Consider the following 214,436-nt stretch of genomic DNA (forward strand, 5'->3'; position numbering starts at 1 on the left):
GGGACGTTCCTCGCCTTGCCGCCCTTGCCCGATGACGTCTGCCGACGCGGCTAACCCCGCCGCGTCACCAGCCATTCTCGTCTTCAGCCTGCCGCCGCAATGCGTGCCCGCAGCGCCCCACTCGAAAGTTCCTGCCATGACGACATCCGATATCACTGCTATCCGCGTCGAGCACGACCTGATCGGCGATCGCGACGTGCCGGCCTCGGCCTATTACGGCGTGCATACGCTGCGCGCGGTCGAGAATTTTCCGATTACCGGCCAGACGCTGAAGGAATCGGCGGATCTGATCGCGTCGCTCGCGGCGATCAAGCAGGCGGCGGCTCAGGCCAATGCGAGCCTCGGCCTTCTGGATCAGGAGCGCGCCGACGCGATCATCGCGGCCTGCATCGAAATCCGCGACGGTGCGCTGCACGACCATTTCGTCGTCGATCTGATCCAGGGCGGGGCGGGAACCTCGACCAACATGAACGCCAATGAGGTGATTGCCAACCGGGCGCTCGAAATCCTGGGGCATCGCCGCGGCGAGTATCAGCATCTACATCCGAACGAGCATGTCAATCTCTCGCAATCCACCAACGACGTCTATCCAACCGCGCTGAAGCTTGCCGCATGGATCGGCGTTCACCGCCTGGTCGACGCCATGGGCATTCTGCGCCGGGCATTCGAGGCCAAGGCGGTCGAGTTTGCCGACGTCCTGAAGATGGGCCGCACCCAGTTGCAGGACGCCGTGCCGATGACACTGGGGCAGGAATTCGGAACCTATGCGCTGATGCTGGCGGAGGACGAGGCGCGTCTTTCCGAGGCGGTCTCGTTGATCCGTGAGATCAATCTCGGCGCAACCGCGATCGGCACCGGCATCACCGCTCATCCTCGCTACGCAGCGCTGGTGCGCGAGCGCCTGTCCGAAATCGTCGGTATCGATCTGGTGACGTCACCTGATCTGGTGGAGGCGACACAGGATTGCGGCTCCTTCGTGCAGCTTTCGGGTGTTCTGAAGCGCGTCGCGGTCAAGCTTTCCAAGACCTGCAACGATCTGCGGCTGCTGTCCTCGGGGCCGCGGGCGGGATTGAACGAGATCAATCTGCCGGCGCGCCAAGCCGGTTCCTCGATCATGCCCGGCAAGGTCAATCCGGTGATCCCCGAGGTCGTCAACCAGGTCGCCTTCGAAGTGATCGGCAACGACGTGACGATCACCATGGCCGCCGAGGCTGGCCAGCTGCAGCTGAACGCTTTCGAGCCGGTGATCTTCTACAGCCTCTACCGCAGCCTGAGCCACCTGACCAATGCCTGCCTGACGCTCGAGGCGAATTGTATTTGCGGCATCACCGCCAATCGCGACCGTTTGCGGCAGACGGTCGAGCAGTCGATCGGCATCGTCACGGCGCTCAACCCCTATATCGGCTATCGCAACGCCACCGAGGTTGCGTTGGAAGCGCATCATTCGGGACGGGGGGTCTACGAAATCCTTCTCGAACGCGGCCTGATGCAGAAGGAGCATCTCGATGCGGTGCTGCGCCCGGAAACCCTGACCCGGCCAAGCGAGAAGCTGTCCTTCTCGTAAGGCATGCGGCCCATTTTGCTTCCGGGCGACACTCATATGTGCGCGATCACGCCGCCTTTGCTTGCGGCTTGGCAGCCTTGACATGGGTTATGCTGCGGCGGCCGTCGATGCTAACGGGAACATCGCCGTCAACGGTGGCGCGGCGCACGACGCGGTGCTGGTCGCCGTAGTCGTTGACGGCATAATGCTGGGTGGCGCGATTGTCCCAGATCGCGACATCCCCGGCTTTCCACCGCCAGCGCACGGTATTCTCCGGGGCGGTGACGTAGGACTGGAACACCTCGTAGAGTTTCGCGGAGTCGCTCTTTGAAACGCCGACCAGGCGCTGAACGAAATTCCCAAGGAGCAGCGATCTTTCGCCGGTTTCCGGATGGATACGTACGACCGGATGCTCGGTCTCGTAGATGGTCGAGGTGAAAACCTCCTCGAAATGCTTCTTCTCTTCGGCGGTGGCGCGAGGGCGCACGGCGGCATAATCATAGGCATTGCTGTGAATGGCCCATAAATTGTCAGCCAGCAATCTGAGCGGCGCCGGCAGGCTTTCGTAGGCGGCATGGGTGTTGGACCAGATGGTGTCACCGCCCGCCGCCGGAATGACGACGCCGCGAAGGACGGAGAATTTGGGATAGGCATCCACGAAGGTGACGTCGGTGTGCCACTGATCCGCCCTGCCGCCGCCGCGGCTGGAATCGAGATTGAGGATGGAGGCTGTGCCGGCGACCGGTCCCTGGGTCGGATGCGGCACGAGATCGCCGAGGCGGCGCGCGAAGGATTCCTGTTCGGAATCGTCGAGATGTCCCTGATCGCGGAAGAAGATCACCTTGTGCTTCAGCAGAAGCTGGTTGATGGCTGCCACCGTTGCATCCGAAAGCTCTCCGCCAAGGCGGATGCCTTTGATTTCGGCGCCGACACGGCCGGTCAGCGGGACGACATCGGTGTCGGGAATGATCTGATTGACGAGAACCGGATTGCTCATGGAAATCTCCTGTTGATTTGGAAGAAGTCGGCAGTTCACATGCGCCCAAGGATGTATTCATCGGGCGTTCGAAATCTCAGCGTTGAAGTCGACAGGGCTATGGAGCCATATAATCTATAAAATCAGTAGACAATAATTTCTAATTTTACCTGTTTTCCTAAAATAGCCGTCTTCGATTTCCTCGCCGGCGGGGAGGCTGGCGGCGGTTATCATTTCTTCGTATCTTCCGCCGGCGTTTGGGATCGCCGAGCGCAGATCATGCTTGAGGCCGTAGATCGGCGCCCGGAAAGGAACTTTCGATGGCAACAGTCAAACTTCTGTCAGATCAAGAGGCCGCAGCCATTCCGGCCGTCCAAGCCGTGTTCGATGACATCAGGGCGACCCGCAAGACCGATTTCATCAACAATTTCTGGCGGGCTCTTGCCAACGATCCCGCAAATCTCAAGCGCGTGTGGGAAACGCTGAAATCGGTCATGACAGTCGAAGGTGCGCTCGATCCGTTGACGCGCGAGATGATCTACGTTGCGGTGTCCACGGCCAATGCCTGCCAGTACTGCGTTCAATCCCATACCGCTGCCGCCCGCGCGCGCGGGATGACCGATGCCCAGCATGGCGAACTCCTGACGATCATCGGCCTTGCCGCGCAGACAAATCATCTTGCTCTCGCCATGCAGGTTCCGCCTGATCCGGAGTTTGAGGTGCGATAGGGAACAAGGATGTGGCGCGCATCACATGCGCCGCCGCAATCAATCCGATCTGCAATCTCACCTCCATGAGCGGAGTAGAAATGCAATTTTAAGAGGATTTATTCAACTTTAAATTTCTGAAACGGCATAATCAACGTTATGGAACTTCCGGCGGCAGCAACTCCGGATCGCCAACGACCGCATTGCCCGGTCAAGAAGGAAGATCCATTTCTTCACGATCCCGAGGACCTTTGCGAGTCCTTTCAGCAAACTTTCGGAAGGCTGGCGCGTTAATCTCGCGCACTGGCGACGGAGAGGAAATGCTGATGAGCAAAGGCTTTCGATTTGATGTACTCGCCAAAGGCGGCTACACGGCGCGCGGTGTCGTTTTTCTCCTGATAGCGGGGCTCGCGCTCTTCTCCGGCGTCGCCGGCGGCCGGCCGGAAACGAAGTCGGCGCTCTCGACGCTGCTTGCGCAGCCGTTCGGGCGTGTCTGGGTCGGAATGATTGGTCTTGGTCTTCTCGGATTTGTCGCCTGGAGGCTGGCCCAGTCCCTGGCGGACAGTGACGGCCATGGGCGGGACGGAAAGGCATGGCTGATCCGGGCGGCGCTCCTCGGCAGCGCCGTCACCTATCTCGGGCTTGCCGGATATGCTCTCAGTCGTGCCATCTTCCTCGGCGGCGGGAGTGAAGGTTCGGGTGAGAAGGGGCTGGCGGGATGGATCATGTCGCAGCCTTTCGGCTCCACCCTTGCGATCGCCGTTGGGGCCGGCTTTGTCATCGGCGGCATGGTGACGATCGTCAAGGGCATCACCCGGAAGTTTGAGCGCTACGTCAAAATACCGGACAGCAAGGGCATCGTGATATTGATATGCGTTTACGGTCTCGTCGCCCGCGGCGTGGTGTTCGCAATCACCGGGATACTTTTCGCCTATGCCGGCTTCCGGGTGGATCCGCTACAGGCCGGCAGCATGGGCGACGCCCTGGAATGGGTCCGCCAGCTTCCGTTCGGATCCTTCCTCTACATCGCCGTTGCCGCCGGATTGGCAGCCTTCGGAATATACAACCTTGTCGAGGCGCGGTACCGCGTCATTTCAGGCCTGTCATTGGCAGATGCCAAGCGTTCGATCCCGCTGCCAGGCGCCTGATACCTTTGCCAGAGTCGATTTTCTCCCACCGAAGCCACGGAGCTGCTGCTGCGGTCGCCTTCCTCAGCGGTTTATCGAGCGGCACTTTCTTCTCGTCTTTTCGTTGTGGTTTTTGCATGGATGACTGGCATTTTAACGAAGCCCGTATGGTTTCGTTAGGCCCGCTTTGGCACCCTCCCCGCACCTTCGGGAGATGCCATGTTCACTGTGCTTTCATGTATCGCCGACCAGCATGACTGGACGTTGCTTTTCGTCGCCCTGTCGATCTGCTGCTTCGGCAGCCTGACGGCCGTGTTCATGCTGACGCGTGCGCAGGAATGCGTGCGGCACCATCACCACTATTGGCTTATCGCCGCCGCCGTCGTCCTCGGCGCCAGCACCTGGGCAACCCATTTTATCGCGATGCTGGCCTATGCCGGTCCGGTGCCGATCGGCTACGATGGCTCATTGATCATTCTGTCGATTATCGCCGCCATCGTACTGTTTGCGGTCGCGGTTGAAATCGCTTTCATGAATGGCGGCCAGCTTGTCCAGGCGTCCGGCGGCGTCCTGTTCGGCGTTGCCATTGCGGCAATGCATTTCGTGGGGTTGCTCGCCATCACGCCGTTCAGCATGGTTTCGCTCGTCCTGGACAAATCGATCGTCGCCTGTGCGTTGGCAATCGGCTTCGGCATCGTTGCGGTTGCGGCCCTGCGGCACAGCGCCAGCAGGCGTTTTCATATTTTCGCCGGCGCGGCGTGCATCGTCCTGGCGATCTGCAGCCTTCACACCGTGTCGATGAGCGGTGTCCAGATCACCCCTTCCGCCGAGCCCGTGCATGCCGATCTCTCCTCCGTCGATCGGATCGCCATCGCCATCGCCGTCTCGATCATCTCGACATTGATCCTGCTCGGAGCCGCCGCAGCGCTGTTCCTTGACCGTCATTTGACCGATCTGCGCGGGCTGGCGAATGCCTCGTTCGAGGGGCTGGTCATCGCCCAGGAGAATGTCGTCATCGATCTCAACGAGAAATTCGCTGCGATGGCCGGCAAGGCAACCGCACTTCTGAAAGGGCAACCGGTCGAGGCGGTGCTTGCAATCGACAGCCGCCTCGGCATGGACACCTGCCAGGGAGCCATATTGCGCGACGGCCAGGACATGATTCCGGTCGAGGTCCTGGCTCGGACGATCGAATATCGTGGGCGCGAGTGCCAGGTGATTGCCGTGCGCGATCTGACGGAGCGCCATGAGGCGAGCCGCAGGATCGAGCATATGGCGCGCCATGACCCGTTGACCGGCCTGGCGAACCGTCGTGAGTTCGACCGGCGTTTCGGGATGGCGATATCAGGCGCGGCAGAAACCCCAAGCGGCCTGGCGCTGCTTGCCCTCGATCTCGACCGGTTCAAGCTCGTCAACGACACGTTCGGCCATGCCGAGGGCGACGCGGTGCTTCAGCGGGTCGCGCAGGTTCTGGTCCGCGCTTTGCCGGTCGATGTGACGATCGCCCGCATGGGCGGAGACGAATTCTGCATCATCCTCGAAAACGCGTCCCGCCAGCAGACGGAAGCGTTGGCGACAGACCTGCTGAAGGCTTTCGCCGAGGAGTTCGCAGACCTCGCGACCTCTTCGGGATTCGGCGCCAGCATCGGGATGGCCTTGTACCCCGAGCACGGCGTTACCGATCGGCGCCTCAGAAACAATGCCGACATGGCGCTTTACCGGGCCAAGAGCGGCGGCCGCGGCAGAGCCTGCACATTCGAGCCGGCGATGGACATCGAACTGCATGCCAAGCGGCAGCTCGAGCACGACCTGCGGCACGCACTCGCCAAAGGAGAGCTGTTCCTCGCCTATCAGAGGATCGTCGACACATCCTCGCAGCAGCCGTGCGGCTATGAGGCGCTGTTGCGCTGGCGCCATGCAAGCAGAGGCGTTCTTGCACCGGCGGACTTCATCGCTGCCGCCGAAGAAACCGGCTGCATCATCCCCATCGGCATCTGGGTTCTGGAACAAGCCTGCAGCGAAGCAGCCTCGTGGAAAACCCCGCTGACGATCGCGGTCAACATCTCGCCGGTTCAGTTCCTGATGCCGAACCTGGTGGAGCAGTTCTCGCAAATTCTTGCAAAAACCGGGCTGCGGCCAGACCGCCTGGAGCTTGAGATCACCGAGTCGGCGCTGTTCCACGATCGGGCTGCCGTGCTTTCCACGCTCGGTCAGCTGCGGGCGATGGGGATCCGGGTCGTACTGGACGATTTCGGGACCGGTTATTCCTCGCTCGGCAACCTGCGGGATTTTCCGTTCGACAAGCTGAAGATCGACAGACGTTTCCTTGCCGGCATCGGCGTCGATCCCACCATCAGGGCGCTGTTTGAGAATGTCATCGAGATGGCGTCGACGCTCAACCTGCCGGTGATTGCCGAAGGGGTCGAGACGCAGGAGCAGCTTGCGATCCTTCATGCAAGCCATCCGGCGCAGATGCAGGGTTTCCTGTTCGGCAAGCCTGAGCCGGCGCCGAGCAGCCGGGCGCCGTTGAAAGCCATCGCCTGACCCGCCTGGGCAGATGATAAGCCTTCCATCCGCTCCGGACTACTTTCCGTCGAGCCACTCCTGCAGCTCCGCTTCGGCCCGCTCCAGAGCGCTGTAGTTCAGCAGCTTGCGCAGGAAAGCCACCGTGACGGCGCGGGCGCGGAGATTGAAGCGGCCGTCCTCGTGGTCGTCGCCGGCGCTCTGGTAGACGTCGAGCTTGTCGTAGAGCTGCTGCAGGCGGTTCTGTACGCTGCGCAGCGACAGGCCCCGGCGTTTGGCGATCGCTCGGTCGGTGAGGCCGAGCGCGATATCGACGAGGATTTCGTATTCGGAATCGGTAAAGCCGTTGGTCTGGCCGAGGCTCTTCTGCTGCAGGCCGCGCACCTCGCGGTCGATGACGCATTGGCTCTCGATGAAGATCGAGCGCAGCGCCAGCTTCAGCCGCTCGTCGGAGGCGGATTTCAGCACATAGCCGTAGGCCGCGCCATCCGGGACGATGCGCGAGACGCCACGCACATAGGCCTCATCAGAATAGTTCGACCAGAACAGGATGCGGGTCTCCGGCCGCTCCTTCCAGATGGTGCGCGCCGCCTCGATGCCGTTGCGGTTCGCCATCTGCAGGTCCATGACGATATGCGCCGACTTGTGGTCGCGGGCGAGCTTCTCGCCGGCCGTGCCGTTCTCGGCCTCGATCACCGTATCGCATTCCGGCAGAGCGGCGTTGACCGCCTCGTGCAGATAGGAGCGGTGCAGCGGGTCGTCCTCGACGATCAGAACCTTCATCGTGTCTCTCCTCGGTCCGGCCCGCTCGCCGGGTCGTGCGGGGTTAGCGGCAGGACGACGCGCACCACGGTGCCGCGATTGTTATGGCCGGGCCCGGTGGTGAAGCGCGCCGAAATCAGCCGCGCACGGGTCTTCATATTATCGATGCCGCCGCCGATCCGGCCGCGTGCCTTGGCGAGCCCGCTCCCGTCGTCGGAAATTTCGATCGACAGCCGCTCCTCATCGGCCTCCAGCCGCACCGTCACAGTGAGCGGTGCGGCATGGCGCACCGCATTGTTGATCGCCTCTTGGGCGATGCGGAACAGCGCGACGCTGACGGTCGGCTCCAGCCGCTCCAATGCGCCATGCGTCTCGTCGACCAGACCCCATTCGATCGCCGATCCGGTGTCGCGGGTCGACCGGTCGAGATGATGCTCGATCGCCTGCGCGAGACCGAAGAGCTGAAGCACGGAAGGCTTGGCCTGTTCGATGATCTGCCGCAGATCCTGCATGCAATGCTGCAGGGAACGGGAGACCGGCTCCAGCGCCTCGGGCGTCACCTCGCCGTTGCGCGACAGCCGATCGATCCGGCGGGCAAGCCGCGTCAGGTCGGCGAGCGTCTGGTCGTGCAGATCCATGCCGATCCGCTGTCGTTCCTGCTCCAGCGCCTCGGTCAGCTTCAGCGCGCCTTGCCGCAGCCCCTCCTCGCGGGCGCGGGCCTCCGCCTCGACAATGGCCGAGCGCTGCGCCTGCTCGGCAGCCCGCAGCGCGAAGAAATAGGGCGTCAGCAGGTCGGCGATGATGCGGGCGCGTTCGATATCCTCCATCGTATAGACACCCGCCGTTCGCGACGAGCAGGAGAGCGCCGCGATGATCGTGCCCTGCACCTTCATCGGCACATGCAGGCGGCTCCGCAGCGACTCCTCGACGATCGGCCGCTTGAAGGCGCCCTCGAAGTGGAAACGCTGGTCCGTCATGGCGTCGTCCGCCAGCAGGAAATCCACCTCGCCCCAGAGCAGCGAGCGGATCGGGCTGTTGACCACGGGCGCGCCGGCAAGGTCGCCCCAGGCGGTCTCGATGCCCGTCTCATAGGCCGTGTGATAGTTGCCCCCCTCTAGCAGCACGCAGACATCGAGATGGTCGTGCGGGATGATATGGGCGACCTCGGCCGCAACCGAACGGATGGCCGAGCGGAAGTCGAGCTGGCCCGCGAGCAGCCGGGAAATCCCGAGATAGTGGTCGAACATGGCTGCGGGTGCGCGATGCAGCATGGTGGTTCCTCCCCGAGACGGCAGCAGGCTCCTCAACCCGCAGCGCGCCCTTCGCAGTAAGCGCCCGCGGAAGCGCCGCCGTCTTGCGTAAACCCGCAGCTAATTGCGCAAAACCCGCAAACGACTTGCTGCCTTGCCCCTGTACAGGCCGGTCGATCTCCCGCATCCTGCCCTTACTGAGAGGAGGAAGCTCAGTGCAAGAACAATTTTCACTCGGGCCCATTTTGGGCACGCAGGAGTGAACGATCCGCCGACCGGCGCGATCAAAGGGAGGAAGACATGACAATTCGTAAGATGCTTCTGGCATCGGCCGCTATTGCTTGCGCCGCGATGCCCGTTTCCGCCTTTGCCGACACGTCGGCCAAGAAAATCGCCCTTTCCAACAATTATGCCGGCAACTCCTGGCGCCAGGCCATGCTGACGAGCTGGGGCAAAGTCACAGGCGAGGCCGTCAAGGCCGGCGTCGTTGCCGCAGCCGACCCTTTCACCACCGCCGAGAACCAGGCGACGGAACAGGCGGCGCAGATCCAGAACATGATCCTGCAGGGTTATGACGCCATCGTGCTGAACGCCGCCTCGCCGACGGCGTTGAACGGCGCGGTCAAGGAAGCCTGCGACGCCGGCATCACCGTCGTTTCCTTCGACGGCATCGTCACCGAACCCTGCGCCTGGCGCATCGCCGTCAATTTCAAGGAAATGGGGCGCAGCGAAGTCGAGTATTTGTCGAAGAAAATCCCCGAAGGTGGCAATCTTCTGGAGATCCGCGGGCTTGCCGGGGTCTTCGTCGACGATGAGATTTCGGCGGGTATCCACGACGGCGTCAAGCAGTTCCCGCAGTTCAAGGTTGTCGGCTCCGTCCACGGGGACTGGGCGCAGGACGTGGCGCAGAAGGCTGTTGCCGGTGTCCTGCCGAGCCTCCCCGACATCGTCGGCGTAGTGACGCAGGGTGGCGACGGATATGGCGCCGCACAGGCGATTGCCGCCACCGACCGCAAGATGCCGATCATCATCATGGGCAATCGCGAAGACGAGTTGAAGTGGTGGAAGGAGCAGAAGGACGCCAAGAGCTACGAGACCATGTCCGTCTCCATCGCACCTGGAGTTTCGACGCTCGCTTTCTGGGTCGCCCAGCAGATCCTCGACGGCAAGCAAGTCAAGAAGGATCTCGTGGTGCCCTTCCTGCGCATCGACCAGGACAATCTCGAAACGAACCTCGCCAATACCCAGGCCGGCGGCGTCGCCAATGTGGAATACACGCAGGCTGACGCGATCAAGGTTATCGAGTCTGCAAAGTAATCTCCCGGTGACTGCCGCGCGGCCGCAAATGGCCGCGCGGCATTCTTTGTGAAGCAGATGTGGCGGGCAGAATGAATGAGGTTTTGAAGGCGGTGATCGCCGTCGAGGGCGCCAAGGTGAGCTTCGGCGCGGTCAGGGCGCTCGACGGCGTCACGCTCCGCGTCATGCCGGGCGAATGCGTCGGGCTGGTCGGCCACAATGGCGCCGGCAAATCCACGATCGTCAGCGTCATCAATGGCGGCCTCACTCCGCATGAAGGCAGTGTGGCAAGCGACGGCGAGCGGCTGGAGCGTTATGGCATCAACGCGGCGCGCGCCCGCGGCGTGCGCTGCGTCTTCCAGGAGCTTTCGCTCTGCCCCAATCTTTCCATCGTCGAGAACACGCGCATCATGCACCGCCATCTCGGCGGCTTCGGCTGGCGCGGGCGCGCCGCTGGAATCATCGAAAAGAGCCTCGATGCCGTCTTTCCCGGTCATGGCATCGACAGCAGCCGGGCCGTCGGCGATCTTTCGATCGCCGAGCGGCAGATGGTCGAGATTGCAATGGCCTTTTCCGACGCCGGCGTTGCGCCGCGGCTGGTGATCCTCGACGAGCCGACCTCGTCGCTCGACGCAAGCCTTGCCCGCCAGATGCTCGATCATGTCCGCCGCTTCGTCGCCGCCGGCGGCTCCGTCATCTTCATCTCGCACATCCTGCACGAGATCCTCGAAACCTCCGACCGCATTGTCGTCATGAAGGACGGCCGCGTCGTCGCCGAACGTCCGGCTGATGGATTCGACCATCACGGCCTGGTGGAAGCGATGGGCACCGTCGCCAAGGAGGAGACCGGGCAGCGCTCGGCGCGCGAACAATCCACCGCGCCGCTCATTCTGTCCCATCAGACGAAGGGTCTTCCCTTCACGGCCCGCAAGGGAGAGATCATCGCACTGGCCGGACTGGCCGGCCACGGACAGACCGAACTGCTGCTCGCCCTGCATGCCGCCCAGTCCGGCAACTGGCTGCCTGAGCGCGATCCGCTCGTCACCTTCGTCGCCGGCGACCGCCGCCTCAACGGCGTCTTCGAACTGTGGAGCATCCTGCGCAATTTCTCAATCGCCTCGCTCGGTGACCTCACCCGGCGAGGCCTGATCCTCGCCAGCGAAGAGCAGACCAAGGGCGCCGACTGGAAGCGGCGGATCGAGATCCGCACGCCCGATATGGCCAACCGCATCCTGTCACTTTCCGGCGGCAACCAGCAGAAGGTGCTGTTCGCCCGGGCGCTTTCAACGCGCGCGCCCGTTGTCCTGATGGACGATCCGATGCGCGGCGTCGACGTCGGCACCAAGCAAGAGGTCTACGCCATCATCCGCGAGGAAGCGGCGCGCGGCCGCACCTTCATCTGGTATTCCACCGAAATGGACGAGGTCCGCCTCTGCGACCGCGTCTACGTCTTCCGCGAAGGCCGCATCACCGCCGAACTCGCCGGCGACGCCGTCAACGAGACGAATATCATCGCTGCCTCCTTCGAAGGGGTCGCCGCATGACGTTCCGGCTGTCGTCCGACGCCTTGCGTCTTGCCATCCCCGCCTTGTCGCTGACATTGCTGCTTGCCGCGGTCTTCTGGCTGCAGCCGCGCGCCATGAGCTATGTCGGGCTCAACCTGCTGTTCAATCTGGCGGTGCCGATCGCACTTGCGACGATCGCCCAGATGCTGGTGATGGCGGTCAATGATCTCGATCTGTCGATGGGCACCTTCGTCAGCTTCGTCGCCTGCGTCACCGCGACCTTTCTGCGCGATGCTCCCCTGATCGGCATGCTGATCCTTGCCGGTGCGATCGCCACCTATGCGGGCCTCGGCGTCGTCATCCATCTGCGCAACCTGCCGTCGATCGTCGTCACCCTCGGCATGAGCTTCGTCTGGGGCGGCCTTGCCGTGCTGCTGCTGCCGGCGCCGGGCGGCCAGGCGCCGGATTGGGTGCGCTGGCTGATGACCGTCAAGCCGCCGCTGGCGCCGATGGCGATCGTTGCCAGCATCGCCATCGCCGCGATCGCCCATCTCCTCGTCATGCGCTCCTCGCTGGGGGTGCTGATCCGCGGCATCGGCGGCAACCAGCGCTCGGTCGAGCGCGCCGGCTGGTCGATCGTCGCGGCGCGCGCCTGCGCCTACGGTCTTGCCGGACTGTTCGCGGTGCTTGCCGGCATCGCCCTCGTCGGCCTGACGACCTCGGCCGATGCCAATATCGCGCTGCGCTATACGCTGCTGTCGATCGCCGGCGTCATCCTCGGCGGCGGCGAATTCATCGGCGGCCGCGTCTCCCCTGTCGGCGCCGTCATCGGCGCGCTGACGCTGACGCTCGCCGGTTCGTTCCTGTCCTTTCTGCGCATCTCGCCGGACTGGCAGATCGGCGCACAGGGCGCGATCCTGATCATCGTGCTCGCGCTCCGCTTGATGCTGAACCGCCTGGAGAAGCGGGAGAAACGCCGATGACCCCGCTCCTCAGACTTTTCGGCAAACCCTGGATCTGGTCGTGGCTTGCCGCCTTCATCGTCTGGTTCCTGACGATCATGGTGACGCTCGGGGCGAGCACACTCGGCCTATCACAGGCGGCCCTCACCTTCGCCGCCTTCTCGGTCATCGTCGGCATCGGCCAGATGTTCGTCATCACGCTGGGTCCCGGCAATATCGACCTCTCGGTTCCCGCCACCATGACGCTTGCCGGCACGGTGGCGCTGAAGCTGATGAATGTCGAAAACGGCATGATCCTGCCCGGCCTTCTCATTGCCGTCGTCATCGGCCTGGTCGTCGGCCTCGGCAATTATGCGCTGATCAAGGCGCTGCGCATTCCGCCGATCATCGCCACGCTGTCGATGAGCTTCATCGTGCAGTCCGCGGCGATCTGGACGAACCGGGGATTGCGCATCAAGCCCCCGGCCATGCTTGCGGAGTTCACCACGTCGAACACGCTCGGCGTACCGAATGTGGCGATCGTCGCGCTCCTCATCTCGCTGCTTGCCTGGTTCCTGCTCGAGAAGACGATCTACGGGCGCTGGATCTCGGCGATCGGCCAGAGCATGCCGGCCGCGCGCATGGCCGGCATTCCGGTCGACGGCACGCGCTTCGTCACCTATCTATTTTGCGCCGTGCTCGCCTCGGTCGCAGGCTATCTGCTCGCCTGTTTCTCCGGCGGCGCGGCGCTCAACATGGGCTCGGAATATCTCCTGATGTCGATCGCCGTCGTCGTGATCGGCGGCACAGCCGTCGCCGGCGGCGATTCCAACGTGCCGGGCATCTGGGGCGCGTCGCTCTTCATGTTCCTGGTCGTCTCCATGCTCAACACTTACGGGGTCGGCGCCGGCATCCGCCTTATCATGACCGGCCTCATCATCATCAGCGTCATCATGCTTGCCGGCGGCCGCCGGGCCGGCATGCGATAAACGGAAAGACCGCCATGGCCGAGGCCAGCATCTACGAAATTCACGACCCGCGCTTCCGGCAACTGATCGTGACGAGCGCCGGCCTCGACGAACTCCATTCCGGCTGCCGCTGGGCGGAGGGTCCCGTCTGGTTCAACGATGCGAACCAGCTTCTGTGGAGCGACATTCCCAATCAGCGCATGCTGCGATGGACGCCGGAGAGCGGCGTCTCCGTCTATCGGCAACCCTCGAACTTCGCCAACGGCCACACGCGCGACCGGCAGGGACGGCTGATCTCCTGCGAACATGGCATGCGCCGCGTCACGCGTACCGAGGTCGACGGCTTAATCACCGTGCTCGCCGATCGTTTCGAAGGCGCCAGGCTCAATTCGCCGAACGACGTGGTGGTGAAATCCGACGGCACGATCTGGTTCACCGACCCCACCTACGGCATCATGTCGGATTATGAAGGCTATCGCGCCGTGCCGGAACAGCCGACCCGCAACGTCTACCGGCTCGATCCGGCGACCGGGGGGCTTGCCGCTGTCGCCACCGATTTCATCCAGCCGAACGGCCTTGCCTTCTCCCTCGACGAGACAATTCTTTACGTGGCGGATTCGGCTGCAAGCCATGATGAAAGCCTGCCACGCCATATAAGGGCTTTCGACGTGGCCGACGGCAACAGGCTTGCGAACGGCCGCGTCTTCTGCCTGATCGACAGCGGCATTCCGGACGGCATCCGCACCGACGTGAACGGAAACCTCTGGTCGAGTGCTGGTGATGGCGTGCATTGCTTCGATCCGGCCGGCAAACTGATCGGCAAGATCCGCGTGCCGCAAACCGTCGCCAACCTCACCTTCGGTGGTCCCAAGCGCAACCGGCTGTTCATTGCGGCGACGCGTTCGATCTATTCGGTCTATGTCGCCGTCAGCGGTGCTCAAATGCCGTGAGAGCGTGATTCTGCTCGGCGTTTCGCTATCGTCGCTGGAGCGGCGGGCCGCTGGAACGGAGCCGCAGTTGCGGTTGGTGCTTTAGACCGCCAGCATCGGCTAGGCAGAAACGCCCGCATACGCCGGTCCCTAAGATCGCTTGCTCCGTCGCATCTCCTCAGAAAAAAGTTTTGATCTCCGCCCCTGTGAGTTAGACATCACAAATCCGAAAGCGCGCGTTCGGCTTCGAGCGTCAATTCCCGGAGTTGCATCATGAAAATCGCGCCGCAGCAGCGGATCTATGTCTGCTTCTTTCTCTTCGCCGTGTCGCTGGGGGCGCTGTTGTCGAGAATGCCGGATTTGCAGGTTGCGCTTGGCGTCGACAAGTCGGAGCTTGGGTTGACGTTGATCGGGGCTGCGATCGGTGCCTTGATTTCGTTGACTTTGTCTTCGCCCGTGATCGCCCGGCTTGGCGCGCGGACAACGGCATTCATTACTGTTCTCGGCACGTCTGCGCTGCTGTCGCTGGTGCCGTGGATTGGTGCGGCGCCGGTCGTGTTCTGTGTGCTTTTCGTCGAGGGGATGCTCGCCGGGGCGCTGGAGATCAATCTCAATGTCGAGATTGATCGCATCGAAGCACAGTTAGGACGCGGCGTGATGAACAGGGCGCATGGTTTCTGGAGCCTCGGCTTCTTCGTCACGGCGCTTGTCTCCTCAGTCGTCCGCCAAGCCGGTATTTCGATGCAACTCCATCTCGCCGTGACCTTTGCCGCGGTGCTTGTGCTCGGCGTCTGGGCGATTTCAGGCATGCGCAATGCGCCCGCGCGGTCCCCGTTGAATGAAGGCAAGGCGCCACTGGTGGCGCTTCCCACCCGGAGCCTCATGCCGCTCTGCGTGATCGGCATCGCGGCCTTTCTCGTCGAAGGTGCAGGGATCGACTGGTCGGCGATCTATATGCGCGACGTGTTTTCAGTCGAGCCCTTCATTGGCGGACTAGGATTGACGCTCTTTACTTTCTGCATGGCACTGGCGCGCCTGTTCGTCGATCCGCTGGTCGATCGGTTTGGCCCGCGTGCCGTCGCCACGATGTTGCTTGTCCTTTCGGCGATCGGCATTTGCGCCGTCTGGGGCGCTCCGCATGCCTATGTGGCACTGGCGGGCTTTGCCTTGATGGGCGCCGGCTGCAGCGCGGTCTATCCTCTCGCCGTCTCGGCGGCGGCCCAGCGCACAGATCGCGCGGCGCATCTCAACGTCGCCGCCCTTGGCCAGATGACCTTCGTCGTCTTCTTCCTGGCGCCGCCGCTGCTCGGTTTCATTGCCGAACACGCGGGCATCAGGACATCCTATCTCGTCTGCCTTCCGTTGATCATCTACGCGCTCTTTTCGGTCAAGGCGCTTGCTCAGCGCCGGGCGGCCTGCGACGGCAGCGTTGCGAGCGTTCGGAGCGTCAACGGGTGATCGGTCGAGCTGGTTGTTTCGGCGGCTCGATCGGTTCAGCGAAAAGCATAGGCGAGCACGCCGTAGCGCGTGCTCGGCGCTCCCTTAACTTGTATAGGTTTTAGGCAGCCGGCGTCGCAGATCCGACAGTCCGCCGGCTGCCCATGCTAGATGATCATCGCGTCGAGCGGGAGCGCGAACACGGTTGCCAACAGAGGTCGATCATCATGACTAGCGTGCGTATCCAGGATAACGTCCTCGTAGCCGTCATGATCGCCTGCGTCGGCACGTGTTACGGATTCGGCCTCAGCCTTTTTCCTCAGATCATCCCCGACATGCGGAAAGATCTTGCCTTCGACTATGCCTTCGTCGGCACGGTCACCGGCCTGGTGCAGTTTTCCACAGTCGCATTCGCCGTGCTCGCTACCTGGCTCGTCCATCGCATCGGCGCCGCACGGACGGTGGTGGCGTCCGTGTCGCTCTGCGGGCTCTGCCTGTCGAGCATCCCCATCAGCGACAATCTCTATGTGGTTGCCGGCCTGCTGATGATCGCCGGCGCGACTGGCGCATCGACTTTCGTGCCGATGATTAATCTTGCCTCGCGGGTGGTAAGAGCAGAACAGCGCGGCTTTGCCATGAGCCTGATCTCCAGCGCCCCGGCCTTTGGCGTCCTCATCAACAGCGCACTCGTGGCGGCATACGCCGGAAGTGGTCACTGGCAGATGGTCTGGTTCCTCACAGGCGCGGCCACGATTGCACTGGCCGTTGTCACCCACATTCTCTTCGGGCGGGCCGGCCTCTTCGACAGCGGGACAAGTCACGAAACGCTGGCGCCAACTGCCGGCGGTTCATCAAGCCTGCGCTCCATCATGCCATGGGTGACGCTGATCTTCGCGCTCGGCTTCATCAACGGCCTGATGCCATATCCCTATCTCACCTATCTCTCGCCGTTCCTGCGCGAGGAACTCGGCTACTCCGTCGGCTTTGCCTCATGGCTATGGGCAACGATCGGGGTGGTGGGGATCAGCGCAGGCTTCGCCATTGGCACAATATCGTCCCGTCTCGGATCGCGCTATGCCATGCTTACCTGTTACTCAAGCTTCCTCGCCGCCGGCGCCCTCTTCGTCCTCGATCCCTCGATGGAACTCTCGATCCTGTCCGGGATCTTCTTTTCGCTGGGCTTTTATCCGATCTATGGCTTGCTGCCGGCCTACGTCTCACATCGCGCCACGCCCCGCGTCGCGGTGACTGTCTTAGGCATCTGCACCGTGTTCCAAGGCATCGGCGGCACGACAGGGAACTTCTTTGGCGGCGTGATCAAGACATCGACGGAGAGTTTCAGCGGCATCTATCTCGCCGTTGCAGTTACGGCCGCCGTCGCCGCGGCGATGACGATCTCGCTGCCGAAGGACCAGCGTGTACAGGCCGTGTAGCGTCTGCGGCGCCAGGCTATGGTTCTTGCCGAAATACTCGCCGGACCTAGATCCGATTGAGCAGAGTGGGAAAGGCGACATCGTGTTTGGAGAAGAGCCTGAAAACCAGTCCGGGAAGGACAGACAACGATCATGACGCGCTCGCGCCGCCCCTCATTGCCATTCCTCAACGAGTCCAACGCGACGCTGCAGTCTCGTCCGATCCGCAGGCGCGATCCCGACCAGCCAAGCCTTCCGTTCGATCCAATGCCGGTACGGGTCGAGCCCTGCCTGGCGCTGTTGAAACCCAGCGTGCCGATCGGGCCGGATTGGCTCTACGAGGCGAAGTGGGATGGCTACCGGCTGGCGGTCCACATCGAGCCGAAGGGCGTTCGTGTCATCACCCGCGGCGGCCATGACTGGACGCACCGCTTTCCCACCATCGCCGCGGCCGCCAAGGAACTTGGCGTGACCACCGCCATACTGGACGGGGAAGCGGTGGTTCTCGACGAGCACGGCCGATCGGATTTCGGCGCGCTGCAACGTTCGCTCGGCGGTCGCGGTGGCAAGCGGGCTTCGAGCGAGTCCATTCTCTACGCCTTCGACCTTTTGTATCTTGACGGGCATGACCTCACCGGCACCGAGCTTGCCGTGCGCCGTCACCTTCTTGAAGACCTGATACCGGAAGGCGGCAATCGGACGATCCGCTTTTCCGAAGAAATAGAACTGCCTCCGGAAGAGCTGCTCGAGCACGCCTGCCACCATCATATGGAAGGCATCATCGCCAAGCATCGCGACCGGCCCTACGGCAGTGGCCGCACGGGCGACTGGCTGAAGATCAAATGCGTTGAGAGCGAGAGCTTCATGATCGTCGGTTACGAACAATCGGCAGCCGCCCGCGGCGGCATCGGCAGCCTGCTGCTCGCCGGCAAGAAGGGTTTCGACTGGATTTCCGTGGGCTCGGTCGGAACTGGTTTCAGCGCCAGCGAAGCCGAGCACCTGAAAAAGACGCTCGACCGGTTGAAGACCAACCGGCCGGTCGTTCCCCTGAAGGGCAAGCGCTACGTCTTCGTCCAGCCGACCCTCATCGCCGAGATTGAGTTCCGCGGCTGGACGGATGACGGCAGTCTCCGCCATGCGTCGTATAAGGGGCTGCGCGAGATTCAGGACAATGCGGCCGTGTTCGATATGAACGGCTTCGACCGTTGAGGTCGGCGATCGTCAGGTTTCAGCCGCCGTCGGAGAGCCTTTCCAGAAGAAGCCCCAGGGTGGGCCGCCATTCGAAGATCTCGACGCTCGCGTAAACACCGGAGCGGACAAAGGGGTCTTCCGTGCTGAAGGCCTCGAACTCGGCGAGCGTCTCGACCTCCGCGATCACGAGGGCGGTTGAACCCCTGCCCTCCGCCGGCGGCGCGGAAGGGCCGGAAAGCAGGATGCGGATCGCCGCGCCTTGCAGATGGGCCTTGTGTTCCTCGAGCAATTGCGAGCGTTCTGCGGCCTTGCCGGGGTCGGATACCGCATGGCGGGCAACGATCATCGTCTGTCCTCCACTGGCGTCAGCACGAAATCGAAGTCGGAACGCCAGATGGTCGGACGATCTATGCGCTCGAAAGGCGCGACAAGGCTGCGTTTTACGCCAAACACCGTATCGGATTCCAGATAGGGATCGTCGCCGACGAACGTGTGGGTTACGAGCTTCTGATAACCCGGAGCCGTGATCAGGTAATGGGTGTGGGCGGGACGGTAGGGATGGCGGCCGAGGGATGCCAGCATCTGGCCGACCGGGCCGTCATCCGGGATCGGATAGGAGACCGGCTTGATGCCCACGAAACTATAGGCGCCATCTGCGCCGGTGACGAAAATGCCCCGGTTGTTCCATTTCGGCTGGATATCCGGCTGCTGGACGTCGTAGAACCCATCCGCATTATCCGACCAGACATCGATCCGTGCTCCCTCGATCGGATTGCCGTTAAGATCGAGCACCCGCCCGATGAACAGACAACTCTCGCCCTTGCCGTCGATCGAGATGTTTTCACCCATATGCCGTATGGGCGCCCCTTCGACATGGAACGGCCCGAACACGGTATTCTCCGTGGCGCCCGGCGGGCGCCGGTTGTTGATCGCATCCACCAGCATCGAGAAGCCCAGCGTATCGCTGAGCAGGATGAACTCCTGTCGCTCGTCATGACAGAGATGGCCGGTTCGGGTCAGGAAGCCGATGGCCAACGCCCATTCCTCCTGGCTCAGGCTGATATCCCTGGCAAAAGCATGCAGATGTTTGACCAGCGACGCCATGATTTCGGCCAGGCGCGGATTGATGTCCCGCCCCATGCGCGCGTTGACGGCTTCCACGGATCTCTCTTCGCTGAAATATTCAGGCACGTGGCCATCCTCCTGAGGCGTTAACGCGGCCGCGCGCCCTCCCAGGCGCTCTGCAACAAAGCCCGGATCGCTTTTCCTTCGATCGGACGCGGGTTCCAATAGGGATTCCGGGCGGCGATTTCGGCCGCGCGGTCCAGATCGGCCTCCTTCATACCGAGATCTCGCAGCGCCAGGGGGGCGCCGATCGAAGCGGCAAAATCATAAAGACCGCGGCCGAGCGAGCCGCCGAAAAGCTCGGCGGCGGGCCTTAGCGCATCCGTTGCGGCTGCGGCGTTATAGTCAGCGGAATGGGGAAGAACGACCGCATGGGTTTCGGCATGCGGCAGATCGAAGCTGCCGCCGAGCGTATGGCAAAGTTTGTGATGCAGGGCCATCCCGACCGTTCCGAGCACCGTGCCGCACAGCCAGGACCCGTAAAGCGCTTCGCTTCGCGCTTCGATGTCCCGAGGGGCTTGGACGATCTGAGGCAGAGCGTGCTTCAGCGCCCGCAGGCCCGCGATCGCCATCATTGACGAGATTGGATTGCGGTCCTCTGCGTAGAGACCTTCGACCGCATGCGCCATTGCATTGAGCCCGCTGCTGACGCTGATCTCGACCGGCAGGCTCAATGTCAATTCAGGATCGTAGATCACCACCTCGGGCAGGATGCTCGCTCCACGCACAGTCGTCTTCTGGCCGTTCTCCGTCTGGCCGAGGATCGGTGTGACCTCCGAGCCCGCATAGGTCGTCGCCACCACGATCTGCGGTGCGTCGTTGCGATAGGCGATCGCCTTGCCGAGGCCGATCGTCGATCCGCCGCCGATCGCGACGACGCAATCGGCACCGGCTTGGTTGTATCTAGCCATCGCACGTTCGGTCACATCGACCGGCGTATGCATCGCCGCTTCGTGGAACAGTCCCGCCGCAAGCGGGCCGAGGGAGGCAGCGATGCGTTCTGCCTCTAGCTTCTGGTGTGGGGTCGAAAGGATCAGGGCGCGTTTGCCGCCCTGCTTTGCCACCGCCTCGGCGAGACGGCTCAGTGAGCCGCTCCCGAAGATGATCTCAGCCGCGCTGGCCGTATATCTGAAAGGTGCGACCATGCTATCGATCGAGTTTGAACAGTGAAACCGCATTGGTGCGACCGATCTTCAGCCGGTCGGCTTCGGAAATGGTGGCGCTGTCGAACCAGTTTGCAGCATGGTCGATGTTTTCGAATGGCCAGTCTGTCGAAAACAGAATTCTGTCCGCGCCGATTTCCAGCATAGCATCGATCAGCGATTGCGTGCGGAAATTCCCCGACGTCGTGATGTAGAAATTCTCGTTGAAATAATCGGCAATCGGACGTTTGGCCGGATAGTTCTTTTCCACCTTGACCCAGGCATTCCGGTTGTCGATACGCCACATCATGAATGGCAGCCCCTCGCCCATGTGACCGACGATGATCCGCAAAGCCGGATGTTCGTCGAACAGACCGGATCCCATCAGGCGCAGCGCATGAACTGCGGTCTCCTGCGCGAACGCCCATGTCGGACCCATCAGCCAGGAGTGGCCGGCATAGATCCGGCTGTCCTGCGGCAGCGGGTTGCGCGGATGCAGATAGAAGGGAACGTTGAGTTTTTCGACTTCGGCCCAGAACGGACGGTATTGCGGCAGGTCGTAATAGAGCGGCGTCGTTCCGTCGCCCTCCTGCGAGAAGCCGTTGACCAGTGCGCCGACGAAGCCCAGCGTCGTTACGCAGCGCTGCAGTTCCTGCGTTGCCGCATCCGGATCCTGCAGGGGCAAAGCGGCAAATCCCAGAAAACGGTTGGGGTTCTTGCCGCATTGCTCCGCCAGAAAGTCGTTGGCGCGCCGGGAAACCTCCAGGGCCTTGGCCTTGTCCGGGATCGCCTGCACGGCCGGAGCATTCAGCGACAGGATCATTTTCTCGATGCCGTGGGCATCCATCAGCCGCAAACGCTTGTCCTGGATATCGAGAAGGCGGGCGGACAGTTCAGTCCAGTAGTCGCCCGGCACGAATCCAGCCGAATCCTGCAGCGTCTCGGGAATGGCGAAATGTTCTTCAAGCGCGATCTTGCCTTGCACGATATGCTCTCTTTCCTGTCTTCGATCGAAACGATGAGGGTGGCGGGTCAGAATTGTCCCTTGGGCGGAAGGCCGAGCAGCTGCTGGCCGACCATGGTGCCGACGGCATCCCAGTTCATGGAAATGTGGCGCGCAACGGCATTTGCGTCACGCCAGGCGCGCTGAACCGGGTTGGACATCTGCAGGCCGAGGCCGCCTGTCGATGCATTGAGTGCCTCTGCGGCCCGAAGCGCCAGGCTGACCGCAAAGGATTGGCTGCGGCGGGCGAGAATCCGATCTTCCCCAGTGATTTCGGCGGCGCCATCCTCGCGGGCCTGGGCCAATTGCTGCGCCCGGGCAATATCGCGCAGAAGGATTTCGCGGGCGGCATCGACGGATGCGGAGGCTTCCGCCACGCGAAGTTGGATCGTCGGAAACTCCGCGATCTTGTTGTTGCCACCGGCAACCGCACCCCGTGTCACGCGGGTCCCGATGTGGCCGATATAGCTGTCGAGTGCGCCCTTCGCCGCACCGACGGCGGCGCTGCCGAGGCAGAAGGGAATGCCCATGAGGAGCGGAATGTTGAAAAGGCCGATGCCCTTGTAGCCACGCCCGCCCGGCGTTCTGCCGGAGGTCGCATCCGCAAAGCTCAGCATGCGGTATTCCGGAACGAAGACCTCTTCGAGGATCAGGCTCTTCGAGCCGGTGCCGGCGAGGCCGACGACATCCCAGGTCTCGGCAATGGTATAATCGCCGGCGGGAACCAGAAGAAACGCCGGCACCGGACGCTCCCCCTCGCCTTTCGGCGGAATGATCGCCGCACAGAGCGCCCATCCTGCATTTTCGCATCCGCTGGCAAAGGCCCAGTCGCCGGATAGCCGAAAACCACCCTCGACGCGTTCAGCCATGCGGACCGGCGCATAGGAACCGCAGAGCAGCGCATCCGGATTGCCGCCCCACACGTCCTGCTGAACCCGTTCGTCGAACATGGCGAGCAGCCATTGATGCGCGGAAAGCAGGCCGGCCACCCAGCCGGTGGAGGCACAGGCCGACGACAGTTCGATATTGGCATCGACAAGCTCGGCAAACGATCCTTCGGCGCCGCCGAAACGGGCAGGCTTGACGATATCGAAATAGCCGGCCGAGCGCAGCAGATCGATATTCCGCGCCGGCACGCGGCCGGATTTTTCCGTATCGCGCGCACCGGCACGGATTTCGTCCAGTACCGGGACGATGCGATCGGCAAGACATGCGGTCTCGACCCGCGCCGAGGCGGGAAACAGGGCGGCTGTATTGTTCATGGAACGACCTTCAGTTCTGGGATGCGGGAAGCGCGTGCTGTGGCGCGCAATATTTCGAGTTCTCGTACATCAGCGCGACGGTGTCTTGGGAAAGACGAGTATCCACCACCTGCCCGATGAAGATCGTATGCGTTCCATAAGGAACGACGCCCATGCGGCGGCAGACGACTGAGGCATGGGCGGTGCCCAGCACCATCATGCCGCGCTCATGGCGGACCCAATCGGCAGCGTCGAACCGGCGCTCGGGCGCAATCTTGCCGCTGAAACCTTCCGACACGGCGGCCTGCCTGTCGGTCAGAATGCTGACCGCGAATTCCGGCACTTCAAGCAGCATGTCATGCAGGTAGGTGCGATTGTTCAGGCAGATGAGCAGAGAGGGCGGATCCATCGAAAGCGATGTGACGGCCGTTGCCGTCATTCCATGATCCGCACCGTCGCGGCAGGCGGAAATGACCGTCACCGTCGCAGGGAAACGGCGCATGGTCGATCGAAACGCATCGCTGATTGGTGCGGGGGCCGGCGCTATGCCGAGGGCAGCAGTGGCAGACATGATTTCCTCCCGTGTCTCCTCGGGCATCAAATTATTGCATATGCAACTATTGTCAATGCAAATTTATAACTCGGGCGGGAAAATGTCTGGTCTGCCCTGCCGTTCTCGGCGGCTGAAAGCCTATCATGTTGTCATCCCGGCAATTTAGGTGCATGTCGGAGGAAGCCTTCAGCAAGCCGAATCCCGCCAGCAGACAGAGACATGTACAAACTTACCGATTCCGTTCCTTATCTTCTCAACCGCGCCGGCGTGCGGATAGCCGAGGTGTTCTCGCAGCGAATTGCCGAAGACAATCTCAGCGTGGCGATGTACCGGGTTCTGGCCATGCTCAAGGAGCGTCGGGAGAGCACGCTTGGAGATCTCGCCGACGTCGTCTCCGTCGAGATCTCGACGCTGTCACGCCTCGTCGGCACGCTGGCCAAGCGCAAGCTGGTGTCGAGAACACGCCCGGAAGACAATGGCCGTATCGTCATCGTCAGGCTGACACCGCAGGGCGAGGCGCTGACCGAAAAGCTGATGCCGCTTGCCGTGGAGCTTGAACGCACTGCGGTTCAGGGCATGTCGGACGAGGAGGTCGCAGCCCTGAAGAATGCGCTGCGCCGCATGCACGCCAACCTGCCGGCAATATCCCAAAAGGGAAAAGCTGGCGGCTGATAAGTTTGCAGTTGCAAATATTTTATTCGCAAGTATTTAATAGCGTGTCGTCATTGTCTTGACATCGCCCGCTCGTGGGTGAGTCTGGCGCTGGGAGGAACCACGCCGGCAATGACCGAGGAGGATTTGTACATGGATTGAACGCGGACCTGCCGCTGGCAGGAGCGGACTTCCTGTACTCAAATGTATGGGGAGGGAAAATTGGCCATACAAGATCTCGCTATTTTCAAGGAACGCGTTCGCAGCCCGAATATCATCATCGCGCTTTGCGGTCTGCTGATCCTGTTCGACGGTTATGACCTGATCGTTTACGGCGCAGTCGCTCCGGCATTGCTCGCCGAAGCCAGTTGGGGCCTGACGCCCGGCATGGTCGGACGCGCTGCCGCCATCACCCTGTTCGGCATGCTGCTCGGGGCTCTCGTTGCGGGAACGCTCGCTGACAGGATCGGACGCCGCAAGGTCATCATCGGCAGTCTGCTGAGCTTCTCCATCATGATGATCGGCAGCGGGCTGGCGCCGAACTTTCCCGTTTTCGAGGGCACACGCTTTCTTGCCGGCCTGGGCCTCGGCGCTCTTTTTCCGACGGTAACCGCATTGATCATCGAGTTTTCTCCGCCGAAGCGGAAGGCGATGGCCTATTCGATTGCGCTTCTCGGTTATCTCGCCGGCGGCATCATTTCGGGCATACTCGGAATGTTGCTGATACAGAAATACGGATGGCGTCCGCTGATGATCATCGGCGGCGCACCGATCCTGCTTCTGCCTTTCTTCATCCGCCTCATCCCTGAATCTCCCGAATGGCTGGCAACGAAGAACCGCCAGAGCGAAGCCAACCAGATCGCAGACCAGTACGGGCTGCCCAATCCTATCGCCAAGCCTATTGTACAGGTCGGCATCCGGTCGCTGTTTTCCGAAGGTCGCCTGCTGCCGACCTTGAACGCATGGGGCATCCACTTCTGTTCGCTGCTGCTGACATTCGGTATGGTCAACTGGCTTCCGACCATCATGAACAAGATGGGCTATGACCTCGGTTCCGCTCTCCTCTTCTCGGTAACCCTCAATCTCGGAGCCGCAGTCGGCCTGCTGATTGGCGCGAGGATTGCCGACCGCGGCAATGTCAAGGTTGTTGTCGCAGGCATGTTTCTGCTCGGAGCCTGCTCGATCTGGCTGCTGACGCAAGTGGATCAGGGCCTGCAGGTGTACGGCCTCGTCGCACTTGCGGGTACGGGAACGATCGGCACGCAAATCCTCGCCAACATTCTTGTTGGAAACCTCTATCCGGTCGAGATCCGTGGAACCGGCCTCGGCTTCTCGCTTGGCATCGGCCGTATCGGCGGCATGATAGGACCGGCCATTGGCGGTGCTGTCCTGGGTGCCGGCCTGGCTCCGCAGTGGAATTTCTACATCTTCGCAACTGTCGGAGCTGTCGGATGCGTCCTTGCGCTCATGACATTGCTCTATCGCAAAAAGGTTGACTGATGGCCGGATTGCCGGCAGGCCTGACAGAGCCTGCCGGCAATGCAGATTTCGTGGAGCCAGTTCGGCTCGGGGAGCGGGTCGCTCAAGGCCGCGCTTCAGCAACATCGGGCACATTCATCTCAACGAAGGCGCCGGCTGAAACAAACGTCCTGAACTGAGTAATTCAGTAGAATTGAATGCTCGAAATATCGAAATCGCTGGAAGTACTTGCCTGATTTTACTGTCGAGCGTCTTTAAACGTTAAGGCGCAATCCCTACGTCCTCCATCGTCATGTCTATCAAGGCGACACCGATGTGAGACCATAACGACCGCACCGTTCCTCGGTGGGGACGAGGGATCCGCGGTCATTTTCCCAGACAATGAGCAGCCCAAGTATTCGATACCCTAGGTGCGTCGAACGAACAGGCGCGCCATCTCCCCGTCTTATCAACCAAACACCAACCGGGCGGCCATCGGGTGGAACGAACCCGTGCGCCCATACGAGAGAAAAGATGGATACGTTACAATATCTGAGCCCGATGGGGTGGAAGGCGATCGGAATCGCCGTTGCGCTCATCGTGCTGGCAACCCTGTTCCGGTGGAGCGGCGTGATCCGCTATATCCCCAACGACAGGCTCGGCATTCTCGAAAAGCTGTGGAGCTTTCGCGGCTCCGTCGATAATGGCTTCATTGCGCTCTATGGCGAGGCCGGCTTCCAGCCGGACGTCGTGCGCGGCGGCCTGCATTTCTTCATGCCGTTCCAGTATGCGATGCATCGCGCCAATCTCGTGACCATTCCGCAGGGCCAGATCGGCTATGTCTTCGCCCGCGATGGCGAGCCGTTGCCGCCGACTCAGACGCTTGCCTCGAATGTCGACGCCGATGATTTTCAGGATGTGCGCGGCTTTCTGACAAAGGGCGGTCAGAAGGGGCCGCAGCGCAAGATTCTGCGCGAAGGCACCTATGCCATCAACCTGGCGCAGTTCATCGTGCTGACCGCCCAATCGACCTATTCCGTCAACCTGAACGCGTCGGAACAAAGACTGTTTGCCGACATGTCCACCTTGATCACCGAGCGGAACGGTTTCGAGCCCGTCGTCATTCATGACGCCGAGGACCTGATCGGCATCGTCACCATCCATGACGGTCCGGCGCTGCCGGATGGAGAGATCATCGCGCCGACCGTTGCCAACAACCCTAAGGATTCGAACTTTCACAATAATTTCCAGGACCCGGAGAAGTTTCTCAATGCCGGCGGTTATCGCGGCCGCCAATTGCAGGTGCTTGCCGACGGCAGTTATTTCCTCAACCGCATCTTTGCGACCGTCGAACTTGTGGAGAAGACCATCATCGAGGTCGGCACGGTGGGTGTCGTCGTCTCTTATACCGGCCGGCGAAGCGCCGATATTTCAGGCCAGTCCTATCGCCATGGCGAGCTGGTCGAGACGGGCGCACGCGGTGTCTGGTCGACGCCGCTTCTGCCGGGCAAATATGCGTTCAACACCTATGCCGGCAATATCATCATCGTGCCGACCACCAACTTCGTGCTCAAATGGACGAAGGAACAGTTCGGCGAGCACAGGCTGGACGAGAATCTTTCCGAAGTGTCGCTGATCACCAAGGATGCGTTCGAACCGGTGCTGCCGCTCTCGGTCGTCGTGCATATCGACTATATGAAGGCGCCCCTCGTCGTGCAGCGTTTCGGCGATATCAAACGGCTGGTCGAACAGACGCTCGATCCGATGGTTTCGGCCTATTTCAAGAATATCGCCCAGACCAAGACCTTGATCGAACTGCTGCAGGAACGCAGCGAAATCCAGCGCAAGTCCGGCGACGAAATGCGCGAGAAGTTTAATTCCTACAGCCTCGAACTGCAGGAAGTGCTGATCGGCACGCCGCGCGCCAGCAATGGCCAGAACAGCATAGAGCAGATCCTGATCCAGTTGCGCGAGCGCCAGATCGCCGTTGAAAAGGTCGAGACCTATAAATTGCAGGAGGCGGCGGCGATCCAGGAGCGCACATTGCGCGAAAAGGAAGCGCTTGCCGAACAGCAGGCCAAGATCACGACATCGGCGCTCACCATCGAGATCAGCGAGAACGAAGGCAAGGCGCAACTTGCCCGCACCCGCCAGCAAGCGGAGACCATTCAGGTTACCGCCAAGGCCGAAGCGGAAAAGGTGCGGCTCGCCGGTCTGGGTGAGGCCGACCGGATCAAGTCGATCGCACTTGCCGATGCCGAGCGCATCAAGGCGACCGGTTTGGCCGATGCCCAGAAGGTGCGCGCCGTCGGTCTGGCGGAAGCTGAGGCGACAGAGAAGAAGGTTGCGGCCTTCGGTGGGCCGGATTATCAGCTCCACTCGCAGGTGCTGATGCGCTTCGCCGAGGCGATCGAAAACGGCAGGCTGCCGCTCGTGCCGCAGATCCAGGTTGGCGGCGGCGGCGAAAAGGGCGCCGCCAATGGCCTGGTGGAAATGATGCTGTCGATGCTGGTCGCCGATCGGCTTGGACGACCGGCTTCACCGGCTGCGGTGCCAGCGCCAGTCGAGCAGCAGTGAGTACCGACGGGCCGGCTCTGCCGGCCCGATTTTGCGCATGGCGCTAATGCTTCATTCCGCTTGGTTTTACCCTGCTGGAGAATTGGTGGACGAGCATGATACCCTGCTCGAGAAGCAGCTCGGCCGCCCGCAGGTCGCGCGGCGCAAGCTCCCCCGATAATCCCCGGATCGTGTTGGCGATGCAGATGGAGTTGGCGACGAAGCGGGCGTCGCCCGCGTCTTCGGCCTCCTCGGCGGTTGCCTCAAGGGCGTCGGCGACGGTGTCGAGCAGGCTCGACCGCTCGATAAGCGTCATGTCGTTGAGGGTTTTCGATATGCCGTTCATGATTGTCTCCTCGCGCGTGCCCAAGCCGGGTCGGAGCGCCGATTTTTTCGATTGGAGTCAGATGGCTGTGACTGTCAGATGGAGATGGATGTCTGCAGAAGCAACGCATGGCTGCCGCGCGCCTCACGCATGCATGCGGCGAGACGGGCGGCTCGATCATCATTTCGCGCCGATCACTCCTGATGCTTCAGCAGGTCGGCAAGCATCGGTCGCTGTCCTTTCAACAGCTTCGTTCCCGCCTCGGCCAGGGAAAACCAACCCGCGCGGTCCACCTCCGGAAAGCTCTTTATCGCTCCCGATCTCGGCGGCCATTCCATTTGAAATTCAGAGCTTCGTATCGCGTTCACGTCCAATACCGGATCGGCTTCGACCGACCACGCGACGACGATCTTGCCGCCCGGCTGCCGGTATTCGCCGAGCGGCGTGAACATGCCGTCGATGGCGACACCCAGCTCTTCGGCCGTCTCCCTCATTGCCGCCGCCAGTTCATCCTCTTCCGGCTCGATCAATCCCTTTGGGATCGACCAGGCAGCTTCGTCCTTCCCCGCCCAGAAGGGACCGCCTGGATGGACGAGAAGGACTTCGAAGTCGTTGGACACGCGCCGATAGATGAGAAGTCCGGCGCTGCGGATTGCCATTTCCTTGTGCTCTTTTCGCTGTGATTACGAGGCCAGGCATTCCTCGCAAATGCCGCAGCCGTCGTCGTCCATCCACCGGCACCGGCGTCTGCAGCACAGGCAGACACGGCCGTCGGCCTGGTCTTTTGTGTCTTCCGGAGGAATGATCTCGATCGCCGTATCGAGTTGCGTGTCAGCCACAAGTTCCATCTCGTCGCTCCATCAGTCTGTTCGACATGAGATAGGAGCGGCGAGCGATGTCGGCAAGTTCTCGACGCCGGCCAGCGGCTCGGTGAAAGTCGGGCGCTTCCTGCTGGAGGGCGTTTCTCCGTGTCGGGGGTGGTGATGTCAGCTGCCTGCCGGAATACGGGCGATGACTTTTATCTCGAAATCGAAGCCGGCGAGCCAGTTGACGCCGAGCGCAGTCCAGTTCGGATAGGGCGGCTTGCTGAAAATCTCCTGCTTGACGGCCATGATGGTTGCGAACTGGTTTTCAGGGTCGGTGTGGAAGGAGGTGACATCGACGATATCATCCAGCGTGCAGCCGGCGGCACTCAGCGTGGCCTTCAGATTTTCAAAGGCCAGCCTTACCTGGCGTTCGAAATCGGGTTCGGGTGTGCCATCCGAACGGCTGCCGACTTGTCCGGACACGAACAGCAGATCACCGGATCGGATCGCGGCGGAATAGCCGTGCTCTTCGTAAAGAGCATGTCTGCCGGCAGGAAAGATTGCTTCGCGTTGGGTCATTCTGGTCTCTCTTTTTGTTGGCAACGAGCAATGAGCGCACTGTTATATACGGTGCGTATGTGTAATATGGGACATACGCGACGTATGTCAATCTCATATACGCTGCGTATGTGAAATTTGAGAGGGTCGGATGGCGAAACCACGCAGCGAAACCATGCGGGAAAACCGCGTCAAGTTGATCGCGGCGGCGCGAAAGGCCTTTGCGGAAAAGGGATACGCTGCAGCCTCGATGGACGAGTTGACGGCGGACGCCGGCCTGACACGCGGCGCGCTTTACCACAATTTCGGCGACAAGCGCGGACTGCTGGCGGCAGTCGTCGAGCAGATCGACACGGAAATGGCGGCGCGCGCCAAGGAGATCGGGGCTCGGGCGGGCAATGATTGGCAGGGCCTGCTTGCTGAGGGTGCGGCCTATATCGAGATGGCGCTCAATCCGGAAGTCCAACGCATCGTTCTGCTCGACGGACCGGCGGTGCTAGGCGATCCCTCGCAATGGCCGAGCCAAAACACCTGTCTGCAGGTAACCAAGAGCGCCGTGGAGCGCCTGATCGCACAAGGCATACTCAAGCCGCTTGACGCCGAAGCGGCGGCCCGGTTGTTGAGCGGCGCGGCGCTCAATGCGGCTCTCTGGATCGCCGCCAGCGAAAATCCGCAAGGCGTGCTGCCGAAAGCGGTCGAGGCCTTTCATGCCTTGGCGGCAGGTCTGCTTTTGCAGCATTTGTGATCTGCTGGAGCGCCGAAAGTGTGAGCGGGTTTCGGACGAGATCGTGCTCTCAGTGCCCAAGGCTGCCGGCGGCGGTGATGATCTCCGCCGCGGTCGGGAAGACGGAGAGGCTGTTCGGCCCGTCGAGCGCCTCTATTCGTGCCCAGCCGATGATGCCCTCGGCATTGACCAGAAAGTGCCCGACGAGCTGGGTCCCGTGGTTCGCGAAGATCGCATGATCGGCTTCGGTAAGTTCGAAGCCGTCCTTGGCGTTGAGTATTGTGTTGGCTTCCATCGGGTGGAGCGGTTCCGGCAGTTCGCCGGTGGGGTTGATGCGTGCCGTCTGGAACTGCGCCATCGTTGTGCGATAGGGCCATTCGGGCTGCTCGTCGCTGCCATCGGGCAGGAACTCGGCATGCGGCACACCATAGGCCCGATGCGTGCGGCAGTCGGGGTCGCAGAGAAGCGTTATCGGCGTCGGCCGGTGGCGGAAATACAGCCGGGCACGTTCCGCCGGCGTATTGATAACCGCCACCGTCTCCACGCCGGCGGCGCGCAGCGTCGGCTCGACGCCGGCAAGCTGTTCCAACTGACGCCGGCAGAATGGGCAGTGCAGCCCGCGAAAGAAGCCGATCAGGAACGGGCGGCCGCTCAAGTCGGCGAAAGAGACCGTTCCGTCGAAGTTGGCCGTGGCCAGTGCGAAGCCGGGCGCGGCTTCTCCAGGTTGCAGCGGGCGTTTCTGATCTCCCATGGAATAATTCCTTTATCGTATCGTCCGCGGACAACCGAAATTGAACTATACCACGTGTCGCAAGAAGGCTCGACGTTGAGACCGCCGAATGTGGTTGGGCATACCGTTTGCTGCTGTCACTCCTTCACCGCACCCGTCATCGAGGACACGTAATAATCCACGAAGAACGAGTAGAGGATGACCACCGGCAGCGAGCCGAACAGAGCGCCCGCCATCAGCGCCCCCCATTCGAAGACATCGCCGCGCACCAGTTCGGTCAGCACGCCGACGGGAATGGTTTTATTCTCCGATGACTGAATGAAAGTAAGGGCATAGATGAATTCGTTCCAAGACAGCGTGAAGGCGAAGATCCCGGCCGAAATCAGCCCCGGCACGGCGAGCGGCAGGATGATCTTGGTGAGAATCTGCCACCGGTTGGCGCCGTCCACCAGCGCGCTTTCCTCCAGCTCGAACGGGATCGAGCGGAAATAACCCATCAGCAGCCAGGTGCAGAAGGGGATGAGGAAGGTCGGGTAGGTGAAGATCAGCGCCAGCCGGGAATCATAGATGCCGAGCTTGAAGACGATGAAGGCAAGCGGGATGAAGAGGATCGACGGCGGCACGAGATAGGCGAGGAAGATCACCAGGCCGACCGAACGCGAGCCGGTGAAGCGGACGCGCTCGATGGCATAGGCGCCCAGGACCGACGCCACCAGCGAGAGGAAGGTGGAGCAGACCGCCACCAGCATCGTGTTCCACAGCCAGCCCGGATAGGATGTCTCGAGGAACAGGTATTTGATGTGCGCGATCGTCGGCCCCACCACCCAGAACGGGCTGTAATTGCTATAGTCGGTCAGCTGCTCGTTGGGTTTCACCGCGGTGATCGCCATCCAGTAAAACGGGAAGAGCAGCACGAAGACGAAGACGGCCATCGGCAGATAGAGCATCACGATCCGCCGCGGCAGACGGTTCAGATAGCTCATGCCTTCGGCATTGTCGGTCACGACCTGGTCGGCGGTGTTTGCCTGATGAGCGGTGTTCGAATGTGTCGACATCGTCATTCTCCTAATCTTGGCCGCCCTGCTGCCATTTGCGCCGCTGCAGGCCGAAGAAGCTGAACATGATCGCGCCCAGCAGGAAGGGCACCATGGCAACGGCGATCGCCGCACCCTCGCCCAGCTGGCCGCCGGGAATGCCGCGCTGGAACGAGAGCGTCGCCATCAGATGCGTCGCGTTGACGGGGCCGCCCTTGGTCAGCACGTAGATGAGTTGGAAATCGGTAAAGGTGAAAAGCACCGAGAAGGTCATCACGACGGCGATGATCGGCGTCAGCATCGGCAGCGTCACATAGCGGAAACGCTGCCAGCTGGTGGCACCGTCGAGTGAGGCTGCCTCCTGCAGCGACGCCGGGATCGTCTGCAGCCCCGCAAGCAGCGAGATCGCCACGAAGGGAATGCCGCGCCAGACATTGGCGACGATGACGGATATGCGGGCATTGATCGGATCGCCGAGGAAGTTGATCGGTCCGCTGATCAGCCCCAGCTTCATCAGCGACCAGGAGATGATCGAGAACTGCGAATCGTAGATCCACCAGAAGGCCAGCGCCGAAAGCACCGTCGGCACCACCCAGGGCAGCAGGACGATCGCCCGGAAGAAGGATTTGTAGGGCAGGTGCTGGTTGAGCAGCATCGCCAGCCAGAGGCCGAGCGCGAATTTCAGCACAGAGGCGACGAAGGTATAGAGAATGGTGTTGAACACCGACAGCCAGAAGACCGAGTCATCCATCAGGAACTGATAGTTCTCCAGCCCGATGAAGATGCCGTCGCGGCCGATTCTGGTGTCGGTGAAGCCGAGCCAGACGCCGAGCCCCAGCGGGTAGGTGAGAAAGCAGACGAGGAACACCGCCGCCGGCAGCATGAACAGGAAGCCGAGCACATTGTTGTTCTGCAGGAGCGAAGAGACCGGCCCACGTCCATTCCCCGAATTTGCCATCGACATTGCTTATCTCCAGATCGCGTTTGGACTCCCGGAGGAGCTTGCGGCATGCCGAAAGGCCGGCATGCCGCGTACTTGTCTGTTGTTTCCATGCATGTCGTTATCCCCGGAACCGCTACGCACTTCCGGGCGACATGCATTAAGCGGGGCTCAGACGCGATAGTAGCGGTTGGCCCGGCGCTCAGCTTCCTTCATCGCATCCTCCGGCGACATCTGGCCGGTGACGGCGGCGGCGTACATGTCGACCAGAACATAATCGGCCATGGTTGCCGCCGAGGCGTAGCCGAGCGGGCCGGCATAACCGTTCGGGCGCAGTTTTTCCGAGGCGCGTGCATAGGGCGCGTGGACCGGATCGGCGGTCCAGATCGGGTTCTTGGCGAAGGCCTTGAGCGGCTGGCAGCAATAGGCGCTGGAGCCCTGGATCCAGGCATTCATCTGGTCGGCTTCCATCATGAACTTGATGTAGGCCTTGGCCGCCTCAGGATATTTTGTGTGCTTGAAGAGCAGCAGCGAACTCGTCTGGCAAAGCTCGACGCTCTTGCCGACCGGGCCGATCGGGAAGTTCGTGGTGCGGATATCCTTGGCGATCTCGGCGAGTTTCGGGTCGTTCTTGGCGGTGTAATAGACCGAGACGCCGTTGGCGATCAGCGAGACCTGGCCGGCCAGGAAGGCGCGGTTGTTGTTGACGTCCTGCCAGCTTTCCGTGCCCGGAATGAAGGTCGCATAGAGCTCCTTGGCATAGTTGATCGAGGCCAGCGTCTCCGGGCTGTTGATCGTTACCTTGCCGCCTTCGTCGACCATCTTGCCGTTATGGCTCCAGAGCAGCCAGTGGGCGTAGTTGTTGCCGTCGCCGACCGCCTTGCCGTGCGGGAAGCCGGCGGGCGTGCCCTTTGCCTTCATCGCCTTGCAAAGCTCGAGGAAGCCTGCGGTGTCGTTCGGGAATTCGTTGAAACCGGCGGCCTTTACGTGGCTGTCGCGATAGACGACGGCATTGCCGATCGCCGTCAGCGGCATGGCGATGAAGGTGTCGCCGCGTGTCGCGTACCCCTTCACGCCGTCGTACCAGCCCTCATACTTGTTGCCGAGATAGTTGCCGAGTTCGGTGAGATCGACCAGCTTGTCCGGATATTGGTGGGCGTCGTCGAACCAGCACATGATGAGATCCGGGCCGGAGCCGACATTGGCGGCGACCGCTGCCTTCGGGCGGATGTCTTCCCAGCTTTCCTTGTCGATGCGCACTTCGACGCCGGTCGCTTCGGTGAACTTCTTGGTGTTGGCGATCCAGGCCTCCTCGTCGCCCTTGACGAAGGGCGTCCAGCGCAGCAGCCGCAGGCTGGCGCCGCTTTCCGGCGTGTAGGTCGGCTCGGCCTGCGCAAAAGATGGCTTGATGCCGAAGCCGGCAGCGCCGGCAACGGCTGCCGATGCAGCAAGAAATTCACGTCTCTTGATCGTCATGAGATTCCTCCTCATTGAAACAGCGGGAGCAATTCTCCGGCGTCCACCTCCCGCTTGGGTGGACGGCGGCCTGGCATCCCCGGAGCGGAAGCGCCCACGGAATGCCTGCGCTCCGGCGGCGGGGAAGGCTCCTCCCCTCCCGCGCCGCCGGATGGCATCAGTCGGTCAATCTCTGTCCGCCTTCGGCATCGAAGAGATGGACGTGCGAAGCGTCGATCGCCACGCGGATCGCTTCGCCAGGGCGGGCATTGACGCGCTCCCGGAACACGCAGCTGACATCGCTGCCGCCGAGGCGAACGGTCAGATGGGTCTCATAGCCGGTGGGTTCGATCACCACGATCTCGGCCGGCACACCGTTCGGATCGAGCGAGATATATTCGGGGCGCAGCCCATAGACGAGTTCGCGGCCCACCGCACTTGCCGGCGGATCGGCGACGGGCAGCCGCGTGCCGTTGGCGGCGACGAACTGGCGGACGTCTTCCGGATCGAGCCTGCCCTTGATCATGTTCATCGCCGGCGAGCCGATGAAGCCGCCGACGAAGAGATTGGCCGGCTTGTCGTAGAGCTCCAGCGGCGATCCGATCTGTTCGACGATGCCGTCATGCATGACGACGATCTTGTCGGCCATGGTCATCGCCTCGATCTGGTCGTGGGTGACGTAAACGGTGGTGGTTTTCAGCCGCTGGTGTAGCTCCTTGATTTCGGCGCGCATGGCGACGCGCAGCTTGGCATCGAGGTTGGAGAGCGGCTCGTCGAACAGGAAAACTTCAGGATCGCGCACGATCGCCCGGCCCATGGCGACACGCTGGCGCTGGCCGCCGGAAAGCTGGCGCGGATAGCGGTCGAGCAATTTGTCGAGGCCGAGGATGCCGGCGGCATATTTCACCCGCTTTTCGGCCTCTGCCTTCGGCGCCTTGTTGAGCATCAGCGAGAAGCCCATGTTCTGCTCGACCGTCATATGCGGATAGAGCGCATAATTCTGGAACACCATGGCGATGTCGCGGTCCTTCGGCGGCAGCGTGTTGACCACGCGTCCGCCGATCTTGATCTCGCCGCCGGAAATGTTCTCGAGCCCCGCCAGCATCCTGAGAAGGGTCGACTTGCCGCAGCCCGAGGGGCCGACGAGGATGACGAATTCCCCATCGGCAATGTCGATGTCCACCCCCTTGATGACAGGATGCACACCGAAGGACTTCCGCACATCTGCGAATTGAACGCCTGCCATACTCACTCCTCCCAGAAATCGAGCGTTACATGCTTTAAGTATTCGTATCTCACTATGTCTTGCCGTCGGCTGTCATCTCTCCCAAGTCCTTCAGCCACCGCAATCCCGCATCTGTGGGGATGGGCCTCCTCCGCCCTCCCCTTAATCTTCGCGGGACGCAGCCGGAGCGTCTTCGGCGAGATAGACCTCGATCAGCTCGTCGACGCTGGTTTCGGCGGTAAAACCCAGTTGCGTCGCGCGTTCAGGCGCAAAGGATTTCGGCCATCCGGCGACGATCCCTTCGATGACCTCGTCGCGGCGGCGGTCGATCAGGTCGACCGCCTCGGGGCCGGCAGCTCGGCGCAACGCGGCGATCTGGTCGGCAACGGTGGCGGCAACGCCTGGCATGGTGAGCGTGCGCCGTGCACCCAGCGACGATGTGTCGAGCGTTGCGGCGTGGATCAGAAATTTGACGGCGGAACGTGGGCTTGCCAGCCAGTGCTTGACTGTTTCCTCAACGGGAAGAACCGCCCGCTGGCCGGCGAGCGGCTCCCGCAGGATTCCGGAAAAGAAGCCCGATGCGGCGGCATTCGGGGCACCCGGCCGGATGACGATGGTCGGCAATCGAATTCCCACGCCGTCGATGAAGCCGCGGCGCGAATAGTCGGCCAGCAGGAGTTCGGATATCGCCTTCTGCACGCCGTAGCTGGTGAGCGGCGCCTGGACGTAATCGTCGGGGATCGGATCGGGAAACGGCGAACCGTAGACCGCGATCGACGAGGAGAAGACGAGCCGGGGAACATAGGCTTGCTGGCTTGCCTCATGACGGATCGCTTCCAACAGCAATCGCGTGCCATCGAGATTGACCCGGTAGCCGAGGTCGAAATTGCGCTCGGCCTCGCCGGAAACGATCGCGGCGAGATGGAAGATCACGTCGGCCCGGCGAGCCGCCAGGGCTTGCGCCGCATCACCTTCGGAAATATCGGCCGCCAGCGCTTCGATCGAGGCAACGGCACCTGATGGCACCGGCGGCGGCGCAATATCCACAAGCGTCATGCGGGTGATCGTTCGAGCGCCGAGGGAACCGCTGCGCGCCAAGCTGGCGGCGAGCTTCCGGCCGATCATTCCGCCCGCCCCGATAATGAGAATATGCATCCTATTCCCCCTGTCTTCGATGTCTCGTCTCTGCCGCTCTTTGCCTGCGAACTAGGCCAGGAGCAGCTTGGTCGTGGTATAAATGCGGGTTTCATGGATCGCGAAGGCCGCGCATGCGGCGTCCGGATCCCGCGTCTCCAGGCCGGCGAGGATCAGCCGGTGATCGGCGATGCTCGTGGCGATCGTGCCGGGCTGCGATACGACGCGCCTGCGGTGGCTCAGAAGATAGGAGTAAAGATCGGCGGCCATATCGGCGAGCACCGCGTTGCCGCTGGACCGGTAGATGGCGGTGTGAAATTCCCGGTCGCAGATCAAAAAACGGACGGGATCGTCACAGGCGGCTTCCTGGGCTGCGATCGACTTGCCGAGATAATCAAGCGTCGACGCTTCCATCTTGACCGCGGCGGCCCTGACGACCTGCGCTTCGATCAGCAGCCTCGCCTCATGAACATTGTCGAGACTATAGGCCGCGATGTCGCGATAGCGCGCCGCCTGTACAGCCAATTCGCCGACATCTTCCGATGCCACCACCGTGCGCGTTCCCTGCGCAACCGAGAGAATTCCATGGGTGGAAAGGATAAGGATCGCGCCGCGGACGGTCTCGCGGCTGACCGAAAGCGCGCCAGCCAGCTCCCGTTCGCTGGGCAGCGGATCGCCTGTCTTGAGGATGCCGGTAGCGATGAAGGTCGCGATTTTCTGGACGACGAAGTCCTTCATCGACTTCTTCGGCGCTCCCTCAAGCGTCGCAACCTCTTCGAGCATGGCTCGCACATCCATCGCCATGCCCTCCCCCTGAGGTCTACTGGTCCGGTAAGTGGGCCAGTAGACCTCAGGGGCAATGGATTGTCAAACGCTTGATGCCCGTAATCCACTCCGCAGTAATTTGGAGCGGTTTTATGAAGGGCAAGATCGGCACGCGGAGAAAATTCATCCCGACAAACACTGGCCACGGGCGGACTGTTGTTATTCGCGCTCAAGCCGCGTTCGAGGCTTTGCCAAGGCGTTTGATCGCCTGCTCCAGCGGCCGCTGGCCGTCGCCATAATTCTCCCAGGCTGACGATTTCGACAGGAGCGCCGGCACGGTGCGGATGGTGAAGCGTTTTGGGTCGAGATCGGATTTGACTTGGGCCCAGGTCAGCGGCATCGACACGGTGGCGCCCGGCCGCGCCCGGGGCGACAGAGGCGCGACAGCCGTCGCCATCCGGTCATTGCGGAGATAATCGAGGAAGATGCGGCCGTTCCTCAGGCTCTTGGTCATCTTGATCAGATAGAGATCGGCATTGTCGCGCGCCATCTGCTGGCAGACGTCATGCGCGAAGCTCTTTGCCTCCGCCCAGGAAAGGGGCTTGCGTTTGTTGATCGCCAGCGGCGTGACGACATGCAGGCCTTTGCCGCCCGTGGTCTTGCAGAAGCTGACAAGACCCAGAGCGCCGAGACGGTCGTGCATTTCGCGGGCGGCGGCAACGACGGTGGAGAACGGCACGTCGGGGCCGGGGTCGAGGTCGAACACGAGCCGGCCCGGCACCTCCGGCTTGTGCTGTTGACAATTCCAGGGATGCAGCTCGACGGCGCCGATCTGCGCGACGGCGGCCAGACCCTCGACCCGGTCGATCTGCAGATAGGGCTTTTTGTCGCCGAAGACCTTGACCAGTTCGAGAAGGTTCGAGGTGCCGGGCATCGCATGGCGCTGAAAGAACTGCTCGCCGCTGAGCCCGTCGGGCGCGCGGATGATCGAACAGGGGCGCCCCTCGATATGCGCGATCATCCAGCCGCCGACGGCTTCATAATAGCGGGCCAGCTCTTCCTTGGTCACCGGTCTGCCGTCATTGGCATCCGGCCATAGCGGCTTGTCCGGATTGGAGATCATCACGCCCATGACCTCGGCTTTGGCGCCCTTTCGGCGGGCGGGCCTCGCCTTCTCCGCCGCCGGCTCCGGCACGTCGGTCTCTGCTGGCTTGGCCGGCCGTTCGGCCTTGACCTCCTTGGCCGGCTTGTCCTCGCGCAGTCCCTTGAAGGCCGCCTGGCGGACGATGCCGTCGGCGGTCCAGCCGGCGAACTCGATTTCCGCCACCAGCTTGGGTTTCAGCCAGGTGACGCCGGCCTCTTTCTTCGGCGCGCCGATGCCGGTGAAGGGCGATTTCGCCGCCTCGAGCGCCTGCAGCTTCGGAAGCAGCGTTTCGATTTTCTTGGCGCCATATCCCGTGCCGACGCGGCCGACATAGACGAAGTGGTCGCCGCGGTAGACGCCGACCAGCAGCGATCGGAATTTGCCGTCGGTCCTGGCAAAGGCGCCGATCACCACTTCATGGCCGGCGCGGCATTTCGACTTGGCCCAGCTGTCGGTGCGGCCCGATTGATAGGGTGCGTCGCTCTGTTTGGAGACGATGCCTTCGAGCGACAGCTTGCAGGCAGAACGAAGGACCGCATCGCCGCCGGTCTCGACATGCTCGACGAAACGGATCCGAGGATCGTCACCGGCATCCGACAGCAAGCTCTGAAGCCGTGCTTTGCGCTCGACGACAGGCAGAGATCGCAGGTCCTCGTCCCCCTCGTAGAGAAGATCGAAGGCGAAATAGACGAGATCGCCGGTCCTGCCTTCCGAAATGGCGGCCTGCAGGGCGGCGAAATCCGGCACGCCATGGTCGTCGAGAGCACAGATCTCGCCGTCGATGATGGCGTCGGGCAGCGCCGACGCTGCCTCGGCGATCTCCGGATATTTGCCGGTCCAGTCGAGTCCCTTCCGGGTCTTCAGGGTCACTTCGCCCTCGACTATGCGCATCTGGATACGGTAGCCGTCGAACTTGATCTCGTGAATCCAGCCCTCGCCGGCCGGCGGCCGCTCCAGCGTCTGGCAAAGCTGCGGCGCGATGAAATCAGGAAGGTCGATCCTTGCCGCCGTTTTCGGCGTCCTGCCGGCCTCCTCCTTCCGCTCTTCGGCGGCCAGCCCGTGATTGCTGTCCCATATGGCATCCGCCTTGATATCGCCGCCCTTGATCATGAACGGCTTCGGCTTGCGGCCTTTGCCGGCGGCGATCGCCTCCATCGTCCGGCCGGAGGCGACGGAGGTGTCGTTTTCCTCAAGCACCGCTGCGCCATCTTCCTCGACCGAGAAGGCGTCGTGGTGCTTGATCAGCAGCCAGTTGGTTCGCTTGCCGCCGTCGCGGTCATTGCGCATGCGCACCAGCACGAAGCTGCCGTGCAACCTTTCGCCTTCCAGGGTGAACTTGAAGTCACCCTTGGCAAGCGCCTGCTCCGGGCTCTTCTTTCCCTCGGGCTCCCAATAGCCGCGGTCCCACAGCATCACCGTGCCGCCACCATACTGGCCTTTCGGGATCGTGCCTTCGAAGTCGCCATAATCGAGCGGGTGATCCTCGACCTCGACGGCCAGCCGCTTGTCCTGCGGATCGAGCGATGGGCCTTTGGTCACAGCCCAGGATTTGAAGACGCCGTCGAGCTCGAGGCGCAGATCATAATGCAGCCGGGTGGCGTCATGTTTCTGGATGACGAAGCGGCGGCGGTTGCTGCGCGCGATCTGCTTCTCGCCGCTCGGCTCCGCCGTCTTTCGAAAATCGCGCTTCGATCGATATGTCGAGAGGTTGTCCCTGGCCATGGTCGTTCCCGCAAGCCGCATCCACGCACAAAATGCCGGCTAGGGGCTGGAAGTTCCATGACGGCCTTCTCCGGCGGCGGCTTGCCGGGGCTCCCGATGCGTCGGCGACAGGAGGCGATGCAAAAAAATCCTCGGCGCGTCGTATCGTTCTCGTGCTTCAAGCGTTAATTGCTACCACCGGGATGCAAACATGCGCATTGACCAATGGCTCTCTCTTCTCATCATCGCGCTCATGATGGGCGCCTTCGTCTGGGGGCGTTATCGATACGATATCGTCGCCGTGAGTTCGCTTCTCGTCGCGATCATTGCCGGCATCGTCCCTGCCAAAATCGCCTTTTCCGGTTTTGCCGATGACATCGTCATCATCGTCGGCAGCGCGCTGATCGTCAGTGCGGCGATCTCCCGATCGGGGATCATGGATCTCGCGCTCCGCCGATTTTCTCCGGAAAGACGCGGGCCACGCATGCAGCTGATCATTCTGGTCGCCATCGTTGCGGCGCTCTCGGCTTTCGTCAAAAATATCGGCGCACTGGCGATCATGATCCCGGTTGCCGTGCAGATGGCGCGGAAATCCCGCGTGTCGCCGTCCATGTTCCTGATGCCGATGTCTTTCGCCTCTCTGCTCGGCGGGCTGATGACGCAGATCGGCACATCGCCGAATATCATCGTTTCCCGGGTGCGCGAGGAGATCACCGGGCAGCCGTTCACAATGTTCGACTATACGCCCGTCGGCCTGACGCTCGCGGTCACAGGCGTCGTCTTTCTGGGGCTGTTCTACAAGCTGCTTCCCGAGAGATCGCGGGTGGAAACATCGATGGACGAGGCGGTGGCGATCAAGAATTACACGACCGAAGCCAAGGTCGTCACGCCGTCGGCGGCGATCGGCCGCTCCGTCAGCTGGCTGCAGAAACCGGCCGGCGGCGATGCGATGGTGACCGCGATCATCGGCGGCAGCGGCCAGAGACGAACGCCCCTTCCCGACACCGTGATTAGGGATGGCGACCTTCTGATTATCGAGGGGGAGCAGAGCGCCCTCGACAAGATCGTCAGCGAAGCCAGGCTGCAGCTGTCCGATCGTAAACACGAGCCCGAGATGCGCCGGGACATCAGTTCCGTCGAAGCCATCGTCGGCGAACATTCCCGCCTGATCGGCGTCAGCGCCAAAGACATCGCCCTCTTCCACAATACCGGCCTCAACCTTCTTGCCGTCAGCCGCCGGGACAGGCGCATCACCGAGCGTCTGGGCGAGATCAAGATCCGCAATGGCGATGTCGTGGTTCTGCAGGGCGACTTGCAGAAACTGCCGGATCTTTTGCGCGAATGGGGATGTTTGCCGCTGGTCGAGCGGGATTTGAAGCTCGGCAACGCCCGCAACGGCATGATCCCCGTCATCATCCTGCTGGCGACGATGGGGGCGACGGCCTTCGGCGGCATCCCCGTCGCGACGGCATTTTTCGCCGCCGCCTTTCTGATGGTGATGACCGGATCCATTCCGTTACGTGAGGTCTATCATCATCTCGATGCGCCCATCCTGATCATGCTGGCCGCTCTCATCCCGATCAGCGATTCGCTCAGGACCACCGGAACCACCGACATCATCGCCGACCTCCTGTCGCGCACCGCCGAAATGCTCCCGCCATTCGGCGCCCTGGCTCTCATCCTGGTCGCGGCGATGGCCGTGACGCCGTTTTTGAACAATGCGGCGACCGTTCTGGTCATGGCGCCGATCGCCGCGACCTTTGCCGCCAAGCTGGGCTTTCGCCCGGATGCGTTTCTAATGGCGGTGGCCATCGGCGCCGGCTGTGATTTCCTCACGCCGATCGGCCACCAGTGCAACACGCTGGTCATGGGGCCGGGCGGATATCGATTTGGCGACTATGCGCGATTGGGCCTGCCACTCTCGCTCATCGTCGTGCTGGTCAGCGTGCCTGCCCTGCTGGCCGTCTGGCCGATCTGACCCGGCAGATTCGGTCCACGCCGCGCGGCAATTCAGGCTGCGCCGGCGGCGCAGCCTTGCAGTCTTACTTCCACTGCGTCGCGTCGGCGGCAGCGCAGCCCAAAGGTGGCAGGGAACCGGCAAAGGTGGTTTTCAGCTTGGCGCAGCCCCAGCTGTTGATCGGGCCGGGCATGGCATTGTTGAGGGTGATGCCGATTTCATCATAGGGGCTGTCGGTGTTGCTGACATAGCGATACCAGCGAAAACCGGTAAAGACGACGACGGCCAGAGCGATCACCAGCAGCAGGCGAAGCAATTTTCTCATCATATTTCCTTTAAGTGCAAACGCCGCCACTTAGCATTCCGATGCCGAAGCGGAAAGCTCCGGCCGGATGCAGGACGCGCCAATTCTGCCGCGTCTTTTGCGCCTCCTGAAAAGCGGCGCGTGCTGTGGTAGCAATCTGAAAAATACCGGGCGCAATCGATTCTTTTGACGGGATCTGCAATGACCAGCGAAGCGGCACGCAATCCGCATCCCATCTATTTCATCGGCGCTTTTGCGACCGGTGGGCTCCTCACCTTCATGGTGCATCTCAATGGGGAGTTGGCGCGCTACGCCAATCCGCTGTTCTCATCCTGGACCGCGCACGGCACAGGCATGGTCGCCGCCCTCATTCTTCTTTTGGCGCTCTACCGCCGGCGCACGCCGATGCCGGGAAAAACCGCAAGAGCGCCCTTGTGGGCCTATCTCGGTGGGGTCTCCGGCGCCGCAACCGTCATTCTGACCTCGACGACGGTCAATTCGCCGCTCGGGCTCTCCGGCACCTTGGCTTTGGGTTTGGCAGGCCAGGTCGCTTTCAGCTTGGCGGCCGACAGCTGGGGACTGTTCGGCCTGCCGAGGCGGCGCCCGGATCTCCAAGACATCGCCGCGCTCGGCCTGGTCGTCACCGGCGGCGCACTCATTATCCTGTTCGGGCGAGGTGGAGCGTGACGATATTCGTTCTCCTGGCCTGCCTCGGCGGCGTGCTCGTCGGCCTCAGCCGTCAGCTCAATGGGCGGCTGAGCATATCCACCACACCGCTGATCGCATCCTTCTGGAACCATGCCGTCGGTTTTGCTGTCCTCACCGGCCTCGGCCTCTTTGTCGGAGGCCTGCTTCCCGCCGGTGCCGCCCAGGCGCCCTGGTATATTTATCTCGGTGGTCCGATCGGCGTCGTCTTCGTGGCGGCAGGCAGTTGGGCGATCGCGCGCATCGGCGCGGTCAATGCAGCCCTGCTGATCATTGGCGGCCAGATGGTAACCGGGGTGGCGTTTGATTATCTCAGCGCCGTTCCGACCTCGTTTTGGGCGAACGCGACCGGAATTGTTCTGATCGTCGGCGGAATGATGGTCAGCCGCAGGCGACGCAAAAGCGGCGGCGCGCAATAGCCGCCAGCAATTCTGCCTGAGTAAGACCGCGGATATTCTCGGAATTTATAGGTTGGTTTGTTCGTCCAAGGTGGAAAGAGCATCCTGCAGTCTGAGTGCCGCAAGTGCCTTCGTCGCCTCATCCGAAGACCATCCGGCCTCCAGCGCCGCAGCCAGCACCAGCGATTCCGTTTGAAGCTCGAGCTTCTCGTAAAGCGGCTCAAGGGCTTCGCGCGCCGTTACAAGATGCTGGTCCGGTGGAGTGATGGATGTCGCGGCAACCGTAGGCATGAATGCTCCTCCTTTTGAACGCTAAGGTTCGTAACCCAATGACGGGCATCCTTGTTCCGTGCGCATCGCATTTTGGCCTGATCATCGATGACAGAACGTATTCTGAAATCCCGACGGTCGGTACTTCGCCGTTTGAGGCCGTCTCCAGCGTCGAGCGAAAACCTCCGCCCGATTAAAAGCCAGCAGACAGGCTACCGCATAATTGCTTAAATCGGAAGCGGCTTGAGGATTAAGCCGCGATTCAGGCCGTTACAGCGCTCTTTGCGCGTCAATGCGATTGGCGACCGCGCTCTTCCATCGGCGGGCGGCAAACAGCCGGGCGGGAATGCCCTTCCCGCCCGCCGATCATTCAAGCCACTCCCTCAGGCGAGGTATTTCGTGAACCAATCCACAGTTCGCTGCCAGGCGAGCTTGGCGGCTGCTTCGTCGTAGCGCGGCGTGGAATCATTGTGGAAGCCGTGATTGACGTCGGGATAGACATAGGCCTCATAGGTTTTTCCCGCTGATTTCAGCGCCGCTTCATAGGCCGGCCAGCCTTCATTGATGCCCTTGTCCAGCCCGGCATAATGGAGAAGCAGGGGCGCCTTGATCTTCGGCACGTCCTCGGCGCGCGGCTGCCTGCCGTAGAAAGGCACGGCGGCGGCAAGTTCGGGATAGGCGACCGCCGCGGCATTGGCGACGCCGCCGCCGTAGCAGAAGCCGGTAATCCCCACCTTGCCGGTGGTGAGATCGCTCTTCATCAGAAACTCGACGGCCGCGAAGAAGTCGTTCATCAGCTTTTCCGGGTCGACCTTCTGCTGCAGCTCCCGCCCCTTTTCGTCATTGCCGGGATAACCGCCGACCGAAGTCAGTCCGTCCGGCGCCAGCGCGATGAAACCGGCCTTCGCCACGCGGCGCGCCACATCCTCGATATAGGGGTTGAGGCCTCTGTTTTCGTGCACGACCACGACGGCCGCGACCTTGCCGGTGGCGTTTTTCGGGCGGACGAGATAGGCGCGGACCTCGCCGTTTCCTTTCGGCGAGGGATAGGTGATGTATTCGGCCACGATGTCGGGATCGGTGAACTCGACCTGGGTTGCCAGCGCATAGTCGGGGCTCAGCGACGAAAGAATGGCGGCTGCCGTCAGCCCGCCGACGGCGAATTTGGCGGCCCGGTCGAGAAACTCGCGCTTGGTGATTCTCCCATGCGCGTAGTAATCATAGAGTTCGAGAAGTTCCTGCGGGAAATCCTTGGCTGTCATGCGGGTCATGATGGCTCCTCCTGGCCTCGGGTTCTCAGATCATCCTACACACGTAAACTCGCGGTTCTTTTCAACATTTCGCGAGATGAGCGTGAGGCCCGAATTCGCCTGCCGCCTCAGGCGCGTGCGGGCGTTTCCATGCTGCAATCGACGTCCGGCCGGTCGCGGCGCACAATCGGCAGCCGCCTACCGATCTATGAAAATAAATTTCATACTCATGCTGTGTGGCCCGTTTTCTATTGACGCCTCTCGTTTTTTGTCCCAACTTAAAGAAAATAAATTACCTAAACTGGGAACTTGATCGGCATGAAAGTGGGAATCATCGGGCTCGGATTCCGGCTCGGCTATCTCGGCTACGTCTTCAAAGCGATCGATAGCAGCTTCGACATTGTCGGCTATGTGGATCCGGAACCCGCCGGGCTTCCCGGATTGACGGAAAAGGGAATTTCGGTCGGCAAGGCCTATGGCTCGCCGCAGGAACTGCTCGCTTCCGAAAAGCTCGATCTGCTGATGATCGGCTCCCCCAACCACCTGCATCTCGGCCATATCAGGCTCGGGCTTGAGGCCGGCCTCAAGGTCTTCTGCGAAAAGCCGATCGTTACCACGATTGCCGAAAGCATCGAGCTGGCGCATCTGATGGCGAAGTTCGGCCATGAGCGGCTGATGGTCGGCCTGGTGCTGCGTTATTCGCCCCTCTACAAGGATCTGCGCGCCATCCAGGCCGAGGGCAAGCTCGGCCAGATCGTCTCGATCGAGGCGTCCGAACACATCGAGCCCTATCACGGCGCCTTCTTCATGCGCGACTGGCGCCGCTACGAGCGCTATTCCGGCAGCTTCATGCTGGAGAAATGCTGCCACGACCTCGACCTCTATAATGGCGTTGTCGGCGCACGGCCGGAGCGCGTCGCCAGTTTCGGCGGCCGCAAGAGCTTCACTCCGGCCAACGACCCTGCGCGCGAGGGCATCAACGATCTCGAGCTTTTCCATCGCAAGCCGAGCGGCTGGATGGGATCGGACAAGGTCTTCGACAGCGATGCCGACATCATCGATTACCAGGTGGCGATCGTCGAATATGAAAATGGCGTCGGCATGAACTTCCACACCAATCTGAATGTGCCCGACCAGTTCCGCCGTTTCGCCATCATGGGCTCGCGCGGCATGGCCGAAGGCGATTTCGTGCGCGGCTATCTCGACGTGCACGAGCAGCTGACCGGCAACAAGGTGGTGGAAAACAAATATGCCGCCACCGAGCTCTCCCAGCATTACGGCGCCGATGAGCAGATGGCGAGCGACCTCCTGGAAAGCGTGCGCACCGGGCTCGAACTTCCCGTGTCTACGCTGAACGCGCTCGAAGCCGGCATTCTGGCGCTGGCGATGGACGAAGCGAGGATGAAGAAAACCGTCGTCGACCTGCGTCCCATCTGGGACCGCTTCGACGAGGCCCTTCACGCCAGAGCGGCTTGAGGACGGCGGCAAGATGAGTGTTCAAAGAAGCGCCTTCATCTTCGCCTGGATCCTCCTCCTTCCGGCCGTTCTCTATGTTCTCGCCATCGTTGCCTATCCCCTCGTCGATACGTTCATCCTCTCCTTCACCGATGCGTCGCTGAAGAAGACCACCAACTGGGTCGGCTGGGTCAATTACGAGAAGATCTTCAACGCCACCTTTGCCGAGGTCATCTTCCGCACCTTCATCTGGACCTTCTTCTCGGTCGCGCTGAAAATGGTGATCGGCACCTTCGGCGCGACGATGCTGAATGCCGCCGTGCCCGGCCGCTCGCTGTTCCGGCTCCTGACCATGCCGCCCTGGATCGTGCCGATGGCGATCGGCATCTTCATGTGGGGCTGGATGTATAATGGCCAGTTCGGGATGATCTCGGGCGTCTTGCAGCGCTTCGGCCTTGTCGACGGTCCGGTCGCCTTCCTCGCCTATGGCAGCACCGCCTTCTGGGCGACCATCGTCACCGATGTCTGGATCGGCGTGCCGCTGGTGACGATCTATTTCCTGGCGGCGATCCAGTCGATTCCGAAGGATCTCTACGAGGCCGCCTGGACCGACGGCGCCGGCCGCTGGTACCGCTTCCGCCGCATCACCCTGCCGCTGATGGTGCCCGCCATCATCACCATGTCGATGCTGTCGCTGATCGCCACCTTCAATTCGTTCGACATCATCTGGATCCTGACCCAGGGCGGGCCGAGCGGCGAGACGACGACGATGATCATCGACACCTATCAGACCGCCATCGGCTCGAAGAAATACGGTGAAGGGGCGGCGCGCGCCGTGCTGATCTGCATCTTCCTGTCGCTCTTCTGCTTTGCCTATTTCCGCGTCACCCGCCGCCTCAATCCGGAGAAGCGCGCATGAGCAGCCCCGCCATGATCGACCGTTACCGCTGGTGGGAGATCATCCTGATCTATTGCGGCATCGCGCTGTTTCTGTTCTTCGTGCTGGCGCCCTTCTTCGAAGGCTTCATGGTGTCGCTGAAGCCGCTCAGCCAGCTCTTCTCCTCGCCCTACCGCTTCTGGCCGGAGAATGGTTCCTTCGAGGCCTACCGGACGATGTGGGTCAGCGTGCCGGGTTTCGGGCGCTATATCTTCAACTCCTTCTTCATCTCGATCATCGTCACGCTGATCGTGCTCTGCCTCGTCATTCCGGCGGCCTATGCCTTCGCCAAGTTCGAATTCAAGGGCATGGGCATCCTGCTCGGCGCCTTCCTGACGGTGAACATGTTCTCCGGCGCCGTGCTGCTGATCCCGCTCTTCCGGCTGATGCGCAGCATGGGCGTGCTCAACACCTATCTCGCCATGATCGTGCCGGGTGTCGCCTTCCTGATCCCCTCGGCGATCTGGCTGCTGCGCACCTATATGATCCGCATCCCGCAGGAACTCAACGAAGCCGCCTATATGGATGGCGCCAGCCATTTCTACACGCTACGCCGCGTCATCCTGCCGATTGCGATGCCGGGGATCATCGTCGTCGCCATCACCACCTTCATCGGCGCTTACGCCCAGCAATTCATCTTCGCGCTGACCTTCAACTCGAAGACCGAATACATGCCCCTTCCGGTGGGCCTCTTTGCTTACTTCGGCAAGCAGGAGGTCATCTGGAACGAACTGATGGCGGCTTCCTTCGTCGGCATCGCGCCGGCGATGGTCGTCATCTTCTTCCTTCAGCGCTACCTTGTCGGCGGGCTGACCGCCGGTGCGGTGAAACAATAAGATCAAAAACGAGTGAACAGCTAACACAAGAACGGGAGTCACGACGTGAGCATAACAATCAAGACAGGCCTTATGGCGCTCGCTTTGCTTGGTTCGACGGCATTGACCGCGGTCACTGCCCATGCGGCCGACAAGGAAATCAGCTGGATCTATTGCGGCGACACGATCGACCCGGTCCACGTCAAATACATCAAGCAGTGGGAAGAAAAGAACGCAGGCTGGAAGATCACGCCTGAGGTTGTCGGCTGGGCGCAGTGCCAGGACAAGGCGACGACGCTTGCCGCCGCCGGCACGCCTGTTGCCATGGCCTATGTCGGCTCGCGCACGCTGAAGGAATTCGCGCAGAACGATCTGATCGTTCCGGTGCCGATGACCGATGACGAGAAGAAGACCTACTATCCCCACATCGTCGACACGGTGACCTTCGAGGGCAACCAGTGGGGCGTTCCGATCGCCTTCTCCACCAAGGCGCTCTACTGGAACAAGGATCTCTTCAAGCAGGCCGGCCTTGACCCCGAGAAGCCGCCGAAGACCTGGGCCGAAGAAATCGAGATGGCAAAGACCATCAAGGAAAAGACCGGCATTCCGGGTTACGGTCTCTCCGCCAAGACGTTCGACAACACCATGCACCAGTTCATGCATTGGGTTTACACCAATAACGGCGCGGTGACCGATGCCGAAGGCAAGGTCACGCTCGACAGCCCGCAGATTCTCGCCGCGCTGAAGGCCTATAAGGACATCGTCCCCTACTCCGAAGAAGGCCCGACGGCCTATGAGCAGAACGAAGTCCGCGCCATCTTCCTCGACGGCAAGGTGGCGATGATCCAGGCCGGCTCGGGTGCGGCCGACCGCCTGAAGAAGACGCAGATCAGCTGGGGCATCACCACGCTGCCGCTCGGCCCCGATGCCAAGGGCCCGGGCACGCTCTTGATCACCGACAGCCTGGCGATCTTCAAGGGCTCCGGCGTCGAGGACAAGGCGACCGAGTTCGCCAAGTTCATCACCTCCCCGGATGTCCAGTCGGAATACGAGCTGCAGGGCGGCGCCGGCCTCACGCCGCTGCGCCCCTCGGCAAAGGTCGACGAGTTCGTCGCCAAGGATCCCTACTGGAAGCCGCTCATCGAGGGCATCAGCTATGGTGGTCCCGAGCCGCTCTTCACCGACTATAAGGGCTTCCAGAACTCGATGATCGAGATGATCCAGTCGGTTGTCACAGGCAAGGCCGAACCGGAAGCCGCACTCAAGAAGGCTGCCGGCGAAATCGAAGCCTTCAAGTAAGCCCTTTTGAGGCTCCCTGGGGTCGCGGCACAAGCCGCGGCCCCTCCCCACTATCGAATGTGCGACGAAGGCCGCCGGCGGAGACAGATTTTTGGGACAGCTCCTTCTCAACAAAGTTCAGAAATTCTACGGCGACTACGAAGTTCTGAAGGGCGTGCAGCTCGAGGTGAGGAATGGCGAGTTTGTCGTCTTCGTCGGGCCGTCGGGCTGCGGCAAATCCACCCTCCTGCGGATGATCGCCGGCCTCGATGCGACGACGGCAGGCGACATCGTCATCAACGGCGTCAGGGTCAACGACCTGCCGCCCGTCAAGCGCGGCATTGCCATGGTGTTCCAGTCCTACGCGCTCTATCCGCACATGACCGTCTTCGAGAACATCGCCTTCCCGCTGCGTGTCGAGAAGATGGAAGAGGCAAAGCTCAAGGCCAGGGTGGAAAATGCGGCGCGCATTCTGCATCTCGAGGAGCGGCTGCAGCAGAAGCCCGGCATGCTCTCCGGCGGCCAGCGCCAGCGCGTCGCGATCGGCCGCGCCATCGTGCGCGAACCGAAAATCTTCCTGTTCGACGAGCCGCTCTCCAACCTCGACGCGGCTCTGCGCGCCGACATGCGCATCGAGCTTGCCAAGCTGCACCGGCAGCTGAAGGCGACGATGATCTATGTCACGCATGACCAGGTGGAGGCCATGACCATGGCCGACCGCATCGTCGTGCTCGACGCCGGCAATATCTCCCAGACCGGCGCGCCGCTGGAGCTCTATCACAAGCCCGCCAACCAGTTCGTCGCCGGCTTCATCGGCAACCCGAAAATGAATTTTCTCCCCGTCACCTGCAAGGGCGTCAGCGCCGCCGGCGTCGAGGTGGAATATCGCGGCCAGACCGCCCTTCTGCCGGTAACGCCGCGCGACGGCATATCAGGCAAGACCCTGACCCTCGGCATCCGCCCGGAGCATATCCAACTGAACGGCGGCGACATCGTCTTTACCGTCACCCCGACCGTGATCGAGCGTCTCGGCGCCAACACGGTCGCTTACGCCTCGCTCAACGGCGAGGCCGAAAATTTCTGCGCCATGCTCCCCGGCAGCGTCGGCATCCGCGCGGATGCGCCTGTCGCAACAGGTATCAATGCCGCGGATTGCCATCTCTTCGATGAGGCGGGCATCGCGTTTGAACGGCGCGTAGAACTGACGGAAATCGATATGAATGTGATCAACCCGACTGCGGCTTGAGTGGCTGGCTCCATGTCGGCGGTTCGTCCTGCCAAGGGTCGGTTCTGACCGGGGCGAAATGACATCATAGGCAATTACGGCTGCCCGCCGGCATGAGTTCGGAGTGTTTCACTCTACGAACTCGTTGGACAATCTCCTGCGCATGGGAGTGTCCCCCAGATTTCATGCGAGTTTCCGGCATCAGCGCCGCGCAGTCCATAAAGTTGCTATGGGGAGACGTGTCTGTTTTTGACCGTCGAACTGGAACCCCATCTGCAGTCTATCCGGTTACTAAGGCTCGTCGGCTTGCCGCGGGAATGTGCCCAGATCAGCCATTTTGGGATTGCGCACGCGGGCGGCGGCGGCAGTCATTGTTCACCGCACATTACCCTCCCCCACAGCCAGATCCTAAGTGTGAGATCGTTTTCTTTTGCCAACAAATAGAATCACGGCAAACTACCGCCGGTTAGCGTCTCACGATCGGTCGGTTTCTCGTGCACATTAAAAAAGTCAGAATACAGAACTTTAGGTCATTGAAAGATCTTGAGGTCGACTTGGAGAGTTATTTGTCCATCATCGTCGGCAAGAACAACTCGGGAAAGACTTCGCTGCTTCTGGCCCTGGAACGCTTCTTGAACGGCAGCGCGAATGTCCGTTTCGAACTAGATGACTTCAACATCGAATTGCAGACGCATCTTGTTGACCTTCTAGAGGAAAAGGCGGAACCCAGCGAGCCGCTTCCAACCTGCGGAATATCCCTACGGCTGTTCATTGAATACGGGGACGCCGATGACCTCGCCAATGTCGGCAACAAGGTTATCATGGACCTTGATCCCGACAACCATTGGATCGTGATGGATTTCCTCTACCACCTGCCGTCCGAGAACCTTGCTACGCTAAAGAGGGACTTCAGAGCCTACAATGACAAGAAGGCGAAGGAGGGCAAGATCCCAAAGCAGGCTCTCGAATACCTCCGTGACAAGTTCCGCCACCATTTCAAGCTGGCCCGCCGCAGTGTCCGGTTCGATCACGCGACCTCCAGCGTGATTGAGGACAGCTTCGTTGATCTCATCAAGGAAAACATCCGCATCGACGACATCATCTCGTTCAAGCGGATCAATGCTCGCCGTTCGGTCTCGAACAAGGACTCGGAACGGGGCCTTTCGATCATGTCGGCGAAGATATACGAGGCGATGTCATCCGACGCTGGAGACGATGATATTGTCGAGGCCTTCAAGGACGCGCTGACGAAGACAGATGGCGACCTAAACACGATCTACGATAGCCTCTTCAAAGAGGTCATAGAGGATGTCAGGCAGTTCGGCGGCATTAGAGAGGGCGATACCAAACTGAAGGTTATGTCGTCCCTCAAGCAAAGCGACATGTTGGTGGAGAACACCACTGTCAAGTATGGCCATGGAGCTGGACTTCATGTGCTGCCCGAAAGCTACAACGGGCTGGGATATCTCAACCTAATTAGCATCATCTTTGAGATTACGATTCTCCTGAACGAGTACAGGCGGGGTACCCACCCGAAACCCGCAGATATCAACCTGCTGTTCATCGAGGAACCAGAGGCTCACACGCATCCCCAGATGCAGGCAATCTTCATCAAGAATATTAAGCGCCTCGTCGGCAAGTCCGTGCGGAACGCCCTAGGAGTCGAGAGGCCCCTTCAGACCGTGGTTTCGACGCACTCCTCGCACATCGTGGCGGAATCCGATTTCGACGACATCAAATACTTCCGTAAGATCGATGGGCAGACGAAGTCACGCAATCTCAAGGATCTTGAGAAGCTCTATGCATCGACTGGCTTCCCCGGGCACTATAAATTCCTGAAGCAATATCTTACGCTGAGCCGGTCACAGCTGTTTTTCGCGGACAAGGCCGTCCTTATCGAAGGGGACACCGAGCGTATCCTGTTGCCGGCGATGATGCGTAAGAAGGACCAGGCGGACGATGCCCAGGCTTGGCAGGCCGGCGAGCCGGCTCCTCTCGCGCTCCTCTCGCAGAACATTTCCATCATTGAAGTCGGGGCGCACTCCCACATCTATGAGATATTCCTCGACTTCATCGGCATCAGGACACTGATCATCACCGACATCGACTCGGCAAAGGAGAGTGATGTCTTAGGCAGCGACGGGAAGGTGGCGCTCACGGCGGAAGGGACCCCGAAAAAATCGAAGACCGCCCATGCCATCGCGGGCGCCACGCATACAGACAACCATGCGCTGCAGTTCTATCATCGCAAGGGCCCAGAGATTGCCTATTTCATTGCGCTGACGGCCGCGCAAAAGACCGTGATGAAGGATACTGCGACAGGCAAATGGGGTGCTCACCCCGAGGGTCAAGTGATGTGCGTGTTCCAGGTGAACGAGCCAGACCACACTGGCCAGGATTATCATGCCCGCAGCTTCGAGGACGCCTTTTTCCACGTCAACCGGAAGTTCATAGCGGATGCTGCCGCTGCTGTTACCGGTATCCCCAAGGTCGGGTTCCCGAGCCTCAGACCTAAGCATCTGCGCGAGTATCTCGACGAGAACGGATCGTCGTATGACATGGCGGACGTCGGCATAACCAAGAAACCGTCTTTTGCCATCGAGATACTACTCAACAGCGCCACCGAGAGCGTCTCTTTGGCACACCCCGACGGGACCGCGAAGATTTTCGACCTCGAGTTCCGCAACTGGAACACCCCGCGTTACATCGAGGAGGGCCTGGAATGGATCAAGCGGGGATAGGGATCGAACCAGAGGTCGAGGCAATTCTCGAGCACGTAAGGGCAGGCAGGAGTTTCCTGCTCAGCGGTGGTGCCGGCAGCGGCAAGACTTACTCCCTAGTACAGGTCATTGGCGAACTGTTGCGAACAGACCCGAGCGCGACCGTCGCTTGCATAACCTACACGAATGCCGCCGTGCACGAGATCGAATCCCGCGTCTCGGGCGAGCGCTTGTCCGTCAGCACGATCCACGATTTCTTGTGGGGCGCCATCGGATCATTTCAAGCCGAGCTGAAGACAGTTCTAATCGATCTGCTCGGCGGTGAAACGCCCAAGATCAAGCCTGGCAGTACCATCGTGGCGCCCGAGATGTTCGATGGCAAGCCCATCCAGTACAAGGAATACAAGATACTGGGCGAAGGAATCATCTCGCACGACGAGATCATCGCGGTCGCTCACGGGCTTTTCGCAGAGTATCCCAAGCTGCGGGACATTGTGCGTGACCGTTTTCCGTACATTCTGGTCGACGAGTACCAGGACACGGCGCCCGAAGTAATCGAGATCCTGCTCGGCTTCCTCGCGCAGAGCCCGAGGAAGGGAGTTTGCGGTTTCTTCGGCGACTCCATGCAGGCGATTTATGACGAAGGCGTTGGAGATATCCGAAAGTGCGTCGAAAAGGGAGAAGTCTTCGAGGTTAAGAAAGAACAGAACAGGCGCAATCCGCGCCTGGTGTTCGAGCTAGCCAACAGGCTCCGAAACGACGGCATCGTCCAGCGCGCCTCAGAGGATAAGACAGCCCCCAACATGGCCGACGGCAAGCTGAAGGATGGTGCAATCCGTTTTTATTACACTACCGGGGCGGGTAAGGCACTGCAGGATGTCCGCGACCGCCTAGCGTGGGACTTTACCGACATCCACGAGACAAAGGAACTGAACCTAACGCATAACCTGATTGCTCCCCACGCAGGCTTTGGCGACTTGATGGCGATCTACGACAAGGATGGTGTGCTGAGCTTCAGGGACCGGATCGTCGAGTTCATCAAGAAGAACGACGATCTCTCCAAATTCGACGGGATCACCTTCGGGGAAGTCGTCGATGCGCTGCAGGCTGGCAAGGAAGGGAAGCGGCTCAAGGCCGTATCGCCGACTGACGGAATGCAACTCTTTATTGACGCTAACCCGCAGTTGCTTGCCGATGCGAGAGGACGCAACTTCCTTCAGTTCCGGCGGATGTTTGTCGATAAGGACCTTTTGATCGACGATAAGAAGCAGAGCGAGGAAGACTTGGCCCGCAAGGGATCCAAGCGCTGCGAGCTCGTCAAGCACGTCTTTAGGATCCAGGAGGTGGTGCATCTCTACAAGCAGGGCCGGTACAACGAGTTCCTGCGCAAGACCGAGTTCAAGCTCACCCAGGCGGCTGACAAGGTAAGATTGAGGGAACGGATTGAAAAAATCAGCGGGATGGCAGACCGTCCGGTCCTCGAAGTCATCGAGTACGCCGATGCGCATGGCCTTTGCAGGATAGACGACCGGTATACGGACTTCCGAGCCAAGAAGGCCTACCTGTTTGAGAGACTGAAAGATGTCCCATACTCGTCGTTTCAGTCGCTCTACGAATATCTTGAGGGCCGCACCGGCTATTCGACGCAGCACAAGATCAAGGGCCGCGAGTTTGATCGTGTCCTCGTGGTGATGGATACCGGGGATTGGAATAAGTACAGCTTCAAGTACCTATTCGAGGGCGAAGGAACGGAGTCTGTTCTGGCTCGTACCCGGAAACTTTTCTACGTATGCTGCACACGCGCGAAGGAAGTATTGGCGGTTTATTACGATCAGCCTTCCGCAAAGGCCTTGGAACAAGCCTTAGCATGGTTCGGTGCCGACAACTGCGAAGAGTTGTGAGCGCCAGGATTATGGGCCGCGCGCAGGATCAGTATAGTAAGCATGTAACCTGCCCTTACCAAACAAGCCCGCGGGCCGCGACTTCCTCGACGCGGGTCACCACCCCACCACGATGAAACACCATCGTGTCGAACAGGTTGGAGACCACGCAGGTGTGGTTCGGGATGATGAACAGCTTCTCGCCAATCTGCGGCCTCGGGCCGGTGCAGTTCGAGAGATCGATCACGCCGTGTTCTTCCGAGAGGGTGGTGATCCGCGCCTGGGGATAGCCGACGATCAGGCCGTAATCGCTGAAGCCCTGGAGATCCGAGGTCAGCGCCTTCGAGCCGGCGTCGATGACGGCGCGGTCGGCGGTTGGGCGGGAGACGACGGTTGCCAGCACATGCATGGCGCAGTCGTCCTCAGTGCAATGGCCCATGCGCACCATCTGGCGGTCGTTGTAGATATAGGTGCCGGCGCGGTGCTCGGTGGCGGAGGGGACGAGATGCGCCTCGAACAGGCTCGGCGTTCCGCCATTGCTGACGATCGGGCAGGCGATGCCGTCGGATGTCAGGCGGTCCAGCGTCTCGGCGATGAAGGCTTCGATGCTGGCTGCCGATTGCGGCTTGGGATAGGTGACGATGCCGCCGAAGGTCAGGCCGTCGGCGGCGGCGATGCGCCTGGCGAGCGAGGCCGCTTCTTCAGGCGTCTGCACGCCGCAGCGGCCGCCGCCGGTATCGCATTCCACCAGCACGGTCAGCGGCTTGTGACCGGAGAAATGCGCCGAGAGGCCGTCGATCGTCGTTTCGCTGTCGGCGACAACCTTCAGCGCCGGGATTTTCTCGTTCAGCTTTTCCAGGCGTTCGAGCTTCTGCTGCCCGATTATGTTGAAGGTGATCAGGATGTCGCCGAAGCCGGCTGCGGCAAAGACTTCGGCCTCCGTCACCTTCTGGCAATTGATGCCCTTGGCGCCGGCGGCAAGCTGCGCGACGGCAAGGGCCGGGATCTTGTGCGTCTTGATGTGCGGGCGGAAGTTCAGGCCGTGCTGATCCATATAGGATTGGACACGGGCGATGTTGGCAGCCAGCCTGTCCTCGTCGATCACCGGACGCGGCGTCGAGAGATCGGCGATCCTGTCTCCTGCCCTGGCGACGACGGCAAAGCTGGCATCAGACATCTAGGCGGCTCCGCGTTCTCGTCCGTGTGGATCGGCCACGATCGGCCAGATTGTCTTCGGCGCCCGCCGGTATGGCGTCGTCGCCGGATTATTGGGATAGGGCGTTCCGGCAGAGCAGTAAAGGATCTCGGCGGCGATCCGGGAGAAGGACGCGAAGAAGTGATTGGTGGATTTGATCACCAGGATCTTCTGCTTTTCGGGATCGATGCCCATCACCGAAAACAGGCTGGGATCGAAGCTCTGGGCGCGCGTCGAATTGAGGATGATGTCGATGCCGTCGAGCACGATATGGGCGGCATCGCCGAAAGGCGCCAGGCTCTCGCCGAACTGCATCTCGGCATTTTTTACCAGCCTGACGACCTTCACCGTGCCGTCGATCGGATTGCCGGTGCCGGGCGCCGATTTGGCGCCGAAGCGCAGCGGAATCTCCGCCCCCTCGCCCGCCGCAAAACAGATCTGCACGGCCACCGGATCCCAGATGGTGCCGATCGCCGCACTGGTGACGCCGCGGGCCATCAGCTCGGCGAGAACAACGGTCGCATCGCCTGCCGTGCCGCCGCCCGGATTGTCCCAGACATCGGCGATTACGACGGGCCATGCGGTCGCGGCAATCGCGCGCGAGACCGCTTCCCGCTCGTCGATCTGCGGCACCATGAAGGTGCCGCGCTTCGAAAACAGTTCGAGGCCGAGGTCGCGCGCCAGGGCCGCGCCCTTCTCCTGCCTGTTGTCGGTGACGACGAGCAGCTTCGTTCCCATTTCGGGAACGTCGCCGACCATGAAGCCGTGGATCACCGAGATCGACAGGATATCGGCATCGTCCTTCTCGATCCGCATGATCTTGTCGACGAAGGAGCGCATCGGCTCGCGCGAAGTCGGGAAGACGTCGATCATCCGGCAGTCGAACACCGAGATGAGAGGTTTGACCCGGCCTTCGAGCGTGTCGACGGCGATGCGCCAGAGATCCTCGGCGCGGTCCACGAAATCGGTATGCGGAAATTCCTTGAAATAGACCGCGAAATCGAGCGCGGTGACACGTTTGGCCGTCAGATGGCTGTGCGGATCGAGCTCGGCGCAGATCAGGACGTCAGGCCCGACGATCTCGCGCATGCGCTGGAGGAGGTCGCCTTCCGTATCCTCATAGCCGGCCGCGACCATGGCGCCGTGCAGGCCCAGGACGACGGCGTCAACAGGCATGGCCGCCTTGAGCTGGCCGAGGATTTCGTCGCGCAGCTCTTCATAGGTCGTCCGGTTGACGAGGCCGGCGGGATCGGCCCAGGTGGCGGTTCCCTCGATCAGCTGCCAACCCTTTTCCCGGGTAACGCGCCGTCCGACGGTGATCGGCGCGGTGCAGAGCGTCGGTGTCTCGGGATGCTGGCCGGGGGGCGCATAAAGCGAGGCTTCGAAGGCGCGGCGATCCACGCAGATCGGGGAGAAAGTATTGGTCTCGGTCGCCAATGCCGCCGTGAAAATGCGCAAGAAAGTCGCCTTCGTGTTGTCGGCCCGCTTTACCCCATCGGGTTCGGCAGGTAGCCGGTGAAACCTGAGATCTTCCAGCGCCCCTGGTGAAGCCGGCAATAATAGAGCGTCTGCCATTGCAGGACGTCGCGGGTGCCGTCAGCCCTGGTAATGCCGCCGTCGAATTTCTTGCGAACCAGCGCCGTCTCGCCGTCGATCTCGATACCCTCGAGCGTCGTCGTGGTGAAGATCGCCGTGCGCGCATCTTCCGCGAAGCTCTGTTCGGCGAAATCCTTCGCCTGCCTCAGCCATTCCTGGCGATAGGCCGACAGCGTCGGAAATGCCAGGCGCCACCGGTCGGGGCTCACCTGCTTCTGGGCATCGATGCCGATGAAGCCTTCTTCGACGAAATCATGCTCCACCTTCGACCAGTCGGCGGCGAGAAAAGCATCGATATCGCGCGGAACGAGCATTTCCCAGATCGCCTGCCGGGCGCTGTCGGAGGGGAAAGGATTCTGAAAAGGGTCGCGCATATCAGTCCCGGATTGAAATTCTTTTCATAATTCATGTTTTTCACTGGTCAAATTCTGCTTTCTGTGGTCATTTGTCAACGTATCAAGAAAATAATTTGCAAGGACTTCAGCATGCCCATCAAGCGCTATGGCACTGTTCAAACGGGGGCCGGCGGCAAGGCGCTGCCTTTCGCGCGTGCGGTCGAGGCCGACGGATGGCTCTATGTTTCCGGCCAGGTTGCAATGGAAGATGGCGAGATCATCGACGGCAACATCATCGCCCAGACCCACAAGACGATCGCCAATGTGCTCGATATACTCGAAGAGGCCGGATACGGCGTCGAGGATGTCGTGCGCGTCGGGGTCTGGCTCGACGATCCGCGCGACTTCTGGACCTTCAACAAGATCTATCAGGAGTATTTCGGCGAGCATCCGCCGGCGCGCGCCTGTGTGCAATCGTCGATGATGGTCGATTGCAAGGTTGAGATCGACTGCGTGGCCTATAAGAAGAAGGGTGCATAAGGAATAAGGGCGGGAGCGGCTTTGGATATCTTTTCGACATTGCAGGAAGACAAGGGCCGGCTCTCTCCCTCCGAAAGCCGCATCGCCGAGATCATCGTCAACGATTTCGAGTTCGCCGTGAATGCCTCGATCATCGAGCTTGCCGAACGCGCCGCGGTGTCGCCGCCGACCGTCACCCGCTTTTGCCGGCGGCTGGGCTGCGAGAGTTTTTCCGATTTCAAGGTGCAGCTCGCCCGCACCGCCCATATCGGCGTGCGTTATCTGAAGCCGGAATCGAAAAGCACCGATCCGGCCGATGTCGCCCAGGATATCATCACCAAGGCGCAGAACGCGCTGTTTCTGCTGCACCGGTCGCTCGATCTCGCGGCGATCGAAGCCGCCGTTTCGTTTATCGCCAAGGCCGATATGATCTATGCCTTCGGCTCGGGCGGCAATTCGTCGATGATCGCCGACGAGCTGCAGAACCGGCTCTTCCGTCTCGGGCTTCGCATCACGGCCAGTTCCGATCACAGCATGCAACTGATGATGGCGGCCGCGGCCCGGCCGGGCGACGTGCTGATCGGCTCGTCCTTCTCCGGCCGCAATCTGGAGCTGGTGCGGGCCTTCGAGCTTGCCCGCGGCGCCAAGGTGAAGACGATTGCTCTCACCCAGACGGAAAGCCCGGTCGCCAAGGCGGCCGAAATCGTCGTGCCGATCGACCTTCCCGAAGGCAATAATATCTATCGCCCGACCTCGACGCGCATCGCCTACATCGCGACGGTCGATATTCTGTCGAGCCTGGTCGCCTATGCGGTTCAGCCGAAGGCGACGACAACGCTGCGGCGCATCAAGCAGCAGCTCGTCATTCACCGCGACGGCGACGACCGGCAATTGCTTGGAGATTGAGGCTGATGAACGGGAGTCTGGGAAAATGACGAAGTCGATAGCCATCGTGACCGGTGCGGCGGGCGATATCGGCGCTGCGATCGCAGCAAGGCTCGCCGATGACCATGATGTCGTGTTTCTCGCCGATATCGATGCTGCGGCTGCGACCGCTGTGGCTGCGAAGCTCGGGCCGGCCGATCGCTTCGTCGCCGCCGGGTGCGATGTGACCAGCGAGGCGAGCATATCGGAATTGGCCGGACGCGCCGCCGAAGCCGGCCTGGTGCGAACCCTGGTCAACAATGCCGGCGCGGCGCGGGCCACCAGTCTGCACGAGACGACGCCGGAGATCTGGCGGGCGGACAATGCGCTCAATCTCGAAGCGGCATTCCTGTGTTTCCGCGCCTTCGAGCCGATGCTGAAGGCCTCGAAGGGTTCCGTCGTCAACATCGCCTCGGTCAACGGCATGAATGTCTTCGGGCACCCGGCCTATAGCGCCGCCAAGGCCGGCCTCCTGCATTTCACCCGGCTGGTCGCCGTCGAATACGGCAAGTTCGGCATCCGCTCCAATGCCGTCGCCCCCGGCACGGTGAAGACGCAGGCCTGGGAGAAACGCGCCGCCGCCAATCCGAATGTTTTCGAGGAGGCGCGCCGCTGGTATCCGCTGCAGCGTGTCGTCGATCCGAAAGATGTCGCCAATGCCGTGGCCTTCCTTGCCGGTCCGCTCGCCGCCGCCATTTCAGGCGTCTGCCTGCCCGTCGATTGCGGCCTCACCGCCGGCCAGGCCGAGCTGGCGCGAACCTTCTCGCAGTCGGAACATTACTGAAATTCAGGGCTGCGATCTCCGAGCCGAAACGATAACATGACCTTCCGGACTGCCCGCCGCGGCTGCGCCTGCCGATTTCCCTGACAATTGATGACCCCATGAGCCGCCTTTTCCCCGACGTCTTTCGCAATCCGGCGATCCGCGCCAGCATGATCGCCATTTTCACCTTCGGAATGGCGGGGGCGATGACCGCGCCCTATCGTTCGATCATCGGCATCCGTGAACTGGGCTTGAGCGACGGCCTCTATTCCGCCCTCAGCTTCGCCTCGGCGGCGGTGAACGTCGTCGTCAGCGTCCTGCTCGGCAATCTTGCCGACCGGCTCGGCGAGTATCGATCGGCGATGATCGGCGCCTGCATTTTCGGCATCGTCGGTTACGGCATGGTCTATGCCTTTCCGAGCGCGGCCATCTTCGCCCTCAGCGGGCTGCTGCCGCTGCCGATCTTCGGAGCGCTGAATTCGCTGCTGTTTGCCAATGCGCGCGCGGCGATGCAGGGCATGAACCGGAATGACATGGTGACGGCCAATTCAGGCGTGCGCGCGATGATCTCGCTCTCCTGGGTGCTGATCCCCGGCATCACCGGCCTTGTGCTCTCCGGTGCATCGAGCATGCTGCCGGCCTATCTCTTTGCCGCCGTCTCCTGCCTTCTGTGCCAGGGCATCATCCTCTTCGCCTTGCCGAAGCGGGCGGGAACGGAGATGGCCGCGGCTCACCACCTCAGCTATCTCGGCGCGCTCAGGCAGGTGGTTTCGCCGCGGATTTCGGCGCATATCGCCGGCGTCGCGCTGATATCAAGCACGCTGCATCTGAACGACGCGCTTCTGCCGCTGATCGCCACCGGTGCTGCGCATGGTCGGCTGAGCGACGTCGGTATTCTCGTCGGCATCGTCGCCCTGCTGGAGATCGTCTTCATCATCGTCTGGTCGCGGGTTGCGCGCGACGCCGGCCAGATGACGGCGCTCGCCGCCGGCACGATCATCTATGCCCTGTTCCTCAGCCTTCTCGGCTTTGCCTCTGAGCCATGGCACCTCTATGCGCTGACCTTGCTCGCCGGCATAGGCGCTGCCGCAATCATCAGCATTCCAATCACCTATCTGCAGGATCTGATTGCCGATCGGCCGGGCCTCGGCAGCGCTTTGATTTCCGTCAATATCTTTGCCAGCGCCGGCATCGGCGCGCTGGTCTTTGCTGTCGGCACATCGGTCGCGGGTTATTCCGGAACCGCCATGCTGAGCGCCGTCACCGGCCTGTCGGGGATCACCATTCTCGGTCTCCTGCACAGACGCAGTGCCGTTGCGGCCGATGACGCCGAGACCCAATAAGACCTGGTCGAGAATGTGGCTTTCATCGCTATCCGTCTTGTGACAAGGGTGAGGCACCATTTCTTTTGAAGGTCACATGAAGGCGATCTCCGGCACGAATCTCGAGCAGGCCAAGTCTCACAACCGGCGTGTGGTGATCGAGGCCGTGCGGACGCACGGTCCCTTGTCGCGCGCGGCGATCGCCCGGATGACGGCGCTGACCGCCCAGACGGTGTCGAATATCGTCGAGGAACTGGAGCGGTCGCATCTGCTCGTTCCAGCCGAGGCGCAGAAGCTGGCGCGGGGACAGCCGATCATTCCCTATTCCATCAATCCCGCCGGCGCCTATTCGATCGGCCTCGAACTCGGCCGCCAGCGCGCCAGCGGCGTGCTGACGGATCTTTCCGGCGTCGTCCGCGCGCGCATCGAGCGCCATGTCGAACATCCCGATCCGCAACGGGCGATGCCGGCGCTGCAAGCGATCGTCGAGGACCTGCAGCAGGCCTTCGCCTTCGATAGGAACCGGCTGCTCGGCGTCGGCATGGCCCTGCCCGGCCGCTATGCCGATGGCGGCATCACCTCCCTCAGCCCGCAGAGCCTGCCCGGCTGGCAGGATTTTCCTGTGGGGCATGAGCTGGAACAGCGGGTCAGGGTGCCGGTGCTGGTCGAAAACGACGCGACCGCGGCCGCGATCGGCGAGCGTCTTCACGGCGTCGCCCGCGGTTTGAGCAGTTTCGTCTATCTGTTTCTGGCCGGCGGCGGCGGCATCGGCGCCGGCATGTTCCTCGACGGCCATCTCTACAAGGGCAGCCGCAACAATGCCGGCGAGATCGGCCACATCATCGTCGAGCCGCACGGTAAGCTCTGCAACTGCGGCAAACGCGGCTGCCTGGACCGCTACGTCTCACCGACCGTCGCCTATGAATTCATGGGCATCGCCAATGCCGAGGAGCTTTCGCCGGACGATCTCGACGCGCTGATCGCCAGGGGCGGCGAAGGCCTGGACGCCTGGCTCGACCAGGCCGTCCAGCCACTGCGGCAGACCCTCGACTTTCTCGAACTTGCCTTCGACCCGCAGACCATCGTGCTCGGCGGCAGCATATCGACCTCGCTGATGGCCCGGCTCGCCGAGCGGCTGGAACCGCTGCACGTGCCGATCGATCCCGACCGGAAGCGGGCCGTGCCTCGCGTCATGATCGGCATGACCGGCAAGGACACGGCCATCCTCGGCGCCGCCGCCCTGCCGATCTTCTCCGAAACCAATCCGCGCTTCGACGTGCTGCAGAAGCCGGTCGGCTAGAGCATGATGCCGAAAAGTGTGAGCGGTTTTCGGGCGACATCATGCTCTAACCCTTTAATTTAGAACAGGATTCAGATTTTAGGCCGACCGGGCCTAAAATCATCCTGTTCTAGGCGAAGGACGACCGGCTATTCAAACAGAATGAGGCTTGCCGGCGTTGGCGGCATCGGCTTGACCGTGACGCCGGCAAGGCCGGCCAGTCTTGCCATATCAGCCAGCTCACTTTGCGTATAAGCGTCGCCCGCCGGCGTGCCGGCGAGCATTTCCCAGGAGAAGGCCGCCGGAAAAGGCGGCGACACGCGATCCTCGTTCGGCACGAAATCGACCGCAACGATCCGGCCATCCTCGGCAAGGCTCGCGATGATCTTTCGCAACAGCCCTGCGCATGTCGGCAGATCGAAGTGGTGCAGAAAATTTGGCAGCAGGACGAGATCATAATCCCTGCCCCAGTCGACATCGAAGGCACTGCCGGCGATCGTCCGGTAGCGGTCAGCCACGCCGGCTCTTTCCGCATTCTGCCGCGACAGCTCCAATACGGCGGCCCAATCGACGGCGACGATCTCCGCCGATGGCAGGGCCTTCGCAATTTCGATCCCGAAAAGGCCGGGACCGGCAGCGATGTCCAGAACCTTTTTGGGAGATCTCGGCCAGCCGGAGATTTCGTCGGCCAGTATTTTGGCGCTGAGGCCGGTAAACGAGCCCATGCCGCGCGCAAACTTCAACCAGACGGGGTTGTCCGGCGACATGTTCGCGAGCCCGGCCGAACCGCCGTTTCGCACGACGGCGGCCGGATCGCGCAGAAAATTATCCAGTATTTCCGGTGCGGCGACGAACTCGACAGCGGAGCCCATATAGGCCGGCGAATTGCGATCGAGGAACATCCGGGTCGCCGGCGTCATCCGGTACTGCCCGCTTTCCTTTGTCAGGAAACCATGGACCACCAGGTAGTCGCACAGGATGCGCACCCCACGCTCCGCAGCACTTGTTGCCGACGCCAGCGATGCTGCAGTTTTGCCCTCGCCGATATGCGTAAACAGTTCGAGTTCGATCGCCGCCCTGATCGCTGCCGTTTTTCGACAGGCAAACAGGGCATCGACCACGAGTTCGGGCGACACGACGCCGGCATCGACGGTTGTTTCCATTGGGATCCCCCCGGAGCCTTCGATCGGTCTTGCCTGGCAGCTCCAGCCGCGGGAATTATGCGTGCATTCGCCTATTCTACAATACTTACCACGCTAACCCGATCGGGTGCCCCAGCGGCCTATGTCTCGGCGGCGGCCGGTCAGGACCGTTCTATCACGGTCCCGATCCTCGCCTTACGACTGTTGTAGCCCGTAAAGCAGCGGCATCAGCCCTGCGAGCGCCTTGAATCGCTCCCATGATTTGGAGGAAGGCTTCGTCCAGCCGGTTTCGGCGAGCCCTGAGATGCGCGGGAAAACGAGGCGGTCGAACACGGCGCGGTCCGTCATCGGTTCCGACCAGATGCAGGCCTGGATGCCGAGCAGTTTCTGCTTCTGCGCCGCCGTCCAGCCACTGAGCGGATCGAAATTATAAAGTTTTTCCGCGTCCGACGTTCCCGCCCAGCTGGCGCCCGGCTCGTCCCAGTCTGGCCGCAGCGCCATGTCGAGGTAATAGACCTGTCCGGGGCAGACGACCATGTCGTAGCCGCGTTCGGCGAGCTCGGCCGAGACCTCGACATTGCGCCAGCTGCAGAGATAGCTCTTCGATTTGTCGATGACATCGCCGTGCGCTGCCTCTTCCCAGCCGCCGGTGATGCAGCCCTTGCTCGCCAGGAAACGCTGCACGCGTTCGAGGAACTCCGCCTGCAGGATGGCCGCACCCGAACCGTGGATATCGTCGGCGCCATGCGTGTTCGTCACGACGTTCAGCCGTTTGGCATGGGCATCGGCAACCGCGTCGCCGGCCACAGTGCGAAGGCGGTCGAGCGCTGCCGGCGAGCCGGACCACGCCCCGAGCGGCACCTCGTCGGCGCCGAGATGGATCACCTTGAACGGGAAGAGCTCGATGAGTTCCGTCAGGATGGTCTCGACGATCTCGTAGGTCTTTTCGAGGGCCGGATTGATGCAATTGTCGGGAAAGCCCTGAACCGAATAATAGCTGCCGGTCTCGGCCGGATCGCGCAGTTCGGGTATCGCCTGCTGCATGGCGTAGCAATGGCCGGGCATGTCGATCTCCGGCACGATCTCGACGCCGAAGCTCTTTGCCTCAGCGACGATCTCGCGGATGACTGATTTGGGATAATAACCGCCCGTGCGGGCCGGGCTGGAGCCCAGCAGCGGCGGCACGGCAAGGCCGTGGCCGCGCCAGGCGCCGATTTCGGTCAGCGCCGGATAGGCGTCGATCTCGACGCGCCAGGCCTCGTCGTCGGAAAGGTGCCAGTGGAAGCGGTTGAGCTTGTTCCAGGCCAACACCGCGATCAGCTTCTTGACCTCGGCCGCGCCGTAAAACTGGCGGGCGACATCGAGATGCAGGCCGCGCCAGCCCATCGCCGGCTCGTCGACGATCTCGCCGGTTCCAGGAAACTGGAAGACCCCGGGATGCAGCCTTGCGCCGCGCCAGATCTGGCCGAGCGTCACCAGACCGTAGAGAAAGCCGGTGCGGCTGCTCGCCTCGACCGTCAGCCTCTCCTCGTTGAAGCTCAGCCGATAGGCTTCGGGGCCGAAGCCGGCGGCATCCTTGAGGATGACCGGGACGGCGCCTTCCGCCTCGGTGCGCACGATGCCTTCGACGGCGAAGAGATGCTCCACCAGTGCCGCGAAGCTGTGTGCTGCCGCCTCGCCTTCGGCACTCTGCGCCCGCGGGGCGAAACCGGCCGGCAGCGGACGACGGGAGGCGACCGCCACATGGTTCGGCCAGGGAATGATCGACACCTGAACCGGCGCGTTGACGGGAACCGGATAGATCTCGGCGCCCCGTTTCAGCGGCGCGTTGCTGACCGAAGAGCGGGTCGGCTCGATACCGAGCACGATGGTGCCGCCATCGGACAGTGCGAGATAGGCGCTCGTCGCGCCGTCCGTCCAGTGGCGGAACTGCCAGCTCAGCGCATAGACCGAGATCGTCCAGGTCTCGCCGACGGCGAGAACGAAATCGGCCGGCGGCTGGAATTCGGTGAAATTGGAGAGCCGCTGCGAGACCGTCGCACCCTCTACCCGCCCGGCCGGATCGACCCGGCCCGGACCGCTGATGCAGAGCGAGAAGCCCGAAATCGGCTCGCTGCCGAGATTCTTGAGGCGCAGGACATAGGAGAACTCCTTGCCGTCGGCAGGCGGGTTCCAAAGGGTTTCGAGCCGCAGGGCTTTCGGTCGCGGTGTGGACATGGTCGCTTCTTCCTTCTTGAAAATCAGCTCTTGGGCATGCCGGCGTCGGCCACGCCGGGCGCGCGGATGAAATGGTTAGGCCCGACCTGTTCGATCACGGTCGATTCCGGGCGGCTCAGCGAACGCACCTTTTCCGCCTGTTCGAGGAAACGTGCGCTGCCGCCGGTCACGAACGGCCTGCTGCCGTCGGGAACGGCGGAAAGCAGCAGCCTTGTATAGGGATGGCTGGGATGGGAGAGAACCTCCTCGGTGTCGCCCCATTCGACCATCTGGCCGGCAAACATCACGACGATCTCCTCGGCCACATGCGCCGCGGTTGCGATATCGTGGGTGATATAGAGCATGGCGAGATCGTTTTCCCGCTTCACCCCGGCAAGCAGATCGAGAATATCCTTGCGGATGGAGACGTCGAGCATCGAGGTCGGCTCGTCGGCGACCAGCACGCTTGGCGCGACGGCAAGAGCCCGGGCGATGTTGACGCGCTGCCGCTGCCCGCCGGAGAGTTCATGCGGGAATTTCTGCCTGGTCACGTCAGGGTCCAGCCCGACGCTTGCGAGCAGCCGGGCAATCTCCTCGGCAAGATCCGACCGGGAGGTAGCGGGCCGATGCAATTGCAGCGGCCGCGCCAGATGATGGCTGACGGTGAAGGCCGGGTTGAGCGACGAGAACGGATCCTGGAAGACCATCTGCACTTCCCGGCGGTAACGGCGTTCAGCCCCAGCCTCGCCGCGGGCGGTCAGCTCCTGCCCGCGGAAAAACAACCTGCCGCCGGAGGGCTTGTCCAGGCGCGCGATGATGCGGGCGCAGGTCGTCTTGCCGCAGCCGGATTCGCCGACGAGCGCCAAAGCCCGACCGGGAAAGAGCGAGAAGGACACGCCTTTCAGCGCCCGCACCGGGCCGAAATCGCGCTTGATATCCTCCAGCCGGATCACGGCTTCGGCCATAACGGGATTTGCCTGCGCTTTCATGCCACGACTCCCGAGAGATGCGGATTGCCGGGAAGCTGCGGAATGGCGTTCCAGAGCTTCCGCGTATATTCGTGCTTCGGCGCATGAGCGACCTGGCCGACATCGCCCACTTCGACGAGCTCGCCCTTCAGCATGACGCCGATGCGCCGGCAGAGCTGCGCCATCAGATGCAGGTCATGGGTGATGAAGAGCACGGAGAAGCCGTAGCTGCGCTGCAGGTCGACGACCTGTTCGAGGATTTCCCGCTGCACGACGACGTCGAGCGCCGTCGTCGGCTCGTCCATGATGATGAGTTCGGGTCTGAGCGCCAGGCAGATCGCGATGACGATGCGCTGGCGCATACCGCCGGAGAACTGATGCGGATAATCGCCGATGCGATGGGTGGGAATGCCGACGAGGCGGAACATCTCCTCGGCCCGCGCCCGGGATTCCGCCTGCGAGCAGCCGGCGTGCCGGCGCAGGACGTCGTGGAACTGCGCCTCGACCCGCATCAGCGGATTGAGCGAATTCATCGCGCTCTGGAAGACCATGCCGATGCGCTTCCAGCGGATTGCCTGCAGCTCGCGTTCCGGCAGTTTGAGCAGATCCTGCCCGGTGAGCCGGATGCTGCCGCCGCTGATCCAGGCGGGCGCCTTGGAAAGCCGGGTGATGGCATAGGCGATCGTGCTCTTGCCGCAGCCGGATTCGCCGGCAAGCCCGAAGATCTCGCCGCGGCCGATATTGAAGGACACGTCCTTGACGGCGCGGAACTCTCCCTTGTCGACGAGATAGTCGACGTTGAGTTTTTCGATTTCCAGCAGATTGTCGCTCATCGGCCAGGCTCCAATTCCCGGTTGCGGGCGCGGTTGAGGCGGAACCAGCGGGTCAGCGCCGGGCCGGAGCGGAGCTGCGGATTGGCGATCTCGTCGAAGGTGAAATTCAACAGGGCAAGCCCAAGGCCGGTCAGCGCGATGCCGAGCGCCGGCACTCCGATATCCCACCAGGCGCCGACCATGATCGCCGAGGAGTTCTGGGCGTTGTAGAGCATCGTGCCCCAGGAGACTTTCAGTGGATCGCCGAAGCCGAGATATTCGAGCGTCGTCTGGGCGACGATGGCGTAGATGATGCTGCCGACGAGGTTGATGCCGATCAGCGTCGTCAGGTTCGGCAGGATTTCCACGAAGATGATGCGCCAGGCCGGCTCGCCGATCATCTTCGAAGCCGTGACGAAATCGCGATTGCGCAGCGCCATCGTCTGCGACCGCGTCATGCGGGCGCCCCAGGGCCAGGAGGTCAGCGCGATGATCGTCATGATCGTCAGCGGTCCCACCGTGCCGGCGAAGGAGGCGAGCAGGATCAAGAGCGGCATGTTCGGGATGACGAGCACGGCATTCGTCGCAAGGTCGAGACAGGCATCCGTCCTGCCGCCGGCATAACCGGCGATAAGCCCGATGGCGGTGCCGAGAACGGTGATGGCAATGCCGGTGGCGAAACCGACCGAAAGCGAGCTGCGGGCGCCCCAGACGAACTGGCGATAGACGTCCCGCCCCATTTTCGTGGTGCCGAGAACATGTTCGATCGACGGCGGCTGATGCGAGCGTCCGACCCGCGCTCCGGGCTCACCGGGGGCGACGAGTGGCGCAAACAGTGCCATCAGCCACAGGACGGCGATGATGATCAGGCCGGCCAGCGCCTTTTTCTGCTTGAGGATAGGCCACAGCGTAAAGCTCATCACGCGGCCTCCCGCAATCTCGGATCGACAAAGCCGTAGATGATGTCGACGAGGAAGTTGGCGCCAAGGGTCGCGAGCGTCATCAGCAGCAGCTGCCCCTGGATGACGGGATAGTCGCGGGCGATGCTCGCGGTGTAGAGCGTCAGTCCCAGGCCGGGATAGTTGAAGACGATCTCGGTGACGATCGAGCCGCCGAAGACGGCGCCGAGCATCAGCGCCAGATTGGTCAGCACGGGAAGCATGGCATTGCGGGCGCCATAGCTGAACATCACGGTGAGGTGGCTGAGCCCCTTGGCGCGGCCCATGGTCACATAGTCCTCGCCGAGCACCGAGATCATCGACGAACGCATCGTCGTCTGGAATTCGCCGATCAGAAACGGCGAAAGCGTCAGGACCGGCAGGATCGCATGCATGAAGACGCTGCCGGCGAAGGTGAAGTTGAAGGCGGGGTCGAGATTGGGATCATAGGCATAGCCCACGGGAAACCAGCGCAGCGAAACGGCGAAGACGAAAAGCGTCGTCAGCGCGACGATGACGGGCGGCACCGAAATCATGATCACCGAGAGCGGCGAGACGATCGTGTCGAAACGCCCGCCGCGGCGCCAGGCCGAAACCGCGCCCAGCACGACACCGACGCAGAGGGAAAAGATGATCGCCGTCGTCACCAGGAAGATGGTCCAGAGCGTCGAGCGGCCGAGCACCTGGACGACGGTCTGGGGATAATATTTGACCGAGACGCCGAGATCGAGAGTCGCAAGCCCCTTCAGATAATCGGCGAATTGCCAAAGCATCGGCTGGTCGACCGCGCCGAAGCGCGCCTTGATCGCCTCGACTGCGGCCGGCGTTGCCCGCGGACCGAGCTGGGCAACCATGGCATCGACCGGGCTCCCCGGCATCAGCCGGGGAAGGATGAAGTTCACGACGATGGCGAACGCCAGCGCGACCGCATAGACGCCGAGGCGCCGGCTCGAAATGCGCATTTCCGCTCCCTCGCTGGGGTTAGCTGACCGGCTTGAGACGCAAGAGATGCATCAGGCGCATGCGGTTGTTGTCGTGATCCTCCGGGTTCATCACCGGATCCTTGTCGGTGACCCAGCCGGTGAAGCGCTTGCTGGAGAACTGATACCAGGTCGGGCCGTTGAAGACGGGAACGACGGGGAAGTCGTCGGCGATCAGCAGCTGAATGTCGTTGAAGATCTTCTTGTGATCCTCATCCGAAGTCGCCTGCAGATATTGATCGAAAAGCGCGTCCAGTTTCGGGTTCGAATAACGCGAGGGCGCGCCGGTGATGCGTCCGCCATAGGCTGTGGAAAGGCTCTGGTAATAGCCGCGGAACGGGGTTGCGCCGTCGGCACGGGAGTTCATGACGACCTCGAAACTGCCGTCGATGATCTCTTTGCGCCATTGTTCATATTCCGGAGTGGCGACCGACGCGTTGATGCCGGCAGCACGCAGTCCTTCGACCGCGATCTGGACGGCATCGATCCAGTCCGTCCAGCCGTTCGGAACGATGATCGGGAAGGCGATCGGCTTGCCGCTCGGGGTTGTGCGGAAGCCGTCGGCGCCCTTCTTGAAGCCGGCATCGTCGAGGATTTTGCTGGCCTTCTCGGTATCGAAGCCCATGAAGGCGTCCTTGTCGCCTTCCGCCTGTTTGTTGCGCCAGCTTTCGAAGCGCGGCGGCAGGCCGGTCGCATGTTCGTTGACGACGGGATAGCCGAAGCCGGCAATATCGACCATCGACTTGCGATCCATGGCGAGGCTGAAGGCATGGCGGAAGTTCAGGTCCTTATAGGCCTCGAGGTTGCCGTCATTGCCGCTCTTGAAATTCATCTGGAAGGCGACGGTTTCGGCCGGCGGCTGCCAATAGCCGTTGTGGCCGGCATCCAGGGTCACGAAGGTCTTGTCGATCTGCGGAATGAAAGAGCCGATCCAGTCCATGTTGCCCTCGGGCAGAATGGCCAGCATCTGGTCGTTGCCGGAGATCTGCGGCAGCCTGAGACAATCGACATGCAGCGAGGCGGCATCCCAGTAGTTCGGGTTGCGGCACTGCTCGTAGACCTGCGGCGTGAAGCGGCGCAGCTCGGTCATCGGGCCGGAACCGACCGGCTTCTCGTTTTTGAAGGCGACGGGATCGGAAACGTCCTTCCAGATATGCTCGGGAACGACGGCGAGATCGGCAAGCGTTTCCGGGAAATCAGAGTTGACGGATTTGAGATCGATCTTCACCTCGGTCGCCGACGGCGTCTCGACCGAGGCGACGCTCTGACCGACGCCGACGGTATCGAGGGCGGCGTTCTTCAGCATCAGATCGATCGTATATTTCACGTCGGCCGAGGTCAGCGGCTGCCCGTCCGACCATTTGAGATCGGGGCGCAGCGTATAGGTGACCGATTTCATATCCGGGGAGAATGTGTAGGCGGTCGCCAGCCGGAAGACCGGCTTGCCGCCGTCCTCGGCATTGAAGATGACCAGCGGCTCATAGATGAAATCCATCGTGCTCTGCCGGCGGCCGGCAAGATCGAACGGGTTGAAGTTCTGAACCCAGCTGGTCTGCTCCTCGATATGCATCGTCAACACCGATTCAGCGGCCGCACCGCCCGCCCCGAGAGCGACGAGCGTCGTCAGCGCGGTTGCCGCCGCTGAGCCGGCACGTCTGGAAATGTGGCGGAATAGGCTTTTGCTCGATCTCATTCCAACGTTCCCCTGTTGTTTATTTTTGTAGTCAATCAAATTGATTTAATATTGATAGTCAGTTTCCCGCCGATGCGTCAATTGCCGATTTCAAACTTTTTGCAGGCGGGCATAAGGGCGGATCGCAAGCGATGCAAAACCAGTTGGCGCATAAAACGCCCGGTTCACATTCTCAGATCCAACATCGCGCCTGGCCTTCCCGGTCAGGCTCGATTCTAGTTGGTGACCCTTTCGCCCGGATATGCCGGTTGACATGTCGATCGCTAACATGGTCGGTATTGTCACCGGGCTGGAAAATGCCCGTTCGCGGGATCATCGTATGCTGAAACGACCCGAGCCTGCCCGTCCTGATAAACCGCCCGCCATCGTCTGGCTCGGCTTCCTCGCCATGTGCGTCGGCATGTTCATGGCGATCCTCGACGTGCAGGTGGTGGCGACATCGCTGCCGACCATCCAGTCGGCGCTGGGTATCGACCCGGATCAGATGAGCTGGATACAGACGACCTATCTGATCGCCGAAGTGGTGGCGATCCCGCTGACCGGCCTGCTGACGCGGCTGCTTTCGATGCGATGGCTGTTCGTGACCGCCATCAGCCTGTTCGTCGCAGCCTCGGCCGGCTGTGCTGCCAGCGGCAGCTTCGGCGAACTGGTCGCCTGGCGGGTGCTGCAGGGCTTTTCCGGCGGAACCCTGATCCCCTCGGTGTTTTCGGCCGTGTTCATTCTGTTCCCGAACGAGCGGCAGGCGCTGGCGACGACGATCGCCGGCGTGCTGGCGGTGCTGGCACCCACCGTCGGGCCGATCGTCGGCGGATGGCTGACGGAGACCTATTCATGGCACTGGCTGTTTCTGATCAACATCCTGCCGGGCATTGCCTCGGCCATCCTGGCCGCCCGCTTCCTGCCGAGGCAGGCGGCCGATCCGTCCGAACTTCGGCATCTCGATGGCCTGTCGCTGCTGCTGATGGCTTCAGCGCTGACGAGCCTGGAACTCAGCCTGAAAGAGGCGCCGAGCAGCGGCTGGACTTCAGCCTATGTGCTCGGCTTGCTGGCGGTCTGTCTCGTATCGGGCGGCGCGTTTATTGGGCGAACGCTGCGTTGGCGCCGGCCGATCGTCGATCTCGGCAATTTCGGCGACCGGAACTTTCTCGTCGGTTCGACCTTAAGCTTCGTGCTCGGCATCGGCCTGTTCGGCTCGGTCTATCTGATGCCTGTCTTCCTTGCCTTCGTCAGAGGCCATGACGCTCTCGAAATCGGCATGACGATGCTGGTCACCGGCATCGCCCAGCTGATCACGGCGCCTGTCGCGGTTGCGCTGGAGAAGCGTTTGGACGCGCGGTTGCTGTCGGCCGCCGGTTTCGCCCTGTTTACGGTCGGCGTCGGCATGAGCGCCTTTCAGGATCCCCGTTCGGATTACGATGCGATGTTCTGGCCGCAGATCGTGCGCGGCGTCGCCATCATGTTCTGCCTGCTGCCGCCGACGCGGCTGGCGCTCGGCACGCTTCCGGCCGATCGCATTCCTGATGCCAGCGGGCTCTTCAATCTGATGCGCAATCTCGGCGGCGCTATCGGCATCGCGCTGATCGACACCATCATCTACACCCGCTCGGAACCGCTGGGCCAAAGTCTCTGGGCGCGCCTTCAGGCCGGCGATGTCGACGCCGCGGCATTCGTCGGCGCACCGCTTCCGGCCATATCGGGCCATAGCGGCAGCTTCGATGCGGAGACCACGGCGCTGCTTGATCCCTTGGTTCAGACCGCGGCCAGCGTTCAGGCTATCAACGAAGCCTGGATGGTCGTCGCCATCCTCACCGGCTGCGCCCTCGTCTGCGTGCCCTTCGCCAGACGGCCGGCGCCGGGGTGAAGACCGTCGCTGACAATGGCAGGTCACCCCAAATGGGCAATGGTCATAGTGCCGCCACAGAATTCGATCCATTCATGCTCGAGATACAAGCGGATGGCGAAAAATGAGATTGCTGGCTCTTCTTGCTGTGGCCGTTTTGCTGACGGTGGTTCAAGCTCACGCCCAAGTTTATGAACCGTATGGTGGATACGACGAATACGGAGGCTACGACTATGATGACCCGTACAGCCCGTATCCACCTCCGCCGTATTACGACCCCGCCCCTCGCTATCAGCGACCTCTGTATGATCGCAGGGAACCCTCGACACGAAGCGCAAGGGGAACCATCGTGATCGCCACGCGTGAGCACACCCTTGTTTACATGACGTTATCGGGTGAGCAGTTCGCCTACCCAATCGCCGTCGGCCGCGAAGGCAAGCAATGGTACGGATCAACCCGGGTCGTATCCAAGCGAATGCATCCCGAATGGCGGCCAACGGTGGGCATGCGGCAGAAGAACCCAAGGCTTCCGGCGGTCGTGAAGGCAGGCCCTGCCAATCCGCTTGGAACCCGCGCAATTTACCTTGCCGACGGGCTGCTCCGCATCCACGGCACCAACGACCCCGCCTCCATCGGAACCAATGCTTCGAGCGGTTGCTTTCGGATGTACCGCGAGGACGTCGAGGAACTTTACGATATGGTCCAGCCGGGGACCCGAGTGATCGTCCAGCGGTAATCGGATCGGGTGCGGTCGCAGCCCCTTTACGCGTTCATCGGGCGACATTCTCGGCTTCGCATACTCGCGCGTTGTGCTACTAGCTGCAGAAATGCGGGCCTATGTCGTCGACAAGCAACCAGTTGCATGAAAACAGGTAAACAGAAATGCTGATCAAGCAAACCGACTATCATCGGATTTATCGAATTATCAATAGCTTGATCCTGAATGAGAACGGAAATCCCGCGCACGCCTGCATGTACTTCGCTACATTCGGCTCGTTCATTCTCGAACGGCACTATAAGGTGAAAGCGACGCCCAAAGGCGGTCTTGCGGCATATAATCTGGATGGGACAATGATCCTGTTTGCCGACCACCGTGAGGATGGTTACGTCACAGGAGCTGGTGAGAATTTCCATTGCTGGGTCGAAGCAGAGGGTTGGGCCATTGATTTCATGGCCCCTGCCTTCTCAGAGACAGCGGCAGGTCTCCAGGTCCCGTCAAAGATGTTTCAACGGCCCCTGTCATCCATGGCGTCCAGCATCAATGGTTTGAATCACTCTGGAGATTTCTTCTATTTGTCCGAACCTGCCGCGACCGCCGCTCGTTTTCAGGATTGGCACAAAAATGCGATGATCGGTGATCTTGCGAGTGTTGCAGCAACGTGGTTTCGAAAGACTCCTAAAAATATGGCTGCCGCTATCTCAGTGGGCAATCAGTCAGGCAAGACCAGAAGCGTTCCTCTTGTCGGCAATCCGCTTGTCGGCAGTTGGTGAGAGCGACGCACCACGGCTCTAGCGGAATTGTCTACTGCCTTTCTCGCCGCAACTGGCTCAGGAAGGCGCGCCAGCGTTCAGGCGATCAACAGCCTGGATGGTCGTCGCCGTCCTTGACCGGCTGCGCGCTCGTCTGCGTGCCCTTTGCAAGACGGCCGGCGTCAACGTGACTAGGTGGTTGCCGCCCCCTCCTTGGATGGAATTAACAGTCCGCTCTACTTCTTAACAGCGGTCGCCGGTTCACGGAGACCGCTATTGTCTTGTTTAGTCGTGACGAGAGCCGGCGGCCATCGCGTAGCCAACGTTTTCACCGCCATAGCGTCGGACGCGGATGTTTGCTTGTTCCGCATGACCTGCAAAGCCTTCCATCAGGCAGAGCCGCGAAGCATAACGACCGATCTGGGCAGACGCTTCATCGGTTAGAATGCGCTGGTAGGTGCATGTCTTCAGGAATTTGCCGACCCAAAGCCCACCGGTATAGCGGGCCGCTTTGTCCGTCGGCAAAGTATGGTTGGTCCCGATGACCTTGTCGCCGAAAGCCACGTTGGTCCGGGCACCCAGGAACAGTGCGCCATAGTTCTTCATGTTGTTGAGGAAGTAGTCTGGGTCGGCGGTCATAACCTGAACATGCTCGGAGGCGACCCGATCCGCTTCAACCACCATCTCCTCGACAGACTCGCAAAGGATGATCTCGCCGTAATCTTCCCATGCCTTCGCAGCTATTTCTCTCGTCGGCAAAATCTGCAGGAGGCGTTCGATCTCAGAGAGCGTGTCGGTCGCGAGCTTGCGCGAATTGGTGATGAGCACTGCCGGAGAGTTCGGCCCATGCTCCGCTTGGCCCAGCAGGTCCGTGGCCACGATCTCACCGTCGACGCTGTCGTCCGCGATCACCAGCGTTTCCGTCGGACCTGCAAAAAGATCGATACCGACCTTGCCGAACAGTAGACGTTTGGCTTCGGCGACGTAAGCATTGCCAGGCCCAGCCAACATGTCGACCGGAGCGATGGTCTCCGTGCCGTATGCCATGGCCGCAATGGCCTGGACACCACCCATGCAATAGATTTCGTCAGCGCCTGCCAAGGACTGAGCCGCGACGATCTTGTCAGCAATCTTTCCCTTGAAGGGCGGTGCGCAGGTGATAACGCGCTCGCAGCCAGCGACTTTTGCGGTGAGAACTGTCATATGCGCCGATGCAAGAAGCGGATATTTGCCACCTGGAACATAACATCCGACGTTCTGGATCGGGATGTTTCGGTGTCCAAGGACAACGCCCGGAACGGTCTCGACTTCGATGTCGAGCAGGCTGTTGCGTTGCGCCTGCGCGAAGTTGCGAATCTGATCCTGGGCAAATTCGAGGTCTTCGCGTTCCTGCTTCGTAAGGCTGTCGAGACTGTTCTCAATTTCGGCCTTGCTCAGCCGATAAGTTTGGCGATCAAAACCGTCGAAACGGTTTGAAAGTTCGCGGACCGCCCGGTCGCCGCCGCTTTCCACCTGTCGCAACAGCCCCTGTACCGCTTCGGTGAGAGCGGCATTGTCCATCGTTAGGGATGCCGCTTTCGGTGCTTTGATCTGTTCAGCCATTTTCGGCTTCCTTCATCTATGTTTGAGACTTGATGATTTGCAACGCGTCCCCCGTTAACGGGCGCTGGCGTTCACGAATGTGGCCGTTTCAGGCTGCAATGGTGCTCCGAAGATTTGCTGCGGCGGACCAATTTCGTGGATTTTACCCTGGTGGAAGTACGCGACCCGGTTTGACACCTCCCGTGCGAAGGACATCTCGTGCGTCACGACGATCATGGTCATGCCTTCCGCCGAAAGCATGCGCATCGTATCCAGCACCTCACCGACGAGCTGCGGATCGAGGGCGGATGTCACCTCGTCGAAAAGCATATAGTCGGGTGACATTGCCAGCGCTCGGGCGATTGCCATTCGCTGCTGTTGGCCGCCAGACAAACGTGAAGGGTACACGTCGAGTTTGGTGGAAAGCCCGACGTGCTGAAGTTTTTCCTTTGCGATTGCCTCGGCTTCGGCTCGGCTCTTTTTCAGAACTTTGCGGGGCGCAAGCATCACGTTCTCCAAGACCGTCAGGTGAGGAAACGCGTTCCATTGCTGGAAAACGATTCCGATTTTGCACCGCAGTTTGTTGAGATTGGTCGAACCTGAATGCACGTCGACATTGTCTACGACAATTCTTCCGCTGTTGATCGGCTCCAGACCGTTGATGGTCATGAGCATCGTCGATTTCCCGGACCCGGACCCGCCGATCAGCGAAACGACCTCTCCCTTGTCGATCTTGAGCGATACGCCCTTCAGCACTTCAAGATTGCCGAAGGACTTATGAACATCGGTGATCTCAATCATTTTCTTGCCACTTCTTTTCGAGCCGCGCTCCCAGGCGGCCAATCGGGAAGCTGATCGCAAAATAGATCAGCCCGGTGATGAGGAGAATGAACATCGGCTCCTGGATGCGCGTGATGATGCTTTGAGAAGCCCGAAGCAGCTCCATGATGCCGATCCAACTGACAAGCGCCGTGTCTTTCATGACGCTCAAGGTCAGGCCGATCCAGCCTGGCAGTGATGTTCGAAGAGCAATCGGAAAGACGATGTTGGTGAGATCCTGGGACCAGGTCATTCCGAGAGACCGCGATGCTCGCCGAGTGTTCGGCGGGACGGCTTGGACACCGGCTCGCACGATCTCGGTGCAGTAAGCCGCGGTATAAATTGCCAGCATGACGCAGGCGATGGTGAACGGTGCCCAGTTCAGCCCGATCACTGATTTGAGTGAGTTGGCCATTACGAACTGGATGAGGAGCGGAATCGACCTGAAGACGTCGAGCACCGCTCCGATCGGCGCGTTGACCCAGGTCGGAGCACTTGCGCGGACCAAGCCAAGGACGAGACCGGCGAACGTTCCACCCAGGACTGCCCAGAACGTAATAATGAGGGTGGTCCCCGCCCCTTTCAGCATGAAGACTACGTCATACCGCGTCAGGGCCGTATCGAACAAAGAGGAAAAGTCCATGATTTCCTCCTCAGTACCGGAACAGACGCCAGGCGGCGAGCCGGGCCGACAACGTCACAAACTTGGCGATTGCGTAGTACATGAATGCTGCGACGACGTAGAACTCGAATGTCCGATATGTCTTCACGTTGAATTCCTGGGTCACCCCATTGAGGTCGCTGTTCAATCCGACGACAACCCCGAGTGAAGTCAGTAGGATCGCCCACACCATCTGGTTGGTTATCGGATAGAAAGTGACGCGGATCAGTTGCGGAAAGGTGATCAACCGAAATGCCTTGACCGGCCCCATTCCAAGCGATCTTGCCGCTCTCGTCTGTGTGGGCGGGATGGCACGCAAACCGCCCCGAAATGTCTCGGCCAGATATCCGGCATTGTTGAACGCGATCCCCGCCAACAGAGCCGTCATGCTCCCAAGCTGAATCCCAAACGAACCAAGGCCGAAGTAGAACATGTAAATCTGAAACAGGGCCGGTGTATTGCGTGCAAGCTCGATCCAGGTGGTCGCGGCTCCGCGCACAAACTTCGACTTGGATTCCCCGGCCAATGCCAGGAGAACGGCAAAAACCACCCCAATCACCATCGAAGCGATGGCGATTTCAAGTGTCACAACGGCACCATAGAGCATATCGGGCAATGCTCGCTGTACCGCCGTCCAATGGAACTTGTAATTCATTTGACGAGTAACTCCCTCGGGGCAGCTGGGGTCAGGTGCAAGCATCCTGACCCCGATCGTTCGCCCTTATCGGTAAACGTTCGGCACGCTGAGAGAGGCTGGCTTGCCGCCGATCCACTTGGTGTACAGCTCGTCGTAGCGACCCGTGCGCGACTGCTGGTTGATGAAGAGGTTCAGATAGTTGAGCAAACCGTACTGTTCGCGAGGGGCCATCAGGCCGACGTAGTCGATAACGTAGGGAGCATCGCCGACCACCTGGAACTCAGGGTACTGCTTTGCTGCGGCGGCAGCCAACGTGGACGGCAGGATGGTGGCCTGAATTTGGCCTTGCTTCATCGCGAGGTAAGTATCGGCCTGAGACTGAAAGCCTTTGTATTCGCCACCGGCATTCCACTTTTCGACGTCTGTCTTGAGCGTCAGACCTTCGGCCGAGCCGGCAGGCGTGCCGACCACCTTGCCCTTCAGGTCTTCGTACGTCTTGATATTCGCGTCGCTGCGAGCGAGAATTACCGAGGTGAACGCGAAATAGGGAACAGTGAAGCCAATCGTCTTCGCGCGTTCCAAGGTGTCGGACGCTGAGGCAACGGCGATGTCGGCGCGGCCTGAAAGCAGGGCTGGAATGCGGTCGCCGAGAGGCGTTTCGACGATCTCCGGTTCGACGCCGAGAGCCTTGGCCAGGTCCTTGCACGTGTCGACATCGAAACCGGTCGGCTCCTGCTTCTCATCGCGGAAACCCATCGGCGCAAAGTCGAGCATGACCGCGCACCGCAGTTTTCCCGATTCAATGATATCGTCCAGATTGTCGGCGTATGAAGCACCGGTTGATGCACCAAGGACCAGAGCAGAGGCCAGAAGGTATGAGATTTTCATTTGCGTTCCCCAAAGTTGTCAGCAAAAAGCTGGCTTGACGGCGGGGATGATGCCTTTCAGCAATAGCGCGAACAATTTCGCATGACCTTGATTTGCGAAGCATTATGGCGCAATGTGTGCGTCAAGTTGCATCAGGGTGGAGAGTGCCTTGGACCATAGCCAGCGTGACGCGCGGATATTCGGGGCCAACCTGCGCACGCTCTGTGAACGGCAGGGCTCGATATCTGCCATATGCCGCAAGATCGCTATAAACCGGCAGCAGTTTAACAAGTACCTGTCGGGCACGCATGTTCCGTCTGACGCGAACCTGCGTCTCATCGCAAATCATTTCGGACTCAGCACCGCCATTCTTTTTTCCGATCCGGATGAACTGCGGACTCTGGTTGATGGAAACTTCTTCCATGCCATGATGACCGCAAAACAGATGCAAAAAATGCCAGGATTTGTCTCTGACATGGTGGTTGGAACGACTGCCTATGAGGACGACCTTGTCGGCGTCTACGACCGGTACCAATACTCTTCGATCTACAAAGGTTCGGTTCTGAAGTCGGTGTTCTGCATCTATCGAAACGGTGAGTTTCTCCAGCATTATTACGTCGAGCGCTTCCCGAGCTACGACGCTCCGAACAAGGCTGAGTACATTTTTAAATATTACGGCCTCTGCTTTGCCCTTGAGGACCGGGTCTTCACAATAGATGTCGAGGGTATTCAAAAGAACGAGATGACATCGGGCGTTTTCGCGGCGGTCAAGCGCAACACCAAGAAGTTCATGTACGGAATTGGCAGCGGTATCGCGGCCACCCAATTCCGCCAGCCTTACGCGACGAAGGTCGTGCTCCACTATCGAGGGCCGGGGCTTATCAAGCGAGAACACCTTGCCCAGTGCACCGTCCTTGAAGCAACCTCTCCTCGCATTCCACGAGAAGTCCTCCAATATCTTGGAGAAGACGGAGACATGATTTATTCGCGCTAACGACACAGTGACGCAATGATGAGCATTTGGTGCGTCCCATTGCTTCTATAAAGTTGAACGTAACAAATTGATCGATTTAACGACGACCGACAATTTCCGCTGAATCTCAATGACTCAGCGGAGACAGCAGTCAATGTCGGATGCGATACAAACGAAGCGGACGGAGCAAGACCCTCTGGGCGCGGTGGAAATTCCTGCCGCTGCCTATTACGGACCTCAAACAGCCCGCGGCATAGCGAACTTTCCGATATCCGGCATCCCGATCAGCCATTTCCCGACATTCATCCGGGCGCTCGCCCTCGTGAAGAAGGCAACTGCTCGCGCCAACGCCCGTCTGGGCGATCTCGATGCAGGCAAAGCCGGCGTGATCGCACAGGCGTGTGACGACATAGCCGCCGGAAAACTCGATGGCGAGTTTCCTCTCGACGTCTTTCAGGGCGGTGCCGGGACCTCCGCCAATATGAATGTGAATGAGGTGATCGCGAACCGGGCGCTTGAATTGATGGGCCTGCCGCGCGGCCGTTACGATGTCGTCCACCCGAACAATGACGTCAATCTTTCGCAATCAACCAACGATGTCTATCCGACGGCAATAAGGCTTGCGATCCTGCTCTCCTACGGAAAACTTCGAGAAGGTCTTGAGCTTCTGGCAGCCGAATTCGAGGCGAAGGCGGAGAGCTTCGGCGACATCATCAAACTCGGCAGAACGCAGTTGCAGGACGCCGTGCCGATGACGCTGGGGCAGGAGTTTCAGGCCTTCTCGACGACCCTTAGGGAAGATGTCGCCCGGCTAGCCGAGATTGCGGGCTTCTTCTACGAGATCAATCTTGGTGGCACGGCCATCGGTACCGGCATCAATACCAGCATTGAGTATCAAGCGCTTGCGGTCGAAGAACTGCGAGAGATAACCGGGCTGCCGTTGATCTCCGCAGGAAATCTTATCGAGGCGTGCTGGGACACCGGGGCATTCGTCTTGTTCTCCGGGATGCTGAAACGCACGGCGACGAAACTCTCGAAGATTTGCAATGACCTGCGCCTCTTGTCCAGCGGCCCCCGCGGCGGCTTGAACGAAATTAACTTGCCGCCCTTGCAGCCCGGTTCATCGATCATGCCCGGCAAAGTAAACCCTGTCGTGCCCGAGGTCGTCAATCAGGTCGCCTTTCAGATTATCGGATATGATCTGACCATCACGTTGGCGTCCGAGGCGGGTCAGCTGCAGTTGAACGTCATGGAGCCGGTCATCAGCTACAATATGCTGCATTCATTGGAGCTTCTGACAAACGCGGTCGAAGTGTTGCGAACGAAGTGCATCGCCGGAATCACCGCCAATCCGGAAGTATGCCGGCAGCATCTGGAGGCGAGTACCGCCGTTGCCACCGCCCTCACTCCCTTTATCGGCTATGAGCGGGCGGCGGACCTCGCCAAGCAGGTTTTGGCCACTGGAAAGACCATCCGACAGGCATTGGCCGAAGACCCCGTCCTTTCAACGAGTTTGATCGCCCGCGCGACTGACCCGAGCGTTTTGACAAGGCCATCGCGAGGCGGGGAAAACGTCTAAGTCAGCGGATTTTCCCCCAGCGCCATTTCGCAACGGCTTTGCCCCGCCTCACAACCAGCGATGCGGGGCAAAACCGCATTTCGCTGCACACGAGAAACATCATTCGCTTCTGAAGCAAGCTGACGCAGAAGGTAGTCCAATCTGCGTCGCATAATCGTTAGCTGCGAAATTGCATGCGCACGACCCCGAACCGACACTTCGTCTCCAATGCATAAGACCGGCAACAAGCCGGCAAAGTGGAACATTGCAAACAGGAGATGATAACAATGGCGAGTTCACATGTCGTCGACGCAATAGACCCCAAACGAAACGTCGGGTTTTGGGAGGCTGTCGCGCAGTCCGCTGCCCTGGTCAGCCCAGCCGTCGGCCTGACCGCTGGTAACGTTTATGTTGCGCAATATGCTGGTTTTGCCTCGCCTCTGACGTTTGTCACCGCGTTCGTGATCTGCGTTGCAATCGCAAGGGTCATAAGCGGTTATGCTTCGAGGATTACCGTCGCCGGATCCTTCTATACCTATCTCACGCAGACCTTCGGTCCCGTTGCCGGTTTTGTCAGCGGCGCCATGCAGCTCGGCGCCTACCTTATACTGTTGATTTTCCAACCTCTGTTCTTCGCGACCTTCATGACCAGCACGTTCCCGGCGCTTGGGGGACATTGGGCGATCTGGGCATGTGCGATCTGCGCATTCAGCGTCATCCTGACGATTTCCGGTGTAAGGCTGTCGTTGCGGGCCGGGTTGCTGCTGCTCGCGATTGAAATGAGCGCCTTCACAGTCCTGGCGGTCATCATTCTCCTCAAGGGCGGCGCGGACGGCCATTCCATCACACCGTTTCTGCCGTCCGCCAGTTTGCAGGGTTTTTCCGGCCTTTTGCTGGGAAATGTCTTCACAATCTTCGCCTTCGTCGGCTTCGAGTCCGCCACGACACTCAGCGGTGAGGTCAGAAACCCTTCGAAAACGATCCCGCGTGCGGTTATGGCCACCACGGTCGTTCTCGGGGCTTTCTTCGTTCTTCTCACCTATTGCGAAGTTATCGGCTTCGGCATCAATGAGAGTGGCCTGAAGGAACTGACGACGAACAGCAGCCCCTTTGCTGATCTCGCCAGCCGTTTCGGCGGATCGGGTCTTCAACTCTTCATCATCTGCGCGACCGGCTTCAGTCTTCTCGCGCTGAATCTCGTCACGATGAGCGCGGCCGCAAGGCTGATCTCGGCTCTTGGTCGCGATCGTTTTCTTCCCGCCTGGCTTGCGCAACAGAACAAGGCGGGCGCTCCGGCAAACGCCGCTGTGACACTGGGCGTTTTGGCGGCCCTGACAGCCGTTATCTTAGGAAGTGAATACACGCCGGAAAGCGTTGGCGGCTGGACATCGTTCCTTGCCACCCTGTTTTTCATCATCAGCTATGCAATGCTGATCATTGGTCTTCCCATCTTCATCAAGCGCCGCTTCCCGAATGAGTTCAACGCATTCGAGCACGCAGTCATCCCCGCCCTGGCGTTTGCAGGTGTCGCACTGGTCGCATACGGCAACATATACCCGTTCCCGGCCGCACCGCTTGGATATTTCGTCTATGTCGCTCTGCTCTGCGTGCTGATCGCTGTCGCATTTGCCTGGGCGATTCAGGTCAGAGACCCTGATCGCCTCAGCAGGATTGCCCAGACTTTGGGCGACTGAAATCAGATACCAGCAAGGACTAGAGTCAAATGTTCAAGCGGCTTCACGCCTTCCACTGCGGATACGAACGCTTTCCGAATGCGATTTTCGATCCGTTTTCATCCGACCCCGCCGGTCTGAGGGAGATCCCTTATTTTATCTACCTCATTGAGCACTCCGACGGGCTCGTTCTATTCGACACCGGTGCTCATCCCAACCTGATTGCCGATATCACCGCATATCTGGGGCCGGAGGCAGAGAACTGGGGAATTGAGGTCCACCCTTCCGACGATGCCCGCGAAAAGCTGAAGTCGATTGGAATCTGGCCGACCGATGTCGAACACGTCGTGCTGTCTCACCTGCACTATGACCATGCAGGCGGCATGACGTCCTTTCCGAACGCTCAGTATTGGATACAGCGACCGGAATGGGAGTTCGCGGCAGAGCCAGCGATCTACCAGGAGGGTCTCTATATCCGTTCTGAATACGATGTGCCGTCAAGCCGACTGAACCTTGTCGATGGTCAGCAGGACATGTTCGGCGATGGCAGCTTGATCCTGGTACCGACACCTGGCCATTCGCCCGGACACCAGTCTCTTTTGATCAAAGGAAACTGCACAAGCTATATTCTTGCGGGAGATGCTGCTTACGAGCCCGATCTTGAAGACATAGCCCGCCTGCCCGCAGCATCGCTCGCATGGTCCCCGAGCGCAATGGTCGAAAGCCGGTTAACTCTAAGACGGCTACGCGACGAGCATAAGTCCGAGGTTCTTTGCGCGCATGACATCAACTTCAGAACCAATGTACGGCTGGCACCTGCGGCGTCGTATGAATAGCTCCTCCCGAGCCGTCAACGAACGCGATCGTTGACGAGAGACACCCGCGCCGCTTGCGGCGCGGGTGTCTCTCTTTTCCCGGACCTGTTTCGTTTAGGACCAGTGGTTGCTTCGCTAAATCTCAATTCGTGAGTGACGACAGCTTGCCGATCGACCCGCCGCCGGTAAGATTTCTCTCAATCATTTTGCGTCATCCTCCAATTCCTCTTTGAAGCCAATTCACGAGATAGCAATGGCCCAGGACCTTACCCGCAGTTTTCAGATGCCCCGGCGCGAACAACTTGGCCTGTTGACGATCGCCAACGGCTCCGGCCTGTCGATATCGGCGCTGCCGAACGGCACGCTGTTTGCCATCGAATACGCCGACGACAAGGGAGCGGTGCAGATCAATCAGATCCAGGGCTCGCCTTTGTTCGGCGGCATCGGCCGGCTTTATCTGCGCGTCGGCGGCAAAAGGCCCGATGTCGTGGAAATTGTCGGGCCGGGCGCCGATGGCGGCTTCGGGCACGATGCGACGAGCTTTTCCTGGAGCGGCGAAGCCGGCGATATCGGCTACAACGTCCGTCTGGCGCTTCATCCCTCCGAAACGGCCTGGTTCTGGCGGGTATCCGTCCGGCATCTCAAGGATCAAACGGTACCGGTGGATGGGGTGCTGATGCAGGACGTCGGTCTGGGCGATCGCGGCTTCCTGATGAACAGCGAAGCCTATGCCTCGCAATATGTCGATCACCACATCGCCAATCACCGGATATTCGGCCCTGTGGTGATGAACCGGCAAAATCTCAAACAGGGCGGCGGCCGCAATCCCTGGCTCGTTCAGGGCTGCCTGGATGGGGCGGCGGCCTATGCCACGGATGCGATCCAGCTGGTGCAGGCGAAAGACCGTCTCGGCGATCTGCCGGTCGGCCCCTTCGGCACCAGCCTGCCGAGCGAACGGCGGCAGCAGGAGACGGCCTGCCCGGCCATCCAGTCGAAATCGCTCTCCGGTCCGGCAAGCGGCGCGACTGCGACCTTCTTCGCCATCTTCGCCGCCGATCATCCCGAGGCGTCGAGCGATGCCGACCTGTTACGGCTCGATGGCCTTGCCGGCCTGGAGGGCGCCGCCGCCGATCTCGCTGAGACGGCGCCGGTCCGCAGCCTGCTCCAGGATGCTGCCTTGCTGAAGGTCGAACCGTTGGACAAAAAGGCGATTGGCCAGCTCTATCCGCAGCGGAGTCTGGAGGAGCGCGCCGACGGAAAGCTGCTTTCGTTTTTCGTGCCGGACGGCGCTTTGAATCGCCACGTCGTCCTGCGCGAAAAGGAACTTTTGGTGGCGCGCCGCCACGGCGCGATCGTGCGCAGCGGTCAGAATATGCTGCTCGACGATAGGACACTTGCCGCGACCTGCTGGATGCAGGGCATTTTCGCCGCGCAGCTGACGATCGGCAACACCTCCTTCCACAAGCTCTTTTCCGTCTCCCGCGACCCCTACAACCTGACGCGCGCCAGCGGCTTGCGTATCATGGTCGATGTCGGCGCCGGCTGGCAGTTGCTGGCGGTGCCGTCGGCTTTCGAAATGGGCCTCAGCGACTGCCGCTGGATCTACAAGTGCACGGACCGCACGATCACCGTAACGGCGGTCGCTTCCGGCGTGGATGCGGCGATGCAATGGGCCGTGTCCGTCGAGGGCAAGCCCTGCCGCTTCCTGGTGTTCGGTCATGTCGTGCTCGGCGAGCGCGAATATGATGCCGGCGGGCAGATCGAATTCGATCCCGCGCGCAAACGTATTTCCTTCCGGCCGGATCCTGCCTGGCTCTGGGGCGAGCGTTATCCCGATGCTGGCTATTGGCTGGTGAGTTCGACGCCCGATGCCATCGAAGAGATCGGCGGCGACGAACTGCTTTATACCGACGGCATTGCCCGCGATGGCGCCTTCGTCGCCCTGCGCTCCCGGCCGACGCAGGCGTTCTCCTTTGCCGTCGTCGGCTCGATGACCGATGCTGAAGAAGCCGCGCGGCTGGCAGAGCGTTACGAAGCCGGCGTCAGCGACGAAGCGATGCTGGCGCCGGCCTCGACATTCTGGCGCAACGCCGTGCGCGGCCTGGCGATCGCCAGCCCTTCGCCCGATCTTGCCGCGCAGACGACGCTGCTGCCCTGGCTCGCGCATGACGCCATCGTGCATCTGAGCGTGCCGCACGGCCTCGAGCAATATACCGGTGCCGCCTGGGGCACACGCGATGCCTGCCAGGGCCCGATCGAATTCCTGCTCGCCTACGAGCATGATCGTGAGGCCAAAGAGGTGCTGAAAACCGTCTTCAGCGAACAATATCTGAAAGACGGCGACTGGCCGCAATGGTTCATGCTGGAGCCCTATGCCAATATCCGGGCGGGCGACAGCCATGGCGATATCGTCGTCTGGCCGCTGAAGGCGCTCTGCGACTATATCGAAGCGACCGGCGATCTCGCCGTCCTCGATGAGAAGGTCTCGTGGCGCGACGAAAAGACCATGCAGAAGTCTGAGAAGGCGAGCTCTATTGCCATCCACGTGGAAAAGCTGCTCGATACCGTCCGCGAACGCTTCATCCCGGGAACGCATCTGATCCGCTATGGCGAGGGAGATTGGAACGACTCGTTGCAGCCGGCCGATCCGCATCTGCGCGACTGGATGGTCAGCAGCTGGACCGTTGCCCTGCTCTATGAGCAGATCGTCCGTTACTCCGCAATCCAGCGCCGCCTCGGCCATGGCGAAAAGGCCAAGTCGCTCAGGAAGATCGCAACGGCGATGCGCCGGGATTTCAACCGCCATCTCATCCGTGACGGCGTCGTGGCCGGTTACGGCATCTTCGATCCCGCCCATGACGGCGTCGAATTGCTGCTGCATCCGAGCGACCGGCGCACCGGCCTCTCTTTCTCGCTGATCTCGATGACGCAGGCAATGCTCGGCCGGCTGTTCACGCCGGCGCAGAGACAGGATCATATGAAGCTGATCAGGAAGCATCTGCTCTTTCCCGACGGCGTGCGGCTGATGGAAAAGCCCGCGACCTATGCCGGCGGACCCGAGACGCTGTTTCGCCGCGCCGAATCCTCCTCCTTCTTCGGCCGTGAGATCGGGCTGATGTATGTGCATGCGCATCTGCGCTACTGCGAAACGCTGGCGCTCGATGCCGAGGCGGATGAGCTCTGGAAAGCGATATCAGTCGTCAATCCGATTGCCGTCACCCATGCGCTTCCGCATGCCTCGCTGCGTCAGCGCAACACCTATTTCAGCAGCAGCGATGCGGCTTTCCATGACCGCTATCAAGCGGCTGCCGAATGGCAGCGCGTCAAGGCGGGAAAGGTTGCCGTCGACGGCGGCTGGCGCATCTATTCGAGTGGGCCCGGGCTCTACACCCGGAGCTTCGTCGAAAATATCCTGGGCTTCAAACGGCGCTTCGGCCGGCGCAGACGCAAGCCGCTGCTGCCGGAGGTTCACGCCTCCGTCGATCTGCAGACCGATCACGCCGCCTGGCGGCGGTTGAAGCCGAAGCCGCAGGCCTGACCGTCACGAAGACGTGCTGGCGTCGCGCAGCTCTTCGAAGCGGGCGGCGCTCTTCGACAGGTGGCTGCGGATGGCGCGGCGCGCGGCGGCCTCGTCGCCGTTGCGGATCGCCGTGAATATGGCGTGATGTTCCCGGCGCATGCGCGCCGCATGACGCTTGCGCTCGGTGACCGTCATCTTGTCCAGGCGCGCCCATTGCCGCGGCACCATGATGTCGCCGAACGTATCGAACAGGCGACTGTAATAGGAATTCTGGGTCGCGACCAGAATGGACCGGTGGAAGGCGTAGTCCTCCTGTGCGCCGTATCCGCCCTCTTCGAGCGCCTTGTCGAGGGCATCGAGCCGATCCTGCATGCGGTCGAGGTCTTCCTGCCTGCGCCGCAGCGCGGCAAGACCGGCGGCTTCATATTCGACCCCGATACGCAGCTCCAGCACGCGCAGCACGTCGTCGATCGACTGCAGGTCGTTCGGAATGATCGAGAAGGATCTCGCCATCGGGTCGTTCGAGACGAAAGCCCCAAGTCCTTGCCGCGTGGTGATCAGCCCCTTGGCGCGCAGCGTGGCGAGCGCTTCGCGAACGATCGTCCGGCTGACGCCGGTCGCCCGCATGATCGCCTGTTCGGTCGGCAGGCGTTGACCGGGCTTCAGATCGCCGGACTCGATCTGCGCCATCAGCGTGTCGGCAAGGCCGCTGCGCAGGTTGGGCGGCTGGCGCATCATGTTGAAGACCGCGTTGTCCCTGTCCGTCATCCCTGTCGAATCCTGCCTGTCGATGTGGCGGCGCCGGCCCCATTTCCTGTTGCTAACGCATGCCGGCAGGAAAGGCAAAACGGTGCCGGTCCCGGCAGTTCCATGCCGGCAAGGCCGCGCGTCTTCTCAAACGCGCGGGCGCCGTCGCATTTTCAATGTTGCCGCTCCGTGGAACGGATCAGCGCGCCAGCCAACCGCCATCGACCGGCAGCACCGTTCCATGCACGTAATCGGAGGCCGCCGATGCCAGGAACACGGCAGCGCCGCCGAGTTCGGCAGGCGTTCCCCAGCGCCCGGCCGGAATACGCGAAAGGATGGTGGCGTTGCGGTCGGCATCCTCGCGCAGCGCCGTGGTATTGTTGGTGACGAAGTAACCCGGCGCGATGGCGTTGACGTTGACGCCCTTGCCGGCCCATTCGCAGGCAAGCAGCTTGGTCAATCCGGCCAGGCCGCTTTTCGAGGCGGTATAGGACGGGATGCGAATGCCGCCCTGGAAGGAGAGCAGCGAGGCGATGTTGATGATCTTGCCCCTGCCCTTCTCGACCATGTGGCGGCCGGCCGCCTGCGACAGGAAGAAGGCCGTCTTCAGGTTGACGTCGATCACCGCGTCCCAGTCTTCCTCGGTGAAATCAAGCGCATCGGCGCGGCGGATGATGCCGGCATTGTTGACGAGGATGTCGAGGCCGCCGAAGGTCTTGATCGTCTCCTCGACGATCCCCTTGACCGGCTCGATCGTGCCGAGATCGGCCTTGACGACGTGGAAGCGACTGCCCGCAGCTCTCACCAGCGCCTCGGTTTCGTCCATCGAGGAGCGCCCGACGGCGACGATCGCCGCACCGGCCTCGGCCAGTGCGGCGGCAATCGCCTGGCCGATGCCGGTATTGGCGCCGGTGACGACGGCAGTCCGGCCTGTGAGGTCGAAGGGATTGGCCACGGCGCTCACCTCAGATCCGCAATGGCGATGTGATCCATGTCGGTGAAGCTCTTATTGTCGCCGGCCATCGCCCAGATGAAGCTGTAATTCTTGGTGCCGGCGCCCGAATGGATCGACCAGGGCGGCGAGATGACCGCCTGCTCGTTGGCGACGAGCATATGCCGGGTCTGCTGCGGCTCGCCCATGAAGTGGAAGACACGCTGGTCGGTTTCGAGATCGAAATAGAGATAGGCTTCCATGCGGCGGTCATGCGTATGGGCCGGCATGGTGTTCCAGACGCTGCCCGGCTCGATCATGGTGAAGCCGAGAGTGAGCTGGCAGGACTGGCAGACATCAGGATGGATGAACTGGTAGATCGACCGCTTGTTGGCCGTGGCGGCTTCGCCCGGCGTCAGGTGGCGGGCCTTTTCGCGGGTGAGCAGCACGGTCGGATGCGTCTGATGCGCGGGCGTCGAGACCAGATAGAACTTTGCCGGATTGGCGGCATCGGCGCTCTCGAAGCGGATGTCCTTGGCGCCCTTGCCGGCATAGAGGCAATCATATTTGGCAAGATCGTAGCTGGTGCCGTCGACGATGATGCGGCCGGCGCCGCCGATGTTCAGCGCGCCGAGTTCACGCTCGGCCAGGAAGGTTTCCTGCCCGATCGCCGTCGGCGCCGTCAGCGGCAGTCCATCGGCCAGCGGCGTCGCGCCGCCGATCACCATGCGATCGTAATGGGAATAAGTCAGCCGGATCTCGCCGCCCGCAAAGACGGTTTCCACCAGAAAGTGACGCCGCAGCGTCTCGGTGTCGTAATTGCGCACGGCCTCGGGATGGGAGGCATGCCTCACGTCGATCTGCATGTCAAAATTCCTTCAGTTTCGTTGTCGTCAAGCGTCGTGCTCCAGCGAAGCCGGATCCGTTCGTCGATCCGTTTCGCTCGGAAGTGAACCGAATGGTTACATAGTTGTACGACAAATTCGGAGTCAATATGTTTCTGCAGCACGCGGCCACAACTGGCGGCGATCTCAGAAATCACCAGCAAAATCAGGGATAAGCAGGAAAGAGCCACCATCGCTAGATAACGGATGGCGAGCCGTGGTTTTCGCCGCGATCGGCCAAAAACGAAAAAGCCTGCCGCGGGAGGAGGTGCGGCAGGCTTTCGAAAAAAAACCGAACGACAGCTGGGAGGAGGAGTGCTGCCGTTCCCGCAGACGACCCTGGGAGGAGGATGGGGCGCCTGCATCTCGAAGGGATGCGGGAGGAGGTGCATCGCTTCGATGGAAATAATCATACTTATTTCTTGCTCAGTTGGTAGGCATTTCTTTGCAGGGCAGCTATGCGTTATGCGAAAAGCGGGCGGCTCGATCACGTGGTCCCGGCCTGCCTGAAGCACAAAAGCAAAGCGCCCGCTTCTGAAGAAAGCAGGCGCTGGCCGAACTCTTAATAAATGCTTAGTCTACAGGCCGTTAGCGGGCGATGGCAGCGCGAGCGACGTTGCGGATGTCGCCGCGGCCGATGCCGAGGTCGTCCAGTTCGCGCGCGGACATACGGCCCAGTTCAGCGACCGTCTGACGGTACTTGCGCCAGTTGTTAAAAGAGCGTGCTACGTTCATGATGATCCCCTTTCCGTGGGCTTTCGAAGCCTAGCTGCCAGTCCTTGGCGCTTCGTTCGCTTCGATGAGAGGTATATAATACGAGCCGTTCGATAGTTGCAGCGCCAATGCATCACTGCACCTATGCGAAGTTTGCATGGGTCGTCATATTCGGGGCGTATTTCCGATCAGGATCCGAACCGCTTCGCGGTCAGAGTTTGAAGCGATCGAAGGCCGTCAGCCGCACAATCGGCGGCTCCGCCTCTTTCCAGCGGTAAATTTCCGAGCGCAGATAGGAAAGCTCGTCGTCGAGATCGTCTTCGCCGACTTCAATCCACCAGGACTTCAGCCGGCCATCGCTTCCGTCCGACCAGCGATAACCCCTCGCCTTCAGATGGTCCTTCATCTCGAACGGGCTGTGTTCGGCAAAGATCCGGATGCGTGAGCGCTGGCTGGCGCGGTAAAGCTCGGCAAACGGGCTTTCGCCGTCGCCCTGCTCCCGATCGAGGATTTCCAGCAACGCGTGGCAGTCGTCCACCGCGCGATGGCCGTCATGGAAATAACCGGCCTGGCCGACGAGATAGCCGAGCTTGGTGCCTTCGAAGCCGCGGGCGCTCCAGTCGATCTCCGACACCGAGCATGCCCAGGCCTTGCCGGCGAAAATCCTTGAGAAGGCTTCGCAGAACGGCCGGTCGAAGCCGGCATTGTGGGCGATGATCAGGTCCGCCGGCTCGATCAGGGCGCTCAACGATCTGCTGTCGATGACCTGGCCTTCGACCATCGCGTCGGTAATGCCGGTCAGCCGGGTAATCTCCGGCGGGATCGGCCGCGACGGCTGCTGCAGGCCGCCATAGATGCCGACGATATCGCCGATCCCGCCCCCATCGTCGAATGTAAAGGCGACGGCGCCGATTTCGATGATCTCGTCGCTGCGGTGATTGAGACCGGTCGTCTCCGTATCGAGAATGACGCCGAGCCGCGAAAACTCCGGCCGCCTGGCCGCTGCAATCGGCCGGGCGGTCAGCTTTCTCAAAATGCGATAATTGCCGCTCTCTTCAAGCGTCCGCGCCATGTCCTCATCGGAACTGGCGGCCAGCTGCGACAGCGGCCGGCGCGAGGGAGCGCGCGCCTTCGTCACCTGCTGCGACGGCTTGGCAAACATGTCGAGTTGCGAATCTCTCTGCACGCTCATCGAACCTGTATGTCACGCAGACGCGGTTTAATCCATCGCACGCGGCGCTATCCCCAGCCCTTGCCTTTCATGGAGATGAAAGATTAGCTGAGCGCGAGCAGCCAAAGGAAAAGCCATGCCCGGTGACAGCGGTAAGGGTGTCGAACAGGACGTCGTCATCATCGGCGCCGGCGCCGCCGGCATTGCCGCCGCCCGACGCCTGCAGGCGATTCGCCCGGATCTCTCGATCCTCCTGCTTGAGGCCGGCGATCGTCTCGGCGGCCGCGCCTGGAGCGTCGGACTGCCTGGCGCTATCGCGGTCGACCTCGGCTGCGGCTGGCTGCATGGGGCGCGAACCAATGCCTGGACCGGTCTTGCCGGCGAGGTGGGGTTGACGGTCGACCGTACACCGGCGCCATGGAACGGCGGTCGGCGGCTGCAGCGCGACGATGCGGAAACCCAGGCCGCGCAAGAGGCGATCGGCGCCTATTTCGAACGGCTCGACAGTCATGAAGGCGATGACACCGATCTGGCCGCGATGCTCGAACCCGGCAATTCCTGGAACGGCCAGATCCGTGCGATCGGCACCTATATCACCGGCGCCGAGCTGGAACGCTCGTCGGTCGTCGACTACAACAGATATGACCCAGGCCCTGGCCCCGATTGGCGGGTGCGCGAGGGCTATGGAACATTGATCTCCCGTTACGGCAGGCCGGTTCCAACAAGGCTCGGCGTCGAAGTGACGCGGATAAATCACCGCCCTGCCGACCGTATCGACGTTGAGATGAACCAGGGTGGGGTCAGCGCCCGTGCGGTGCTGGTGACCGTTTCGACGAATGTGCTTGCCGCCGGCAGGATCGCCTTCGACCCTCCCTTGGCCGACAAGATCGAGGCGGCGTCGCGCCTGCCGCTCGGGCTCGCCGACAAGCTGTTCCTCAGGCTTGCAAATCAGGAGGCGCTGCCGGCCGATACCCATATGCTCGGTTCCATCAGCCGTGCTGCCACCGGCACCTATCAGCTCCGGCCGCTCGGCGCTCCTGTCGTCGAAGCCTATTTTGCCGGCGACCTCGCGCATGATCTGGAGCGAGAGGGAAAAGAGGCCGCCTTTGCCTTCGCCGGGGATGAACTGGCGGCACAATTCGGCGCCGATATCCGCAAGCAATTGTCGGTGGCAGCGATCTCGGCCTGGGCCGCGGCACCTCATATCGGCGGCTCCTATTCCTATGCCGAGCCGGGCGCCTCCGAGCTGCGCGGGGTCCTCGCCGCACCGCATGACCAGCGGATCTTCTTTGCCGGCGAAGCCTGTTCGCGCTCGCGTTATTCGACGGCGCATGGCGCCTTTGAGACCGGTGTCGCAGCAGCCGATCTGATCGACGGCTCTCTTTCGAAAAATCAGTAGCTGCCACCGACTGCGCGGCCGGCGGGAATAATTTTTCCCTCTTGTGGCAGAGGCGGGATTGGTTATGCTGCCCTCGCCCCTGCGCTTGAGCCCAGGGCGCCAGACGTCATCCGGCGGCAAGCGGCCGCCTCAAGCTCGATATTGTCATTAGATTGCGGAAGCCCCCGGCTTCTACCCCGGCGATTTTGCGCGTCGGCTGCGGGCATCCGCATGAGGAGGAAGAAATGGATTATCGCAAGCTCGGTCCCAGCGGGACCGTCGTCACCGCCTATTGCCTGGGCACCATGACCTTCGGCGCGGAGGCCGACGAGGCGGCCTCGCACAGGCTGCTCGACGATTACTTCGCCTGGGGCGGCAATTTCATCGATACCGCCGATGTCTACAGCGCCGGCAAGTCGGAAGAGATCATCGGACGCTGGCTGAAGGCCCGCCCGACAGAGGCCCGCCAGGCGATCGTCGCCACCAAGGGCCGTTTTCCGATGGGCAATGGACCGAACGATATCGGCCTGTCGCGCCGGCATCTCGGCCAGGCGCTCGACGATTCTCTGCGTCGCCTCGGCCTCGAGCAGATCGATCTCTACCAGATGCATGCCTGGGACGCGCTGACGCCGATCGAGGAGACGCTGCGCTTCCTCGACGATGCGGTTTCCTCAGGCAAGATCGGCTATTACGGCTTCTCCAACTATGTCGGCTGGCATATCGCCAAGGCCTCGGAGATCGCCAAGGCGCGCGGTTATACGCGGCCGGTGACGCTGCAGCCGCAATATAACCTGCTGGTGCGCGACATCGAGCTCGAAATCGTCGCCGCCTGCCAGGATGCCGGCATGGGCCTGCTGCCGTGGTCGCCGCTCGGCGGCGGCTGGCTGACCGGCAAATACAAGCGCGACGAGATGCCGACCGGCGCCACCCGCCTCGGCGAAAATCCCAATCGCGGCGGCGAATCCTATGCGCCGCGCAATGCGATGGAACGCACCTGGGCGATCATCGCTGTTGTCGAGGAAATCGCCAAGGCGCACGGCGTCAGCATGGCGCAGGTGGCGCTCGCCTGGACGGCGGCGCAGCCGGCGATCACCTCGGTCATCCTCGGCGCCCGCACGCCGGAACAGCTGGCCGACAATCTCGGTGCCATGAAGCTCAAACTCACAAACGAAGACATGGCGAGACTGAATGAGGTCAGCGCCCCTCAGCCCTTCGACTATCCCTACGGCAAGGGCGGCATCAACCAGCGCCACCGCAAGATCGAAGGCGGCCGCTGAGCTTCGCCCACAAATGCAAAAAGCCGCCATGTTTTTTCATGGCGGCTTTTCTGCCTGGGAGGCATTTTAAGCCGGAAGCTGGAAGATCACGTTGGCGATCAGGACGATCGCCAGACCGGCGGCGAGCGCGAGATAGGGCAGAATACCGGCCTTTTTGACGCCGAGATCCTGGCCGACGAGGCCGAGATCTTCCATCGCGCCTGCCGGGAATTTGCCGCCGTCGCGCACATAGTGGCGGTAGGCAAAGACCGGCAGGATGAGGGCGGCGAAGATGAAGCCGACCCAGAGCGCATTGGAATAACCCCAGACCTTGGCGCCGGCGCCGAGGAACAGCGCGTTGACGAAGGCAAGCACGGTGTTGAGACCGATCAGCCAGGTCGGTGCCTTCCAGGGGCGTTCGATATGGCCGGAATCCATCCGATGGATCCAGCCGGAGTTGAGGTTCAGGAAGTTGAAGATGATGTAGCCGACATTCGAGACGGCGAGCACGAAGAAGTAACCGCCGGTATCCGAGGCGATGGCCAGCAGGAAGAGGTTGAAGGCGAAATCGGTCCACATCGCCCGTGTCGGCGCGCCGTTTTCGTTGACGTGGTCGAGATATTTCGGCAGCCAGCCGTCCTTCGAGCCCTGGTAGAGCGTGCGCGAGGAACCGGCCATCGCCGTCATGATGGCGAGGAAGAGCGCCATGATCATCAGCACGACGAGCAATTGGGTGATCACCCGGCCGGCGCCGATCAGGCCGCCGAGCGCTTCGGCAACGCCGGTGCCATCGACAATGCCGGGCGCGAGCATGCCCGCATGACCGAGAACGCCCTGGAAGGCGAAGGGCACGAGGAAGAAGAACAGGCAGCAGGCAAGGCCGGAATAGAAGATCGCCTTGAAGGTGTCGGTCTTCGGATTCTTGAGTTCGCGGGTGTAGCAGACGGCCGTCTCGAAGCCGTAGGTCGACCAGGCGGCGATATAGAGTCCGCCGAGGAAGAGCGTCCAGCCGCCGTTGCTCCAGGTGCCGTCGGCGCCGGAATAGGCGGCCGTCGGCGGCACCAGGCCGGTGACGTTGGCGGCAAGGATATGGCCGCTGACGATCGGGTAGAGGCCGATGATAAGCAGCGGCACGAGCACGATGATCGCCAGCCACTTTTGCACGCTGGCGGTTTCCGAGATGCCCCGATGCTGGATCGCGAAGATGATCAGCATCAGGATGCCGCCGATGAAGAAGGTGGCATTGACGTTGGCGGTGGCGAGAAAGGGAATGCTGAAGCTGACGAGCGACCAGCTGCGGATCCACGGCGTCAGCGCAGCGACGCCGTCGGTGCCGAGCAACGCCTTGACGGCGTCATCGGGCGTCGTGCCTGCATGGGCGGCAATATATTCGGCGACGCGGGGGCTATCGGCCGTGATGGAAGCGGCATGCGCGGAGATCCAGTCGAGGACCATCTGCGAATCCGCCGCCGGGATCGGGAAGAACGCGTTGAGAATATAACCGGCGGCGATGGCGCAGCCGAGCGACAGCACGGGCGACCAGGCAAACCAGTTGCACCAGACGGACAGCGGCGCGATGAACTTCGAATAACGCAGCCAGGCAGTGGCACCATAGACCGAGGCGCCGCCGGATTTGTTGGCGAACATGCCGGCGATTTCGGCATAGGTGAAGGATTGCAGGAAACCCATCACCATCGAAATGATCCAGACGACGAAGGCGAGCTTGCCCGTCGTGCCTGCAATGCCGCCGATGGAGAAGAGAACGAGCGGCGGCACGCCCGCCGCCACCCAGAATGCGCCCTTCCAGTCGAGCGCGCGTACAAGCTTACCTTCGGTGCCGGATGAAATCCCGGCCTCCACAACGTCTGTCATCGGTGAAATTCCCCATTCGATTGTTCCGGACGTATCTCTGTACGTCTCCCTGAACGTGTCTCCCTGACAGTCTCAAGCCAGCCCGGATGATTTTGGCGATCCGTGTCCCGACGGATTCCCCGAGTCTCAACTCTTTATGCATAGTGAAGATATTTTCTTTTTAGTCAACGCGACTTTACTTTCGCCGGCCATTTTGTAACCTGTATGAGTGGATGCCCGAGGGCATGCCGATCCTCCCATGAGGGCAGAATGCGAGAACTTCATCCTGCTATGACGGGCCTGCGGCCTGCGGTCGCAAGCCTTGTGCACTATCCCGGCATTCCCACCTTACCGGCGGGAACGGAGCGCTACAGGGCAAAAGGCGGCGGATCGGTCGTGGTGCGCGTCGAGACGGGCGACTGCGTTAGCGTCATCGATAGCGAGGGCGGGCAGGTTTGCGAGATCTCCTTCCTCGACGAAAAGGGGCGCTTCCTGGCGGCAGGTCTTGGAACGGCATTCAGCAATTCAGCCGAAGGCTTAAAGGCCATTCTTCAAGGAGAAGATGAGGATGCAGCCCGCACGCGCGCAGCGCTCGAGCGGCGCGGCGCCGATCTTGCCGCGGCCGGAGCGCTCAGCATTTTCGGGGCGGGATCGAGCCCGGGCAGCCGGGCGGATTTCACTGCTACCATGAAGGGCCTGCTGATCGTCGCAGCACCCGCCGCCGCCATGTCGCCGGAGGCGCAGGATACGGCGACGCCGATCGAGGTCAGGATCAAGCGCAGCCTGCTGATCCGCGATTATGCCTCCGCCCTGCCGGAACCGGCCGCCGACCCCATCGAGGATATCCGCATCCGGGCGGCGACTGCCGCCGCCTATTTCGTTCGCGCCGGCGAATTCATCCAGATCATCGACGTCTACGGACGCCAGTGCACCGATTTCCAGGCTTTCGCCGCCCGCAAGGTCGACAAGGGCCTCGATCTGGCGCTGGATTCGACGGTCACCCGCACGCTGCTCGGCCGCAGCTATCCGATGCCGGGCCTGCCTTCCAAGGCCTTCGACCGCGACTTCGAGCCGCTGGTCGAGATCGTCCAGGATACGGTCGGGCGCCACGACGCTTTCGCGACCGCCTGCAATTCGCGCTATTACGACGACATGGGTTATCCCGGCCATGTCAACTGCACGGATAATTTCAACGCGGCGCTGGCGCCTTACGGCATTGCCGGCCGCAAGGGCTGGGAAGCGCTGAACTATTTCTACAACACCAATATCGACCACAACAACCAGCTCTATCTCGACGAGCCCTGGTCGCGCCCCGGCGATTACGTGCTGATGCGGGCGCTGACCGATCTCGTCTGCGTCTCCTCGTCCTGCCCCGACGATATCGACGCGGCGAACGGCTGGGATCCGACGGATATCCACGTCCGCACCTTTTCCGGAAAAGAGAAATTCTCACGAGCGGTGGCCTATCGCATGACCCCAGATGCCGACGCCGAACTGACGCGCGAAACCGCATTCCATCCCCGCCTCTCCGCCTTGACGCGGGACTACACCGAATATCGCGGCTACTGGCTGCCGAACCGCTTTTCCGCCGAAGGGCCGGTCGAGGAGTATTGGGCCTGCCGCGAGCGCGCCGCCGTCATCGATCTCTCGCCCTTGCGGAAATTCGAGGTGACGGGCCCGGATGCCGAGCAGCTTCTGCAATATTGCCTGACACGCGACATCCGCAAACTGTCGACCGGCCAGGTCGTCTATTCCGCCATGTGTTACGAAAACGGCGGCATGATCGACGACGGCACGCTCTTCCGGCTCGGCGACCAGAACTTTCGCTGGATCGGCGGCGATGACTTCAGTGGCCTATGGCTGCGTCAGCAGGCCGAGAAGAAGGGCTTCAAGGCCTGGGTTCGCTCGTCGACCGATCAGATGCACAATATCGCCCTGCAGGGCCCGAAGAGCCGCGATATCCTGAAGGAGATCATCTGGACGGCGCCACGCCAGCCTGATATCGGCGAACTCGAATGGTTCCGCTTCACCATCGGCCGCATCGGTGGCTTCGAGGGCGCTCCCGTCGTCGTCTCGCGCACAGGTTATACCGGCGAGCTCGGTTACGAAATCTTCTGTCATCCGAAGGATGCGCTGACGGTGTTCGACGCGGTCTGGGAGGCTGGGCAGCCGCACGGGTTGAAGCCGATGGGGCTGGAAGCGCTCGACATGGTCCGCATCGAGGCGGGCCTGATTTTTGCCCATCACGAATTCACCGACCAGACGGACCCGTTCGAGGCCGGCATCGGCTTCACCGTGCCGCTGAAATCCAAGCAGGACGAATTCATCGGCCGCGAAGCGCTGATCCGGCGCAAGGAGCATCCGCGCCATCTGCTCGTCGGCCTCGACGTCAAGGCCAATGAGGCCGTCGGCCACGGCGATTGCGTCCATATCGGCCGGGCCCAGATCGGCGTTGTCACCAGCGCCACCCGCTCGCCGATCCTCGCCAAGACGATCGCGCTCGCCCGCATCGACGTGATGCATGCAACTCCCGGCACCGAGGTCGAAATCGGCAAGCTCGACGGCCACCAGAAACGCCTGCCGGCCACGATCGTGCCGTTGTCGCACTACGACCCGCAGAAGACGCGGCCGCGCTCTTAACGCATGCGTTCAAGACCTGGTGACGCAGATCGGTTCGGCGTCACCGATGATGGGTAACGCACTGCGGCAATGTGTAAAATTGTCGAGATGCAACCATTCGGAGAGGCTGGGGCTTCGAAGAACTAAAAGTTGACAAATTCGAGATCAATGATTATGTCGGGATTGTCGATATTGCTTGTTTGACTTTTGTTATCGCACGCCGGCAACGTGCCCTGGACGAACTTCCCTCTTCAAAATCGAGATCATCATCCGTCGTGCTTCCCGCACGTGCGGCCTGTCAATTGCTATGAAAGGGTTTGTTATGACCACTGGCACAGTTAAATGGTTCAATTCCACCAAGGGCTTCGGCTTTATTCAGCCTGATGACGGCGGCGCTGACGCCTTCGTTCACATCTCTGCCGTCGAGCGCGCCGGAATGCGTGAAATCGTCGAAGGCCAGAAGATCGGCTACGAGCTTGAACGCGATAACAAGTCGGGCAAAATGTCCGCTTGCAATCTGCGAGCTGCCTAAAATTGATATCTGCTTTCCTGTGCCACGGATGGACTGGCACTGTTGAAAGCATGATACCGGCGAGGTCAGGCAAGTTGCCTGGCCTTTTTCTTGCGCTCGCCGAGCGGCGATTGCATAATTCCTTAGATCGGAATCGATCTAAGGAATTATGCAGCATTTCAGAGTGTTGCAGCGTCCTTTGCGCGTTTCTCATAAAGACGCGCGGCGCTGTCACGAAAATCCAGGACTGATATGACAGACACGCACAGCAAATCGCGCCAGCGGGCGGAGATCGCCTTCGGAAACGTACAATCGCAATTCTTGGCGCGCAGCCGCGCGGTCGAGGAAATCGACCAGACCGTGCGCGCCCGCGAGGAAAAGACCTTGAGATTGCGCGAAGCCCGTGAGGCCAAGGAATTGCAGGATCGCTTGATGGCGGCCGCCAGCCCTGCCGTGAAGCGAAAAAAGAAAAAGTGATTCAAGATCTAGATGATTTCACGCCGGATTGGCATAATGGCATCCGGATCCCAATCGAAGAAATAGAGCATAGGGTCATTCCGAAAGCCGCACAGTTTTCGGCAATCATGCTCTAACGTCGCAGTCAACCAGTCAGGTAACAGAATTGAAAAACGCCAGAAACAATGAGCTTTCCGATCGCCGCGGCGCCGCTGCCGAAGCCAAGGCCGCTCTCCTCAATGCGTATCGTGACGCCAAGGATAAGGCTGAACCGACCCGGCTCGCGAAGCAGGCGGAGCGTCAGGCCGTCGCTGCGGCCAGGGAAGAACGCCGCGCCGAGCGGGAGCGGGTAAAGCGTGAGGAGCGCGCGCAGGCTGAAGCCGCAGAAGCCGAACGCCAGGCCGCCGCCGAGGCCGAAGCACGTGCCGACGCCGAAGCGCGCGAAGCGGCTGACAAAGACCGCATCGCTCGCGTGATTGCAGATGAAGCCGCCCGAAAGGCCGCACGCGACCTGCGTTACGCCAATCGAAAAGCCAGAAAGTCGTGATTGTCGGCGCTGCCTGTTTTCACCAACAGGCAGCGCTCTCTTTCAAGCGGCCTGAACGGCTGCATTCAACGGGATTTCGACATCGATTTCGAGCGTCGAGACGTATTCGTTGCGATCGATCGTCACCTGCACCTTGTCGTGATCAAGCTCGACATGCTTTGCGATCACCGCAAGGATTTCCTCGCGCAGCAGCGTGACCAGGTCTGAGCCTGCCGAAGAGCGCTCATGGGCAAGAAGCACCTGCAGGCGTTCGCGGGCGGCCGGTGCGGTTCTCTGCTTGTTGAAGAGACGGAAAATATTCATGCTGCCCTCCGTCCGAAGATCTTGCCGAAAATATTGCGCTTTTCCTCAGGGATCGCCATCGGCACCAACTCGCCGGCGAGCCGACGGGCGGCATCGAAATAGGCCATCGCAGCCGGGCTGCGGCTTTCGGCCAGCGTGACCGGCGCACCGATGTTGGAGGCGCGCAGGACATCCATGCTTTCGGGCACGATGCCGAGCAGCGGGATGGACAGGATTTCCAGCACGTCGTCAACCTTGAGCATGTCGCCGCGTTCGGCGCGGTTGGCGTCGTAGCGGGTCAGCAGCAGGTGCTTTTCCATCCGCTCGCCGCGTTCGGCCTTGGCGGTCTTGGAGTCAAGCAGGCCGATGATGCGATCGGAATCGCGCACCGACGAGACTTCCGGGTTGGTGACGACAACGGCGACATCGGCATGGCGCATGGCAAGCGTTGCGCCGCGCTCGATGCCGGCGGGGCTGTCGCAGATGATCCAGTCGAAATAGCGCTTCAGGTCGTTGATGACGCGTTCGACGCCCTCGGCCGTCAGATTGTCCTTGTCGCGCGTCTGCGAGGCCGGCAGCAGGAACAGCGTTTCCAGCCGTTTGTCGCGGATCAGCGCCTGAGTGAGCTTCGCGTCGCCCTGGATGACATTGATCAGGTCGTAGACGACCCGGCGCTCGGCGCCCATGACGAGGTCGAGATTGCGCAAGCCGACGTCGAAATCGACGACGACGACTTTTTCATTGCGTTGCGCCAGGGCCGCTCCCAATGCGGCGGTCGAGGTTGTCTTGCCAACCCCGCCCTTGCCTGACGTGACGACGATCACTTTCCCCATGTCTCTCTCCTTTGCCGTGCCGCAGTAATTCGAAGTGTTGCAGCGTCCTTTGCGCGTCTCTCAAAGACGCGCAGCGCTGCCGTCAGGTCAGTTTCTCAGCCATGATCGCATCGTCTTCGAGCCAAAGCTGAACAGCCTGTCCGCGAAGATTGGCGGCCATGTCTTCCGCCATTTTGTAAACGCCGTCGATTGCCACCAGCTCTGCTTCGAGCTTGCGGCAAAAGATCCGCGCCGATGCGTTGCCGATCGATCCCGCCATCGCTCGGCCACGCAGCGCCCCATAAATATGGACCGACCCGCCGGCGATGACCTCGGCGCCCGAGGCGACAGATCCCACGATGGTGACGTCGCCTTCCGGGAAGATCACCGATTGCCCGGAGCGCACCGGCTCCCTGATGACGATCGATTGCGTCGTTGCCGGGCGGATCTCGGCTACTGCAGGTTTCACTGCCGAATCGGCAGGCTCATTCGCCTGAACCTCGATGTCGGAAGCGGAGCGGCCGCCTTTCAGCGCCGGAGGCATGCCCGAGCCGAGAATGGAAGGCCGCGCGCCCTCGATGCCCATGATGCTGACATTGCGCTTGGCCAGTTCGGCAATAAGCTCTTTCAGCTGCGGCCGGTCGATTTGCAGATCCGTCAGATCGAGCACGACAGGCCGTCCGAGGAAGAAACCGGCCGAACGGGCGGCCAGATCGTCGAGCCTCGCCAACCAATCATCGAAAGGAAGGTCCGGAGACAACATGACGGCCAGGAAGGACCGGCCCTTGATGCGGATAGAGCGAGCGTCTGTTAGCACTTTGGTCATCTATGTGAAGAAATCGTTGACCATGTCTAACGCGGCTATGGTTAACAAAAAGTTAACACGGCCTTAACAATCCCCACAACGAGATAAGATTCTTTAGCCGAAAAACTGCGGCAACACATTGATAATGTATCGTAATATCAACAGGCGTGGGACGGTTAACAATGCAGCCTTCGGCCTGAGACCTAACTATTTTGTGGGCCGGGAAAACGCTCAGCCTTCGGCTTTGCGTTGCGCCTCGGAAATGGCGCGTGCGGCCTCTTCGGAGGAGTTGGCAAGCATGCGCATCTCGGCGGCAAGCACGGCAAAGCCCGATCCGGCGGTGCCGGCGCGGGCGGCCTCGATGCCGGCATTGACGGCAAGCAGCTTCAGGTAGCGCAGCGATTGCAGGATCTCATTGGTCTTCGAGGCGGTGACGCGCATGTCGGCGGTGCGTTCATCGATTCGCTGATAGAGCGATTCGATGTTGATGATGCTGCCTTCGAGGTAGAGAAGCTCGCCCTTCTGGTCCCAGATGCCACCGCCGGTCTCCGTCACCCAGATGAGATGACCCATCGCATGGCGTATGCGATATTCCATCGTCCAGTCCACGCGTTTGTCCAGCGCCCGGCCGACGATTTCGTCCATCAAAGGCACGTCTTCCTCGTACATGATCGAGGTGAAGGTCCGCGTCCGGTTGCCGATGATTTCGTCGGCGGGATAACCGAAGATGCGCTCGATGCCGTCGGTCATCTCAAGCATCGTGTAGTTTTCATCGGCACGGCAGCGATAGAGAAAACCGCTCATGCGTCCGAGAATGCTCGTTTGAAAATCCATGGAGACCACATGAGAAGAGAAGGTTGCGGATGGATTTATTGCTGCCCAAAGCGCCGGAAGAGCGCGCACGACACCTCCTCCGGCGATCCCAGTCTCGTCAGTTCCGCAGATATTCCTCCTTGGAATCGTCGAGCGCCTCGACCCAGGGCGTGTGGTGCTTCGGCGACATGTTGCCGGTCATCAGCGATCGATAGGCATGGTCGCGGAAGCCCATGATATTGTCCGCCTTGTGATGTTCCCACTCCATGAAGGTCCGGTTGGTGCCTTCGATGTCGAAGGAGGGATAATCGGTCTCGGCCAGCAGTTCCTTCACATAGTCGCCCTGATACCAGATCATCTGCTCGGCATCCTCGAGCGTCTCTTCGCGGGCGCGCCACATGTCGAAATTGGCTTTCAGTTCCTCTTCCGGCGGCAGGGTGATGCGGCCCATCATCACGTCGCGGGCCCACCAGGCCTGCACGTCGAACATGTTGAAAGTATAGAACTGGTCCTGCATGCCGATATAGAAGAGCTGCGGGTTCTTATCGAAGATCACCCCCTTGTAAAGGCTGTCCGCCCAGAGGCGGTTGGCGGTCTTCAGCCGGAGGTCGTCGGGCAGGAAAGGGAAATGGTGCTGGTAGCCGGTGCAGAGGATTACCGCATCGACGTCCTTGGTCGAGCCGTCGAGGAAATGCGCCGTGCGGTTTTCGAGCTTGGTCAGCAGCGGCCGTTCCTCGAAATTCTCCGGCCATTTGAAGCCCATCGGCTTCGAGCGGTAGCTCGTGGTCACCGATTTCGCGCCGTATTTCCAGCATTGCGAGCCGATGTCCTCGGCCGAATAGCTGCGGCCGACGAGTAGGATGTCCTTGCCCTTGAACTCCAGCGCATCGCGGAAATCGTGGGCATGCAGGACGCGGCCGTTGAAGGTCTTCACGCCCTCGAAATAGGGCACGTTCGGCGTCGAGAAGTGACCTGATGCCACGACGACATAGTCGAACTCCTCGTCATACATCCGGTCCTCGACGCGATTATGCGCCGTCACCGTGAATTTCTTCGTCGCTTCGTCGAAACGGACCATGCGCACCGGCGTGCTGAAACGCACCCAGTGGCGGACATTCGCCTTCTCGACGCGGCCCTTGATGTAATCCCAGAGCACGGCGCGCGGCGGATAGGAGGCGATCGGCTTGCCGAAATGCTCCTCGAAGGAATAGTCGGCGAATTCGAGGCATTCCTTCGGCCCGTTCGACCAGAGATAACGATACATGCTGCCATGCACCGGCTCACCATATTCGTCGAGGCCGGTGCGCCAGGTGTAGTTCCAGAGCCCGCCCCAGTCCGACTGCTTTTCGAAGCAGACGATCTCCGGGATCTCGGCGCCCTTCTGGGCAGCCGATTGAAAGGCGCGCAGCTGCGCCAGCCCGGAAGGACCGGCACCGATGACGGCTACTCTTGTCATGAAGCATTCCCCTCTTGATTATGCGATATCGATTTACGGACGAAATTTCAAAGCGTTACGCTGTCTTTCGCGCCTGAAAAGGTGTGCATCGCGGCGCGTCAGTCGGGAAAAATGCCGGAGCTGGTCGGCGCCCCGTCGTCATATTTGGAAAGCCAGTCGATCGTCGTCTCGCGGAAACGGGTAAGACCCTTGTAGTCGATGAGCTCGGGCGGCAGCGTCTTCAGCACGCGCGGGAAACGGCGCGCCCATTTCGGCACGGTGACGAGCTCGTCCATGTTCATCAGATAGCAGCGGATGACGAAGAGGATGGCGTTGGAGCGCGGCAGGCGCCAGAGGCTCTGCAGCTCGACGCGCAGATGCACCTTCTCGCCGACATTGTCCGGCGTCACCGTGGTGCGGTCGGGACCCCATTTGTGATAATTCTCGGGGCTTGTGTCGAGCCGCGGATTGATCGTCATCGTCCAGTTGAAGCGTCGTGTCGGCTTGCCCTGCTGCAGGTTCAAGAGGAATTTCAGCGCCCTGTCGAAGACGCCGATCTGGTGGGCGAGTGGCACCGGTCCGTGCCATTCCATGAAATTCATGCCGATATCGAAATCGAGAGACCAATCGGCCTGCGTCGTCACCATGCCGGCATCCATCCACAGATTGCCGTCGCGCTGGTCGACGATGCAGAAATCGCCCTGGGCCTGGCGGGTAATATACTCGAAGGGCTCACAGGGCAGTGTCGAGGCGTCGCCGAAGGTGAAGCTGTCGTCGATGCCGAGCGGGCGGTTGATCCAGCGCCACTGGTCGCCGTTGCGGATCAGCGTGAAATGCTCGGGATTACCCGCCGCCTGCTCTTCCATCAGCAGTTCCAGCGTGTCCCATTGCGCGCTCATCATGTGCGGCAGCGCCTGATAGCGCAGCGGATCCTCCTTCAAAACCAGTGCCCTGTCGTGCATCTCGGCGACATAGTGTTCGTCGACGTCGATCAGGTTTTCGAAGACGGTGCCGGCCCGGCCGCGCACATGCGGTTCCATGTTGACGGAATACATATATTCGTCGCGGTCGAAGGGAAATGGGAAGCGGCGGATGTTCCCGGGGCTGTTGCGGTAGCTGAAATCGTCCCGGAATGTTTCCTGCTTGAAAGCGATTGCCATGTCCGGTCTCCTTTTTGCGCTTTTTCCGGTGCCGTCAAAGATCGAGATGCAGGATGTTCCCCTCGAAGCGGGAAACGCAGATCATCACCTTCCGCCCGGATGCCTTTTCTTCACTCGTCAGATAGACGTCATTGTGCAGCAGCTTGCCGTCGCAGGTGACGACACCAGTTTCGCATTGACCGCAGGCGCCGCCGCGACAGAGGAAGGGTGCGTCGACACCCGCCGCTTCGACCGCCTCGAGCATGCTTTCGTGATGGCCGACCTTCACCGTCTTGCCGGAGCGGATCAACTCCATCGTGAAGGGCTTGCCGGGCAGCGACGACAGGAACCGTTCCGAATGCAGGTTCTGCTCCGGCCAGCCGGCCTCCAGCCCCGCCTTGAGCACGCCATCGATCATGCCTGCGGGGCCGCAGACATAAAGATGCGTACCAAGCGGCTGGCCGTCGAGCAGGCGCGTCAACGGGATGGTGCTGCCTTCAGCGTCGCAATGGATCTTGATGCGATGCTGGCCGTAGCGTTCCTGGAGCTCCCGCCAGTAGGCACCGCGGTCGCGCGTGCGGATGGCATAATGCAGCTCGAAATTGGCACCCTCGCGGGAAAATTGCTCCATCATCGCGATGAAGGGGGTAATGCCGATGCCGCCGGCGATCAGAAGATGCTTGCGCCCGCGCCAATCCGGCTGGAAGAGGTTGACGGGATAACTGACCTTCAGCTCGTCGCCTTCCCGCACCTTCTCATGCATGAAGGTGGAGCCGCCGCGCGACTCCTCGACGTGCAGCACGCTGATCTCATAGGCTGCGCAATCCTGCGGCGGCGACATCAGCGAATAGGCGTTGCGTCTGACATGGCCGCCATCGTTCATCGAGACGATGATATGTGCGCCGCCGGAAAAATAAGGCATCGGCTTGCCGTCCAGACGCTCGAAGCGGAAGCGCTTGACGCGTTCGGCGATCGGGGTGATCCGCGCCACGCGGACGGGAATTTCAGTGCCGCCGCTCAAAGGAACAACTCCTCAGGGTCGGGCGCGCTGCCGGGTTCTTCCGCATCGATATTGACACCCTGGAAGGCGGCGAGCCGGCGCGAATAATGATCGCGCACCAGAAGCGTCAGCCCGCAATGGCTGCAGGAAAAGGGGCTGGCGGTGACGTCGTCAGTGGTGCCCTTGCAATGGACGCATTGCACGCGCCTGGCGAGCGATCCCCGGTGCTCGGTGATGAGGGAGGCGTGATCCATGCCGCAATCGAGCGCCACCAGCATTGCCTGACCGATGAAGCCCTCGGTGCCCGATATATAAAGCCGTGTGCCCATATGGGCGGTGGCGAGCGAACCCTTCAATCGGAAGAGCAATGTCGCGATCGTCGGCGCCGTAAAGAACATGTCGGCGCCGAGGCGGCGCAGCGCCTCGTCCAAGCCGGTGCCCTGCGAGCCGCGGGCGACATAGAGGATTTCGCTGCGGGAAAGAGCGGTTTCGTCAAGTGCGGGATGCTGGTCCAGGAGCGCCTTGGCGCCCTCCCCTTCGAGTGCGAAAATATGCCGCTTGGCTTTGGGCTGGATGATCAGCCCCTTGTAGACCGGTCGGCTCTTGATGCCTGCAACGAGCATGGGCGTGCTCCTTAACCTACGGCGGTCCTCTTCTTCTTCTCCGGATCGTCGAAGGGAAGTGTGTGGGCGGTAGCGCTTGCCTTCACGGTCTTGCCGCGGACTTCGAGTTTCGTCCCATGCACCGCCTTGTCAACGTCCAGGCGGGCGATCGCCATGGATTTCTTCGTCAGCGACGAATAGCTAGGGCAGGTAATGACGCCGACTTTTCTGTCGTCGGCAAAGACCTCGTCGCCGAGATCGGCCGGTCCGTCGGCATCGATCAGCATGCCGAAGATCTTGAAGCGTTCCTTGCCTTTCAGGCGGGCATGTTCCTCGGCGCCGCGGAAGCCTGTCTTGCCGGGGCTGACGGTGAAGTCGAGGCCGAGTTCCCAGAGGCTGTCGCCGGGCGGCTGATCGGCGAAGGGATACATCTGCGAATTGTCGTAGGGATAGAACAGCAGATAGCTTTCGACGCGCAGCATGTCGAGCACGGAGAAGCAGCAGGGGATGATGCCCATGTCCCTGCCTTCCTCGACGATCCGGTCCCAGACCATGACGGCATCCTGGCCGCGCACGAAGATCTCGTAGCCGCGTTCGCCGGTATAGCCGGTGCGCGAGATCATCACCGGCGCACCGAACAGCGTCGTCTGCATGTGGTGGAAATATTTGAGATCGCGGATGCCGGGCACATATTTGGCAAGATAGTCGACGGCGAGCGGGCCCTGCAGCGACAGGTCGTGCAGATCGTCGTCGAAGAGCACGGCGCAATTGCGGCCTGCCGCCTGCCTGACGACCTCCTCGTGGCCGGAGCCGGAGCCATGCACCAGTATCCAGGAATTCGGGCCGGTGCGATAGACGATGCAATCGTCGGTGAAATGGCCGCGATCGTTCAGCATGGCCGCATAGACCGAGCGGCCGGGATAGATCTTCGTCATGTCGCGGGTGGTGATGTAATCGAGCACGGCGATGGCGTGCGGTCCGACCAGATGCACCTTCTTCAGGCCGGAGACATCCATGAGGCCGGCCTTGGTGCGAACGGCGACATGTTCTTCCGACATGTCCTTGTCATAGGTCCAGGCGGTCCCCATGCCGCTCCAGTCCTCGAGCTTCGAGCCAAGAGCGCGGTGCCGATCCGCTAAGGTGGAGAAACGCCATGATAGAGCCATTTTCGTTCCCTCTTGTTTCCTGTACGGAATATTTGTTTCTTGACTATATAAGTCTTTTGCGTCGTGGCAAGCCCATCCGATGTGCATTTCCGCAAAACTTTGGCGGCATCTGCGCTGCCGCCGGTGAGCCGGCCGCGTTCACCCCATGCGTTCGGAGGAATAACTGCCGGGCTGGCCGGGAAGGCCACGATTCTATTGCCGTTGATGAAGGTGCTGTGATGGATATGGGCGTGGATGGCGCGGGTCAGCACCGGGCTTTCGAGGTCGCGACCGATCGATTTGGAGATCCGTCAGATCGAGCAAGACGGGCCCGTCGAGGAAGAAGCCGGCCGAACGCGCGGCCCTTGATGCGGATAGGGCGAACGTCTGTTAGCACTTTGGTCTGAAGGCAGAGATTAAAGTAACTGCCTGAAGATATTTATATTTTCCGTGGCTCTGGAGGTGGACGGCAGATCGCCCATGCCGGCATGAGGCTTAACCAAGCGTGCGGCGGAAGTGAGCAGCGACGCGGTCGGCGGCGTCACCTACCGGGCCGCTCTGATCATAGAAGTCGAAGTGAGCGCCCTCGGCCCAATGCAACTCCTTGGGTCCGGCCAGAAGCCCGTAAACTTTTCGGGCCTGGTCTGGGAAAGCCGAACCCTCGGAGTGGATCATGAGCGTCGGCGCCGTGACTCGCGAAGCCCGGGATATGGGATCGAAATCGATCCACGGCTCCCAAGCCATCACCGCGAATTCGTTGCGCCAGGATGGAACGCCGCCACCGCGCGTCTGATCCAGGTAATATTGGCTCGGGCTGACGCTCGCCGCCGTTTGGTCGGTATTGTGGTAGGCGCGGATGGTCTTGATCTCGCCGGTCTCGTCGTAGATCTGCCGTGCGAGACGGCCCTCGGCCCTGAGGCGCTCGACGGCCTCTGGTCCTTTCTTGATCAGCGCTACCAGTTCCGGCTCGGAGAAGAAGCCCGCCACGGTCGCGACCGCGCCGACATTGGCGTCCTCGGCCGCCGTGTAGAGGACGGTGCCGCCAGAGGTGCAAATCCCAAGGAGCCCTGTTCCGGACACATCCGGCCGGCTTGCCAGGTAACGCAGCGCTGCCGACAGGTCTTCGGCCTTGGCGGCGGGATCCTCGTATTGACGTTTGGCACCGCCGCTCTGGCCGTAGTTCCGGTAATCGATGGCCAGTGCCATCACGCCACGACGCGCCATTTCACCGCCATAGATGCCGCCCATCTGCTCTTTCACCGAGGTGAAGGACCCGCCGACGGCCACGGCCGGATAGCGTTTGGCAGGATCATGGCCTTCAGGCAGGTAGAGATGGGCGACCACATAGCTGTCGCCGCTGGCAAAGCTGACGGTCAGTGGTGTGATTTTTCCGCGATGTGCACTCAGGGTCTGAGACATGCCAACTCCTACACGGGAGAACAGGGCGACAGCTCCAACCGACAGGCCGAAGGTGCGGCGGGTGATCGATGAGGCAGTCATCCATGTCTCCTCTGTTAAATGATGGGGAAAGATGCTCTCTGATGTACGGCATCCTGACGTTCACGGGTTACGGCGGCGCCGGAATCGATCGCCGCCGCTACCCAAGCGTGGCACGGAAATGCGCAGCAACGCGGTCGGCGGCGTCGCCTACCGCGTCGCCCTGATCATAGAAATCGAATTGCGCACCTTCGGCCCAATGCAAGTCTTTGGGTCCAGCCAGCAGCCCGTAGACTTTTCGGGCCTGGTCTGGGAAGGCCGAACCCTCGGAGTGGATCATGAGCGTCGGCGCAGTGACGCGCGAGGCCCGTGAGACAGGATCGAAATCGATCCAGTGCTCCCAAGCCATGACAGCGAACTCGTTACGCCAGGATCGAACGCCGCCACCGCGCGTCTGGTCCATGTAATATTCGCTTGGGCTGAGATGCGCCGCTGTTTCATCGGCATTGTGGTAGGTCAGGATAGTCTTGATCTCGCCAGTTTTGTCGTAAATCTCCTGTGCGAGACGACCGTCAGCCCTCAGGCGCTCGATGATATCACGCCCGTTCATCATCGCCGTCATTAACTCTGGTTCAGCATAGTAGCCCGCCACGGCCGCCACCGCACCGACGTTGCCGTCTTCGGCTGCCGTGTAGAGAGCGGTTCCAGCAGAGGTGCAGATTCCGAGAAGGCCTGTTCCGGACACATCCGGCCGGCTTGACAGGTAACGCAGCGCTGCCGACAGGTCTTCGGCCTTGGCGGCGGGATCCTCGTATTGACGTTTGGCACCGCCGCTCTGGCCGTAGTTCCGGTAATCGATGGCCAGTGCCATCACGCCACGACGCGCCATTTCACCGCCATAGATGCCGCCCATCTGCTCTTTGACGGAGGTGAAGGACCCGCCGACGGCCACGGCCGGATAGCGTTTGGCCGGATCGTGGCCTTCGGGCAGATAGAGATGCGCCACCACATAGCTGTCGCCGCTGGCAAAGCTGACGGTCAGCGGTCTAATTTTTTCGCAATGTGCACTCAGGGTCTGAGACATGCTAACTCCAAATATGGGAAAATCCGGGCGGCAGTTCCAACCGACGGGCCGAAGGCGCGGCGGGTGATGAATGAGGCGGCCATCCATGTCTCCTCTCTGACAACGAGAGAAAGATGCGCTCCGATATGCTATTTGTTAATCGGACGATTTCTTGACTGGCTTGTAAGGTAGATTTGATAATGCGGGCAGACTTGCTGGACGGCATCCTGGCGTTCACCAAAGTGGCGGAGAAGCGGAGCTTCACGGCTGCCGCATTGGAACTGGGCGTCACGCCGGCTGCGATAAGCTGGACCATCAAGCAGTTGGAGGGGCGTGTCGGCGCGCCGCTGCTGACCCGCACCACCCGTTCGGTCGGCCTGACCGAGGCGGGGGCGCTGTTGCTCGAACATGCGCAAGCCGGTGTCGCGCAGATCGCCGCGGGTTATGATGCAGCGCAAGCGCAGGGTGCTCGACCCGCCGGGCTGCTGCGGCTTAATCTTCCGACGGTGGCGCAGCCGGTCCTGGAACCGATATTGCCCGGCTTTGCCGCCGCTTGCCCGGATATCGAGCTGGAATTGACGATTGACGACCGCTTCGTCGACATCGTCGCGGAAGGATATGATGCCGGCATCCGCGTCGGCGAGACCATCGCCCAGGACATGGTGGCCGTGCGCCTGACCCAACCCTCGGCGATGACCGTGGTCGGCTCCCCCACCTATTTTTCAAGGCGCGAAAAACCCCGCTACCCCGAGCAACTGGCGGAGCACGCCTGCATCAATTTCCGGCTGGCGAGCGGCGCAATTTACCGCTGGGCCTTCGAGGAACAGCTCGATGTCGGCGGCGAACTGCGGGCCTTCGAGATCGCCGTGAAGGGGCCGTTGATCGTCAATGGCTCAGGCCCAAGCCTGTCCGCCGCCGTTTCAGGCGTCGGCCTGGCCTATAACACCGCCGATAATGTCGAGGCACTGGTCAGGCAGGGGTTGCTGGAGCAGTGTCTGGAAGATTTCATGCCGACGATGCCGGGCTTCTTCCTCTATTTCCCCAGTCAGGCGCGGGCGCTACCGAAGCTGCGAGCATTCCTGGACTTTTATGCTGGATGGAAGAAGTCGGCTCAGCTGGCTTTAGAATGATGGCTGGGCGGGATGTTGACGGAAATCATTGCATGAGCGGGCTTTGGCCAGCCCTTCGCTTTCCGGCTGCAAAACAACTTGTACTATAGCGTACAATTCCGCGAGTGTGTTTATTATCGCTACAGCTTTTTTAGGATACGCTGTTATATCCTCTGGTTGCAATGTCATGCCATGGGGTACAGAAATGAAGTTAACGATCGCCACTACCTTACTCGCACTTGTCGCTACCACTGCATTCGCGGCCGACGCCGTTCAGGACGTCCCGGCTGCGCCTGTTGCAGCTGCACCCGTTTTCACCTGGTCGGGTCCGTATGTCGGCATCGATGGCGGCGCCGCATGGCTCAACGGTGATTTCAGCGCCGGCGGCTTCAGCGATTCTGAGGATTTCAACGGCGGCGTTTTCGGCGGATTTGCCGGCTACAACTTCCAGTTCGACAGCATCGTTGTCGGTATCGAGGGCAACCTGGAATACAACTGGAATGAAAAGGAAGCGCTGGGTGCAGACATCGGAACCGATTGGGCCGGCGCTGTTCGTGGTCGCGTGGGTTACGCTTTCGACAAGGCACTCATCTTCGGCGCAGCTGGCTGGACTGCCACACGCGGTTATGTGGACGTACCGGGCTTCGACAAGGAAACGGAAACCTTCAACGGCTACACCGTCGGCGCTGGCGTCGACTTTGCCTTCACCGACAATATCTTCGTTCGTGGCGAATATCGCTACAACGACTTCGGCAAAAAAGATATTCTGGGTGTTGATGTCGACCTCGACCAGCACGAGCTCAAGGTCGGTGTCGGCGTAAAGTTCTAAGAGCCGTCGGCCAGATCAGCAGTATGAGAGCCTCGCCATTTGGCGGGGCTTTTTACGTTCCCCATTCCGCTGGGTGCAGTCGTTGGCTGCCCGCCCCGGCGTCGGCCTGGCCTAATAATGTGAGGGGCTTGTAGCGCCGGGATTGCTGGAGCCGTGCCTCGAAGAGTTTATGCGGATGATGCCGGGGCGGAGGTCTTGGGCTATCCCTGCAAAGTCAAAAGGCCGCCGTCTGCCGAGGTGAGACGACCTCCGATTTTCGCCTGCGGGTTTCCCGAGGACTTTCCCCGTAAACCGACCCGTACAGTACAGAAAAGCGGCCGGCGTGGACGAATCCCCATTTCAGACAGATATCCCTGATGCTCTGCAGGTTCGACCGATCCAGCAGGTCTTTTCTGGCGGCGCGTAACCTTAGAGTCCTCAGGTAGCTGCCCGGTGTCGCCCCTTTGAAAGTCCGGAAGCCGGTTTCCAAGGCGCGAACCGAGACGTTGGCGGATTGAGCGATCATCGCGATGGTGATCGGCTCAGCAATATTGGCGTGCATGAAATCGATAGCCCGGCGAATGTGCCGGGGAGCGGGTGTAAATGCTGCCTGCTCCAGACGCTGAGAGTAGCGATGCGGCACCGATCTGATCAGCAATTCGGCGAGCGCCTGGGGGAGGTTGGTCATCGCTATCGGCGACTGCAGTAAGATGCCGTCTCCGAGCATGCCGGAGATCATCGTCTCGACGAGGTTCTTGACGAGATGTCCTGAGGGAGTTGATCCATCAATGACGGGTGACAGGTCCAGCGATCCGACAAGCGGGGCTTCGAACAACTGCCCGAAGGTCCGGCGAATCTGCTCCCAATCGAGAAAGAGTTTTTGCGATCGATGCAGCGCTCCCCGCACGAGGAAGTGATCCGCCTCGTGGCTTTGGCCAAGCAGCATCTGGCCCGGCGACGCTGTTGTCGTGATCTGCCGTCGCGTCATGCCGGAGAAACCCTCGCGCGGCACATGAATGGTGAGCCATTCCGGCGTCTCTGCGGTGGCCGAAAGGTTCCACTCTCCATTGCATGCGAGATCGGCAACCGTCACCGCACCGTGAGACCGTGCATCCGCCGACCAACGAAAGCCTTTCGCGCTATGAACCGGCGATGCGTCGAAGTGGGCAGGTCCGAGGAACGTCTCCAACATTCCGTCGAAGTCTGCGCCGGCCCATCGTGGAGCGAGTGCGGCGTTATGGATCATGAGGGCCTCTGAATTCGCGGGTGAGGAGCGGTGAGGCCATTCGCCTGCGCTGATCCTTTTCGGCAATGACGGTGCAGAGCCGGGATCTTATTCCTCCGCTGTGTCGCCCGCGATGCGCTTGATGGCATCAGTCGCCGCTTCGAGCAGTCGTTCCGACATGCCCTGATCGGTCATGATGCGAGAGATGGTGACGGCCCCCACCATGAGGGACAGGACGACCATGGCTTTGTCATAGGGTTTCGCGCCGTCCGATGCCGGGATCAATTCGTCGAGAACCTGAAGATGCGCCTCGATGCCGTTCTGGAATGGAGCCCGCACCTCTGCACTCTGGCGCGCCGCATCGGACCCAAGTGCTGCCAAGGGGCAGCCATCACCTTTTTCTCCCTGGTGCCCGGTCGACAGATACATGCCGACAACCGCTTCAAGCGGATCGGCGCTTCCGGCGGCAACCCTCGACCACCTGCGAATGGCGCTCTCCATCGCCCGCCCGGATGCCAGCGCCACAAGGTCATCCTTCGATTCGAACTGCTTGTAGAACCCGCCTTGGGTGAGGCCGGCTCCTTTCATCAGGTCCTTCAGGCCGATGCCGTCAAAGCCATGCTCCCGGAAGAGCCGGCTTGCGACATTGATCACCGTTTCACGATTGGCCTCGGCCTGAGCGCGACTGACTCTCATTGCGATCTCCAATTGGATGCCAATTGAAATCTATATCACAATTAGAGTTTGTCTGCAATCTAATTGAATGGCGCGTCCGTTCATACGTTACTCACATGAACTGCTAGACACCCCTGAATGCGAGAGGCACCAAATTCAACGCTGCCGACCTTGATCTCTCTGACAAAGCCATTATCTAGTGCGCTAGATAAAAGCACACTAGATGAAGCCATGTCAAACAACGAGATCGCATCCCGCCGGGCGGTGGGCACCCAACTTTCGTTTGCGCTCTATGGCGCAGCCAATCGGATGGCGCGCCTTCACAAGCCATTTTTGCAGCCGCTCGGCCTGACATTCCCGCAATATCTGGTGATGCTTGAACTTTATGGCGGAACGCCCCGCGCCGTTGGAGAGCTGGGTTTAAAGCTCGATATGGACACCGGAACGATCACGCCGCTGCTGAAGCGCCTGGAATCGGCCGGCATGGTGACCCGGACGCGCGATCGCGACGACGAGCGGCGGGTGCTCATCCATCTGACCGAAGCGGGTGAATCCCTGCGCGAGGCGCTTTGGGCCGTCACCGACAAGATCAAAACCGCCTGCCAGCTCACGGACGAGGGGCTGGCCGATCTGCGCGATACGTTACACGCATTCGCCCTTCCAGCCCGCGATTGAGCCGGGCTCACTTCCACATCAGAGAAAGGACATCCCATGAAGATCGGAATCATCGGTGCCGGAAATATCGGTGCGACGCTGGCGAGAAAACTCGCTGCAGGCGGCCATGCGGTCAAGCTTGCCAATTCGAAGGGTCCCGACACCATCCGCGAGCTTGCCGGCGATATCGGAGCGGCTGCCGTTTCGAAGGAAGAGGCCGTGCGGGGTGTCGACGTGGTCGTACTTTCGATCCCGTTCGCAAACTATCGCGATCTCTCTGGGCTCTTCAATGACGTGCCTGAAGAGGTCGTGGTGATCGATACGTCAAACTATTATCCGTTTCGCGACGGTGCGATCGCCGACGTCGATGGCGGCATGCCCGAAAGCGTTTGGGTCGGCAGTCAAATCGGCAGACCCGTTGTCAAGGCTTGGAACGCCGTATTGGCGGCGACGCTGGCGGCGAAGGGCCAGCCCGAGGGCGCGGATGGACGCATCGCCATTCCGGTTGCAGGCGATGTTCCGGAAGCAAAGGCGATTGCCATAGAGCTGGTCGAGGCCATCGGTTTCGATGCGCTGGATGCTGGAGGGCTGGCAGCGTCCTGGCGTCAGCAGCCCGGCACCCCCGCCTATTGCACCGAGCTTGCAGCAAATGAGCTGAAAGAGGCGCTGCAATCGGCGGATCGATCCCGCGCAGCGGATAATCGCGACGCCCTGATCCAGGAATTCTTCGCGGCAGGCACGAGCCTGACCCATGACGACATGGTCGCTCGAAACCGAGCGGGGACTGCCGCTCCGAAATCCTGAAAGCCGTGAGGCTCATGCTGCTCCCCGCCGCAACGTTGGCGGGCCTTCGAGCTCGGCGCCATGCCCCGGCGCGTTTTGGAGGCGCGATCATCGGAAAAAATCGCCGCAAAAGCAAAAAGTGCTTGATTTTATATTTCGATTGACATCTAAAGCGATTATAGATGTCGATTGAAATCTTACGTGCTTTGGTGCCAGGTTCTGAAAAGCTGTCCTTTGGCGACGGGGTTAAAAGTTCCGACCTTCTATCGAAGCACGTCATCAACCACTCGCGCCAAAAGCCAAGGAGCATGCATGTCCACAAACAGAGTTGTCGTCATCACCGGAGCATCCTCCGGAATAGGTGAAGCGTCAGCCCGCCTTCTCGTACAACACGGCTTCCAGGTCTTTGGGGGCGTACGCAACCCCGCGCGTGTCAATGCCATTCCCGGCGTGCGCTATGGAACTGTCGACGTGACCGATGACGCTTCGGTCTCCAATTTTGTTCAATGGGTTCTGTCCGAGGCAGGCAAGATCGACATCCTGGTCAACAATGCCGGCGTTTCGCTGGTCGGCCCTGTCGAGAACACGTCGACTTCCGAAGCGCACACGGTATTCGATGCCAATGTTTTCGGCCCTTTGCGCATGATCCGCGCTGCCTTGCCTTCCATGCGCGCGGCTCGCAGCGGGCTGATCATCAATATCAGCTCGGTCCTCGGCTTCCTGCCGGCACCGTTCATGGGAATATATGCCAGCAGCAAGCATGCGCTCGAAGGATTGTCGGAGTCGCTGGATCATGAGGTTCGCGAGTTCAACGTGCGCGTCGTGTTGGTTGAACCGACCTTCACCAACACCAAGCTCGATGTAAACGCGGCACAGACCGAGGCGCCCTTGGGAGTCTACGCAGCGCAGGCGGACGCGACCATCAAGGCGGTACAAGCCCAGATCAAAACCGCGCCGTCGCCTGTAAAAGTCGCGGAGAAGATATTGGCGGCAATCAACGGCCCATACAAAATGCGCCAACCGGCCGGCGGCCAGGCGACGCTTCTAAGCCGGCTGCGCAGGTTTATGCCGGCAAACGCGGTCGACAGCAGCCTGCGCAAGACGTTCGGCTTCGGAAAGCGTCCTGCGTCCTAAAGCGCGTCACGTCAAACTTGATTCATGCGACGCGCTTTAGCTCTTTGTTTTCACGCATGTCGTTGCCGCAAAACCGCGGCACACTTTCGCGCGACATGCTTTAGACTAAAGCCTCTTCTGGTCAGATTGAAGCATTCTGCCGGAGCAGATTTTCGTCAGGGTGGAGCCGACCTCCTCTCATCCTGGCGGAAAGATGCCCGCCCCACAGGCCGCATCGCTGCGCTAGAATGAGACTATCTGATCTCTGATTGAAATAGCCTTCCAGCCTCATCGGAATGCATTATCAAGCCCTGATCGTTTGACTTGCTTTTCGGCTATTTCGTCTTGTTCATACGCTCCGTTAGTTTTCGAAAAATCGAACTTCGGGCAACCGAATAACCGAACTTGCGACCAACGCTCGTGCTCATCACCAGATTTGCCAATGTCGAGCTGCGCATGACGGCATCCTCGCGGATAAGGCGCTCGTCGTAGCGCCCCTGGCTGTCAGCTATGATGCGTTTTGCAGCATTATGTCCCGGTGCACCAGAGACGCCGCCGCCAGGATGACTGCCCGAACCACAGAGATAATATCCTTCCACCGGCGTGCGATAGTGTGCGGCTTCCTCGATCGGACGTTTGTCAAAGTTATTCTCGGTGCCGACCATCGAGGAATGGAATATGTTGCCGCCGGTGATATTGTAGACCTGCTCAAGATCGCGCGGCGTGATGATATGACGCCCAAGAATTCTGCCGCGAAGATTGGGCGCGTAACGGAAGTAGACCTCGAGAACCTTGTCGGCCCATTCGTCTTTCCGACTATCCCAGTTGCCCTCTGCGAGATCAAATGGCAATTGCTGCACGCCGAGCGATATCGTGTGATGTCCGGGCGTTTCGACCAAGCCGGGATGTGTAACGGAAGGTATCAGTGCTTCGATCACGAAATCGTCCGGGAAGCTGCCCCTTTTTTGTGCCTCCCAGGCCTTTTCGTAAAGGGCTGGGCTCGCTCCCATGATGACGAGACCCTGGTGTTGCGGTCCCGTCTTGCCTGGCGCGAAACCCACATAATCGGGCAACGTGTCGACGAGAAGATGAATACGGGCCATCGAGCCACGAACGTCGATCTCCGATGCCTTCTTTTCAATCGGGGGAGACAAAACGCCTGCATCAAGAAAGCCTTCCAGCGAGCGCTTGGGATCTGCGTTGGAAATGATCAGATCTGCCTCGATCAATTCGCCAGACATCAGTTCCACACCAGCTGCCTTGCCTTCTCGAACGATTACCTTGCGAACGGGGGAGCCGGTTCTGACGGAACCGCCATGCGCTTCAAGCCCCTTGGCAAGCGCATTCGAAATCATGCCCATTCCACCTTGCGGAAGGCCGTACTGACCATAATTGCCTTCGAACTCGCCCTGAGCGTGGTAGCCGTAGACATAGGCCGTCCCGGGTGTTCGTGGGCCGCCCCAGGTCGAAACCATCCCCATGAACATCATAAAGCCGCGAAGACGGTCGCTTTCGAAATATCGCGAAAGCAAATCCTCTGCAGAAATTAGGACGAACTCGTTGAACAGTTCAGTTTCGCCGGCCTGCTCGAAAACCTCGCGAAGTTCCTCGACAGAAGGCGGATCACTCATCAAAAGCGCGCCGGTTAACTCGCCAAAACGCCTGAGTCTGGTTCCAAAGCGCATGAAATTTGCGCCGTCGCGAGTGTTGTGCTTTTCGATCGACTTCAGCGTGCGATCGATATCGCGCCAAAGCATCACATGGTCGCCATCTTCCCAGAGACCCATCTCCAGCATCTCGGGTGCGACCGAGACCAGACCGAATTTCTTCAATTCCAGGTCCTCGACGACTTCGCGTCGCAGCATCATTTGGATGTAGGAGCAGGAAGAGAACGTCCCGCCGGGGACGAGTTCCTCGCTGACGCAGGCGCCGCCAATCACGTCGCGCGCCTCGACAACAAGGACGCGGAGACCTTCTCTTGCGAGATAATTTGCACAAACAAGCCCATTGTGACCTGCGCCAATCACGATGGCGTCCGTCTTCACCCCAGTTACGGATCCGGTATTCATATCAAGCGGTTCCTTCCATAAAGGCACTCAAGCCGATCAGATTCATCCATTTCTTGGTCACTGCCGCGCAGGCACTTTGATCAAGGTGAGGCCGGCTCCCTGCTTTCAAGGCAAAAGTACACGGTAGACTTGGTGGTCGACGAAAGTGCCGTCCGGGTAACCTATAAAATTACCGGTTACGACGCCGGTCGCGCCTTCGAACTCGCCGCCGCCTTCCTTGATGTGCCAGGTGATCGAGCCGATCTCCTTTCCCTCGTCCGCCGGGAGCACCATGCCCGTTTCTGGAGTAAACACGTCAAGGTAGCTGTCGATCTCGGGGAAAAAGACCCGGCCAGCCTCTACGGTTCGGCCATTTCTTGCCATCACTACGGTCTCGAAGCGCGCCTTCCCGCAGGGATTTGAGAGCTGGCCGTCTTGACCGATACCTGCCATATCGGACGTTGCGATAACGCCGTCGGCCGCTGACGAGACGAATCCTTGTGCATGGCCAATCTGCTCTCCTTTTCCAGAAAAAACGATCAGCATCGTTTTCATGCGCATTTGATGTTTCCTTTCACAATTTGAATGTCTTGCGAGTGGGAGGCGTTCACCTAGCTCGCGTGCGGCGCGGCTCTTTGGCGCCCCGACAGATTTTCGACATATCGGTAAGCGACCAGGTAAAGCCCCGTGAGAACAGCCATCATCAGAAGAATGAGGCCACCAACAGCTGCAGCTCGATCGAAGCGATATTCCTGGAATGCCAGCTTGTAGAGATAGGTCGCAAGCACCTCCGAAGACCGCCCGGGACCGCCCTTCGTCATGATCCACGTCATGTCGAAGAACCGGAACGTCCAGAAGAAGTCGAGCAAGCAGGCCGTCAGCATCACCGGAGCGAGATGGGGAAGTGTGACAAGTCGGAATTTGTCCCAAGCGCTCCCTCCGTCGACGTCCATCGCCTCATAGAGATCGTCGGGTACGTTCTGCAGAGCAGCCAACAAGATCAGCGTCAGGAAGGGATACCAATTCCAAATACTGGCGATCGTCACAGCCGCCAGTGCCGAAGACGGTTGCCCAAGCCAGTCAAATGCCCAGCTGGCGAGGCCGATGTCGCGAAACAGGGAATTCAAGAGCCCGAATTGATCCTGATAGATCAGGATCCAAAGGATTGACACAGCCGCGGGGGGGAATAGCCAGGGAATGAACTGCAGCCCCCGCCAAAAGGACTGCATGCTTTTTGCTGAGTTCAATAGAAGCGCAAAGGTCAAGCCGATCAACAAATGCCCTATGACCGTGCCACCGGTAAAGATGAAGCTATTGAGCGTCGAGGTCCAGAACACGTCATCGTGCAGCGCCCATTTGTAGTGGGTAAAGCCGACGAAATGCTGCTCCCCGCGTCGCGTCTGAAAGAAACCCGTGTAGATGCTCGCCACCAGCGGAAATATGCCGGTTATAATCAGAAACAGGAATGTGGGACCGACAAAGAAAGCCCACTCTCGCCGGTAGGTCCTTGCGAGCTTCACGCGGTTCGCACTGACGGGAACCAGAGTTGCTTGAGACTGTTGTTCGATGATCATTTCACACCTCCCGCAACCATCCCCTTGATGAAGACACCTTGGAACAGTGCAAAAACGACAAGCAGGGGAAATGCCGACAGGAAGCTTGCAGCCATCAGCACTTCCCAGCTGATCGTATAGTGACCAATCAGGAGATTGAGTGCGACTGTAATTGGGCGCGCATCAAGCGAGGCGGTGAATGTCAGCCCGTAGAGGAATTCCTGCCACGCCATCAAGAACGCGAAGATGAACGCTGCCAGAATGCCACCCCAACTAAGCGGAAGCGTGATCCGGAAAAAGCATTCCAGAGACGTGCATCCGTCAATTCGGGCTGCCTGCTCGATGTCTTCGGGTACCCCGTCGAACATTGATTTCAAGATAAGGGTGCAGAACGGCACGGTCAGCGTGGTGTCTAGGAAAATCAGCCCGGTCCAGGTGTCAATAAGACCGCTGGATTTTAGGAACGGGAAGTAACTCAGGACCAGAATCTCAACCGGGATGACCTGGGTGAATAACAGCAGGACGATAAGGGTTCCCGATAGTCCCACTCGATAACGTGACATGCCATATGCAGCCGGCGCCGCCAAAACGATCGTGAAAAACGCCGTGAGAGCGGAGATCCCGACAGAGTTTCGGAACGGCAATACCAGTTCCTCGGTCGAGAACACCTTCAGGAGGTTCTGAAAGGTCACTCGCTCGGGAATAATCTGCTTGAAGAGCAGATCTGCCGGCGTGATCGCGATGATGATCATGTAGGCGATCGGCAGCAGCATTACACCGAGCAAAAGCCCCAGTATGATGTAGGTGTGATAGTTGCCACGTATCAGGCGGCGGACGGCGGAAGCTCTTTCCCGCGGTGCAAGGCTATCGAAGGTCATGGCGCACTCCTTTCAGATTGGTGCGCGGCCCATTGGCCGCACACTGCCTTCGCGCTTGGCTATCGGGTGTAGCGGTCTCCGAGTTCGCCGTAGCTCTCGTCCCATTGCTGGTAAAGGTCGGCCCATTGCGCGGCCACCTTGTCCATTCCCTCCTGAGCGGTCTGCTGGTTGGCAACGACGCCATGAAGTTCGGTTCGGAAAATGTCCACTGCCTGCAACAGCTGTGGCGGCATCTCGCTGTAGGTATCGTAGGCGTTGGGGCGCTGCGACTGCTCCAAGGCGACCTTCAGCGAGTCGGATGTGCCTAAGGTGCCCTTCTGGACCTCGTCCCAGATTTCCTTCCGGGTGATAAGGAAAGGCCACTTGTCAGCGATCGCCTGCTGGGTGTCATGGCCTGCGAGCACCTTGATAAACTCCCAGGCGGCTTTCTTGTTTTTCGAGTTGGCGCTGATAGCATAGGTGCTGTCACCGCCCATCAGCATCGCCCCGGTAGTCTTGCCCTTGGGCAGCGGCGAAATGGCCCATTCGAACGTTGGCTTCAACCCCTCGATCACCGCCGGGACACCATTCCAGTCCGGCATCATGGCGACACGCCCGGCTGCAAACGAACTCCTCAGCTTCTCGAAGTCGGTTGTCGTGAATGACGGCACGACGCCGTGCTTGTTCACAAGATCCACGATGAACTGAACAGTTTCGACCGCTTTTGGCTTGTTGATCTGAAAGTCTCCGCCGACACGGCCGATGCGGGTTTCATTCGCGTAGAACATCCAGGCGAGAGCAAGCCAAAGCTCAGGGCCGTTACCATCGAGACCGAGGCCATACATTTCCGGTGGCTTGTTCAATTTCTTTGCGAATTCGAGCATCTCGTCGATGGTCTCGGGAGCGCGGTCCGGAAGGCCGGCTGCCTTGAATGCCGTCCTGTTCCAGAGAAGAACGTTGGTGAGGCCGAGCGAGGGAAGGACGTAGGTCGAACCCTTGTAGCCCTTGTCTGCCCACGGCTCGTAGGCGCCAAGGATATCGTTGCCGGCCGCTTTGTCTGCATCGATCAATTCGTCGAGCGGAGCGATCCAGCCTTCCTCGACAAAGCGAGCAAGCTGTGTGGGTACCCAGAGTTCGAACGTGTCCGGCAACGCACCAGCTTGGCCCGAAAGCTCCATTTTCTTGATGTATTCGATAAAGCCGATCTCTTCGACCTGGAGATCGACATCCGGATTGGCTTTGCGATAATCATCGAAAACCTTCAGGAAAATATCCGGCATTTCGGTCGAACGCCAGTTCGAATGAGTGACGACCGTCTTGCCCTGCGCCAGCAAGCCTGACGGCAACGCGGCGGCACCGAGCGCGATCGCGCTCGATTGCAGAAGAAACCGACGCGATATATGCGGAACTGTGAAACGAGGTGTATCTGTCATGATTATTCCCCTGTCGTTTTTCGATTCTGAGTGATCGATCCGTCTTTCGCTTCTAGACGTGATGCTGTCCACGGGGACCGAATGCGTGCCCAACACCACCATAAGCCGCGCCCCAGTCGCGCGAATGAGGTACCGTTCCTAATGACCGTTCCCCGGTTGGTCAGGCTGCGGCGGCAGCACTCGACTCCAGGCGTTTTCCGGTCGACTTGTCGAACGAATGAATTTCTCGAAGTGGCACCCGAAATGCCTGCAGCTCCCCGATCACGAACTTGCCGCCCGCCATGGCGGGCACGTCGGCCACGATTTGCACGTTATCGGCCCCATCCAGCGTGCCGTAGACGAGTTGAGTGGAGCCGAGTTTCTCTACCCGCCGGACAATGATATTGACTTCCCTGGTCGCGACCTTTTCGCCAACCAGCCCAGGATGAAGAAGCTGTTCAGGACGAAAGCCTTCAAGGACATTGCCGCGCGGAACGATGTTCATGGCGGGTGAGCCGACAAAAGTTGCGACGAATGTATCGGCCGGACGATTATAGATTTCATCCGGCGTGCCCACTTGGCGCACTATGCCGTCCGACAGGACCGCGATCCGATGCCCGAGCGACATGGCTTCGACCTGGTCATGTGTCACGTAGATCGTCGTTGCCTTCGTTTCCGCCTGGAATTGCTGAATTTCCTGCCGGGCGGTTGCCCGTAGCTTCGCATCGAGGTTGGACAGCGGTTCATCCATCATGAACACGGACGGACTGCGCACCAGGGCTCGTGCCAAGGCAACGCGCTGACGCTCGCCTCCCGAAAGTTGCTTCGGTTTGCGGTCAAGATGCTGCTCGATCCTGAACATGCGAGCGGCCCAAAGTGTGCGCTCCTCGATCCGCTTGCGGTCGAGTTTCATCTTTCGCAATGGAAACTCGATGTTGGCACGAACGGTGAGATGCGGATAAAGCGCATAGGTTTGGAAAACCATTGCGACGTTTCTGTCCTTTGGTGACAGGTCCGTGACATCCTTGCCATCAATTCTAATGGCTCCAGTCGTAACGGTTTCGATGCCGGCAATCATCCGCATCAATGTCGATTTGCCACAACCCGATGGGCCCAGCAAAACAAGAAACTCGCCGTCGGCCACGTCGAGACTGATTCCCTTCACAGCGGCGTAATGGCCGAAGGACTTTGTGACGTTGCTGATTTGAACGAAGCTCATGTCATGCCCTCAAGTATCTGTTGAACGGTGAGCGCCTTTTGAAAGGCGCCCGATTGTTAGGCCGCTGCGTTCCGCCGAAATTCGGTGCTGCGAATGACGTCCTGAAATGCCTCCAGGAAGATGTCAGCATGTTCGGTCGAGAACGGCAGAGGCGGGCGGATCTTCAAAACGTTGCCCTCGATGCCGCTTGCACTGATCAGGATGTTCCTGTCGCGCAGCGCGTTTACAACGAACAGGCCGAGATCGCCGTCCGGCTCCTTGGTCTCGGGATCCTTGATAAAGTCCAGCCCCACAAAAAGACCCGCACCACGGATATCTCCTGCCGCCGCCAGGCCGGTCGTGAGTTCGCGAAGCCCCTGCTGCAGGTAATTACCGACCTTCACGGAATTCTCGGCAAGTCCCTCGTCCTCGATTACGCAAAGCGTGGCGTGAGCGGCGGCGCAGCAGACGGGGTTTCCGCCAAATGTATTGAAGTAGCGGGCGGTGGTTGCAAACTCGCCAAGAACTTCAGGCCGAGCCACCACGCCGCCGATCGGCAGCCCGTTACCCATCGGTTTACCCATCAGGACCAGGTCGGGCACGATCCCATGGCGTGCAAATCCCCACATCGGACCTGTCCGCCCGAATCCCGGCTGGACTTCATCGGCAATGAACAGGGCGCCTGCAGCATGCACAGCGTCGAGAGCAGGTTTCAGGAAGCCCGCCGGATCGGCGAAGATGCCGTCGGATGAGAAGATCATGTCTGCCACAAACGCGGCTGGCTTGAACCCGTGGCGAGACAGATCTTCGAAAGCTTCCTTGATGGAGGTGGCAAAGGTCTCGGCAACGTTCTCGTGTCCGAGGCGGTATGCATCCGGCGCCGGCACGGTCCTGACATGGGGCCAGAGCGGAACGCCACTGCCCAGAGACGGAGACATTCGCGCTATCTGCTCCGTGATGCCGTGATAGGCGTTTTCGGTCACGACAATGCCAACCCCGCCGGTGTAGGTTTTGGCGATGCGCAAGGCGAGATCGGAGGATTCGCTGCCCGTGCAGGTAAACATGGCATTCGAGAGTTCAGGCGGGAAATGTCCCAGCAGTTTTTCCGCGTAACTCAAGACGACATCGTTCAGGTAACGCGTATGGGTGTTAAGCACGGCCATCTGCCGGGAGACGGCCTCAACCACTCTAGGATGGCAGTGGCCGACAGAGGGCACATTGTTGTAGACATCCAGATAACGCTGTCCGCGGCCATCGGTGATCCATACCCCCTCGGCCGAAACGGCGTGGACCGGCGTTTCGTAAAAGAGCTTGTAGGATGGTCCAAGGACCTTCTTGCGCCGCTCGATCAGCTGCATCGTCTCAGCGTCTAGCCCGTCGACCGCATTGGGGTCGAACGCATTGATCATCAACGGCTTGGTCATGAGGAAGTCTCCTTGTCACAGGCAGCGAAGAACCGATCGACTGCCCAGTTTTTGTCGAGGTCCGTTAGGTGCGAAAGGGCGCGCCATGCGTAGCCGGTATTCTTCAGGATCTGGCTTGCACGCTCTGGAAGACGGGTTGCACGGAATTCCGTAATGGCGACCGCCATCGCGAGTCTGGTGAGAATGAGGTCAGGGAGGATCGCGATCTCATGCGGATTCAAGGTGGTGACGGAATTGTAGCCTCGCGCCACGTCGAGTGCTCCGGAAAGGCCGGACTCATCAAAACGCAACTGATAGCAGGCCGCGATAGCGACATCGTTGATCCGCTGGCTTCTCGTCACATCGCCGAAGTCGATGATGCCGGTGATCCTTGTTGGATCGGACGGATCCATCAGAAGATTGTGTCCGTTGAAGTCGTTATGGATCACTTGCGAGGGAAGATCGCTCAGCATCGAGAGGGTGCGATCCTCAAAACGCTGCAAGATCCGATGAGGCATTTGCCAACGGCCAGAGCTAATCGCTGGGAGGAGCGGTCGGACGTTCGCCGCATTTGCGAGATCCCAGACGAGGTTTCTCCGATCGGCAGGGTGTTCGAAGTGGGCAAGCGCCCTCGCCGTTCTTGCAAGTGCCTTCCCGATCTCGAATGCCTGCCGGCTGCTTTTGAGAGTGCTAACCTGCGGTATGCCGTCGAGAAAGGTCATCAGCTGGACCACACGATCCTCGCCGGCTTTCATCGTCGCCACCGCCTGCAGAGCGCCATCGGTACGGATAATTTCCGGCACCGGCAGAGCGGGATCACTTTCTGCAATGTGAACGCAAGCCCGAGCGCGCAAATCGGCCAAGGATGGCGATTCAGACGCGCCGTAGATCTTTAAGACGTAACGGCGATTATCATCGGTGGTAACCTCCAGGATCTCGTCACGCTCTGCTACCAGGCTTCTGAGGCTTCCGCGGATCCCCCAATATTGTTTGAGAGTGCGCGCGACTTCATGCGTCTCGACCTGAGAGTGGCTATCTCCACCTCCGTCAAACCTCTCGAGGAGGTCTTCTTCAGACATTGTGGGCTCCTCTGCGCTCTTACTACGGGGCGGGAGTGGTTTGTGACTGGATGAAGATCTCCAGCCCATTCCGACAATTGCACGCGGGACTGCCTGCGCACCTGCTTGTGGCCGGGACCACGGCGACCTTGAGCCGACATGGGAGACGGTTTGCATAGTCCCGTCAGCCCCGTTGAGCGGAGTGATGGTCATTGTCGCCGCCTGCCACTCATGTTGAACCATCGCCGTGGCTCCGATTGTTTCTCTACGAGAAGTTGAACATTACGTGGCGGATCGAGGTATAATCCTCGAGGCTGTAAATGGACTGGTCTTTGCCGTAGCCGGAATGTCTCAGCCCACCGTGTGGCATTTCACTCAAGAGCGTGAAGTGCTGGTTTACCCAGACCGTACCGTAGCGCAGGCGAGCCGCCACTTTGAGCGCTGTGGTGGCGTTTGACGACCACACGGATGATGCCAAGCCGTAATGGCTCTCGTTCGACCAATCGATAACTTCTTCGGCGGTTTCGAAACGAGATACCGCGACGACCGGCCCGAAGACCTCGCGACGGACGATTTCGTCCTGAACATTTGCGCCGACAACGAGAGTCGGCTCGTAGTAGAAGCCGTCCCCCGAGGCCGGCTTGCCGCCGGTCAGAACTTCAATATGCTTCGAGGTGCGCGCGCGCTGAACGAAGCTCTCGACGCGGTCTCGCTGACGCTGGCTGATGAGTGGGCCGAGTTCAGTCTGTTCGTGCTCGGGCGCACCGCTGCGGATGCTTTTGATTGCGGCGTTTAGCTTCTCGACAAGCTTTTCGTAGACACCGGACTGGACGTAGACGAGGCAGGCCGCGCAACAATCCTGGCCGGCATTTTCGAAGCCTGCCATCCGAATTGTTTCGACAGCGGCATCCAGATCGGCGTCGTTGAATATGATGACCGGCGCTTTCCCTCCAAGTTCAAGGTGCGTGCGCTTCAATGTCGGCACAGCAGATTGCAGCACCTTCTGACCTGTCGTGACGTCGCCTGTCAGGGAGACCATCGCGACGCCGGGGTGCGAAACAAGCGTGGATCCGACGGACTCTCCACGACCGGTGACGACGTTGACGACGCCTCTCGGCAAAAGAGTTGCCAGGAATTCGCAAAGGCGAAGGAGCGTGAGGGGAGTCTGTTCGGACGGCTTTACGACAACGGTGTTGCCGACCGAAATCGGTGCAAAGACCTTCCAGGCGGCCATCATCAGCGGGAAGTTCCACGGAGCCACTGAGCCCACCACGCCGACCGGATCGCGGCGAATAATGGACGTATGATTTTCGACGTATTCACCTGCAGCGCTGCCATTCAGCACTCGGCACGCGCCGGCGAAGAAACGAATGGCATCTATGATGGCGGGCATTTCGCCATTCAGCATGCCCAGATACGGCTTGCCGCAATTGAGGGATTCGAGGCGAGCGTAAGTTTCGATGTTCTGCTTGAGGTGCTCAACGACTTCGAACAGAAGTTCGGAGCGCTGCCTGGGCGTGGTCAGCGACCAAGTCTTGAAGGCGGATTGCGCAGCTGCCACTGCGGCATTTACCTGATCGCGGCTCGCTTCCTTGACGGCAACGAGAGTCGAGCCTGTAGCCGGGTTCAAGATTTTCTCGTCGCCGCCAGTTCCCTCGACAAGCTCGCCGTTGATGAGCAGCTTCGTCGAAAACGCCGGAGTGATAACCATATCCATTAAATGTCTCCCTGACTGATGGGCGATCCGCAGACACCACGCCGTGGTGCCGCAATCCAATCGTCAACAGTGTGTCGCGGAAGAACCGGAAGGGAAAATTCGAAATGCTTGCGATGACGTATCGGTTTTATCGATATGTCGCTCGGCTACCGTTTCGCATGGTAGTCACGGGCGACGGTCTTGAAAATCTCGGCTTGGTCGGTATCCGGCGACCCCTGCCGCCACACCAGGCCGACGTCCAACGTAATAGAGAGGCCTTCGACCGGGCGAGCCTCAAGACGGTCGCCTTCGAGGGTGTAGGGGCGGAAGGCGAGGTCGGGCATGATGGCCACGCCTGTCTCTGTGCCGACAAGGCTTCGGACTGCCTCCACCGAAGTTGTTCTGAGAAAGACCCGATCCATAAGGTCCTCGCCTTGCAGCCAACCGGAGATTGACTCCAGCAAGTCATCATTTGCCAGCAAGATAAGCTTTTGATCGCGCAGATCGGATGATTTGACACGGCTCTTGTCGGCGAGGCCATTCTTTGGCGACACCCAGACTCTGAATCTCGATCGCACGAGTGAATCGACCGATAGGGCGAACTGCTCTTCGATATTGGACACAACCATGAGCGCAAGCTGCAGTTCGCCACTGATGAGGAGATGTTCAATATATCTTCGCTGGTCCTCGACCACTTCTACAGATACTTCAGGAAAAACGCGCCGGAACCGAGCCAGAATGTCGGAGAGAAAATAGCCGGCGACCAGGTTCGTCACGCCCAGGCGAAGGGTTCCCGATACGTTGTCTATTTTAGCTGTGAAGGCGTCCTCGGCATCTTTAACCGTGGAAATGATGAGTTTGGCGTGCCGCAGGAACCGATGCCCCTCATACGTCAATGCGATCCCCCGGGCGTGACGGGAAAATAGCGCGCTTCCGACCTGCTCTTCAAGTTGCCGGATGCTTTCGGTAAGCGCGGACTGCGAGATTCGCGCAGCAGTAGCGGCACCAGATATGGTGCCGAGTTCTGCCGTCAGCACAAAATACTGGACCTGCCTTAGCGTAAAATACATAAGCTGTTCCCACTTGTCAGAGCGCTTTTGCATGCGCCTTTATCTCTGCGCTAATCGCGGCCGGAACAACGTATCGGTATAATCGATATCTCGGCAACGGCAAAAGATACTTCTCCTCCCGCTGAGTTCGATTTTACACTCATTGCCGTCATCCCACGCTACGCCATCGTTTGAGAGGCCACTTCTTTCAATCGGGCCCGGCTCGCGCTTGGGAACTGAGATGGATCGGTTGGCTAAGCGGGAGATTGAATGTCGGATAACCGGCAGGTCGCTATGTCAGACTCGGGAGCGAGCCAATTACCGGTAAACTCTTCGGGTCGAATGACGGCATGAGACCTTGAGAAGGCTGCACAACGAACCGAATTCCATGCATCCGGCGTTGCATGGTTCAATCGAAATTCCTCGAAGCACGGACGGAGAGTATGGTGGACCTCAAAATCGCAATCATCCCCGGAGACGGCGTGGGCGTCGAGGTGACTGCGGCAGCCTGGGAAGTTTCACTTGCCGCTGCGGCAGCTTGCGACGTCAATCTTTCCGCAACGACATTTCCGTGGTCTTGCGATCACTATCTTGAAACTGGAGCGATGATGCCGGCGGACGGGATCGAAACGCTCCGAACCTTTGATGCGATCTTGCTTGGAGCGATCGGATGGCCGGCGAAGGTATCCGACGACATTTCTCTGCATGAGCTTCTACTTCGTATCAGGAAAGAGTTCGACCTCTATGCGAATGTCCGTCCGCACAAGCTGCTTCCTGGCGTGACTGGACCTCTTCGTGCCGAGAATATCGATATCCTTTGCATCCGCGAAAATACGGAAGGGGAGTATTCTGGCGCTGGCGGCAGGGTGCACCGTGGTACGGCGGAAGAGATCGCAGTTGAGACCAGCGTTTTCACCCGTCACGGTGTGGAGCGGATTCTCCGATACGGCTTTGAAATGGCGCGAAAGCGCAGGAGGCAGCTTGCTTCGGTAACAAAGTCCAACGCGCAACGCCACTCGATGGTGTTTTGGGACGACGTAACAAGGCAGCTTTCCGCGGAGTATCCGGACGTCGAGGTCCGCAGCTATCACGTTGATGCAATTGCCGCCCGCATGGTCATGTTCCCGGAAACATTGGATGTCGTTGTTGCGTCCAACCTGTTCGGCGACATCTTGTCCGATATCGGCGCGGCGATTCAGGGAGGACTCGGATTTGCAGCGTCTGCAAATATCGACCCGACCGGCCGCTCGCCGTCCATGTTCGAGCCGGTCCACGGTTCAGCACCGGACATCGCAGGCAAGGACGTGGCAAACCCGATCGCCGCTATATGGTCGGCAGCAATGATGTTCGAGCACTTGGGCCAGACGGAACTCGCGACCAAAATTTCAGATGCCGTCGGCCGCGTTTGCGCGCGTGGAATTGGTGCTGGGTCATCAGGCTCCAGCTACGGCACTCGTCGCACTACAGATGAAATTCTTCTTGAAATTGGGCGCTAGGCGCACAGACACTTTCTGCAAAGGATAGAGGCCATGGCTCTCAAAGATAAGACCCTGTTCAGACAAGCCGCCCCGGTTGCCGGGCAATGGATCGAAGTCGGCGACGGTCCTTCGGTCGACGTGGTCAATCCGGCTGACGGCCGCCTTCTCGGCCGCGTTCCGAAACTTGGAGCGATCGAAACGCGAAAAGCAATCGAAGCCGCACAATTGGCGATGCCAGCATGGGCTGCCCGCACGGCGAAAGAACGTTCTGGCCTCTTGCGGCGCTGGTTCGAACTCATGATTGAGAACAAAGACGATCTCGCCGAAATTCTTACACTCGAACAGGGCAAACCTTTGACCGAGGCAAAGGGTGAGATCGTCTACGGCGCTAGTTTCGTAGAGTGGTTCGCCGAAGAGACTCGTCGCGTATATGGCGACATCATTCCGGGGCACCAGCCGGACAAGCGCATCCTGGTGATGAAGCAACCGATTGGCGTTGTGGCGGCCATCACGCCATGGAATTTCCCAAACGCGATGATTACCCGAAAGGCCGGGCCGGCCTTGGGTGCAGGATGCGGAATCGTTTTGAAACCTGCAGCGCAGACGCCGTTCTCCGCGATTGCGCTCGCGGTCCTTGCCCAGCGCGCGGGTATTCCTCCAGAGCTTTTCAGCGTTGTAACCGGCGCGGCACGGGAGATTGGGGGCGAAATGACGTCGAACCCAATCGTCCGCAAGGTGACGTTTACCGGATCAACTGAGATCGGCGCGGAACTGATGCGCCAAAGCGCCTCGACGATCAAAAAGATGGGGCTGGAGCTTGGGGGAAATGCGCCCTTCATCGTATTCGATGATGCTGACCTGGATGCAGCAGTCGAGGGTACGATCGTGTCTAAATTCCGCAACAATGGCCAAACATGCGTCTGCGCTAACCGCATCTATGTGCAGGACGGAGTTTTTGAGGCCTATGCAGAACGGCTTTGCCAGGCGATATTGAAGCTGCGGGTCGGTAACGGCATGGAGCCGGAGGTGGCGCTCGGCCCGCTGATCGACAGTGCGGCCGTTAACAAGGTCGAGGAACATATCTCGGATGCTCGGGCGAAAGGTGCGCGGGTTGTGCTGGGTGGTGCCCGGCACCAGAAGGGCGGGAATTTCTTCCAACCAACAGTGCTCGCAGATGTAACCAGTGACATGAAGCTTGCGCACGAAGAGACGTTCGGGCCGGTCGCGCCACTTTTCCGCTTCACTGATGAAGACGATGTCATTCGCCAAGCAAATTACACGGAATTTGGCCTAGCCTCCTACTTTTATGCGCGGGATCTTTCGCGTGTATTTCGCGTCGCTGAAGCGCTTGAGTATGGCATGATTGGCGTTAATACAGGTCTCATCTCGACGGCGGAAGCACCTTTTGGTGGTGTGAAATCATCCGGCCTTGGTCGGGAAGGTTCACGATATGGCATGGAGGAGTTTCTCGAACTTAAGTATGTCTGTTTGTCGGTTTGATGATCTTGGTGGTGGCCTCGCTGGCAGGTGGTGGTATTCAACCCTTCAAGCGAGGCAGCGATCCGCGCCGAGCGGGGCGGCTGAAACAAGATCCAGATTTTAGGCCGTCGGACTGCGCCGCCATGTCCTTACTGCCGTGTTGCTGGCTGACACTACATTATTCAAAGGCTTGCCCAAACTTCCAAACGTCATCGGCTCGCCGGCGTGCTGGCGCGAAAAGCCGCAGTGCGCCGGAGCAACTGGCGAAACACGCTTTGCATTAAGCTCGCTGGCCGGCGGTGAGGAATAACTTGATGCTGGCCTCAGTTGTTGCTGATGTGTCCCAAGGCGGCGCTCAACCCATGCGTTCGGAGGCGTAGCTGCCGGGGCTTGCCGGGAAGACGACGGTTCTATTGCCGTTGATGAAGGTGCGGTGGTGGATATGGGCGTGGATGGCGCGGGCCAGCACCTGGCTTTCGACGTCGCGGCCGATCGAGACATAGTCGTCGGGCGACTGCGCATGGGTGATGCGCGCCGTGTCCTGCTCGATGATCGGGCCTTCGTCGAGGTCGGCGGTGACGTAATGGGCCGTCGCCCCGATCAGCTTGACGCCGCGGCCATAGGCCTGCTTGTAGGGGTTGGCGCCCTTGAAGGACGGCAGGAAGGAATGGTGGATGTTGATGATCTTGCCCGACATCTTCTGGCACATCTCGTCCGACAGGATCTGCATGTAGCGAGCGAGCACGATCAGCTCGGTGCCGGTCTGCTCGGCCACCGACATGATATGGGCCTCGGCCTGCACCTTGTTGGCCTTGGTGACCGGAATATGGTGGAAGGGGATGTCGTGGTTGACCACGACCTTCTGGTAGTCGAAATGGTTGGAGACGACGCCGACGATGTCGATCGGCAGGGCGCCGATCTTCCAGCGGTAGAGCAGGTCGTTGAGACAATGGCCGAAGCGCGACACCATCAAGAGCACCTTCATGCGCTTCTCGCTGTCGTGAAATTCGTAATCCATCGAAAAGGGCGCGGCGACGGCGGCAAAATCGGCGCCGATCTCGGTGCCGGAAAGCCCTTCCTCCGAAATGAAGGAGACGCGCATGAAGAACTTGCCGGTATCGAGATCGTCGAACTGCGAGCTGTCGATGATGTTGCAGCCCTTCTCCGCCAGATAGCTCGAAATCGCCGCAACGATGCCGCGCGTCGATTTGCAGGATACGGTGAGGACGACGTTTTTCATGCGGTCTCTTCCTTGGCCAGATCAGGTGCCCGGGGATGTGACGACGCCGAAGCTGGTCAGCTCCGGCGTGTCGGTGGTCATTTAATGCATGCCGCCGGAAAGTGTGCAGCGGTTTCCGGATGACGACATGCACAAAACAAAGAGCTAAAGCGGCCGGCCGCTCAGATATCGAGCGTGCTGTCGCGTTCCCACTGGGTGAAATGCGAGCAGTAGGCATTCCATTCCCGATGCTTGAGCTTCAGATAGGCGGCCGAAAATTCCGCCCCCATCGCCTGCTTCAGCCCCTCGTCGTCATCATAGGCGCGCAGCGCATCGAGAAGGTTGAGCGGCAGGCGCGGCGCGTCCTTCACCAGGTGGCCCTCGGCATACATGTCGATATCGTAGTGGGGGCCGGGGTCTGCCTGGCTGCGGATGCCGTTAAGGCCGGCGGCGATGATGATCGCCTGCAGCAGGTAGGGATTGACCGCCCCATCCGGCAGGCGCAGCTCGAAACGTCCCGGCCCCGGCACGCGCACCATGTGGGTGCGGTTGTTGCCGGTCCAGGTGACGGTGTTCGGCGACCAGGTGGCGCCTGACGTGGTGCGCGGCGCGTTGATGCGCTTGTAGGAATTGACCGTCGGATTGGTGACCGCGGCAAGTGCGGAGGCGTGCTTCATGATGCCGCCGAGGAAGGTCTTGCCCTGAGCCGAGAGCCCGAAGGCCATCTCCTTGTCGGCGAAGGCGTTGACCTTGCCGTCGATGTCCCAAACCGAAATATGGGCATGGCAGCCATTTCCGGTCAGCCCCATGAAGGGCTTCGGCATGAAGGTGGCGCGCAGGCCGTGCTTTTCGGCGACCGACTTGACCATGAACTTGAAGAAGGAGTGCTTGTCCGCCGTCTTCAGAACGTCGTCATATTCCCAGTTCATCTCGAACTGGCCGTTCGCATCCTCGTGGTCGTTCTGATAGGGCTTCCAGCCGAGCTCGAGCATGTAGTCGCAAATCTCGGCGATGACGTCGTAGCGGCGCATCACCGCCTGCTGATCGTAGCAAGGCTTCTCGGCGGTATCGAACTGATCCGAGATCACCGAACCATCCGCGGAGATTAGGAAGAACTCGGGCTCGACGCCGGTTTTTACCCTGAGCCCTTCTTTCGCAGCCTCGGCGACCAGTCTTTTCAGGAGCACACGCGGCGCCTGTTCGACGGGCTGATCGTCCATGACGCAGTCGGCGGCAACCCATGCAACATCCTTCTTCCAAGGGAGTTGGATGACGGAGGATGCGTCGGGAACGGCGAACAGGTCGGGATGGGCAGGCGTCAGATCGAGCCAGGTTGCAAAACCCGCGAAACCGGCGCCGTCTTTCTGCATATCGGCAATGGCTTGCGCCGGGACCAGCTTGGCGCGCTGAGCGCCGAACAGGTCCGTGTAGCTGATCATGAAATATTTGATGCCTTTTTCGGAGGCGTATTGCGAGAGGTCCAGTGTCACATTTGTCCCCTTGTATTGATCTTAGACACTTGATGATGAAGCCGGCCGCATCCTCCCAAACGCGCCCGGCCGGTGTTTTTTTAGAAACCGGTCTTGCCGGGGATCCAGTTGGTGCCGGCGAGCGGCACTTGCGCCATGGCCGATGCCTCGATCGTCAGTGCGACGAGGTCTTCCGGCTCGAGGTTGTGCAGGTGGTTCTTGCCGCAGGCACGCGCGATCGTCTGCGCCTCGAGCGTCATCACCTTGAGGTAGTTGGCAAGGCGGCGGCCGGCCGCAACCGGGTCGAGGCGTTTTGCCAGCTCTGGATCCTGGGTGGTTATGCCGGCCGGGTCCTTGCCTTCATGCCAGTCGTCATAGGCGCCGGCCGTCGTGCCGAGCTTCTGATATTCTTCTTCCCAGTGCGGATCGTTGTCGCCGATGGCGACGAGTGCCGCCGTGCCAATCGCGACCGCGTCGGCGCCGAGCGCCAGCGCCTTGGCGACGTCGGCGCCGGAGCGGATGCCGCCAGAAACGATCAGCTGCACCTTGCGATGCATGCCGAGATCCTGCAGCGCCTGAACGGCCGGACGAATGCAGGCGAGCGTCGGCATGCCGACATTCTCGATGAAGACGTCCTGCGTTGCCGCCGTGCCGCCCTGCATGCCGTCGAGCACGACGACGTCGGCGCCGGCCTTCACGGCAAGGGCAGTATCGTAATAGGGACGCGCGCCGCCGACCTTGACGTAGATCGGCTTTTCCCAATCGGTGATTTCGCGCAGCTCCATGATCTTGATTTCCAGATCGTCGGGGCCGGTCCAGTCCGGATGGCGGCAGGCCGAGCGCTGGTCGATGCCCTTCGGCAGGTTGCGCATATTGGCGACGCGGTCGGAGATCTTCTGGCCGAGCAGCATGCCGCCGCCGCCGGGCTTGGCGCCCTGGCCGACCACGACTTCGATGGCATCGGCGCGGCGCAGGTCTTTCGGATTCATCCCGTAGCGCGAGGGCAGGTACTGGTAGACCAGTGTTTGCGAATGGCCGCGTTCCTCATCGGTCATGCCGCCGTCGCCGGTGGTGGTCGAGGTGCCCGATATCGTCGCACCGCGGCCGAGCGCTTCCTTGGCATTGCCGGACAGCGCGCCGAAGCTCATGCCGGCAATGGTGATCGGCGTCTTCAGCGTAATCGGCTTCTTGGCGAAGCGCGAGCCGAGCACCACCGTCGTGTCGCACTTCTCGCGATAGCCTTCGAGCGGATAGCGCGAGATGGAGGCGCCGAGAAACAGCAGGTCGTCGAAATGCGGGACCTTGCGCTTGGTGCCGGCGCCGCGGATGTCATAAATCCCGGTGGCCGCCGCGCGACGGATTTCGGCGAGCGTATAGTCGTCGAAGGTCGCGGACTTGCGTGGCGGGGTATAGGGGTTGTGATAGCTCATGGGTGTCCCTCGCCTCAATACGCGTCGGCGTTGTCGATGTTGAAATTGTAGAGCTTGCGGGCCGAGCCGTAGCGCTTGAACTCCTCGGGCCTGACGTCCGTGACCCCTGCTTTGTCGAGCAGTTCGGCAAGCTTTTGCAGATGCTCAGGCCGCATCTCCTTCTCGATGCAGTCGGAACCGAGGCTCTTGACCTCGCCGCGGACGAAAAGCTTGGCTTCGTAGAGCGAATCCCCCAGCGCGTCGCCGGCGTCGCCGAGCACGACAAGATGGCCGGATTGACCCATGAAGGCCGACATGTGGCCGATGCTGCCATGCACGACGATGTCGATGCCCTTCATCGATATGCCGCAGCGCGAGGCGGCATTGCCCTTGATGACGAGCAGGCCGCCGCGGCCGGTGGCGCCGGCATACTGGCTGGCGTCGCCTTCGATGACGACGGTGCCGGACATCATGTTTTCGGCAACGCCCGGACCGGCGGACCCATGAACCGTGACCCTGCCGCCGTCATTCATGCCGGCGCAGTAATAGCCGACCGATCCTCTGACGGCGACCGTGGCGGGGCTGTCGATACCGACGGCGACGGCATGACTGCCACGCGGGTTGATGACCTCGAATTCAGTGTCGTTGGCGCCTTGGGAAAGGGCATGCAGCGCGCTGTTCAGCTCGCGAAGAGGGGTATTGGAAAGATCGAATGTCGGCATTGAATCCTCGTTGGTCCGGGAGACGGTCTAGGCCGCCTCCAGCTTTCAGGCGTCCCTCAGGCCGCCTTGTCGTGATCCCAGAAATAAACGGTCGCCGGCTCCGGCTCCCAGACACGGGCATTCTCGATGCCGGGAAGGTTGACCAGCGCGCGGTATTCCGAGCCGAAGGCGACATACTGGTCGGTCTCGGCCATGACGGCGGGCTTGCAGGCGATCGGGTCGCGCACCACGCCGAAGCCGGACTTGGTGCCGACGACGAAGGTGAAGAAGCCGTCGAGATCGTCGAGCGCGCCGGTCAGCGCCTGGCCGAGATCCTTGCCCTTGGCCATTTCGGCCGTGAGATAGGCGGCGGCGACTTCGGAATCGTTCTGCGTTTCGAAGGTCATGCCTTCGCGCACCAGTTCGCGGCGCAGATTGTTGTGGTTGGACAGCGAGCCGTTGTGCACGAGGCACTGGTCGGCGCCGGTCGAGAACGGATGGGCGCCGAGCGTGGTGACCGCGGATTCCGTCGCCATGCGGGTGTGGCCGATGCCGTGGGTGCCGCTCATGGCACGGACGTCGAACCGCTTCACGACGTCTTTCGGAAGGCCGATTTCCTTGTAAATCTCGACGCTTTCGCCCGATCCCATCAGGCGGACCGTCGGGCGGATCTCTTCAAGCGCCTTGCGCACCGTTCCAAGCTTGGAGGCATCAAGCTCGATGACCGCGTGCGTGCTCTTGATCGATACCTCGGCTCTGATGCCGGCCTTCTCCAGGTCGCCGGCGAGGCCCTCGAAGTCGACGCTGGGGTTGGCGGACTGGATGGTGATCTTCGCCCTGCCCTCTGCAGAGCCGCCATAGATCGCGATGCCGGCCGAATCCGGTCCGCGATCCGTCATGGTGATCAGCATATCCGAGAGCAGATTTCCCAGCTGGGGTTCAAGGCTCTTGTCCTTGAGGAACAGTCCAACAATGCCGCACATAGCCCGTGCCTCCGTTCGTGTTGAGAAAGGACTAGCAGGTCTGCGTCAGGACAGCAACTGGGAGGAATAAAATTTTCTTTTAAGGCAAGTTAGCCCCGGGAATTCTGCTGGGGATAACTGATGATCGAGAGGTACTTGCTCGGCAGCTTCACCAGCTGCTCCGGCCCATGCGGCGCATCGGCGTCAAAGAACAGGCTATCACCCGGCTGCATCTGGAAAAGCTGATCGCCGTGGCGGTAGACCACCTCGCCTTCGAGCATATAGAGAAACTCCATGCCCTCATGCTGAAAGGTCGGGAAGACATCGGAATCGGCCGTCAGCGTGATGAGATAGGGCTCGACGATGACGCCGCTGGTATTGTTGTCGATATGGCCGAGCAGATTATATTGGTGGCCGGCGCGCGTGCCGCGCCGTTCGAGCTCGATGCCCTGCCCCGCCTTGACGAAGACGGCGTTGCGCGGTTCCTCGAAGCGGCGGAAGAAAGCGGTCATCGGTACGCCGAGCGCCCGCGACAGCGATTGCAGCGTCGTCAGTGACGGCGAAATGTTGCCGTTCTCGATCTTCGACAGCATGCCGAGCGAAATGCCGGTCGCAGCCGCGAGATCCGTGACGGTGATGCCGAGTTTCTTGCGGTAGGCGCGCACCTCATGGCCGATCGCCATTTCGAGGTTGTTTTCCTTCGGTTCCCGAACGGCGTGCGGATCCTGGGAAAAGGGAGCGCGTTCGCCATGCGCCTGTTCCGCTTGCTTTGCCGCTTCGAGCTTGGGTTTCATGCTGCCGCCTTCGCTTTTTGTCCAAAGCCAACCCTATCGCCATAGTGAAATTTTCTCAACCGGGAGGAAACTATTCGCGCCGCGCCCCGCGCGGCGCGATACCGTAGGCGGCGCGGAACATCCGGGAGAAATGGCTGAGACTGGAAAAGCCGGTGGCAACCGCGATCTCCGAGACGGAAAGCGGGCTCTGCTTCAGCAGCCGATGGGCATGCTGCAGCCTGATCCTGTGGTATTGATCGAGGAAGGTGGTTCCGAGATGGGCCGCAAAGAGCCGGTCGAGATGGCGGGTGGTGACGCCGGCGATGCGCGCCATGGCGGCGCGGCCGAGCGGCATCTCGATCGTCTCCTCCATCCGTTCGAGAACGCTGAGCAGCCCGGGATGGTGGACGCCGTAGCGTTCGGCGAGCGAGGCGCGCTGGGGTGCGGCGGGCTCGTTGACCTCTGTGTGAAGATACCAGTCGCTGACGCGGCGGGCGAAATCCGGTCCCATCCGCTCGGCGATCAGCACATGCATCATGTCGAGTGGCGCGATGCCGCCGCCGCAGGTGATCCGGTTGCCGTCGATCATGAAGCGCGCCTGGCGCGGCGAGAGGTCCGGGAAGGCCTCGAGAAGGGCGGCCGCATGTTCCCAGTGGATGGTGAAATCGCGGCCCTCAAGCAGTCCCGCCGCGGCCATCAGATAGGGACCGCCCGAAATGCCGCCGATCCTGACACCCTCGCGCGCCAGTTGCCGCAGACAGGCAAGCACGCCGGGATAACGCCAGTCGCGCGGCAAGCCGCCGGCGCAGACGAAGGCCGTGCCGAGACCGGAACCCCTGACGGGAAGGGGTTCGGCGGGCACGCTGACGCCCGAGGAGGAGAGCGCCGGCGCACCGTCCGGCGAAAAGATCGACAGGCGGTAGATTTCGCGCCCGGCCAGAAGATTTGCCGCCCTGAGCGGCTCGCTCGCCGAGGCATAGGACATCAGCGCGAATCCCGGGATCAGGATGAAGCCGATCTCCTGGACATTTTTGCTATCGGAGGAGGACATGTCCCTTTTCTAACCATTCATGTCCTTATTGCGCAAGTCGCGCGTCGCCTTTCTGGCATCATGCAGCCGTTCTATTCGGATTGACCCATGCGCTATTCCGCCCTTTCGATTTTTCTCAACGGTCTTCGCGGCAACAAAGCCTGGGCGCCCGCCTGGCGCGACGCGGCGCCGAAGCCGCATTACGATGTCATCATCGTCGGCGGCGGCGGGCATGGCCTTGCCACCGCCTATTATCTCGCCAAAGAATTCGGCATCACCAATGTCGCCGTCCTCGAAAAGGGTTATCTCGGTTCCGGCAATATCGGCAGGAACACGACGATCATCCGGTCGAACTACCTGCTTCCCGGCAACAATCCCTTCTACGAGCTGTCGATGAAGCTCTGGGAAGGATTGGAGCAGGACTTCAACTTCAACGCCATGGTCTCGCAGCGCGGCGTGCTCAATCTCTTCCATTCCGACGCGCAGCGCGATGCCTATACCCGCCGCGGCAACGCCATGCGGCTGCACGGCGTCGACGCCGAGCTTCTCGACCGGCAGGCGGTGCGCAAAAAACTGCCATTCCTCGATTTCGACAATGCCCGTTTCCCGGTGATGGGCGCCTTGTTCCACCCGCGCGGCGGCACGGTGCGCCATGACGCGGTCGCCTGGGGTTATGCGCGCGGCGCAGACAGCCGCGGCGTCGACATCATCACCCAATGCGAGGTGACCGGCATCCGCAGCGAAAACGGTCAGGTGACCGGCGTCGAGACCAGCAGGGGCTTCATCGGCTGCGGCAAGCTGGCGCTGGCAGCCGCCGGCAATTCCACCGTCGTCGCCGATATGGCGGGCCTCCGCCTGCCGATCGAAAGCCACGTGCTGCAGGCCTTCGTCTCCGAAGGGCTGAAACCCTTCATCGACAATGTCGTCACCTTCGGCGCCGGCCATTTCTACGTCTCCCAGTCGGATAAGGGCGGCCTCGTCTTCGGCGGCGATATCGACGGTTACAATTCCTATGCCCAGCGCGGCAATCTGGCGTCGGTCGAGCATGTTGCCGAAGCCGGGCTGGCGATGATCCCTTCTTTGTCGCGGGTGCGTTATCTCCGCTCCTGGGGCGGGGTGATGGATATGAGCATGGACGGCTCGCCGATCATCGACCGCACCCATATCGATAATCTCTATCTCAACGCCGGCTGGTGTTACGGCGGCTTCAAGGCGACGCCCGCTTCCGGCTTCTGCTACGCCCATCTGATCGCCCGCAACACGCCGCATCAGACGGCCCGCGCCTTCCGGCTCGACCGTTTCGCCCGCGGCTATCCGATCGACGAAAAGGGCGTCGGCGCCCAGCCCAATCTGCACTGAGGACATTTGACGATGGCGAGCCTGATTTCCTGTCCCCATTGCGGCGCCCGGCCGAAGGAAGAATTCTCGATCCGCGGCGATGCCGGCCTTGTCAGGCCGGCGCCGGATGCCGGCGCGGATGCGTGGTTCGACTATGTCTATCTGCGCGACAATCCGCGCGGCCGTCACAGCGAATACTGGCACCACTCCTCCGGATGCCGCCGCTGGCTGATCGTCGACCGTGATACCGTCACCCATGCGGTTCACGGCGTCAGGGATGCCGCCCTTGCGAAGCTCGGCGGAGAACCGGCATGACCAGCTTCCGTCTTTCCGCCGGCGGCCGCATCGACCGCGCCACGACACTCGGCTTCACTTTCGACGGCAAGGCGCTGGAAGGTCATCCGGGCGATACGCTCGCCTCGGCGCTGCTTGCCAATGGCGTCCAGCTCGTCGGCCGCAGCTTCAAATATCACCGCCCGCGCGGCATCCTGACGGCGGGTGCTGCCGAACCGAACGCGCTGGTGACGACCGGCAGCGGCGGGCGCACCGAACCGAATACGCGGGCGACGATGATCGAGCTTCATGAGGGGCTGGCGGCCAAGAGCCAGAACCGCTGGCCTTCGCTCGGCTTCGATGTCGGCGCGGTCAACGGCCTGCTCTCGCCCTTCCTCAGCGCCGGTTTCTACTACAAGACCTTCATGTGGCCGGCGGCCCTGTGGGAAAAGCTCTACGAACCGGTGATCCGCAAGGCGGCGGGCCTCGGCAGAGCCTCCTACGAGGCCGATCCGGATACTTATGAGAAATGCTGGGCGCATTGCGATCTGCTGGTGATCGGCGCCGGCCCTGCCGGCCTTGCCGCGGCACTCACCGCCGGCCGCGCCGGTGCGCGTGTCATCCTCGCCGACGAAGGCCCCGAATTCGGCGGCAGCCTGCTTTCCGAGAGCCGTGCCGTCGAGGGCAAGCCGGCGGACGCGCTTCTCGGCGAGCTGCTGGCGGAACTCGAGGGGCTGGAAAATGTGCGCCGCCTGCCGCGCATGACCGTGTTCGGCTGGTACGACGACAATGTTTTCGGCGCGGTCGAACGCGTGCAGAAGCATGTGGCGCTGCCCGATCCCGAGCGCCCCGTCGAACGGTTGTGGCGCATCGTCGCCCGCCAGGCGATTCTGGCGACGGGAGCCGAGGAGCGGCCGCTCGTCTTCGGCGGCAACGATATTCCCGGCGTGATGATGGCGGGCGCCATGCGCAGCTATCTCAACCGGCAGGCGGTGGCGCCAGGTAAAAGCACTGTCGTCTTCACCACCAACGATGCCGGTTACCGCACCGCCGCCGATCTCGAGGCCGCCGGCCTCGCCGTCGCGGCGATCGTTGACAGCCGCGCCGATGCGGGCAAGGGCTGGCAGGGCCGCGCCGAAGTGCTGAAGGGCGCCCGGGTAATCGATGCGTTCGGCGGCCAGCGCCTGCGCGGCGTCAGCGTTGAAAGCACAGGCGGCATTCGCCGCATCGACGCGGATGCGCTGGCCATGTCGGGCGGCTGGAGCCCGATTATCCATCTTGCCTGCCATCGCGGCGGCAAGCCGCAATGGTCGGACGAGGCCGCGGCGTTTCTGGCGCCGGCCACGCAAGACGGCCTTGCCGTTGCCGGTTCGGCTGTCGGTCTTGAGGAAATCGCGGCCTGCCTCGGCGATGGCGCCGCAAAGGCGGCCGCCGCCCTGAAGGCGATCGGTTTCGCAGCTGCGGAACCGGCCTTTGATGCTGCGCCGGAAGCGGTTAGAGGCTCAAAGCCTCTCTGGTCCGTCAAGGGCTCGAAGGGCAAGGCTTTCGTCGACTATCAGAACGACGTGCATCTCAAGGATCTCGGGCTGGCGGTGCGCGAAGGCTACGGCCATGTCGAGCTTGCCAAGCGTTATACCACCAGCGGCATGGCGACCGACCAGGGCAAGCTTTCCAATATCAACGCCATCGGCATCCTGGCCGAAGCGCGCGGCGTGTCGCCGGCCGAGGTGGGAACAACGACCTTCCGGCCCTTCTATACGCCGGTCTCCTTCGGCGCTCTGACCGGGGCATCGCGCGGCAAGGATTTCCAGCCGGCGCGCAAATCGCCGCTGCATGGCTGGGCTGAGAAGAACGGCGCGGTCTTCGTCGAAACCGGCCTCTGGTACCGTTCTTCCTGGTTCCCGCGCGCCGGTGAAACGACGTGGCGCGACAGCGTCGACCGCGAAGTGCTGAACATCCGCAAAAATGCCGGTCTCTGTGACGTGTCGACCCTCGGCAAGATCGAAATCTTCGGCCGCGATGCCGCGGCCTTCCTCGACCGGATCTATTGCAACGGCTTTGCCAAGCTTGCTCTGGGCAAGGCGCGTTACGGCATCATGCTGCGCGAGGACGGCTTCATCTATGACGACGGCACCACCAGCCGCTTCAGTGACGAGCATTTCTTCATGACGACGACGACGGCGCTTGCCGCAGGCGTGCTCACCCATCTCGAATTCTGCGCCCAGACGCTCTGGCCGGAACTCGATGTCTGCTTCGCCTCCTCGACCGATCAATGGGCGCAGATGGCGGTCGCCGGGCCGAAATCCCGCGCCATCCTCGCGGAAATCGTCGACGAGGATTTGTCCGATGCGGCCTTCCCGTTCATGAGCGCCCGCAAGGTGTCGCTCTTCGGCGGCCGCCTCGAAGGCCGGCTGTTCCGGATCTCCTTCTCGGGCGAACTCGCCTACGAGCTTGCCGTACCGGCCGGCTACGGCGAGAGCGTTGCCGACGCCATCATGGCGGCGGGAGAGAAACACGGCATCTCAGCCTACGGCGCCGAAGCGCTCGGAGTCCTGCGCATCGAAAAGGGTCATGTCACCCATGCCGAGATCAACGGCACGGTCACCCCGGGCGATCTCGGCTTCGCCCGCATGGTGTCATCGACCAAGCCGGATTTCATCGGCAAGGCGATGCTTGCCCGCGAAGGCCTGCAGGATCCCGAGCGCCCGCGCCTCGTCGGCGTCAAGCCGCTCAATCCGGCAAGCGGCTTCCGCACCGGCTCGCATATCCTTGCCGAAGGCGCTGCGGCGACGCTGGAAAACGACCAGGGTTACGTTACGTCAAGCGCCTTTTCGCCGACGCTCGGCCATAAGATCGGTCTGGCGCTGGTCAGGCGCGGGCCGGAGCGCATCGGTGAAAAGGTGACGGTCTGGAACGGCCTGCACAATGAATTCACCGATGCGGTGCTCTGCCATCCCGTCTTTGTCGATCCTGAAAACGAGAAGCTCCATGCCTGATCTTCCCCAGCACAGACCGGTTCTCGCCGGTGCTAGATACAGCGGCATGGCAGCGGCCGGCCTCCGGCTGGAAGCCTTGCCGGAAGGCCATCTGCTGCACGTGCTCGGCACGATCGAGCCGGCCGCACTTGCCGCCGAACTGGCGAAGATAGGTCTTGCGAACAGTTCGATCCGCAAGGCTGGCTTCCGCCAATGGTTCGTCGCCGGCGACGCGCCGCTAGCGCCCACCGGTCTCGAGGCCCTAGCGGCAGCGCTTGCGGGAAAAGCCTTCGTCATGGACCAGAGCCACGGACGTGTCCGCATCGGCATTTCCGGCCGATATTCGCGGCTGCTGCTTGCAAAGGGCACCGCCGTCGATCTCGATCCGGCCGTGTTTGCCGAGGGCAGTTCGGCGATGACGATGGTCGGTCATCTCTCCGTCCAGATCGTCCGCACCGGCGACGACAGCTTCGAGCTGACGGTCCTGCGCAGCTTCGCCGAAAGCCTCTGGCACGAACTCAGCCATATGGCGGCGAGCGCCGAAAGGGATGGCGCATAAAGGCTATCGTGCCGGCAACCGCCAATGGTTTGTCCCGTGAACGGAAAGCGATGATTGGCATTCATGTCCGGCACATAGCCCTTATCCCGTTTTCTTGATGTCCTCGAATCTGAGGCCGAAGCGCGCGAGATATTTGCTCAGGCGATCGGCGTCGTTGCTGCTCTTTTTCTCCAGTCGCGACATCGCAAACAGGGCTCTGCCCGCAGCACTTGCCGTGGCGTGTTGACGGCAGGTATGAAGAACGGTGGCAAGCTGGGCTGTGTCGAAGCGATCGAGGCGAGCGGCCGTCTCCGCACCCAGCACTTCTTCAATGATCAGATCCACCCTGCCCTCGTCACTCGAACTGCACCAAAACGCATTCAGCCGTCGGACTTCATCATCGACGACGTCAGTCGTGATGCGCCCATGCGGCGCGAGGGTCGCCATGCGGGTCACCGAAGCCGACAGGTCACGAAAATTGGCACTCCAGACGGCTAGCGGGCCAGTTGCGAAAGTAAGATAGCGTTCCCGTGCTTCCTTGTTGAAAGTCACATTTTCGCCTTCTCGTTCCAGATAACGCCTGAGCTCGAAGTCGAGATTGGGCTCTATGTCCTCCTTGCGATCGCGCAGGGCCGGCAGCTGGAACGTCCAGAGGTTCAGGCGGGCATAGAGATCTTCGCGGAACCTGCCTTTGCGGACATCCTCGCCAAGATCGCGATTGGTGCCGGCAAGCAGCTGAAAGTCCGCGGAGGCCTCCCGATCAGCGCCCACGGGCAGGAACTTCTTTTCCTCGATCGCGCGCAGGCACATGGCCTGTTCGTCGAGGCCGAGTTCGCCGATCTCGTCGAGAAACAGCACGCCTTTGTCGGCGGACTTGAGCAAGCCGGCACGCTCGCCGGCAGCGCCGGTAAACGCGCCTTTCACATGGCCGAACAGGGTGGACATGGCCTGGTCGCCGCGCAGGGTCGCGCAGTTCACCTCGATGAACGGACCACTGACCTTGCGCTGGCTCTTCTTCAGCTCGTAGATCCTGCGGGCGAGTTGCGATTTGCCGGCACCGGTCGGCCCGGTCAGCAGAACAGGCGCGGTCGAGCGGATCACCACCCTCTCGATCTCGTCGATCATTTTGTTGAAGGCGGCGCTGCGGGTCGAAATCCCCGACTTCAGGAAGGAGGCGGCGTCTTCGCGCTCGGAGGCGAAGCGCTTGGCGATTTCGTCATAACGGGACAGGTCGAGGTCGATGATCCGATGCGTGCCGGCGAAATCCTGCTCCGGCTCCCGGTCGCGCGGCGGCGAGAGCTGCAGCAACTGGCCGGGAATGATGCGGGCTTCGGTCAGCAGGAACCAGCAGATCTGTGCCACATGGGTGCCGGTGGTGATGTTGACGAGATAGTCTTCCGTCTCGGGGTCGAAGTTGTAGTTGCGGGCAAAGTCCCTGAGGTGCGTGTAGACCTCCGAGAAATCCCAGGGATCCCGGAAGTTGATGACATTGCTCCGCACCTCCGTTGCCGGCGCCACGGTTTCGATGTCGGCAACGATACGGTGACAGAGAGCTTGCGAGTGGTTGTCGTGGATCAGCTCCAGCCGGTCGATGAACAGGCCCGGCTGCTGGCAGAGCGCGACATTGGGCCGCCAGCGGCTCCAGCGATTTTCCCATTTCCCTGCATCCAGGGTGGTTCCCAATATGCTGATGGCAACGCGGCGTTTCATATCTTATCCAAAATTATAAATCTATATAGCTTAAGATAATATAATCGGGATACCGATTTTCGCAATTCATCATTTCGCGTAAAGGCTCATAAAAATTTAGTATTTAGAAACAGATAGATAAAAGAAAAATGCAGGTGGGATGTGTTCTTTTCTTCAAACTGGCACGCGTCTTGAAATGTATCTGGCACGAACCACACAAGAGGGGCTGTCATGGTCAACAAGGCGATCTTCAAAACCTACCTCGGGAAACTGCTCCCGGGAGCGGATACAAAAAATCATGAAGCGGCCCCGGCCTACCAGCTGACGCCGCGCGAGGCGCTGGCGCAATATGCCGTGACCGGCACCTTCAACGGCACCTTCTATGCTGAAGGAGCCGAGCAGCTTGACGCGGTAAAAACGCTTGCCCTTCAGGTCGAGCCGGAATTTCTCGCCAAGGTGGCTGTTTACGCCGCTGAAAAGGGTCACATGAAGGACATGCCGGTGACGCTGCTCGCCGTGCTCTCCGGCCTTCAGAGCGAGGCCTTTGCCCGTGCATTCCCGCGGGTGGTGAAGAGCGGCAAGATGCTGCGTGGCTTCGTGCAGGTCATGCGCTCCGGCGCCGCGGGGCGCAAGTCGCTCGGCACACGTCCGAAGAAGGTGGTGCAGGCGTGGCTCGAACGGGCCGGCACCGAGCAGATCCTGCGTGCGATGGTCGGAAACGATCCTTCGCTCGCCGACGTCATCCGCATGGTGCATCCGAAGCCGGCTACCGAGGAGCGCAAGGCGCTTTATGCCTGGGCGATCGGCAAGCCGCACGACTATGCGGCACTGCCGGAGCTCGTCAAGGCATTGGAAGCGTTCCGACGTGACCAGACGGTGCCAGTGCCTGATGTCCCGTTCCAGATGCTGACCTCGCTGCCGCTGACGCGGGAGCATTGGGTCGAGATCGCCCGCAAGGGTGGCTGGCAGATGGTGCGGCAGAACCTCAACACCTTTGCACGCAACGGCGTGTTCGAGGTCGAGGGTTTTGCCGAGGCGCTGGCGGTGCGGCTTGCCGATCCGGAGGAAATCCGCAAGGCAAAGGTCTTCCCCTATCAGTTGATGATGGCGTGGAAGATGGTCGATGGCCAGGTTCCGGATGTCGTGCGGGATGCGCTTCAGGACGCGATGGATATCGCCATCGCCAATGTGCCGTCCCTGATGGGCAATGTCGTGCTCTGCCCCGACGTGTCGGGTTCCATGGGCTCGCCCGTGACCGGCTACCGGAAGGGCGCGACGTCCTCGGTCCGTTGCATCGACGTCGCCGGTCTGATGGCTGCGGCGTTCCTGCAGCGCAACCCGAAGGCACGGGTGCTGCCGTTCGAGAATGACGTGGTGCCCGTCAGCCTCAACAAGCGGGATTCGGTGATGACCAATGCCGGTAAGCTGGCGAAAATCGGTGGCGGCGGAACCAACTGCTCCGCACCGCTGAAGATGCTGGCAAACGAGAGGGCCAAGGTCGATCTCGTGGTGTTCATCTCGGACAATGAGTCCTGGGTGGATGCGCGCGGCAGCGGCCAGCCGACGGCGGTGATGACGGAATGGGCCAGGATCAAGCGGGTCAACCCGGCTGCAAAGCTGGTCTGCCTCGACATCCAGCCCCACGCCACGACGCAGGCGCCGACGCGGGAAGACGTGCTCAACATCGGTGGCTTCTCGGATGCCGTCTATGGGGTGATCACGGCTTTCGCGGCCAGTAGCAAGGGCGCGGATGGCTGGGTGAAAGCCATCGAGGCAATCGAGCTCTGACGGGCTCACAGGAAGCAATATCCTCGCGCCGCCGTGAACGGCGCGGGGAGCCGTGACGAATGCCGGATGAAACTACAGGCTGTTACCCTCCAGGTCGCGGGTTCGAATCCCGTCGGGTCCTCCACTTCATGGACCCGTAGCTCAGCGGATAGAGCAGGACGTTTCACCACACCTTGTCGTCACGGACAGATGGAATGACATGGCGAATGCATGGGGAACTACATCTGTGTCGCGAGTTCGATTCTCGCCAGGGCCTGGTCCTGTAGCTCAGTCGGTAGAGCAAGCTGTTCCCCGGACACTTGTCGTCATGACGAAGATTGCAGTGGCGAATGCCGGACGGAACTACAGCCTCCAAAGTTGGATGGTCTGGCAGGTTCGACTCCTCCTGGGCATACGCTCTCTGGCACGAGCGGGGCCATCCGGTTTCGTCCACCCTCGTCGCCGCTGCAAGCTCCTGCCACGCAGGAACGGACTACCCCGGCGAATGCCGGCAGGACTACAAGGAGAGAGCGGCCCCTCGGATTTCCGGCGGGCAGGTCGGGTGTTCAAATCATCCCGTGTTTCCGAAAGGAGCACGTAGCTCAGTAAATTGTCCTGTCAGATCTCGTCGCCGGGGATTGAACAAAGCCTTGGGCGAATGCCGCCGGCGACTACAGGGGCCGCATCGCGCCATGATCGTGGAATGCGTGCGGCGAGATAGATCTCCGCAATGCTCGTCGCCCAGGCGGTGTGAAGAGACGCAACGGAACAAGAAGGACTGCAAACGCAGAAAAGACAATGATAGCGGTAATGAGCGGACAGGATTTGATCGATGCCGGCATGAGCCAGGGGAAGTGGTTTCGCCCGGCTCTCGACGCGGCCAACGCGGTTTTGAGCAAGGGTGGCTCGGTGACCGATGCGCTGGAGGCGGCAAGGGCCTTCCAGCCCGGGCCGACGCTTGCCTTGAAGGCCGATAACGATATCGAGATCTATTCCAACATCCGCGCCGAGAACGCCTTCGAGCAGGACAATGTCGAGAAGGTCAATGCGACGATGCGGGCGCTGGTGCGCACGCCGGTCGTCCGGGCCGCGGCGATCATGCCGGACGCCTGCCCGGCGGGTCCGGTCGGAACGATCCCGGTCGGCGGCGTCGTCGCGTCCGAAGCGATCCATCCCGGCATGCATTCGGCCGATATCTGCTGCTCCATGGCGATCTCGATCTTTCCGAGCGTGGATCCGAAGTCGCTCCTGGATGCCGTGCACGCCGTGACGCATTTCGGTCCCGGCGGCCGTCCGCGCGGTGCGCAGATCAAGCCTTCCGAAGCGACGCTTTCGGCCTTCGAGCAGAATCCTTATCTGCGCGACGGTGCGCTGAGCGCCGGCATCGAGCATTTCGCCACCCAGGGCGACGGCAATCATTTCGCCTATGTCGGAACGATGAAGTCGACCGGTGAAACCGCGCTTGTGACCCACCACGGATCGCGAGCACCGGGCGCCCGCCTCTATGACAAGGGCATGAAGGTCGCCAATCGGTTTCGGGAGCGCATTTCGCCCGAGACGCATCGGGAAAATGCCTGGATTCCGGCGGATACCGAGGAAGGTGACTTTTACTGGTCGGCGCTGCAGACGATCCGCCAGTGGACGAAAGAGAACCACTATGTCCTTCACGACATGGCGGCGGAAAAACTCTCGGCCAAGGTCGCGGACCGCTTCTGGAACGAGCATAATTTCGTCTTCCGGAAGTCGGACGGGCTGTTCTACCACGGAAAGGGTGCCACCCCCGCCTTCGACAACTGGGCGCATGATGCGACCGATCTGACCATCATTCCGCTCAATATGGCGGAACCGATCCTGATCGTTCGCGGCTCGAACGCTGCCCATGGCCTCGGCTTCTCGCCGCATGGCGCTGGCCGCAACTTTTCGCGCAGCGCGCATATGAGGCAGCTGTCTGCGGAGTATGGAGCGGATTCGCGGGGGCTCAGCCCGAACAACATCGCGGCTATTCTGGAGAAGGAAACAAGCGGTCTCGACGCGCGGTTCTTCTCCGGCTTCGCCGACGTGTCGGAACTGCCGAGCGCCTACAAGAGCGCTGCGAACGTGCGGGCGCAGATCGCGCACTACGGTCTCGCCGAAGTGGTCGACGAGGTGATCCCCTACGGGAGCATCATGGCCGGCGACTGGCAGCAGAATGCACCCTGGCGTAAAAAGCGCCGGTAAACACCGGGGAAGGCAACCAGGCTTGCCTTCCCTCAAATGCGCCATGGAAATCCTGCGGTGTCCAACTGCGAAAGGTAACCGCATTGGCCATTTGTTTCGATCGCCAACGGCGAATGGCGATGGCCCCGCCAACATTTCTAGCAACCATGAGTGAAATCACATGACAACCGAATACATTATCGACGGCTCTCGGATAACATCGCTCGAGTCATTCTTTGATGAGATCAGCTGTGTACTGATCCCGGGCGCTTACTGGGGGAGAAATCTTGATGCCTTTAACGACATTCTGCGAGGTGGTTTTGGAACGCCCGCTGAAGGTTTCACGATAAGGTGGTCACATTCAGCCGTCTCAAGGGAACGGCTGAGCTATCCTGAGACGGTGAGGCAATTGGAGCGCCGCCTGCAGCGTTGTCATCCCAGCAATCAAGATGGTGTGAGCCGGGAGATCGCGGATGCGCATGCTGCTGTTGGTCCAACGGTTTTTGATTGGCCTATTGACACTATCCGCATCCATTGTCCTGGCGGTAGAGAGGCCGCCGACAACGTTCAGTTGGTGTTGGAGTAGTTGAGCACGTGGGTTCGGCGCGATCTCCGGGCCTTTTACCAAGTGTCAAGAGTCGGGCAGATGGTCCCAGCGTCCGCCAATAGGTTTCAAGCCGTTGCCCGCCCGACGGGATCGGCCTTCATCCATTCGGAGCGCTCGGCGCCTTGCAACTCTTCGATCGCATCGGCGGCGAAGCTCGGCACGACACCTGTCCACAGCAGGGCGCCGTCGGAATTGGAATGGCCGTCGCCTTCGAGCTTGTAGATGCTCTCGACGATATACTGGCCGTCATTGTTCAGGCCCTTGATCTCGGAGATCTCAATTACCCGGCGCCTGCCGGTGCGTTTGAAGCGGGCGATCTGCACGACGACGTCGACGGCCGAGGCGATCTGGGCGCGTAGCGGCCGGAGCGGCATGTCGATATCCGACATCAGCGCCAGCGTTTCCAGCCGGTGCAGGGCGTCGTAGGGCGTGTTCGCATGCACCGTCGACAGGCTGCCGCTATGGCCCGAGGTCATCGCCTGGATCATATCGAGCGCCTCGCCGCCGCGGCACTCGCCGACGATGATGCGGTCGGGCCGCATGCGCAGCGACGAGCGGAACAGGTCGCGGATGCTGGCGCCGCCGCGGCCGAAACGGTCGGGCTTGGTCACTTCTAGATAGACGACATGCTCTTTGCGGATCTGCAATTCCGAGGTGTCCTCAATGACGATGATGCGCTCGTGGTCGGCAAAGGCTTCCGACAGGGCGTTCAGCATCGTCGTCTTGCCGGTGCCGGTGCCGCCTGAAATGATGACGTTCTTCTGCAGCCCGACGGCCGCCTGCAGCAGCGTCAGCGACTGCTCGGTCAGGCTGCCCTGGGTGACGAGATCGCGGATGCTGCGGTGCTCTTTCAAAAAGCGGCGGATGGAGATGCAGAGGCCGGTGCGGGCGGCGGGCGGCTGGATCATCTGCACGCGCGAGCCATCCGGCAGGCGGGCTTCGACGCTCGGCTCCTCCGGCGTCAGCCGTTTGCCGGAGAATTGCGCGATGCTGCGCGCGGCCGATTCCAGGTCCTCGCGGCTGGCAAACCGCGTATCGGCGCGTTCGAGCTTGCCGCGCCTTTCGACGAAGATATCGGATGTCCCGTTGATCAGGATTTCGGAAACGCTCGGATCCTCGAGCAGGAAGCGGATCGGCCCCAGGAGCTTGTCCAGCGCCCGGGTCAGGACCTGGAAGGTCGCCTGTTCGGCGGCGTCGTCGGAAACGGCCTTCATCAGAGCGGCATCCCCACCAGAACCGTGCTCATGCCGAACAATGTCGCCATCATCTGGACCGCGGTCGGAAAGAACATCATCAGCGGAATGAGGACCAGTGCAAGTATCAGAATGCTGCTCATCGTTTCCATGGTTTTCTCTCCGGAACGACTGAAGGGCCAAGCCCAATCTGTCGGATAAGCTTAATCCAGATCGTCAAGCAACGCCATGGTCGCGTCCCCGCGCGGGCGGCGGATCTCGTGCTTCTGTTCCATCTATTCTATCGCCTTGAAAGAATTGACCAATTATGGGGCAGTGAACGATAGCGCGCAATGCCGGCGAAGAACGCGTTCCAAAGGGTAAAACTATAGCAGGTTCAGGCGGTTAGTTTGCAATTTCAGCCGTCAACTGCGTTTCATCATGAGACGCCTCCAAGGCAATTGGAACCCTCCGTTCCGTTTGCTTGACGGAGGGCTGGCCTTGGGCGCACTCTTGGGTCTTAATGGTGTTGCTCAACAAGCGTTGGCCGCCGGGGAAGAAAAGCTGAAGCAGAACATATCATTGGAACGAGCAACGTGCTGGTTCGGATCGATACCGTATGCTTGGTAATCTTCTCTCAGGTCTTCGATCCGAAACAAACCTAGGAACGAGGAATACGCAGATGTTTGGAAAACTCAAGACTCTCGCAATTGCACTTCACCAGGACGAACGCGGCGACATGGCCCAGATCGTCCTTGCCGTCGCCCTGATCGTCATTCCGCTGATGCTGCTCCTGCTCGCATTCGGCAAACAGATCGGCGAATGGTTCAACGAAAAGAACACGGCGCTCTCGGATGCCGAGAGAATTCCCGAGCCGGGTCAATAAGCGGGTCCCGTGTCATGGATATGACCTACGATCTGACCCTGATGCCTGCAGCGGCGGCTCTTGCCGTCGCCTGCGCCACGACCGCGGCGGTGCTCGATCACCGCCAGGGTCACATCCCGAACGCCGTGACCTATCCCTGCCTGCTTGCCGGTTTCATGCTGGCGGCAGTCAACGGTGGTCTGGCAGGGATCGGCCTTGCCTTTGCCGGCCTCCTTGCGGCCGGCATGATCTTCATCATCGCCTTCGCAGCCGGAAGCTGCGGCGGCGGCGATGTCAAGCTGATGGCGGCGCTCGGCGCCATTCTCGGCCTGTGGCCCGCCATCGACGTGACGCTCGCATCGCTGATGGTTGGCGGTGTGATCGCCGTTTTCTCGATGGCGCTGCGCGTTCAGTGGAGCGTGCTGGCCCGAAACGTCGGATTGTTTGCCCTGCTGCTGCCCGCCGGTTTCCGCGATGCCGCCTCGGTGCTGAAGCCGCGCGAAACCCATCATACCGTCCGCTTCGGCGTTGCCGCCGCTCTCGGACTTCTCTGGTGCCTGTTCATGCCCGATTTCACCCCTCTTTCACTCGTGAGGTAACGGCAATGCGCGCTGAACTCGAACGCCCCCTCTTCGACGGTGCCTTCTGGAGTTCGATCCTGCACTCACGGACCTTCTGGATCCCTGAGGATCACGGCGCGCTCTTCGGCACCTTTGCGATCGCGATGATTTTGCTTGCCTCGATGCTGCTGCTGCCGCGGCTTTCCGCCCGCCGGCGCCGGATCTCGGAACTGCACGGCGATATCTCCGGCAGCACGACGATGATGGATTTCGTGCTCGTCACGCCGGTCTTCGTCTTCTTCATGTTCGTGGTCTTCCAGTTCGCGATCCTGGCAAAAAACCACCTCTTCACCCATTATGCCGCCTATGCGGCGGCCCGCAGCGCTCGCGTCTATTTCTGCCCGGCCCTGCCGATCACCATCCGCAGCTTCATCGACGCCAAGACCTGCGATGACGATGCCGCTCCCGGGAAAGCCGATCTTGCCGCCCGCCTGGCGCTGATCCCGGCCGCCCCCTACGACCAGTTGAAATGCGTCGGCGCCTGCCAGCCGCCGGAAGAGGCGCTGAAAAGCCTTGCCGATGCTTCCGGGCTTTCGAAGAACTGGCGGGCGATGCGCAACCAGGCCCGCTACATGTTCGACCCGCAGAACGTAACCGTCACCGTCGACCGCGCGCCGATGGCGCTCTATGCCGCCATCAATCGCTCGCCGCATGTGCCGGTGACCGCCAAGGTCGAAGCGCGCTTCCTGCTGCTCGAATATGCCGGCTGGGTCTTTGCCCGCGGCCAGAGGAAAGACGGCCGCTACTACACGATCTCGAAGGCGGAGGTGAACCTGCTATGACACCGACCCTCATCAAACGCCTGCACCGCGACGAACGCGGCTTCCTGTCGCCGATCATTCTCTACATGACGATCGCGCTCGCCCTGATGATCGTCTGGATCCTGAATACCGGACAGATGATCTACGACAAGCAGCGCACGCAGGACACGGCCGACGCCGCCGCGCTCGTCCATGCCGACTGGGAAGCGCGCTATCTCAACATCATGGCGATGAACAATGTCGCCTCCTCGCAGGCAACCGTCGTCATGGCGACCTCGGTCGCCTTCCAGCTCACCACGGCGGAACTGGCCCTGCGCTCGACCGCCATTCTCGCGAAACTTGCCGAATACTCCTTCACCGAGGGCTTCGGACCGGCATCCCTGCTGCCGCCGATGCCGCCGATGCCCTATTGCCCGGGCTGGCAGAAGGTTCCGATTGTCGGCGGCATCATCTACGGCGCTTGCCTGGCGTTCCAGGGGTTCCGGGCGACGGAAGCCACCATTGCCATTGCCTACACGGTAAAAGCACAGATCGATTATGATCCCTGGGGCCTGATCGTGAAATCCAGCGACATCATCGACGGCATGAACGATCTCAACGACTACCTCGTCGAAAGCTTTCCGCAGCGGGTCGGCAATGAGGCCCTGCATCTGGTGCGCATGAACAAGTCGGACCATGTCGTCTTCCATCCGCCGTGCCAATCCTGCAACGACGCCGGAGAAGGTGCCGGCGGCAACCTGCCGGTCGATCGCGACGGCATCAATCCCGCTGCGGCCTATGCCGAAATGTGCCTGGCGATGAGCCGGGGCACGGAGGGACAGGACCCGTTCCTGATGCGCGGCGAGTTTGCCAATCGCGGCTTCCCCAACGGCAAGGGTCCGTTGACGGCCGGCGGCGTCGACGGCAGCCATATCCGCGACTTCGTCAACCACGAAAGCGGCATCGACGATGCGCTGGTGAACTTCTACATCTTCTATGAAGCCTTCGGCCCGGCCTATCTGAGCAAGATCCCGTTCAAGGCGATCATCGAGCAATATGCCGATCTGAGCTGGTGGGAGGAACTCACGCTCGATGCCAGCTTCTTCGTTGCAGAGGAGTTCTTCGGCCTCGAATTCGGCGTCGTGAACCCTTTCCAGCTGCCGATCGACGTGCCGCCGCGCTATTCCGATAAGCAGACGAAGGACGAGAACGATTTCACCCGCAAGTTCGACATGATCTGGAACCAGGTCTGCGGCCCGGCCGGCGGCGCGATCTCGGTGGCAGGTGCTCCCCTGCCCGTGATCTCCTTCCCGAAGCCCTACTGGCTGAAGGGGCGCATCCCCTTCAACTTTACGCCCTTCGGCGGCGAGCAACTCGACGACTATCAGACGCTGGCGATCGTTTCTCGCGCGCCGCGGGCCAGGCTGCAGATCCGCATCTTCAAGGATAAGACGCCCTCCGCCTATGCTTTGGCGCAGAGCTGGGTCCATAATTACACGGCCTTCGATCTCTACACGCAGGACTGGCTTGCATCGCTGGCGCCTGCCACGCTCGCCGACGATACCGGCGAGGTTTCGAACACCATCAAGCAGAGCCCGGCCGCCGACAGTTTCACCGGCCTGACCCGCGTCTTCGACCAGGGAGGAGCCAATGCCTGGGCTGCCGTCAACACACACTGAGACGACCGGCGGCGCTCCGGCCGGCGGCCTTCTGATGCGGCTGCACCGCGACAGGCGCGGCCTGGCCTCGATCGAATTCGTGCTCGCCGCACCGGTCATCCTGCTGATCGTGATCTTCATGATCCATGCCAACCGGATTTCCACCAAGAAGGTCGGGACCATGCTGGCCATGCGCAACGCCGCCTTCGCCGAGGCGAACGGGCTCGACTGCACGTCGGATTTCTCGAATGTCTTCCCGCTCCCGGCCTTGCCGGCGCTGCCCGGGCGCGATGCCATGAGCTGCTCGCGCACGCCCTCGCACGAAGGCGGCGGCGAGCCGCAGCGCACCTTCGTCTGGGACGACGTCCAGAACACGCTGAAGAGCGACGGCCGCGATTTCGGCGATATGGTCGGCGACCTCGCCAATGAAAAGCCGCAGCTGGTCACCGCGACGGCCGACCGGGTCTACAAGTTCCGGGATTCCGACGATCTCGACACGATCAGGAGCATCCGCTGGAAGGACGCCTTCACGGTCGATGATGCAACGCTGTTTGCCTCGCACAACAACGACACGACGCGCCGCGGCTACGATCCGACGCTGCGCCGGGAAATCCGCGATGTGGCCGACGATTCCGGCGATCTGTTCGACGGCGTCTTTCCGGGAGCGAAGTGAGATGAGACAGGGCGCGCGTATCTCCGTTCATCTGCTCAGCATGGCTCTCGTCATTGGGCTTGCTGCCGCGTTGGCCACGCCGGGCCGAGCCGAGGTCTACAAGGATTTCCGGGCGACGCTGAATTCGATGCTGGCCGGCATTGTCGGCGCGCCGGAACGTTCGCCGCGCGATCTCGTCATCAACGGCCAGCCGCTGGAATTCACGCCCTACCAGAGCGATCGCAGCATTTCCGACATCACCGACGAATGGCTGCGGGTGCTGGCCGTCAATACCCGCCCTGCCCTGCCGAAAAGCAATGACAGGCAGGAACTGACCGCGGTCATCGCCGCCAACATGCTGATCGTCCCGAAGGTAAGCCGCATCCGCGACGACCTTGCCGTGGTGGTTCGTTTCTTCGACGGCGATGGCGAGGCGGCGCTCGATTATCTCCGACGGCAGGACCCGGCAAATCCCTCGGCAAGGGCGCCGATCCCCGGCGTCTCGATCATGATCCGCCGCCCCGCCGATGCGCCGGTGACCGAGGTGCTGATGAGCCGCTTCGAAGATGTGGCGTCGTCGCTGCCGGCCTTTGCGGCGCCCGCCGATGTCAGCAAGCTGCCGCAGTCGCTGCGTCCGCCGGCCGGGGTCGAGGTGCTGAGCGATATCGGCGACCGCGACAAGGGCCACACATCTCGCACGGTCGTCTCGAAAGGCTCGCTGTCGGCCGTGCGCTGGTCAGATCAGCGCGCCGAGCTTCTCACCCGTGACGGTTTCACCATCGAGGCGGCGCCGGCTGAGCGCGGCGGGGTTACCGCGCTCTATGGCCGGCGCGGCAGCGTCGAGGCCAATGTTCTCTACACCAGCAGCAAGAGCGACGGCCGGACCGTCGAGGTCATTCAAATCAGGCAACCCTTCGTCGAAGGAATAACACCATGAACTGGAAGCTCATCGCGGCCGTCATCGTCGGGCTGATCACCGGCGTTCTGCTCTACTTCTGGACCGAGAGCGTCAAGAACGAGCAGGTGGCCTACGCCTTCATGCGGCTCCAGCCCGACAGGAAGGTGACGCGCGGTCAGGCGATCACGCCGGACATGCTCGCCGAACCGGTCATGCTGCCGGAAAGCTTCGGGGCGCTCGCCAAGCTCGCCGTGCCTGCGGCCAGCGCCTATCAGGAATGGCTGAAGGACAGGACGGCCGCCGCCGACATTCCGGCCGGCTCGGTGCTGCTCTTCCAGTATTTCGACGATAATGACGGCGGGCGGCTGACGACGATGATCGCGCCCGGCAAACGGGCGCTCACCCTTCCCGTCAACGCGGCCGCCGCCGTCGGCCACTTCGTCGAACCGGGCAGCTATGTCGATATTATCGGCACGGTCGATGAGCCGGTCGAACCGGTGGCACCTGCCGCCGCGGCCCAGCCCGGAACCCCCGGCCAGGCACCTGCCGTTCCGGGCCAAGCGCCTGCTACGGCCGGGCAGCCGCAGGCTCCGGCCCAGCCGCCCTCGCCAGTCGAGCAGATGCTGAAGAACTATCTGACCCAATATCCAGGCGCCGACGAGAATGACGTCAACGCCTACCGCAAACAGGCGCAGGATTATAAACTCGGCATCAGCTCGCGCACCCGCGTCGTCACCCGCACCTTCCTACAGAATGTCAAAGTGCTGGCCGTCGGCGCGGCGACGACGGCCGAGGGCGCCATCACCAAGGCCAACAGCACCTACAATAATGTGACCGTTGAGGTGACGCCGTCGGAGGCCGAAATGCTGATTTTTGCGCTCGGCCAGTCGAACGGCAGCCTGAACATGGTGCTGCGCAATCCGGCCGACAACAGCGTCGAGGAATTGCCGAGCATCAACTGGACGCGCATGTGAGCGTTGCGGGGGAGTGAGCCATGCTGTTGAAGATTTCCTATGAGGATGGCAGCGGCCGGGAGGTGATCCCGCTTTCTTCCAATGAGACCTATTTCGTCGGCGAAAGCAGCACGCTGACGCTGCCGGCCGGCGCCGGCGTCGTGCGGCTGCGCGGCAGCCACGTCTCCTCGCCGCAATTCGTGCTGCGCAAATCCGGCCAGGGCTGGTCGGTGCAGCATCACGGCCGCAATCCGACCCGCGTCGACGATCAGCCGCTGCGGGCCGGCACGCCGGTTGCGGTTTCAGCCGGCATGTCGATCTGGGTGCCGAACGTCACCATCGAATTGGTGGAGCCGGCCGCGGCTCAAGAAGCGGTGACGCAGTTTCCGGACCAGGAGCGGGTGCTGGCGTTGCAGATGGAGATCCATGAGCGATTGCTAAAAGACACGCAATATGACCGACTGGTCAAATCCTCCGATTTCGGCCGCGAGGACACGCGCAACCGCATCCGCGAACGGCTCGACATGTTCATCAAGGAGGCGCTCGACGCAGCACCCCAGGATCTCGTCATCCTGGTCATCAAGAACGCCGTCTATCGGTGGCTGGCAAAACGCATCGCCCGCACCGGGCGGCGCGATGCCTCGTCGACGGCCGCCAGCCTGTTGCGCGAGGAGCAGGACAATCGCCGCCTGTTCGATGTCGGCAAGGCGCTGATCTCGGCGCTACAGCTGAAGCTGAATTTCGAATCCACCCGCGCCGACTTCGCCCAGCTCGACACGCGGTTCAGCGCCGCCTTCCAGTCCCGCCAGGCCCTCTTCAATGCCGGCGACCGCTACGAGATCGCCCATATGCATCTGCGCTCCAACATCGAGGAGCTGATGTACCGCTGGGGCACGATCTCGGAGCTGATGGATCTCGACGTCATCTCGGAAATCATGGTGACGCGCTACGACGAGATCTACGTCGAAAAATTCGGCCTGCTGGAACGCTATCCCTTCGCCTTCGCCAATGAGCGGCAGCTGATGAAGGTGATCGAGCGCATCGCCGTCGATTCCAACCGCTCGATCAACGAGAGCGAGGCGATGGCCGACTTCCGCATGCCGGATGGATCGCGCGTCAACGCCGTCATTCCGCCGCTGGCGGTCAAGGGCGCCTGCCTGACCATCCGCAAATTCGGCGGCAAGTCGCGGCTCGACATCTCCAAACTGGTCACCGCCGGCGCGCTGAGCGAGCCGATGCGCGCCTTCCTCGAGGCGGCCGTGCGCGCCCGCAAGAACATCGTCGTCTCCGGCGGCACCGGCTCCGGCAAGACGACGCTGCTAAATAGCCTGTCGCAGTTCATCCCGATCGGCGAACGCGTCGTCGCCGTCGAGGACACGTCGGAGCTGCAGCTCGACGGCATCCATGTCGTCTATCTGCAATCGCGGCCGAAAACGGCGGAGTCCGAAACCAGCGTCACCATCCGCGATCTCGTGCGCAACGCCCTGCGCATGCGCCCCGACCGCATCATCGTCGGCGAGTGCCGCGGTGCGGAGGCGATCGACATGCTGCAGGCGATGAACACCGGCCATGCCGGCTCGATGACGACCGCGCATGCCAATACGCCGCAGGATATGATGACCCGCCTTGAAGTGATGGTGCTGCAGGGCCAGAGCTCGCTGCCGGTGATGGCAATCCGCCAGCAGATCGTCGCCGCCGTCGAACTCGTCGTGCAGCTGAACCGCCTGGAAAGCGGACGGCGCGCGGTGACTGAGATATCCGAGGTGATCGGCATCGATCCCGATACCGGCCTCGTCATCGTCGAGCCGATCTTCCATCTCGTCGGCCGCGCCGGCGGCCAGGCGGTGCATGCCTTCACCGGCTATCTGCCGAGTTTCGTCGCCGAACTCGTCGAGTTCGGCGAAGACGGCGAAATCGAAAAACTCGACATGTTCGTCTAGAGCGGTTCAGGTTTTCGCGAAAGCGAAGAACCGCTCTAAGTTTTTGTTTACGCAATTCCGGACGGAAAACCGCTTCGCACTTTTCCTGGAATTGCTCTGAGGGAAAAACCATGGATATCAGCATTCTGCAGATTTTTACGGTCGCCCTCGGGGCGGTGACGGCGGGGCTGCTCGTCTGGGGCGCGCCGGTGCGCTGGCCGGCGCCGCTGCTGCGCGCCACCGAACGCGATATCGCGCTCGCCAGCGAAGCGGCGCAGGTGTTCGGGCGCGATGCCGTGCCGCCCTATACGATGATCCTGGCCTACGGCATCACGGCGATCGTCGTCTTCCTGGTGATCTCGCTGATCTTCGGGCCGATCTTCGGCATCGTCATCGCCATTCCCGTCGCCTTCTTCCTGCCCAAGGCGGTGATCCGCTATTTCCTGCAGCGCCGCTGGCTGCAGATCGAATCGCAGCTTCCCTATGCCGTCGACCAGATCGTCTCGGCGGTGCGCACCGGCAAGCCGCTCGCCGTCGCTGTCAATGCGGTGGCCGATACCGGCCAGATGCCGGCCTCGCGCGAGTTCGAGCGTATCGCCCGCGAGCAGAAGCTCGGCATCGGCCTGGTCGAGGCGCTGGACCGCCACGGCCGCACCGTGCCGAGCCTGCACTTCAAGATGGTCGACGCCGCCCTCGGCCTTTTCGCCCGCCAGGGCGGTGATATTTCCGAACCGCTGACGGAAATGTCGAAATCCTTCAAGGAAATCTGGAAGCTCGATCAGAAGATCACCACCTCGTCGTCGCAGGCGCGGATGAATTTCCGCGTCGTCAATGGCGGCGCGCTGTTCATGATCCTGATGATCTTCTTCGGCCAGCCGGAGCTGATCGACAAGGTGTTCGGCAACGCCATCGGCATCGTCATCGCCATCGTCGGCGCCATTCTTTATGCCACCGGTTTCTTCTGGATGCGCTCGATGATGAAGGTGTCGGTCTGATGTCTGCGATCCCTCTTGGCCCCCTCGCCATCGTCTTTGCCGGCATCACTGCGGCCCTTTTCGTCTGGTGGATCGGCGATCTGCTCGGCAGCATCCAGGTGGTGCGCCGCTCCCACGGCGGTGACGGGCCGCCGCCGAATATCGTCGACAGCATCGGCATGCGCACACCGGTCGAATTCATGCTGCTGCATTTCGAACCGCTGCTCGCCGACTACGGCGCCCAGCTGGAGCAGAAGCTGATCTATGGCGGCCGCCCCTTCGGCGGCGTCACCGGGCGCGAATATATCGCGTTGCTCGTCGTGCTCAGCCTCTTCGGCTTCATCCTGCTCGGGGTGCTGTTCGGCATTGCCAGCGGCAGTATCATCGGCGGGCTGGTCGCCGGGCTGATCCTCGGGCTGATCCCCGCCATCTATTTCTGGGTCGTCGCCGACGACAAGATGCAGGACCGCAAGGAGCGCATTTCGCGCGAATTTCCCTATTTCCTCGATCTCGTCGTCATGACGCAGCAGGCGCAGGCGACGCTGCCGGAAAGCCTGCGGCTCTATGCCGAGGCTGCACCCGGCACGGTGATGAGCGAAGAGATCGATCAGACGCTGAAGGACGTGGCGCTCGGTACCGGCATGGTCGAGGCGCTGCAGCGCCTGGAGCGAAGGATGACCGCCGAGGAGGTCATCCGCGTCATTCGCGCGGTGATCCAGGGCGAGGTCGAGGGCAGCAACCGCGTCGAGCTGTTGCGCGAACATGCGCGCGACCTGCGCTTCCGCCGCTGGGAGAAGGCCGATAGGGCCAGTGAAAAGCTGAAGGCCAAGATCGTCATGCCGGCGATGATGATCGTCGTGTCGATCCTGCTTCTGGTGCTGGCGCCGGCAATTGTCGAGATGATGTCGAGTGGGATGTTCTGATCATGGCCTTTTCCTTCTTTCGCGGAAACAAACCAAGCCTTCTGCAGACCGGTCCCGGCGGCCAGAGCCGCAGCCATGTGCTTGACCGGCCGGAGATGTCGATCGGCCGGGCTTCGAACGCCGATATCGTCGTCGACGATCCGTTTCTGGCGCCGATCCATGCGCGCATCGAAAAACAGAGTGACGGCGGCTTCATCATCCGCCGCATGGGGCTGAACCCGATCATGCTGCGCGGCGAGGCGCTGCTGCAGACGGCCTCGCTGAAAGCCGGCGACAGCTTCCGCCTCGGCAAGGATGTCGAATTCCAGTTCGTCGTCAAAGCCGCCGCCAAGGAGGCGCCGAAGAAGGAGGCGGCCAAGACGGGTGACGACAAGCCGAAGAAGCCGCTCTTCAAGCAGCCGGCCTTCCTCGCCGGCATGGGGCTCGTCTATCTCGCCATTGTCGGCATCATCGGCTACGTCATCCTGTCGGACAGCGGCAGCACCGAGGGCGGCCCGACGGCCGAGCGCATCAACGCCGAAGCCGCCCGCATCCCGACCTGCATCAAGAACGCCCGGCGCATGCGCCAGGTCTCCGAAGCAAGCTTCAACGGCGCCGTCGGCGGCCGCGTCGGCCGCGACGGCGATGTCACCTATGCCGCCCTTTCGCTTAGCGCCGAACCGGCCGACGACGTGGCGCTGGCAAAGGCTGCCGAGCCGATCGTCGAGGCCTACAAACGCACGGCACTTGCCGCGCTTGCCTCGGAAAACCGCGGCAACAAAACGCTGGCGCTGACGCTCTACCAGCAGACCTACGACCTCGTGCCTGACATCAACTGCTCCGCGGCGCGGTTTGCGCTGCAGCGTCGGGCGGCCGTGAAGCCGCCGGCTCGGCGGTGAGCGCCGGTGGTGCAGGGCTGATCGCGGCACCACTCGCGAATGACCACTGTCGGCCCATTGCGGCCTTTCAGAGATCACTCGCGGTTTCGGCGATGGTAGTCGTGATCTAGGTCTTTCCAGACGTAGAACCCATTCCAAAGGCCGAGCCAGGCTGACAATGCTCCGAAAGAGTCTGCATTTAGAACCTTGGAGAGCGAACTCTCTCCGTGCGAGGGGTCGGATTTCTTCGCCCAAGCACCAATTAGAGCCGTGCCCCACCAGCCAGCGATTATAGTAGCCGCAAAGGGCCAGACATATACGATGCCGGCAAGGCAAATAATCAATATCGATCTGTAGATGTTGAGCTTCGACATTCCACTCCCATTTGAAGGCCCGGCAATTTTGGGCTACTCGAAATTATCATAAGTTGCAACGATCCGTGAGATTATAGGCCGCTGTTGGTGCGAAGCCGGCGGCGATTGGGCTTGCTGCGAGCCGGCAAATGAAGAGGAGATGCCGTGCGTTCTCATCGGTGGCGCACATTCTTACGATGCCTTTGCTGCAGCTGATGTCGGCACACCCGCCTCGTCCTTCGAGGCCCCTGCGGGGTGCCTCAGGATGAGGCTCTCTTGAACCGCGGCGCCACATTCTCTGACCCCTGTGATTTGCATATGGCATCTCAAGGGCCTGTTATTGGGGCGAGGCATCCTCCAACATCCCTCATGGCTGCCCGATAGGCGTCGCCTTTGCCGCCTCGCATTCGGGCAGCCGCACGGGTTTGGCGAGGTTGGCCAGTGCCTCGGGCTTGGCGCATACCGGGAAGCCGGCGAGCGGCATTGTCTCGATGAAGCGGCTGCGCTCGATTGTGCTGAGGCCGGGTTCATTGATCATGCTCTCGACCGTCACCTCGGGGTGCTGCTGGAGAGCTTGCGTGGCTGAAGCATGCGCCTCACCGGTTCGACCGAGTGCGGCAAGCGCGCTGCTGCGGACCACCCAGGTCCACCTTTGGTAATTGTTCGGCGTCATGCGCTCCAGCATCGTGACGGCGTCCTGATAGCGCCCCGCCATGAAATAGGCAGGCGCGAAGAAGTTGGACGCCCACATCGGATAGTTCGGGTCGAGCCGCATGACCTTGTCGACCATCTGAGCACCGCGTTCCGGTTCGTTGAAGCGGGCGGCATAGCCACTGTAAAAAGTCAGGATTTCGGACGAACCGGGCGCCAGGCGAAGGGCCGTGTCGAATTCGGACTTGGCGCGGCCCATGTCGCCCTTGTTGGCAAGGCTCATGCCGAACACCGCATGGGCTTCCGCGTCGCCCGGATCAAGCCGCACCGCGCGTTCGGCCACATCGGCGGCCAGCTTGCGGTTGCCCTCGGGATCGACGCCAAACACGCCCATCAGATCGTGAGCGTGGTAAAGTTCAACCCAGGCGCGCGCCAGCCCGGGATCCAGCGCGACGGCGCGGTTAAGAAAGGTGATGGCCTCCTCGTCATCGGCTTTGGTGAGCTTTTCGATCTTCTCGGAGCCGAGCAGATAATAATCATAGGCATTGAGGTTTTCAGGCCGTTTGCGCTTGGCTGCCGCCCGGCCGGCCTGTTGAATCAAGCCCACGCCGCCGCCGAGGCGGTTGGCGACCTGCTCTGCGATTTCGGTCTGAACGGCGAAGACGTCCTCGGCGGGCCGGTCCCAATTCTCCGACCAAAGATGGTGGCCGGTTTTTGCATCGATCAACTGTGCGGTGATCCGCACCCGGCCACTCTGCCGCTGGATCGAGCCTTCCAGGACGAAGCCGACATGGAGCGTAGCTGCGATCTGGCGGGCATCCACCGGCTTGCCTTTGTAAACTTCCGTCGAATTGCGCGCCACCACCTCGAATTCGGGAAACCGCGCGAGGTCGGTGATGATGTCCTCGGTCAGGCCATCGGCCAGACGCCCGCTCGCCTCATCGCTGCCGAAATTGTCGAAGGGCAGCACCGCCACCGACGGCTTGCCGACCGGAGGTTCCGGCTGAAGGAACCACCAGGCCGCACCGCCTGCCAGAGCCAGCGCGACGACCGCCGCCGCAGCCGTTTTGGCCCAGCGCGGCACCGTTGCGAGAAGCGGGCGGCGCGCCCGTTTGCCGTCGAGCCTCAGCCGATACATCCGCACCGGGCGGCTGATGTTTTTGACCTGCTGCTCGCCGGCGAAATCGAGCGGCCAGTCGAGTTTGCCCTGGAGATGATCGTAGGCGGTGCCCGACACCACCACGCCGCCCGGCTCGGCCAGATGCTCCAGCCGGGCGGCGACATTCACCCCGTCTCCATAGACATCGCCATCCACCAGGGCGACATCGCCGAGATTGATCCCGACGCGGAAGATAATGCGCTCAGGCTCCGGCAGCTCGGCATTGCGCGCCGCCACGGCATTTTGAAACTCCGCGGCGCAGGCAACCGCATCCACCACGCTGTCGAAGGCGACGAGCGCGCCGTCGCCCATCAGCTTGATAGTGGTGCCATGGCGCTCTGAGATGGCGGGATTGATCAGCTCGGCGCGGATCGCCTTCAGCCGCTTGATGGTGCCGGCCTCATCGGCCTCCATCGCCGTGGAGTAACCGACCATATCCGCCGCGAGGATCGCGAGCAGCTTTCGGTCGAGCGCGGGGGTGGTGCCCATCATCGTTGCCTTGCACGAACATGCAATCGTGCCGGCAGTCTACACCCATCGGAGCTTCCTAGGGCATTTCCGTCTTTCTCCCAATCACGGAAATGCTCTATCTCTTTCTCTTCACGCAATTCCGGATGCGATACCGCTACGCATTTTTGCTGGAATTGCTCTACGTTCCTCGTTCGGGACGTTTGAAGTAATGGAGTTCAGGCCGACGCGAGGAGGTCGGACGCGAAGGCGCGGTAGCCCATGGGTACGGCGGAAGAGCTGGCAGCCTATGTCGAGGGACAGGCGCTGATCTCTCGAAGCGACCGAGTGCATGAAAAGGTCAGCTCTCTCTTGTGTGTGAGCAACACCAACGACCGCCGACGGCCCGAACGAGACATCGAACCTTCGGGTCTCGCCGAAGGGGATGACGAGCCGATAGACGTCGCGCTTTTCGCAACGCCTCTGTCAGGTTGTCGTCATCCCCGCTCGGATCAGCCTGCGGCGCTCGGCACCGGCGTGTTGAGCAATTGCTGTTCCCACAGGAATGCGATCCCGCTTCCGCCGGCATGCTGGGTGATCACCTCGGTCAAGGCGGCGGCCTGGTCGGTCCGGGCCCAGTCGCGCTGCCATTCGGACGCCAGTGCCAGCCAAGTCATCATGTTTGCGCCAGCCGCGATCATGCGCTGGATGGCGACTTGATGGGCTTCGACCGATACGGCGCCGGATGCGTCGGTGATGACAGTGACATCCCAGCCTTCGCCGAGGGCCTGGATTGTCGGCATCGCGACGCAGACCTCGGTCCACAGACCGGCGATGATCAGTTGCTTGCGACCGGTCGCCTTGACGGCGTCCACCACCTTCTCGTCCTGCCAGGTATTGATGAACGTCCGGTCGATCACCTCCTGACCGGGGAACACATCGGTGATCTGGGGGAAGAGGAGACCGCCGCGCGCGGCGACCACGCTGGTCAGGATTGTCGGAACACCGAAGGCCCTGGCGGCTTTTGCCAGCCCCGTCGTATTGCTGATCACCATCTGCGGTTCGTGGCTGTTCACATTCGCGAGCTGGTAGGGCTGATGATCGATCAGAACGAGGACCGAATCTTCGGGACGAAGAAGCGAAGCAAGGCCATTGCGGAAAGTCATGGATACATCCTCTGCTGCTGTTGTGTGGGGTTGGCATGCCGGGTGACACGCGCCGGCAGCGGCGCTGCCTCCGAAACGGACACTGTCATTCCCATTTGCGATACGGTAGTACTCTCTCGTGCCAAGCTGTGTTGCGAAATGGGGAACGCCGAATTGGACATCGAAGAGCTCAGGACATTCGTGGAAGTTGCGGATGCGGGTGGCGTTACATCGGCTGCGCGCCGGCTCGGCGTCGCCAAGTCGATCGTCAGCCGGCGGCTCGTCCGGCTTGAAGCGGATCTCGGCGTCCAGCTTGTTGCACGAACCACCCGCGGTGCTGCGCTCACCGAAGCCGGGATCACCTTTCGGGACTATGCGGCCAGGGTCTGCGCCGAGATCGACGCGGCCAGGGAGACGATCCTGCCCGCCGGTGACCTTTGCGGCCGCCTGAGAGTTGCAGTGCCGCTTTCCTTCGGCCCGACCCACTTCGCGCCGGTGCTCGCCGACATGGCGCGACGCCACCCCCAGCTTCACATCGACACCTCCTACAGCGATCGCTTCGTCGACCTCATTGCAGAGGGTTTCGATTGTGCGATCCGGGTTGGTTTCCTTCCGGACTCCAACCTGATCGCCAAGCGCGTCGGACCGATTTATGGCAAGCTCGTCGCGAGCCCGGACTATATCAAAGCGAATGGCTCACCTGAGACGCCGGCGGACCTCGCCGCCCATCAGGCCCTTATGCAGGGAACGGAAACCTGGCAGTTCATGGATGGCGGCCGGATCGTCACGGTTCATCCACGCGGGCGCTTCAAGGCTGATAACGCCGTGGCGCTTGCCGCCGCCGCATTGGCAGGGCTGGGCATCGCCTGGATCCCCGACGGCATCACCCATCAATACGTGGCCTCCGGCGCGCTGGTTCCGGTCATGACACGCTATCCTCCGCCTCCGGCAGCCATCCACGTCATCCGCCCGCCGGGTCAGCATCCTGCCCGCAAGGTACGGGTTCTCACCGAAATGCTGATCGAGTGTTTCGAACAGGCTCCGCAGCCTGCGGGCTTCGGGCCCTGAAGCTCAAATGGCGCGAGGCCGGGGACGGTCTGATCCGATGTCAGAGCGAGGGGAACCGTGCCGGCAGACCTACAATCTCGTTCCCGATTTCAACAGGTCGGCGGCGCGTTTTGCGCCGCAGCGGCGCGCTGCGGTGAAGCCGCCGGCGCGGCGGTGTGAAGGGCACGCTTGGCGGATCGGCGAATATAGGTCTGGGGGAAAGCGGCCTTAAGATCGATTGAGCCCGAGTGTGCGGCTTGCGGAGCCGTCGTAGCCGTGGACTGTATAAAGCCCACGAATGGCCAGCTGCCCAGAAATCCGGTCGATTTGCGACTCTATCGCTGTTACCACACGGCACCAGATTTCCTCGGTAGGACGCCATTTTTGATACAAGCTCTGCGTGGGTTCTACTTTCCTATAAAGGCCTGACGCCGGATTGACCTCGATCAGCGCGAGGGACTGCATGTCGTACTCATCAAATCTGCGGGGATATAAATGTACCGTTATGTCGTCGTCGAGATACTCGAAGACCGGGGCCTGATAAGGATCGCCGTCGGGCGGCGCACGTAAGGTCTGCCAACCGTGGAGATAGAAGATCGCCCTTCCATCAGCTCTGAGCCAACGCAGTCGTCTCGTTTGGCCGATGTTCTCGTCACCGGCACTTCGATCCGCCAGTCTCCGGAGCGCAGCCTCAACCCTCTCACTTGAGGCCCCGACATCAGCGCCGGGATCGAATGCTTTCCATGGCAGGAGCAAACTGGCTTCAGGACTATATCTGCCGGTGGACGGAGCATTCTCCGAAGTCTTGAGGCGATTACATTGCCAACGACGTAATTCCGGCTCCCATCGGCCTTGAAAGCACCCGCCCAATTCCGCGAGACTTGAGGGGCCGGGACCAAACATATCGGTATCCGGCCAAGCGAGAAGAGCGTCCCTCGCAAACCTTGCCATCCTATGCCAGTGCTCGTCTGGTATCGGCGGGACGCCTGACTGTTGGTTTTTGGATCGTGAAGCGTTGTGATCCAGCACCCACCTGCCGGCTTGATGGTTGGCCCTCCGACCTTCCCGTATCACCACAAGAAGATATTCACTGTCATTATCTCGATAGCAAAAGAGACCCTCGCAGCTGTCGGTAACGCTTCCACTCCCCGCAACGATTTCGCGCCACACAAGCTGCTGTTGGGTTTTTCCGTTCATCAACGAAAGTGCATCCGCCTGAAATTCGAATTGCTCCCACTCCGACCTATTCAGGAGCGGTGGACTGTCATTGAAAGCATAGGACAGAATTTTATCGTCGTAGTCGCCGCCGTCGAGCGTTTCGGCAATGACAAGTGGGACGGTCGCAACGGGCCCAGCGACAGAGACGATCTGGTCGATCCTAACCCGCTTCGGACGTTGTATGCAGATCTCCTTTACACTGCCCTTACCCTCAGATTCGCGAGAATAGAGTTGAAGGCAAACCTCTTCCCATTGCCATAGGCCGTTCTCGCAAAGGTCTCGAAGGCGATCGCGAAAGGCGCGTGAAAAGGTTCCATACTCCCGCTTCAGCGCTCCGATTTGTTTTGGCCAAGCGTGGTCGAATCTAAATTCAGTTCTCCGTTTTCGGTCGATGGTTCCGATCAGCACTGTATTATCGATGCAAAACGTCCAGCCTGGCTTATAGGTGTGTGAAACAATGCGATCGGTGATGATCTCGTCGTCCATGTAAAGCCATTGTGTTTGCCATCCCGACTGCCACAGCGGGACCAAAAAGCGTTCCCCGGATCGCAAGTGCGGGCGTTGTGGCAAGAGGCCGACGACCAGTTCCTCAATCTCCTCTGGCCTCGCTGCTGACAAGCTTTCGTGGATCGCAACAATGTCTTCAGCATTGGCCTCTTGAGTAGCCGGGACGAAGCGCCATTGGCGGGGAGCCTCCTGCCGAATAACCGAGGGCGTGGGCACGGTCTCATCGCTGCGCGCCCCGAGATAAGCCATGCCGAAGGTTCGATAGTACTCCTCGCGCCATTGCCCCTTATGCCAACCGCCGCTGACCGCGATCAATTTCGGGCGGAGACCAGTCAGCTCTCGCTGGGGCCAGCAAACCAGAGCATCGCAAATGAGCCGATCAATCGCGACCCATTCCTGATAGCCCAATGCAGCGATACCGGACTGCTGCAAAGAACGCGCATAATCGAGGCGCCAGATCAGGGCGCGAAGCGATTGCGGATTGAAAACATCACGCCATTGCACGAGGAACTGCATTGAACGATTGACGTCATGCGCTTCGAAGCGCATCCAACGGCGGTCATTCAACCCTTTCCCGGGCTCGTCACCTTGATTGACAAATCCGAGAAATCGGACAGAGGCTCCATCGCTTCGAACAAGACGTTCCTCCTCCTCGAGTATAGACCACCAGCCTTTCAACGGAGTGGATTTTCGTTTCCCAAACGGAGGGATAGTCATTGCGAGTGCCCTGAGTAAATTTCGGTGAAGAAAAGCTTTTAACTGCAAGTTATGGTTTAATTCGACTCTCTCGCTCGTCCGAGCAAAGTGGATCACGGATCAAGGTGAACAAACAACGTAGGGACCGAACACCGGCTGCTGCTTTTCGTATCTTTCCCCATGCGGCCGGTTTTATTGCCTGACTGAGAAGGCCAACTGATCGAAACTGTAACTGTCTTCCTCAGGCATGCTTTCACGAATGTTCGTAACCGATTCTCCTGCGCGAAGGCGCTGAGCGATTTCGATACCTCGTGCTGCGCGCTTGCGCTCCGACTCCCGCCAAAATGCGGTAGTCTCAGGATTCCTGAACTTATACGGCTTGGTTCCGGCGCCGGAGAGGACTGCTTCCGAAAAGTGAGCAAATCTCTTGTCGTCGGCCACGACCGCCCAGAAAATCGTTCGCGCTCTCACGTAGAGATCAAGGTCGAGGAGGCACGCGGCAAGACGATCCGTAATGGCGTCGCTATAGAGCTTGGAGTTCGTTACATAAGCCACAAACCTCCATCGGCAGTGGCTCACCGGGTCATCGGCTAGCTTGATAATAAAGTCGGCCATACGGTCCGCAGGCGGGTCAGCTTCATCGAGATACCAAGCCCCCCGTTCCCGCTCGCCTGATTTCTCTGATTGAAGCAGTTCGATGAGCGGCTCCAGGTCGATCCCCTTGCGCCATCGTTTAAACACGGCCCATAGCGCATGATAAGCAAAGTCTTCCCCATGATCCTCTCCGTCATTTATCATTCGGAGGAGATCACCGGTGGCGTATGCAGAAAAATCGGGACTCATCGAGAAAGCGGTGGTCGCGCCACGCGCATTTGTTGCTTCAACTGCCTATTTGCTCAGCAGCAACATTCATGTCAATCCCAGCGCGAAAGATCGACTGCATTTGGGACCAAGCCGCAGCCTCCTGACAGATTGGCGAAATCTCGTTCCAGCCGACCATGAGGAGCGGTCATGGGTTGGCGAGCGAAAATCCTGATGACCGCTTCTGGCGCAAAGCCGGTAACGATTTGATTCCTGCGCCTGATGTCGGCACACCCGCCTCGTCCTTCGAGGCCCCTGCGGGGCACCTCAGGATGAGGCTCTCTTGAACCTCGGCGCTGCATTCTCCGACCCCGCGATTTGTGGAATATCTGGCATCCGCCCGCCGACCCTGCCATAAATTGATGTCATCGAGGGAGGCACGATGATGCAGAAGAATGCGCCGGACTTCAGCCTTGAGGGCAAGGTGACATTGGTGACGGGAGCGAGCCGTGGCATCGGCCGGGCTTGCGCGCTTGCCTGTGCCGCAGCAGGCTCCGATATTGTTTTGGGGGTGCGCGATGTCGCAGCCTCGGCTGGCCTGGTTGCCGAACTCGAGGGGGCGGGACGAAAAGTCCTCGCTGTTGAACTTGATATTCCCAATAAGGCCCATATCGCACAAGCCGTCGATGCAGCGCTTGCGACATTCGGCCGGATCGACGTGCTCGTCAACAATGTCGGCGTGGCGCCCGGCAATCTCGCGGAACTCGTTGAGGAGAAGGACCTTGACGAGATCCTCGATGTCAACATCAAGGGCACCTTTCTGATGACGCAGGCAGTCGGGCGTCAGATGATCAAGCGCAATGGCGGCCGGATCATCAACATCAGCTCCCAGGCCGGCACCGTGGCGCTGCGCGGCGAGTCCATCTACTGCATGAGCAAGGCGGCGATCAATCACCTGACGCGCTGCCTGGCAGCCGAATGGGCCGCCTATAATGTCACCGTAAACACCGTATCGCCGACCTTCATCCACACCGATGGGACAGCACCTTTCCTATCCGATGCCGACAATCGCAGAGCGACGCTCGATCACATCCCACTCGGCCGGATCGGTGAAACCGATGATGTGGTGGGTGCGGTCGTCTTCCTGGCATCGCCGGCTGCGAGCCTGATCACCGGCGCCAACCTGCTGGTGGACGGTGGATGGTCAGTCGCTTGAGACCGAGGCTGCTGCACGGCAGCGTAAGTCTTATCGAGACGGAACGGCAATCTTCCCGGATAAGGATCATTCAATCATCTTTCCCTCTTGAATAAAGAAAACATCAAAACCGAGGCTTGAGTGACTCTCGCTGGCGCGATTAGACTGATCTTGGGGCGAACCTAGGTGTTTAGTCCCGCCAGATGGGGGCGCGCTCCTCATCGGGGACCGCCCTTGGCGAGCCTGACGCTGGCGGGCTTCAATTAGAGGTACTTGTTCAGGAATGCACGAACGCTGCTAAAGGACTGCTCGGCCGCCGTCGCATTATATTCTTCCCGATGACCGAATGCCGTCTTTGCCACCGCGACGTCCGGGGAATCGAAATCATGGTATGCATCCGGATAGACGTTGAGTTCGATTGGCGGACCTTTGCCACTAAGGTGAGAAACCCTCTGCCGACACCTTTTAGCGGGGCTCCAATCGTCCAATTCGCCATTTAGGATCAAAGTTGGCACGGTCGCATCGCCCTCACGGGGAGCGCAAACCGGATAGTACCCGACGGCAGCCTTGAACTTTCGATCCATAAACTGCTCGTTGCCTTCGGCTTTCGTGGCTTCCAGTGTTGCGATTCCACCAGCCGAGAACCCCATCAGCCCCACACGTCGGGCATCAACGAAGGTGTATGTCGATAGGAAATCGAGAGCCCCGTAGGCATCGAATACCCGGTCGGGAAGATAGCGTTCACAGGTGTTGTCAATGTTGCGGGTCGTGAAGCTGTCGACCACCAGCACGACATATCCCCATGAGGTCAACCGCTGCGGCCAGTAGGTCTTGGTGTTCGGCCGAATACCTCCGCAACCGTGCATGATAACGACGGCCGGAAAGGGACCATCTCCCTCTGGTCGGCTCAGATATCCCAGCAAGTGCGTAGCTTGGGCCTGCGGGAGACTGGTACCTTGTTCCTTCGCCTTGCGTTCCAGGAATGGACTTGGCTTTGTGACTGCGCTGTCGAATCGCACCAACTCGTCAGCGTGGGCCGCAGGGTTAGGCTGCACGATAGCGATGAGCAAAAGTCCGAAAGCAAGCTTTGTGATTTGCATTGCATTGTTCCGTTGGGCGACAGGCAGTTGGTCAAACGCTATCCGCACCGGTCATCATCTAGATGCGGAAACCTCGACGTCCATAGGTTAAAAAGGGGCGTGGCAAATAGTCGCCCTCAATGAGTATCTGACCGCTTTTTATGCCGCCGCCGCATTGGCAGGGCTGGGCATCGCCTGGATCCCCGACGGCATCACCCATCAATACGTGGCCTCCGGCGCCCTGGTTCCGGTCATGACACGCTATCCTCCGCCTCCGGCAGCCATCCACGTCATCCGCCCGCCGGGTCAGCATCCCGACCCTGCCATAAATTGATTTCATCGAGGGAGGCACGATGATGCAGAAGAATGCGCCGGACTTCAGCCTTGAGGGCAAAGTGCCTTGTGTGCGCTCGATCAATGCGCGGCGGGTATCCGGATCGCGCCGCCGAAAGAAAAGGTGGCGCACCCGGCCTTCGGCAGTTTCGCCGACATCCTTGTCCTCGGCTTCGATGTTTCGGCGGAGAAGAGGGCGGCGCGGAACTTTCTCACGAGGTACGCCGGTTTACTCCGGTTTAATCTGATCGCGGCGAGCGCCTATATGTGAGATATTGAATATGCGGCAGATCACCCGATCTGCCCGATAGTTGAGGGAGGATGTCCTATGCCACTGTTCATAATCACAGGGTGCTATTCAGCCACGGCAGCGAAGGGAATGATCGCCGATCCATCGGACCGGGAAGCGGCGGCCCGTGCCATCATGGAAGCTGCAGGCGGGAAACAGCATTCTTTCTACGTCACGACCGGGGAAACTGACTGGATGATAGTCGCGGAATTTCCCGACGGTGTTGACCTGATCCCCGCACTTCTTGTCGTCGGCGCATCGGGAGCAGTATCGAATATCAAAACCGTGCGAGCATACACGGGGGCGGAATTCAAAGCCGCCCAAGAAAAGGCGGGCAAAATCGCATCTGCCTACAAAGCCCCTGCAAAATAAGCAGACCACTCGTTGGATCATTTCTGGCAGCGGATGTGCGATCCGCTGCCGACAATCGCAAAGCGACGCTCGATTACATTCCTCTCGGCCGGATCGGTGAAACCGATGATGTGGTGGGTGCCGTCGTCTTCCTGGCATCGCCGGCCGCGGGCCTGATCACCGGCGCCAACCTGCTGGTGGATGGTGGATGGTCCGTGGCTTGACGGGCGAGGCTGCTGCACGATCGGACAATCTGACATAGACGTGGCTCGTCGCGTCCCGCTGGCGATTGTTGACTAAGCTATGAAAGAATGAGCGCCCGAGCCGCAGCCCACCAGACGGCGGTGACCGGAAGAGCCGCGGATCAGAGTTTCCTCGTGAACGGGGTTAAATTCGACGGATATGATAAATATCGGGACGTCTTGTTGGAGGCGAAGGACAAATATGGGAACTTTGTTAAGAAAGACGGAAGCTTTTGCGAGTGGTTCAGCGGATAAAAAAGTCTTGTAGAGCAAGGACGCCGTCAGTTGGACGCGGCAGGGAATCGGCAAGTTGAGTGGGTGTTTTCGGATGCCAGGCCTGCTGGGGCGACAGCGAAGCTCTTTGAAGACCGAGGCATTAAAGGATATCGATTCAAGTGAAGGATGCCACGCAGCAAGTCCCCACCACGACCAGTACGTTTAACTCTCGGGGCTATTAATATGACTATCACGCGTTACAAATTATTGGCCTACCGCGCTAGTAGACCAAGAAGCCTCGAAGAATGCACAGCAGACTTAAGCGTGTTGCTGAACAGTCTTTCAAAGATCAGCCCAGCGGCTTTTCAATGGAAGTTGCTTGGATCGTCAAAACGAAAGGCAATGCAGAACAGTTTCATCGATCCCAACAATCTTGATTTTTTGAATGATCTTATCTTCAAGGGTGCAAATCGGCGGGACGATGATCGTAGTATCATTTCGGATCTTGGCTTTCAGGTTTTCTTATGGAATGGATCATCAAAAGATGATGCCGCCGCAAGTTTGAGTATAGTAAACGGGAATACGAGTAAGACTTCGCCAAACTCGGTTGTTTTAGAGTTTCCATATTTCGGCGATCTCAAGGAAAATGTCGAAACAGTGATAGATATTCTTTCTGTCGCCGTTGAGGCAATCGAGGCTGAAAGGGCGTTGCTATTCCGAGAGGATTTGGCGCCACCTACTTTCGATAAGATGTTTCTGGAAACGGCGGCGTTTCTTGCTGACGGATTTGATCCGCAAAGCGCTCATCAACTCGCGCGGGAAGCGGATGAAATCATTTTGGCAAGTCACGGCAAGATTTTCATCAAGCGGTAAAATTGGCGCCATAGCAGCCTCTTCTCGCTGGCTTCAAAAGGCATATAATGGTGTCTCTTCAGTGCGTGCTGAGGTGCCGACTGCGCAAGCCGATAGGCTTTTTCGTGTTGAGCGTTTAGACGGTATCGGACCGGCGCGATACGCAGATATCGACCAACTTGATGGCGTGAAAATACATTGGAGAGCAACGCGCTAGTATGAGCAAAATTGTCAACGTGGCAGGCGACACTTGCGCGACCCCTGCCGCCGCCGCGAAACTGCCATTGTCGATGACCCTGACGAACATCGTTCTCCAAGTGGACAGGTGGTCGGCCTTAAATTCATAGCGCTCTGCGACCTCACTCACCATCACGCTAGGTCGCAATCTCTCTAAAACGATCTTGGTGTTGACTGTAAGCGCTGTCCGTCTCGCACCTTGATGCATTGTGCCGTTTCGACGACGGTCTCCCAGCGGCATCTTCCGCTTCGCGCCGATTGCAATCATCGCGTACGTGTTGATCTCTTGATGAGCCGTCAGGTCGACGGTTATAAGGCGCACGGGTCGGATGAGGGGGCGTGGCTTGGCTGATATCGAATTGGTTCTTTCAGAAGGCCGAATGCACAGCTTCGTCCAAGAACGCTTGTCTGATTGTATCATGGCAAAGGCCGACGATCTGCCTTTTTCGGGGCCGCATGATAGCGATCTTCTCGAATATATGCGCCATCAATTGCGACAGATTTTCATCAAGCACCCTTCTTTCGCGACTGACGATTTCTGTTTCGAGCAGCATACCTACCCAGATGGCACGGGAATATTCCTCGTCGATCAGTTTGCAGGGGTGGGCCACTTGAAAATGCTCACGCTCCCGCTGCGAGGTGCCTTAGAACCGGCCTACCGACTAACCATCGGTTATCAGAGCTTTTTCGTATCAGGGAACGAGCACATTCCTCCCTCGCCACAGCTCAAGAAGTTTTATACCACGGCGAAAAATGCCGCCAAAAAGCGGACGCAGAGACTAGAAATCTGGACAGGTCGAAGCATGTGGTTTGAAACTGACCTTTTGAAATCCGCTCCCAATATTCTGGATATTGTCAGAGCCGCACATCGGTTTTGACAAGGCTCACGGCTGCTCGACCGACAGAGCGTCGCTAGCCAAACCGTTCCACCAGGAAATCGATCACCGTCCGCAACATCGCTGTCGGCCGGCGGTTCGGCGCATAGATGAGGGACATCGGAACAGGCTTGTAGGACCATTCCGGCAGCACCTGTTCCAGCCGTCCTTCGGCGATATCGGCGGCGAGCAGCAGTTCCGGCTGCAGCACAATCCCCGCGCCGCTGAGCGCTGCCATGCGAAGGGCTGCCCCCTGGTTGGTGGAGAATTTTCCGGAGATCAACACATCCCGCATTTCGCCTGCCGGCCCGACCAGGTGCCAGCGATCCTGCATGCGCCAATAGGAGTGGCCGAGGCAGAGGTGGTTGGTCAGAGCCTCCGGCGAGGCCGGCCGGCCATGGCGGGCGAGATAATCCGGCGCGGCAGCGAGAATCCGCCGGTAGGGCGTCAGCGGGCGGGCGACCAGGCTGTCGTCAGAGAGCGGGCCGATGTGGATGCCGAGCTCGAAGCCCTCGCCGACGAGGTCATGAACGTTATTGTCGAGCGACAGCTCGATGCTGACGTCGGGATAGGAGTTCTGATAATCGATCAGCGCCGGCACCAGGATCTGCGTCCCGAAGCTGACGGGTGCCACCACGCGAAGCCGGCCGCGCGGCGCCGATTGCAGCTCGCTCGCCGAAGCCTCGGCCAGCGCCACTTCGGAGAGCGCGCGTTTGCAGCGCTCGTAATAGAGCTGGCCGACCTCTGTCAGCTGATGGCGGCGCGTGGTGCGATGGATCAGCTTCGCCCCGAGCCGGGTCTCGATGGTCTTGATGTGCTTGGCAACCATGGCCGGCGACACTTGCGCGATCCCTGCTGCCGCCGCGAAACTGCCGTTGTCGATGACCCGGACGAACATCGCCATGCCGGCCAGCTTGTCCATGATTGCCTACCTCCAGGTTTTGAATGACGATACCGGGAGCTTATTTATCAACCTCAGAATTTGCAACATAGTCGCCACATCCGCGCCAAGGCGACGGATATTGCCAACGTGACCAAGGAGAAAACATGCCTATTCTTCACCTGCAGATGCATCCCGGCCGCACCGACGATCAGAAACGCGCCTTCGCCCGCGAAGCCACCAAGGCCACCGTCGAAACGCTGGCGTGCCCGCCGGAATCGGTGGAAATCCTGATAACGGAGATCGCCAAGGATTCCTGGGCGGTCGGCGGCAAGCTGAAATCCGAGGCCTGAGAGACGACCCGCAGCATCGAAGCTTGAAGGGCGATCGTGAAAGGTGTGCCGTGCGGCCCCCTCATCCGACCCTGCGGGCCAGCTCTCCCCGCTGGGGAGAAGAGGGAGGCTGCCGGTTCGCCAACGACTCCATTGAAGGAAGTGCCTTTGGAGAGGTAGGATCGTTTGGGCAGTGTCGGTGCGTCTTGCTCCCTCTTCTCCCCTCGGGGAGAAGGTGGCCCGCAGGGTCGGATGAGGGGGCCGCAGGCACGGCACCAACGACGGTTAGTCTGTCCATGGATGTCTGCTACTGGTGCGAACAGGCCAAGGCGGGATCGAACTGGCGCAGTGATGCGGCACTTATCCACGTCGGTCTGATCTTCAGCCGGCGGTCGCGCCCCAGACCGGCCTGATATTGCCTCGCCGATGACAATAATCTTGTGAAAAATTCGATCTTAGGGCACAATTTGTGAACGCATCGGAATTTGCGGTGCCATCTCAGACCCGGCCGTTTGGCGCCGGGTGACAGTTGGCGCCGGAGGGTCGGCGTCGATGGATCAGGGGTTCTTTCTTCTGTTCGCTACGGTGTCCGTGATCACCGCCCTGACACTGGTCATGGCGCGCAATCCGGTTCACAGCGCATTGGCGTTGATGGCGTGCTTCCTGCAGATATCGGCAATCTTCGTCCTGCTCGAGGCGCCGCTGCTCGCGGTCATCCAGATCTTCGTCTATGTCGGCGCGATCATGGTCCTGTTCGTCTTCGTGATCATGATGATCGATGTGCGCGAAGCGGTCTTGCAACGGTTCTTGCCGGGCGGCAACATGCCGGCACTGGTGCTGCTCGTCCTGCTTGGGGTCGAGATGCTTGCGCTGGTGCTCTGGAGCGGCCGCTTTTCTCTCACGGAGCCCGTCACCGTCAGCGGTGGCGATCAGGTCAGGCAGCTCAGCACAACGCTGTTCGCCGACTATCTCCTGCCGTTCGAAGTTGCGTCCGTCATCCTGCTGGCCGCGCTCGTCGGGGCCATCGTGCTGGCGCAGAAGGAGCAGGAGTGATGGTTCCGCTCTGGTGGTATATTTTGCTCGGAGTGGCGCTGTTCGTGATCGGAGCGGCGGGCGTGCTGCTCAGGCGCAACATTCTGGTCGTGCTGATGTCGCTGGAGCTGATGCTCAACTCAGTCAACATCAATTTCATCGCTTTCGGACGTTACCACGCCGATTTCCGCGGGCAGATTTTCGCGATCTTCGTCATCGCCATCACCGCGGCGGAGGTTGCCGTCGCCCTCGGCATCCTGGTCGCCCTGGTGAGGAACAAATCTACCCTCAAGGTCGACGACGTGACCATGATGAAAGGATAGTGGCTTGGACCCGGTGATATCGATCCGGCCGCTGCTTGCCGTCGCCGTCGCCGGCCTGGCGGTCCTTGCCGTTCTCCTTCTGAACAAGCGCGAGAGACTCCGCGATGTCGTCTCGCCGCTGGCGGCAATCGCCATGTTCGCAATTGTCGTGTCGATGGCACCAACGGTGCTGGCGGGCGGGACGGTCGAATTGCGCCTGTTTGCGGTTCTGCCGGGGATCGACTTCGCTTTCCGGGTCGATGCGCTCGGCATGGTGTTTGCCACCGTCTCGTCGCTGCTGTGGATTGTCGCGGCGATCTATTCCATCGGCTACATGCGGCAGTTGAACGAGCATGCGCAGACCCGGTTCTTCGCCTGCTTTGCCGCCAGTCTCGCGGCGGCGGTCGGAGGCGCCTTCGCCGCCAATCTGTTCACGCTGGTGATCTTCTACGAGATGCTCACCCTCGTGACCTATCCGCTCGTTTACCACCACGAAGACGAAGAGGGATGGACGGGCAGCCGCAAGTACCTCGTCTATTTGATGGGGGCGTCAAAAAGCGTGCTTCTCGCCGCGCTGGCGCTGACCTACCAGATTGCGGGATCACTCGATTTTGTGCCGGGGGGCCTGCTGGCAGGCAGCCATGCTTCGGCGGCGCTGCTGACAGTCGTTTATTTCTGCTACCTCTTCGGCTTCGCCAAGGCTGCGGTGATGCCGATGCACGCATGGCTGCCTGCCGCGATGGTGGCGCCGACACCGGTCAGTGCGCTCCTGCATGCGGTGGCCGTGGTCAAGATGGGCGTGTTCTGCGTGCTGCGGCTGGTGTTTTATGTCTTCGGCACGGGGCTGGTGGACGGGCTCGGACTCGGCATCGCCACGGCCTATCTGGTCTCGTTCACGATCCTGATGGCATCGGTCTACGCCCTGACGCGGGACGACCTGAAGGCGCGGCTCGCCTATTCGACGGTCAGCCAGCTCTCCTACATCGTGCTGGGCGCGGTTCTGCTCTCGCCGGTCGCGATGGTCGGCGGGATCATCCACATCGCGGCGCATGCATTCTCGAAGATCACCCTGTTTTTCTGCGCCGGTTCGATCTATTGCGCGTCCGGCAAGCGCAACATCAGCGACATGGCCGGTATCGGCCGCAGGTTGCCCTGGACGATGGGGGCGTTCTTCGTCGGCTCACTCAGCATGATCGGGGTGCCGCCGACGGCGGGGTTCGTCAGCAAGTGGTATCTGGCGCGGGGCGCGGTGGAGGCCGGCGAAATCGCGTTCCTGATCGTGCTCCTGGCGAGTTCGGTCCTCAACGCCGCCTATTTCTTGCCGGTCAGCTATGTCGCCTTTTTCGGCACCGAGGCGCAAGGGAGCCCGGCGACGATCCGCGAAATTCCGATGATGACGATCCCGCTGGTTGCGACCGCCATCCTGTCGGTGGCGATGGGCATCTTCCCCGACTATTTCGTCGCCTTGGCGGAGGGAGTTGTCAGATGATAAAGCGCGTGGTCGATTTCTTCGGCGACGGAAACCATGCGAGCGAACGGCGTCGGCTGTTCTATCTGGTGCTCGTCCTGATCGTCATCGCCGACTTCCTGGTGCCGCGTGAACACGCCGAATACCTGTGGGACCGCCTGCCGGGCTGGTCGGCCGTCTACGGCTTCATATCCTGCGTGCTGCTGATCTTCGTTTCCAAGTTCCTCGGTCATCGGGCCGGGCTCATGCGGCGCGAGGACTATTATGACTGACTTCGTCCATCCCGCCCTGCTGTTCATTGTCGGCGCCCTGCCGATCCCCTTTCTGAACGGGTCGATCCGCAAGGCCTATCTGCTGCTGATCCCGATACTGGCGATCCTCACCGTGCTGACGATGCAGCCGGGCAGCTACGGCGCGGCGTCGTTCATCGGGCAGGAAATCCTCATCGCGAAGGTCGACAAGCTGAGCATCGTCTTCGCAACGGTTTTCACCATCATGGCGCTGATCGGAACGGTCTACGCTCTGCACCTGACGCGCCCCGGCCAGCATGTCGCTGCGTTCGTCTATGTCGGCAGCGCGCTTGGCGTGGTTTTCGCCGGCGACTACCTGACCTTGTACCTGTTCTGGGAAGGCATGGCGTTTGCTTCTGCCTATCTGGTCTTCGCCCAGGGCGGCCGGCAGGCGGTTGCCGCCGGTTTCCGCTATCTCATGGTCCACATCACCGGCGGCGTCGTTCTGCTCGGTGGCGTCCTTCTCCACGGGCTCGCCACGGGTTCGCTGCTCGTCGGCCCGATCGAGGGCGGGATGGGCGCCGGCGCCTACCTGATCCTTGCCGGGTTCATGCTCAACGCCGCAGTGCCGCCGCTGAACGCCTGGCTGACCGATGCTTACCCGGAGGCGACCGTCACCGGGGCGGTGTTCATGAGCGCCTTCACCACCAAGACCGCCGTCTATGTCCTGGCGCGGACGTTTCCGGGGACCGAGCTTCTGGTTTGGCTCGGCACCGCAATGGCGCTTTACGGTGTCATCTTCGCGGTGCTGGAGAACGACTGCCGGCGGCTGCTCGGCTATCATATCGTCAGCCAGGTGGGTTACATGGTGGCGGGTATCGGCATCGGCACCGAGATGGCAGTGAACGGCGCCTCCAGCCACGCCTTCGCGCATATCCTCTACAAGGCACTGCTATTCATGGGCGCGGGAGCGGTGATCCACGTCACCGGCCGCCGCAAGCTCACCGAGCTTGGCGGGCTCTACAGGACCATGCCGATAACGGTGGCGCTCTATATGGTCGGCGCCCTGGCAATTTCGGCGTTTCCGTTCTTCTCAGGCTTTGTCACCAAATCGATGGTGATTGCCGCCGCCGGACAGGATCATCGGGCGCTGGTGGTGCTGGCGCTGACGATGGCGTCGTCGGGGACGTTCCTGCACACGGGCCTGAAGCTCCCCTATTACATGTTTTTCGGCGTGGACCGGAAACTGGAGGCGCGGGAGCCGCCGCGCAACATGCTGGTTGCGATGGGCATGGCGGCGGTGCTCTGCATTGCGATCGGGGTATTCCCGCAGCCGCTTTACGCGCTTCTCCCTTATCCGGTCGACTTCCAACCCTATACGGGCGTCCATCTCACCGAGAGCCTCGGCTTGTTGATGTTCACGGCACTGGGATTCGTGATCTTCCTCAGGGCGCTCGACCCCGAAAACACGATCAGCATCGACACCGACTGGTTCTACCGCAAGGGCGCGCGGCTCTTCATGTGGTTCGCCGAAAAACCGCTGGCGGGCTATGAGAAGGCGGTCAGCAACGTCTCCGAGACAACTGCGCTACCCTTCCTGCACGGGACGGCACGGGCGGGACTGTGGATCGATCTCACCGGCGTGGACGCCGTCGTCAACGGCGTCGCCCGCTCGATCCTGCGCGGCGGCGGGCGGCTCAGGCGGCTCCAGACCGGCGTCGTGACCCATTATGCGCTGGCGATGATCGCCGGTGTGATCGCAGCCGCCATGGTCTTCGCCGTGGTATGGCGGTAGGGGGCGCGATGGGATTGCCGCTGCTGAGCCTCATCATTTTCACGCCCGTCGCCGGGGCAGCGGTTCTGATGTTTCTGCGCGGCGACGATGCGGTGCGCTGGACAGCGCTGGCTGTCACCATCCTCGACCTCGCCCTCTGCATCGCCATGCTGGCCGGATTCGACACCACCACCCACGCGATGCAGTTCACGGAGAAGCGCCCCTGGGTGCCCGCGCTCGGCATCAATTATGCGCTTGGTATCGACGGGATAAGCGCCCTCTTCGTGTTCCTGACCGCGTTGCTGGGTTCGATCTGCGTGCTCGCCTCATGGGTTGCGATCGACCGCAAGGTGAAGGCGTTCATGGTCAGCCTGCTCTCCATGCAGGCGCTGATGCTGGGGGTGTTCTGCGCGCTCGACCTGTTCCTGTTCTACGTCTTCTGGGAAGCGATGCTGATCCCGATGTACCTGATCATCGGCGTCTGGGGCGGCGACGGCCGGGTCTATGCGGCGTTCAAGTTCTTCCTCTACACTCTGGCGGGCAGCGTCCTGTTCCTGGTCGGTGTCATCGTACTCTATTTCAACGGCGGCGAGACCTTCGACATCCTCGCCCTCACTGCACAGGATTTGCCGTTCCGGGTCCAATCCTGGCTGTTCTTCGCCTTCCTGATCGCCTTCGCGGTCAAGGTGCCGATGGTCCCGGTCCATACCTGGCTGCCGGACGCCCATGTACAGGCGCCGACCGCGGGCAGTATCATCCTCGCCGGCGTACTCCTGAAGATGGGCGCCTATGGCTTCCTGCGGTTCTCGCTGCCGATGCTGCCGGAGGCGTCGGTATATTATTCGACACTGATGCTTGCGCTTTCAGCGCTTGCGATCGTCTATGGCGGGTTGCTGGCGCTGGCACAGGACGATCTGAAGAAACTGGTGGCCTATTCCAGCATCAGCCACATGGGCTTCGTGACCATGGGGATTTTTGCGCTGAACCTGCGCGGGCTCCAGGGCGGCATCCTGCAAATGTTCAATCACGGCGTGACGACGGGCGCCCTGTTCCTGTTCGTCGGCCTGATTTACGAGCGGACCCATAGCCGCAGCATCGCCGATTATGGCGGGTTGATGAAGGCGGCACCCGTCTATACCGCGTTTCTTGCGCTGTTCACCCTGTCGTCGATGGCGCTGCCGGGAACGAATTCGTTCGTCGGCGAATTGCTGGTCCTGTCGGGCGGGTTTGCGGCAAACCTCGCCGTCGGCGCGGCCGCCGTTGTGGGTGCGTTGCTGGGCGCGGCCTATCTGCTTGGCATGTATGGGAAAGTCGCGCTTGGTCCGGCCAGCGTCGGCGTCCGCTTCAAGATACGCGACGTCAACGCCCGCGAGCTGGCAGCGACCCTGCCGCTGGCCGTCTTCGTGCTGTGGGTCGGGCTCTATCCGAAGCCCTTTCTCGCTATCATCGACGTTTCGGTGGAACATCTTTTGGTGCAGGTGCACGCCAAGGGGAGCGGCCAATGACCGCCGCCGCACTTTTCCAGTCGGCTCTCGCAAGCCTGCCCGAGATCGTGGTGGTCACTGGAGCCTGCCTCCTGCTGATCCTGGGACAGTTTTTGCGCAAGGGGCAGACGTATCTCCTTATCTGGGCTTCCGTCGCGGTCGTGCTGATTGCCGCCTTGGCGACACTCATGCTGGCGGGAGACGTGCGGCCGGCCTATACGGGCATGTTCATCGCCGACCGTTTCGCGGTCTTCTTCAAGTTGGTGTTCTACATCGCCACCATTCTGACATTCCTGCTTTCGCGGAAATATGCCGAAATCGAAGGGATCGGGAGCAGCGAATACTATGTCCTGCTGCTTTTTGCCCTTTCGGGAATGATGATCATGGCCTCGGCGACCGATCTCCTGTCGATCTACGTGGGCCTCGAGCTGATGGTGCTTTGCACCTACGTGCTGACCGGCTTTCTCAGGCGTGAGCGGCGGTCGAACGAAGCGGCGCTGAAATACGTCATCCTTGGTGCGGTCTCGACCGGAATTTTCCTCTACGGCGTTTCGCTGGTCTACGGGCTCACCGGCACGACGCAATTGGCCGCGATGGCTGCGGCCGTGACCGGCGATCCGCGCGATCCCGGCTTGCTGCTGGCGGTGGTCTTCATCGTCGCGGGGCTGGTTTTCAAGGTCGGCGCGGTGCCGTTCCACATGTGGGTGCCGGATGTCTATGAAGGCGCGCCGACGACGATCACCGCCTTCATGTCCGTGGGCCCCAAGGCGGCGGGGTTCGCGGTGATCCTGCGGGTGTTCCTCAACCCTCTGGTCGCAACCTCCAACGTCTGGATCATCGTCGCGGTCATTGCCGTGGTGACGATGGCGCTCGGCAGTTTCGTTGCGCTGGTGCAGGATAATTTCAAGCGCCTGCTGGCCTATTCCAGCATCGCCCATGCCGGGTTCGCTCTGTTCGGCGTGGTGGCCGGGGGCGCGGACGGCATCGCCAGCGTGATGATCTATCTGCTGATCTACTCGCTGATGAATCTCGGCATTTTCGGCATCGTCATCCTGATGCGGAACGGCGATTTTTCCGGCGAGGGTATCGAAGACTATGCCGGTCTCGCCAAGGCGCATCCAGGGCTGGCACTGCTGATGCTGCTCTATCTGTTCTCGCTGGCCGGCATTCCGCCAACGGCCGGGTTCTTCGCCAAGTTCTACGTGCTGGTCGCGCTCGTCGAGCGAGGGTTCGTCATGCTGGCGGTGATCGCAGTGCTGCTGAGTGCGGTTGCCGCCTATTTTTATATCCGCATCGTCATGGTGATCTACATGCGCGAGCCGGAAAGGACGTTCGACCCGGCGCTGACGCCCCTGGTGCGCGCGACGCTCGCCTTCACTGCTGCCGGCACCATCGGCATCGGCCTGTTTCCCGCGTGGTTTCTGAGACTTGCCCAGCATTCCGTGTTTGGCGGCTGAGCGATTGAATTTGCAATGATCTGTCCGACGGAATAAACTCGAAGCTCTAGAAAGGATTGCCCAAGTCGCTTCCCGGGGCGACCGCATTACGGTCCTGAACAGGACGGTCGCGGCCTGAGGAAAGCGCTCAGTGGGTAACCGGTGCAGTGCGATATGGCTGCAATGGAATTCCTGCCGGTTCTTTTTATGATCGCCGGGGTCGCTCTGGTGACGGGGGCGACGCTTTTTGTCTCCTCGCTGCTGCGCCCGTCCAATCCCTATCCCGAAAAGAACATGCCCTATGAGTGCGGCATGGACGCGGCCGGCGAGGCCGCCGGCGGGCGCATGAGGGTACAGTTCTTTATCTTGGCGATCCTGCTGGTCGTCTTCGATGTCGAGACGATGTTCCTCTTTCCCTGGGCCGTCGTCCTGAAAGACATCGGGCTGGTCGGCTTTGTCGAGATGTTCATCTTCATCGTGCTGCTTCTCGTGGGCTTGGCCTACGCCTGGCTGAAGGGAGCGCTCGAATGGGAGGCGTAAACAACACGATCCGCGACAGCGTGCTGTTCACCACGGCCGAGAGCGTTATCAACTGGAGCCGAAGCTCGGCGCTGTGGCCCGAAACTTTCGGAATTGCCTGCTGCGCCATCGAGATGATCTCGGCCGGCTGCGCCCGCTATGATCTCGACCGGTTCGGCGTGGTGTTCCGGCCATCGCCCCGCCAGTCCGATGTGATGATCATCGCCGGCACGGTAACGCGGAAGTTCGCGCCCGTGGTGCGCCGGCTCTATGACCAGATGCCGGAGCCCCGCTGGGTCATCGCCATGGGCACCTGCGCCATCTCGGGCGGGGTCTACAACACCTATGCGGTGGTGCAAGGATCGGAAACCTTCGTGCCGGTGGACGTGCATGTGCCCGGCTGCCCGCCGCGGCCCGAGGCGCTGATGCACGGCTTCCTGCTGCTTCAAGAAAAGATCAAGAGGTCCCGCGCGCTGGCCGGGACGCCTCTGGATCGGGTTGCATCGTCATGAGTGCGGAGCCGTCTCTCGATCGCGCGCTGATCATGGAGCGTTTCGGGGAAACAATCGAGGACCTCGGCGCCGCGCACGGCATTCACGCCTTTGCTGTTCCACCTGAGAAGATCGTCGCGTTCTGCCGGTTTCTGAAGGAGCATCCGGCGCTGCAGTTCAATTTCCTGTCTGATATCTGCGGCGTTGATCATTACCCCGAAACGCCGCGCTACGAGGCGGTGTACCACCTCTATTCGCTGCCGAACAAATGGCGGCTCCGGATCAAGTGCCGGCTTGGCGATCCCCCGCAAGTTGCCTCGGTCACGGGGATCTGGCGCACCGCCAACTGGCATGAGCGCGAGGCCTTTGACATGTATGGCATCCGGTTCGACGGGCATCCCGATCTGCGCCGGATCTACATGTGGGAAGGCTTCGAGGGCTTTCCCCAGCGCAAGGATTTTCCACTGCGGGGCTACAAGGACGAGTTGAATCCCTTCGGGGCCGAAGGTCCGCCGCCAACAAAGCCCGACCTTGCCACTAAAGATATCCCGGGAGGCCGTTCCACGCTGGAAAATTGAGATGACCGAAGTCACCGAACTCTGCAGGCCAGAGAGCGAAGCGCTCAATACCAAGGACGTGCTTCTCAACCTCGGCCCCCAGCACCCCAGTACGCATGGGGTTCTTCGGCTCGTCCTCGAACTGGACGGCGAATACGTCAAGCGCGTCGACCCGCATATCGGCTACCTGCACCGCGGCACCGAAAAGCTGGCGGAGAGCTTCACCTATACCCAGATTTTCCCGCTGACGGACCGGCTCGACTATCTCTGTCCGCCGTCGAACAACCTGGCCTTCGCGCTGGCGGTGGAGAAACTCCTCGGCATAGAAGCGCCGATCCGCGCACAATATATCCGCGTGCTGATGGCCGAGCTGGCGCGGATCTCCGGCCATGTCCTGATTACCGGCGCGCTGCCGATGGACCTCGGCGCCATGACCGCCCTGCTCTACGTCATGCGGGAGCGCGAAATGATCATGGACCTGCTGGAGATGATCAGCGGGGCGAGGATGCACACGTCCTTCTGCCGGGTCGGCGGTGTGCGCGAGGATCTGCCCGACGGGTTCTTGCCCAAGATCCGGGAGTTCTGCGACATCTTCCCCAACCGGATCCGCGACTACGAGCGATTGCTCGATAACAACAGGGTGTTCCTGAAGCGCACACAGGGGATCGGCGTGATCGCCGCCGAGGACGCCATCGATCTCGGACTGAGCGGCCCGAACCTGCGCGCCTCGGGCGTCGACTGGGACATCCGCCGCGACGAGCCCTACGAGATTTACGACCGGCTCGACTTCAACGTCATCACCCGCGACGAGGGCGACTGCTATGCGCGCTGGCAATGCCGCGTCGAGGAGATGCGCGAGAGCATCCGGATCATCGAGCAATGCCTCGACCAGATGCCCGAAGGGCCGTTCCAGATCGACATGCCGACGATCGCCTATCCGATGGACAAGCAGCGGGTGCATTGCTCGATGGAGGCGCTGATCCAGCATTTCGACCTCTCGGCCTATGGCTTCAAGGTGCCGAAGGGCGAGGTCTATTCGGCGATCGAGGCGCCAAAGGGCGAGCTCGGCTTCTACATCATCAGCGACGGGTCGCCGAAACCGTTCCGCATGAAGGTGCGGGCCCCCTCGTTCGTCAACCTTCAGGGGCTGTTCGGGGTCACCAACGCCCGCTTTCTGGCGGACATGATCGCCGTGCTCGGCAGCCTCGACCCGGTGATGGCCGAGGTGGACAAATAGCAGGAGATTTGGACGCGATGACCATGCGCGAAAAGATCGAAGAGGCAGCAGCGCGGTATCCCGACCAGCGCTCGGCGATCATGCCGGCACTTCTGATCGCGCAGAGGGAGCATGGCCATCTGCCTGGTCCGGTGCTGGAAGAGGTCGCCGACATTCTCCGGGTCGAACGGATCTGGGTTTACGAGCTGGCGACCTTCTACACGCTCTTCCATACCGAGCCGGTCGGCACGTTCCACCTGCAGCTCTGTGACAATGTTTCCTGCATGCTGTGCGGGGCCGAGACCCTGCTGCAGCATCTGGAAACGGCGCTGGGGATCAGCAAGGGCGAGACCACGCCGGACGGGCTGTTCACGCTTTCGACCGTGGAGTGCCTCGGTGCCTGCGAGATGGCTCCGGTGATGCAGGTCGGCGACGATTACCACGGCGCGCTCGATGTCGCGCGTATCGACGCGCTTCTGGACAGGTTGCGGACCGAGGCGGGGCAAGCGACAGGTGCCGATCTCACCGCCGCCGCACCGCCCGGAGAGTAGCGCCATGTTCGAGCCGGTTCTTCTCAAGAATATCGACGTGCCGGGCGGTCATTTGCTGTCGACCTACGAAGCCGGCGGAGGCTACCAGGCGCTGGCCAGGGTGCTGCGCGACTACACGCCCGACGAGGTCGTCGAGCTTGTCAAACGGTCCAATCTGCGCGGTCGAGGCGGCGCCGGATTCCCGACGGGCATGAAATGGAGTTTCGTGCCGAAGCAGTCGGGCAAGCCGAAATATCTCTGCTGCAACGCCGATGAGGGCGAGCCGGGCACCTTCAAGGACCGGATCCTCATGGAGCGCGATCCGCACCAGCTCATCGAGGGGCTGGCGGTCAGCGCTTACGCGATCGGGGCCGAAACCGCCTATCTCTACATCCGCGGAGAATATGTGACGGCGATCCGTCGCCTTGAGCAGGCGATCGCCGAGGCGCACGCAAAGGGTTATCTGGGATCGCGCATTCTAGGCTCGGATTTCAATTTCACCGTCCACATCCACTGCGGCGCCGGCGCCTATATCTGTGGCGAGGAGACCGCGATGCTCGAGTCGCTCGAGGGCAAGCGGGCGCAGCCGCGATTGAAGCCGCCCTTTCCGGCCGTGGCCGGGCTCTACGCCAGCCCCACAGTGATCAACAATGTCGAGACGCTCGCTTGCGTGCCGCATATCGTCGTGCGGGGGCCGGACTGGTTTCGCGACATCGGCCCGGAGAAGAGCCCCGGCCCGAAGCTCTACTGCGTCAGCGGCCAGGTGCGCAAACCCGGCCTCTACGAGTTGCCGATGGGCATACCGCTGCACGAACTGGTCGATCACGCCGGCGGCCCCCCACCGGGGCGCAAGATCAAAGCGGTGATCCCCGGCGGTGTATCGGCACCGGTCATCCCGGAGCATGGGCTGGACGTGGGTATGGATTTCGACTCGCTGGCTGCCGCCGGCTCGATGCTCGGTTCGGCTGGCGTTATCGTGATCGACAACTCCACCTGCATGGTCAAGGTCGCCACCCGGATCATCGAGTTCTTCCACCATGAGTCCTGCGGCAAGTGCACGCCCTGCCGGGAAGGATTGAACTGGGTCGTGAAGATCCTGCGCCGGATCGAGGCCGGGGAAGGTGCTGCCGGCGATCTGGAGCAGTTGGACATGCTCTGCAAAGGCATTTTCGGCAATACGTTTTGTGCTTTGGGCGATGGCGCCGCGATGGGATTGCGGGCAGCCCTCAAGCATTTCCGCGAAGAGTTCGTCGCCCATATCGAGGAACGAAGGTGCCCGTTTCACTGAAGGATTGCCTGGCACGGACTGCGAGGAAGCATGGTTAGCGTTACGATCGATGGGCAAATACTGGAAGTCGAGCCCGGTTCGACGGTGCTGCAGGCTGCCCGGCATTTGAGTATCGATATCCCGACCTTCTGCTATATGAAGCGCCTGCCGCCGCTGGCCTCCTGCCGCATGTGTCTGGTCGAGATCGAGGGGCTGCGGCGGTTGCAGCCGTCCTGCGCCACCACGGTCACCGACGGTATGGTGGTGCGGACGAACACGCCTCAGATCGAGGAAACGCGCTCTTCCATGCTCGACATGCTGCTCGCCAACCATCCCCTCGACTGCCCGATCTGCGACAAGGGCGGCGAATGCGAGCTTCAGGACATGGTGATGGCCTACGGACCCCGCAAAAGCGAGTTCCACGACCCCAAGCGTGTCTTCCACTCCCAGGACATCCGTCTCAGCCCCGTCATCATCATGAACGTCAACCGCTGCATCCAATGCCAGCGCTGTGTGCGGATGTGCGAGGAGGTCGTCGGCGCGGTGGCGCTGGGCACCGTCGAAAAAGGCATGGATACCGCCGTCACCGGCTTCGAGGGCAGTCTCGCAAGTTGCGACCAGTGCGGCAACTGCGTCGAGGTCTGCCCGGTCGGCGCGCTGATGAGCTTCCCCTATCGCTACAAGGCACGCCCCTGGGATCTCACCGAGACCGACACGGTCTGCCCGCATTGTGGCACCGGTTGCCAGCTGACGGTGGGCACGCGCAAGGGTGAATTCATGCGGGTGCACTCGAAGTGGGACGAGGGTGTGAACCGCGAAACGCTCTGCGTGCGGGGACGCTTCGGCCTCGATTTCGTCACCAGCCGGGACCGGATCAAGCGGCCGATGATCCGTCGTGACGGCGCCCTGGTGCCGGTTTCCTGGGACGAAGCCGGCGACTATCTGCGCCGGCGGCTATCGGCCGTCGAGGGCAAGGAAGCCGGCGGGCTGGCCTCGCCGCGGCTGCCCAACGAGGTGCTCTATCAGTTCCAGAAGCTGTTGCGGACGGTGTTCCGGACCAACAACATCGACTGCTCTTCTCGCTGGTCCGCGCCCTTCGATACGCTCGGCCCGCTGGTGGGAGGGTTTTACAGCCGCGCACCGCTTGGCGAGGTGATCGGCAACGACTGTATACTCATCGTCGGCGGAAACGTGACCGAGGAGAACCCGGTCACCGAATACCTGTTGCGGGATGCTGCGCGGCGGCGCCAGGCCGGATTGCTCATGCTCTCGGCGCGGCCATCCCGTCTGGACGCCGATGCCAGGGTGGTGGTTCGCGCACCGCCGGGCGGAGAAGCGGCGAGTATTGCGGCGGTGGTCGCCGGGCTCGCGACAGCGGCCGGTCAGGCCTTGCCTGGCAACGCGCTTGCGGCCATCGAAGCGACAATCGGGAGGTCAGCGGCGGATGCCGGCAGCGATGGGCCGGGTCGTCTGGCGACCGCGCTCAAGGAGGCCGGCAGCGTCACCGTGCTTGTCAGCGTCGATCTCCTGAGATCACCCGACGCGCGCATGACGCTGCAGCAGATCAACAACCTGCTGCAGCTTCTCCGCTTGCTCGGCAAAGGCCCGGCGATGCAGTTCCTCTTCGACCGGGCCAACCAGATGGGCGCCTGGGACATGGGGGGTCTGCCGGCGGCTCTGCCGGGGCTGCGGCCGGTCGCCGATGATGCGGCGCGCGCAACCCTTGCGCGGAACTGGGGCGCCGAAATCCCGTCTGAACCGGGCGCGGGTCTCGATGCCATGCTGGAACTCTGCGTCGGCGGGCGGATGGGGGCGCTCTACATTGCCGGAGCCGACCCCCTGATCAGCTATCCCGACCGGGCGTTCGTACAGCGGGCGCTTGGCGCCGCCGATCTCCTGATCGTGCAGGACGCCTTTCTTACCGACACGGCCGGGCTGGCCGAGGTCGTCCTGCCCGCGGCGGCTTACGGCGAAGAGCCCGGCACGTTCACCAACAACGAGGGCCGGATCCAGAAGGTGCGCAAATTCCGGGAGCTGGTTTTCGAGGCGCGAGGCAATCTGGCGATCTTCGACTTCATCGCAGCGCTCCGCAACCAGGTGCTGCAGCCTTCGACGCAAGGCGAAATTTTCGATGAGATTGCCCGGCTGGTTCCGCTCTATCAGGGATTGACTGAGGACGGGCTTGGCGCCGACGGCGCATTCACCAAGGCAGTGCCAACAGCACCGACCGGCCTGTTCCCTGCGCCGCCGCCCGTCCCGACAGCCGCCGACCGGCTCATGCTGATCACCGGCGACTGCCTGTTCCACAACGGATATCTTTCCGAACGGTCGGACATCCTGAACACGGTCGCCAACGATCCCTATGTCGCGATGAGCGCAGAGGATGCCGCAGAGCTTGGCCTTTCGGATGGCGATCAGGTGATCGTGCGTTCAGCCCAGGGCGAACTGACGGCACAGCTCAAGGTCGACAGGCGGTTTCCCAAAGGCCTCGTCTTCGTTCCGGAAAACTACAGAGCCTTGCGTCTCAACAGCCTGATGCGGCGGGGCGAATACCCATGCCCGGTGGAGGTCCAGAAGGATGCCAGTCTTGAGGCCGACCGCACGGACCGGATCTGGCGTGGGGTCTGAAGATTTCCATCGCAAGGCCCGCGGCAAGCCGCCGTGTCCCGGTGTCTTACCATCGATCTGGCGACGTCAGTGATACCTGGTCCCGCAGATGTAATCCTGCAGATCCTGCTCTGTGCGCTGCGCTTCCTCGAGCCTGTGTTTAACCACGTCGCCGATGCTGACCACGCCGGCAACGTCGCCTCCGTCCATGACCAGCACATGACGCGTCCGTCGATTGGTCATGATCCCCATCGCCACCGGTAGCAAATCGTGGGTCGAACAGGTCGCCACGCTGCGGTTCATGACATCAGCGGCCCGCATCATCGCCGCCTCGGCCCCGTATTCCGCCACCGCATTGCAGCAATCCCGTTCCGACAGCGTTCCCAGGTATTCGTCGTTCGACTGGCTGACAACGACGAAGCCGATATTGTTGCTGCGAAACAACCTCAGAACTTCCACCATCGTCTGATCGGGAGCGACCGTGATGACACCGACACCTTTGTTTTTCATTATATCGCCGACAAACATCTAAACCTCCTGTCCGAGCGCTTCTGTCTGACAACTGGCGCGCGCTCACGTTCTGCGGATATTCCGCCACCAGTTGTAGCCTTGCGTTACTTTCGTTTCGACGAGCACGTCCTTCTTCGTATTCAGGCGCGCGGCAACCACGCCGCCGCCGGTTGCCGCCTTCCCTGGCTTGGCGAGCAGATCGTCTCGTCCGATCACCAGGCCGGCTGAGGAAAAACTCGAGAATTCGTACTGCTGGCCAAGCGCGATTGCATCCGCCGGGCAAGCGTCCTCGCACAGGCCGCAGAACAGGCAGCGAGCCGTGTCGATCTCGAACTTGGCCGGGTGCCGGTTGCCCTTCTCGTCCTCGTAGGGAACGACTTCAATGCAGTCGCAGGGACAGATCCGCGCGCAGAGTTCGCAGGCCACGCATTTGATCTCACCCTCTTCGTCACGCGTCAGGAAGTGGTGCCCGCGATAGCGGGAATAGGGCAACCACTTTTCCTTGTCCGGATACTGCATGGTGACCGGCTTAGAGAGCATGTAGCCGAATGTCAGAGCCAAGCCGTTCGCCAGATCGGCGAAGAACGCCCAGCCAATCCATGTTCTAACTTTGTCCTGTGCGCGCGACATCGCCGCCTCGCTACGGAGCCGCCATGGCCCCTAAAAGTACACCGGTTACAATTATGTTCGCCATCGACAGAGGAAGCAAGACTTTCCATCCGATCGCCATCAGTTGGTCGTAGCGGTAGCGGGGGAAAGTGAAGCGGAACCAGATAAACACATAGACGAAGAACGCGACCTTGAGCAGAAACCACAGCAACGGTGGCAAGGGGATCAGAACTCCGTTCCAGCCGCCGAAGAACAGGATCACCACCAGGACCGACACAAGGAGGACGATGGCATATTCGCTGACCATGAAGAAAGCGAAGCGGATACCGCTGTATTCGGTATGGAACCCGGCCCCCAGATCGCCTTCCGCCTCCGCCAGGTCGAAGGGAATGCGCTGCGCTTCCGCCAGTCCGGCGACGAAGAACACGAAGAAGCCGACCGGCTGGTAGACGACGTTCCAGACATCGGCTTGCGCCCGCACGATGTCGAGCAAGCTCATGGATTGCGCCAGCATGACCACGCCGATGACCGCAAACCCCATCGGGATCTCATAGCTGATCATCTGCGCGCAGGTCCTCAGGCTGCCGAGGACCGCGTATTTGCTGTTGGCGGCCCAGCCGCCGAAGATGACGCCGTAGACTTCGATCCCGATCACCGCGAAGACGAAAAGCAGCGCCACATTCATGTTCGAGGCGTAAAGCGTGATCTCCGCGCCCGGCACCGAGACGGTTTCGCCGAAAGGGATTGCGACGAACACCACAAAGGGCGGGGCAAGCGCCAGGATCGGCGCCAGTTTGAACAGGAAGCGGTCGGCCTCGGCCGGGATGTGGTCCTCTTTGGTCAGGAGTTTGATCCCGTCCGCCACCGGCTGCAGCAGCCCGTGCCACCCCACGCGCATCGGTCCCATCCGCTGCTGGATATGCCCGGCGATCTTGCGCTCCAGCCAAGTGAGCGGCAAGGGCAACAGCAGCAGGATCGCGATCAGCAACGCGACCTTGAAGACGATCAGCCCAAGAGTGACAATAAGCTCCATGATCCGCGGCTACTTCACCGGTGAAACGCGCGGCCGAACGTTGGCTCTGGCTATACTTGAACATTCTGCGCGCGTGTTATCCCCACATGGTACAACGGCGACACACCTTGCACAATGCCGGCATCGGCGCTCCACATACATGAAGGAAAACGGTAGCGTCGCCTTAACTTGGGTTGGGCAGAGATGCCTACGATGGGGCCGCTTCATGCGGCCGTCGACAAGGCGATTTCGCTCCACACCGCCATAGCGGCAGCATGAATATCGCGGTGATCGGCGGCTGTCAGATGTTTATGGCGATGACGGAAAGGTCGGTCGTCTTGAAAACAGACTTGCGAATCAGATAAGTGTGTGCTTATGTATTGGCATGATCGAGAATGACTTTTTCCGAGCTTTGGCAGACCCGACCCGCCGCGCGATCTTTGAGAAGCTGGCGGCAGGCAGCATGAACGCCAGCGCCTTGCGTGAAGGCATGGAGATCAGCCAGCCGGCAATGTCGCAGCACCTTGCGGTTCTGCGCAGTGCAAAGCTCGTGAGGGAAGAACGACAGGGGCGTTTCGTGAATTACGAAGTCGATCCCGATGGGTTGGCTCTCATCGCCCAGTGGCTCGCAAAATACCGCGCCTATTGGCCGGAGCGTATCGCAGCACTCAAAGTCTTGCTGAAGGATATGGATCAATGAACGAAGCGAAGACCAAGGAGAGGGATAGCGGCGTCGAGCTGGAGTTTGAGCTGGGCGATCCGCCGCAAAAGGTCTGGCGTGCCATCACCGTTCCCGAACTTCGGGAAAGGTGGTTGCCGAAGGAGGCATTGGCCGATCCCGATGCGATCACCGTCACCCCCGGCCAGGAAGTCCGCTACAAGCTGCGCGACGACAGCCCGCCATTCCTCGAAAGCACCGTGACGTTCACGATCACACCGAACGCGACGGGCGGAACCTGCCTTCGGATCGTCCACGAACTGACGGATGTAAGAACCGACCGAATGGCGAGGGCGGCGGCGAACAGCAACAGCCCGCTCCTCATGCTCGCCGCCTGACGCGGCGAGTTTCACCCTAACATTCCGAAAGTCTGGAGGTCGCCGATGCGCGAAGCGATGCAACTCGTCCCGATGGTCGTAGAACAGTCCAGCCGGGGAGAACGATCATTCGATATCTATTCCCGGCTTCTGCGCGAGCGGATTGTCTTCCTCAATGGCGAGGTGAACGACACCGTTTCGGCCCTCGTCTGCGCCCAGCTGCTGTTTCTAGAAGCAGAAAACCCCAAAAAACCCATCTACCTCTATATCAATTCGCCGGGCGGCGTCGTGACCAGCGGCCTCGCCATGTATGACACCATGCGCTACATCCGCGCGCCGGTTCACACGCTCTGCATGGGCACGGCCCGCTCTATGGGATCGTTTCTCCTGATGGCGGGCGAGCCGGGCGAGCGGGCCGCCCTGCCAAATGCAAGCATGCTGATCCACCAGCCGTCAGGCGGCTTTCAGGGGCAGGCGTCCGATATGCAAATTCACGCCGAGGAAATCCTGAAAACAAAGCAGCGTATGACACGGCTCTACGCGGAACATTGCGGGCGCTCCTATGAGGATTTTGAACGCGCTATGGACCGCGACCGCTTCATGACGTCGCAAGAGGCATTGGAATGGGGCTTGATCGACAAGATCATGCAGGTCCGCGAAGCCCCGGCCGATGAGTAAGGGATATGGCCCCGTTGTGGCAAAATCCCGATTAACGCAACGTTGTGCGTTGTCTCGGAAGTAAATGGCCTTCAGGTTTTCGCCTTTTCATAGGCCATGAGTAGATCGGTTACGAGAACGCCATTGATCCGCATCCCAGTCAAATCGGCATCGTTGATGTCTGAATCTGCCAACGTAACGCCGCTTATGGTCAATCGCGATAGATTTGCATTGGTGATGGCGGCTCCAGACAGGTTGACGTTGTTAAAGCGCGCATCCGCAAGGCTGATATCGTCAAAAACCGCTTCACTTAAATTGCTGTCGGTGAATTTTGCCTTAGTCAAAACAGCGTAAAACTGTGCGTCTGCGAGGTTTACGCCATCGAAATTAGCGCCTGACAAATCGGCCCGCTCGTAATGCATTCCTTGCATCTGAGGGCCATCAAATGGGTTGTGCTCTTGGTGGTCGCTCATTGTCGTTTCCTCCGCGATGCCGGCAATGATCGCTTGTGGCGCAAACCTGCGTTAGCGTCTCGAAATTGGGACTATCTTTGCGCCTTCGACGGCAGGTCCGGTTGTCGCGCTGCCACGCCCTGCGGGACGAGACAGAGAGCGGCGATACCGGCCTCTTCAGCCGCACGCAGAAGCGCTTCCCGGAATTGTTCCGGGGCAATTTTTCCGCTGATGGCGTCGACGCAGGCTTTGACGGCAGCCACATATTCTTCGCCGTCATCGAAAGGCCAGTCGTTCATCAGGAGACGCGCCGCGTCTCCAAGCGTCCATACGATCTTGCGAGATGCCGGACCTCGCAAAGCAAAACCGACCGGCGTGAATGCTGCTGATGTATTCCAGCACATTGTCCTCGACCCCTCAAGGCGGGGATACTCAGTCCCCATCTCTAATATACCGCATTTTATGAAAGTTGGAATTGAAATTTGGTGAGGCGTACCGCCTCAGCGCGAGGTTGCCGAATCAGGAAAAAAGGCGCTCTACGACCTTTTGACGAGGCGCGCCCTGCCCTGCGTCGACAAGGGTTGCATCGGTTGCGGCATACGGGCTTTGTGACAAATTGCCCTGCCCGTGACGCGCGGCAGACCGCTTTGCTTTTCGGTCTCCACCCTTTCGATCATTCACCGCAATTCGGCGGTCACCCGGAAGATGCCGCCGGCCGAAGCGTCGGAGCAGACGACGAAGGTCGAGCCCTCCTGCGCCATGAAGGCGACGTTGCCGCCGGCCTCGCAAGGCGTGGCGCTCCATTGCAGGATGATGTCGCCATTGTCGGGCAGTTTTTCCGTGGCGATCTGCGTCGCGCTTGCCATCCATTCGGTTGCCGACGGCAGGTGGACGGGGGCGTTCAGCTGTTTCGACAGCCAGGCGGTATAGTTCTGCGCCACGGCCAGCGGCACGTCGTCGGCCGGCAGCTCGGGATTGTCGCTGTATGCCTGGGCGCTAGCGGGATCGGAGTTGGCGGCGTAATAGGCCGCCATTTGGGCGCGGGTGACGGCCTTTGCCTGCATGCAGAAGGATTTTTCGACCTTCACGGCGCCATTGGCGACGCCGAGCATGCCGCCGAGCTCCTTCATCGAGGCGGTCATCAGCCGGACATTCTCCAGCGAATAACTTCCCGCCGGCACGGTCTCGAAGGCGAGCGTCGGTGAAACCGGGCAGAAGCCGCGGGCCGACAGCGCCTCGAGATCGGCAAGGATCGGTTTGTACGCAACCACCGCCAGCTTATAGGCCTCGGCGCTGTAGCGGCCATCGGCCTCGCCGATTTTCGGCGCGAGTGCGGCAAGCGTCGGATCGGCGGCGCCGGCGCGGGTGGCGATCGAGGCGTTGAGATCGGCGACCTTCTGCTTCAGGCCCGTCGCCTCGTCCTTCGACGCCATGACGTCGGCGATGATGGCGTCGAAAAGTTTGGCGGCGTCGCCATAGCCCGATGTCGCCGCCGGCATCTGCCATTGCTCGGCCTTGGTTTTGGCCTCCGCCATCAGGCCGCTCGCCTTGGCGACGTCGGGGCTGTCGCCGGCGCCGATGCGGTTGACCGTTTCGCGCTTTTCCACCGCGTTCTTTTCGGCCGCCGTCAGCGCGGTCAGCGCCTTGGCGAGATCGTCGAAAGCGGTTTTCGATGCGTCGTAATTGTCGACGGCGCCGTGCATCTGCTTGGCGGCGGCGCTGTCGGCGGCAGCCTTCATCTTGGCGTCTGCCTCGGCGAAGCTCGGCGCCTTGTCGCCGCCGGCAGCCGAAGCTGACGCTTTCGCCTTTTCGGCATTTTCCTTCGAGATGGCGATCAGCGCATTGCCGAGATTGATGGCGGCGGACTGGTAGCCCGGAAGGGCCTTTTCGTAGTCTTCGTCCTTGAGCAGCGCATCGGCGGAGGTCAGCGCCGCCGCACCCGTGTCATAGGAAAGCTTGGCCTGGTCACTGGCCGGGCGCTCCGGCGCCTTGGCGGCGATCGCCTTCTGTTTGCGGCTTTCGGCCTCCTTCTTCCAGGTGCCGACATCGGCGACGAGTTTCGGATCCGGGCGGAGCAGTTTTGGGATGGTGACGACGCCGACGCCGATGCAGATCAACAGCAGCGCTGCGATCATCGAGATTTTGACGGGCGTCCACTTTTTCGGTTTCGCCGCCTCCGGCTGCTGCGGCATGCCGCCGCGCGGATCCCAGGACATCGGCTGAATGCCTGTCGTTACCCTGGTGTATTCGCCGAGCGCATCGGCGCCGGTGCGCGGGCGCTGGGCCGGGTCGCGGCTCAGCATCCGCTCGATCAGGCTTGCCAGCCCCTCGGGAAAACCGGGGATCAGCACGTCGAGGCGGGGAAAGACGTTGGAGGGATCGAGATGGATATTCTTCCAGCTCTGCTCCCGCTGGTGCTCGTCTTCCCAGACCATGACGCTGTCGAAGACGCTGTTATAGGTCTGCCGCGGCAGGAACAGCTTGTAGGCGATCATGCCCATGGCGTAGATATCGAGGGCAGCGGAGGCCGAGAAGGTGCCGCTGGCATAGATCTCCGGCGCGCCGAATTCCGGCACATAGGGCGGGATGATGTGCTCGCCGATCTTCGAGATCAGATGCAGATTGCCGATCCGGACCGACAGGCCGGAATAATCCTCGGAGACGTAGATGCACTGGTCGGTCAGGGCATTGTGGGCGTAACCGGCGCCGTGCAGCGTCGCCAGGCCTTCGAGGATGTGGCGGCCGATCTCGGCGGCGCGCTCATAGGCCACCATCTCGGTTTCGTCGAGATACTGGTGCAGCGTCTTCGACGGCCGCTTTTCGACGATATAGAAATTATCGTCTTCCGGCGATGGCGGGATCAGGTCCTCGATTTCGACGAAGCGCCGGGCGGTCAGCGATTTCGCCTCGTTGATCGAGGTCCAGACCCGCTCGAAACGCGCCTTGTCCAGTTTCAGCGCCACATCGGGGGCGACGATGAAGACCGCATGGTCCATCCGCTTGTCCTGGGCGGGATAGACGATGAACTCGTTCTCATAGACCGGCTCGCCGATCGTGTAGCGGGCGATCAGATCACTTCTCATGCACATGTCCCCCTGCAATCATTGGCATTTCTATTCGCCGGCCAGAAGTGGATCGCCGACAAGGCCTGCGGCCAGCACCAGGCCGGTTCTGGTATCTCTGAGCGCGAAGGCAAAACGGGCATCGGCGACGACGCGAACGAGCTTGGGATCGATGCTGCGTTCGGTGATCGCTGCCGTGGCTGCCGCCGCCTCCGTGCCGTTTTCGTCAACCTTGATCATCGTCTTCTGAAGAACGCGCGACAAGCGAATGTTTTCCTTGGTAAAACCAGGGAAGGTCGAATGCTTGGCCTTTTCGGGTGTCAGTCCGATCGCGTTCAGCACCGGCATCAAATCACGCCCGTCGCTCAGGGAAAAGCGGGGCAGGAAGATTTCGCCCTTGGCAGGTTCGAATTTTTCCCCCTGCAGCCAGGAGGTGAGCGCCTTCAGGTCGGCGGCGGCGACACCCTTGCCGGAGCGCGCCGCCACCACGACCATGCTGTAGCTTTCGCCTGTATAGGCAAGGTCGACGGCGGCGAATTTCTCGTCGAAGCGGAATTTCTGTCCCTCGCCTGTGAGGTGCATCATCGGCACCAAAATTGTCGATCCATCAGGCCGCTGAAAGGAGGCCGGAGGGCTTTCTTTCTCGAAGGAGGTCTTCCAGCGCGCCTTGAAGGACAGCGCGCCCAGGCTGACGAAACCGCCGCCGGGCGGCGCGTCGAGCATAACGGGAATGGCGCCCCGCGTCGTCTGCTTGACCCAGAGGTTGATATGCTCGACCGACTCAGGCCCGTCGAGATCCTCGATCGACGGTTTGATCCGGTGGGTGGCGAGCATGGAAAGCGCGTCGGGCGCGAGCGCCAGCTTGTCGTCGAAGACGATCGCAACCGCCGTCGCCAAGGGCGTATCCGCGGCTGCCGGCTTTTCCGGGGTCATTGCGTCAAGCACCGTCTGCGGCCCCTTCACCTCGCTGCCGAAGCCGAGGCCCTTGGCGATTGCGGCCTTGCCTTCGGCGGAGGCGCCGAGGCTGGCAAGGCCAAGGGCTGCGGCAAGGCTTGCCGGCGACACCATGATATTGGCAGCACCCTCCTTTGCCAGCGTGCGGTCGATCAGTTCGGCCGCGAGCCCGGCCTGGGCTGAAAGCATCGATTTGCCGTCGCCGGCATGAGCTGGAGCAAGCGTCAGCAGGGAAGCGGCAAGGCCGGCCAGCAGAGTGGATTTCAGCATGCTTCCCTCCTCTTCAGCGGATGCGATAGAATTTGGAATCGAACGACCATTTGCCCTGGGCACCGGTCTCGTCGTCGCCGACGATCCTCAAAGTTCGGGCGAGATCGTAGACATAGTTGAAGGCGGCGCGCTGGCCGACGAGCGGCGTCGGCACATCCGGCAGGTCGAGCACCTCGATCGGCTTGTCGCTGAGGATGGCGACGACCATGCCGACGCCGGCCGGCCCCTCCACCACATATTCGAAACCGGTATAGGGATTGCGCGCATCGGGCACGACGACCGGCCGGGCCGGGTCGAGCCGGTTGTCGCCGCTTTTCGCGGTCGGTTTCAGGCCCATCGAGCGCTTGTTCGGGTAAAGCTGGGTCAGCTTGCCGGAGGCATCGATATCGACCAGGATCAGGTAGCCTGACTTTTTGGTCGAGACCCGCATCGCCACCTTGTCGCCGATGCCGACCGAGGTGCCGGGCAGCACGTCGACGGCAACACCGGCCTCATTGTCCGTCTTCAGCGTGTTCTCGACGGCGGCGACCGGGGTTTTCGCCTCCTCGCCGGTGACGACATCGCGGCCGAGCGCATCCGGCTGGCCATAAAATTGCGGCACCGGGGTGAAGCGGCAATCCTGCGCATGCGTGCGGCAATATTCGTCCGATTTGCGGCGGACATAATCGAGCAGGGCGGCATTGCTGACATTCGGCTTGTCAGCGGCGCGCGCCACGCCATCCTCTACGCCTTCGATGAAGCGGCGGGTAAAGACGCCGGCCGGCGGCTTGGCCTCGCGGTCGACCAGCGCCCATTGGCCTGAATTGACGGCCGACCAGACCATGGCGTTCTCGCCGCCGAAGGAGAATTTCGCTTCCTTGCCCGACTTGTTCGGCGGTTCGAGCGCGGCCAGCGCCGGACCGAGGCAACGGACATTGCCGGAGGGGGCGGCCACCGCGCTGCGGCTGCCCGGCCCGACATGGCAGGCATCGATCAGCAGCGTGACGCGGCGGTCCTTGAGGCTGTTCAGCCGCGCGGCGATTTCCGTTTCGCGGATCTGGTTGGTGACCGTGACCTTGCCTGCCTCGCGCACCAGCTTGGCGTCGGCCGCGACAAGCGTCGGGCTGGTCGTCTCCTCGGCGCCCATTTCCTCTGAACCTTGGCCGCTGAAATAGAGGAAGACTCGGCTGCCGGGCGTCGACTGGCGTACCAGCCAGTCGTCGATCTCAGCAAGGATCGCCTCGCGGCTCGCCTTGCGGTTGGTCAGCGTGTGGATCTGCTCCGGGCGGTAGGCGAGTGTCTTCACCAGGAAGAGCTGCATCGCCTTCACATCGGTGGCGGAGCCGGTGAGTTTTGCCTCGCGCATCTCGTAGTCGTCGATGCCGATCAGCAGCACACGGTCGCCGGGTGAGCTTTGGATCCCGGGCGTTTGGCCATAAGGGGCCTGGACAGCGGGTGTCTCGACAGCGGGCGGCTGGACGGCGGGTTCCTCGGCAGCCGGCTTGCCAGCCGGTGCGGAATCGTCGGCAGGCGTTTCGGTCGTGGCGGCAGGGGCGGTATCGCCGGCGGGCGGGGTGGTGATGGAGAGGTTGGCGAGTTTCTGACCGGATTGTCTCAGCTTCGTCCCGGCGCCGGTGGTGGTGGTCGAGGCGACCTGATCGCCGGCGGCCGGCGTTTCGACATTCGGTACGTCGCCATCGGTCTTGGCGGCGATCCAGTCGCGGAAGGCGGCGACGCGTGTATAGACGCCGTAATGTTCGGCCTCGGCGCAGCCCGCACCCCAGCTGACGATGCCGAGCTGAATCCAGCTCTTGTCGGGGCGCTGAGCGACCAGCGGGCCGCCGCTGTCGCCCTGGCAGGCATCCTTGCCGCCCTCGGCATAACCGGCGCAGACATTGCGCTCGTCGATCGGGTTCATCCGCATCGAGCTGTCGCGATAGGCGGCGCGGCAATCCTCGCGCGGGACGATCGGCAGCTCGACTTCCTGCAGCTCGGTCGGCAGGTATTTGTCGTCCCATCCGTGATCGGCCTTGGTGTAGCCCCAGCCCGTGACGACAGCCTTGTGGCCGGCGACCTCGACGTCTTCGTCCGAGGCCGAGGCGAGGACTGCCGGCCTGGAGACGGCAGGTTCGGCCAGCTTGATCAGGGCGATGTCGTTGGCAAAAACCTTGCGGTCGAAATCCTCGTGGATGACCACGTCTTCGACGGCAAGGCCGGGCTTATCCGGCCCGTCGACCGAAATGACCTTGTCGATCTTCGACTTGCCCTCGACGATCAACAGGTCGCGGGCGAAGAGATCCTGCTTGCCGGAGCGGCCGCTGGTGACGCAATGGGCGGCGGTCAGGATCCAGCGCGGCGCAATCAGCGAGCCGCCGCAATGGCCGCCGAAGCGGCCGCGCTGTTCGGGATCGGGCGCCAGGATTTTTACCTGCCAGGGCCATTCGCCCTTCTTCGCCGCCTGGCCGCCGATCACACGGCCGCCATCCTCGCCGGCAAAATCGGTATCCTGCTGCGCCAGCGCAGGGGCAGCCAGAAGCAGTACTACCGAGGTAATAGTGAGGATCCTGCTGATCGACGCGCTCATAGCTTGGCTCCGGCGGAGGTATAGAGGACCGTAAATCCGACGCGGGCGCCCTCGGGCAGGACGTCGCCGAGCCGCCTGGCGATATTGCCGGCGGTGCGGCGCCTGTCGTTCTGCTTGAGGAATTCGACGAGATCGGGCATCGGCTTTTCCGAGGTGACGGCGACGAGCAGATCGGTGCCGAACGGGGCGACGACGGAGAGATCGAGATCAAAACTCGCCGGCATCCCAGCATCGACCTCTTTCTCACCGGGATAGAGGAACTGCACGGTCCCGTCGCCGGTGACGTCGAAAAGCACGAGTTTGCGGCCGGACAGATCGGAAACCGCGACGCCGACACGTTCACCTTCGCGATGGACCGTATCGGACGGGGTGACGCGCACGGTCTGCGGGTTACCCTCCGACAGCCGCTTCAGCGTGTCGAGCGCGGCCATCCGGTCGACGACGAACGGCATGTCGCCGGCGCCGATGCCGGAGGCGACGACATCGCCGCCGGCAATCGCCTCGCGTTTTTCCGGGTCGAAGACCAGTTCGGCATCCGCACCTTCCGTCAGCTTGAACGGCGTGACGGCCGGATCGATGCCCTGCAGCACCGGCTCGGCGCCGAGGGCGGCAACGCTGATCGGCGCGGGCTCGGCTGGCGGCGGCGTGGATGATTTCGCTGCTTCTGCCGTCGTTCCCGCCCCTTCGTAATTATAGACGACCGCGCGGTCGAGATCGGTTCCCGGCGGGCTTTCGGTGAAGATGTTCTGCCGCTGGTCGGTGAACTGATAGACCGACTGCCGCACATATTCGAAGAGTTCGCGGCGGCTGACGGCGCCGTCGCCGTTGCGGTCGGCCGCCCCTTCGAAGGCGCGGGCGGTGGCATAGCTCAGCGCGCCGCGTTTCTGCGGAATGCCGGGAATGGAGATTTCGGGCGATTTGGTGTTGTCGTCGACGGCGGCGAGGAAGGTCAGCCGTTTGTAATCGAAGCCGGTGGAGAGTGCGTCCGCCGTCGTCGAGATCGGCGCGAGGTCGTCCTGCTCGATCGTATAGGAGGGCGCCTGGCGCCAGGTGATCTCGGCGCCGCGCGGATCGACATCGCGGGTCATGCCGCCGGCATGGCAGGTATCGGCGATGAAGAGCACATCGGCGCCCTTGGTCTCGAGATTGCGGATCAGCACCTTGAACTCGTCGCCGAAGATGCGCTCGCGCGATCCGGGCAGCCGTGTATCGAAGCCGGCAAGCACATAGACCTCGTCGCGGCCGCTCGGTTTCGAGCCCTTGACGCGCTCCGGCTCGCTCGAGCCGTGGCCGGCGATGCCGAGCACCACGAGATCGCCAGCCCCTGCCCGTTCCGTCACGGCTTCGATCGCATGGAAGATGCCTTCGCGGTCGGCAGCGCCGTTCTTCAGCAGCGTCATGTCCTCGACGCCGACCGAACGCAGCGAAAGCGAGAGGTCCTCGGCATCGGCGACGGCGCCGTGCAGCGGCGGAACGTTGCGGTAGAGATCGATGCCGATCAGCACGGCCCGGACGGCGCCGCGCTCCGGCGCCTCGATCGTCCTTGCCAGGCTTTCAGTGGCCGCCAGGCTGAGGAGGGCGAATGCGGCGGCCATGGAAACGGATGCGGACATGGCCAAACTCCCCTCGCCCCCACTATTCGCGGCGCCATTCGACGCGGCGGTTCAGCGCATCGACATCGTCTTCGGTGAGGTTTGCGGTTGCCGTTACATCGACCGGCTCGGAGGCGCCGCGGCCTTCGGCGTCGATCGAGGCATCGATGCCGTGGCTCTTGAGGAAATCGGCGACGGCCTGGGCGCGGCGCTCGGAGAGCTTCTGATTATAATCGTCGCCGCCGCGCCGGTCGGTATGGCCGATCAGGATGATGCGGCCGGGCTTCTGCTCCTTCAGCGCCTCCAGCAGCTCCTCAGCGGCCTCGGTGCCGATCGAGGTGAAGCTCGATTTGTCGAAGTCGAAGGTGATCGGCACGGGAATGGAGACCGGCACGATGCCGCGGACATTTTCGGAATAGATGCCGCCGAGCACGCCGCTGCGGTGATCCTTCTCGGCCGGCACGAAGCTGCCTTGAGGATTGTCGCTCGTCGGATTGGCGGCCAGGATGCGGGCCTGGGCGGCGCGCTGGATGAGATCGGAGATCGTGTCGGCCGGGGGCGCCTTCGGCGTGCGGGTCTCGTTCTTGATGATCTCGATCGCCTGCTGATAATCGGCGGCGGCATCGGCGAAACGGCGGGCGGAGAAATAGATCTCGCCGAGTGTGGCGGAGGCCTGCCAGAGCACCTGCGGACTGTCGGCGGCGACCAGCAGCGGCTCGTAATCGGCGACCGGCTGGTTGGCGGCCATCATCTCCTGGGCGGCGGCGAGCCTAAGCGCTGCGACGCGGCGCTGGGCATTGACCTGGAACTGGCCGCATTCGGCGCTGACGGCAATCGCATCGGCCTCGGACGCGGCGGCTGTGATATCCTTGGCGGCAACGGCGGTGTTCAGCTTGTCGAGAAGGGCGGTGCAGGCAGGCGTGTCGGCATTCGCCACCTCGATTTCCTCGCCGGCCTGGCCAGGCTCGGCCGAGCGGCCGAGGTTGAGCTGCGGCATCTTGATGCTGAAACCGCCGGGAAGCTTGAATTGCGGCATCTTGAGCTGCGGCATCGGCAGTTTCGGCATCTTGGTCTGGGATGACTGGGCCGGCTGCTTATATTGGGTCGGCCGGGTGGATGCGGTGGTGTCGGCAGGGCCGATCAATTGCAGTTCGTCGGCGGCAAGCTCCTGGCCGGGCGCCAGATTGGTGACGATCTTGTATTTCTTCGGCGGCTGCGTCGTCGCCTGCTCCACAGGCTTCGGCGCCACCTTTTTCGGGGCGACGGGCTTGGGTTTTTCCACCACCGTGTCCGGCTTCTTGGCGACTTCCTGCTTGATCACCGGCTTCGGCTTCGGCGTAACAGGCGGCTTGGCCGCCTGTTCGACCGGTTTGGCGGCGGGGGCGGCTGCGACAGGTGGGGCGGCTGCGGGCGGCAGGGCCGCCGGGCTGTCGACCGTCGTCAGCATCAGCGTCTTGCTGCTGATCTTGGTGCCGAGGCTGCGGGCCTCTTCCAGGCTGCGGGACACGGCATCCATGCCGCCGTCGACCGAGCGGAACATGCCGCTGCCGCTGCCGCCGAGATCGGCGAAGATGGTCAGCGGCTTGGAGGAATAGAAGACCTTGATCTGCTCCTGACCCACAGGGCCGGAGACCTGCAGCCGGGCGCCGCTGGCCGGATCCGGCACCTGCACGCGCTTGCCGGGCCCGACGAGGGCATCGGTCTGATATTTGTTCGGGAAAAGTTTGATGACGGAACCGTTCGGCGAGACGTTCAGCACCGTGACGTAGCTATTTTCGGTCGACTGGATGAACAGGCCGACGACTTCGCCGATGGCATATTTGGCTTCGGCGCGATCGAAGGTGATGCTGACGGGGCCGGTCTGCGCCGGCGCTTCGGTCAGTGTGCGTTCGTTCTGCGCCTCGACGGCGGGAACCACCGCAAAGAACGAGAGAAAGGTAGCTGCGGCTAGGATGGCTTTGCGGTGCAACATGGAAAAACCTCCTCTTCGAACAATCTCACACTGTGTTGAAGATGAGAATAGCACTGACCGGCGAAATTGGGATGGCTTTGCCTGTCTTGCTTGAGGGAGGGTTACAAATTATTTGGAGCCAGGAAGAAACCGTCCCGGAAAAGACGTGATCAAGACTCTTGATCGGCACTATCGGCCGCCGGATCTAGTCTTTTCGACTTGCGAACGATGCTTAGTTCTTGGGTTTCTGCCCGGCTGATTTCAAAATCGAGATCAGGTCGCTCATGCCTTCGGGCGAGGAATTGTAGAGCCAGAGAATATCCGGATTATCGATCGTGAATTCCTTGCCGGGCGCTGAACCCATGTCGCGGCCGGGCGAGGTCGCATCCGGCAGCTTGTCGGCGCCGGGTGTCAGCCCCTTGGCGCGTTCGTGTTCGGCGATGATCGCGGTCGCTGCGGCAAAGGCCTTTTCGTCATGATGGCGCAGTGCGGCAAGCGAGGGGTTGCGCGCCGCAAGCGCGTCTTCGGCCGGGCCGGCATGGGCAAGCTGGGGTTCAAGCGCCAACAGCAGGCAGATCGACAGGGGTATGAGCCGGGATTTCGTCATCGTCGTCACATCCGTCCTATGGGCGCCATTCGCGCGAAGTTGCTTAAAACAATAGGGAGAGGCCGAAAGGAAGGCAACGGCGCGCAGTGCCCATCGATTGGGAGGGCTGAAATCGGCTGGTTAGAGGATCTTCAATTGCTGCAGGCTGAGGCGCAGATCGCGCAGCATGTCGCCGAAAATCTCCTCGATCTTGCCCGTCGACCAGACGACCATGGTGCCATAGGGCGAGCGCTTGCGCTGCATGAAGCCCGCCGTCTCGAAATCGATCAGCGTCTTGCGGCAGGTCTCGCTCGACATCACCGCCACCAGGAAACGGGCGAGATTGGACTGGTCGATGGCGCCTGCTTTCTCCGCCCAGTTCTGGATCAGCCGCGGCTTGGTGTCGGCGGTGAACATCGAGGCGAGCGCCCGATCCTGCGACAGCCCGAGGCGCTGCAGCTTGGCCGGGTCGCGGGTCAGCGACACCACGTAATCATTGTGCAGATCGGCGAAGCGCTCGATATCCTCGGCCGTGTTGATGCCGAAGACCTTCATCGAATAGAGGAACTCGGCCATCAGATAGGTCGGCTCGGAGCGCAGCTGCGCCAGATGCTTGTCGTCGGCGCTTTGCGAGGCCGCGCAGACGCGATCGGAGAAGCCTATCCTTGCGGCGCGCACCTGCTCCAGCAGGCTGATGTCGAGCGCCAGTTCGTCACCGTTCCATTCCAGCATAAGCATTCCCTGCCCGCAAAACTTGGAGACCATGATCTTGTACTATTCCAGGCGCAGATCTCCAAATCGTTTGGAAAGCAACGGCTTGCTGACAAGGCGCATCTATCTTACCATTTCGAAGACTTGACGGTCATAGAGGGCCGAGCCGGCCTGACATCGTCCTGTTCGGGGGTCGAGGACATGCGTAGTCTTGGGTCGCATATTCTGTTTGCCGCGGCACTTGCGGCCGCCTCGCCGGTTCTCGCCAAGGACACTGTGATGATCGAACTTCGCAGCGGGAATGGCGGCCGCTCGGTCGGCATCATTTCCGCCAATGAGGAAGTCGAGGCATCGGGGCCGGCGGCGATCACCGTCGGCGACGACGGCACCATCTATATCCTCGACCAGAACAATGGCCGCGTGCTCGCCATCGATGCCGAGCGCTCGCAGGCCGAGCCCGAAATCCTGCCGCTGCCGGAAAATGCCGCGCCCGAAGATCTCGCCGTCGTCCATAACGAACTCTATCTCTGGTCGGATGGCGTCGTGCCACTCGAGCGCGCCACCGAAGCCGATGGAAGGTCCCAGACGCTGCGCGCCGTCGATGGCGGCGATGCCGACGACTATACCCGCTCGGTCTTCGCCTCGATGGGCTCGGTGCCGCCGGGGCCGCTGAACAGCATCGTCGACGAGATCGGCCGCAGCACCAGCCGGCCGGCGGCCCGCCCGCCGGTCATTCAATATGTGCCGAGCCGCGGGCTCGGCGATATCGTCGCCGAAGTCTCGGCGGCAAACGACAAGGCGGAAATCCTGCTGCGGCGCAGCAGCTCGGAGGAGAATTTCCTGTCGCTGCAGCTCTCCGCCGAGGGCCGCATCGGCACCGTCGAACTTCTCGACATCGACACGACCGGCCGGCCCTATGCGCTGGTCGAGCTGGTGCCGGCCGATCAGCCGGAGCGGACCGGCATGCTGGTGGTGCGCTTCACGCCGAACGGGGCGGTGGACCGGGTCTATGACCTGCCGATCGACCCCGGCACGGTCTTTTCCCGGCGCTTCGTGGCGATCGGCCCGCGCGGCGACGTGCTCTATTTGAGATCTCAGGAAAGCCGGGCGCAGGTGCTGCGGCTCGACGGCCGCGACCCTGGCCGAAAGCTTGCCGTCGCGCGACCCGCCAAGCCGCTCGTAGCCGGCAAGCCCGGCAAGGCGCCGAAGGTGGCGATCGTGCCGAAATCGCGCAGCGATGTCATCGAGCGGGCGATCGGCTTCGAGACGCTGAACTGGCTGGTGACGTCAACAGCCTATGGCAGGGACCCAGGCCCCGGCTGCATCAACATGAACCGGCTGCGCCGGCCGATCTACCTGATCGGCAAACGCGGTCAGACGGTGAAGGGCGTTCCCTATTGCTGGGGCTGCAAGACCCGGCTCGAGGATTTCATGGACGGCGTCGAGAAGGGCCAGACCGCCGGCAATGTCTGCACCAAGAGCGCGCCGCAAACCAATATCCTCGGCGTCGACTGCTCCGGCTTCGTCAGCGACGCCTGGGGGCTGAAGATGCATGTCTCGACGCGCGCCATCCCTGATATCACCAAGCGCGTCTCCGACCCCTGGTCGATGCGGCCGGGCGACGCGCTGAACAAGCCCGGCTCGCATGTGCTGCTGTTCATGCGCTTCACCGACGACCGCAAGGTCGAGGTGATGGAAGCCTCGCCGAACGCCTGCAAGGGCCGCGTCTGCCGCAATACCTATTCACTCGGCAGCCTGTTGATGCGCGGCTACCAACCGGTGCGCTTCAAGGGGCTGGATGGCTGAAGGGTGGGAGCTGTCCGGTTGGTGCCGATTGAACGACCGGGTTGATGGTCGACACTTTGGACCGGGATGATACCTGACAGTTTTCATTCTGTCGTGTGTGCTGCTTCGGGCCTCATCGGCCTGGGCGGGCGCGGCGGAGCGAAGCGACGGAAGCGGCCGTCCAGGCCGATGAGGCCGATGTCGCGGTTGCAGAAGCGCACGACGTGATCGCCGTTTTCCAGCTCGCTCAGTCCGACGAGTTCGCCGGCAAGGGCTTCGCTGACGAACAGCCGGCCTCCCTTCCATTTGATCTCGCCGCTGTCACGTACACGGCGCACCTGGTGGTCGGCATCATACCAGGGATCGTCGAGACGCTCAGGCATCGCGCGCGGCTGGCAGGGCCGATAGAGGTCGGCGGGCGGGCGTTGGCCCAGCGCTTCATGCGGGCGCTCCTCGTTGTAGTGCTGGCGGAAGGCATCGAAACGGACCTGCTGCTGGCCGGCATTGTCGGCCGGCGGTTTGGATGTCTGGGCCTTCAGAGTGCGATGCATGCGTTCGTGCCTGCCGTTCTCCTGGGGCGATGCCGGCGTGATGAAGTGCGCCTCGATGCCGAGCTTGATCCACCAGGTCGACAATCGGGTCAGGCCGCCGGCTCCATGGCTGCCGAAGGGCGAACCATTGTCACAGCGGATCGCAAACGGCAGGCCATGGGTGCGGAAGGCCTCTTCGAACACCGGCCGCACGCCCTCGATGGTCTGCGGAGCAATGCGCACATCGATCAGAAACCGGCTGTAGCTGTCGCTGATCGTCAGCGGATCGATGCGCTGCTGGTCGCGGGTGCGGAACCAGCCCTTGAAGTCCACGCTCCATTCATCATTGGCTTGTCTTGCCTCGCTGAACGGGCGACCCTGATCCAGGGCCCTGCGCCGCCGCCTGGAAGTCTCCACAAGACCTGCCCGTTTGAGGATGTCGCCGATCGTCGAGGCCGCCGGCCAAGATGTCTGCGCCGACTGGCGCCGCAACAATGCCAAAAGCTTGCGCGGCCCCATATGCGGAAACCGCTGACGCAGCGCAATCACCTGATCGACAAGGGCTGCCGGCGTGCGATGTGGGCACGAAACCGTACCGTGCGAGCGGTCGACAAACCAGTCTTCCGCACCGCTCATCTGCCGCTTGCGCCAGGCGTAAAATGTCTCCCGGCTCACACCGTAACGACGGCAAAGATCACTCACACTCCAATGCCCCGAAACATAGTCCGACAGCATCCGAACACGTTCTTCCATGCGACAAGTCTCCACAAATGGCATCGGAAGCCCTCCCTCCGATGCACTATGACTTGTCAACCATCAACCCGGTTCATTCTGTCAGGGATCTGCCCGGGCTGTACCC

The 214,436-nt window shown here is 61.2% G+C and carries 196 protein-coding genes and 3 pseudogenes; 99 read left to right on the plus strand and 100 right to left on the minus strand.

Going from position 1 to position 214,436, the window contains the following annotated elements; all coding sequences use genetic code 11:
• The first annotated feature begins 136 nt into the window (after window positions 1-136).
• Window positions 137-1,564 (plus strand): aspartate ammonia-lyase, encoded by a 1,428-nt coding sequence (gene aspA, locus BBJ66_RS27755; RefSeq protein WP_071091469.1) that lies wholly within the window; start codon window positions 137-139, stop codon window positions 1,562-1,564.
• Window positions 1,565-1,610: 46 nt separating this feature from the next.
• On the opposite strand, the gene BBJ66_RS27760 is transcribed toward aspA, so the two are convergent.
• Window positions 1,611-2,540, minus strand: coding sequence for a TauD/TfdA dioxygenase family protein (locus BBJ66_RS27760; protein ID WP_071091472.1), 930 nt, complete (start codon window positions 2,538-2,540; stop codon window positions 1,611-1,613).
• A 299-nt stretch (window positions 2,541-2,839) separates the two neighbouring features.
• On the opposite strand from BBJ66_RS27760, the gene BBJ66_RS27765 reads away from it, so the two are divergent.
• From BBJ66_RS27765 to BBJ66_RS27775, 3 genes are all read left to right on the plus strand, one after another.
• Window positions 2,840-3,247: a carboxymuconolactone decarboxylase family protein gene (locus tag BBJ66_RS27765; protein WP_071091475.1), complete on the plus strand. Its 408-nt coding sequence runs from the start codon at window positions 2,840-2,842 to the stop codon at window positions 3,245-3,247.
• A gap of 305 nt (window positions 3,248-3,552) precedes the next feature.
• A complete protein-coding gene (locus BBJ66_RS27770) occupies window positions 3,553-4,374 on the plus strand; it encodes a DUF1206 domain-containing protein (RefSeq protein WP_071091906.1) in 822 nt (273 codons plus the stop codon).
• A 198-nt stretch (window positions 4,375-4,572) separates the two neighbouring features.
• Window positions 4,573-6,897: a putative bifunctional diguanylate cyclase/phosphodiesterase gene (locus tag BBJ66_RS27775; protein WP_071091478.1), complete on the plus strand. Its 2,325-nt coding sequence runs from the start codon at window positions 4,573-4,575 to the stop codon at window positions 6,895-6,897.
• A gap of 39 nt (window positions 6,898-6,936) precedes the next feature.
• On the opposite strand, the gene BBJ66_RS27780 is transcribed toward BBJ66_RS27775, so the two are convergent.
• Both BBJ66_RS27780 and BBJ66_RS27785 read right to left on the minus strand, forming a co-directional pair.
• A complete protein-coding gene (locus BBJ66_RS27780) occupies window positions 6,937-7,659 on the minus strand; it encodes a response regulator transcription factor (protein WP_049735793.1) in 723 nt (240 codons plus the stop codon).
• Window positions 7,656-8,909 carry a GAF domain-containing sensor histidine kinase gene (locus BBJ66_RS27785; protein WP_071091481.1) on the minus strand — a complete coding sequence of 418 codons (1,254 nt, stop codon included), beginning with the start codon at window positions 8,907-8,909 and terminating at the stop codon, window positions 7,656-7,658. The genes BBJ66_RS27780 and BBJ66_RS27785 overlap by 4 nt, the downstream gene beginning before the upstream one ends.
• A gap of 279 nt (window positions 8,910-9,188) precedes the next feature.
• Between BBJ66_RS27785 and BBJ66_RS27790 the strand changes: the two genes are divergently transcribed.
• From BBJ66_RS27790 to ligD (BBJ66_RS27825), 8 genes are all read left to right on the plus strand, one after another.
• Complete coding sequence (locus tag BBJ66_RS27790; protein ID WP_049735795.1) at window positions 9,189-10,205, plus strand: ABC transporter substrate-binding protein; 1,017 nt, start codon at window positions 9,189-9,191, stop codon at window positions 10,203-10,205.
• 71 nt (window positions 10,206-10,276) lie between these two features.
• Window positions 10,277-11,728 carry a sugar ABC transporter ATP-binding protein gene (locus BBJ66_RS27795; protein WP_071091484.1) on the plus strand — a complete coding sequence of 484 codons (1,452 nt, stop codon included), beginning with the start codon at window positions 10,277-10,279 and terminating at the stop codon, window positions 11,726-11,728.
• The gene (locus tag BBJ66_RS27800; protein WP_049735797.1) at window positions 11,725-12,672 is read left to right on the plus strand and encodes an ABC transporter permease; all 948 of its coding nucleotides are present in this window, start codon (window positions 11,725-11,727) and stop codon (window positions 12,670-12,672) included. The genes BBJ66_RS27795 and BBJ66_RS27800 overlap by 4 nt, the downstream gene beginning before the upstream one ends.
• On the plus strand, window positions 12,669-13,619 hold the full coding sequence (locus tag BBJ66_RS27805; protein ID WP_071091487.1) for an ABC transporter permease: 951 nt from the start codon (window positions 12,669-12,671) through the stop codon (window positions 13,617-13,619). The genes BBJ66_RS27800 and BBJ66_RS27805 overlap by 4 nt, the downstream gene beginning before the upstream one ends.
• Before the next feature lie 14 nt (window positions 13,620-13,633).
• The gene (locus tag BBJ66_RS27810) at window positions 13,634-14,548 is read left to right on the plus strand and encodes an SMP-30/gluconolactonase/LRE family protein (protein ID WP_071091490.1); all 915 of its coding nucleotides are present in this window, start codon (window positions 13,634-13,636) and stop codon (window positions 14,546-14,548) included.
• Window positions 14,549-14,800: 252 nt separating this feature from the next.
• Window positions 14,801-15,985, plus strand: coding sequence for an MFS transporter (locus BBJ66_RS27815; protein ID WP_049735800.1), 1,185 nt, complete (start codon window positions 14,801-14,803; stop codon window positions 15,983-15,985).
• Between the two features lie 206 nt (window positions 15,986-16,191).
• Window positions 16,192-17,397 (plus strand): MFS transporter, encoded by a 1,206-nt coding sequence (locus tag BBJ66_RS27820; RefSeq protein WP_071091493.1) that lies wholly within the window; start codon window positions 16,192-16,194, stop codon window positions 17,395-17,397.
• A gap of 132 nt (window positions 17,398-17,529) precedes the next feature.
• Window positions 17,530-18,585, plus strand: a complete 1,056-nt coding sequence (gene ligD, locus BBJ66_RS27825) for a non-homologous end-joining DNA ligase (RefSeq protein ID WP_071091496.1) — start codon at window positions 17,530-17,532, stop codon at window positions 18,583-18,585.
• Between the two features lie 19 nt (window positions 18,586-18,604).
• On the opposite strand, the gene BBJ66_RS27830 is transcribed toward ligD (BBJ66_RS27825), so the two are convergent.
• From BBJ66_RS27830 to BBJ66_RS27855, 6 genes are read right to left on the minus strand one after another with little or no spacing between them, the layout of a single operon-like run.
• The gene (locus BBJ66_RS27830) at window positions 18,605-18,913 is read right to left on the minus strand and encodes a YciI family protein (protein WP_071091499.1); all 309 of its coding nucleotides are present in this window, start codon (window positions 18,911-18,913) and stop codon (window positions 18,605-18,607) included.
• Complete coding sequence (locus BBJ66_RS27835; protein ID WP_071091502.1) at window positions 18,910-19,758, minus strand: dioxygenase family protein; 849 nt, start codon at window positions 19,756-19,758, stop codon at window positions 18,910-18,912. The genes BBJ66_RS27830 and BBJ66_RS27835 overlap by 4 nt, the downstream gene beginning before the upstream one ends.
• A gap of 20 nt (window positions 19,759-19,778) precedes the next feature.
• Window positions 19,779-20,837, minus strand: coding sequence for a maleylacetate reductase (locus tag BBJ66_RS27840; RefSeq protein ID WP_071091505.1), 1,059 nt, complete (start codon window positions 20,835-20,837; stop codon window positions 19,779-19,781).
• Between the two features lies 1 nt (window position 20,838).
• A complete protein-coding gene (gene tsdA / locus BBJ66_RS27845) occupies window positions 20,839-21,819 on the minus strand; it encodes a gamma-resorcylate decarboxylase (protein WP_071091507.1) in 981 nt (326 codons plus the stop codon).
• Between the two features lie 47 nt (window positions 21,820-21,866).
• A complete protein-coding gene (locus tag BBJ66_RS27850) occupies window positions 21,867-23,099 on the minus strand; it encodes a flavin-dependent monooxygenase (RefSeq protein WP_071091509.1) in 1,233 nt (410 codons plus the stop codon).
• Between the two features lie 10 nt (window positions 23,100-23,109).
• Window positions 23,110-23,649, minus strand: a complete 540-nt coding sequence (locus tag BBJ66_RS27855) for a flavin reductase family protein (protein ID WP_071091511.1) — start codon at window positions 23,647-23,649, stop codon at window positions 23,110-23,112.
• A 201-nt stretch (window positions 23,650-23,850) separates the two neighbouring features.
• Here BBJ66_RS27855 and BBJ66_RS27860 point away from each other — a divergent pair, with 201 nt between their 5' ends.
• From BBJ66_RS27860 to BBJ66_RS27870, 3 genes are all read left to right on the plus strand, one after another.
• The gene (locus tag BBJ66_RS27860) at window positions 23,851-24,303 is read left to right on the plus strand and encodes a MarR family winged helix-turn-helix transcriptional regulator (RefSeq protein ID WP_071091513.1); all 453 of its coding nucleotides are present in this window, start codon (window positions 23,851-23,853) and stop codon (window positions 24,301-24,303) included.
• A 183-nt stretch (window positions 24,304-24,486) separates the two neighbouring features.
• Window positions 24,487-25,782 carry an MFS transporter gene (locus BBJ66_RS27865; RefSeq protein WP_190238049.1) on the plus strand — a complete coding sequence of 432 codons (1,296 nt, stop codon included), beginning with the start codon at window positions 24,487-24,489 and terminating at the stop codon, window positions 25,780-25,782.
• Window positions 25,783-26,274: 492 nt separating this feature from the next.
• Window positions 26,275-28,317 carry an SPFH domain-containing protein gene (locus BBJ66_RS27870; RefSeq protein ID WP_071091519.1) on the plus strand — a complete coding sequence of 681 codons (2,043 nt, stop codon included), beginning with the start codon at window positions 26,275-26,277 and terminating at the stop codon, window positions 28,315-28,317.
• A 43-nt stretch (window positions 28,318-28,360) separates the two neighbouring features.
• Here BBJ66_RS27870 and BBJ66_RS27875 read toward each other — a convergent pair whose 3' ends face one another.
• The 4 genes from BBJ66_RS27875 to BBJ66_RS27885 form a co-directional block, all read right to left on the minus strand.
• Window positions 28,361-28,642, minus strand: a complete 282-nt coding sequence (locus tag BBJ66_RS27875) for a hypothetical protein (RefSeq protein ID WP_049735812.1) — start codon at window positions 28,640-28,642, stop codon at window positions 28,361-28,363.
• 173 nt (window positions 28,643-28,815) lie between these two features.
• Window positions 28,816-29,280 (minus strand): NUDIX domain-containing protein, encoded by a 465-nt coding sequence (locus BBJ66_RS27880; RefSeq protein ID WP_071091523.1) that lies wholly within the window; start codon window positions 29,278-29,280, stop codon window positions 28,816-28,818.
• A gap of 24 nt (window positions 29,281-29,304) precedes the next feature.
• Entirely contained in the window at window positions 29,305-29,469 is a 165-nt protein-coding gene (locus BBJ66_RS35100) for a hypothetical protein (protein WP_184341287.1), read from the minus strand.
• Between the two features lie 138 nt (window positions 29,470-29,607).
• Entirely contained in the window at window positions 29,608-30,006 is a 399-nt protein-coding gene (locus tag BBJ66_RS27885) for a RidA family protein (protein ID WP_071091526.1), read from the minus strand.
• A 130-nt stretch (window positions 30,007-30,136) separates the two neighbouring features.
• Between BBJ66_RS27885 and BBJ66_RS27890 the strand changes: the two genes are divergently transcribed.
• Window positions 30,137-30,730, plus strand: coding sequence for a TetR/AcrR family transcriptional regulator (locus BBJ66_RS27890; protein WP_071091529.1), 594 nt, complete (start codon window positions 30,137-30,139; stop codon window positions 30,728-30,730).
• Between the two features lie 49 nt (window positions 30,731-30,779).
• Here the strand turns inward: BBJ66_RS27890 and BBJ66_RS27895 are convergent, their stop codons facing one another.
• The 8 genes from BBJ66_RS27895 to ligD (BBJ66_RS27930) form a co-directional block, all read right to left on the minus strand.
• Entirely contained in the window at window positions 30,780-31,460 is a 681-nt protein-coding gene (locus BBJ66_RS27895) for a redoxin domain-containing protein (RefSeq protein ID WP_071091532.1), read from the minus strand.
• Window positions 31,461-31,576: 116 nt separating this feature from the next.
• Entirely contained in the window at window positions 31,577-32,494 is a 918-nt protein-coding gene (locus BBJ66_RS27900; protein ID WP_049735817.1) for a carbohydrate ABC transporter permease, read from the minus strand.
• A 10-nt stretch (window positions 32,495-32,504) separates the two neighbouring features.
• Window positions 32,505-33,437 carry a carbohydrate ABC transporter permease gene (locus BBJ66_RS27905; protein ID WP_049735818.1) on the minus strand — a complete coding sequence of 311 codons (933 nt, stop codon included), beginning with the start codon at window positions 33,435-33,437 and terminating at the stop codon, window positions 32,505-32,507.
• A gap of 147 nt (window positions 33,438-33,584) precedes the next feature.
• On the minus strand, window positions 33,585-34,889 hold the full coding sequence (locus tag BBJ66_RS27910; RefSeq protein WP_049735819.1) for an ABC transporter substrate-binding protein: 1,305 nt from the start codon (window positions 34,887-34,889) through the stop codon (window positions 33,585-33,587).
• Between the two features lie 157 nt (window positions 34,890-35,046).
• On the minus strand, window positions 35,047-36,114 hold the full coding sequence (locus tag BBJ66_RS27915; RefSeq protein WP_071091535.1) for an ABC transporter ATP-binding protein: 1,068 nt from the start codon (window positions 36,112-36,114) through the stop codon (window positions 35,047-35,049).
• Window positions 36,115-36,255: 141 nt separating this feature from the next.
• Window positions 36,256-37,248 (minus strand): D-erythronate dehydrogenase, encoded by a 993-nt coding sequence (denD, locus tag BBJ66_RS27920; protein WP_071091538.1) that lies wholly within the window; start codon window positions 37,246-37,248, stop codon window positions 36,256-36,258.
• 51 nt (window positions 37,249-37,299) lie between these two features.
• Entirely contained in the window at window positions 37,300-38,025 is a 726-nt protein-coding gene (locus BBJ66_RS27925) for a FadR/GntR family transcriptional regulator (RefSeq protein ID WP_049735822.1), read from the minus strand.
• Window positions 38,026-38,221: 196 nt separating this feature from the next.
• Window positions 38,222-40,858, minus strand: a complete 2,637-nt coding sequence (ligD, locus tag BBJ66_RS27930; RefSeq protein WP_071091908.1) for a DNA ligase D — start codon at window positions 40,856-40,858, stop codon at window positions 38,222-38,224.
• Between the two features lie 190 nt (window positions 40,859-41,048).
• Between ligD (BBJ66_RS27930) and BBJ66_RS27935 the strand changes: the two genes are divergently transcribed.
• Window positions 41,049-42,815 (plus strand): SLC13 family permease, encoded by a 1,767-nt coding sequence (locus BBJ66_RS27935; protein WP_071091541.1) that lies wholly within the window; start codon window positions 41,049-41,051, stop codon window positions 42,813-42,815.
• 64 nt (window positions 42,816-42,879) lie between these two features.
• Here BBJ66_RS27935 and BBJ66_RS27940 read toward each other — a convergent pair whose 3' ends face one another.
• Window positions 42,880-43,119 (minus strand): hypothetical protein, encoded by a 240-nt coding sequence (locus BBJ66_RS27940; RefSeq protein WP_071091550.1) that lies wholly within the window; start codon window positions 43,117-43,119, stop codon window positions 42,880-42,882.
• Window positions 43,120-43,299: 180 nt separating this feature from the next.
• On the opposite strand from BBJ66_RS27940, the gene BBJ66_RS27945 reads away from it, so the two are divergent.
• Window positions 43,300-43,785 (plus strand): DMT family transporter, encoded by a 486-nt coding sequence (locus BBJ66_RS27945; protein ID WP_071091552.1) that lies wholly within the window; start codon window positions 43,300-43,302, stop codon window positions 43,783-43,785.
• Window positions 43,782-44,222 carry a DMT family transporter gene (locus BBJ66_RS27950; protein WP_071091555.1) on the plus strand — a complete coding sequence of 147 codons (441 nt, stop codon included), beginning with the start codon at window positions 43,782-43,784 and terminating at the stop codon, window positions 44,220-44,222. Before BBJ66_RS27945 ends, BBJ66_RS27950 begins: the two co-directional genes overlap by 4 nt.
• Before the next feature lie 45 nt (window positions 44,223-44,267).
• On the opposite strand, the gene BBJ66_RS27955 is transcribed toward BBJ66_RS27950, so the two are convergent.
• Both BBJ66_RS27955 and yghX read right to left on the minus strand, forming a co-directional pair.
• Window positions 44,268-44,492: a hypothetical protein gene (locus BBJ66_RS27955; protein ID WP_071091558.1), complete on the minus strand. Its 225-nt coding sequence runs from the start codon at window positions 44,490-44,492 to the stop codon at window positions 44,268-44,270.
• 362 nt (window positions 44,493-44,854) lie between these two features.
• Window positions 44,855-45,742 carry a YghX family hydrolase gene (gene yghX / locus BBJ66_RS27960; protein WP_071091561.1) on the minus strand — a complete coding sequence of 296 codons (888 nt, stop codon included), beginning with the start codon at window positions 45,740-45,742 and terminating at the stop codon, window positions 44,855-44,857.
• A 297-nt stretch (window positions 45,743-46,039) separates the two neighbouring features.
• Between yghX and BBJ66_RS27965 the strand changes: the two genes are divergently transcribed.
• From BBJ66_RS27965 to BBJ66_RS27995, 7 genes are all read left to right on the plus strand, one after another.
• On the plus strand, window positions 46,040-47,197 hold the full coding sequence (locus tag BBJ66_RS27965) for a Gfo/Idh/MocA family protein (RefSeq protein ID WP_071091564.1): 1,158 nt from the start codon (window positions 46,040-46,042) through the stop codon (window positions 47,195-47,197).
• A gap of 13 nt (window positions 47,198-47,210) precedes the next feature.
• Window positions 47,211-48,095 (plus strand): carbohydrate ABC transporter permease, encoded by an 885-nt coding sequence (locus BBJ66_RS27970; RefSeq protein ID WP_071091568.1) that lies wholly within the window; start codon window positions 47,211-47,213, stop codon window positions 48,093-48,095.
• Window positions 48,092-48,949 (plus strand): carbohydrate ABC transporter permease, encoded by an 858-nt coding sequence (locus BBJ66_RS27975; RefSeq protein ID WP_049735831.1) that lies wholly within the window; start codon window positions 48,092-48,094, stop codon window positions 48,947-48,949. Before BBJ66_RS27970 ends, BBJ66_RS27975 begins: the two co-directional genes overlap by 4 nt.
• A 72-nt stretch (window positions 48,950-49,021) precedes the next feature.
• Window positions 49,022-50,227 carry an ABC transporter substrate-binding protein gene (locus tag BBJ66_RS27980; protein ID WP_071091572.1) on the plus strand — a complete coding sequence of 402 codons (1,206 nt, stop codon included), beginning with the start codon at window positions 49,022-49,024 and terminating at the stop codon, window positions 50,225-50,227.
• A 91-nt stretch (window positions 50,228-50,318) separates the two neighbouring features.
• Window positions 50,319-51,452 (plus strand): ABC transporter ATP-binding protein, encoded by a 1,134-nt coding sequence (locus tag BBJ66_RS27985; protein ID WP_071091575.1) that lies wholly within the window; start codon window positions 50,319-50,321, stop codon window positions 51,450-51,452.
• Between the two features lie 473 nt (window positions 51,453-51,925).
• Complete coding sequence (locus BBJ66_RS27990; RefSeq protein ID WP_071091579.1) at window positions 51,926-54,172, plus strand: ATP-dependent nuclease; 2,247 nt, start codon at window positions 51,926-51,928, stop codon at window positions 54,170-54,172.
• On the plus strand, window positions 54,154-56,052 hold the full coding sequence (locus tag BBJ66_RS27995; RefSeq protein ID WP_071091582.1) for a UvrD-helicase domain-containing protein: 1,899 nt from the start codon (window positions 54,154-54,156) through the stop codon (window positions 56,050-56,052). The genes BBJ66_RS27990 and BBJ66_RS27995 overlap by 19 nt, the downstream gene beginning before the upstream one ends.
• A 55-nt stretch (window positions 56,053-56,107) precedes the next feature.
• Here the strand turns inward: BBJ66_RS27995 and BBJ66_RS28000 are convergent, their stop codons facing one another.
• Genes BBJ66_RS28000 through BBJ66_RS28010 form a run of 3 tightly spaced genes read right to left on the minus strand, consistent with a single transcriptional unit; the run spans window position 56,108 to window position 59,196 of the window.
• Window positions 56,108-57,208 (minus strand): D-TA family PLP-dependent enzyme, encoded by a 1,101-nt coding sequence (locus BBJ66_RS28000; protein WP_071091585.1) that lies wholly within the window; start codon window positions 57,206-57,208, stop codon window positions 56,108-56,110.
• Complete coding sequence (locus tag BBJ66_RS28005) at window positions 57,209-58,684, minus strand: M81 family metallopeptidase (RefSeq protein ID WP_071091588.1); 1,476 nt, start codon at window positions 58,682-58,684, stop codon at window positions 57,209-57,211.
• Window positions 58,685-58,713: 29 nt separating this feature from the next.
• A complete protein-coding gene (locus BBJ66_RS28010) occupies window positions 58,714-59,196 on the minus strand; it encodes a hypothetical protein (RefSeq protein ID WP_071091591.1) in 483 nt (160 codons plus the stop codon).
• Between the two features lie 111 nt (window positions 59,197-59,307).
• Between BBJ66_RS28010 and BBJ66_RS28015 the strand changes: the two genes are divergently transcribed.
• From BBJ66_RS28015 to BBJ66_RS28035, 5 genes are all read left to right on the plus strand, one after another.
• Window positions 59,308-59,697, plus strand: coding sequence for a RidA family protein (locus BBJ66_RS28015; protein WP_071091593.1), 390 nt, complete (start codon window positions 59,308-59,310; stop codon window positions 59,695-59,697).
• 21 nt (window positions 59,698-59,718) lie between these two features.
• Window positions 59,719-60,582 carry a MurR/RpiR family transcriptional regulator gene (locus tag BBJ66_RS28020; protein ID WP_049735839.1) on the plus strand — a complete coding sequence of 288 codons (864 nt, stop codon included), beginning with the start codon at window positions 59,719-59,721 and terminating at the stop codon, window positions 60,580-60,582.
• A gap of 25 nt (window positions 60,583-60,607) precedes the next feature.
• Window positions 60,608-61,384, plus strand: coding sequence for an SDR family oxidoreductase (locus tag BBJ66_RS28025; protein ID WP_071091597.1), 777 nt, complete (start codon window positions 60,608-60,610; stop codon window positions 61,382-61,384).
• Between the two features lie 98 nt (window positions 61,385-61,482).
• The gene (locus BBJ66_RS28030) at window positions 61,483-62,706 is read left to right on the plus strand and encodes an MFS transporter (RefSeq protein WP_071091600.1); all 1,224 of its coding nucleotides are present in this window, start codon (window positions 61,483-61,485) and stop codon (window positions 62,704-62,706) included.
• A 76-nt stretch (window positions 62,707-62,782) separates the two neighbouring features.
• The gene (locus BBJ66_RS28035; RefSeq protein WP_071091603.1) at window positions 62,783-63,985 is read left to right on the plus strand and encodes an ROK family transcriptional regulator; all 1,203 of its coding nucleotides are present in this window, start codon (window positions 62,783-62,785) and stop codon (window positions 63,983-63,985) included.
• 128 nt (window positions 63,986-64,113) lie between these two features.
• On the opposite strand, the gene BBJ66_RS28040 is transcribed toward BBJ66_RS28035, so the two are convergent.
• From BBJ66_RS28040 to BBJ66_RS28070, 7 genes are all read right to left on the minus strand, one after another.
• Window positions 64,114-65,127, minus strand: a complete 1,014-nt coding sequence (locus BBJ66_RS28040; RefSeq protein WP_071091606.1) for an SAM-dependent methyltransferase — start codon at window positions 65,125-65,127, stop codon at window positions 64,114-64,116.
• 174 nt (window positions 65,128-65,301) lie between these two features.
• Window positions 65,302-67,323: a beta-N-acetylhexosaminidase gene (locus BBJ66_RS28045; protein WP_071091610.1), complete on the minus strand. Its 2,022-nt coding sequence runs from the start codon at window positions 67,321-67,323 to the stop codon at window positions 65,302-65,304.
• Window positions 67,324-67,346: 23 nt separating this feature from the next.
• Complete coding sequence (locus BBJ66_RS28050) at window positions 67,347-68,291, minus strand: ABC transporter ATP-binding protein (RefSeq protein WP_071091613.1); 945 nt, start codon at window positions 68,289-68,291, stop codon at window positions 67,347-67,349.
• Window positions 68,288-69,103 (minus strand): ABC transporter ATP-binding protein, encoded by an 816-nt coding sequence (locus tag BBJ66_RS28055; protein WP_071091616.1) that lies wholly within the window; start codon window positions 69,101-69,103, stop codon window positions 68,288-68,290. Before BBJ66_RS28055 ends, BBJ66_RS28050 begins: the two co-directional genes overlap by 4 nt.
• A complete protein-coding gene (locus tag BBJ66_RS28060) occupies window positions 69,100-70,002 on the minus strand; it encodes an ABC transporter permease (protein WP_071091619.1) in 903 nt (300 codons plus the stop codon). The genes BBJ66_RS28055 and BBJ66_RS28060 overlap by 4 nt, the downstream gene beginning before the upstream one ends.
• On the minus strand, window positions 70,002-70,982 hold the full coding sequence (locus BBJ66_RS28065; protein WP_071091622.1) for an ABC transporter permease: 981 nt from the start codon (window positions 70,980-70,982) through the stop codon (window positions 70,002-70,004). The genes BBJ66_RS28060 and BBJ66_RS28065 overlap by 1 nt, the downstream gene beginning before the upstream one ends.
• A gap of 19 nt (window positions 70,983-71,001) precedes the next feature.
• On the minus strand, window positions 71,002-72,693 hold the full coding sequence (locus BBJ66_RS28070) for an ABC transporter substrate-binding protein (RefSeq protein WP_071091626.1): 1,692 nt from the start codon (window positions 72,691-72,693) through the stop codon (window positions 71,002-71,004).
• A 319-nt stretch (window positions 72,694-73,012) separates the two neighbouring features.
• On the opposite strand from BBJ66_RS28070, the gene BBJ66_RS28075 reads away from it, so the two are divergent.
• The 3 genes from BBJ66_RS28075 to BBJ66_RS28085 all read left to right on the plus strand — a co-directional run bounded on the left by BBJ66_RS28075 (window position 73,013) and on the right by BBJ66_RS28085 (window position 76,024).
• Window positions 73,013-74,554: a DHA2 family efflux MFS transporter permease subunit gene (locus BBJ66_RS28075; protein WP_071091911.1), complete on the plus strand. Its 1,542-nt coding sequence runs from the start codon at window positions 73,013-73,015 to the stop codon at window positions 74,552-74,554.
• A gap of 103 nt (window positions 74,555-74,657) precedes the next feature.
• Entirely contained in the window at window positions 74,658-75,269 is a 612-nt protein-coding gene (locus tag BBJ66_RS28080) for a L,D-transpeptidase (protein WP_071091629.1), read from the plus strand.
• 146 nt (window positions 75,270-75,415) lie between these two features.
• Entirely contained in the window at window positions 75,416-76,024 is a 609-nt protein-coding gene (locus BBJ66_RS28085) for a DUF2026 family protein (protein WP_071091632.1), read from the plus strand.
• 264 nt (window positions 76,025-76,288) lie between these two features.
• Here the strand turns inward: BBJ66_RS28085 and hisD are convergent, their stop codons facing one another.
• From hisD to BBJ66_RS28110, 5 genes are all read right to left on the minus strand, one after another.
• Entirely contained in the window at window positions 76,289-77,605 is a 1,317-nt protein-coding gene (gene hisD, locus BBJ66_RS28090) for a histidinol dehydrogenase (protein WP_071091635.1), read from the minus strand.
• A 54-nt stretch (window positions 77,606-77,659) separates the two neighbouring features.
• Window positions 77,660-78,385 (minus strand): amino acid ABC transporter ATP-binding protein, encoded by a 726-nt coding sequence (locus tag BBJ66_RS28095; RefSeq protein ID WP_071091638.1) that lies wholly within the window; start codon window positions 78,383-78,385, stop codon window positions 77,660-77,662.
• Window positions 78,378-79,031, minus strand: coding sequence for an amino acid ABC transporter permease (locus BBJ66_RS28100; protein ID WP_116429680.1), 654 nt, complete (start codon window positions 79,029-79,031; stop codon window positions 78,378-78,380). Before BBJ66_RS28100 ends, BBJ66_RS28095 begins: the two co-directional genes overlap by 8 nt.
• 25 nt (window positions 79,032-79,056) lie before the next feature.
• A complete protein-coding gene (locus tag BBJ66_RS28105; protein WP_071091645.1) occupies window positions 79,057-79,719 on the minus strand; it encodes an amino acid ABC transporter permease in 663 nt (220 codons plus the stop codon).
• A gap of 66 nt (window positions 79,720-79,785) precedes the next feature.
• On the minus strand, window positions 79,786-80,589 hold the full coding sequence (locus BBJ66_RS28110; protein WP_071091648.1) for a transporter substrate-binding domain-containing protein: 804 nt from the start codon (window positions 80,587-80,589) through the stop codon (window positions 79,786-79,788).
• 148 nt (window positions 80,590-80,737) lie between these two features.
• Between BBJ66_RS28110 and BBJ66_RS28115 the strand changes: the two genes are divergently transcribed.
• The 5 genes from BBJ66_RS28115 to BBJ66_RS28135 all read left to right on the plus strand — a co-directional run bounded on the left by BBJ66_RS28115 (window position 80,738) and on the right by BBJ66_RS28135 (window position 89,125).
• The gene (locus tag BBJ66_RS28115; protein WP_116429676.1) at window positions 80,738-81,562 is read left to right on the plus strand and encodes a helix-turn-helix domain-containing protein; all 825 of its coding nucleotides are present in this window, start codon (window positions 80,738-80,740) and stop codon (window positions 81,560-81,562) included.
• A gap of 133 nt (window positions 81,563-81,695) precedes the next feature.
• Entirely contained in the window at window positions 81,696-83,120 is a 1,425-nt protein-coding gene (locus BBJ66_RS28120) for an aspartate ammonia-lyase (protein ID WP_071091654.1), read from the plus strand.
• A gap of 266 nt (window positions 83,121-83,386) precedes the next feature.
• Window positions 83,387-84,793 carry an APC family permease gene (locus BBJ66_RS28125; RefSeq protein WP_071091657.1) on the plus strand — a complete coding sequence of 469 codons (1,407 nt, stop codon included), beginning with the start codon at window positions 83,387-83,389 and terminating at the stop codon, window positions 84,791-84,793.
• 29 nt (window positions 84,794-84,822) lie between these two features.
• Entirely contained in the window at window positions 84,823-85,608 is a 786-nt protein-coding gene (locus BBJ66_RS28130) for an N-acyl homoserine lactonase family protein (protein WP_071091660.1), read from the plus strand.
• Between the two features lie 232 nt (window positions 85,609-85,840).
• A complete protein-coding gene (locus tag BBJ66_RS28135; protein ID WP_071091663.1) occupies window positions 85,841-89,125 on the plus strand; it encodes a GH36-type glycosyl hydrolase domain-containing protein in 3,285 nt (1,094 codons plus the stop codon).
• A 3-nt stretch (window positions 89,126-89,128) separates the two neighbouring features.
• Here the strand turns inward: BBJ66_RS28135 and BBJ66_RS28140 are convergent, their stop codons facing one another.
• The 6 genes from BBJ66_RS28140 to BBJ66_RS28160 all read right to left on the minus strand — a co-directional run bounded on the left by BBJ66_RS28140 (window position 89,129) and on the right by BBJ66_RS28160 (window position 93,575).
• Complete coding sequence (locus BBJ66_RS28140; protein ID WP_071091666.1) at window positions 89,129-89,875, minus strand: FadR/GntR family transcriptional regulator; 747 nt, start codon at window positions 89,873-89,875, stop codon at window positions 89,129-89,131.
• Between the two features lie 178 nt (window positions 89,876-90,053).
• Complete coding sequence (kduD, locus tag BBJ66_RS28145; RefSeq protein ID WP_274534101.1) at window positions 90,054-90,818, minus strand: 2-dehydro-3-deoxy-D-gluconate 5-dehydrogenase KduD; 765 nt, start codon at window positions 90,816-90,818, stop codon at window positions 90,054-90,056.
• Window positions 90,815-91,651, minus strand: coding sequence for a 5-dehydro-4-deoxy-D-glucuronate isomerase (kduI, locus tag BBJ66_RS28150; protein ID WP_071091669.1), 837 nt, complete (start codon window positions 91,649-91,651; stop codon window positions 90,815-90,817). Before kduI ends, kduD begins: the two co-directional genes overlap by 4 nt.
• Entirely contained in the window at window positions 91,636-92,082 is a 447-nt protein-coding gene (locus tag BBJ66_RS35530) for a hypothetical protein (RefSeq protein WP_244511758.1), read from the minus strand. The genes kduI and BBJ66_RS35530 overlap by 16 nt, the downstream gene beginning before the upstream one ends.
• A 175-nt stretch (window positions 92,083-92,257) precedes the next feature.
• Window positions 92,258-92,404 (minus strand): DUF1127 domain-containing protein, encoded by a 147-nt coding sequence (locus BBJ66_RS28155; RefSeq protein ID WP_003594835.1) that lies wholly within the window; start codon window positions 92,402-92,404, stop codon window positions 92,258-92,260.
• A gap of 190 nt (window positions 92,405-92,594) precedes the next feature.
• Entirely contained in the window at window positions 92,595-93,575 is a 981-nt protein-coding gene (locus BBJ66_RS28160; RefSeq protein WP_071091673.1) for a 3'-5' exonuclease, read from the minus strand.
• Window positions 93,576-93,690: 115 nt separating this feature from the next.
• Between BBJ66_RS28160 and BBJ66_RS28165 the strand changes: the two genes are divergently transcribed.
• On the plus strand, window positions 93,691-94,953 hold the full coding sequence (locus tag BBJ66_RS28165) for a flavin monoamine oxidase family protein (RefSeq protein ID WP_071091675.1): 1,263 nt from the start codon (window positions 93,691-93,693) through the stop codon (window positions 94,951-94,953).
• A 224-nt stretch (window positions 94,954-95,177) separates the two neighbouring features.
• Window positions 95,178-96,209, plus strand: coding sequence for an aldo/keto reductase (locus tag BBJ66_RS28170; RefSeq protein WP_071091679.1), 1,032 nt, complete (start codon window positions 95,178-95,180; stop codon window positions 96,207-96,209).
• A 66-nt stretch (window positions 96,210-96,275) separates the two neighbouring features.
• Here BBJ66_RS28170 and BBJ66_RS28175 read toward each other — a convergent pair whose 3' ends face one another.
• Window positions 96,276-98,060 (minus strand): APC family permease, encoded by a 1,785-nt coding sequence (locus tag BBJ66_RS28175; RefSeq protein WP_071091681.1) that lies wholly within the window; start codon window positions 98,058-98,060, stop codon window positions 96,276-96,278.
• A 249-nt stretch (window positions 98,061-98,309) separates the two neighbouring features.
• On the opposite strand from BBJ66_RS28175, the gene BBJ66_RS28180 reads away from it, so the two are divergent.
• The 4 genes from BBJ66_RS28180 to BBJ66_RS28195 all read left to right on the plus strand — a co-directional run bounded on the left by BBJ66_RS28180 (window position 98,310) and on the right by BBJ66_RS28195 (window position 102,172).
• The gene (locus tag BBJ66_RS28180) at window positions 98,310-100,679 is read left to right on the plus strand and encodes a DUF1989 domain-containing protein (RefSeq protein ID WP_071091685.1); all 2,370 of its coding nucleotides are present in this window, start codon (window positions 98,310-98,312) and stop codon (window positions 100,677-100,679) included.
• Window positions 100,680-100,965: 286 nt separating this feature from the next.
• Window positions 100,966-101,190, plus strand: coding sequence for a cold-shock protein (locus tag BBJ66_RS28185; protein WP_116276596.1), 225 nt, complete (start codon window positions 100,966-100,968; stop codon window positions 101,188-101,190).
• A 231-nt stretch (window positions 101,191-101,421) separates the two neighbouring features.
• Entirely contained in the window at window positions 101,422-101,646 is a 225-nt protein-coding gene (locus BBJ66_RS28190) for a hypothetical protein (RefSeq protein ID WP_071091688.1), read from the plus strand.
• Between the two features lie 145 nt (window positions 101,647-101,791).
• Window positions 101,792-102,172: a DUF6481 family protein gene (locus tag BBJ66_RS28195; protein WP_071091691.1), complete on the plus strand. Its 381-nt coding sequence runs from the start codon at window positions 101,792-101,794 to the stop codon at window positions 102,170-102,172.
• 42 nt (window positions 102,173-102,214) lie between these two features.
• On the opposite strand, the gene minE is transcribed toward BBJ66_RS28195, so the two are convergent.
• From minE to BBJ66_RS28250, 13 genes and pseudogenes are all read right to left on the minus strand, one after another.
• Complete coding sequence (gene minE, locus BBJ66_RS28200; protein WP_049734360.1) at window positions 102,215-102,475, minus strand: cell division topological specificity factor MinE; 261 nt, start codon at window positions 102,473-102,475, stop codon at window positions 102,215-102,217.
• The gene (minD, locus tag BBJ66_RS28205; protein WP_071091694.1) at window positions 102,472-103,287 is read right to left on the minus strand and encodes a septum site-determining protein MinD; all 816 of its coding nucleotides are present in this window, start codon (window positions 103,285-103,287) and stop codon (window positions 102,472-102,474) included. Before minD ends, minE begins: the two co-directional genes overlap by 4 nt.
• A gap of 82 nt (window positions 103,288-103,369) precedes the next feature.
• Window positions 103,370-104,092, minus strand: a complete 723-nt coding sequence (gene minC / locus BBJ66_RS28210; protein WP_049734359.1) for a septum site-determining protein MinC — start codon at window positions 104,090-104,092, stop codon at window positions 103,370-103,372.
• A 210-nt stretch (window positions 104,093-104,302) separates the two neighbouring features.
• Window positions 104,303-104,905 (minus strand): methyl-accepting chemotaxis protein, encoded by a 603-nt coding sequence (locus BBJ66_RS35705; protein ID WP_071091697.1) that lies wholly within the window; start codon window positions 104,903-104,905, stop codon window positions 104,303-104,305.
• A 97-nt stretch (window positions 104,906-105,002) separates the two neighbouring features.
• Complete coding sequence (locus tag BBJ66_RS28220; RefSeq protein WP_071091700.1) at window positions 105,003-106,340, minus strand: NAD(P)-binding domain-containing protein; 1,338 nt, start codon at window positions 106,338-106,340, stop codon at window positions 105,003-105,005.
• A 98-nt stretch (window positions 106,341-106,438) separates the two neighbouring features.
• Complete coding sequence (locus BBJ66_RS28225) at window positions 106,439-107,479, minus strand: heme-dependent oxidative N-demethylase family protein (protein WP_071091703.1); 1,041 nt, start codon at window positions 107,477-107,479, stop codon at window positions 106,439-106,441.
• Window positions 107,480-107,513: 34 nt separating this feature from the next.
• A complete protein-coding gene (locus BBJ66_RS28230) occupies window positions 107,514-108,479 on the minus strand; it encodes a PDR/VanB family oxidoreductase (RefSeq protein ID WP_071091706.1) in 966 nt (321 codons plus the stop codon).
• Complete coding sequence (locus tag BBJ66_RS28235; protein ID WP_071091709.1) at window positions 108,476-109,081, minus strand: dimethylamine monooxygenase subunit DmmA family protein; 606 nt, start codon at window positions 109,079-109,081, stop codon at window positions 108,476-108,478. The genes BBJ66_RS28230 and BBJ66_RS28235 overlap by 4 nt, the downstream gene beginning before the upstream one ends.
• 11 nt (window positions 109,082-109,092) lie before the next feature.
• Window positions 109,093-110,226, minus strand: coding sequence for an aminomethyltransferase family protein (locus BBJ66_RS28240; RefSeq protein WP_071091712.1), 1,134 nt, complete (start codon window positions 110,224-110,226; stop codon window positions 109,093-109,095).
• Between the two features lie 138 nt (window positions 110,227-110,364).
• Window positions 110,365-110,504 (minus strand): annotated as a pseudogene (gene purU, locus BBJ66_RS34425) (formyltetrahydrofolate deformylase); the annotation flags it as partial.
• Window positions 110,491-110,568 (minus strand): annotated as a pseudogene (gene minC / locus BBJ66_RS35935) (septum site-determining protein MinC); the annotation flags it as partial. The pseudogenes purU (BBJ66_RS34425) and minC (BBJ66_RS35935), both read right to left, overlap by 14 nt.
• A 132-nt stretch (window positions 110,569-110,700) precedes the next feature.
• Window positions 110,701-111,705, minus strand: coding sequence for an alpha/beta hydrolase (locus tag BBJ66_RS28245; protein ID WP_083335633.1), 1,005 nt, complete (start codon window positions 111,703-111,705; stop codon window positions 110,701-110,703).
• A 97-nt stretch (window positions 111,706-111,802) separates the two neighbouring features.
• Window positions 111,803-112,726: an alpha/beta hydrolase gene (locus tag BBJ66_RS28250; RefSeq protein ID WP_244511759.1), complete on the minus strand. Its 924-nt coding sequence runs from the start codon at window positions 112,724-112,726 to the stop codon at window positions 111,803-111,805.
• Between the two features lie 191 nt (window positions 112,727-112,917).
• Between BBJ66_RS28250 and BBJ66_RS28255 the strand changes: the two genes are divergently transcribed.
• Together BBJ66_RS28255 and BBJ66_RS28260 are read left to right on the plus strand one after the other, a co-directional pair.
• Window positions 112,918-113,835, plus strand: coding sequence for a LysR family transcriptional regulator (locus BBJ66_RS28255; protein WP_244511760.1), 918 nt, complete (start codon window positions 112,918-112,920; stop codon window positions 113,833-113,835).
• 184 nt (window positions 113,836-114,019) lie between these two features.
• Window positions 114,020-114,643, plus strand: coding sequence for an outer membrane protein (locus tag BBJ66_RS28260; RefSeq protein ID WP_071091718.1), 624 nt, complete (start codon window positions 114,020-114,022; stop codon window positions 114,641-114,643).
• A gap of 214 nt (window positions 114,644-114,857) precedes the next feature.
• Here the strand turns inward: BBJ66_RS28260 and BBJ66_RS28265 are convergent, their stop codons facing one another.
• Together BBJ66_RS28265 and BBJ66_RS28270 are read right to left on the minus strand one after the other, a co-directional pair.
• Complete coding sequence (locus BBJ66_RS28265; RefSeq protein ID WP_071091721.1) at window positions 114,858-115,868, minus strand: helix-turn-helix domain-containing protein; 1,011 nt, start codon at window positions 115,866-115,868, stop codon at window positions 114,858-114,860.
• An 87-nt stretch (window positions 115,869-115,955) separates the two neighbouring features.
• Window positions 115,956-116,543 (minus strand): TetR/AcrR family transcriptional regulator, encoded by a 588-nt coding sequence (locus BBJ66_RS28270; RefSeq protein WP_071091724.1) that lies wholly within the window; start codon window positions 116,541-116,543, stop codon window positions 115,956-115,958.
• Window positions 116,544-116,753: 210 nt separating this feature from the next.
• On the opposite strand from BBJ66_RS28270, the gene BBJ66_RS28275 reads away from it, so the two are divergent.
• The 3 genes from BBJ66_RS28275 to BBJ66_RS28285 all read left to right on the plus strand — a co-directional run bounded on the left by BBJ66_RS28275 (window position 116,754) and on the right by BBJ66_RS28285 (window position 119,093).
• Entirely contained in the window at window positions 116,754-117,197 is a 444-nt protein-coding gene (locus BBJ66_RS28275; protein ID WP_071091727.1) for a MarR family winged helix-turn-helix transcriptional regulator, read from the plus strand.
• 36 nt (window positions 117,198-117,233) lie between these two features.
• Complete coding sequence (locus tag BBJ66_RS28280; protein ID WP_071091730.1) at window positions 117,234-117,980, plus strand: NADPH-dependent F420 reductase; 747 nt, start codon at window positions 117,234-117,236, stop codon at window positions 117,978-117,980.
• Between the two features lie 291 nt (window positions 117,981-118,271).
• Window positions 118,272-119,093 (plus strand): oxidoreductase, encoded by an 822-nt coding sequence (locus BBJ66_RS28285; RefSeq protein WP_049734348.1) that lies wholly within the window; start codon window positions 118,272-118,274, stop codon window positions 119,091-119,093.
• Between the two features lie 314 nt (window positions 119,094-119,407).
• Here the strand turns inward: BBJ66_RS28285 and BBJ66_RS28290 are convergent, their stop codons facing one another.
• The 10 genes from BBJ66_RS28290 to BBJ66_RS28335 all read right to left on the minus strand — a co-directional run bounded on the left by BBJ66_RS28290 (window position 119,408) and on the right by BBJ66_RS28335 (window position 131,367).
• Complete coding sequence (locus BBJ66_RS28290; RefSeq protein WP_049732708.1) at window positions 119,408-121,141, minus strand: phytoene desaturase family protein; 1,734 nt, start codon at window positions 121,139-121,141, stop codon at window positions 119,408-119,410.
• Between the two features lie 105 nt (window positions 121,142-121,246).
• Window positions 121,247-121,681, minus strand: a complete 435-nt coding sequence (locus BBJ66_RS28295; protein ID WP_049732709.1) for a hypothetical protein — start codon at window positions 121,679-121,681, stop codon at window positions 121,247-121,249.
• Between the two features lie 50 nt (window positions 121,682-121,731).
• Entirely contained in the window at window positions 121,732-122,694 is a 963-nt protein-coding gene (locus BBJ66_RS28300) for a carbohydrate ABC transporter permease (protein ID WP_049732710.1), read from the minus strand.
• Window positions 122,691-123,551 carry a carbohydrate ABC transporter permease gene (locus BBJ66_RS28305; protein ID WP_049732711.1) on the minus strand — a complete coding sequence of 287 codons (861 nt, stop codon included), beginning with the start codon at window positions 123,549-123,551 and terminating at the stop codon, window positions 122,691-122,693. Before BBJ66_RS28305 ends, BBJ66_RS28300 begins: the two co-directional genes overlap by 4 nt.
• A gap of 59 nt (window positions 123,552-123,610) precedes the next feature.
• On the minus strand, window positions 123,611-125,065 hold the full coding sequence (locus BBJ66_RS28310; RefSeq protein ID WP_225881003.1) for an ABC transporter substrate-binding protein: 1,455 nt from the start codon (window positions 125,063-125,065) through the stop codon (window positions 123,611-123,613).
• Window positions 125,066-125,123: 58 nt separating this feature from the next.
• Window positions 125,124-126,161 carry an ABC transporter ATP-binding protein gene (locus tag BBJ66_RS28315; RefSeq protein ID WP_003594322.1) on the minus strand — a complete coding sequence of 346 codons (1,038 nt, stop codon included), beginning with the start codon at window positions 126,159-126,161 and terminating at the stop codon, window positions 125,124-125,126.
• Window positions 126,162-126,217: 56 nt separating this feature from the next.
• Window positions 126,218-127,564 carry an aspartate aminotransferase family protein gene (locus BBJ66_RS28320; protein WP_049732714.1) on the minus strand — a complete coding sequence of 449 codons (1,347 nt, stop codon included), beginning with the start codon at window positions 127,562-127,564 and terminating at the stop codon, window positions 126,218-126,220.
• A complete protein-coding gene (locus BBJ66_RS28325) occupies window positions 127,561-128,622 on the minus strand; it encodes a phosphotransferase (RefSeq protein WP_049732715.1) in 1,062 nt (353 codons plus the stop codon). Before BBJ66_RS28325 ends, BBJ66_RS28320 begins: the two co-directional genes overlap by 4 nt.
• Window positions 128,623-128,866: 244 nt before the next feature.
• On the minus strand, window positions 128,867-130,318 hold the full coding sequence (locus BBJ66_RS28330) for a gamma-aminobutyraldehyde dehydrogenase (RefSeq protein WP_049732716.1): 1,452 nt from the start codon (window positions 130,316-130,318) through the stop codon (window positions 128,867-128,869).
• Window positions 130,319-130,464: 146 nt separating this feature from the next.
• Complete coding sequence (locus BBJ66_RS28335; RefSeq protein ID WP_049732719.1) at window positions 130,465-131,367, minus strand: LysR family transcriptional regulator; 903 nt, start codon at window positions 131,365-131,367, stop codon at window positions 130,465-130,467.
• Between the two features lie 422 nt (window positions 131,368-131,789).
• Here BBJ66_RS28335 and BBJ66_RS28340 point away from each other — a divergent pair, with 422 nt between their 5' ends.
• Together BBJ66_RS28340 and gabD are read left to right on the plus strand one after the other, a co-directional pair.
• On the plus strand, window positions 131,790-132,842 hold the full coding sequence (locus BBJ66_RS28340; protein ID WP_049732717.1) for a tartrate dehydrogenase: 1,053 nt from the start codon (window positions 131,790-131,792) through the stop codon (window positions 132,840-132,842).
• A 33-nt stretch (window positions 132,843-132,875) separates the two neighbouring features.
• On the plus strand, window positions 132,876-134,324 hold the full coding sequence (gene gabD, locus BBJ66_RS28345; protein ID WP_049732718.1) for an NADP-dependent succinate-semialdehyde dehydrogenase: 1,449 nt from the start codon (window positions 132,876-132,878) through the stop codon (window positions 134,322-134,324).
• Window positions 134,325-134,658: 334 nt separating this feature from the next.
• Here gabD and purU (BBJ66_RS28350) read toward each other — a convergent pair whose 3' ends face one another.
• From purU (BBJ66_RS28350) to BBJ66_RS28380, 7 genes are all read right to left on the minus strand, one after another.
• Complete coding sequence (gene purU, locus BBJ66_RS28350; RefSeq protein WP_071091732.1) at window positions 134,659-135,543, minus strand: formyltetrahydrofolate deformylase; 885 nt, start codon at window positions 135,541-135,543, stop codon at window positions 134,659-134,661.
• A 161-nt stretch (window positions 135,544-135,704) separates the two neighbouring features.
• On the minus strand, window positions 135,705-137,012 hold the full coding sequence (glnT, locus tag BBJ66_RS28355; RefSeq protein ID WP_049734988.1) for a type III glutamate--ammonia ligase: 1,308 nt from the start codon (window positions 137,010-137,012) through the stop codon (window positions 135,705-135,707).
• A gap of 80 nt (window positions 137,013-137,092) precedes the next feature.
• Complete coding sequence (locus BBJ66_RS28360) at window positions 137,093-138,421, minus strand: FMN-binding glutamate synthase family protein (protein ID WP_071091735.1); 1,329 nt, start codon at window positions 138,419-138,421, stop codon at window positions 137,093-137,095.
• Between the two features lie 14 nt (window positions 138,422-138,435).
• Window positions 138,436-139,122, minus strand: a complete 687-nt coding sequence (locus BBJ66_RS28365; protein WP_049734990.1) for a GXGXG domain-containing protein — start codon at window positions 139,120-139,122, stop codon at window positions 138,436-138,438.
• 56 nt (window positions 139,123-139,178) lie between these two features.
• Window positions 139,179-140,084, minus strand: coding sequence for a class II glutamine amidotransferase (locus BBJ66_RS28370; RefSeq protein ID WP_049734991.1), 906 nt, complete (start codon window positions 140,082-140,084; stop codon window positions 139,179-139,181).
• An 89-nt stretch (window positions 140,085-140,173) separates the two neighbouring features.
• Window positions 140,174-140,857, minus strand: coding sequence for a helix-turn-helix domain-containing protein (locus tag BBJ66_RS28375; RefSeq protein WP_049734992.1), 684 nt, complete (start codon window positions 140,855-140,857; stop codon window positions 140,174-140,176).
• Window positions 140,858-140,927: 70 nt separating this feature from the next.
• Window positions 140,928-141,887, minus strand: a complete 960-nt coding sequence (locus BBJ66_RS28380; protein ID WP_049734993.1) for a GlxA family transcriptional regulator — start codon at window positions 141,885-141,887, stop codon at window positions 140,928-140,930.
• 87 nt (window positions 141,888-141,974) lie between these two features.
• On the opposite strand from BBJ66_RS28380, the gene BBJ66_RS28385 reads away from it, so the two are divergent.
• The 4 genes from BBJ66_RS28385 to BBJ66_RS28400 are packed head-to-tail and all read left to right on the plus strand — an operon-like array spanning window position 141,975 to window position 147,011.
• Entirely contained in the window at window positions 141,975-143,225 is a 1,251-nt protein-coding gene (locus tag BBJ66_RS28385) for a sarcosine oxidase subunit beta family protein (RefSeq protein ID WP_049734994.1), read from the plus strand.
• Window positions 143,226-143,237: 12 nt separating this feature from the next.
• Window positions 143,238-143,519, plus strand: coding sequence for a sarcosine oxidase subunit delta (locus tag BBJ66_RS28390; protein ID WP_049734995.1), 282 nt, complete (start codon window positions 143,238-143,240; stop codon window positions 143,517-143,519).
• Window positions 143,516-146,473 (plus strand): sarcosine oxidase subunit alpha family protein, encoded by a 2,958-nt coding sequence (locus BBJ66_RS28395; RefSeq protein WP_071091738.1) that lies wholly within the window; start codon window positions 143,516-143,518, stop codon window positions 146,471-146,473. Before BBJ66_RS28390 ends, BBJ66_RS28395 begins: the two co-directional genes overlap by 4 nt.
• Complete coding sequence (locus BBJ66_RS28400) at window positions 146,466-147,011, plus strand: sarcosine oxidase subunit gamma (protein WP_049734997.1); 546 nt, start codon at window positions 146,466-146,468, stop codon at window positions 147,009-147,011. The genes BBJ66_RS28395 and BBJ66_RS28400 overlap by 8 nt, the downstream gene beginning before the upstream one ends.
• An 81-nt stretch (window positions 147,012-147,092) precedes the next feature.
• Here the strand turns inward: BBJ66_RS28400 and rtcR are convergent, their stop codons facing one another.
• Window positions 147,093-148,700: an RNA repair transcriptional activator RtcR gene (gene rtcR, locus BBJ66_RS28405; RefSeq protein WP_049734998.1), complete on the minus strand. Its 1,608-nt coding sequence runs from the start codon at window positions 148,698-148,700 to the stop codon at window positions 147,093-147,095.
• Between the two features lie 210 nt (window positions 148,701-148,910).
• On the opposite strand from rtcR, the gene BBJ66_RS28410 reads away from it, so the two are divergent.
• The 3 genes from BBJ66_RS28410 to BBJ66_RS28420 all read left to right on the plus strand — a co-directional run bounded on the left by BBJ66_RS28410 (window position 148,911) and on the right by BBJ66_RS28420 (window position 153,228).
• The gene (locus tag BBJ66_RS28410; protein WP_071091741.1) at window positions 148,911-150,467 is read left to right on the plus strand and encodes an RNA-binding protein; all 1,557 of its coding nucleotides are present in this window, start codon (window positions 148,911-148,913) and stop codon (window positions 150,465-150,467) included.
• Between the two features lie 789 nt (window positions 150,468-151,256).
• A complete protein-coding gene (locus BBJ66_RS28415; protein ID WP_071091744.1) occupies window positions 151,257-152,663 on the plus strand; it encodes an RtcB family protein in 1,407 nt (468 codons plus the stop codon).
• A 160-nt stretch (window positions 152,664-152,823) separates the two neighbouring features.
• The gene (locus tag BBJ66_RS28420) at window positions 152,824-153,228 is read left to right on the plus strand and encodes a barstar family protein (protein WP_071091747.1); all 405 of its coding nucleotides are present in this window, start codon (window positions 152,824-152,826) and stop codon (window positions 153,226-153,228) included.
• 86 nt (window positions 153,229-153,314) lie between these two features.
• Here BBJ66_RS28420 and BBJ66_RS28425 read toward each other — a convergent pair whose 3' ends face one another.
• Together BBJ66_RS28425 and BBJ66_RS35940 are read right to left on the minus strand one after the other, a co-directional pair.
• A complete protein-coding gene (locus BBJ66_RS28425; protein WP_071091750.1) occupies window positions 153,315-154,463 on the minus strand; it encodes a CpaF family protein in 1,149 nt (382 codons plus the stop codon).
• The gene (locus BBJ66_RS35940; RefSeq protein ID WP_003594894.1) at window positions 154,463-154,594 is read right to left on the minus strand and encodes a hypothetical protein; all 132 of its coding nucleotides are present in this window, start codon (window positions 154,592-154,594) and stop codon (window positions 154,463-154,465) included. Before BBJ66_RS35940 ends, BBJ66_RS28425 begins: the two co-directional genes overlap by 1 nt.
• A 509-nt stretch (window positions 154,595-155,103) precedes the next feature.
• Between BBJ66_RS35940 and BBJ66_RS28430 the strand changes: the two genes are divergently transcribed.
• The 11 genes from BBJ66_RS28430 (at window position 155,104) to BBJ66_RS28480 (ending at window position 165,501) form a co-directional block, all read left to right on the plus strand.
• A complete protein-coding gene (locus BBJ66_RS28430) occupies window positions 155,104-155,307 on the plus strand; it encodes a hypothetical protein (RefSeq protein WP_003563674.1) in 204 nt (67 codons plus the stop codon).
• 14 nt (window positions 155,308-155,321) lie between these two features.
• A complete protein-coding gene (locus tag BBJ66_RS28435; protein ID WP_049735002.1) occupies window positions 155,322-155,885 on the plus strand; it encodes an A24 family peptidase in 564 nt (187 codons plus the stop codon).
• A gap of 5 nt (window positions 155,886-155,890) precedes the next feature.
• Entirely contained in the window at window positions 155,891-156,688 is a 798-nt protein-coding gene (locus BBJ66_RS28440; RefSeq protein WP_071091753.1) for a TadE/TadG family type IV pilus assembly protein, read from the plus strand.
• Window positions 156,685-158,325, plus strand: coding sequence for a Tad domain-containing protein (locus tag BBJ66_RS28445; RefSeq protein WP_071091756.1), 1,641 nt, complete (start codon window positions 156,685-156,687; stop codon window positions 158,323-158,325). The genes BBJ66_RS28440 and BBJ66_RS28445 overlap by 4 nt, the downstream gene beginning before the upstream one ends.
• Window positions 158,297-158,977 carry a TadE/TadG family type IV pilus assembly protein gene (locus BBJ66_RS28450; RefSeq protein ID WP_049735005.1) on the plus strand — a complete coding sequence of 227 codons (681 nt, stop codon included), beginning with the start codon at window positions 158,297-158,299 and terminating at the stop codon, window positions 158,975-158,977. Before BBJ66_RS28445 ends, BBJ66_RS28450 begins: the two co-directional genes overlap by 29 nt.
• Before the next feature lies 1 nt (window position 158,978).
• Window positions 158,979-159,893, plus strand: a complete 915-nt coding sequence (locus tag BBJ66_RS28455) for a hypothetical protein (protein WP_071091759.1) — start codon at window positions 158,979-158,981, stop codon at window positions 159,891-159,893.
• Window positions 159,890-160,828: a Flp pilus assembly protein CpaB gene (gene cpaB, locus BBJ66_RS28460; protein ID WP_071091762.1), complete on the plus strand. Its 939-nt coding sequence runs from the start codon at window positions 159,890-159,892 to the stop codon at window positions 160,826-160,828. Before BBJ66_RS28455 ends, cpaB begins: the two co-directional genes overlap by 4 nt.
• Window positions 160,829-160,848: 20 nt before the next feature.
• Window positions 160,849-162,747 (plus strand): ATPase, T2SS/T4P/T4SS family, encoded by a 1,899-nt coding sequence (locus tag BBJ66_RS28465; protein WP_071091766.1) that lies wholly within the window; start codon window positions 160,849-160,851, stop codon window positions 162,745-162,747.
• 110 nt (window positions 162,748-162,857) lie between these two features.
• Window positions 162,858-163,721, plus strand: a complete 864-nt coding sequence (locus BBJ66_RS28470; protein WP_071091769.1) for a type II secretion system F family protein — start codon at window positions 162,858-162,860, stop codon at window positions 163,719-163,721.
• Complete coding sequence (locus tag BBJ66_RS28475; RefSeq protein ID WP_190238048.1) at window positions 163,721-164,623, plus strand: type II secretion system F family protein; 903 nt, start codon at window positions 163,721-163,723, stop codon at window positions 164,621-164,623. Before BBJ66_RS28470 ends, BBJ66_RS28475 begins: the two co-directional genes overlap by 1 nt.
• Window positions 164,624-164,625: 2 nt before the next feature.
• Window positions 164,626-165,501, plus strand: coding sequence for an FHA domain-containing protein (locus BBJ66_RS28480; protein ID WP_071091775.1), 876 nt, complete (start codon window positions 164,626-164,628; stop codon window positions 165,499-165,501).
• Window positions 165,502-166,200: 699 nt separating this feature from the next.
• Here BBJ66_RS28480 and BBJ66_RS28490 read toward each other — a convergent pair.
• Window positions 166,201-168,132, minus strand: a complete 1,932-nt coding sequence (locus tag BBJ66_RS28490) for an adenylate/guanylate cyclase domain-containing protein (protein WP_071091781.1) — start codon at window positions 168,130-168,132, stop codon at window positions 166,201-166,203.
• 470 nt (window positions 168,133-168,602) lie between these two features.
• Window positions 168,603-169,256: a hydrolase gene (locus tag BBJ66_RS28495; protein ID WP_071091784.1), complete on the minus strand. Its 654-nt coding sequence runs from the start codon at window positions 169,254-169,256 to the stop codon at window positions 168,603-168,605.
• A gap of 153 nt (window positions 169,257-169,409) precedes the next feature.
• Between BBJ66_RS28495 and BBJ66_RS28500 the strand changes: the two genes are divergently transcribed.
• Window positions 169,410-170,303 (plus strand): LysR family transcriptional regulator, encoded by an 894-nt coding sequence (locus BBJ66_RS28500; protein WP_071091787.1) that lies wholly within the window; start codon window positions 169,410-169,412, stop codon window positions 170,301-170,303.
• 207 nt (window positions 170,304-170,510) lie between these two features.
• Here BBJ66_RS28500 and BBJ66_RS28505 read toward each other — a convergent pair whose 3' ends face one another.
• Window positions 170,511-172,772 carry a hypothetical protein gene (locus BBJ66_RS28505; protein ID WP_244511761.1) on the minus strand — a complete coding sequence of 754 codons (2,262 nt, stop codon included), beginning with the start codon at window positions 172,770-172,772 and terminating at the stop codon, window positions 170,511-170,513.
• A 123-nt stretch (window positions 172,773-172,895) separates the two neighbouring features.
• Complete coding sequence (locus BBJ66_RS28510; RefSeq protein WP_083335637.1) at window positions 172,896-173,501, minus strand: hypothetical protein; 606 nt, start codon at window positions 173,499-173,501, stop codon at window positions 172,896-172,898.
• 16 nt (window positions 173,502-173,517) lie between these two features.
• On the opposite strand from BBJ66_RS28510, the gene BBJ66_RS34660 reads away from it, so the two are divergent.
• Complete coding sequence (locus tag BBJ66_RS34660; RefSeq protein ID WP_128146151.1) at window positions 173,518-173,739, plus strand: hypothetical protein; 222 nt, start codon at window positions 173,518-173,520, stop codon at window positions 173,737-173,739.
• Window positions 173,740-173,949: 210 nt separating this feature from the next.
• On the plus strand, window positions 173,950-174,720 hold the full coding sequence (locus BBJ66_RS28515; RefSeq protein WP_071091924.1) for an SDR family NAD(P)-dependent oxidoreductase: 771 nt from the start codon (window positions 173,950-173,952) through the stop codon (window positions 174,718-174,720).
• 242 nt (window positions 174,721-174,962) lie between these two features.
• Here the strand turns inward: BBJ66_RS28515 and BBJ66_RS28520 are convergent, their stop codons facing one another.
• On the minus strand, window positions 174,963-175,799 hold the full coding sequence (locus tag BBJ66_RS28520; RefSeq protein ID WP_071091797.1) for a dienelactone hydrolase family protein: 837 nt from the start codon (window positions 175,797-175,799) through the stop codon (window positions 174,963-174,965).
• A 142-nt stretch (window positions 175,800-175,941) separates the two neighbouring features.
• Here BBJ66_RS28520 and BBJ66_RS33845 point away from each other — a divergent pair.
• The 7 genes and pseudogenes from BBJ66_RS33845 to BBJ66_RS28550 form a co-directional block, all read left to right on the plus strand.
• A pseudogene (locus tag BBJ66_RS33845) lies at window positions 175,942-176,094 on the plus strand (LysR substrate-binding domain-containing protein); the annotation flags it as partial.
• A gap of 84 nt (window positions 176,095-176,178) precedes the next feature.
• The gene (locus BBJ66_RS28525) at window positions 176,179-176,382 is read left to right on the plus strand and encodes a hypothetical protein (RefSeq protein WP_071091800.1); all 204 of its coding nucleotides are present in this window, start codon (window positions 176,179-176,181) and stop codon (window positions 176,380-176,382) included.
• Window positions 176,383-176,439: 57 nt separating this feature from the next.
• Window positions 176,440-176,772, plus strand: coding sequence for a GYD domain-containing protein (locus tag BBJ66_RS28530; protein ID WP_071091803.1), 333 nt, complete (start codon window positions 176,440-176,442; stop codon window positions 176,770-176,772).
• A complete protein-coding gene (locus BBJ66_RS35715) occupies window positions 176,769-176,975 on the plus strand; it encodes an SDR family oxidoreductase (RefSeq protein ID WP_274534104.1) in 207 nt (68 codons plus the stop codon). The genes BBJ66_RS28530 and BBJ66_RS35715 overlap by 4 nt, the downstream gene beginning before the upstream one ends.
• An 87-nt stretch (window positions 176,976-177,062) precedes the next feature.
• On the plus strand, window positions 177,063-177,248 hold the full coding sequence (locus BBJ66_RS35945; protein ID WP_071091807.1) for a Tox-REase-5 domain-containing protein: 186 nt from the start codon (window positions 177,063-177,065) through the stop codon (window positions 177,246-177,248).
• Between the two features lie 204 nt (window positions 177,249-177,452).
• On the plus strand, window positions 177,453-178,082 hold the full coding sequence (locus BBJ66_RS28540) for an Imm52 family immunity protein (RefSeq protein ID WP_128146150.1): 630 nt from the start codon (window positions 177,453-177,455) through the stop codon (window positions 178,080-178,082).
• 560 nt (window positions 178,083-178,642) lie between these two features.
• The gene (locus BBJ66_RS28550) at window positions 178,643-179,176 is read left to right on the plus strand and encodes a hypothetical protein (protein WP_128146149.1); all 534 of its coding nucleotides are present in this window, start codon (window positions 178,643-178,645) and stop codon (window positions 179,174-179,176) included.
• A gap of 34 nt (window positions 179,177-179,210) precedes the next feature.
• Here BBJ66_RS28550 and BBJ66_RS28555 read toward each other — a convergent pair whose 3' ends face one another.
• On the minus strand, window positions 179,211-180,095 hold the full coding sequence (locus BBJ66_RS28555; protein ID WP_071091819.1) for a LysR family transcriptional regulator: 885 nt from the start codon (window positions 180,093-180,095) through the stop codon (window positions 179,211-179,213).
• 125 nt (window positions 180,096-180,220) lie between these two features.
• Between BBJ66_RS28555 and BBJ66_RS28560 the strand changes: the two genes are divergently transcribed.
• The 15 genes from BBJ66_RS28560 to nuoG all read left to right on the plus strand — a co-directional run bounded on the left by BBJ66_RS28560 (window position 180,221) and on the right by nuoG (window position 195,319).
• Window positions 180,221-180,406, plus strand: coding sequence for a 4-oxalocrotonate tautomerase (locus BBJ66_RS28560; RefSeq protein WP_071091822.1), 186 nt, complete (start codon window positions 180,221-180,223; stop codon window positions 180,404-180,406).
• Window positions 180,407-180,937: 531 nt separating this feature from the next.
• Window positions 180,938-181,438: an NADH-quinone oxidoreductase subunit J family protein gene (locus tag BBJ66_RS28565; RefSeq protein ID WP_071091825.1), complete on the plus strand. Its 501-nt coding sequence runs from the start codon at window positions 180,938-180,940 to the stop codon at window positions 181,436-181,438.
• Window positions 181,438-181,740, plus strand: coding sequence for an NADH-quinone oxidoreductase subunit NuoK (gene nuoK / locus BBJ66_RS28570; protein ID WP_071091828.1), 303 nt, complete (start codon window positions 181,438-181,440; stop codon window positions 181,738-181,740). The genes BBJ66_RS28565 and nuoK overlap by 1 nt, the downstream gene beginning before the upstream one ends.
• A gap of 4 nt (window positions 181,741-181,744) precedes the next feature.
• Window positions 181,745-183,208, plus strand: a complete 1,464-nt coding sequence (locus BBJ66_RS28575; RefSeq protein WP_071091831.1) for a monovalent cation/H+ antiporter subunit D family protein — start codon at window positions 181,745-181,747, stop codon at window positions 183,206-183,208.
• On the plus strand, window positions 183,205-183,459 hold the full coding sequence (locus tag BBJ66_RS28580; RefSeq protein WP_071091834.1) for a hypothetical protein: 255 nt from the start codon (window positions 183,205-183,207) through the stop codon (window positions 183,457-183,459). The genes BBJ66_RS28575 and BBJ66_RS28580 overlap by 4 nt, the downstream gene beginning before the upstream one ends.
• On the plus strand, window positions 183,452-185,212 hold the full coding sequence (locus BBJ66_RS28585; protein WP_071091837.1) for a Na(+)/H(+) antiporter subunit D: 1,761 nt from the start codon (window positions 183,452-183,454) through the stop codon (window positions 185,210-185,212). Before BBJ66_RS28580 ends, BBJ66_RS28585 begins: the two co-directional genes overlap by 8 nt.
• An 8-nt stretch (window positions 185,213-185,220) precedes the next feature.
• Complete coding sequence (locus tag BBJ66_RS28590) at window positions 185,221-186,696, plus strand: NADH-quinone oxidoreductase subunit M (protein WP_071091841.1); 1,476 nt, start codon at window positions 185,221-185,223, stop codon at window positions 186,694-186,696.
• The gene (locus BBJ66_RS28595) at window positions 186,693-188,132 is read left to right on the plus strand and encodes an NADH-quinone oxidoreductase subunit N (RefSeq protein WP_071091844.1); all 1,440 of its coding nucleotides are present in this window, start codon (window positions 186,693-186,695) and stop codon (window positions 188,130-188,132) included. Before BBJ66_RS28590 ends, BBJ66_RS28595 begins: the two co-directional genes overlap by 4 nt.
• A gap of 153 nt (window positions 188,133-188,285) precedes the next feature.
• Window positions 188,286-188,651 (plus strand): NADH-quinone oxidoreductase subunit A, encoded by a 366-nt coding sequence (locus BBJ66_RS28600; protein WP_071091847.1) that lies wholly within the window; start codon window positions 188,286-188,288, stop codon window positions 188,649-188,651.
• Window positions 188,639-189,142: a NuoB/complex I 20 kDa subunit family protein gene (locus BBJ66_RS28605; RefSeq protein ID WP_071091850.1), complete on the plus strand. Its 504-nt coding sequence runs from the start codon at window positions 188,639-188,641 to the stop codon at window positions 189,140-189,142. Before BBJ66_RS28600 ends, BBJ66_RS28605 begins: the two co-directional genes overlap by 13 nt.
• Window positions 189,139-189,699, plus strand: coding sequence for an NADH-quinone oxidoreductase subunit C (locus tag BBJ66_RS28610; protein ID WP_071091853.1), 561 nt, complete (start codon window positions 189,139-189,141; stop codon window positions 189,697-189,699). Before BBJ66_RS28605 ends, BBJ66_RS28610 begins: the two co-directional genes overlap by 4 nt.
• A 1-nt stretch (window position 189,700) precedes the next feature.
• The gene (gene nuoD, locus BBJ66_RS28615; RefSeq protein WP_071091856.1) at window positions 189,701-190,915 is read left to right on the plus strand and encodes an NADH dehydrogenase (quinone) subunit D; all 1,215 of its coding nucleotides are present in this window, start codon (window positions 189,701-189,703) and stop codon (window positions 190,913-190,915) included.
• A 17-nt stretch (window positions 190,916-190,932) separates the two neighbouring features.
• Window positions 190,933-191,445, plus strand: a complete 513-nt coding sequence (gene nuoE / locus BBJ66_RS28620; RefSeq protein ID WP_071091858.1) for an NADH-quinone oxidoreductase subunit NuoE — start codon at window positions 190,933-190,935, stop codon at window positions 191,443-191,445.
• Between the two features lie 4 nt (window positions 191,446-191,449).
• On the plus strand, window positions 191,450-192,712 hold the full coding sequence (nuoF, locus tag BBJ66_RS28625) for an NADH-quinone oxidoreductase subunit NuoF (protein WP_071091861.1): 1,263 nt from the start codon (window positions 191,450-191,452) through the stop codon (window positions 192,710-192,712).
• 30 nt (window positions 192,713-192,742) lie between these two features.
• Window positions 192,743-195,319 (plus strand): NADH-quinone oxidoreductase subunit NuoG, encoded by a 2,577-nt coding sequence (gene nuoG / locus BBJ66_RS28630; protein ID WP_071091864.1) that lies wholly within the window; start codon window positions 192,743-192,745, stop codon window positions 195,317-195,319.
• A 66-nt stretch (window positions 195,320-195,385) separates the two neighbouring features.
• Here the strand turns inward: nuoG and BBJ66_RS28635 are convergent, their stop codons facing one another.
• From BBJ66_RS28635 to nuoH, 3 genes are read right to left on the minus strand one after another with little or no spacing between them, the layout of a single operon-like run.
• Window positions 195,386-195,826 carry a CBS domain-containing protein gene (locus BBJ66_RS28635; RefSeq protein WP_071091868.1) on the minus strand — a complete coding sequence of 147 codons (441 nt, stop codon included), beginning with the start codon at window positions 195,824-195,826 and terminating at the stop codon, window positions 195,386-195,388.
• Window positions 195,827-195,871: 45 nt separating this feature from the next.
• On the minus strand, window positions 195,872-196,438 hold the full coding sequence (locus tag BBJ66_RS28640; protein ID WP_071091871.1) for an NADH-quinone oxidoreductase subunit I: 567 nt from the start codon (window positions 196,436-196,438) through the stop codon (window positions 195,872-195,874).
• A 10-nt stretch (window positions 196,439-196,448) separates the two neighbouring features.
• Window positions 196,449-197,450, minus strand: a complete 1,002-nt coding sequence (gene nuoH / locus BBJ66_RS28645; protein WP_049732361.1) for an NADH-quinone oxidoreductase subunit NuoH — start codon at window positions 197,448-197,450, stop codon at window positions 196,449-196,451.
• A 364-nt stretch (window positions 197,451-197,814) separates the two neighbouring features.
• Between nuoH and BBJ66_RS28650 the strand changes: the two genes are divergently transcribed.
• Genes BBJ66_RS28650 through BBJ66_RS28660 form a run of 3 tightly spaced genes read left to right on the plus strand, consistent with a single transcriptional unit; the run spans window position 197,815 to window position 199,142 of the window.
• Window positions 197,815-198,129, plus strand: coding sequence for an ArsR/SmtB family transcription factor (locus BBJ66_RS28650; protein WP_007628095.1), 315 nt, complete (start codon window positions 197,815-197,817; stop codon window positions 198,127-198,129).
• The gene (locus tag BBJ66_RS28655) at window positions 198,126-198,485 is read left to right on the plus strand and encodes an SRPBCC family protein (RefSeq protein ID WP_071091874.1); all 360 of its coding nucleotides are present in this window, start codon (window positions 198,126-198,128) and stop codon (window positions 198,483-198,485) included. Before BBJ66_RS28650 ends, BBJ66_RS28655 begins: the two co-directional genes overlap by 4 nt.
• A gap of 45 nt (window positions 198,486-198,530) precedes the next feature.
• The gene (locus BBJ66_RS28660; RefSeq protein ID WP_049732358.1) at window positions 198,531-199,142 is read left to right on the plus strand and encodes an ATP-dependent Clp protease proteolytic subunit; all 612 of its coding nucleotides are present in this window, start codon (window positions 198,531-198,533) and stop codon (window positions 199,140-199,142) included.
• A gap of 71 nt (window positions 199,143-199,213) precedes the next feature.
• Here BBJ66_RS28660 and BBJ66_RS28665 read toward each other — a convergent pair whose 3' ends face one another.
• The 9 genes from BBJ66_RS28665 to BBJ66_RS28705 all read right to left on the minus strand — a co-directional run bounded on the left by BBJ66_RS28665 (window position 199,214) and on the right by BBJ66_RS28705 (window position 211,283).
• Window positions 199,214-199,594: a pentapeptide repeat-containing protein gene (locus BBJ66_RS28665; RefSeq protein WP_049732357.1), complete on the minus strand. Its 381-nt coding sequence runs from the start codon at window positions 199,592-199,594 to the stop codon at window positions 199,214-199,216.
• A 71-nt stretch (window positions 199,595-199,665) separates the two neighbouring features.
• Window positions 199,666-199,977: a DUF982 domain-containing protein gene (locus tag BBJ66_RS28670; RefSeq protein ID WP_049732356.1), complete on the minus strand. Its 312-nt coding sequence runs from the start codon at window positions 199,975-199,977 to the stop codon at window positions 199,666-199,668.
• A 273-nt stretch (window positions 199,978-200,250) separates the two neighbouring features.
• Window positions 200,251-202,656: a protein kinase domain-containing protein gene (locus BBJ66_RS28675; protein WP_071091876.1), complete on the minus strand. Its 2,406-nt coding sequence runs from the start codon at window positions 202,654-202,656 to the stop codon at window positions 200,251-200,253.
• Window positions 202,657-202,686: 30 nt separating this feature from the next.
• On the minus strand, window positions 202,687-203,859 hold the full coding sequence (locus tag BBJ66_RS28680) for a serpin family protein (protein WP_071091879.1): 1,173 nt from the start codon (window positions 203,857-203,859) through the stop codon (window positions 202,687-202,689).
• Window positions 203,860-203,872: 13 nt separating this feature from the next.
• The gene (locus tag BBJ66_RS28685; RefSeq protein ID WP_071091882.1) at window positions 203,873-206,422 is read right to left on the minus strand and encodes a trypsin-like serine protease; all 2,550 of its coding nucleotides are present in this window, start codon (window positions 206,420-206,422) and stop codon (window positions 203,873-203,875) included.
• Window positions 206,419-208,035 carry a caspase family protein gene (locus BBJ66_RS28690; protein ID WP_071091885.1) on the minus strand — a complete coding sequence of 539 codons (1,617 nt, stop codon included), beginning with the start codon at window positions 208,033-208,035 and terminating at the stop codon, window positions 206,419-206,421. The genes BBJ66_RS28685 and BBJ66_RS28690 overlap by 4 nt, the downstream gene beginning before the upstream one ends.
• A 22-nt stretch (window positions 208,036-208,057) precedes the next feature.
• On the minus strand, window positions 208,058-209,986 hold the full coding sequence (locus BBJ66_RS28695; protein ID WP_071091887.1) for a DUF4384 domain-containing protein: 1,929 nt from the start codon (window positions 209,984-209,986) through the stop codon (window positions 208,058-208,060).
• A 211-nt stretch (window positions 209,987-210,197) separates the two neighbouring features.
• Window positions 210,198-210,572 carry a hypothetical protein gene (locus BBJ66_RS28700; RefSeq protein ID WP_049732350.1) on the minus strand — a complete coding sequence of 125 codons (375 nt, stop codon included), beginning with the start codon at window positions 210,570-210,572 and terminating at the stop codon, window positions 210,198-210,200.
• Between the two features lie 120 nt (window positions 210,573-210,692).
• A complete protein-coding gene (locus BBJ66_RS28705) occupies window positions 210,693-211,283 on the minus strand; it encodes a hypothetical protein (RefSeq protein WP_071091928.1) in 591 nt (196 codons plus the stop codon).
• Between the two features lie 180 nt (window positions 211,284-211,463).
• Here BBJ66_RS28705 and BBJ66_RS28710 point away from each other — a divergent pair, with 180 nt between their 5' ends.
• A complete protein-coding gene (locus tag BBJ66_RS28710) occupies window positions 211,464-213,068 on the plus strand; it encodes a hypothetical protein (protein ID WP_049732349.1) in 1,605 nt (534 codons plus the stop codon).
• 83 nt (window positions 213,069-213,151) lie between these two features.
• Here the strand turns inward: BBJ66_RS28710 and BBJ66_RS28715 are convergent, their stop codons facing one another.
• A complete protein-coding gene (locus tag BBJ66_RS28715) occupies window positions 213,152-214,354 on the minus strand; it encodes an integrase core domain-containing protein (RefSeq protein ID WP_049735329.1) in 1,203 nt (400 codons plus the stop codon).
• Between the last annotated feature and the right edge of the window lie 82 nt (window positions 214,355-214,436).

It is taken from the genome of Rhizobium sp. RSm-3, from assembly GCF_001854685.1.
GTDB lineage: Bacteria > Pseudomonadota > Alphaproteobacteria > Rhizobiales > Rhizobiaceae > Rhizobium > Rhizobium ecuadorense.

Excerpts from the sequence above, each read along its gene's own strand:
- BBJ66_RS27885 (WP_071091526.1), bottom strand. The coding sequence starts at position 30,006 with ATGACCCAACGCGAAGCAATCTTTCCTGCCGGCAGACATGCTCTTTAC.
- BBJ66_RS28300 (WP_049732710.1), bottom strand. The coding sequence starts at position 122,694 with ATGATCATCGAACAACAGTCTCAAGCAACTCTGGTTCCCGTCAGTGCG.
- BBJ66_RS28010 (WP_071091591.1), bottom strand. The coding sequence starts at position 59,196 with ATGCGCGACCCTTTTCAGAATCCTTTCCCCTCCGACAGCGCCCGGCAG.
- nuoG (WP_071091864.1), top strand. The coding sequence starts at position 192,743 with ATGGTTAGCGTTACGATCGATGGGCAAATACTGGAAGTCGAGCCCGGT.
- BBJ66_RS27850 (WP_071091509.1), bottom strand. The coding sequence starts at position 23,099 with ATGAACAATACAGCCGCCCTGTTTCCCGCCTCGGCGCGGGTCGAGACC.
- BBJ66_RS28390 (WP_049734995.1), top strand. The coding sequence starts at position 143,238 with ATGGCGAGCCTGATTTCCTGTCCCCATTGCGGCGCCCGGCCGAAGGAA.
- BBJ66_RS27815 (WP_049735800.1), top strand. The coding sequence starts at position 14,801 with ATGAAAATCGCGCCGCAGCAGCGGATCTATGTCTGCTTCTTTCTCTTC.
- BBJ66_RS27855 (WP_071091511.1), bottom strand. The coding sequence starts at position 23,649 with ATGTCTGCCACTGCTGCCCTCGGCATAGCGCCGGCCCCCGCACCAATC.
- BBJ66_RS28310 (WP_225881003.1), bottom strand. The coding sequence starts at position 125,065 with ATGGTGGTGTTGGGCACGCATTCGGTCCCCGTGGACAGCATCACGTCT.
- BBJ66_RS28305 (WP_049732711.1), bottom strand. The coding sequence starts at position 123,551 with ATGACCTTCGATAGCCTTGCACCGCGGGAAAGAGCTTCCGCCGTCCGC.
- BBJ66_RS28270 (WP_071091724.1), bottom strand. The coding sequence starts at position 116,543 with ATGAGAGTCAGTCGCGCTCAGGCCGAGGCCAATCGTGAAACGGTGATC.
- BBJ66_RS28640 (WP_071091871.1), bottom strand. The coding sequence starts at position 196,438 with ATGTCGCGCGCACAGGACAAAGTTAGAACATGGATTGGCTGGGCGTTC.
- BBJ66_RS27980 (WP_071091572.1), top strand. The coding sequence starts at position 49,022 with ATGGCGCTCGCTTTGCTTGGTTCGACGGCATTGACCGCGGTCACTGCC.
- BBJ66_RS28425 (WP_071091750.1), bottom strand. The coding sequence starts at position 154,463 with ATGAAGGCCGTTTCCGACGACGCCGCCGAACAGGCGACCTTCCAGGTC.
- BBJ66_RS27925 (WP_049735822.1), bottom strand. The coding sequence starts at position 38,025 with ATGGATGTGCGAGCCATGCTCGAAGAGGTTGCGACGCTTGAGGGAGCG.
- BBJ66_RS28325 (WP_049732715.1), bottom strand. The coding sequence starts at position 128,622 with ATGTCTGAAGAAGACCTCCTCGAGAGGTTTGACGGAGGTGGAGATAGC.
- BBJ66_RS28650 (WP_007628095.1), top strand. The coding sequence starts at position 197,815 with ATGATCGAGAATGACTTTTTCCGAGCTTTGGCAGACCCGACCCGCCGC.
- BBJ66_RS27780 (WP_049735793.1), bottom strand. The coding sequence starts at position 7,659 with ATGAAGGTTCTGATCGTCGAGGACGACCCGCTGCACCGCTCCTATCTG.
- BBJ66_RS27935 (WP_071091541.1), top strand. The coding sequence starts at position 41,049 with ATGCGCATTGACCAATGGCTCTCTCTTCTCATCATCGCGCTCATGATG.
- BBJ66_RS27915 (WP_071091535.1), bottom strand. The coding sequence starts at position 36,114 with ATGGCAGGCGTTCAATTCGCAGATGTGCGGAAGTCCTTCGGTGTGCAT.
- BBJ66_RS28375 (WP_049734992.1), bottom strand. The coding sequence starts at position 140,857 with ATGAAACCCAAGCTCGAAGCGGCAAAGCAAGCGGAACAGGCGCATGGC.
- BBJ66_RS28555 (WP_071091819.1), bottom strand. The coding sequence starts at position 180,095 with ATGGACAAGCTGGCCGGCATGGCGATGTTCGTCCGGGTCATCGACAAC.
- BBJ66_RS27760 (WP_071091472.1), bottom strand. The coding sequence starts at position 2,540 with ATGAGCAATCCGGTTCTCGTCAATCAGATCATTCCCGACACCGATGTC.
- BBJ66_RS28340 (WP_049732717.1), top strand. The coding sequence starts at position 131,790 with ATGGTGGACCTCAAAATCGCAATCATCCCCGGAGACGGCGTGGGCGTC.
- BBJ66_RS28025 (WP_071091597.1), top strand. The coding sequence starts at position 60,608 with ATGACGAAGTCGATAGCCATCGTGACCGGTGCGGCGGGCGATATCGGC.
- BBJ66_RS28540 (WP_128146150.1), top strand. The coding sequence starts at position 177,453 with ATGACTATCACGCGTTACAAATTATTGGCCTACCGCGCTAGTAGACCA.
- BBJ66_RS28065 (WP_071091622.1), bottom strand. The coding sequence starts at position 70,982 with ATGCGCATTTCGAGCCGGCGCCTCGGCGTCTATGCGGTCGCGCTGGCG.
- BBJ66_RS28035 (WP_071091603.1), top strand. The coding sequence starts at position 62,783 with ATGAAGGCGATCTCCGGCACGAATCTCGAGCAGGCCAAGTCTCACAAC.
- BBJ66_RS28060 (WP_071091619.1), bottom strand. The coding sequence starts at position 70,002 with ATGAGCTTTACGCTGTGGCCTATCCTCAAGCAGAAAAAGGCGCTGGCC.
- BBJ66_RS28095 (WP_071091638.1), bottom strand. The coding sequence starts at position 78,385 with ATGATTGAGATCACCGATGTTCATAAGTCCTTCGGCAATCTTGAAGTG.
- BBJ66_RS27865 (WP_190238049.1), top strand. The coding sequence starts at position 24,487 with ATGTATGGGGAGGGAAAATTGGCCATACAAGATCTCGCTATTTTCAAG.
- BBJ66_RS27995 (WP_071091582.1), top strand. The coding sequence starts at position 54,154 with ATGGATCAAGCGGGGATAGGGATCGAACCAGAGGTCGAGGCAATTCTC.
- BBJ66_RS35705 (WP_071091697.1), bottom strand. The coding sequence starts at position 104,905 with ATGGATTTTCAAACGAGCATTCTCGGACGCATGAGCGGTTTTCTCTAT.
- aspA (WP_071091469.1), top strand. The coding sequence starts at position 137 with ATGACGACATCCGATATCACTGCTATCCGCGTCGAGCACGACCTGATC.
- BBJ66_RS28130 (WP_071091660.1), top strand. The coding sequence starts at position 84,823 with ATGTTCAAGCGGCTTCACGCCTTCCACTGCGGATACGAACGCTTTCCG.
- BBJ66_RS28220 (WP_071091700.1), bottom strand. The coding sequence starts at position 106,340 with ATGACAAGAGTAGCCGTCATCGGTGCCGGTCCTTCCGGGCTGGCGCAG.
- BBJ66_RS28040 (WP_071091606.1), bottom strand. The coding sequence starts at position 65,127 with ATGGAAACAACCGTCGATGCCGGCGTCGTGTCGCCCGAACTCGTGGTC.
- BBJ66_RS27790 (WP_049735795.1), top strand. The coding sequence starts at position 9,189 with ATGACAATTCGTAAGATGCTTCTGGCATCGGCCGCTATTGCTTGCGCC.
- BBJ66_RS28110 (WP_071091648.1), bottom strand. The coding sequence starts at position 80,589 with ATGAAAATCTCATACCTTCTGGCCTCTGCTCTGGTCCTTGGTGCATCA.
- BBJ66_RS28370 (WP_049734991.1), bottom strand. The coding sequence starts at position 140,084 with ATGTGCGGCATTGTTGGACTGTTCCTCAAGGACAAGAGCCTTGAACCC.
- BBJ66_RS28420 (WP_071091747.1), top strand. The coding sequence starts at position 152,824 with ATGACAACCGAATACATTATCGACGGCTCTCGGATAACATCGCTCGAG.
- BBJ66_RS28335 (WP_049732719.1), bottom strand. The coding sequence starts at position 131,367 with ATGTATTTTACGCTAAGGCAGGTCCAGTATTTTGTGCTGACGGCAGAA.
- BBJ66_RS28030 (WP_071091600.1), top strand. The coding sequence starts at position 61,483 with ATGAGCCGCCTTTTCCCCGACGTCTTTCGCAATCCGGCGATCCGCGCC.
- BBJ66_RS28560 (WP_071091822.1), top strand. The coding sequence starts at position 180,221 with ATGCCTATTCTTCACCTGCAGATGCATCCCGGCCGCACCGACGATCAG.
- BBJ66_RS27860 (WP_071091513.1), top strand. The coding sequence starts at position 23,851 with ATGTACAAACTTACCGATTCCGTTCCTTATCTTCTCAACCGCGCCGGC.
- BBJ66_RS28410 (WP_071091741.1), top strand. The coding sequence starts at position 148,911 with ATGGTCAACAAGGCGATCTTCAAAACCTACCTCGGGAAACTGCTCCCG.
- BBJ66_RS28670 (WP_049732356.1), bottom strand. The coding sequence starts at position 199,977 with ATGTGCTGGAATACATCAGCAGCATTCACGCCGGTCGGTTTTGCTTTG.
- BBJ66_RS27795 (WP_071091484.1), top strand. The coding sequence starts at position 10,277 with ATGAATGAGGTTTTGAAGGCGGTGATCGCCGTCGAGGGCGCCAAGGTG.
- BBJ66_RS28155 (WP_003594835.1), bottom strand. The coding sequence starts at position 92,404 with ATGAACGTAGCACGCTCTTTTAACAACTGGCGCAAGTACCGTCAGACG.
- BBJ66_RS28225 (WP_071091703.1), bottom strand. The coding sequence starts at position 107,479 with ATGGCAATCGCTTTCAAGCAGGAAACATTCCGGGACGATTTCAGCTAC.
- BBJ66_RS28465 (WP_071091766.1), top strand. The coding sequence starts at position 160,849 with ATGCTGTTGAAGATTTCCTATGAGGATGGCAGCGGCCGGGAGGTGATC.
- BBJ66_RS28480 (WP_071091775.1), top strand. The coding sequence starts at position 164,626 with ATGGCCTTTTCCTTCTTTCGCGGAAACAAACCAAGCCTTCTGCAGACC.
- BBJ66_RS28510 (WP_083335637.1), bottom strand. The coding sequence starts at position 173,501 with ATGATAAATGACGGAGAGGATCATGGGGAAGACTTTGCTTATCATGCG.
- BBJ66_RS27830 (WP_071091499.1), bottom strand. The coding sequence starts at position 18,913 with ATGATCGTTGCCCGCCATGCGGTATCCGACCCCGGCAAGGCCGCAGAA.
- BBJ66_RS28330 (WP_049732716.1), bottom strand. The coding sequence starts at position 130,318 with ATGGATATGGTTATCACTCCGGCGTTTTCGACGAAGCTGCTCATCAAC.
- nuoH (WP_049732361.1), bottom strand. The coding sequence starts at position 197,450 with ATGGAGCTTATTGTCACTCTTGGGCTGATCGTCTTCAAGGTCGCGTTG.
- cpaB (WP_071091762.1), top strand. The coding sequence starts at position 159,890 with ATGAACTGGAAGCTCATCGCGGCCGTCATCGTCGGGCTGATCACCGGC.
- BBJ66_RS28705 (WP_071091928.1), bottom strand. The coding sequence starts at position 211,283 with ATGCTGGAATGGAACGGTGACGAACTGGCGCTCGACATCAGCCTGCTG.
- BBJ66_RS27770 (WP_071091906.1), top strand. The coding sequence starts at position 3,553 with ATGAGCAAAGGCTTTCGATTTGATGTACTCGCCAAAGGCGGCTACACG.
- BBJ66_RS28400 (WP_049734997.1), top strand. The coding sequence starts at position 146,466 with ATGCCTGATCTTCCCCAGCACAGACCGGTTCTCGCCGGTGCTAGATAC.
- BBJ66_RS27875 (WP_049735812.1), bottom strand. The coding sequence starts at position 28,642 with ATGAACGGCATATCGAAAACCCTCAACGACATGACGCTTATCGAGCGG.
- BBJ66_RS28080 (WP_071091629.1), top strand. The coding sequence starts at position 74,658 with ATGAGATTGCTGGCTCTTCTTGCTGTGGCCGTTTTGCTGACGGTGGTT.
- BBJ66_RS28470 (WP_071091769.1), top strand. The coding sequence starts at position 162,858 with ATGGATATCAGCATTCTGCAGATTTTTACGGTCGCCCTCGGGGCGGTG.
- BBJ66_RS28285 (WP_049734348.1), top strand. The coding sequence starts at position 118,272 with ATGTCCACAAACAGAGTTGTCGTCATCACCGGAGCATCCTCCGGAATA.
- BBJ66_RS28530 (WP_071091803.1), top strand. The coding sequence starts at position 176,440 with ATGCCACTGTTCATAATCACAGGGTGCTATTCAGCCACGGCAGCGAAG.
- BBJ66_RS28385 (WP_049734994.1), top strand. The coding sequence starts at position 141,975 with ATGCGCTATTCCGCCCTTTCGATTTTTCTCAACGGTCTTCGCGGCAAC.
- BBJ66_RS27945 (WP_071091552.1), top strand. The coding sequence starts at position 43,300 with ATGACCAGCGAAGCGGCACGCAATCCGCATCCCATCTATTTCATCGGC.
- BBJ66_RS27785 (WP_071091481.1), bottom strand. The coding sequence starts at position 8,909 with ATGCTGCATCGCGCACCCGCAGCCATGTTCGACCACTATCTCGGGATT.
- BBJ66_RS28690 (WP_071091885.1), bottom strand. The coding sequence starts at position 208,035 with ATGTCCGCATCCGTTTCCATGGCCGCCGCATTCGCCCTCCTCAGCCTG.
- BBJ66_RS27975 (WP_049735831.1), top strand. The coding sequence starts at position 48,092 with ATGAGCAGCCCCGCCATGATCGACCGTTACCGCTGGTGGGAGATCATC.
- kduI (WP_071091669.1), bottom strand. The coding sequence starts at position 91,651 with ATGCAGATCGACGTGAGGCATGCCTCCCATCCCGAGGCCGTGCGCAAT.
- BBJ66_RS27895 (WP_071091532.1), bottom strand. The coding sequence starts at position 31,460 with ATGGGAGATCAGAAACGCCCGCTGCAACCTGGAGAAGCCGCGCCCGGC.
- BBJ66_RS35940 (WP_003594894.1), bottom strand. The coding sequence starts at position 154,594 with ATGGAAACGATGAGCAGCATTCTGATACTTGCACTGGTCCTCATTCCG.
- BBJ66_RS27820 (WP_071091493.1), top strand. The coding sequence starts at position 16,192 with ATGACTAGCGTGCGTATCCAGGATAACGTCCTCGTAGCCGTCATGATC.
- BBJ66_RS28055 (WP_071091616.1), bottom strand. The coding sequence starts at position 69,103 with ATGAGCGACAATCTGCTGGAAATCGAAAAACTCAACGTCGACTATCTC.
- BBJ66_RS28600 (WP_071091847.1), top strand. The coding sequence starts at position 188,286 with ATGGCTGCAATGGAATTCCTGCCGGTTCTTTTTATGATCGCCGGGGTC.
- BBJ66_RS27965 (WP_071091564.1), top strand. The coding sequence starts at position 46,040 with ATGAAAGTGGGAATCATCGGGCTCGGATTCCGGCTCGGCTATCTCGGC.
- BBJ66_RS27800 (WP_049735797.1), top strand. The coding sequence starts at position 11,725 with ATGACGTTCCGGCTGTCGTCCGACGCCTTGCGTCTTGCCATCCCCGCC.
- BBJ66_RS28490 (WP_071091781.1), bottom strand. The coding sequence starts at position 168,132 with ATGGGCACCACCCCCGCGCTCGACCGAAAGCTGCTCGCGATCCTCGCG.
- BBJ66_RS28680 (WP_071091879.1), bottom strand. The coding sequence starts at position 203,859 with ATGCTGAAATCCACTCTGCTGGCCGGCCTTGCCGCTTCCCTGCTGACG.
- BBJ66_RS28450 (WP_049735005.1), top strand. The coding sequence starts at position 158,297 with ATGCCTGGGCTGCCGTCAACACACACTGAGACGACCGGCGGCGCTCCG.
- BBJ66_RS28250 (WP_244511759.1), bottom strand. The coding sequence starts at position 112,726 with ATGTCTCAGACCCTGAGTGCACATTGCGAAAAAATTAGACCGCTGACC.
- purU (WP_071091732.1), bottom strand. The coding sequence starts at position 135,543 with ATGAAAAACGTCGTCCTCACCGTATCCTGCAAATCGACGCGCGGCATC.
- gabD (WP_049732718.1), top strand. The coding sequence starts at position 132,876 with ATGGCTCTCAAAGATAAGACCCTGTTCAGACAAGCCGCCCCGGTTGCC.
- BBJ66_RS28360 (WP_071091735.1), bottom strand. The coding sequence starts at position 138,421 with ATGAGCTATCACAACCCCTATACCCCGCCACGCAAGTCCGCGACCTTC.
- denD (WP_071091538.1), bottom strand. The coding sequence starts at position 37,248 with ATGCATATTCTCATTATCGGGGCGGGCGGAATGATCGGCCGGAAGCTC.
- nuoE (WP_071091858.1), top strand. The coding sequence starts at position 190,933 with ATGACCATGCGCGAAAAGATCGAAGAGGCAGCAGCGCGGTATCCCGAC.
- BBJ66_RS28565 (WP_071091825.1), top strand. The coding sequence starts at position 180,938 with ATGGATCAGGGGTTCTTTCTTCTGTTCGCTACGGTGTCCGTGATCACC.
- BBJ66_RS28245 (WP_083335633.1), bottom strand. The coding sequence starts at position 111,705 with ATGACTGCCTCATCGATCACCCGCCGCACCTTCGGCCTGTCGGTTGGA.
- BBJ66_RS28710 (WP_049732349.1), top strand. The coding sequence starts at position 211,464 with ATGCGTAGTCTTGGGTCGCATATTCTGTTTGCCGCGGCACTTGCGGCC.
- BBJ66_RS28085 (WP_071091632.1), top strand. The coding sequence starts at position 75,416 with ATGCTGATCAAGCAAACCGACTATCATCGGATTTATCGAATTATCAAT.
- BBJ66_RS28415 (WP_071091744.1), top strand. The coding sequence starts at position 151,257 with ATGAGCGGACAGGATTTGATCGATGCCGGCATGAGCCAGGGGAAGTGG.
- BBJ66_RS28185 (WP_116276596.1), top strand. The coding sequence starts at position 100,966 with ATGAAAGGGTTTGTTATGACCACTGGCACAGTTAAATGGTTCAATTCC.
- ligD (WP_071091908.1), bottom strand. The coding sequence starts at position 40,858 with ATGGCCAGGGACAACCTCTCGACATATCGATCGAAGCGCGATTTTCGA.
- BBJ66_RS27910 (WP_049735819.1), bottom strand. The coding sequence starts at position 34,889 with ATGACGATCAAGAGACGTGAATTTCTTGCTGCATCGGCAGCCGTTGCC.
- BBJ66_RS28280 (WP_071091730.1), top strand. The coding sequence starts at position 117,234 with ATGAAGATCGGAATCATCGGTGCCGGAAATATCGGTGCGACGCTGGCG.
- BBJ66_RS28605 (WP_071091850.1), top strand. The coding sequence starts at position 188,639 with ATGGGAGGCGTAAACAACACGATCCGCGACAGCGTGCTGTTCACCACG.
- minC (WP_049734359.1), bottom strand. The coding sequence starts at position 104,092 with ATGACCAAAGTGCTAACAGACGCTCGCTCTATCCGCATCAAGGGCCGG.
- BBJ66_RS27940 (WP_071091550.1), bottom strand. The coding sequence starts at position 43,119 with ATGAGAAAATTGCTTCGCCTGCTGCTGGTGATCGCTCTGGCCGTCGTC.
- BBJ66_RS28070 (WP_071091626.1), bottom strand. The coding sequence starts at position 72,693 with ATGAGATCGAGCAAAAGCCTATTCCGCCACATTTCCAGACGTGCCGGC.
- BBJ66_RS28455 (WP_071091759.1), top strand. The coding sequence starts at position 158,979 with ATGAGACAGGGCGCGCGTATCTCCGTTCATCTGCTCAGCATGGCTCTC.
- BBJ66_RS28590 (WP_071091841.1), top strand. The coding sequence starts at position 185,221 with ATGGGATTGCCGCTGCTGAGCCTCATCATTTTCACGCCCGTCGCCGGG.
- BBJ66_RS28240 (WP_071091712.1), bottom strand. The coding sequence starts at position 110,226 with ATGGCTCTATCATGGCGTTTCTCCACCTTAGCGGATCGGCACCGCGCT.
- BBJ66_RS28715 (WP_049735329.1), bottom strand. The coding sequence starts at position 214,354 with ATGCCATTTGTGGAGACTTGTCGCATGGAAGAACGTGTTCGGATGCTG.
- BBJ66_RS28175 (WP_071091681.1), bottom strand. The coding sequence starts at position 98,060 with ATGACAGACGTTGTGGAGGCCGGGATTTCATCCGGCACCGAAGGTAAG.
- BBJ66_RS27880 (WP_071091523.1), bottom strand. The coding sequence starts at position 29,280 with ATGGCAATCCGCAGCGCCGGACTTCTCATCTATCGGCGCGTGTCCAAC.
- BBJ66_RS27805 (WP_071091487.1), top strand. The coding sequence starts at position 12,669 with ATGACCCCGCTCCTCAGACTTTTCGGCAAACCCTGGATCTGGTCGTGG.
- yghX (WP_071091561.1), bottom strand. The coding sequence starts at position 45,742 with ATGACCCGCATGACAGCCAAGGATTTCCCGCAGGAACTTCTCGAACTC.
- BBJ66_RS27765 (WP_071091475.1), top strand. The coding sequence starts at position 2,840 with ATGGCAACAGTCAAACTTCTGTCAGATCAAGAGGCCGCAGCCATTCCG.
- BBJ66_RS28685 (WP_071091882.1), bottom strand. The coding sequence starts at position 206,422 with ATGAGCGCGTCGATCAGCAGGATCCTCACTATTACCTCGGTAGTACTG.
- BBJ66_RS28495 (WP_071091784.1), bottom strand. The coding sequence starts at position 169,256 with ATGACTTTCCGCAATGGCCTTGCTTCGCTTCTTCGTCCCGAAGATTCG.
- BBJ66_RS28140 (WP_071091666.1), bottom strand. The coding sequence starts at position 89,875 with ATGACGGACAGGGACAACGCGGTCTTCAACATGATGCGCCAGCCGCCC.
- BBJ66_RS28515 (WP_071091924.1), top strand. The coding sequence starts at position 173,950 with ATGCAGAAGAATGCGCCGGACTTCAGCCTTGAGGGCAAGGTGACATTG.
- BBJ66_RS28075 (WP_071091911.1), top strand. The coding sequence starts at position 73,013 with ATGCTGAAACGACCCGAGCCTGCCCGTCCTGATAAACCGCCCGCCATC.
- ligD (WP_071091496.1), top strand. The coding sequence starts at position 17,530 with ATGACGCGCTCGCGCCGCCCCTCATTGCCATTCCTCAACGAGTCCAAC.
- nuoK (WP_071091828.1), top strand. The coding sequence starts at position 181,438 with ATGGTTCCGCTCTGGTGGTATATTTTGCTCGGAGTGGCGCTGTTCGTG.
- BBJ66_RS28635 (WP_071091868.1), bottom strand. The coding sequence starts at position 195,826 with ATGTTTGTCGGCGATATAATGAAAAACAAAGGTGTCGGTGTCATCACG.
- nuoF (WP_071091861.1), top strand. The coding sequence starts at position 191,450 with ATGTTCGAGCCGGTTCTTCTCAAGAATATCGACGTGCCGGGCGGTCAT.
- BBJ66_RS27890 (WP_071091529.1), top strand. The coding sequence starts at position 30,137 with ATGGCGAAACCACGCAGCGAAACCATGCGGGAAAACCGCGTCAAGTTG.
- BBJ66_RS28435 (WP_049735002.1), top strand. The coding sequence starts at position 155,322 with ATGGATATGACCTACGATCTGACCCTGATGCCTGCAGCGGCGGCTCTT.
- BBJ66_RS28580 (WP_071091834.1), top strand. The coding sequence starts at position 183,205 with ATGATAAAGCGCGTGGTCGATTTCTTCGGCGACGGAAACCATGCGAGC.
- BBJ66_RS28430 (WP_003563674.1), top strand. The coding sequence starts at position 155,104 with ATGTTTGGAAAACTCAAGACTCTCGCAATTGCACTTCACCAGGACGAA.
- BBJ66_RS28015 (WP_071091593.1), top strand. The coding sequence starts at position 59,308 with ATGCCCATCAAGCGCTATGGCACTGTTCAAACGGGGGCCGGCGGCAAG.
- BBJ66_RS28440 (WP_071091753.1), top strand. The coding sequence starts at position 155,891 with ATGCGCGCTGAACTCGAACGCCCCCTCTTCGACGGTGCCTTCTGGAGT.
- BBJ66_RS28045 (WP_071091610.1), bottom strand. The coding sequence starts at position 67,323 with ATGTCCACACCGCGACCGAAAGCCCTGCGGCTCGAAACCCTTTGGAAC.
- BBJ66_RS28655 (WP_071091874.1), top strand. The coding sequence starts at position 198,126 with ATGAACGAAGCGAAGACCAAGGAGAGGGATAGCGGCGTCGAGCTGGAG.
- BBJ66_RS28585 (WP_071091837.1), top strand. The coding sequence starts at position 183,452 with ATGACTGACTTCGTCCATCCCGCCCTGCTGTTCATTGTCGGCGCCCTG.
- BBJ66_RS35945 (WP_071091807.1), top strand. The coding sequence starts at position 177,063 with ATGAGCGCCCGAGCCGCAGCCCACCAGACGGCGGTGACCGGAAGAGCC.
- BBJ66_RS28000 (WP_071091585.1), bottom strand. The coding sequence starts at position 57,208 with ATGTCTGATGCCAGCTTTGCCGTCGTCGCCAGGGCAGGAGACAGGATC.
- BBJ66_RS27775 (WP_071091478.1), top strand. The coding sequence starts at position 4,573 with ATGTTCACTGTGCTTTCATGTATCGCCGACCAGCATGACTGGACGTTG.
- BBJ66_RS28445 (WP_071091756.1), top strand. The coding sequence starts at position 156,685 with ATGACACCGACCCTCATCAAACGCCTGCACCGCGACGAACGCGGCTTC.
- BBJ66_RS28135 (WP_071091663.1), top strand. The coding sequence starts at position 85,841 with ATGGCCCAGGACCTTACCCGCAGTTTTCAGATGCCCCGGCGCGAACAA.
- BBJ66_RS28160 (WP_071091673.1), bottom strand. The coding sequence starts at position 93,575 with ATGAGCGTGCAGAGAGATTCGCAACTCGACATGTTTGCCAAGCCGTCG.
- BBJ66_RS28125 (WP_071091657.1), top strand. The coding sequence starts at position 83,387 with ATGGCGAGTTCACATGTCGTCGACGCAATAGACCCCAAACGAAACGTC.
- BBJ66_RS35100 (WP_184341287.1), bottom strand. The coding sequence starts at position 29,469 with ATGGAACTTGTGGCTGACACGCAACTCGATACGGCGATCGAGATCATT.
- minD (WP_071091694.1), bottom strand. The coding sequence starts at position 103,287 with ATGGGGAAAGTGATCGTCGTCACGTCAGGCAAGGGCGGGGTTGGCAAG.
- minE (WP_049734360.1), bottom strand. The coding sequence starts at position 102,475 with ATGAATATTTTCCGTCTCTTCAACAAGCAGAGAACCGCACCGGCCGCC.
- BBJ66_RS27810 (WP_071091490.1), top strand. The coding sequence starts at position 13,634 with ATGGCCGAGGCCAGCATCTACGAAATTCACGACCCGCGCTTCCGGCAA.
- BBJ66_RS28700 (WP_049732350.1), bottom strand. The coding sequence starts at position 210,572 with ATGACGAAATCCCGGCTCATACCCCTGTCGATCTGCCTGCTGTTGGCG.
- BBJ66_RS28610 (WP_071091853.1), top strand. The coding sequence starts at position 189,139 with ATGAGTGCGGAGCCGTCTCTCGATCGCGCGCTGATCATGGAGCGTTTC.
- BBJ66_RS28660 (WP_049732358.1), top strand. The coding sequence starts at position 198,531 with ATGCGCGAAGCGATGCAACTCGTCCCGATGGTCGTAGAACAGTCCAGC.
- BBJ66_RS28265 (WP_071091721.1), bottom strand. The coding sequence starts at position 115,868 with ATGATCCATAACGCCGCACTCGCTCCACGATGGGCCGGCGCAGACTTC.
- rtcR (WP_049734998.1), bottom strand. The coding sequence starts at position 148,700 with ATGAAACGCCGCGTTGCCATCAGCATATTGGGAACCACCCTGGATGCA.
- BBJ66_RS27840 (WP_071091505.1), bottom strand. The coding sequence starts at position 20,837 with ATGGTCGCACCTTTCAGATATACGGCCAGCGCGGCTGAGATCATCTTC.
- BBJ66_RS28520 (WP_071091797.1), bottom strand. The coding sequence starts at position 175,799 with ATGCAAATCACAAAGCTTGCTTTCGGACTTTTGCTCATCGCTATCGTG.
- BBJ66_RS28380 (WP_049734993.1), bottom strand. The coding sequence starts at position 141,887 with ATGTCCTCCTCCGATAGCAAAAATGTCCAGGAGATCGGCTTCATCCTG.
- BBJ66_RS28595 (WP_071091844.1), top strand. The coding sequence starts at position 186,693 with ATGACCGCCGCCGCACTTTTCCAGTCGGCTCTCGCAAGCCTGCCCGAG.
- BBJ66_RS27905 (WP_049735818.1), bottom strand. The coding sequence starts at position 33,437 with ATGTCGATGGCAAATTCGGGGAATGGACGTGGGCCGGTCTCTTCGCTC.
- BBJ66_RS27870 (WP_071091519.1), top strand. The coding sequence starts at position 26,275 with ATGGATACGTTACAATATCTGAGCCCGATGGGGTGGAAGGCGATCGGA.
- BBJ66_RS28170 (WP_071091679.1), top strand. The coding sequence starts at position 95,178 with ATGGATTATCGCAAGCTCGGTCCCAGCGGGACCGTCGTCACCGCCTAT.
- BBJ66_RS28105 (WP_071091645.1), bottom strand. The coding sequence starts at position 79,719 with ATGAATTACAAGTTCCATTGGACGGCGGTACAGCGAGCATTGCCCGAT.
- BBJ66_RS28395 (WP_071091738.1), top strand. The coding sequence starts at position 143,516 with ATGACCAGCTTCCGTCTTTCCGCCGGCGGCCGCATCGACCGCGCCACG.
- nuoD (WP_071091856.1), top strand. The coding sequence starts at position 189,701 with ATGACCGAAGTCACCGAACTCTGCAGGCCAGAGAGCGAAGCGCTCAAT.
- BBJ66_RS27900 (WP_049735817.1), bottom strand. The coding sequence starts at position 32,494 with ATGTCGACACATTCGAACACCGCTCATCAGGCAAACACCGCCGACCAG.
- BBJ66_RS28665 (WP_049732357.1), bottom strand. The coding sequence starts at position 199,594 with ATGAGCGACCACCAAGAGCACAACCCATTTGATGGCCCTCAGATGCAA.
- BBJ66_RS35530 (WP_244511758.1), bottom strand. The coding sequence starts at position 92,082 with ATGATTATTTCCATCGAAGCGATGCACCTCCTCCCGCATCCCTTCGAG.
- BBJ66_RS28365 (WP_049734990.1), bottom strand. The coding sequence starts at position 139,122 with ATGCCGACATTCGATCTTTCCAATACCCCTCTTCGCGAGCTGAACAGC.
- BBJ66_RS28295 (WP_049732709.1), bottom strand. The coding sequence starts at position 121,681 with ATGCGCATGAAAACGATGCTGATCGTTTTTTCTGGAAAAGGAGAGCAG.
- BBJ66_RS28165 (WP_071091675.1), top strand. The coding sequence starts at position 93,691 with ATGCCCGGTGACAGCGGTAAGGGTGTCGAACAGGACGTCGTCATCATC.
- BBJ66_RS28120 (WP_071091654.1), top strand. The coding sequence starts at position 81,696 with ATGTCGGATGCGATACAAACGAAGCGGACGGAGCAAGACCCTCTGGGC.
- BBJ66_RS28260 (WP_071091718.1), top strand. The coding sequence starts at position 114,020 with ATGAAGTTAACGATCGCCACTACCTTACTCGCACTTGTCGCTACCACT.
- BBJ66_RS27955 (WP_071091558.1), bottom strand. The coding sequence starts at position 44,492 with ATGCCTACGGTTGCCGCGACATCCATCACTCCACCGGACCAGCATCTT.
- BBJ66_RS28675 (WP_071091876.1), bottom strand. The coding sequence starts at position 202,656 with ATGAGAAGTGATCTGATCGCCCGCTACACGATCGGCGAGCCGGTCTAT.
- BBJ66_RS28290 (WP_049732708.1), bottom strand. The coding sequence starts at position 121,141 with ATGAATACCGGATCCGTAACTGGGGTGAAGACGGACGCCATCGTGATT.
- BBJ66_RS28320 (WP_049732714.1), bottom strand. The coding sequence starts at position 127,564 with ATGACCAAGCCGTTGATGATCAATGCGTTCGACCCCAATGCGGTCGAC.
- hisD (WP_071091635.1), bottom strand. The coding sequence starts at position 77,605 with ATGGCTGAACAGATCAAAGCACCGAAAGCGGCATCCCTAACGATGGAC.
- BBJ66_RS28315 (WP_003594322.1), bottom strand. The coding sequence starts at position 126,161 with ATGAGCTTCGTTCAAATCAGCAACGTCACAAAGTCCTTCGGCCATTAC.
- BBJ66_RS28190 (WP_071091688.1), top strand. The coding sequence starts at position 101,422 with ATGACAGACACGCACAGCAAATCGCGCCAGCGGGCGGAGATCGCCTTC.
- BBJ66_RS28475 (WP_190238048.1), top strand. The coding sequence starts at position 163,721 with ATGTCTGCGATCCCTCTTGGCCCCCTCGCCATCGTCTTTGCCGGCATC.
- BBJ66_RS27970 (WP_071091568.1), top strand. The coding sequence starts at position 47,211 with ATGAGTGTTCAAAGAAGCGCCTTCATCTTCGCCTGGATCCTCCTCCTT.
- BBJ66_RS28275 (WP_071091727.1), top strand. The coding sequence starts at position 116,754 with ATGTCAAACAACGAGATCGCATCCCGCCGGGCGGTGGGCACCCAACTT.
- BBJ66_RS28235 (WP_071091709.1), bottom strand. The coding sequence starts at position 109,081 with ATGCTCGTTGCAGGCATCAAGAGCCGACCGGTCTACAAGGGGCTGATC.
- BBJ66_RS28050 (WP_071091613.1), bottom strand. The coding sequence starts at position 68,291 with ATGAAAGCGCAGGCAAATCCCGTTATGGCCGAAGCCGTGATCCGGCTG.
- BBJ66_RS28180 (WP_071091685.1), top strand. The coding sequence starts at position 98,310 with ATGCGAGAACTTCATCCTGCTATGACGGGCCTGCGGCCTGCGGTCGCA.
- BBJ66_RS28695 (WP_071091887.1), bottom strand. The coding sequence starts at position 209,986 with ATGTTGCACCGCAAAGCCATCCTAGCCGCAGCTACCTTTCTCTCGTTC.